Source organism: Promicromonospora panici (assembly GCF_900608595.1).
In the GTDB taxonomy this organism is placed as follows: domain Bacteria; phylum Actinomycetota; class Actinomycetes; order Actinomycetales; family Cellulomonadaceae; genus Promicromonospora; species Promicromonospora panici.
On sequence record NZ_UWYY01000013.1, the window covers coordinates 1 to 228861 of the forward strand.

At 69.7% G+C, this 228861-nt stretch carries 197 protein-coding genes, 3 tRNA genes, 1 other RNA gene and 3 pseudogenes; 119 read left to right on the forward strand and 85 right to left on the reverse strand.

What is annotated here, in order from left to right:
- Positions 1-11 precede the first annotated feature (11 nt).
- Positions 12-914 carry a dienelactone hydrolase family protein gene (locus EW117_RS16020; RefSeq protein ID WP_129787721.1) on the reverse strand — a complete coding sequence of 301 codons (903 nt, stop codon included), beginning with the start codon at positions 912-914 and terminating at the stop codon, positions 12-14.
- Positions 915-933: 19 nt separating this feature from the next.
- Positions 934-1341: a RidA family protein gene (locus tag EW117_RS16025; RefSeq protein ID WP_129787722.1), complete on the reverse strand. Its 408-nt coding sequence runs from the start codon at positions 1339-1341 to the stop codon at positions 934-936.
- Positions 1342-1823: 482 nt separating this feature from the next.
- Between EW117_RS16025 and EW117_RS29460 the strand changes: the two genes are divergently transcribed.
- Positions 1824-2165 carry a hypothetical protein gene (locus tag EW117_RS29460; protein ID WP_165362719.1) on the forward strand — a complete coding sequence of 114 codons (342 nt, stop codon included), beginning with the start codon at positions 1824-1826 and terminating at the stop codon, positions 2163-2165.
- 80 nt (positions 2166-2245) lie between these two features.
- Here the strand turns inward: EW117_RS29460 and EW117_RS16030 are convergent, their stop codons facing one another.
- The 4 genes from EW117_RS16030 to EW117_RS16045 all read right to left on the reverse strand — a co-directional run bounded on the left by EW117_RS16030 (position 2246) and on the right by EW117_RS16045 (position 5555).
- Entirely contained in the window at positions 2246-4063 is a 1818-nt protein-coding gene (locus tag EW117_RS16030; RefSeq protein ID WP_129787723.1) for a hypothetical protein, read from the reverse strand.
- A gap of 2 nt (positions 4064-4065) precedes the next feature.
- Entirely contained in the window at positions 4066-4476 is a 411-nt protein-coding gene (locus EW117_RS16035) for an NUDIX hydrolase (RefSeq protein ID WP_129787724.1), read from the reverse strand.
- Positions 4469-5116, reverse strand: a complete 648-nt coding sequence (locus EW117_RS16040; RefSeq protein WP_129787725.1) for an NUDIX domain-containing protein — start codon at positions 5114-5116, stop codon at positions 4469-4471. Before EW117_RS16040 ends, EW117_RS16035 begins: the two co-directional genes overlap by 8 nt.
- 106 nt (positions 5117-5222) lie before the next feature.
- Entirely contained in the window at positions 5223-5555 is a 333-nt protein-coding gene (locus EW117_RS16045; RefSeq protein ID WP_129787726.1) for a winged helix-turn-helix domain-containing protein, read from the reverse strand.
- A 144-nt stretch (positions 5556-5699) separates the two neighbouring features.
- Here EW117_RS16045 and EW117_RS16050 point away from each other — a divergent pair, with 144 nt between their 5' ends.
- The 15 genes from EW117_RS16050 to EW117_RS16120 all read left to right on the forward strand — a co-directional run bounded on the left by EW117_RS16050 (position 5700) and on the right by EW117_RS16120 (position 18981).
- Positions 5700-5930 carry a hypothetical protein gene (locus EW117_RS16050; protein ID WP_129787727.1) on the forward strand — a complete coding sequence of 77 codons (231 nt, stop codon included), beginning with the start codon at positions 5700-5702 and terminating at the stop codon, positions 5928-5930.
- Complete coding sequence (locus EW117_RS16055) at positions 5927-6241, forward strand: DUF6284 family protein (RefSeq protein ID WP_129787728.1); 315 nt, start codon at positions 5927-5929, stop codon at positions 6239-6241. The genes EW117_RS16050 and EW117_RS16055 overlap by 4 nt, the downstream gene beginning before the upstream one ends.
- 15 nt (positions 6242-6256) lie before the next feature.
- Positions 6257-6463 carry a hypothetical protein gene (locus tag EW117_RS16060; RefSeq protein ID WP_129782903.1) on the forward strand — a complete coding sequence of 69 codons (207 nt, stop codon included), beginning with the start codon at positions 6257-6259 and terminating at the stop codon, positions 6461-6463.
- Positions 6463-8691: an FtsK/SpoIIIE domain-containing protein gene (locus tag EW117_RS16065; RefSeq protein ID WP_129787729.1), complete on the forward strand. Its 2229-nt coding sequence runs from the start codon at positions 6463-6465 to the stop codon at positions 8689-8691. Before EW117_RS16060 ends, EW117_RS16065 begins: the two co-directional genes overlap by 1 nt.
- 35 nt (positions 8692-8726) lie before the next feature.
- Positions 8727-9815, forward strand: coding sequence for a hypothetical protein (locus tag EW117_RS16070; RefSeq protein WP_129787730.1), 1089 nt, complete (start codon positions 8727-8729; stop codon positions 9813-9815).
- A gap of 1 nt (position 9816) precedes the next feature.
- Positions 9817-10143, forward strand: a complete 327-nt coding sequence (locus EW117_RS16075; RefSeq protein WP_129787731.1) for a hypothetical protein — start codon at positions 9817-9819, stop codon at positions 10141-10143.
- 38 nt (positions 10144-10181) lie between these two features.
- Positions 10182-10553 carry a hypothetical protein gene (locus EW117_RS16080; RefSeq protein ID WP_129787732.1) on the forward strand — a complete coding sequence of 124 codons (372 nt, stop codon included), beginning with the start codon at positions 10182-10184 and terminating at the stop codon, positions 10551-10553.
- Positions 10554-10707: 154 nt separating this feature from the next.
- Positions 10708-11679, forward strand: a complete 972-nt coding sequence (locus EW117_RS16085) for a bifunctional DNA primase/polymerase (RefSeq protein ID WP_129787733.1) — start codon at positions 10708-10710, stop codon at positions 11677-11679.
- Positions 11680-11722: 43 nt separating this feature from the next.
- A complete protein-coding gene (locus EW117_RS16090) occupies positions 11723-12571 on the forward strand; it encodes a DNA adenine methylase (RefSeq protein ID WP_165362720.1) in 849 nt (282 codons plus the stop codon).
- Complete coding sequence (locus tag EW117_RS16095; RefSeq protein WP_129787734.1) at positions 12568-12780, forward strand: helix-turn-helix domain-containing protein; 213 nt, start codon at positions 12568-12570, stop codon at positions 12778-12780. Before EW117_RS16090 ends, EW117_RS16095 begins: the two co-directional genes overlap by 4 nt.
- The gene (locus tag EW117_RS29780) at positions 12777-14585 is read left to right on the forward strand and encodes a hypothetical protein (protein ID WP_207211897.1); all 1809 of its coding nucleotides are present in this window, start codon (positions 12777-12779) and stop codon (positions 14583-14585) included. Before EW117_RS16095 ends, EW117_RS29780 begins: the two co-directional genes overlap by 4 nt.
- 4 nt (positions 14586-14589) lie before the next feature.
- A complete protein-coding gene (locus tag EW117_RS16105; protein WP_165362721.1) occupies positions 14590-15801 on the forward strand; it encodes a tyrosine-type recombinase/integrase in 1212 nt (403 codons plus the stop codon).
- 96 nt (positions 15802-15897) lie between these two features.
- Positions 15898-16455 (forward strand): hypothetical protein, encoded by a 558-nt coding sequence (locus EW117_RS16110; protein WP_129787736.1) that lies wholly within the window; start codon positions 15898-15900, stop codon positions 16453-16455.
- A 244-nt stretch (positions 16456-16699) separates the two neighbouring features.
- Positions 16700-17491 (forward strand): hypothetical protein, encoded by a 792-nt coding sequence (locus tag EW117_RS16115; protein ID WP_129787737.1) that lies wholly within the window; start codon positions 16700-16702, stop codon positions 17489-17491.
- A 167-nt stretch (positions 17492-17658) separates the two neighbouring features.
- Positions 17659-18981 (forward strand): ApeA N-terminal domain 1-containing protein, encoded by a 1323-nt coding sequence (locus EW117_RS16120; RefSeq protein ID WP_129787738.1) that lies wholly within the window; start codon positions 17659-17661, stop codon positions 18979-18981.
- 229 nt (positions 18982-19210) lie between these two features.
- Here the strand turns inward: EW117_RS16120 and EW117_RS16125 are convergent.
- Positions 19211-19286, reverse strand: a tRNA-Asn gene (locus tag EW117_RS16125).
- Between the two features lie 225 nt (positions 19287-19511).
- On the opposite strand from EW117_RS16125, the gene EW117_RS16130 reads away from it, so the two are divergent.
- Positions 19512-20609 carry an N-acetylglucosamine kinase gene (locus tag EW117_RS16130; RefSeq protein WP_165362722.1) on the forward strand — a complete coding sequence of 366 codons (1098 nt, stop codon included), beginning with the start codon at positions 19512-19514 and terminating at the stop codon, positions 20607-20609.
- A gap of 149 nt (positions 20610-20758) precedes the next feature.
- Positions 20759-21133: a DUF2255 family protein gene (locus EW117_RS16135; protein WP_129787740.1), complete on the forward strand. Its 375-nt coding sequence runs from the start codon at positions 20759-20761 to the stop codon at positions 21131-21133.
- A gap of 21 nt (positions 21134-21154) precedes the next feature.
- Here the strand turns inward: EW117_RS16135 and EW117_RS16140 are convergent, their stop codons facing one another.
- Positions 21155-21727, reverse strand: a complete 573-nt coding sequence (locus EW117_RS16140) for a hypothetical protein (protein ID WP_129787741.1) — start codon at positions 21725-21727, stop codon at positions 21155-21157.
- An 89-nt stretch (positions 21728-21816) separates the two neighbouring features.
- Here EW117_RS16140 and EW117_RS16145 point away from each other — a divergent pair, with 89 nt between their 5' ends.
- From EW117_RS16145 to EW117_RS16150, 3 genes are all read left to right on the forward strand, one after another.
- A complete protein-coding gene (locus EW117_RS16145) occupies positions 21817-22953 on the forward strand; it encodes a M15 family metallopeptidase (RefSeq protein ID WP_129787742.1) in 1137 nt (378 codons plus the stop codon).
- Between the two features lie 154 nt (positions 22954-23107).
- Positions 23108-23266 (forward strand): hypothetical protein, encoded by a 159-nt coding sequence (locus tag EW117_RS29465; protein ID WP_165362723.1) that lies wholly within the window; start codon positions 23108-23110, stop codon positions 23264-23266.
- A gap of 346 nt (positions 23267-23612) precedes the next feature.
- Entirely contained in the window at positions 23613-26672 is a 3060-nt protein-coding gene (locus tag EW117_RS16150; RefSeq protein WP_242504331.1) for a pectate lyase family protein, read from the forward strand.
- A gap of 85 nt (positions 26673-26757) precedes the next feature.
- Here the strand turns inward: EW117_RS16150 and EW117_RS16155 are convergent.
- Positions 26758-26831, reverse strand: a tRNA-Ile gene (locus EW117_RS16155).
- Positions 26832-27008: 177 nt separating this feature from the next.
- Between EW117_RS16155 and EW117_RS16160 the strand changes: the two genes are divergently transcribed.
- The 3 genes from EW117_RS16160 to EW117_RS16170 are packed head-to-tail and all read left to right on the forward strand — an operon-like array spanning position 27009 to position 29305.
- Positions 27009-27410 carry a potassium channel family protein gene (locus EW117_RS16160; RefSeq protein WP_129787744.1) on the forward strand — a complete coding sequence of 134 codons (402 nt, stop codon included), beginning with the start codon at positions 27009-27011 and terminating at the stop codon, positions 27408-27410.
- A 60-nt stretch (positions 27411-27470) separates the two neighbouring features.
- Positions 27471-28385, forward strand: coding sequence for a DUF5819 family protein (locus EW117_RS16165; RefSeq protein ID WP_129787745.1), 915 nt, complete (start codon positions 27471-27473; stop codon positions 28383-28385).
- Positions 28382-29305 (forward strand): HTTM domain-containing protein, encoded by a 924-nt coding sequence (locus EW117_RS16170; protein WP_129787746.1) that lies wholly within the window; start codon positions 28382-28384, stop codon positions 29303-29305. Before EW117_RS16165 ends, EW117_RS16170 begins: the two co-directional genes overlap by 4 nt.
- A gap of 131 nt (positions 29306-29436) precedes the next feature.
- Here EW117_RS16170 and EW117_RS16175 read toward each other — a convergent pair whose 3' ends face one another.
- The 7 genes from EW117_RS16175 to EW117_RS16205 all read right to left on the reverse strand — a co-directional run bounded on the left by EW117_RS16175 (position 29437) and on the right by EW117_RS16205 (position 36052).
- Positions 29437-29934: a DUF3145 domain-containing protein gene (locus EW117_RS16175; protein ID WP_108493757.1), complete on the reverse strand. Its 498-nt coding sequence runs from the start codon at positions 29932-29934 to the stop codon at positions 29437-29439.
- A 277-nt stretch (positions 29935-30211) separates the two neighbouring features.
- A complete protein-coding gene (gene def / locus EW117_RS16180) occupies positions 30212-30697 on the reverse strand; it encodes a peptide deformylase (RefSeq protein ID WP_129787747.1) in 486 nt (161 codons plus the stop codon).
- A 148-nt stretch (positions 30698-30845) separates the two neighbouring features.
- Positions 30846-32090: a beta-ketoacyl-ACP synthase II gene (gene fabF, locus EW117_RS16185; RefSeq protein ID WP_129787748.1), complete on the reverse strand. Its 1245-nt coding sequence runs from the start codon at positions 32088-32090 to the stop codon at positions 30846-30848.
- 130 nt (positions 32091-32220) lie between these two features.
- Entirely contained in the window at positions 32221-32472 is a 252-nt protein-coding gene (locus EW117_RS16190) for an acyl carrier protein (RefSeq protein WP_129787749.1), read from the reverse strand.
- 126 nt (positions 32473-32598) lie between these two features.
- Positions 32599-33600, reverse strand: coding sequence for a beta-ketoacyl-ACP synthase III (locus tag EW117_RS16195; RefSeq protein ID WP_129787750.1), 1002 nt, complete (start codon positions 33598-33600; stop codon positions 32599-32601).
- Positions 33597-34583, reverse strand: a complete 987-nt coding sequence (locus EW117_RS16200) for an ACP S-malonyltransferase (protein ID WP_129787751.1) — start codon at positions 34581-34583, stop codon at positions 33597-33599. Before EW117_RS16200 ends, EW117_RS16195 begins: the two co-directional genes overlap by 4 nt.
- Positions 34584-34702: 119 nt before the next feature.
- The gene (locus EW117_RS16205) at positions 34703-36052 is read right to left on the reverse strand and encodes a PucR family transcriptional regulator (RefSeq protein WP_129787752.1); all 1350 of its coding nucleotides are present in this window, start codon (positions 36050-36052) and stop codon (positions 34703-34705) included.
- A gap of 99 nt (positions 36053-36151) precedes the next feature.
- Here EW117_RS16205 and EW117_RS16210 point away from each other — a divergent pair, with 99 nt between their 5' ends.
- Positions 36152-36841, forward strand: a complete 690-nt coding sequence (locus EW117_RS16210) for a PD-(D/E)XK nuclease family protein (RefSeq protein WP_165362724.1) — start codon at positions 36152-36154, stop codon at positions 36839-36841.
- Positions 36842-37005: 164 nt separating this feature from the next.
- Here EW117_RS16210 and aceE read toward each other — a convergent pair whose 3' ends face one another.
- On the reverse strand, positions 37006-39753 hold the full coding sequence (gene aceE / locus EW117_RS16215) for a pyruvate dehydrogenase (acetyl-transferring), homodimeric type (protein WP_129787753.1): 2748 nt from the start codon (positions 39751-39753) through the stop codon (positions 37006-37008).
- A gap of 438 nt (positions 39754-40191) precedes the next feature.
- Here aceE and EW117_RS16220 point away from each other — a divergent pair, with 438 nt between their 5' ends.
- The 3 genes from EW117_RS16220 (at position 40192) to EW117_RS16230 (ending at position 41266) form a co-directional block, all read left to right on the forward strand.
- Complete coding sequence (locus EW117_RS16220) at positions 40192-40599, forward strand: DUF3052 domain-containing protein (protein ID WP_129787754.1); 408 nt, start codon at positions 40192-40194, stop codon at positions 40597-40599.
- A 23-nt stretch (positions 40600-40622) separates the two neighbouring features.
- Complete coding sequence (locus tag EW117_RS16225; protein ID WP_165362725.1) at positions 40623-41114, forward strand: peroxiredoxin; 492 nt, start codon at positions 40623-40625, stop codon at positions 41112-41114.
- A gap of 78 nt (positions 41115-41192) precedes the next feature.
- Positions 41193-41266, forward strand: a tRNA-Val gene (locus tag EW117_RS16230).
- Between the two features lie 64 nt (positions 41267-41330).
- On the opposite strand, the gene EW117_RS16235 is transcribed toward EW117_RS16230, so the two are convergent.
- Entirely contained in the window at positions 41331-42218 is an 888-nt protein-coding gene (locus EW117_RS16235; protein ID WP_129787755.1) for a cation-transporting ATPase, read from the reverse strand.
- A gap of 323 nt (positions 42219-42541) precedes the next feature.
- On the opposite strand from EW117_RS16235, the gene EW117_RS16240 reads away from it, so the two are divergent.
- From EW117_RS16240 to EW117_RS16250, 3 genes are all read left to right on the forward strand, one after another.
- The gene (locus EW117_RS16240) at positions 42542-42823 is read left to right on the forward strand and encodes a YcxB family protein (RefSeq protein ID WP_129787756.1); all 282 of its coding nucleotides are present in this window, start codon (positions 42542-42544) and stop codon (positions 42821-42823) included.
- Positions 42824-43094: 271 nt separating this feature from the next.
- The gene (locus EW117_RS16245) at positions 43095-43364 is read left to right on the forward strand and encodes a prevent-host-death protein (protein ID WP_129787757.1); all 270 of its coding nucleotides are present in this window, start codon (positions 43095-43097) and stop codon (positions 43362-43364) included.
- On the forward strand, positions 43354-43794 hold the full coding sequence (locus EW117_RS16250; protein WP_129787758.1) for a type II toxin-antitoxin system VapC family toxin: 441 nt from the start codon (positions 43354-43356) through the stop codon (positions 43792-43794). The genes EW117_RS16245 and EW117_RS16250 overlap by 11 nt, the downstream gene beginning before the upstream one ends.
- 113 nt (positions 43795-43907) lie before the next feature.
- On the opposite strand, the gene EW117_RS16255 is transcribed toward EW117_RS16250, so the two are convergent.
- The 4 genes from EW117_RS16255 to EW117_RS16270 all read right to left on the reverse strand — a co-directional run bounded on the left by EW117_RS16255 (position 43908) and on the right by EW117_RS16270 (position 47038).
- Positions 43908-44216, reverse strand: a complete 309-nt coding sequence (locus tag EW117_RS16255; RefSeq protein WP_129787759.1) for a hypothetical protein — start codon at positions 44214-44216, stop codon at positions 43908-43910.
- 133 nt (positions 44217-44349) lie between these two features.
- Positions 44350-45009 (reverse strand): response regulator, encoded by a 660-nt coding sequence (locus EW117_RS16260; protein WP_129787760.1) that lies wholly within the window; start codon positions 45007-45009, stop codon positions 44350-44352.
- Complete coding sequence (locus EW117_RS16265) at positions 45006-46208, reverse strand: sensor histidine kinase (protein WP_129787761.1); 1203 nt, start codon at positions 46206-46208, stop codon at positions 45006-45008. The genes EW117_RS16260 and EW117_RS16265 overlap by 4 nt, the downstream gene beginning before the upstream one ends.
- Positions 46205-47038 carry a CPBP family intramembrane glutamic endopeptidase gene (locus EW117_RS16270; RefSeq protein ID WP_129787762.1) on the reverse strand — a complete coding sequence of 278 codons (834 nt, stop codon included), beginning with the start codon at positions 47036-47038 and terminating at the stop codon, positions 46205-46207. The genes EW117_RS16265 and EW117_RS16270 overlap by 4 nt, the downstream gene beginning before the upstream one ends.
- Positions 47039-47170: 132 nt before the next feature.
- Between EW117_RS16270 and EW117_RS16275 the strand changes: the two genes are divergently transcribed.
- Positions 47171-47761 (forward strand): uracil-DNA glycosylase family protein, encoded by a 591-nt coding sequence (locus EW117_RS16275; protein WP_129787763.1) that lies wholly within the window; start codon positions 47171-47173, stop codon positions 47759-47761.
- A gap of 30 nt (positions 47762-47791) precedes the next feature.
- On the opposite strand, the gene EW117_RS16280 is transcribed toward EW117_RS16275, so the two are convergent.
- Positions 47792-48094: a hypothetical protein gene (locus EW117_RS16280; RefSeq protein WP_129787764.1), complete on the reverse strand. Its 303-nt coding sequence runs from the start codon at positions 48092-48094 to the stop codon at positions 47792-47794.
- 213 nt (positions 48095-48307) lie between these two features.
- Between EW117_RS16280 and EW117_RS29785 the strand changes: the two genes are divergently transcribed.
- From EW117_RS29785 to EW117_RS16300, 4 genes are all read left to right on the forward strand, one after another.
- Entirely contained in the window at positions 48308-54013 is a 5706-nt protein-coding gene (locus tag EW117_RS29785) for a DNRLRE domain-containing protein (protein WP_207211899.1), read from the forward strand.
- Positions 54014-54761: 748 nt separating this feature from the next.
- Positions 54762-57539, forward strand: coding sequence for a golvesin C-terminal-like domain-containing protein (locus EW117_RS30805; protein WP_479725114.1), 2778 nt, complete (start codon positions 54762-54764; stop codon positions 57537-57539).
- Positions 57536-58492 carry a DUF1796 family putative cysteine peptidase gene (locus EW117_RS16295; protein WP_129787765.1) on the forward strand — a complete coding sequence of 319 codons (957 nt, stop codon included), beginning with the start codon at positions 57536-57538 and terminating at the stop codon, positions 58490-58492. Before EW117_RS30805 ends, EW117_RS16295 begins: the two co-directional genes overlap by 4 nt.
- Positions 58493-59032: 540 nt before the next feature.
- Positions 59033-60412 carry a M15 family metallopeptidase gene (locus EW117_RS16300; protein WP_129787766.1) on the forward strand — a complete coding sequence of 460 codons (1380 nt, stop codon included), beginning with the start codon at positions 59033-59035 and terminating at the stop codon, positions 60410-60412.
- A gap of 526 nt (positions 60413-60938) precedes the next feature.
- On the opposite strand, the gene EW117_RS16305 is transcribed toward EW117_RS16300, so the two are convergent.
- A complete protein-coding gene (locus EW117_RS16305; RefSeq protein WP_129787767.1) occupies positions 60939-61556 on the reverse strand; it encodes a VOC family protein in 618 nt (205 codons plus the stop codon).
- Positions 61557-61660: 104 nt separating this feature from the next.
- Here EW117_RS16305 and EW117_RS16310 point away from each other — a divergent pair, with 104 nt between their 5' ends.
- Both EW117_RS16310 and EW117_RS16315 read left to right on the forward strand, forming a co-directional pair.
- The gene (locus tag EW117_RS16310) at positions 61661-62623 is read left to right on the forward strand and encodes a squalene cyclase (RefSeq protein ID WP_207211900.1); all 963 of its coding nucleotides are present in this window, start codon (positions 61661-61663) and stop codon (positions 62621-62623) included.
- 57 nt (positions 62624-62680) lie between these two features.
- Positions 62681-65164, forward strand: a complete 2484-nt coding sequence (locus EW117_RS16315; protein WP_129787768.1) for a glycoside hydrolase family 31 protein — start codon at positions 62681-62683, stop codon at positions 65162-65164.
- A gap of 418 nt (positions 65165-65582) precedes the next feature.
- On the opposite strand, the gene EW117_RS16325 is transcribed toward EW117_RS16315, so the two are convergent.
- From EW117_RS16325 to EW117_RS16345, 5 genes are read right to left on the reverse strand one after another with little or no spacing between them, the layout of a single operon-like run.
- Positions 65583-66599, reverse strand: coding sequence for a LacI family DNA-binding transcriptional regulator (locus EW117_RS16325; RefSeq protein ID WP_129787770.1), 1017 nt, complete (start codon positions 66597-66599; stop codon positions 65583-65585).
- A gap of 9 nt (positions 66600-66608) precedes the next feature.
- Positions 66609-68597 carry a glycogen debranching N-terminal domain-containing protein gene (locus tag EW117_RS16330; protein WP_129787771.1) on the reverse strand — a complete coding sequence of 663 codons (1989 nt, stop codon included), beginning with the start codon at positions 68595-68597 and terminating at the stop codon, positions 66609-66611.
- Positions 68594-69451, reverse strand: a complete 858-nt coding sequence (locus tag EW117_RS16335; protein ID WP_129787772.1) for a carbohydrate ABC transporter permease — start codon at positions 69449-69451, stop codon at positions 68594-68596. The genes EW117_RS16330 and EW117_RS16335 overlap by 4 nt, the downstream gene beginning before the upstream one ends.
- Positions 69448-70497: a carbohydrate ABC transporter permease gene (locus EW117_RS16340; RefSeq protein ID WP_129787773.1), complete on the reverse strand. Its 1050-nt coding sequence runs from the start codon at positions 70495-70497 to the stop codon at positions 69448-69450. The genes EW117_RS16335 and EW117_RS16340 overlap by 4 nt, the downstream gene beginning before the upstream one ends.
- Positions 70498-70502: 5 nt before the next feature.
- The gene (locus tag EW117_RS16345) at positions 70503-71765 is read right to left on the reverse strand and encodes a sugar ABC transporter substrate-binding protein (protein ID WP_129787774.1); all 1263 of its coding nucleotides are present in this window, start codon (positions 71763-71765) and stop codon (positions 70503-70505) included.
- A 199-nt stretch (positions 71766-71964) separates the two neighbouring features.
- On the opposite strand from EW117_RS16345, the gene EW117_RS16350 reads away from it, so the two are divergent.
- Complete coding sequence (locus EW117_RS16350) at positions 71965-72975, forward strand: LacI family DNA-binding transcriptional regulator (RefSeq protein ID WP_129787775.1); 1011 nt, start codon at positions 71965-71967, stop codon at positions 72973-72975.
- A 269-nt stretch (positions 72976-73244) separates the two neighbouring features.
- On the forward strand, positions 73245-74243 hold the full coding sequence (locus EW117_RS16355; RefSeq protein WP_129787776.1) for a hypothetical protein: 999 nt from the start codon (positions 73245-73247) through the stop codon (positions 74241-74243).
- A 110-nt stretch (positions 74244-74353) separates the two neighbouring features.
- On the opposite strand, the gene EW117_RS16360 is transcribed toward EW117_RS16355, so the two are convergent.
- Entirely contained in the window at positions 74354-75238 is an 885-nt protein-coding gene (locus EW117_RS16360) for a zf-HC2 domain-containing protein (RefSeq protein WP_129787777.1), read from the reverse strand.
- Positions 75235-75783, reverse strand: a complete 549-nt coding sequence (locus tag EW117_RS16365; RefSeq protein ID WP_207211901.1) for an RNA polymerase sigma factor — start codon at positions 75781-75783, stop codon at positions 75235-75237. Before EW117_RS16365 ends, EW117_RS16360 begins: the two co-directional genes overlap by 4 nt.
- Before the next feature lie 113 nt (positions 75784-75896).
- On the opposite strand from EW117_RS16365, the gene EW117_RS16370 reads away from it, so the two are divergent.
- From EW117_RS16370 to EW117_RS16380, 3 genes are all read left to right on the forward strand, one after another.
- Complete coding sequence (locus EW117_RS16370; RefSeq protein ID WP_129787778.1) at positions 75897-76352, forward strand: hypothetical protein; 456 nt, start codon at positions 75897-75899, stop codon at positions 76350-76352.
- Positions 76336-77010 carry a cytochrome b/b6 domain-containing protein gene (locus tag EW117_RS16375; RefSeq protein WP_129787779.1) on the forward strand — a complete coding sequence of 225 codons (675 nt, stop codon included), beginning with the start codon at positions 76336-76338 and terminating at the stop codon, positions 77008-77010. Before EW117_RS16370 ends, EW117_RS16375 begins: the two co-directional genes overlap by 17 nt.
- 104 nt (positions 77011-77114) lie before the next feature.
- A complete protein-coding gene (locus EW117_RS16380) occupies positions 77115-77312 on the forward strand; it encodes a hypothetical protein (protein WP_129787780.1) in 198 nt (65 codons plus the stop codon).
- Between the two features lie 64 nt (positions 77313-77376).
- Here the strand turns inward: EW117_RS16380 and EW117_RS16385 are convergent, their stop codons facing one another.
- On the reverse strand, positions 77377-79113 hold the full coding sequence (locus tag EW117_RS16385) for an FAD-binding protein (protein WP_129787781.1): 1737 nt from the start codon (positions 79111-79113) through the stop codon (positions 77377-77379).
- A gap of 103 nt (positions 79114-79216) precedes the next feature.
- Here EW117_RS16385 and EW117_RS16390 point away from each other — a divergent pair, with 103 nt between their 5' ends.
- Together EW117_RS16390 and EW117_RS16395 are read left to right on the forward strand one after the other, a co-directional pair.
- A complete protein-coding gene (locus EW117_RS16390) occupies positions 79217-80341 on the forward strand; it encodes a sensor histidine kinase (RefSeq protein ID WP_129787782.1) in 1125 nt (374 codons plus the stop codon).
- On the forward strand, positions 80338-81000 hold the full coding sequence (locus EW117_RS16395; protein ID WP_129787783.1) for a response regulator: 663 nt from the start codon (positions 80338-80340) through the stop codon (positions 80998-81000). Before EW117_RS16390 ends, EW117_RS16395 begins: the two co-directional genes overlap by 4 nt.
- Before the next feature lie 154 nt (positions 81001-81154).
- On the opposite strand, the gene EW117_RS16400 is transcribed toward EW117_RS16395, so the two are convergent.
- The 7 genes and pseudogenes from EW117_RS16400 to EW117_RS16425 all read right to left on the reverse strand — a co-directional run bounded on the left by EW117_RS16400 (position 81155) and on the right by EW117_RS16425 (position 87298).
- Positions 81155-81547, reverse strand: coding sequence for a DUF6223 family protein (locus tag EW117_RS16400; protein ID WP_129787784.1), 393 nt, complete (start codon positions 81545-81547; stop codon positions 81155-81157).
- A gap of 140 nt (positions 81548-81687) precedes the next feature.
- Positions 81688-82608, reverse strand: a complete 921-nt coding sequence (locus tag EW117_RS16405) for an alpha-L-fucosidase (protein ID WP_277986469.1) — start codon at positions 82606-82608, stop codon at positions 81688-81690.
- 104 nt (positions 82609-82712) lie between these two features.
- Positions 82713-83024, reverse strand: a pseudogene (locus EW117_RS30515) (alpha-L-fucosidase); the annotation flags it as partial.
- Positions 83021-83908: a carbohydrate ABC transporter permease gene (locus EW117_RS16410; RefSeq protein WP_129787785.1), complete on the reverse strand. Its 888-nt coding sequence runs from the start codon at positions 83906-83908 to the stop codon at positions 83021-83023. The gene EW117_RS16410 and the pseudogene EW117_RS30515, both read right to left, overlap by 4 nt.
- Positions 83908-84867, reverse strand: a complete 960-nt coding sequence (locus tag EW117_RS16415) for a carbohydrate ABC transporter permease (protein ID WP_129787786.1) — start codon at positions 84865-84867, stop codon at positions 83908-83910. The genes EW117_RS16410 and EW117_RS16415 overlap by 1 nt, the downstream gene beginning before the upstream one ends.
- The gene (locus EW117_RS16420; protein WP_129787787.1) at positions 84864-86144 is read right to left on the reverse strand and encodes an ABC transporter substrate-binding protein; all 1281 of its coding nucleotides are present in this window, start codon (positions 86142-86144) and stop codon (positions 84864-84866) included. The genes EW117_RS16415 and EW117_RS16420 overlap by 4 nt, the downstream gene beginning before the upstream one ends.
- A gap of 89 nt (positions 86145-86233) precedes the next feature.
- On the reverse strand, positions 86234-87298 hold the full coding sequence (locus EW117_RS16425; protein WP_242504332.1) for a carbohydrate kinase family protein: 1065 nt from the start codon (positions 87296-87298) through the stop codon (positions 86234-86236).
- Between the two features lie 135 nt (positions 87299-87433).
- On the opposite strand from EW117_RS16425, the gene EW117_RS16430 reads away from it, so the two are divergent.
- From EW117_RS16430 to EW117_RS16440, 3 genes are all read left to right on the forward strand, one after another.
- Positions 87434-88180 carry a DeoR/GlpR family DNA-binding transcription regulator gene (locus tag EW117_RS16430; RefSeq protein ID WP_242504333.1) on the forward strand — a complete coding sequence of 249 codons (747 nt, stop codon included), beginning with the start codon at positions 87434-87436 and terminating at the stop codon, positions 88178-88180.
- Positions 88177-89517 carry a 6-phospho-beta-glucosidase gene (locus tag EW117_RS16435; protein WP_129787789.1) on the forward strand — a complete coding sequence of 447 codons (1341 nt, stop codon included), beginning with the start codon at positions 88177-88179 and terminating at the stop codon, positions 89515-89517. Before EW117_RS16430 ends, EW117_RS16435 begins: the two co-directional genes overlap by 4 nt.
- A 65-nt stretch (positions 89518-89582) precedes the next feature.
- The gene (locus tag EW117_RS16440) at positions 89583-92693 is read left to right on the forward strand and encodes an alpha-mannosidase (protein ID WP_129787790.1); all 3111 of its coding nucleotides are present in this window, start codon (positions 89583-89585) and stop codon (positions 92691-92693) included.
- Here EW117_RS16440 and EW117_RS16445 read toward each other — a convergent pair.
- Positions 92677-95706, reverse strand: coding sequence for a glycoside hydrolase family 2 TIM barrel-domain containing protein (locus tag EW117_RS16445; RefSeq protein ID WP_129787791.1), 3030 nt, complete (start codon positions 95704-95706; stop codon positions 92677-92679). The two genes, EW117_RS16440 and EW117_RS16445, sit on opposite strands and share 17 nt — an antisense overlap.
- A gap of 137 nt (positions 95707-95843) precedes the next feature.
- Here EW117_RS16445 and EW117_RS16450 point away from each other — a divergent pair, with 137 nt between their 5' ends.
- Positions 95844-96506: a TetR/AcrR family transcriptional regulator gene (locus tag EW117_RS16450; RefSeq protein WP_129787792.1), complete on the forward strand. Its 663-nt coding sequence runs from the start codon at positions 95844-95846 to the stop codon at positions 96504-96506.
- A 4-nt stretch (positions 96507-96510) separates the two neighbouring features.
- On the opposite strand, the gene EW117_RS16455 is transcribed toward EW117_RS16450, so the two are convergent.
- A complete protein-coding gene (locus EW117_RS16455) occupies positions 96511-97161 on the reverse strand; it encodes a biliverdin-producing heme oxygenase (protein WP_129787793.1) in 651 nt (216 codons plus the stop codon).
- Between the two features lie 253 nt (positions 97162-97414).
- On the opposite strand from EW117_RS16455, the gene EW117_RS16460 reads away from it, so the two are divergent.
- The 15 genes from EW117_RS16460 (at position 97415) to EW117_RS16530 (ending at position 122564) form a co-directional block, all read left to right on the forward strand.
- Positions 97415-98434, forward strand: a complete 1020-nt coding sequence (locus tag EW117_RS16460; RefSeq protein WP_129787794.1) for an ABC transporter ATP-binding protein — start codon at positions 97415-97417, stop codon at positions 98432-98434.
- Positions 98431-99474 carry an ABC transporter ATP-binding protein gene (locus EW117_RS16465; RefSeq protein WP_129787795.1) on the forward strand — a complete coding sequence of 348 codons (1044 nt, stop codon included), beginning with the start codon at positions 98431-98433 and terminating at the stop codon, positions 99472-99474. The genes EW117_RS16460 and EW117_RS16465 overlap by 4 nt, the downstream gene beginning before the upstream one ends.
- Positions 99471-100424 (forward strand): ABC transporter permease, encoded by a 954-nt coding sequence (locus tag EW117_RS16470; protein WP_129787796.1) that lies wholly within the window; start codon positions 99471-99473, stop codon positions 100422-100424. The genes EW117_RS16465 and EW117_RS16470 overlap by 4 nt, the downstream gene beginning before the upstream one ends.
- On the forward strand, positions 100421-101353 hold the full coding sequence (gene opp4C / locus EW117_RS16475; RefSeq protein WP_129787797.1) for an oligopeptide ABC transporter permease: 933 nt from the start codon (positions 100421-100423) through the stop codon (positions 101351-101353). The genes EW117_RS16470 and opp4C overlap by 4 nt, the downstream gene beginning before the upstream one ends.
- Before the next feature lie 31 nt (positions 101354-101384).
- Positions 101385-102605 carry a M20 metallopeptidase family protein gene (locus EW117_RS16480; protein ID WP_129787798.1) on the forward strand — a complete coding sequence of 407 codons (1221 nt, stop codon included), beginning with the start codon at positions 101385-101387 and terminating at the stop codon, positions 102603-102605.
- A 45-nt stretch (positions 102606-102650) separates the two neighbouring features.
- Positions 102651-103307, forward strand: coding sequence for an ABC transporter substrate-binding protein (locus EW117_RS16485; protein WP_165362726.1), 657 nt, complete (start codon positions 102651-102653; stop codon positions 103305-103307).
- Between the two features lie 8 nt (positions 103308-103315).
- Positions 103316-104950, forward strand: coding sequence for an ABC transporter substrate-binding protein (locus EW117_RS16490; protein WP_165362727.1), 1635 nt, complete (start codon positions 103316-103318; stop codon positions 104948-104950).
- An 81-nt stretch (positions 104951-105031) separates the two neighbouring features.
- Complete coding sequence (locus tag EW117_RS16495; protein ID WP_129787801.1) at positions 105032-105913, forward strand: alpha/beta fold hydrolase; 882 nt, start codon at positions 105032-105034, stop codon at positions 105911-105913.
- Between the two features lie 246 nt (positions 105914-106159).
- Positions 106160-107551, forward strand: coding sequence for an aspartate--tRNA(Asn) ligase (gene aspS, locus EW117_RS16500; protein WP_277986470.1), 1392 nt, complete (start codon positions 106160-106162; stop codon positions 107549-107551).
- 128 nt (positions 107552-107679) lie between these two features.
- Positions 107680-111531, forward strand: a complete 3852-nt coding sequence (locus tag EW117_RS16505; RefSeq protein WP_129787802.1) for a DUF4132 domain-containing protein — start codon at positions 107680-107682, stop codon at positions 111529-111531.
- 92 nt (positions 111532-111623) lie between these two features.
- Positions 111624-115325, forward strand: a complete 3702-nt coding sequence (locus tag EW117_RS16510) for a DUF4132 domain-containing protein (RefSeq protein WP_129787803.1) — start codon at positions 111624-111626, stop codon at positions 115323-115325.
- Positions 115326-115418: 93 nt separating this feature from the next.
- Positions 115419-116534, forward strand: coding sequence for an ATP-binding protein (locus EW117_RS16515; protein WP_129787804.1), 1116 nt, complete (start codon positions 115419-115421; stop codon positions 116532-116534).
- The gene (locus EW117_RS16520; RefSeq protein WP_129787805.1) at positions 116531-119326 is read left to right on the forward strand and encodes a DUF5682 family protein; all 2796 of its coding nucleotides are present in this window, start codon (positions 116531-116533) and stop codon (positions 119324-119326) included. The genes EW117_RS16515 and EW117_RS16520 overlap by 4 nt, the downstream gene beginning before the upstream one ends.
- Positions 119323-120564 carry a VWA domain-containing protein gene (locus tag EW117_RS16525; protein ID WP_242504334.1) on the forward strand — a complete coding sequence of 414 codons (1242 nt, stop codon included), beginning with the start codon at positions 119323-119325 and terminating at the stop codon, positions 120562-120564. The genes EW117_RS16520 and EW117_RS16525 overlap by 4 nt, the downstream gene beginning before the upstream one ends.
- On the forward strand, positions 120561-122564 hold the full coding sequence (locus tag EW117_RS16530) for a hypothetical protein (protein WP_129787806.1): 2004 nt from the start codon (positions 120561-120563) through the stop codon (positions 122562-122564). The genes EW117_RS16525 and EW117_RS16530 overlap by 4 nt, the downstream gene beginning before the upstream one ends.
- Before the next feature lie 69 nt (positions 122565-122633).
- On the opposite strand, the gene EW117_RS16535 is transcribed toward EW117_RS16530, so the two are convergent.
- Positions 122634-124100, reverse strand: coding sequence for an HNH endonuclease signature motif containing protein (locus EW117_RS16535; protein ID WP_277986471.1), 1467 nt, complete (start codon positions 124098-124100; stop codon positions 122634-122636).
- A 404-nt stretch (positions 124101-124504) separates the two neighbouring features.
- Here EW117_RS16535 and EW117_RS16540 point away from each other — a divergent pair, with 404 nt between their 5' ends.
- A complete protein-coding gene (locus EW117_RS16540) occupies positions 124505-126337 on the forward strand; it encodes a bifunctional 3'-5' exonuclease/DNA polymerase (RefSeq protein ID WP_129787808.1) in 1833 nt (610 codons plus the stop codon).
- A 10-nt stretch (positions 126338-126347) separates the two neighbouring features.
- Here EW117_RS16540 and EW117_RS16545 read toward each other — a convergent pair whose 3' ends face one another.
- Genes EW117_RS16545 through EW117_RS16560 form a run of 4 tightly spaced genes read right to left on the reverse strand, consistent with a single transcriptional unit; the run spans position 126348 to position 130712 of the window.
- A complete protein-coding gene (locus tag EW117_RS16545; protein ID WP_129787809.1) occupies positions 126348-127658 on the reverse strand; it encodes an aspartate aminotransferase family protein in 1311 nt (436 codons plus the stop codon).
- 18 nt (positions 127659-127676) lie between these two features.
- The gene (gene mtnN, locus EW117_RS16550; protein WP_242504335.1) at positions 127677-128387 is read right to left on the reverse strand and encodes a 5'-methylthioadenosine/S-adenosylhomocysteine nucleosidase; all 711 of its coding nucleotides are present in this window, start codon (positions 128385-128387) and stop codon (positions 127677-127679) included.
- Entirely contained in the window at positions 128384-128857 is a 474-nt protein-coding gene (locus tag EW117_RS16555) for an S-ribosylhomocysteine lyase (RefSeq protein WP_129787900.1), read from the reverse strand. Before EW117_RS16555 ends, mtnN begins: the two co-directional genes overlap by 4 nt.
- A 31-nt stretch (positions 128858-128888) precedes the next feature.
- Positions 128889-130712: a SulP family inorganic anion transporter gene (locus EW117_RS16560; RefSeq protein ID WP_129787901.1), complete on the reverse strand. Its 1824-nt coding sequence runs from the start codon at positions 130710-130712 to the stop codon at positions 128889-128891.
- Positions 130713-130894: 182 nt separating this feature from the next.
- Here EW117_RS16560 and EW117_RS16565 point away from each other — a divergent pair, with 182 nt between their 5' ends.
- Positions 130895-131842 carry a Nif3-like dinuclear metal center hexameric protein gene (locus EW117_RS16565; protein WP_129787810.1) on the forward strand — a complete coding sequence of 316 codons (948 nt, stop codon included), beginning with the start codon at positions 130895-130897 and terminating at the stop codon, positions 131840-131842.
- A 66-nt stretch (positions 131843-131908) separates the two neighbouring features.
- Positions 131909-132667 (forward strand): zinc ribbon domain-containing protein, encoded by a 759-nt coding sequence (locus EW117_RS16570; RefSeq protein ID WP_129787811.1) that lies wholly within the window; start codon positions 131909-131911, stop codon positions 132665-132667.
- A 55-nt stretch (positions 132668-132722) separates the two neighbouring features.
- Here EW117_RS16570 and EW117_RS16575 read toward each other — a convergent pair whose 3' ends face one another.
- Together EW117_RS16575 and EW117_RS16580 are read right to left on the reverse strand one after the other, a co-directional pair.
- Positions 132723-134042 (reverse strand): MFS transporter, encoded by a 1320-nt coding sequence (locus tag EW117_RS16575; RefSeq protein WP_242504336.1) that lies wholly within the window; start codon positions 134040-134042, stop codon positions 132723-132725.
- A gap of 115 nt (positions 134043-134157) precedes the next feature.
- Positions 134158-134985, reverse strand: coding sequence for a YaaA family protein (locus EW117_RS16580; protein WP_129787812.1), 828 nt, complete (start codon positions 134983-134985; stop codon positions 134158-134160).
- Positions 134986-135033: 48 nt separating this feature from the next.
- Here EW117_RS16580 and EW117_RS16585 point away from each other — a divergent pair, with 48 nt between their 5' ends.
- The 3 genes and pseudogenes from EW117_RS16585 to EW117_RS30810 form a co-directional block, all read left to right on the forward strand.
- Positions 135034-135417, forward strand: coding sequence for a tautomerase family protein (locus EW117_RS16585; protein ID WP_129787813.1), 384 nt, complete (start codon positions 135034-135036; stop codon positions 135415-135417).
- Positions 135418-135455: 38 nt separating this feature from the next.
- Positions 135456-135854: RNase P RNA component class A (gene rnpB, locus EW117_RS16590), an RNA gene on the forward strand.
- A gap of 618 nt (positions 135855-136472) precedes the next feature.
- Positions 136473-137018: pseudogene (locus EW117_RS30810) on the forward strand (serine/threonine protein kinase); the annotation flags it as partial.
- A 270-nt stretch (positions 137019-137288) separates the two neighbouring features.
- Here the strand turns inward: EW117_RS30810 and EW117_RS30815 are convergent.
- Together EW117_RS30815 and EW117_RS16605 are read right to left on the reverse strand one after the other, a co-directional pair.
- Positions 137289-138122: pseudogene (locus EW117_RS30815) on the reverse strand (tyrosine-type recombinase/integrase); the annotation flags it as partial.
- A gap of 1 nt (position 138123) precedes the next feature.
- A complete protein-coding gene (locus EW117_RS16605; protein ID WP_129787815.1) occupies positions 138124-138609 on the reverse strand; it encodes a helix-turn-helix domain-containing protein in 486 nt (161 codons plus the stop codon).
- Between the two features lie 196 nt (positions 138610-138805).
- On the opposite strand from EW117_RS16605, the gene EW117_RS16610 reads away from it, so the two are divergent.
- The 3 genes from EW117_RS16610 (at position 138806) to mobF (ending at position 143088) form a co-directional block, all read left to right on the forward strand.
- Entirely contained in the window at positions 138806-138994 is a 189-nt protein-coding gene (locus EW117_RS16610; protein WP_129787816.1) for a helix-turn-helix transcriptional regulator, read from the forward strand.
- A gap of 453 nt (positions 138995-139447) precedes the next feature.
- Entirely contained in the window at positions 139448-139807 is a 360-nt protein-coding gene (locus tag EW117_RS30520; RefSeq protein ID WP_129787817.1) for a relaxase domain-containing protein, read from the forward strand.
- Between the two features lie 23 nt (positions 139808-139830).
- The gene (gene mobF / locus EW117_RS30525; RefSeq protein ID WP_129787818.1) at positions 139831-143088 is read left to right on the forward strand and encodes a MobF family relaxase; all 3258 of its coding nucleotides are present in this window, start codon (positions 139831-139833) and stop codon (positions 143086-143088) included.
- Between the two features lie 120 nt (positions 143089-143208).
- Here the strand turns inward: mobF and EW117_RS16625 are convergent, their stop codons facing one another.
- The 4 genes from EW117_RS16625 to EW117_RS16640 form a co-directional block, all read right to left on the reverse strand.
- Complete coding sequence (locus tag EW117_RS16625; protein WP_129787819.1) at positions 143209-143820, reverse strand: hypothetical protein; 612 nt, start codon at positions 143818-143820, stop codon at positions 143209-143211.
- Positions 143821-143933: 113 nt separating this feature from the next.
- Positions 143934-144560 carry a hypothetical protein gene (locus EW117_RS16630; RefSeq protein ID WP_129787820.1) on the reverse strand — a complete coding sequence of 209 codons (627 nt, stop codon included), beginning with the start codon at positions 144558-144560 and terminating at the stop codon, positions 143934-143936.
- A gap of 199 nt (positions 144561-144759) precedes the next feature.
- Positions 144760-145884: an HAD family hydrolase gene (locus tag EW117_RS16635; RefSeq protein WP_129787821.1), complete on the reverse strand. Its 1125-nt coding sequence runs from the start codon at positions 145882-145884 to the stop codon at positions 144760-144762.
- Positions 145881-146240 carry a hypothetical protein gene (locus EW117_RS16640; protein ID WP_129787822.1) on the reverse strand — a complete coding sequence of 120 codons (360 nt, stop codon included), beginning with the start codon at positions 146238-146240 and terminating at the stop codon, positions 145881-145883. The genes EW117_RS16635 and EW117_RS16640 overlap by 4 nt, the downstream gene beginning before the upstream one ends.
- A gap of 161 nt (positions 146241-146401) precedes the next feature.
- On the opposite strand from EW117_RS16640, the gene EW117_RS16645 reads away from it, so the two are divergent.
- Both EW117_RS16645 and EW117_RS16650 read left to right on the forward strand, forming a co-directional pair.
- Positions 146402-147805, forward strand: a complete 1404-nt coding sequence (locus EW117_RS16645; protein WP_129787823.1) for an NsdA family TPR-like regulatory protein — start codon at positions 146402-146404, stop codon at positions 147803-147805.
- 14 nt (positions 147806-147819) lie between these two features.
- Positions 147820-148302 carry an SAM-dependent methyltransferase gene (locus tag EW117_RS16650; protein WP_207211902.1) on the forward strand — a complete coding sequence of 161 codons (483 nt, stop codon included), beginning with the start codon at positions 147820-147822 and terminating at the stop codon, positions 148300-148302.
- Between the two features lie 131 nt (positions 148303-148433).
- Here the strand turns inward: EW117_RS16650 and EW117_RS16655 are convergent, their stop codons facing one another.
- The 3 genes from EW117_RS16655 to EW117_RS16665 form a co-directional block, all read right to left on the reverse strand.
- On the reverse strand, positions 148434-149138 hold the full coding sequence (locus EW117_RS16655) for a hypothetical protein (RefSeq protein WP_129787824.1): 705 nt from the start codon (positions 149136-149138) through the stop codon (positions 148434-148436).
- 374 nt (positions 149139-149512) lie between these two features.
- Entirely contained in the window at positions 149513-150934 is a 1422-nt protein-coding gene (locus EW117_RS16660; protein WP_129787825.1) for an ApeA N-terminal domain 1-containing protein, read from the reverse strand.
- Between the two features lie 308 nt (positions 150935-151242).
- On the reverse strand, positions 151243-151746 hold the full coding sequence (locus EW117_RS16665) for a hypothetical protein (RefSeq protein ID WP_129787826.1): 504 nt from the start codon (positions 151744-151746) through the stop codon (positions 151243-151245).
- Between the two features lie 846 nt (positions 151747-152592).
- Here EW117_RS16665 and EW117_RS16670 point away from each other — a divergent pair.
- The 8 genes from EW117_RS16670 to EW117_RS16705 all read left to right on the forward strand — a co-directional run bounded on the left by EW117_RS16670 (position 152593) and on the right by EW117_RS16705 (position 168015).
- The gene (locus EW117_RS16670) at positions 152593-159321 is read left to right on the forward strand and encodes an RHS repeat-associated core domain-containing protein (protein WP_165362728.1); all 6729 of its coding nucleotides are present in this window, start codon (positions 152593-152595) and stop codon (positions 159319-159321) included.
- A 139-nt stretch (positions 159322-159460) separates the two neighbouring features.
- Positions 159461-160003 (forward strand): hypothetical protein, encoded by a 543-nt coding sequence (locus EW117_RS16675; RefSeq protein ID WP_129787828.1) that lies wholly within the window; start codon positions 159461-159463, stop codon positions 160001-160003.
- Entirely contained in the window at positions 160000-160497 is a 498-nt protein-coding gene (locus EW117_RS16680; protein WP_129787829.1) for a hypothetical protein, read from the forward strand. The genes EW117_RS16675 and EW117_RS16680 overlap by 4 nt, the downstream gene beginning before the upstream one ends.
- 943 nt (positions 160498-161440) lie before the next feature.
- Entirely contained in the window at positions 161441-162094 is a 654-nt protein-coding gene (locus EW117_RS16685) for a hypothetical protein (RefSeq protein ID WP_129787830.1), read from the forward strand.
- The gene (locus EW117_RS16690; protein ID WP_129787831.1) at positions 162091-162861 is read left to right on the forward strand and encodes a hypothetical protein; all 771 of its coding nucleotides are present in this window, start codon (positions 162091-162093) and stop codon (positions 162859-162861) included. Before EW117_RS16685 ends, EW117_RS16690 begins: the two co-directional genes overlap by 4 nt.
- A 106-nt stretch (positions 162862-162967) precedes the next feature.
- Positions 162968-164026, forward strand: a complete 1059-nt coding sequence (locus EW117_RS16695; RefSeq protein ID WP_129787832.1) for a hypothetical protein — start codon at positions 162968-162970, stop codon at positions 164024-164026.
- Between the two features lie 1065 nt (positions 164027-165091).
- Positions 165092-166483 carry an endo-1,4-beta-xylanase gene (locus tag EW117_RS16700; RefSeq protein WP_129787833.1) on the forward strand — a complete coding sequence of 464 codons (1392 nt, stop codon included), beginning with the start codon at positions 165092-165094 and terminating at the stop codon, positions 166481-166483.
- A gap of 221 nt (positions 166484-166704) precedes the next feature.
- On the forward strand, positions 166705-168015 hold the full coding sequence (locus tag EW117_RS16705; protein ID WP_129787834.1) for a ricin-type beta-trefoil lectin domain protein: 1311 nt from the start codon (positions 166705-166707) through the stop codon (positions 168013-168015).
- A gap of 149 nt (positions 168016-168164) precedes the next feature.
- Here EW117_RS16705 and EW117_RS16710 read toward each other — a convergent pair whose 3' ends face one another.
- Positions 168165-168404, reverse strand: coding sequence for a hypothetical protein (locus tag EW117_RS16710; RefSeq protein ID WP_129787835.1), 240 nt, complete (start codon positions 168402-168404; stop codon positions 168165-168167).
- Positions 168405-168666: 262 nt separating this feature from the next.
- Between EW117_RS16710 and EW117_RS16715 the strand changes: the two genes are divergently transcribed.
- Positions 168667-169068: a squamosa promoter-binding protein 15 gene (locus EW117_RS16715; protein WP_129787836.1), complete on the forward strand. Its 402-nt coding sequence runs from the start codon at positions 168667-168669 to the stop codon at positions 169066-169068.
- A gap of 649 nt (positions 169069-169717) precedes the next feature.
- On the opposite strand, the gene EW117_RS16720 is transcribed toward EW117_RS16715, so the two are convergent.
- Together EW117_RS16720 and EW117_RS16725 are read right to left on the reverse strand one after the other, a co-directional pair.
- Positions 169718-169912, reverse strand: a complete 195-nt coding sequence (locus tag EW117_RS16720) for a hypothetical protein (RefSeq protein WP_129787837.1) — start codon at positions 169910-169912, stop codon at positions 169718-169720.
- Positions 169909-171066, reverse strand: coding sequence for a MerR family transcriptional regulator (locus tag EW117_RS16725; RefSeq protein ID WP_242504337.1), 1158 nt, complete (start codon positions 171064-171066; stop codon positions 169909-169911). The genes EW117_RS16720 and EW117_RS16725 overlap by 4 nt, the downstream gene beginning before the upstream one ends.
- On the opposite strand from EW117_RS16725, the gene EW117_RS16730 reads away from it, so the two are divergent.
- From EW117_RS16730 to EW117_RS16750, 5 genes are all read left to right on the forward strand, one after another.
- The gene (locus EW117_RS16730) at positions 171035-171604 is read left to right on the forward strand and encodes a dihydrofolate reductase family protein (protein ID WP_129787838.1); all 570 of its coding nucleotides are present in this window, start codon (positions 171035-171037) and stop codon (positions 171602-171604) included. The two genes, EW117_RS16725 and EW117_RS16730, sit on opposite strands and share 32 nt — an antisense overlap.
- A 376-nt stretch (positions 171605-171980) precedes the next feature.
- A complete protein-coding gene (locus tag EW117_RS16735; protein ID WP_129787839.1) occupies positions 171981-173147 on the forward strand; it encodes an acyl-CoA dehydrogenase family protein in 1167 nt (388 codons plus the stop codon).
- Positions 173148-173189: 42 nt separating this feature from the next.
- Entirely contained in the window at positions 173190-173969 is a 780-nt protein-coding gene (locus EW117_RS16740; RefSeq protein WP_129787840.1) for an electron transfer flavoprotein subunit beta/FixA family protein, read from the forward strand.
- Positions 173970-173983: 14 nt separating this feature from the next.
- Complete coding sequence (locus EW117_RS16745) at positions 173984-174946, forward strand: electron transfer flavoprotein subunit alpha/FixB family protein (RefSeq protein WP_129787841.1); 963 nt, start codon at positions 173984-173986, stop codon at positions 174944-174946.
- 101 nt (positions 174947-175047) lie between these two features.
- Positions 175048-176652 (forward strand): cytochrome b/b6 domain-containing protein, encoded by a 1605-nt coding sequence (locus EW117_RS16750; protein WP_242504338.1) that lies wholly within the window; start codon positions 175048-175050, stop codon positions 176650-176652.
- A gap of 109 nt (positions 176653-176761) precedes the next feature.
- On the opposite strand, the gene EW117_RS16755 is transcribed toward EW117_RS16750, so the two are convergent.
- On the reverse strand, positions 176762-176980 hold the full coding sequence (locus tag EW117_RS16755; protein WP_129787843.1) for a CsbD family protein: 219 nt from the start codon (positions 176978-176980) through the stop codon (positions 176762-176764).
- Between the two features lie 192 nt (positions 176981-177172).
- Between EW117_RS16755 and EW117_RS16760 the strand changes: the two genes are divergently transcribed.
- Positions 177173-177661, forward strand: a complete 489-nt coding sequence (locus EW117_RS16760; RefSeq protein ID WP_129787844.1) for an SRPBCC family protein — start codon at positions 177173-177175, stop codon at positions 177659-177661.
- A gap of 73 nt (positions 177662-177734) precedes the next feature.
- Here EW117_RS16760 and EW117_RS16765 read toward each other — a convergent pair whose 3' ends face one another.
- Positions 177735-178166, reverse strand: a complete 432-nt coding sequence (locus EW117_RS16765; RefSeq protein ID WP_242504339.1) for a winged helix-turn-helix transcriptional regulator — start codon at positions 178164-178166, stop codon at positions 177735-177737.
- Between the two features lie 91 nt (positions 178167-178257).
- On the opposite strand from EW117_RS16765, the gene EW117_RS16770 reads away from it, so the two are divergent.
- On the forward strand, positions 178258-178746 hold the full coding sequence (locus EW117_RS16770; protein WP_242504340.1) for a hypothetical protein: 489 nt from the start codon (positions 178258-178260) through the stop codon (positions 178744-178746).
- 39 nt (positions 178747-178785) lie between these two features.
- Here EW117_RS16770 and EW117_RS16775 read toward each other — a convergent pair whose 3' ends face one another.
- Positions 178786-179709, reverse strand: coding sequence for a phosphotransferase family protein (locus EW117_RS16775; protein ID WP_129787845.1), 924 nt, complete (start codon positions 179707-179709; stop codon positions 178786-178788).
- 55 nt (positions 179710-179764) lie between these two features.
- Positions 179765-180676, reverse strand: a complete 912-nt coding sequence (locus EW117_RS16780) for a LysR family transcriptional regulator (RefSeq protein WP_129787846.1) — start codon at positions 180674-180676, stop codon at positions 179765-179767.
- A 188-nt stretch (positions 180677-180864) separates the two neighbouring features.
- Between EW117_RS16780 and EW117_RS16785 the strand changes: the two genes are divergently transcribed.
- The 6 genes from EW117_RS16785 (at position 180865) to EW117_RS16810 (ending at position 185047) form a co-directional block, all read left to right on the forward strand.
- Positions 180865-181599, forward strand: a complete 735-nt coding sequence (locus EW117_RS16785) for an SDR family NAD(P)-dependent oxidoreductase (protein WP_129787847.1) — start codon at positions 180865-180867, stop codon at positions 181597-181599.
- 33 nt (positions 181600-181632) lie between these two features.
- Positions 181633-182256 carry an NADPH-dependent F420 reductase gene (locus EW117_RS16790; RefSeq protein ID WP_129787848.1) on the forward strand — a complete coding sequence of 208 codons (624 nt, stop codon included), beginning with the start codon at positions 181633-181635 and terminating at the stop codon, positions 182254-182256.
- Between the two features lie 49 nt (positions 182257-182305).
- The gene (locus EW117_RS16795; RefSeq protein WP_129787849.1) at positions 182306-182929 is read left to right on the forward strand and encodes an NADPH-dependent F420 reductase; all 624 of its coding nucleotides are present in this window, start codon (positions 182306-182308) and stop codon (positions 182927-182929) included.
- A 63-nt stretch (positions 182930-182992) separates the two neighbouring features.
- Positions 182993-183937 (forward strand): SDR family oxidoreductase, encoded by a 945-nt coding sequence (locus tag EW117_RS16800; RefSeq protein WP_129787850.1) that lies wholly within the window; start codon positions 182993-182995, stop codon positions 183935-183937.
- Between the two features lies 1 nt (position 183938).
- Positions 183939-184607, forward strand: coding sequence for an NADPH-dependent F420 reductase (locus tag EW117_RS16805; protein ID WP_207211904.1), 669 nt, complete (start codon positions 183939-183941; stop codon positions 184605-184607).
- Between the two features lie 140 nt (positions 184608-184747).
- The gene (locus EW117_RS16810) at positions 184748-185047 is read left to right on the forward strand and encodes an HD domain-containing protein (protein WP_129787851.1); all 300 of its coding nucleotides are present in this window, start codon (positions 184748-184750) and stop codon (positions 185045-185047) included.
- A gap of 67 nt (positions 185048-185114) precedes the next feature.
- Here EW117_RS16810 and EW117_RS16815 read toward each other — a convergent pair whose 3' ends face one another.
- Together EW117_RS16815 and EW117_RS16820 are read right to left on the reverse strand one after the other, a co-directional pair.
- Complete coding sequence (locus tag EW117_RS16815; protein WP_129787852.1) at positions 185115-185375, reverse strand: GNAT family N-acetyltransferase; 261 nt, start codon at positions 185373-185375, stop codon at positions 185115-185117.
- Between the two features lie 105 nt (positions 185376-185480).
- A complete protein-coding gene (locus EW117_RS16820) occupies positions 185481-185930 on the reverse strand; it encodes a winged helix-turn-helix transcriptional regulator (RefSeq protein WP_129787853.1) in 450 nt (149 codons plus the stop codon).
- A gap of 92 nt (positions 185931-186022) precedes the next feature.
- Between EW117_RS16820 and EW117_RS16825 the strand changes: the two genes are divergently transcribed.
- The 6 genes from EW117_RS16825 (at position 186023) to EW117_RS16850 (ending at position 191247) form a co-directional block, all read left to right on the forward strand.
- Positions 186023-186427: a nuclear transport factor 2 family protein gene (locus EW117_RS16825; RefSeq protein ID WP_129787854.1), complete on the forward strand. Its 405-nt coding sequence runs from the start codon at positions 186023-186025 to the stop codon at positions 186425-186427.
- 207 nt (positions 186428-186634) lie between these two features.
- A complete protein-coding gene (locus tag EW117_RS16830; RefSeq protein WP_129787855.1) occupies positions 186635-187192 on the forward strand; it encodes a small multidrug efflux protein in 558 nt (185 codons plus the stop codon).
- Positions 187193-187247: 55 nt separating this feature from the next.
- Positions 187248-187823: a pyridoxamine 5'-phosphate oxidase family protein gene (locus EW117_RS16835; RefSeq protein ID WP_129787856.1), complete on the forward strand. Its 576-nt coding sequence runs from the start codon at positions 187248-187250 to the stop codon at positions 187821-187823.
- Between the two features lie 123 nt (positions 187824-187946).
- Complete coding sequence (gene chrA, locus EW117_RS16840) at positions 187947-189311, forward strand: chromate efflux transporter (RefSeq protein ID WP_129787857.1); 1365 nt, start codon at positions 187947-187949, stop codon at positions 189309-189311.
- A 123-nt stretch (positions 189312-189434) separates the two neighbouring features.
- Positions 189435-190262: an LLM class flavin-dependent oxidoreductase gene (locus EW117_RS16845; RefSeq protein ID WP_129787858.1), complete on the forward strand. Its 828-nt coding sequence runs from the start codon at positions 189435-189437 to the stop codon at positions 190260-190262.
- 151 nt (positions 190263-190413) lie between these two features.
- A complete protein-coding gene (locus tag EW117_RS16850) occupies positions 190414-191247 on the forward strand; it encodes an HAD family hydrolase (protein WP_242504341.1) in 834 nt (277 codons plus the stop codon).
- 24 nt (positions 191248-191271) lie between these two features.
- On the opposite strand, the gene EW117_RS16855 is transcribed toward EW117_RS16850, so the two are convergent.
- On the reverse strand, positions 191272-192048 hold the full coding sequence (locus EW117_RS16855; protein ID WP_129787859.1) for a C40 family peptidase: 777 nt from the start codon (positions 192046-192048) through the stop codon (positions 191272-191274).
- A 103-nt stretch (positions 192049-192151) separates the two neighbouring features.
- Here EW117_RS16855 and EW117_RS16860 point away from each other — a divergent pair, with 103 nt between their 5' ends.
- Both EW117_RS16860 and EW117_RS16865 read left to right on the forward strand, forming a co-directional pair.
- Entirely contained in the window at positions 192152-192814 is a 663-nt protein-coding gene (locus tag EW117_RS16860) for a histidine phosphatase family protein (RefSeq protein ID WP_129787860.1), read from the forward strand.
- Positions 192815-192864: 50 nt separating this feature from the next.
- Positions 192865-193611 (forward strand): class I SAM-dependent methyltransferase, encoded by a 747-nt coding sequence (locus EW117_RS16865; RefSeq protein WP_129787861.1) that lies wholly within the window; start codon positions 192865-192867, stop codon positions 193609-193611.
- Between the two features lie 80 nt (positions 193612-193691).
- On the opposite strand, the gene EW117_RS16870 is transcribed toward EW117_RS16865, so the two are convergent.
- The 5 genes from EW117_RS16870 to EW117_RS16890 form a co-directional block, all read right to left on the reverse strand.
- The gene (locus tag EW117_RS16870) at positions 193692-195116 is read right to left on the reverse strand and encodes a GntP family transporter (RefSeq protein ID WP_129787862.1); all 1425 of its coding nucleotides are present in this window, start codon (positions 195114-195116) and stop codon (positions 193692-193694) included.
- The gene (locus tag EW117_RS16875) at positions 195113-196018 is read right to left on the reverse strand and encodes an NAD(P)-dependent oxidoreductase (protein WP_277986472.1); all 906 of its coding nucleotides are present in this window, start codon (positions 196016-196018) and stop codon (positions 195113-195115) included. The genes EW117_RS16870 and EW117_RS16875 overlap by 4 nt, the downstream gene beginning before the upstream one ends.
- A gap of 53 nt (positions 196019-196071) precedes the next feature.
- Positions 196072-197475, reverse strand: a complete 1404-nt coding sequence (locus EW117_RS16880) for a four-carbon acid sugar kinase family protein (protein WP_129787863.1) — start codon at positions 197473-197475, stop codon at positions 196072-196074.
- A gap of 35 nt (positions 197476-197510) precedes the next feature.
- Complete coding sequence (locus EW117_RS16885; RefSeq protein ID WP_129787864.1) at positions 197511-198167, reverse strand: FadR/GntR family transcriptional regulator; 657 nt, start codon at positions 198165-198167, stop codon at positions 197511-197513.
- Between the two features lie 162 nt (positions 198168-198329).
- Positions 198330-199091, reverse strand: coding sequence for a helix-turn-helix domain-containing protein (locus tag EW117_RS16890; protein ID WP_129787865.1), 762 nt, complete (start codon positions 199089-199091; stop codon positions 198330-198332).
- A gap of 263 nt (positions 199092-199354) precedes the next feature.
- On the opposite strand from EW117_RS16890, the gene EW117_RS16895 reads away from it, so the two are divergent.
- Entirely contained in the window at positions 199355-200125 is a 771-nt protein-coding gene (locus EW117_RS16895; RefSeq protein WP_129787866.1) for an SDR family NAD(P)-dependent oxidoreductase, read from the forward strand.
- Positions 200126-200204: 79 nt separating this feature from the next.
- Here EW117_RS16895 and EW117_RS16900 read toward each other — a convergent pair whose 3' ends face one another.
- On the reverse strand, positions 200205-202298 hold the full coding sequence (locus EW117_RS16900; protein WP_129787867.1) for a HelD family protein: 2094 nt from the start codon (positions 202296-202298) through the stop codon (positions 200205-200207).
- A 202-nt stretch (positions 202299-202500) separates the two neighbouring features.
- On the opposite strand from EW117_RS16900, the gene EW117_RS16905 reads away from it, so the two are divergent.
- Both EW117_RS16905 and EW117_RS16910 read left to right on the forward strand, forming a co-directional pair.
- Positions 202501-202857 (forward strand): DUF3467 domain-containing protein, encoded by a 357-nt coding sequence (locus EW117_RS16905; RefSeq protein ID WP_129787868.1) that lies wholly within the window; start codon positions 202501-202503, stop codon positions 202855-202857.
- Between the two features lie 319 nt (positions 202858-203176).
- Complete coding sequence (locus EW117_RS16910) at positions 203177-203494, forward strand: STAS domain-containing protein (RefSeq protein WP_277986473.1); 318 nt, start codon at positions 203177-203179, stop codon at positions 203492-203494.
- A gap of 61 nt (positions 203495-203555) precedes the next feature.
- Here the strand turns inward: EW117_RS16910 and ppgK are convergent, their stop codons facing one another.
- Positions 203556-204302 (reverse strand): polyphosphate--glucose phosphotransferase, encoded by a 747-nt coding sequence (gene ppgK, locus EW117_RS16915; RefSeq protein ID WP_129787870.1) that lies wholly within the window; start codon positions 204300-204302, stop codon positions 203556-203558.
- A gap of 14 nt (positions 204303-204316) precedes the next feature.
- Here ppgK and EW117_RS16920 point away from each other — a divergent pair, with 14 nt between their 5' ends.
- On the forward strand, positions 204317-204502 hold the full coding sequence (locus EW117_RS16920) for an SPOR domain-containing protein (RefSeq protein WP_129787871.1): 186 nt from the start codon (positions 204317-204319) through the stop codon (positions 204500-204502).
- 82 nt (positions 204503-204584) lie between these two features.
- Here the strand turns inward: EW117_RS16920 and panB are convergent, their stop codons facing one another.
- Positions 204585-205415, reverse strand: a complete 831-nt coding sequence (gene panB, locus EW117_RS16925) for a 3-methyl-2-oxobutanoate hydroxymethyltransferase (protein ID WP_129787872.1) — start codon at positions 205413-205415, stop codon at positions 204585-204587.
- Positions 205416-205519: 104 nt separating this feature from the next.
- Between panB and glnA (EW117_RS16930) the strand changes: the two genes are divergently transcribed.
- Positions 205520-206854 carry a type I glutamate--ammonia ligase gene (gene glnA, locus EW117_RS16930; RefSeq protein ID WP_129787873.1) on the forward strand — a complete coding sequence of 445 codons (1335 nt, stop codon included), beginning with the start codon at positions 205520-205522 and terminating at the stop codon, positions 206852-206854.
- A gap of 144 nt (positions 206855-206998) precedes the next feature.
- Positions 206999-210358, forward strand: coding sequence for a bifunctional [glutamine synthetase] adenylyltransferase/[glutamine synthetase]-adenylyl-L-tyrosine phosphorylase (locus tag EW117_RS16935; RefSeq protein ID WP_129787874.1), 3360 nt, complete (start codon positions 206999-207001; stop codon positions 210356-210358).
- Between the two features lie 10 nt (positions 210359-210368).
- Here the strand turns inward: EW117_RS16935 and EW117_RS16940 are convergent, their stop codons facing one another.
- Entirely contained in the window at positions 210369-211253 is an 885-nt protein-coding gene (locus EW117_RS16940) for a LysR family transcriptional regulator (protein ID WP_129787875.1), read from the reverse strand.
- Positions 211254-211333: 80 nt separating this feature from the next.
- On the opposite strand from EW117_RS16940, the gene EW117_RS16945 reads away from it, so the two are divergent.
- Together EW117_RS16945 and EW117_RS16950 are read left to right on the forward strand one after the other, a co-directional pair.
- On the forward strand, positions 211334-212302 hold the full coding sequence (locus EW117_RS16945) for an EamA family transporter (RefSeq protein ID WP_129787876.1): 969 nt from the start codon (positions 211334-211336) through the stop codon (positions 212300-212302).
- On the forward strand, positions 212299-212913 hold the full coding sequence (locus EW117_RS16950) for an NAD(P)-dependent oxidoreductase (RefSeq protein WP_129787877.1): 615 nt from the start codon (positions 212299-212301) through the stop codon (positions 212911-212913). Before EW117_RS16945 ends, EW117_RS16950 begins: the two co-directional genes overlap by 4 nt.
- 103 nt (positions 212914-213016) lie before the next feature.
- On the opposite strand, the gene EW117_RS16955 is transcribed toward EW117_RS16950, so the two are convergent.
- On the reverse strand, positions 213017-213388 hold the full coding sequence (locus EW117_RS16955; protein ID WP_207211905.1) for a hypothetical protein: 372 nt from the start codon (positions 213386-213388) through the stop codon (positions 213017-213019).
- A 198-nt stretch (positions 213389-213586) separates the two neighbouring features.
- Here EW117_RS16955 and EW117_RS16960 point away from each other — a divergent pair, with 198 nt between their 5' ends.
- The 4 genes from EW117_RS16960 (at position 213587) to EW117_RS16975 (ending at position 217563) form a co-directional block, all read left to right on the forward strand.
- Positions 213587-215410, forward strand: coding sequence for an elongation factor G (locus EW117_RS16960; protein ID WP_129787878.1), 1824 nt, complete (start codon positions 213587-213589; stop codon positions 215408-215410).
- A 104-nt stretch (positions 215411-215514) separates the two neighbouring features.
- Complete coding sequence (locus EW117_RS16965) at positions 215515-216762, forward strand: MFS transporter (RefSeq protein ID WP_129787879.1); 1248 nt, start codon at positions 215515-215517, stop codon at positions 216760-216762.
- Positions 216763-216778: 16 nt separating this feature from the next.
- Positions 216779-217252, forward strand: coding sequence for an SRPBCC domain-containing protein (locus EW117_RS16970; protein ID WP_129787880.1), 474 nt, complete (start codon positions 216779-216781; stop codon positions 217250-217252).
- Positions 217249-217563: an ArsR/SmtB family transcription factor gene (locus EW117_RS16975; RefSeq protein WP_129787881.1), complete on the forward strand. Its 315-nt coding sequence runs from the start codon at positions 217249-217251 to the stop codon at positions 217561-217563. The genes EW117_RS16970 and EW117_RS16975 overlap by 4 nt, the downstream gene beginning before the upstream one ends.
- A gap of 102 nt (positions 217564-217665) precedes the next feature.
- On the opposite strand, the gene EW117_RS16980 is transcribed toward EW117_RS16975, so the two are convergent.
- The 6 genes from EW117_RS16980 to EW117_RS17005 form a co-directional block, all read right to left on the reverse strand.
- The gene (locus EW117_RS16980; RefSeq protein ID WP_129787882.1) at positions 217666-218547 is read right to left on the reverse strand and encodes an endonuclease/exonuclease/phosphatase family protein; all 882 of its coding nucleotides are present in this window, start codon (positions 218545-218547) and stop codon (positions 217666-217668) included.
- 149 nt (positions 218548-218696) lie between these two features.
- Complete coding sequence (gene glnA, locus EW117_RS16985; protein WP_129787883.1) at positions 218697-220121, reverse strand: type I glutamate--ammonia ligase; 1425 nt, start codon at positions 220119-220121, stop codon at positions 218697-218699.
- A gap of 342 nt (positions 220122-220463) precedes the next feature.
- The gene (locus EW117_RS16990; protein ID WP_129787884.1) at positions 220464-221207 is read right to left on the reverse strand and encodes a DUF4191 domain-containing protein; all 744 of its coding nucleotides are present in this window, start codon (positions 221205-221207) and stop codon (positions 220464-220466) included.
- Positions 221208-221249: 42 nt separating this feature from the next.
- On the reverse strand, positions 221250-222251 hold the full coding sequence (lipA, locus tag EW117_RS16995; RefSeq protein WP_129787885.1) for a lipoyl synthase: 1002 nt from the start codon (positions 222249-222251) through the stop codon (positions 221250-221252).
- A 91-nt stretch (positions 222252-222342) separates the two neighbouring features.
- Complete coding sequence (gene lipB / locus EW117_RS17000; protein WP_129787886.1) at positions 222343-223053, reverse strand: lipoyl(octanoyl) transferase LipB; 711 nt, start codon at positions 223051-223053, stop codon at positions 222343-222345.
- A gap of 199 nt (positions 223054-223252) precedes the next feature.
- On the reverse strand, positions 223253-223966 hold the full coding sequence (locus tag EW117_RS17005) for an HNH endonuclease family protein (RefSeq protein ID WP_129787887.1): 714 nt from the start codon (positions 223964-223966) through the stop codon (positions 223253-223255).
- 169 nt (positions 223967-224135) lie between these two features.
- On the opposite strand from EW117_RS17005, the gene EW117_RS17010 reads away from it, so the two are divergent.
- Together EW117_RS17010 and EW117_RS17015 are read left to right on the forward strand one after the other, a co-directional pair.
- Positions 224136-225224, forward strand: a complete 1089-nt coding sequence (locus EW117_RS17010; protein ID WP_129787888.1) for a Gfo/Idh/MocA family oxidoreductase — start codon at positions 224136-224138, stop codon at positions 225222-225224.
- A gap of 146 nt (positions 225225-225370) precedes the next feature.
- Complete coding sequence (locus tag EW117_RS17015) at positions 225371-226837, forward strand: serine/threonine-protein kinase (protein WP_129787889.1); 1467 nt, start codon at positions 225371-225373, stop codon at positions 226835-226837.
- On the opposite strand, the gene EW117_RS17020 is transcribed toward EW117_RS17015, so the two are convergent.
- Entirely contained in the window at positions 226821-227789 is a 969-nt protein-coding gene (locus EW117_RS17020) for a TIGR01777 family oxidoreductase (RefSeq protein ID WP_165362729.1), read from the reverse strand. The two genes, EW117_RS17015 and EW117_RS17020, sit on opposite strands and share 17 nt — an antisense overlap.
- 142 nt (positions 227790-227931) lie before the next feature.
- A partial coding sequence (gene sucB / locus EW117_RS17025; protein ID WP_129787890.1) for a 2-oxoglutarate dehydrogenase, E2 component, dihydrolipoamide succinyltransferase occupies positions 227932-228861 on the reverse strand: 930 nt, incomplete at its 5' end.

Below are 228861 nucleotides of genomic sequence, written 5' to 3' on the forward strand. Positions count from 1 at the left end.
GCTGGGTCGGATCAACTGCCTCGTGCGGTTTCGCGAAGCCGGTCGGCGAGGAAGTCGTAGGCGGTCGTCCTGGCCGCCCTGGGGAAGTCGTGACGGCCGGGCCTGATCTCGACGCGCGCGTGCCGGGTCCCGCGTTCGGCGAGCCGGTCGCGGATGCTCTCGGCGCCGCGGCTCCACCGGTCGTCGTCGGTGGCGAGGATCAGGTACTGGCACTGATCCGCGAGGCCGACGACGTCCTCGACGTCGTGCGCGGAGGCGAAGCCCGGGACGACGAACTCGGCCTGGAAGCCGACGTCACGCGCGAACGACTCCCGGTAGGGGACGCAGCCGCAGTTGGAGACGCTGGCCCGGATACGTCGGTCCCAGGCGGGCGCCCAGAGCGCGGCGCGGCCGCCGTAGGAGTGGCCGATGAAACCGATGCGGTCCGAGTCGACCTCGGGCATGGCCGTCGCGTAGTCGAGGGCGAGGCTGATCTCCTGCAGGCACGTGGCCAGCAGCGTGCGCCCGACGACGAGACGGTTGGACAGCTCGAACCAGGTGACGTTCCGCCCACCGTCCCAGTTGCGGTCCTCGAAGCCGATCGCGTCCGGCGCGATGGTGACGAACCCGCACTGGGCGAGCTCGGCCGCATAGGCCTGGTCCGGGTCGCCGCGCAGGCCGCAGACCTCACTCTTGCCGAGATCGAACTGGCCGGCGTGCTGGTGATGGCAGAAGACGAGGGGTGCGGGGGCCGGCAGTGCGTCCGGGATGCAGACGAAGGCGGAGGCCCTGCCTGCGGGGACGTCGTAGGAGACTTGGCGCCGGACGTAGCCGTCGCACGTGACCTCGTCCTCGACGGCCGGGCGCAGTGGTCCGGGCTCGTCGACCGGTGCGAGGAACTGACGCAGGGACTCGTGCGTGAATCGGTCGGTCACGACCTACATCCTGCCCGCGTCAGTCGACGACCGCGGCGACCGCCTCGAGTTCGACCAGCTGGTCGTCGTAGCCGAGAACCGTGACTCCCATCAGCGTGCTCGGCACGTCATGCTCACCGAACGCATCGCGTACGACCTTCCACGCCGCGCCGAGATCGGCCCGCGTTGACGAGGCCACGAGCACGCGTGTGCTGATCACGTCCCCGATCGTCGCTCCGGCGGCAGCCAACGCGCGCTGCATCGTCTCGATACATGCAGCGGCCTGGCCCGCGTAGTCGCCGACAGCCACGGTCGTCCCGTCGTCGTCCAACGGGCATGCTCCTGCGAGGAAGATCAAGCGGGCGTCCTTGGGTGCTGTCGCGGCGTAGGCGTACTCGGCGACGTCGGACAAGGTCGAAGCACGGATCAGCTGCACGGAACTTGGCACGCATCCATCGTGCCAGGCCATCGCCTGCGTCCCGTACTCATTTCCGCGCGCGACTGCCGACAGGGGCAATGCGACTGGAGGCGCACCGTAGCCGCAGGCGCAGGCTACGTTGTGGGGGTGGACCCGCTCCTCCTTCGTGGACCAGGCGGGTCTAGATGTTTCAGAGTGCGCTGCCTGACGTGCTCGTCAACGCAGCAAGGCCCTGAACTCCCAGGTCAACTGGGTGTTCAGGGCCTCGTTCCGGCTCCCGCGGTTGGACTTGAACCAACGACCGTCCGATTCGTCAACGTGAGTTCTCGCCCGATAACCGCTGGGTCTCGTCGTATGCCAACCGGTGCAGCCAAGCGGCTAACTCGGGTGCTGTAGATGTACATAGGTGCTCGCTGCATGCCGGTCAATCTGTTGGGTTTCCGCTGGGGGCGTGGCCGCAGCGCACGGGGACGGGATCGAACATATGTTCGAACTCGATGCATACTGGTTCCATGAGTGGCACGGACCACGTAGACGCCGCGGAGCGCGAGCGACGTAAGCGTGAGCAACAGAGTCGGATCGCGATGTGGCGGAAGCGTGGGCAGGAGGAGCGTGGTTGGGCGGCCGAACGCCTGATCGAGCATCAGGGTCCGGCGTCGGTCCCCTCGGTCAAGCTGCCTGAGCCGATCCCTACCTTGTGCACGGCTCGTGCTTACGACGGCACCATGGTGACGATGGTGGGCGAGGTGACCCACTGCCGAGGACCGTGGCGGGAATTCTCTGCTGAGTACCCCGGCTGGGGCGTGTGGATGGCCGTCGTCCACCGCGACACGTGCGAGTACCTCGATGGGTGACTGGGGAGTGTGCCTTGGAGCAGGTCTGCGCTCCGGCTGTCCGCATGAGCGCACCACGAGCGAGCCTGCTCGCACCGGTGTCAGTTGACTTCGTTCCCACGATCGTTCTCGACTCCCATGCCCTCCAAGACACCGCCGTCAGTATCAGCCCCCAGCACCGACAAGATTCGACCGAACACCCCGTTGAACTGTGCACGTACTCGCTGCGGGATGAGCGGATCGAGCCGCATCACTTTCCGCACGTGATCCGTAACGCTCGCGAGCCGCATCGTGCCTTCATGCTTGGATTTGATGATATCCACCAAAGACGGACCGCCAGCATCCGCCACAGCCTCCACGATCTCCAGGTCGACCAAGTCCATCAGCTCGACGGGCGCAATATCTCGGCTAGAGAGGATGCTCTTCATTGAGAGCACCTCCCTCAGGCGATCCAGCGTGATCGGATTTACCGGATACCCCTCCGTCAGCAAGATCACGGGAAAGAAGTGCACTTCACCCGAGCCTTTAGCGACGGACCGAAACGCATTCTGTCGAATCTGCTTGATCGTGGCGTCGAGCTGCTTCGCCTTCTCGCACAGTGCATCAATTTCGTCGTCTAGCCGAACTGCTGCACCGCCATGAACAGAGTCCCGCATCAGTCGCCTAGTCGAGATCTCCAGAACGACCCATGAGTGACCATAGTCAATCGCAACGTCCGCGACCTTTGATTTCTTTCCCAGGTGGTGCCGGAGCGCCTCTTCATCAAACACGCGGCCTGGAAGTTGCGCGTACATCTCTGAAACAATGCTCTGCACGTATCGCTCAGTCGCCCGACGAAACCGGTCACTCTGCCGACCCAGATCCGACTTCTTTCCTTGATCCCTCAGGGCCTGCTCGACATCCAAATAGAGCGGCCACGCTGCGATCCTGTTTAAAAGGAACTCGGGATGAAGGACGAACCAGCCATCGTCGACACGAAGAAGAGGGAACCTCTCGAACGGCGAAAACATCCACGGTACCGAGCTCCATGGGGTCGATATCTCTTCAGCCTTGATAAGTTCCCTGAACCGGTCAGCGTCTGACGACAAGTGTCGAAGCGCAGTGCTTATGTCTTCGCGTGGAATCCTCAATCCATCGAATCGACTGCCGGATATGAAGGCTTGGCCGTCCGTGTAGGCCGCACTCCATGCAGCGATCACTACGGATTCCAATGCGGTCAGACTTATACCGGTCGTGGACTGGTATACCTCTGAGAACACGCCTGACTGATCCCCGAATCGGGGGTCGTGCCACCTCGCCTCATACAGAGCCAGCCGTGTCGGCACAGAACCTGGGTTGTTAAAGTGCTGGTTCGCAACAATCTCACCAACCAGCGACTCGCGCGTGTTGTCGGCCCGATTCAAGTTCGACGCCGTGGTCAACATCAGGGCGGGAAGAAGCCTCACCGAATCCTCGTTGCGAGGCTGCGCCCCGCACCGAAAGATTGCCATCTTCATCATCACAAGCAAGGCTTGAGGGAGGACCAACCGGCGGCCCGAGCCGATTTTCGCCTTCACCTGTGTTCGAGTCGGCTCAGCAAGGTAAGCGTCCGCGAATTCGAGGTCAACCTCCCTGCTTGGTCCTGAGCCTGCCGTCTTGGCGATCCAGTGGGTCGCGAATGAGACAACGTCCCGCAGCGCCATCGTCTCCAGTTTGTTAAACAACCAGTCGGCTCCAGGCGACTGCCCGAATACGTCGTCCGCCGTGAGGTAGACCTGAATAAGATCTATCGGTTGCGGGGTTTCCACCAATTCACGCGGAAGTACCAAACCGTCGTGGCGCTGGCGCATCTGGGTTTCAAGGGGCATCCCGGCGGGAGCTTCGAGCGCCTCCTTGACAACCTGATTAATGAAGGCGTCTCGGTCGCTTGAGTGCTGCAATTTCAGGCCAAGACCTTCGCGAGGTAGTCCTGAACCATCGGGGCGAAGCCGTACGGCACGTAGTCACTGAACTGGTCCGGCGTGGCCCACGCGAGGTCCGAGAGCTCTTCTGTGTCAGCCACGTACGCCGTGCCGCCCTTGACCTCGCAAGCCACGTAGCCCATAAGACGTCCGGTCTTCGGGTGGACCCGCTCGCCGAGCATCTTCACTGCCTCGACCGTGAGCCCAGACTCTTCGGCGGTCTCACGCACGGCGGCCTCCTCGAAGGTCTCGCCTGCCTCGACCGCTCCGGCGGGGAACTGCCACGACAGCGCGCCCTCAGACACGCGGCGCTGGACCAGGAGGAGCTTCCCGTCCTGCACGATGATCGCCGCCGCGATGGCGGGCTTCTCTTCAGTCACTGCCTCAGACATGCGTGCCTCCCAGCACTTCGAGAATCGGGGGGTAGATCGTGCTCTCTGGAATGAACTTCGTCAGGTTCGCGATGGGTACCCATGCCACGCTCGCGTTCTCTACGACGTCGCGGTTCTGCGCCTCTCCGGCGAGGTAGTCGCAGTGAAAATACTCGCAGTAGACGCCGGTCTTGGGATGGACTCGCGCGCCGATCTTCTCCGCGACCGAGCAATGGACGTCGGTCTCCGCGAAGGTCTCGCGGACAGCGGAGTCGGACGACGATGCTCCGGGCTTGACGATGCCGGCAGGAAACTGCCATCGGAGCGCGCCATCGTCGCGGCGCTGGACGAGTAGGACGGCGCCGTCGCGCTGGACGACGGCGATTGCCACGGAGAGCGCCTGCGGTGACCCATTGGCCGATGGACCCGCCGACCGAAGCAATGCGTCAAACCGCTCCCGTGCGCCGTCACCGGCCTGGTCAAGCGCGGTGTCGAGGAGCTGCTGGACCTCTGAGCGAGGCTTCATGGCTGGGTTCGCGTGCCACCCCGCGACGGTGCGTGTCGATACGCCGAGTCGTTCGGCAAAGTCTTCGTTGGTCATGCGCAGCGCGGCCTGGAGGTAGTTCGCTTTCTCGCCGGTCCACGCGTCGATCACTGACACTGCAATCACCCCCTGATTCCGGTTGCACTGCCGGTGCATCGGGACTGCATCGGAGCCTCATCGATCCCCCGTTGGGATCGAAGTTGGCTAGTCGCATGCAGACGAACTACGACGCCGACCGGCCCGCTTCGAGCGCCGCGACGCGCTTCTCCAGGTCCGCGACCCGCTGCGGCAGATCGTCGGCGGGCTCTCCTCCGGGGTGCCAGGTCGAGGCCGGGGCGACGAACACGCCCTTGCCCTGCTGGCCGACGACGAGCCCTTCCGCCTTGAGCGTGTTGATCGCGTCTCGGACAACGGTGCTCGATACACCGTGCTCAGCCTTGAGCGCGGCTGACGACGGAAGCTGCGCACCCTCCGCCAGATCGCCGTCAACGATGCGGCGCCGGAGGTCTCCGGCCAACCGCTGGCCTGCTGGCTCGCCAGTGGTCTTCGTGGGCATGTGGGCATCCCCTCCCCTTCTGCACTTAGTACAGCACACGGCTGGACCTGCGACTTTGGTTCACCACTTGACGCACTAAGTGCACTAGGTGCAGTGTGGTCATCACGCGGGCGCCAGCCCGAACGACACGAAGGAGCTAGCGCAATGACGAAGAGGACTGAGGACCTGGCATCCGCGAGGCGGCTGCTGCTCACGTCGTCCGAGGGACTGAGCAAGGCCGGACGGCTGCTGTTCGCGACCGGCCTGCTCGACGAAGGCCGGAAGGTGGCGTGCATGGTCGCCGAGCTCGCGGCGATGCGGCCGGCCGTTCGGACCGCGCACCGCGCGGCCATCGCCGTCGAGCGCGACACCACCGCAACGGAGGAGAACCGATGAGCACGTACACCGCTCTTGCCGCGTTCGACGACGAGCCGACGCCGGGCGACCTTGCGGCCATCGCCGCCGAGGCACCCGTGATCGCGGCTGAGGTCGCCGTGGTGGACGCCGAGTGCCGCATGGCGATGTCGCACGACGAGCTGGCGGTCAAGGCTCACCGTCGCGCCGTCGTCGCCCTCGGCGTCGCGCTTCGTACGGCGGTGGAGACCAGCACCAACCGCGCCACGTCGACGGCCCCGGTGTTCGTTCCGGGTAGCCCGCTCTCGACGGCCCGCCGGGTCGTCATCCGTCCTGCCATCCGCACCGCCTGACAAGGGAGTTTCGCCATGATCACCGTTTCGCTGCTGGTCTTTCTGATCCTCGTGTCGTTCATCGCCGTCAAGTACGGCTCAGCCAAGATCGGCACTCTCACGCTGGGTGTGTGCCTGGGCCTGGCGCTGGCGTCGACGTCGTTCGGCATGTGGGGCGTCGACGCTCTGAACGACCTGCTCAACAACCTGTTCACGGGTGCCAACTCGATGGCGGGTGCCTGATGACGACGCCGAACGACGAGCACACGCCGTCCGGGCACACCCCGGACGATGACGAGCTGGAAGCCATGTTCAACCGTCCCGCCGCTGACCTCGCGGTCCGTGCCGGCGGGCTGCTGGACCAGAGCACGGCACCGGCCGACGAGGACAACTCACTGTCGGGCGAGGTGATCGACGCCCCGGCCGCCGTCGAGCCCGAGCCATCCCCCATGCTTGCGCGTGTGGTCGAGCACCGCGGGGACCACAAGCGATTGACCGTGCTGCCCGAGTGGGCCAAGTCGCCCGAGGTGTTCTGGACCGCCGCCCGTCGTGAGGCCGCGTTCGTCGCGTCCTGGACGGCGCACCACGGCATCCGCCTGCCGTTCGTGTACCTGCCCAAGTTCCTGGCCCGGGCCGGGCTCGGGTTCGGGCTGTGCGTGCGGGGCCTGGCCCGGTGGGTGACCGACGCCGAGAACAAGGCCACCCGCGCCCTGCTCATGGCCGGCGTCCGGGGGACCGCGGAGTGGAAGACGCTCCGTAAGGAGCACGCCGACGGCGTCCGGGCTCGCCTGGGTGGTCTGGCCGCCGCCGGGTTCACGTCCGGCGTCGCCGGGGTGACCCTGCACACCTACACCGGTCCCGAGGGCCTGACCGCCGCCGCCATCGCGACCGGGGCCGCGGCCGTGACCGCGTTCGGCGTCGTCGGCACCCGCCGCGCGGGCAAGCCCATTGCCGAGGCGCACGAGGGCAAGGTCCCCAAGCTCACGGTCGACGTCGTCACCGACGCCCTGCTCACCCTCGGGCTGGGTTCGATGGGGGAGGCCAAGCGCGGCAACGCGGAAATCAAGGTGCTGCGCATCTTCCCGACCACGGGCGGCGTGGAAATCCACATCGACCTCCCGCCCGGCGCCACGGCCGCGGACGTGATCGAGCGCAAGGACCGTTTGGCCTCGGCGCTGCGCCGGCCGATGGACACCGTGTGGCCCGAGGGCAACCCCAAGGCCCATCCGTCCCGCCTGAACCTGTTCATCGCGGACAAGGGCCTGTCCGAGCGCGACGTCGCCCACTGGAAGTACCGCACCAAGGGTCAGACCAACGTGTTCGAGCCGTTCGTCATCGGAGAGGACCAGCGCGGCCGCCCCGTCTCCACGAACCTCATGTACAACAACGGCGTCGTCGGTGGCCTGCCCGGCATGGGCAAGACGTTCTTCCTGCGCGTGCTGATCCTGGGCGCGTCGCTGGACCCCCGGACCGAGCTGCACATTCACGAGCTCAAGGGCACCGGTGACCTCATGCCGTTCGCCCCGATCGCGCACGTGTGCCGCGCCGGTGACGACCCCGACGACCTCGCCGCGCTGCTGGCCGACCTCAAGGCAGTACAGGCCGAGATGCGCCGCCGGGCCAAGATCATCCGCGGCCTGCCCCGCGACGTGTGCCCCGAGTCCAAGGTCACCGACGAGCTCGCAGCGATCGGCAACCCGTACGGGTTCAAGCCGCTGCTGTTCGTCATCGACGAATCGCAGCTCGGGTTCGGTGACCCCACCATGGGCGCCGAGATCTCGGCACTGACCGAGGACATCACCCGCCGCGGCCGCGCACTGGGCATCATGCTCTGGCTCGCGACCCAGCGCCCGAACAAGGACGCCATCCCCACCGGCATCTCGGCGCTGCTGAGCCTGCGCGCCTGCCTGCGCGTAGGCGACGTGACCACCAACGACATGGTGCTCGGTACCTCGATGTACAAGGCGGGCCACCGGGCCACGATCTTCTCCCAGGAGGACAAGGGCATCGCCCTGCTGGCCGGAGAGAAGTCCGACCCGCAGCTCGTGCGCGGCGCGTTCGTCGACGGCGCCCTCGCGGACAAGATCGTCGAGCGCGCCCGCGCCGTCCGCGAGGCCAAGGGCCTGCTGACCGGGATGGCCGCGGGGGACGAGGCCGCCGACCTGGACCACTCCACGATCCTGGACCACCTGCTCGCGGTGTGGCCGGAGAACGACCCGCAGTGGCCCAACGGCAAGGTCTGGTCCGAGGTCCTGGCCGCCCGCCTGGCCGAGTCCAAGCCCGCGCTGTACGCCGACTGGGACGCCACCCAGGTCAACGCCGCCGCAAAGCGCCACGGCGTCGGGTCCAAGTCGATCAAGGGCACCGCGGACGGACGGCCCGCCGTGCGTCGCGGCCTGGTCCGCGCCGAGGTCGCCCAAGCCCTGGGCGACGACACCGCATTGCCCGATGCGTCCGACTCGGACGACTGACCACCCGACCCGCACGACACGAAGGGAGCACCACCATGAGCACCACGCACACCACCGCCGGCGGCTCACGCCGCCTGGTCCTCGCCGGAGCGGTGTCCGTCGCCATCATCTCGACCGTGTCCGCCTACCTCGCCATGGTCGGGTTCGGCATCGACGTCCTCGGCATGGACCCCGTCACCGCCTACACCACGGCCGGCGTGTTCGAGCTGTCCCTCGTGACCGTGGCGCTGCTGGCCCGTGAGGCGGCCCGGGACAACCGGCCCGGCGGCACCCTGCTCACCCTGACGTGGGCGCTGTCGTCCGCGTCGGGCGTGTTCGCCGCGGTGCACGAGATCTACCTCGAGCACCCGGCCGGCGCTGTCGCGTTCCGGTTCATCGTGCCGCTGCTGGCCGCCCTGATGTGGCACCTCGCCCTCATCGGTGACCGCCACCTCGCGACCGGCGCGTCCTGGTCGAGCATGCGGCAGACCGCCCGCATGCACGCCCTGTTCCTCACCACCGAGGACGCCGTCCGCCTGCACACCCTCAACGACGGATCCGGGGCCGCCCGCCGGTCGATCGTCCGGGCCGAGGCACGCCGCCGCAAGGCCCGCGCCGTCGCCCTGCGGACCGTTCCCCCGGAGCAGATGCGCCACCAGGTGTCCGGGTGGCTCGACTCCCTGTCCGCCGTCTCCGACGCCGTGACCGACGTGGCCCGCCTGCACGTCGAGGCCAACAACCGCGTCGCCGGATACGTGTCCGCCCCGGTCATGTCCGACCACCTGTCCGGGCCGGACTACACCGACCGCGCCGACGAGGCTGTCCGGGCTGAACTGGCGGACATGGTCGGACTGTCCGCCACCCCGACGGCCGGACAGACCACCTCCGGTGTCCGGGCCGCTGTCCGGCCCAAGTCGCGTCGGACCGTCCGACCGGCTGGACCGAGCAACGCCGACCGTGCTGTCCGCCTCTCGATTGTGTCCGGGCTGCTGGACACCAACCCGGACGCCACCGCCCGCGACGCACTGTCCGCCCTGGCAGCCGATGGCCACCACGTGACCGACCGGACCGCGCGTCGTCTGCTGTCCGAGGCCCGCCCGGCCAGCACGAACACGGACGCCGACGCGGACACCGAGGCGGCGTGACATGTCGCCCATCTTCCAGCGCGCCGCCCGGGAGTGGGCCGCGATGCGGTCCGAGTACGGCGACTACCTGGAAGCCCACATCGCCGCCGCCTACGACGCCACCAACGGTGTCCTGCTCAACGCACGAGGCCGCGCCGCCGGAGTGAGCGAGGAACGCCTGTTCCTCGCTGGCGGATCGTTCGCCTCCGCGTACGCCTCACCGGAGCTGCTGGAGTTCTGGGCCACCCGCCCGCGCCTGACCGTCGAGGCGTTCGAGCGGGCCTGGGCCGAACGGCTCTGGGCCGCCGAGGGAGAGGAGCTACCCGACCACTGGCACACAGCCGCCTGACCCGCACCACCCGCCGCACGCCACTCGCAGGAGGAACCGTGAACCGCAACGACAACCTCAGCCCGACCGAGTACGCCGCCCTGGTCCGCGACGCCCGCGCCCTCGTGGCCGCCGTCGAGCGCGGTGTTCGCCGCACCGGTGCCGTGTTCGCCGTGACCATGGGCCTCACCGTCGCCGGGACGGCCCTCGGGCTGGACCTGGTCGCCTCCCTCGCCGCCGTGGTCGCCGTGACCGCGTTCACCGCCGCACTGGTCCTGCTCGTGGCCCGGATCGCCCTCGGTCCCGCCCCCACCGAGGTAGGCGTCACCACCCCCGCCGGCCTCATCGAGCACCCGGCGAACGGTAGCGGGAGGCCCGCTACCGGTAGCGGCGCCGCTACCCCCACAAACCGCAGGATTCTGCGGAAGTAGCGGGGTAGCAGCCCTCGCGCTGCACCCCCGAAACACCCTCCACACCCACCGCTGAGGGCACGGCGGGCCGCTACCGCTACCCGCCGTGCCCCTACCCCCGCCATGCCAAAAACAGGCCGCTCACGTGGCCGACCACCGGAGAGGAACGCCCGTCATGAGCACACCCACCCGCTGGACCAGCACGCACGCGGGCAGCACCGCCGCCGAGCACCACCACGGCGCACTGCTGGCCACCGCCCTGGAGTACGCCGCCCGAGGCTGGCACGTCTTCCCGCTCATCCCGGGAAGCAAGCGACCCGCGACCCCGCGTCACGCCGCCACCGACTGCGACGGTTCGGACCCGTGGTGCCGTGGCGGGCACACCGGGTGGGAGCAGCGCGCCACCACCGACCCTGACCGGATAACTCGAGCATGGACCACCGCCCCCTACGGCGTCGGCATCGCGTGCGGCCCCTCCGGGCTGCTGGTGATCGACACCGACACCCCCAAGCCCGGCGCGACCGCCGCGGCGTCGGGTGAGGAGACGCTGGCCTCGCTCGTCGCCGCGCACGACGGCGCCGCGTCACTCCCGGAGACCTGGACCGTGGCCACGCCCTCGGGCGGCGTGCACCGGTACTACACCACCGAGCACCTGACCACGACCCTCGGGAACACGGCCGGTCGCCTCGGTGCCCTGATCGACACCCGGGGCACGGGCGGGTACGTCGTCGCACCGCCCACGACCACCCCCGCCGGGCGGTACGACGGGACGGCCGACGCCGAGGCCGCACCGCTGCCCGCCTGGCTGGTCCAGCAGCTCACGCCCCGCCCGGCCGCGCCGTCGAGCCCGCGAGAGCTGCGGCCCGTCACCCACCGCTCCGCGTACCTGCGGGCCGTGCTGACCAAGGAAGCCGCGCACGTCAGCGAGGCGACCGAGGGCGGCCGGAATCACGCCCTGTTTGCCGCCGCGTGCTGCCTCGGAGAACTGATCGCGGGCGGCTCACTGACCGATTCCGACGCCACCGCGACGCTGCTCGACGCGTGCGCCGGCCACATCGCCAACGGCGCGTTCACCGAGGCCGAGGCCTGGGCAACTGTCCGCTCCGGCTTCCGGCGCGGAGCGAGCAAGCCACGAACCGCTGCATGACCGAACCTGCGCGATCGCGAAACACGAGTTCAGGAGGAACGCCATGACCCGTCCGAATATCGCCCCGCCCGTGCCGTACTTCGGTGGGAAGCAACGCATCGCCAGCCAGCTCGTGGCCCTGTTCCCTGAGCACGAGCACTACGTCGAGCCGTTCGCCGGAAGCCTGTCGGTGCTGCTGGCCAAGCCCCCAGCGAAGCTGGAGACGGTCAACGACCTGGACGGCGACCTGATGACGTTCTGGCGCATCCTGCGCGACCGTCCCGACGACCTCGCCCGAGCCTGCGCCCTGACCCCGCACTCACGCGCCGAGCACGGCGCTTCCCGCGACCGCGAAGACGTGCCGGACCTGGAGCGCGCCCGGCGGGTCTGGGTCGCACTCACCCAGGGACGGGCAGGGCAGCTGCGCCGCACCGGCTGGCGACACCACGTGACACCGACCGGCACCAGCATCGGTATGCCCGCCTACCTCGGCGGCTACGTCGAGCGCATGCCCGCCGCAGCCCGACGTCTCGCCAGCGTCTCCCTGGAATGCCTTCCCGCCTTGGACGTGATCGCCAAGTACGGCGCCGACCCGCGGGCCCTGCTCTACGTGGACCCGCCCTACCTCGGCACCACCCGGGGCACGACCAGCGGCTACCAGCACGAGCTGAAGGCCGAGCACGAGCACCGCGACCTCGCGGCCGCGTTGCTCGAAAGCCGCGCCGCCGTCGTCGTGTCGGGCTACGCCTCGCCTCTGTACGACGAGCTCTTCGACGGCTGGCACACCGCCTCGATCAACGCCTACTCCGGCCAGGGCAACGCCTCGGGTGCGCAGGGCGAACGCACCGAAGTCATCTGGTCCAACCGGCCCCTGATCCTCACCCCGACTCTCGACCTGGAGGCGATCGCATGACCACGCACACCGCAATCCCCACCGCACACGTGCTGCTCACGCCCCAGGAGGTGGCCGACCTGCTCCGCATCCCGGTCCGCAGCCTGTATGTACAGCGCTCCGCCGGTCGCCCGACGCCGCCCGGCGTGAAGATCGGCCGTCACCTGCGCTACCGGCTCGCCGACGTCGAAGCATGGGTCGAGGAGCAGTTCACCCGGAGCGCAGCATGAGCGCCCCAGAGCCGAACGAGGCTGTCCCTGACACCCCCACGACCGACCCGGCAACCGCCGCCATGGCGCCCGATGCCACCCCGGAGAAGAAGACCGCCGCGTCGATCCTGGTGGACCTGGCGTTGGAGCGGTACGACCTCGGATGCACCCCGGACGGCGACACCTACGCGGTCCCGCGCACGGGCGGGAACGTCGTGCGGATGCTGCGCGGCGGCCGGTCCTCGCTGCGCGGCGAGCTGGCCAAGGCGTACCGGGAGCGCACCGGGGCAATTGCCGGACAGCAGGCCCTCGCTGACGCGCTGCTGGTGCTCCAAGGCACCGCAGGCGAAGCCGAACCGGAACAGGTCCACGTGCGCGTCGCCGAGCACGACGGCGCGACGTGGATCGACCTGGGTGACGCCGCCGAACACGTCGTGCGCGTCGGCATCGACGGGTGGTCCATCGTCACCGAAGCCCCGGTGCTGTTCCGCCGCTCGGCCCTGACGGGCGCTCTGCCGATGCCCGAGCCGGGCGGGAGCTTGGACGACCTGTGGGCGCTGCTGAACGTCACCGAGACGGACCGGCCGCTCGTGCTGGGCTGGCTCGTCGCGGCCCTCGGGTGGGCACACATCCCGCACCCCATGCTCGCTTTGCTGGGTGAGCAGGGCACCGGGAAGTCGTCCGCGACGAAGAACCTGGTGCAGCTCGTGGACCCGTCCCCGGTGCCGCTGCGCAAGCCGCCCCGCGACGCCGACGGATGGGTCACCGCCGCGTCGGGCTCGTGGGTCGTCGGGCTGGACAACCTCAGCACGATCCCACCGTGGCTGTCTGACTCGCTGTGCCGGGCCGTGACCGGTGACGGCGACGTGCGCCGCGAGCTCTACTCGGATGACGGGCTGTCCGTGTTCGCGTTCCGCCGCGTGATCCTCATGAACGGGATCGACGTCGGAGCCATGGCACCCGACCTCGCCGACCGGTCCATCGTCGTCAACCTCGACCGGATCACCGAGGACCGACGACGCCCGGAGTCACAGCTCGCCACCGCGTGGGAATTGGCGCACCCGCGCGTGTTCGGCGCCCTGCTGGAACAGGTGCGGATCTGCAAGACAAGGATGTCCTCGGTGCGCCTGGACACCATGCCGCGCATGGCCGACTTCGCCATGGTGCTCGGAGCGCTGGACCAGATCCACGGCACCGACTCCCTGACCGCCTACAGCGACCAGGCCAACAGCCTGGCGCTCGATGCGGTGACCTCGGACCCGTTCCTCGCCGCCCTCACCGAGACCCTCACGGAGCCCTGGCAGGGCACAGCCGCCGACCTCCACTCCCTGGTCCAGCCCGACGGGCTCCCCTCGCGCACGTGGCCACGCAGCGTGCGAGCCGTGGCCGGAGTGCTCAAGCGGAACGCCCCCGCGCTGCGGTCGGCCGGCTGGACCGTGGACGACCTCGGAGCGCGGAACCGGCAGAAGGTCACCGTCTGGGCGATCACTCCACCTGAGATTGCCCGTATCCAACCCCCGCAACACCCGCAACCCCCGTTAGTGCAGGTCACAGCGATTTCCGATGCGGGGGTAGGCGGGGGTACGCGGGTCAAGCGTGGGGGTTCAACCCCCGCATACACCCGCCAACCCCCGCGTACCCCCGCACGCTCCGACGCCCTGACCAGCACAAACGGGGGTGCGGGTGTTGCGGGGGACGAATACGGGCCATCTCAGGTCGCCGCCTGCGACGACTGCGGCGAACCCCTCACCGGCCCCGGCTACACCACCCGATGCCGCCCCAACCACGAAGCCGCCAACCTGGAGGTCACTCACCATGTCGCGTAAGCCAATGCCTGTGGGAACCCACGGCAAGATCACCGTCACTCCCTACCTCGACGGGGTTCGGCTCGTCGGAGAGGGCAAGACCTGGCACACCCCCGAGGGTGACCAGGTCCCCATGAAGAAGATCACGTGGATCGCACGATGCCGCTTCCGCGACAACGATGGCCGTACTCGCCCGGTTGAGGCATGGAGCAGCACACGTACCGGAGCGGAGCAGAATCTCCAGGACGCGCTGACAACCCGGAAGCGTGCCTCGTCGGACAAGATCACGGCAGGGACGCGCCTGGAGGTGCTGGCGGACTACTGGCTGCGGACGAAGATCGACCCGAGCAAGCTCGCCGTGAACACCAAGCAGCGGTACCGGTACGCCACCGAGCAGTACGTCATTCCCGGACTCGGTGGCCTGCTGCTGCGCGAGTGCACGGTGTCGCGCCTGGAGGCGTGGGTGACAAGAGAGGTGGAGGTGGAGGAGCGTCCGGCTAGCGCTAGGCTCGCCCTGAGCTGCCTCAAGGGCATGCTGGATGTCGCGGTGCGCGAGGACGCTCTGACAGCGAACCCCGCACGGTCGGTCACGCCCGTGCCGGCCACCGCCGACGCCGAGGTGAAGGCCCTGGCTGTCGCCGAGGTGGTCAAGCTCCGCGCCGCGCTGGCGACTGACAAGAAGGCCAAGTCTCAGGACCTCGGGGACCTGGTCGACATCTTGCTCGCCACGGGCTGCCGCATTGGTGAAGCGCTCGCACTGCGGTGGAGCGAGGTCGACTTGGACGAGCACGTCGTGTACCTCACCGGGACCGTAGTCCGCGAGAAGGGTGTGCGCCTGTTCCGGCAGGACACGACCAAGGGCAAGAAGCCGCGCGGGCACCTGGTGCCTGCGTTCGCCGTGACGATGCTCGAAAGGCGCTCCGCCGAGGTGGAGCCCGGCGAGCTGGACCTGGTGTTTCCCTCGTGGCGCAGCGGGCTGCGGGAGGTGACGACCGTGGACAAGCAGTGGCGGGAGTTTCGTGAGCGGCACCCGGAGTGGACCTGGATCACCCCGAAGACGTTCCGCAAGTCGGTCGGCACGGCCGTCGAGCGCGGCGCCGACATCGAGGCAGCGGCCGCGCAGCTCGGACACTCGCGCTCGGCGGTGACGGCGAAGCACTACGTCGAGGTGGCCGCCATCGGTCCCGATCACCGGGAGATCCTGGAGCGATTCGGGGGGATAGCGGCGCCGGCGTAGTACGACCCGGCTTCAGCAAGGCCCGAAGCCCTAGGCTTCGGGCCTTGCCTGTGTCTGTAGTCGCTCGTTCCGATGCTCCTATGGGACGCTCACGGCATGGAATGGGCGACTGTGCTGCTCTCTGGTGTAGTAGCGGGCGCGGTATCCGCGCTCGTGTCATGGTTCGGAGGGCTGCACCGCGATAGGAGGGATGCGGCTCGTCGGCGTGACGAGGCGCGGCTCGAACGCCTCACCGATGCGGTCGTTGACTTCTTGACGGCTGACCAGCAGAGATTCGAAAACACCCGGTCTGCTATCGACGCGCTGCAGCACATGGAGGAATCCTTCGGTGCCAAGGACCAGGACGAGGCTGCTGTGCGGGAGTGGGCCGCTGAGGTGTTGGCTAAGTTTCAGCCACACCGCGACGCCGCCGCGAACGCGATGCAACGCATTGGCCTGTACGCGCCCACTCTCTATGACCTGGCTGATCGTGCGTACCAAATCGTCGATGTCGATTCGACGTCAGCCCCTGAGGTGAGGGCGAGGAGTGAGAAGGCGTACCGCGCTGCGGCGGACAGGCTGGCGGCGGCCGCTCGAACGGAGCTTGGCATCGTTGCGGAAGCCCGTTCCGAGCGGTTTCAGCGAGGCGGACCCGCCGCGCGGCTCGGCGCCTAGGTTCGTCGCCTTCGACAGGGAAGTCCTGCGGCCACGGTCGCCGGGACCTTTGTCTTTAAAACTCCGCGAGCATCGACCAGCCACATGGCGCCGGTAGTTGTCTACGCCATGCACCTATATGACTCGGCCTGTACCACTCTCTCCGAAGCCGAATCTTCACCCCCGCAGCACAAGGCATTCCGTCTAGAGTAGGGATCGCTCCGACGCCCCGCCCCTGCTACCCATGTTGACATGAGGATGAGACTTGAACTGGAACGAAATTGCCATTTCGTGGATGGAAGTATCCGCTCAAGTCCTTCCACCAGGACTTCGGTTTATAGAAGCAATGACCGGGTATCTAGCTTGGCCCATCACGATAATAATTCTTGCATTGCTCCTCCGAAGCCGGATATTGGAATTACTCGGCCGCTTGACGGGGGTGGAAGGCCCGGGATTTAAGATCTGGATCGCAGAAGAGGCCTCCTCTGCAAGGGGGGACAGTGAGGACCGGCTTCGAGAGCAGGTCGCGGAGCGCTTTGAGAAGCCGGCAGATCCGACTCGCGAGGAGCATGGAAAGGAGCGAGCGCGGACACGGCCAGAACAATCCAAGCCCACAAATGGAAATGACTCAGAAGAGCGCGAAAAAATACCGCTCACAGCGTACCGAGCCTTCTTTAAGGCACACGCGCTTCGCGCGACCCAGGCGCGACATTTGGCCATCAGGCCCGATGCGGAGAGCCTCAACGTCGCGCGAGCAACGATACTCGAATGCTTCACATTGATCGAGTCCGCATTTCGCGACTTTAATGCACTGGTTGACAATGCATCTGACACCCCCACTAACATTTATGCGCTGCTTAGTAGAGTCGCAACTCAAGGAATAATATCCACCGAGATCGCAGGGACGATTCTCTCCCTGATCAAAATTCGGTCGGCCGTTGTCTACAGCAACGAATCCGTGAGCACGCAAGCTGCCAGAGACTATGCAACCTCCGTCGCCAACATCTTGACCGCTCTGGACGGCCCGTTCGACCGTGCTCTCCGCCGCTACTTGTGAGGAGTTTCGTTACTGACTTCAAGGCGCGCCTGCGGCGCGCTGGGTCGTGCGGCCGGCTGGGCGCGGCGTCCGTCGCTCAGAGTCAAGTTCACCCAGTGGCCGAGCCTCGCGAACGCCGTGGGCCCGGTACTTTGCTGATATCCAGTCGGCGGCAAGGGAGTTCTCGGATGACGGACCGGAACCTTCTTGAGCCGGGAGCTTCCCGTCTCGGCAACCTGTACGACGAGGACCCCGACACGCCGCAACCGCGCGCGCTGCTGGAGCACGCCGATGATGCTCCGCGCCTATCCGTGTTCTGGGACGAGCACGGGGCCTCTGTGGAGAAATGGTTCTCTGGGCACGTGCGGTGGGGCGACGATCCGGACCGTACGAAGTTCCGCTATGACGTACCGAAATATCTGCACTTTCGCGATCACTACGGAGACGTAGCCCTGGTGGGCTGCCGAAGCGGCCGGAGTGATAGCGAGCTTGTTTCCGGGATGGGCCGCGGATACATTCACCCCACGTACACGGTCCTCGATCGGATGAAGGCCGCGGACTACGAGAGGCCCTATGGCCTCCGTTCGACCATGTCGGGTCTTCGTGACTGGGTTGGCGTGCAGTCGATCCATCAGGGTCAGACTGTCAAGGCTGACGGCCTAATCTCTGCTGTCTCATACGCGCTCGAATCCCCACCAGATATTCCCGTCACCGACGTTGAAGGCTTGGTGTTGGTGCCGTCCTGGGGCGTGCGCTTTGAAGAGCCAGACACAACGCTGCTGGATGAGCGCATGTACATACAGACATGGTTCTCGGAGCAGCGCACGTGGGACGACCACCTTGTTCTGCACCGAGCCGTAAGGGACCTGATCTCATTATCTCGATGGCGAGCTGAGCAGATTACGGGCCTTCTGGCGCGCGCAGACGCGAATACCGCAGAACGTGCCGAGGACAGACCTTGGTCACCGACATTGGCGCCAGGGGTCATTCGTCCAGCGCCAGAGTCGACACGATGGCAGCACCTCATCAGTTACGACGACGTCGGCGTGGGTGGGATCGCAGCATGGCTTCGCCTTCGTGATGCGTACCACAGGGCCATCGATCCTGTGATGTCCAGCCTGTACTTGGATACTCCGGTCGAGTCTCGTGTCTCTCAAGTTGGTATTGGCCTGGAGGCTCTGGGCTACTTGCTGGCGATCGACCGTGAGGGCAAGTCGAAACGCGTCGCCAAGGACATGACCTACACCGATCGGTTTACGCTCGTCGCCGGGCCACTAGACGAAGTCCTCCCGTTCGACACTGCGACCTGGGCTGAAGAGTTCGCCAACGCGTATAACGCCGTGAAACATGTTAACCGAGACCTGCCAGATGTCATCGACATGCTTAACCTGTGGCGCGAATCGACCCTCGTGTTCCGTGTGTGGGCTGCGGCCGAACTGGGAGTTGACATGAAGGTTCTTGCGCAGCGGGTGGAAGCCGATCACCAGATCCACCCGTTCGTGCGGCAGTAGGAGGCGCAACATGCGCCGGCGCGGTGTGATGAGTGCTTGTGACGTGCTACGTGGCAGCGTCGAGCTGGTCGTCAGGGTCGAGCCCATCCCCGTGGATCTCACCCGCTTGCTGGTCCGGTGGGCACCGGCGGCGCGCCTGGCCCACGTGCCTAATCCGCTGAGTTTCCGCTGGGTCGGCACCATGTAACGAAACCAGCAAGGCCCGGAATCGTTGAGATTCCGGACCTCATGGCTCCCGCGGTTGGACTTGAACCAACGACCGTCCGATTAACAGTCGGATGCTCTGCCAGCTGAGCTACGCGGGATCGCGTGCGCCCGTCCCGTGCACCAGGAGGGCGACCGGTGAAAACTCTAACAGGTTCCGGCGGGTAGTCCTGTCGTGTTTTCCGAGGCCTCTGTCACAGGGTCGGGAGACCCTCGGCGTCGGCCGGCGGACCCCGTCCCGTCGACATGCCGACCAACACGCCGAGTGGACGCGAGATCGAGGACATTTCACGCCAATCGACGCGGTGTTGTGCCACCATCTTCGGGTGCGGGGAGCAGCAGACACGCAGAGCGTGACCGGCCCTGAGGGCAGCTGGGTAGTAGGCCTGGACCTCGGTGGAACCGGTTCGCGCGCCGCTGCGAGCCCTGGGCCCGGTCTGGCGCACATCCGGGTAGAAGGTCCGCCGCTCCACGTCGTGGACGGGCGGTCCGATGCGCCCGACGTCATCCGTGGGCTCTGCCAGGACCTGATGGTCGAGCTCGACGCCGCGCGAGCCATCGAGCGATCAACCGCGGGCGCGCCTCAGATCAAGGCCGCCGCCGTCGGCCTCCGCGGGATGATGGCCATGGACCGGGCCGGCCGCCTGGACCCGTACTCGCTCCACGACGTTCTTGCCCACAGCCTGGGAACCGAGCGGACCGCCGTCTCCACCGACGCCGTGACGGCGCACCTGGGCGCCCTCGGCGGGCGTGGCGGCGCCGTGCTCGTGGTGGGCACCGGTGCGGTCGCCGTCGCCGTCGACGAGTACGCCCGCTGGTACCTCGCGGACGGGCTGGGATTCCTGGTCGGGGACCAGGGCAGCGGCGGATGGATCGGCCGCGAGGGGCTCACGGCCGCGAACAAGGCTCGTGACGGACGCGAGGACGGCGCCTCGCACGTCCTGCTGCGGGCCGCCGAGCGGCACTTCGGGCGGCAACGGCACGGAGTCAGCCTCGACAGTCGTCCGGACGCGCTCAGCCTGCTGGCCGGGTTCGCCAGGGAAGTGCTGGCGGCCGCGAAGGCCGGCGATCCCGCGAGCGTCGCGATCCGGGCGACGGCCGCGGCAGGGCTGGCGGACACCTTGCGCGCAGTGCTCGGCCACCCCGGGGTCGAGGCCCGCGTCGCGACGACGGGCAAGCTGATGGCCAACGTCCCCGAGCTGCGAGCCCTGGTCATGTCTCACGTGACCGAGGCTCGCCCCGACGTCGAGATCCTTCCCGCCGTGGGAGAGCCCCTGGACGGCGCTCTCGTGCTGGCCCGGAGGCTGCTCGAGACGCCCCAGGGCGTGCCGTCGAACCGGCCGTTCCTGTCGGTCCGGATGGGGACGCCGGCTCCCGGTCAGGTCCCGCTCGAGAGCGGGACGGCGTCGATCGTGCCCGCGTAGTCCGTCGAGGAACGCGGAGCTCGTGCTGGGTGGCCCTGACAGGGACTCTCACGTGCCGTCCGGGCGTTGCATCGTGGAGTGGCCCACCAGGCCACAGGTCAGCGCGAGATGCGCCACACATGGCGCCCCCGGGAGGAGCAGAAGCAGACATGAGCACCTGGACCGAGCAGGAGCTACAGCAGGTGGCCGGCACCGACGAGCTGCAGCTCTCGTCGTACCGGCCCGACGGCACGCTGCGTCCGTACGTCACGATCTGGACCGCCCGGCTGGGCGACGACGTCTATGTCCGTTCGGCGTACGGCCCGGACAACGGGTGGTTCCGACGTGCCAAGGTCTCGGGAACGGGCCGGGTCCGGGTGGGCGGCGTCGAACGGGACGTCCGGTTCGAGGTTCCCGACGACGGCGTCCACGCGCCGCTCGACGACGCCTACCGCGCCAAGTACGGACGGTACGAACGCATCGTCAGTACCGTGATCGGTCCGGCGCTCGTGGCGGCCACGCTGCGCGTGGTCCCGCTGGACTGAAGCCAGGACGGATCGCAGGGGTCAGGCGGGCAGCCCCGCAGCGCTGCGCACCCGGGCCTCCGCGGCGTCGATCGCGCCGGCCACGGCCGGGTCGGCGAGGTCGACGTCGTGCCCGCCGATCACCTGGGAGAACAGCTCGCCGTCCGCTCGGCGTCGGACGGCCACGCGGGCGGAACGCCCGCCCGGCAGCTTGACGGGCTCCGCCAGGACGACCGACCACTGCACGCGCTCGCGCAGCACCTGCGGCAGCACGGAGCGCCGGCCGTCGAGCGTCAGCGGCGTCGGCTCGTCGCCGTCGACCCAGTGCACCCGGATGACGTTCGAGTCCCTGTCGTAGGTCGCCCGGTCGACGTCGGCCCACTCGCGGTGCACGACGACGGACGGTGCGCCCCGCGACTCGGCGTCGTCGCCCTGGCCGGCCGGCGCCCCGGGCGCGGAGATCATCAGCAGCTCGGCGCGGGTGGCGAACGCCCATGCCTCGCCGGACGACGTGACCAACGGTGCCTGCGCGAGCACCGAGTCGGTGCGGTGCGAGCGCACGGTACGGCGGACCGCCTTCTGCGGGCGGTGCCCGAACCATGATCGGAACCCCATGGCCCCACCGTAGTGCCACGAGCGCGGCACCATAGTTCACCCACTGAGCGGTCGGTGACGGGGTCTCATTTGGCGTAGGTTCTGGCATCGTGACCTTGACGAACGCCACGCCCGCCGCCGACCCCACTGGCGCGACGGCTGGCAGTACGGCGAGGGAGCGGCGCGAGGCGAAGAGCCGCCGTCGGCGCAACGTCCGGGCGATGATCGTCACGACGCTCGTGGTCGTCCTGGTGCTGGCGGGCGGTGGCCTCGCCTGGTACGCCATGTCCGAGGCGGACGAGCTCGCCGCGCAGAATGCCGCGGCCAGGCAGCTGTTGTCAGCCTCTGACGGCAAGGTGGCCGAGGAGACGACCCGCGTCAGCCTCTCCGCGGAGATCGCCGACGTCGACTCCTTCCTGGCCGAGCCCGTTCTCAACCGGATCACCACGGGGACCGCGGACGCGAGCGAATCCCTCGGGGCGGCGACGGGTGCGGTCCAGGCCTCGATGGTCGAGTTCGCCCGCGACGAGGTGACCACGGCCCGCAAGAGTCTCGAGACCGCCGAGTCCCGCGCCAGGAAGGTCTACGAGGCGACCGAGGGCAAGGGGGTCGACGACGTCGTCCGGGCGCCCCTGCAGGAGGCCCTGACCACGGCGGCCGCCGTCGACGACGCCGCGAACCACAGTCTCGCCGGCACCGACCTCGCGGCGCTGGAGCAGGCCGCGTTGGACCTGAGCACCAACCGATCGGTGGTCAGCCTGGCGACCGAGACGGTGTCCGACGCGCAGGACGCGATCACCTGCCCCGCGCCCGACCAGACGTGGGACCCGGACAGCGGCAAGATACCGAGCTCGGCGCTGTCCCCGATCCCGTGGGCTCCCACGCACTTCGTGCGGACCGACGTGCTCGACGGCCTGATCGAGCTCGATGCCGCCTACCGCAAGGCGTTCGGCGAGCACCTGACGATCAACTCGTCGTACCGCTCGTACGAGTCGCAGGCATCCATCTACGACCCGTCCTCGCCGATCGCCGCGCCACCCGGCTGCTCGAACCACGGCATGGGACTCGCTGTCGACATCGGCGGCGGCGTGGAGACGTTCGACACCGAGCAGTACAACTGGCTCAAGGCGCACGCCCAGGACTACGGCTGGGTCCACCCGGCCTTCGCGGAGCCGAACGGGCGTGTTCCGGAGCCGTGGCACTGGGAGTCGGTGCTCGCCCGCGCGGGTCTCGTGAATGGGGCCTGAGCTCGGAGAACTTGCTCGGGCTCGTGACGTCGTCGGCCGGTGTTCTGACCTGGTTCGCGCGGAAAGACCGTTCCGAGGTGCGAGTGGGCGCGGGTGGAGAGATCGTCGAATCAGCGCGGCGCGACCGCGCGCCGCGACGAGGAAGGAGATCAACGTGCCAACGTGGCTCATTCTCATCCTGGTCGGTGTGGCTCTCGTCATCCTGGGAGTCGCGACCGAGATCGGCCAGTTCCTCATCTGGATCGGCGTAGCCGTCCTCGTGCTCAGCCTGATCCTCGGTCTGGTGGGTCGTGGCAGAGGAGCCGGCGTATGACCGACGTCTTCGTTCGGGTCGGCCGCGGCTGACCCCACCAACGGGCAACTGAAGGCTTGGCCCGGCGATCGGGCCCGAGACTCTCGCGAGTCTCGGGCCCGATCTTTTTTGGGCTTCGCGAACCCATCGGCCGTAGGGGTTGCCATCTGAGAAACCGGTTACTAGGATCCCGGAAACCGGTTACCCATGGATGTGCATCTCATCCGATGCCTCGCCCCAACGTCGGGGCGGACACGCGTGGTGATGCCCATATCGCGCGAACGAACCACAGCAATGTCCCGCATTCAACGACGAACGTGAGGCAACGACGATGAGACGACCAAGAGCCGTACAGATCCTCTCGGCGGTGGCTGCGCTGACACTCGCAGTCACGATCGGGGTGACCGCCCAGTCCGTCCCGGACGCGGCGGCAGCGACCGGCCCGGCCACGGGCTTCGCCACCCAGAACGGCGGCACCACAGGAGGTGCCGGCGGGCAGACGGTGCGGGCCAGCACCGGGACCGCGATCCACACGGCACTGTGCAATCGCGCCACCAAGACCACCCCGATCATCATCGAGGTCACGGGCACCATCAACCACGGCAACACGAGCCAGGTGTCGGGCCCGGGCTGCAGCACCGCGGCGAGCGTGATCGAGCTCAAGCAGATCAGCAACGTGACACTCGTCGGCGTCGGGAGCGGTGCGGTCTTCGACCAGATCGGCATCCACATCCGCGAGTCCAGCAACATCATCATCCAGAACGTCACCGTGCAGAACGTGAAGAAGTCGGGCTCGCCCATCTCCAACGGCGGTGACGCCATCGGCATGGAGAGCGGCGTCCGCAACATCTGGGTCGACCACGTCAACCTGCTGGCGTCGGGCGGCGAGTCCGAGGGCTATGACGGCCTCTTCGACATGAAGAACGACACCAAGTACGTGACGCTGTCCTACAGCACCCTGCGGAACTCCGAGCGCGGCGGCCTCATCGGGTCCAGCGAGAGCGACCTCTCCAACGGCTTCGTCACGTTCCACCACAACCTGTACCAGAACCTCAACTCCCGCACGCCTCTGCTGCGCGGCGGCATCGCGCACATGTACAACAACCACTACGTGGGCCTCGTCGAGTCCGGCATCAACTCGCGGGCCGGGGCCAAGGCGAAGGTGGACAACAACTACTTCGAGGACTCCAAGGACGTGCTCGGCACGTTCTACACCGACCAGGCCGGCTACTGGCAGGTCAGCGGTAACACCTTCGACAACGTGACGTGGTCCGCCCGCAGCGGCGATCACAACCCGGCCGGCCCGAACCCGACGTCGAACACCTCGGTCAGCATCCCGTACTCGTACCCGATGGACGCGGGCAGCTGTGTGCCGGCCGTCGTCAGCCAGACGGCGGGGGCGAACAAGGGCAACCGGGTCTCGGACGGCAGCTGCACGCCCACCGACCCGACCGACCCGCCCACGGACCCCACTGACCCGCCGACCGACCCGACTGACCCGACCGACCCGCCGACCGGCACCAACCTGAGCCTCGGCGCGGGCGCGGACGGCTCCAGCAAGGCCAGCGGCACGAGCTACGGCAGTGTGCTGGACGGCAACCTGAGCACCTACTGGTCACCGGCTGGCTCGACGGGACGCGTCTCGGTGAAGTGGGGATCCGCCAAGACGGTGTCGTCGATCAACATCCGTGAGGCGTCGGGCGCCGTCGGCAACATCGGTTCGTGGCGGGTCGTCAACAACGACAACGGCGCAGTGCTGGCAACGGGCAGCGGCGCCAAGGCCATCAGCTTTCCCGCGACCTCGCTGAGCAAGATCAACTTCGAGATCACCAGCTCCAGTGGCACGCCCCGCGTGGCCGAGTTCGAGACCTACGCCGGGTCGTCGTCCGCCGCCGCGACCACGGAGGCAGCCGCGACCACGGAGGCGCTGGCCGCCGCGGCGGTGGAGCGGTTCGAGGCCGAGTCGTCGGCGGCGACGTGCGACGGCACCATCGACTCCAACCACTCGGGCTACTCCGGCAGCGGGTTCTGCAACAGCAGCAACGCATCCGGCGCGGCACTGCAGTTCAGCGTCGGCGGTGCGACCGCCGGCACCGCGACCCTCGCGGTCAGGTTCGCCAACGGCGGCACCTCGGCCCGCACCGCGGACCTGATCGTCAACGGCTCGAGGGTCCAGTCGGTCTCGTTCGAGGCCACGGGCGCGTGGAACAGCTGGTCCACCAAGTCCCTGACGGCCACCCTGACGGCGGGCACCAACACGGTTCGGCTCGTCGCGACCAACTCGGGGGGTCTGCCGAACATCGACTACCTCGAAGCACCGACCGGCGGGACGACCGAGCCGCCCACCGGGGACGCGCTGTACGTGGCACCGGGCGGCACCGACAGCGCCGCGGGCACCGAGGCGAACCCGACGACCCTCACGTCGGCGATCAGCCGGATCAGCGCCGGCGGCACGATCTACCTGCGCGGCGGCACGTACAACTACTCGCAGACGATCAGCATCGCGCCGGGCAAGAACGGCCTCTCCGGCAACCGGACCGAGCTGTTCGCCTACCCCGGCGAGCGGCCGGTGCTGAACTTCTCCGCCCAGAGCGAGAACTCGGCCAACCGCGGCCTTGCCATCGGCGGCGACTGGTGGCACCTGCGCGGCATCGTCGTCGAGCGCGCCGGCGACAACGGGATCCTCCTCGGCGGGGACAACAACATCATCGAGCGCGTGGTGACCCGGTACAACCGGGACTCCGGGCTCCAGCTCTCCCGGTACACCGCCGGGGCGCCCAGCAGCGAGTGGCCCTCGAACAACCTCGTCGTGTCGTCGGAGTCGCACGACAACGCCGACTCCGACGGCGAGGACGCCGACGGGTTCGCGCCCAAGCTCACGGTGGGCCCGGGGAACGTCTTCCGGTACACGGTGTCGCACAACAACATCGACGACGGCTGGGACCTGTACACCAAGTCCGACACCGGCCCGATCGGGGCCGTCACCATCGAGGACTCGCTCTCCTACGAGAACGGGACCCTGTCCAACGGGGGCCAGGCCGGCAACGGCGACCGCAACGGCTACAAGCTCGGCGGCGAGGACATCGGGGTGAACCACACGGTCGTGCGGAGCATCGCCTTCGACAACGGCAAGCACGGGTTCGGGTACAACCGGAACCTCGGCTCGATGACGATCTCGAACAACCTGAGCATCGGCAGCACGGAGCGCAACTTCAACTTCGACGGCGGCTCCTCGACCTTCCGCAACAACACCTCGTGCAACAGCGGGTCGAACGACCGGATCATCGGTAACGACGCCGGCGGCAACCAGTGGTGGTCCGGCTCCAACGGCTCCCGGTGCGCGCAGTACTCGGGTGCGCTGAACTGGTCCTTCGCGTCCGACGGCCGCCTGGCGGTGACCATCGGCGGCAACGCCGTGAACCTCTGACGGCCCGTCTTCCACGAACACGACGACGGCCCGGATCCACGCCTCGTGGATCCGGGCCGTCGCGACGCCGTGGGCGTCATTTCGGTGCCCCGTCTCGGACTTGAACCGAGGACCAAGAGATTATGAGTCTCCTGCTCTGACCAGCTGAGCTAACGGGGCCCGCGGCACGAAGCCGCGGGAGGATCTTACTGCTTTGAGCAGGGAACGCGGGCATCCGGACGCGGTCGTGGGCACCGGACGGCGACCGGGTCAAGGGCCGGCGCGTCCGGGTCGTCGTCACGCGTGTGGAGGGCCACAGTGGGGTCCAGGCTCGGGAGGTGACCGACGTGCAGGCAGATGATCTACGGCCGAGCGGGATCAGCGCCCGCCGACGGCGGACGACCATCACGCTCGGCCTCGTGCGCGCGGTCGCGACCGCCGCGCTCCTGGAGGTGCTCCATCCGAGCGGTCCAGGCCCTGGCGACGCTCGTCCCGTTCTTCCTGCTCCTGTTCGCCTCGGCCTACTTCATGCTCAGCTTCCAGGCGCCGACGACGTTCAGCGAGCCGCTGACCCGGTCCGACGCGCTCTACTTCACCATCACCACGTTCGCCACCGTCGGCTTCGGGGACGTCGTGCCTCGGTCGGAGGCGGTCAGGCTGCTCGTCTCCGGCCAGATCCTGCTGGACCTCGTCATCCTCGGCCTGGGGATCCGCGTGATCATCGGCGCGGTCAAGAAGAGCCGGACGAGCGCGGCCTGACCGCCGTCCCGGAACGGGACGGGCTGGATCGGGACGGGTGGCTCTGGCACCCTGTGCGCGGTGAGCAGCGCACAGGGCGACGTCGGCACGCGCCCCGTCCCGGCCGAACGGGAGGGGGAGTGGCTCCCCGACGGCGCCCCGGTGATCTCCCGGCGGGTCCGGGGCCTCGTGATCGCGGTCTGGGTGCTCCTGCTCGCGCACTTCGCTGCGACGTTCCTGTGGGCGGCGCCGGGCTACCTCACCGGCCTGCCTGACGGCGAGGTGCCCGCCGGCAAAGCGCCCGACACCGGTGTGCACCGCGCGCTGGAGGTCTACATGACCCCGGTCTTCGCCCAGAACTGGTCGCTTTTCGCGCCCTCGCCCCTGCACGTCGACTACGCCCTGCGGGTGCGTGGCGTGTACGCCGACGGGCCCGACGGCGACCTGGCGCCCGGCCCCTGGATCGACACGACGGCGGTCGAGGTCGGTGCGCTGACCGGGCACCTGCTCCCGGCGGCGACAGAACGGCCGTCCCGCCGTCTGGCAGCGGATGTCCGCACCGCCTACCTGGCGCTGCCGGAGGGCGCCCGGGACGTCGTCCTGCAATCGCCCGCGAGTACGCGGGGCACGATCCCAGCTCCCGTCCCCTGGCCCGGCCTGCGCACCGCGCTGCTCGACGCCGGCGCGGCGCCCGGCGTCGTCGACGACTACCTGGCCGAGGACCGGGCCCTGGCCGCCTACGCGACCCAGGTCCTGCGTGCCTCTGCCTCCGGGACGGAGGCGGGCCGCGCCTCGGTGCGGCACCCCGTGTACGTGCAGGCCAACGTCGTGCGCAGCGCCGTCACGCCGTACGGCGCGGCCGAGCGGCCCGAGCCGACGGAGTTCACGCTCGGGGTACGCCCGCCCGTCCGCCTGCCCGGCCAGGGCGACGGCGCGTTCGGCGTCACGTGGGAAGCGCTGCGGACCGACGTCGCGCCCGACGGACGTGCCCCGTGAACCGGGTGCTGGAGTCCGGCGTGCGCTGGATGACCCTGTCCGCGCACGCGACGTACGGCGTCGCGCTGATGCGGATCGTGTTCGGCCTGGGCATCGGCGGGTATGTCGCGGTGAACTTCCCGGCGCGCCACGCCCTGTGGGGCGCCGGCGCTCGCTGGACGACGCCGCTCGGCGGGCACACACTCACCAGCGACCTGGCGCTCACGGTGGGCTGCGTCGCCCTCGTCCTGGTGGCCGCGCTGGTCGTGGTGGGCTGGCGGGCCCGGTGGACGGTGCCGCTGCTCCTGCTCGGCTGGGCGGGCCTGACCGCGATCAACCCGCTGATCGGCGACCAGGGGCAGAACATCGCGCGGATCCTGCTGGTCTACCTCTGCTTCGCGGACACGTCGGCCCGCTGGTCGCTCGATGCCCGACGGCGGGCGGGCGACGCCGGACGCCGGGGGAGTGCGGCCGTCGTGGCGCCGTCGGGCCGGCCAGGGCGGGGCCAGGTGCGCAACCTCGTCCACAACGCGGCGGTGCTCGCGGTGGGCGCGCAGATCTGCCTGGCCTACGTGCTGTCGGGGCTGTTCAAGCTGCTGGGCGACGAGTGGCGCGACGGGTCGGCCGTGTACTACCCGTTGTCGCTGCCGCAGTTTCGGCCGTGGCCCGTGCTGGCCGACCTGGTGGCGGGCAGCGAATGGCTGGTGCCCGCGGTGAGCTGGGGGACGCTCGCGCTGCAGCTCGCCTTCCCCCTCCTGCTGCTGCAGCGGCACCTGCGGACGGCGGGCATCACCGGTGCGCTCGTCATGCACGCGGGCATCGCCGTCGTCATGGGACTGCCGTTCTTCTCACTGTTCATGATGGCGGGAGACTGCGTGTTCCTCCGCGACGCGACGATCACCCGCCGCACACCCCGCCGAGGTAGAACTGTGGCGAGGTAGAACTGTGGCGAGGTAGAACTGTGGCGAGGTAGAACCGCAGCGGAGCTGGAGTTCTACCTCGCCAGGGTTCTACCTCGCCGCACCCCTACCTCGCCAGGGTTCTATCTCGGCGGGGCGGGACGAGACCGGGGTCAGCCGACCTGGTGGAGCCAGCGGACCGGGGCACCGAGGCCGGCGTACCGGAACGGCTCGAGCTCGTCGTCCCAGGCGGCGCCCAGGGCGAGGTCGAGCGCGTCCCGCATGGCGCGCGGGTCGGCGAGCTCCAGGGCTGCACGCACACGGTCCTCCTGGACGACCACGTTGCCGTGCACGTCCGTCATGGCGTGGAAGATGCCGAGGTCGGGGGTGTGCGACCACCGGGCGCCGTCGGCCCCGTTGCTCGCGTCCTCGGTGACCTCGTACCGCAGGTGGGACCACCCGCGCAGGGCGGACGCCAGCTTGGCGCCCGTGCCCTGGGGACCCTGCCACGAGTACTCGGCACGGTACAGACCGCGCCCGGCGGGCTGCGCGGTCCAGTCCATGGAAACGCGCACGCCAAGGACGTTCCCCGCGGCCCACTCGATGTGGGGGCACAGGGCACGAGGCGCGGAATGCACAAAAAGCACACCCCGCGTGATGACACCGGCCATGTCTTCCTCCCTGGGTCGAGGTACGTCTTCCCCTACGTCCTCACCAGGGCGGTGACGCTGTGGTCGGCTGCACAGCGGTGCTTCGGACCACATCCTGCCCGATTCGTCGACGAGATGCGAGGCGAAACGGCGCGCAGGCGTCGAAAGAATCACCACGTACGACGAGTTCGTGCGGCACATTCTTGCCTAGAACGCCGTCCCACCACCAGTGCTCGTCAGGACTTTCCTGCGATTGATCCCACAGGTCAGCGGTGTACGAAACGCGTCGGTCCGGCGCTCACAGGCGCGCGCGAAGCTCCCGCATCGCGGCGCGTCGCGTCTCCTTCTGGAGGCGATCCAGGTAGACCATGCCGTCGAGGTGATCGCACTCGTGCTGCAGGCAGCGGGCCATGATGCCAGTGCCCTCCACGGTGATCGGCGCGCCGTCGAGGTCGATGCCCTCGACCCGCGCGTAGTTCGCGCGCACGGTCGGGTACCAGAGGCCGGGCACGGACAGGCAGCCCTCGCCGCCGTCCTGCAGCTCCTCGCCCAGCTCGACGATGCGCGGGTTGAGCACATAGCCGATGTCGCCCTCGATGTTCCACGAGAAGGCCCGCAGAGAGACGCCGATCTGGTTCGCGGCCAGCCCGGCGCGGCCCTCGTCGTCCACCGTCTCGACCAGGTCCGCGACCAGGCTGCGGACGCGGTCGTCGATAGTCGTCACGGTGTCGCACGGGGTGCGCAATACTGGGTCGGGAACCACACGGATCTCACGCATTGCCATGCGGACATTCTCCCATGTCATAACGAGGGAACACGGATGCGAGGCTCCCGGCGGGTCTCGGCGGCTCGGCCGCCGGCAGAGCCCCAGACGCGTCAGACGCCCAGGTCACCCGAGTGACCTGAGCGTCTGACAGCTGCGAAGGCGTGGGTCAGGCGTTCTGGATGACCAGCGCTACGTTGTGGCCGCCGAAGCCGAACGAGTTGTTGATCGCGGCGATGTCGCCGGCCGGCAGCTTCACCGGCTCGTCGCGCACGAGCGGCACCTGCAGCTCCGGGTCCGGGTTGTCCACGTTGATGGTGGGCGGGGCGAGCCGCTCGTTGATCGCCTTGACCGCGAACAGCGACTCGATGGCGCCCGCGCCGCCCAGCAGGTGGCCGGTCATCGACTTGGTCGCCGAGAGCTGCACGTGGTCGGCGTCGGCCCCGAAGAGCTTCCGGATGGAGGCCGTCTCGGTGAGGTCGCCCACCTTGGTGGACGTGGCGTGCGCGTTGACGTGCACGATGTCGGCGGGCGTCACCCCGGCGTCCTGGATCGCGAAGCGCATGGCGGACACCTGGCCGGTGCCCTCAGGGTCCGGGGAGGTGATGTGGTACGCGTCGGACGACAGGCCGACGCCGGTGACCTTCGCGTAGACGCGGGCGCCACGGGCGGCGGCGTGCTCGGCGCTCTCCAGCACCAGGACCGCCGCGCCCTCGCCGAGGACGAAGCCGTCGCGGTCGACGTCGTACGGGCGTGAGGCCCGCTGCGGGTCGTCGTTGCGCAGGGAGAGCGTGCGGGACGCCGCGAACGCGCCGAGCGGCATGGGGTGGATGGCCGCCTCGGTGCCACCGGCGACGACGATGTCGGCCCGGCCGGAACGGATCATGTCCACCGCGTAGCCCACGGCCTCCGCGCCCGATGCGCACGCGGACACCTGGGCGTGCGTGCCGGCGCGGGCGCCGAACTCGAGGGACACGTACGCCGAGGGCGAGTTCGGCATGAGCATGGGGACGGTCATGGGCAGCATGCGGCGGGCGCCGCGCTCCCTGAGCGTGTCCCAGCCGTCCAGGATGGTCTGGATCCCGCCGATGCCCGACGACACCACGGCGCCGAGCCGCTCGCCGTCGACCTCGGGGCTGCCGGCGTCGGCCCAGGCCTCGCGCGCCGCGACCACCGCGTACTGGGCGGACGGGTCCATGCGCTTGGTCTCGGGACGGGAGAGGACCTCTGCCGGGTCCACCTTGATGGTGGCGGCGAAGGTCACGGGCAGGCCGTACTTCTCGGCCCAGTCGTTCTCGAGGGTGCGCGCCCCCGATGTGCCTGCGAGGGCGGCCTCCCACGTGGATGCCACGTCCCCGCCGAGGGGTGTGGTGGCGCCGAGGCCGGTAACGACGACTTCGCGTGCGGAGGTCATGATGATGCTCCCGAGGGTGGTGGGACGGGGGGCAGAGTGCGGATGGTGCTGCCTTGTGAGCAGCGAGTGCCCGACGGCGGCGCGGGCCCCTGCGGTCGAGCAGGGCCGCGCGGCCGCCGTCGGGGGCGGATCAGGCCGGCTGGGCGCCCTTGATGAAGCTCACCGCGTCGCCGACGGTCGCGAGGTTCTTGACCTCCTCGTCCGGGATACGAACCCCGAACTTGTCCTCGGCGTGCGTGACGATGGTCATCATCGACAGGGAGTCGATGTCGAGGTCGTCCGTGAAGGACTTCTCGAGCAGGATGTCGGCCTGGTCGAGGCCCGTCTCCTCTGCGACGATCTCGGCGAGGCCCTCGAGGATCTCCTGGTCCGTGTTGGCCATGGGACTTCCTTATCTTTCGTAACGGTCACCGGCGCCGTCGGGCACCGGAGTCTTGCTGGTCAGATCTTGGCGCATCCCGCGACCGGAATGCACGGCGGGTCATCCTGCGACGCCGTCGCCCGCCTGCTACGGCAGCACCACAACCTGTGCGGCGTAGACGAGTCCCGCGCCGAACCCGATCTGGAGGGCCAGGTCGCCGGACTTCGCCTGCCCTTCGGACAGGAGCCGCTCGGCGGCCAGCGGGATCGACGCCGCGGACGTGTTGCCGGTCTCGGCGATGTCGCGGGCGATCACCACCGTATCCGGCAGACCCAGCTGCTTCTTCATCTGGTCGATGATCCGCATGTTGGCCTGGTGCGGGATGAAGACCTGGATGTCCTCGGCGGTCACGCCTGCCTCGGCCATCGCCTTCTCCGCGACGGGCGCCATCTGGAAGCTCGCCCACTTGAACACGGTAGGCCCGTCCTGGCGCAGCGTGGGCCAGCCCAGCGAGGCGTCCTCGCGCAGCTCGGTCCAGGAGTGCGTCTGGCGGATCGCGGTGGCCTTGGCGCCGTCCGAGCCCCACACCGTGGGGCCGATGCCCGGGGTGTCCGACGGGCCGACGATCGCGGCGCCCGCGCCGTCGCCCAGCAGGAACGAGATGGAGCGGTCGGTCGGGTCGATGATCTCGCTGAGCTTCTCGGCGCCGATCACCAGCACGTGCGTGGCGAGGCCCGCCCGGACGAGGGCATCCGCCTGGCCGATGCCGTACGCGTAGCCTGCGCAGGCCGCCGAGACGTCGTAGGCGGCGGCCGGCGTCGCGCCGATGCGCTCGGCCAGGATCGCGGCACCCGACGGCGTCATGTGCATGTGCGTGATCGTCGAGAGGATGACCGTGTCGATGTCGGCGCCCGTCAGGCCCGCGGCGTCGAGCGCCTTGTGCGCGGCGGCCTCGGCCAGGTCGAGCACGTCCTTGTCCGCGCCGGCCCGGCGGCGCGTGACGATGCCGGTGCGCTGGCGGATCCACTCGTCCGACGAGTCGATCGGCCCCGCGATGTCGTCGTTGGTCACGACGAGCTCGCCGCGCTCCGCGCCGATCGCGAGGATCCGCGAGAACTGCGTGGGCTGGGCCTGCTGCAGGTTGGTCACTGGTCTGCTCCGGTCGCGCTCGTGCCGCTGGAAAGGACGGTGCTGTGTGCCGCGATGAGCTCGCGGGCCGCGTCGAGGTCGGCGGGCGACTTCACCGCGACCGTCTCGACGCCCTTGAGCCCGCGCTTGGCGAGGCCCGTCAGGACGCCGCCGGGGGCGAGCTCGAGCAGGCCCGTCACGCCGCGCTCGGCGAGGCCGGTCATGATCAGGTCCCAGCGCACCGGTGCCGTGACCTGGCCCGCGATGTTGCGCAGCACGTCGGCCCCGGTGCCGTGGCCGTGGGCGCCACCGGTGTAGGCGGTCCCGTCGAGGTCCGCCAGGAAGGGGAGCATCGGGTCGGCGGCGTCCCAGCCGAGGGCAACGGGCTCGAACTCGGCCCGGGCCGCGTCCATGAACGGGGTGTGGAAGGCACCGGCGACCTGCAGCGGGATCACGCGGGCGCGGGTCGGCGGGTTCTCGGCCAGCTTGGCGAGGTCCTCCAGTGCACCGGCCGCGACAGTTTGGCCGGCACCGTTGACGTTCGCGGGCCACAGGCCCGCCGCCTCGATCGCGGCGAGCACCTCGTCCGGGTCGCCACCCACCACGGCGCTCATGCCCGACGGCGCTGCCGCGGCCGCCGTGGCCATCGCTCGGGCGCGGCGCGCGACCAGGCCGGCCGCGCCGTCGTCCGACAGGGCGCCTGCCACCGCTGCCGCCGACAGCTCACCGACCGAGTGACCTGCGGTGATGTCGACGACGTCGGCGGCGGCGCGCCCGTCCAGGAGCGCGCGGAGCGCGAGCAGCGATGTGGTGACGATCAGGGGCTGGGCCACCGCGGTGTCGCGGATGGTGTCGGCGTCCGAGGTGGTGCCGTGCGCCACCAGGTCCAGGTTCGAGGCCTCGGATGCTGCAGCGAGGCGTTGTTCGGTACCGGGCAGCTCGAGCCAGTCGCTGAGCATCCCGGGGGTCTGAGAGCCCTGTCCAGGGCAGACGACGGCGAGCACGCGTCCACTCTGCCAACCCGGAGAGCACAACTGACGTCGCGACCCGTACCAACCTCATCAGGGGGCCTTGTGGGGAACCTACAAGGCGCTGACCTCGGCTAAGAGTTAGGGCGGATGCCTCAGCCCCGGCCGAGCTGGCCCAGCGCCAGCGCCACCTGCAGCACGAACGACTCGCGGGCGTCGAGCGGGTCCCACCCGGTGATCTCCGAGACCTTGCGGAGCCGGTAGCGCACCGTGTTGGGGTGAACGTACAGATGTCGCGCCGCTGCCTCCAGGGATCGGCCGGTCCCCAGGTAGGCCGAAAGGGTCTCCAGCACGGCGCCGCCGGCGTCCTGCAGCGGGGTGAAAGCCTGGGCGATCAGGGTGGCGCGCGCCGTGTAGTCGCCGGTCAGCACGCGTTCCGGCAGGAGGTCGTCGGCCATGACCGGGCGCGGCGCCTGCGGCCATGCGGGGGCCGCAGTGAGGCCGGCGAGCGCCGAGCGGGCGGACCGGGCGGCGTCGGTCAGGCTGGGCACCTGGGTGCCGATCACCACCGGGCCGGTGCCGAACCGGCTCAGCAGCGACGTGGCGGCGGCGACGAGGTCGCCCTCGCCGCCGAGCACGAGCACGAGCCGGTCGCCGTGGATCCCGACGAGGGCGTCGCCCGCGGCTCGCCGGGCGACCCGGCGGATCTCGGCCGTGCGGATCTCGTCGAGCCCCTCGGTGGCGAGGCCCACGACGACCAGCGCGTTGCCGCGGCCGCTCCAGCCGAGCGCCGAGATGCGAGACCGGAGGGAGTCGTCGCCGTCGCCGCGCACCAGCGCGTCGACCACCAGCGCCTCGAGGCGGGCGTCCCAGGCGCCGCGCCACTCGGCGGCGCGGGCGTAGACCTCGGCCGCGGAGAACGCGACCTCGCGGGAGTAGCGCAGAACGGCCTCGCGCAGGTCCCGCTCGCCGCCCGGGGCGGCGATCCGGTCGGAGTGCGTCTCGACGACGTCGACCACCACGCGCACGAGCTGCAGGGTGTGCTGCAGCGAGATGGACCGGGTCAGCTCGGTCGGCGCCGCGGCGAAGATCTCGCTGACGCCGTGCGGCGGCCGGTCCGGGTCGGTGAACCAGGAGGTGAAGGCGTTGATGCCGGCCTGGGCGACGAGGCCGACGTACGAGCGGTCCTCGGCCGGCAGGTCGCGGTACCAGGTGAGGTCCTCGTCGAGCCGGCGCATCGCGGCAGCGGTGAGGAGGCCGCTCGCCTCCCGGACTCGCTGGAGGTTCATCGGGAAGCCCGCGGGGTCGGTGCCGGACTCGCGGGCCTGGTCAGTGGCGGTTTCCGAGGCGGCATCGGGGGCAGCCTCCGGCGTCGGGCCGTCCTCGCCGGTGCCGTGGCCGGCGGCCTGACCGGCGTCCTTGCTGTCGCCCCGGTCGGCTGCTGACCCGGCCTCCCGGTCGGTCTTGGGGGCGCTGGTTCGCGCGGCCCGTCGTGTTGCTGGCACTCCGGCAGCATACGAGCCCTAGTTGTGGGGAGTCCACAAACGGACTTTAGAGACAGCTCCGGCCCAGTGCGCCACTGCGGAAAACTGTAGGGTCGAGACATGGCCCTGATGCATCGGCTCCGCCGCCTCATCCGTCGGCCCCTGTCTGCGTCCACGGTCGGTACCCGCCGTCCGTCGCCGTCGGCGCCCCGACGAGGGGACGTGGTGCACGAGGACGCGCTGCGTGCGCAGCTGACCGACGATCCCAACAACGAGGAGGCGTTCGGCGCCCTGGCGGAGATCGTCCGCCGTCGGGCCGCCGAGGACCCGACGCTGGAGGATCCACTGCGAGACTCGGACGAGATCGCGGCCTCGAAGCAGCGCGACGCCGACCTCGCGGTCTGGGCCCTCGCCGAGGAACTGGCCGGGCACCCGCGGGGCTGGTACCCGCTGATCGAGCTGGGCCGGCTGTCGCTGGCCGACGACCCGGAGGGCGCCGTCCGCCGGCTGATCACCGCCGCCGAGCGTGACCCCGACGGGCGCGCGCTGGCCGAGGGCCTCGCGATCCTGCGCGACGCGGGCATGCCCGTGGAGGCCCTGGGGCTGGGTGTGGGGCACTGGCGGGTGCGGGAGCACTCGCCGGTCGTGGGCAAGCACCTCGTGCTGGCCGCGCTGGAGGCCGACCGGGTGCACGAGGCCAAGCAGCACCTGCGGTCCCTGGAGATGCACCCCGACACGAGGGCGGTCAAGCCGCTGCACGACGAGCTGGCAAAGGCGATAGCCGCAAGCGAACAGGCCACGCCGAAGTAGAACTGCAGCGAAGTAGAACCCTGGCGAGGTAGAACCCTGGCGAGGTAGAACTCTGGCGAGGTAGAACTGCAGCGCACTGATCGTCGGTGCGCTGCAGTTCTACTTCGCCCTGGTTCTACTTCGCCAGGGTTCTACCTCGCCAGGGTTCTACCTCGGGGGTGGGGTCAGCTGTCGCCGCCCGCGGTGCCGGAGGTGCCGGCGGTGACGTCGAGCAGGCGGTACTTCTCGATGGCCTTGCTGACGACGTCGGCCGAGACCTCACCGCGGCGGGCGAGGACCTGGAGCGTCTTGACCACCATCGACGGGCCGTCGATGAGGAAGTGACGCCGCGCGGCGGCCCGGGTGTCGGAGAAGCCGAAGCCGTCCGCGCCGAGCACCGCGTAGTCACCGGGGACCCATGCGCGGATCTGGTCGGGCACGAGGTGGTCGTAGTCGCTGGTGGCGACGAACGGCCCCTGGGAGCCCGACAGCTTCTCGGTGACGTACGGCGTACGCACCGGACCCGACGGGTCGACGAAGGAGTCCTGCTCGGCGGCCAGCGCGTCGCGACGCAGCTCGTTCCAGCTGGTCACGGACCACACATCGGCCGAGACGCCCCAGTCCTCCTTGAGGAGCTGCTGCGCCTCGAGCGCCCACGGCACCCCCACGCCGGAGGCGAGGAGCTGGGCCTTGGGGCCCTCGGCGTCCGACACCGAGATGCGGTGGATGCCGCGCTTGATGCCCTCGATGTCGACGTCCTCCGGCTCGGCCGGCTGGATCATCGGCTCGTTGTACACCGTGAGGTAGTACATGACGTCCTGGTCGCGGCCGTCGGAGCCGTCGCCGTACATGCGCTCGATGCCGTCCCGCACGATGTGCCGGATCTCGTATCCGTACGCCGGGTCGTACTGCACGATCGCGGTGTTGGTGCCGGCGATGAGCGGGCTGTGCCCGTCGGCGTGCTGCAGGCCCTCACCCGTGAGGGTGGTGCGGCCCGCGGTGGCGCCGATGATGAAGCCGCGCGTCATCTGGTCGCCGGCCGCCCAGAACTGGTCGCCCGTGCGCTGGAAGCCGAACATCGAGTAGAAGATGTAGACCGGGATCATCGGCTCGCCGTGCGTCGCGTACGACGTGCCCACCGACTGGAACGCGGCGGCGGAGCCGGCCTCGTTGATGCCGGTGTGCATGATCTGGCCCTGCTCGGACTCCTTGTAGCTCAGCATGAGCTCGCGGTCCACGGCGAGGTAGTTCTGGCCGAGCGTGTTGAAGATCTTTGCGCTCGGGAAGATCGAGTCGAGGCCGAAGGTACGGGCCTCGTCCGGGATGATCGGCACGATGCGGTTGCCGAAGTCCTTGGCCTTGAAAAGGTCCTTGAGCAGCCGCACGAACGACATGGTCGTGGCGACCTGCTGCGTGCCGGAGCCCTTCTTCAGCAGCTCGTAGGTCTTGTCCTCGGGCAGGGGCAGCGACTTCTTCGTGCCGCGGCGCTCCGGGACGAACCCGCCGAGCTGACGACGGCGCTCCTGCATGTACTGGATCTCCGGCGAGTCGGCGCCCGGGTGGTAGTACGGCGGCAGGTAGGGGTCGGCCTCGAGCTCGGCGTCCGAGATCGGGATGCGGAGCGAGTCGCGCAGTGTCTTGAGGTCGTCGCCCTTGAGCTTCTTCATCTGGTGCGTCGCGTTGCGGCCGGCGAAGCCGGAGCCCAGGCCGTAGCCCTTGACGGTGTGCGCCAGGATGATCGTCGGCTGGCCCGTGTGCGCCCGCGCCGCGGAGTACGCCGCGTAGAGCTTGCGGTAGTCGTGCCCGCCGCGCTTCATGTTCCAGATGTCCTCGTCGGTCATGTTCTCGACGAGGGCCTTGGTCCGCGGGTCGCGCCCGAAGAAGTGCTCGCGGATGAACGCGCCCGACTCGGCGCGGTAGGTCTGGTAGTCACCGTCGGGGGTGACGTTCATGAGGTTGACCAGCGCGCGGTCCTTGTCGGCGTTGAGCAGGGCGTCCCACTCGCGGCCCCAGACGACCTTGATGACGTTCCAGCCGGCGCCCTTGAACTGGGCCTCCAGCTCCTGGACGATCTTGCCGTTGCCGCGGACCGGCCCGTCGAGGCGCTGCAGGTTGCAGTTGACGACGAACGTCAGGTTGTCCAGCTGCTGCTGCGCGGCGTGCTGGATCATGCCGCGGCTCTCCGGCTCGTCCATCTCGCCGTCGCCGAGGAAGGCCCAGACGTCCTGCTGGCTGGTGTCCTTGATCCCGCGGTTGTGCAGGTACTTGTTGGTCCAGGCCTGGTAGATGGCCGACGCCGGGCCGAGGCCCATGCTGACGGTCGGGAACTCCCAGAAGTCCTGCATGAGGCGCGGGTGCGGGTAGGACGGCAGGCCGCCACCCGGGTGCGACTTCTCCTGGCGGAACCCGTCGAGCTGGTCCGCCGACAGGCGGCCCTCGAGGTATGCCCGGGCGTAGACGCCGGGGGAGGCGTGGCCCTGGAAGTAGATCTGGTCACCGCCGCCAGGGTGGTCCTTGCCGCGGAAGAAGTGGTTCAGCCCCACCTCGTACAGCGTCGCCACGGACGCGTACGAGGAGATGTGCCCGCCGACGCTGAGACCCTCGCGCTGGGCGCGGGTCACCATGACCGCCGCGTTCCAACGGATCCACGAGCGGTAACGACGCTCCATGGCCTCGTCACCCGGGAAGTACGGCTCCTCGTGCACACCGATGGTGTTCACGTAGGGCGTCGCCATCGACGCGGGGATGCTCACATTCCGTTCTCGCGCCCGCCGCAGCAGGTTGAGCATGACGTACCGGGCGCGGGGTCCGCCCTTGTCGTCGATCAGCCCGTCGAAGGACTCGACCCATTCCTCGGTCTCGGCCGGGTCGATGTCAGGTACGGCGCTGAGCAGACCGTTGATCAGCGGTCCGGTCTCGTCAAACGAAGCCACCAGCAACCTCTCTCGGTGTCGCGCGGCGCGGTCGCGGTTCGCGCTCCCCGCCGCCTCGTCAGAACCCGTCGCGTCGGCGGTAGCGTCACCACAGCTGGGGTTGCGGCTGTGCACGCCCACGCACAGGTGGTCCTATCCATTCTGTCCCCTCACAGCGTGCGCTCACACCATAGGGGGGTCAAGAGTGCGTGATCTGCGTTACGTCTGTGTGGATTCGCACCAGTATTGATACGCAGTATCGCAATGTTGAGACTGAGTGCATGACTCGTCCGTTGCCGAGGTCCCATCGATTCATAAAAGGACACCACGCGACCTGGTTGCGAGGCATGGCCGGGGTGCGTGCACTACCTTTGGCGACGGAGGGCCCGACGAAGGGCCGACAGAACAGGCATACGACCCGGCTGCAAGTGCCGGACAGAGAGAGGGACGATCAACCAAGTGAGCACGGACACCCAGGGCGCTGGGCGCCTCGGTTTCGAGGCCGGCCAGGTGGTGCAGGAGTTCGGCTGGGGCGACGACGTCGACGATGCACTCCGGGCCGACATCGAAAAGATCATCGGTAGCGAGCTGGAGGACGAGGACTTCGGCGACGTGACCGACGGCGTCATCCTCTGGTGGCGGGAGGACGACGGAGACCTCACCGACGCCCTGGTCGATGTGCAGACCGTCCTGGACGACGGCGGTCTCATCTGGATCTTCACGCCCAAGCCCGGCCGCGACGGCGAGGTGGGGCACAGCGACATCCAGGAGGCCGCCACGACGGCCGGCCTGCAGACCACCAGCACCTTCGCCATCGCGGAGGACTGGTCGGCGACCCGGCTCGCGTACCGGGGCCGCGGCAAGTGACGGCCTGACAACCTTGGGGAGTCATGACTGAGTCCGCTGCCGTGTCGAATGCTCCCGTGGTGTCGCTGGAGCCGGGTGACCCCGCGCCCGACTTCACGCTTCCTGACACGCACGGCACGCCGACCACGCTGTCGGACTTGCGTGGTGCACCGGTGCTCGTCGTCTTCGTGCCGTTCGCCTTCTCCGGCACGTGCACCCACGAGCTGTGCGAGCTGCGCGACAACATCGAGGACTTCGAGACCGCCGGCGTGCGGCTGCTCGTCATATCGACCGACGCGGTCTTCACGCTCAAGGCGTGGCAGGCGGCTGAGGGCTATCAGTTCGATCTGTTGTCCGACTTCTGGCCGCACGGCGAGGTCGCGCGCGACTACGGGGTGTTCGACGAGAACTCGGGGATCGCGCTGCGCGGTACGTTCCTGATCGACGCCGACGGGATCATCCGGTGGTGCGTCGTGAACCCGCGGGGGCAGGCGCGCAGCCTGGAGGAGTACCGGGTAGCGGTCGCGGAGATCTGATCTTCGGGTCGGATGTGGGGCCGGTCGGAAAAGTAGGGCCGGTTTGGCTGGCGGGCCAGGTATTGTGGTCCGCTGCCGGGGCTCGTAGCTCAGTTGGTTAGAGCGCCACGTTTACACCGTGGATGTCGGGGGTTCGAATCCCTCCGGGCCCACCCTGTGATGACGCGGGACATCGTTGATAGATGTTCCGCGTCATCGCTCATCGGGTGGGCCGGCTCAGAAGAGGTTGCGCGGGTCGAACTTCTCGGCCAGGTCCGAGAGCGACTGGCCCGCTCCGGAGACCTCGTCCCCGAGCCCGGACACCGCACCCTCGGCCGTGCCGGCAAGGTCCTCGACGCCCGCGGTGGCCTGGTCAACAGCACCCGCACCGAGGCCTTCGACTCCGGCAGCGGCTTCGCCAAGGGCACCGGTCCCGATCTCACCGGCCGCCGCTGTCAGTCCTTCGACGTCGACACCCGACGCGAGCGCGTCGAAGTCGACCCCGAGGTTCGCCGCGTTCTCCAGGAGCGGGCCCGCCACGCTGCTCACCGCCGCACCGGCCGCGACGGCGCCCAGGATGCCTACCGCACCGACGGCGACTCCGGCCACGGCCCCGCCGGTGCCGACCTTCGCGAGCACCGACCGCATGGAGCCCGGTCGGCGGGCCTCCGTGCGAGCCGCTGCCCGGGACAGATCGGCGACGTCGGCCGAGCGGGGCTGCTCGTGCGGCGGTAGCTCCGTCTGCATGCGCTGCAGCACCGCCTGGCGCTGCGCAGGCGTCAGCTGCGCGAACGACTCGGCATGGATCTGCTCGATCTGGTGCGGTTCGGCGGTCTGCATGAGGTAGTCGTACCGGGCGATCGCCTGGCGGTCCGCGTCGGTGGACCCCGGCGCGGCCGGCCGGCCCTGCGGGGCGGTCGGGTAGCCCCGCTGGGCGGGCGCCTGGCCCGGCGTCTGCGCAGCCTGGTCACGCCCGCTCACCGCGGCGGCCACGTCCTGGAGCGTGGACTGCCAGGACCTCTGGCCCGTCGAGCCGCCCTGCGGCGCGCCCTGCTGTTGCTGCTGTCCCGTCTGGGAGTCGAGCACCTTCTTGGCCAGGCCGATCATGTTCGTGAGCTTGGACATGCGGTCCGTTCCTTCCGTCGGGCGGAGGGACCACACTTCCAGGCGAACATGAGAAGTCTGTGAGACCAGGATGAGAGTTTCACCCGGTGACCATCAACTCCGAGGGCTGTCGCCGACCGAGGGCGACAGAGCTGGCGGCCGCCCGGGTGCGCTGCGGCGCGTGACAGCACAGGATCGTGGCACCGGGACCGGCGTCCGCTCGGAGTACGACTTCGTCCCTACGCGGGCGGACTACGTGGCGCTGCTCCGGAACATGCCCATGATGCCGCTGGTGACGGTGTCTACGTGGGTCATGGGCTGTGATCGGCCTGGGGTGTGCGCGGTTGGGCAGCCTTGCCGCCTGGCGCAAGCCGGCGAACCGCGAACCTGTGCGCGCCGTGCTCGATGCTGACGGATTCAGCCATACGGGGCCCAGCGGTGCGCGGCCCTTCGTCTGGGGCGTCGCGTCTCAGGCCAGGGAGACGGCCGAGGCGTACTACGTCTACGTGCCGAACGGCGTGTCCTCGCTTGTCTACTGGCTGCCCAAGCGGGCCGTCCCGATCGACGAGCACGCGGCGGTCCGGCAGCAGATCCAGGCGTTCGTCGGGCGGTACCGGGTCCGCTGAGCACTGCCGCTATGTCGCGGGAGCGACGTCGGCAAGGGATCGCCGCGTCGTGCCCGTCTGTCTCAGCCGTTGTCGAGCATGGGTTCCCAGCACCGGGTGGTGACGCCGATCCCGTTCCAGCGGTTGATGGTGAGCGCGCAGCCCTAATTGGCTCACATGTTGGGCCGATCCACGGCATCTTGAACGGGCCGCTCATGCCCGGAGTGGCGGCTGAATGACACGAGAGGGAAGTGCTGTAGCACGATGTGACACCCGGTGCTACGGTGTTCTTATGAGCACTCAGCCAGAGATCACCCAGCGCGACCTGCGCTCGCGGTCGAAGGAGATCATGGACGCCGTCCAGTCTGGTCGGTCGTTCACGGTCACGCGTGACGGGCACCAGATCGGTGAACTGGTCCCGTTGCGGCGCCGTCGCCGCTTCGTCCCGCGTGCGGAGTTCGCTGCGATGTCTCAGGCGGGCCCACACATGTCGCTGGAGGCGTTCCGTGCCGATCAGGAAGCGACCGTCGACGACGAGGTCTCCGATCCCTATGAGCGCTGAACCCACCCAGGGTCTTGTCGATACGAACATCCTGATCCTGCGAGACCGGATCGACATCGGCGAGCTGCCCGATGAAATGGCTGTCAGCGCCATGACTCTCGCGGAGCTCTCCGCAGGGCCTCACCTGGTCCGCCCCGACAGCATTCAGTACGACGAGCATGCTGAACGAGCGCGTCGCATAGACGTCCTCCAGCGGGTCGAGAACGAGTTCGACCCCATCCCGTTCGACGCCGAGGCGGCCCGTCTCTACGGCCGGATGACCGCCGGTGTCGTTGCCGTCGGGCGCACGCCGCGCCGCCGTGCCGTCGATCTCATGATTGCTGCTACCGCGGCAGCCGAGGGCCTTCCTCTGTACACGTCCAACCCTGACGATTACAAGGGACTCGAACACATCATCACGCTCGTCCCCGTCACCCGACCGGCCGACTGAGACAGGTCTCGTCTGTGTGACGTACGGGTGTCCGACGCCGATGGTGCCCGACGTCGCGCAGGCAGGGGTGCCATGCCCGCCCACCGGCCGGCGCGACGCTGGGCCTCGGGGTGCTATTCCTCGTGGCCGGCGTTGCCGCGGCAGGCCTCACCCGGGCTGGGCACGACGTCCTTGAGGCCGTGGCTGACGAACTTGCCATACGTCTGGACGTGGCCGCCCGTGACGAAGTCGTCGTCGAACCCGGGTGGGTTGTTCTCGATGTCGTCCGGGAGGTCCCGGCCCGAGAACGCGCACGCCGAGCTGGCGATGAACGCGCCCGGGATCGGAGCGCCCTTCCCGTTGGTCTCGCCGGCGTGTGCCGACATCGCGCCACCGACGGTCAGTCCCGCGGCGACGACGAGCGTCATCAAGACGCGCTTCATGTTCACCACCTCCTTGTGGTGAAGGGCGTCCGGGTAGGTCGGGCGAACCCGGTCCGCCCCCCGAAGTCAAAGTACGTCGAGGCCGCCGCTCGCACCCTCTGGGGCGCAGAGATCACCCCGTCGTCGGCGATCGTCACGTCACCAGCCCGTTGCGGTAGGCGTAGACCACCGCCTGCACGCGGTCGCGCAGGCCGAGCTTGGCCAGGAGGCGCGACACGTACGTCTTGACCGTCTCCTGGCTGATCACCAGGGCCGCGGCGATCTCGCCGTTGGACAGGCCGTCGGCGATCAGGTGCAGGACCTCCAGCTCGCGCCGGGTCAGCGCGGTGTCGTCGGGCGTGCTCTCAGTGGGCCGGATGCGCGCCGCGTACCTGCCGACGAGCTGCCTCGTCACCTCGGGAGCCAGCAGTGCGGCCCCGGTGGCGACGGTGCGGATGCCGGTCAGCAGCTGCGCCGCCGGGGCGTCCTTGAGCAGGAACCCGCTCGCCCCGGCGCGCAGCGCCTCGTAGACGTACTCGTCCAGGTTGAACGTCGTCACCACGAGCACCTTGACGGGATGCTCCACCCCGGCGCCGGCGAGCAGGCGGGTCGCCTCGATGCCGTCGAGCACGGGCATCCGGACGTCCATCACCACGACGTCGGGATGCACCCGGCGGGCGAGGTCGACGGCGGCCCGCCCGTCCGCGCACTCGCCCACCACCTCGAGGTCGGGCTGGGCGTCGATGATGGTCGCGAACCCGGTACGGATGAGGGCCTGGTCGTCGCAGATCAGGACCCGGGTCGGCGTTGTCACGACCCGGTCCCGGTCGGGATGCGGGCCAGCACGACGAATCCGCCGCCGTCCCGCCGGGTCGCGTCGAACTCGCCGCCCAGGGTGGTGACCCGTTCGCGGAGCCCGGTGAGCCCTCGGCCGCTCCCTTCGGGCGAGCGCGGGCGGGCGCCAGTAGTGCCTGCCTGCTCCGCGGCCTGTGCGACGGGCTGCTCGGGTCCGGTCCCAGCGGTGCTGACCTCCACGGTGATCTCCCTTTCGTCGTACCGCACGCCGACCGTCGTCGGGCTGCCGTGCGCATGCTTGAGGGCGTTGGTCAATGCCTCCTGCACCACCCGGTGGGCGACCAGCTCGGCACTCCCGGCTGATTCCGACGGCGTGCCCTCCTCGGTGAGCTCAACCGGCTGCCCCGACCGACGGGTCTGCTCGACGAGCGTGCGCAGCTCTCGGAGGGACGACGTCCGCGCAGCGCCGTCGTGCCCCGGGTCGAGCAGGTCCAGCAGGTTCCGGAGGTCGCCGATCGCCCGCCGGCCCGTGTCGGTGACCGCGGTCAGCGTCTCCTCGAGACGGTCGGGGGCGCTCGTCAGGTAGCGGGCAGCCTCCGTCTGCACGACCATCGCCGTTACGTGGTGGGTCACCACGTCGTGCAGCTCGCGGGCTATCCGGGTGCGTTCGGCCGTGCGGGTCTCCTCGGCGACCCGGAGCCGGTGCTCGGTCTCGGCCGCCCGGGTGGAGCGCAGCCAGGAGCCGGCGGCCCACAGGAGGACCAGCGCCAGGTAGAACGTCAGGTACCCGTCCGCCCGCTCGGTCCCGCCGACCAGGTCGAGCGCGACCGCCAGCACCGCGTAGCCCCCCGAGAGGACGATCGCGATCGTGCGGCGTCGGCGTTCCAGGTAGGCTCCCGCGCTCAGCAGCGCGATGACGAGCCCGGTGCCCGCGAACGTGTGGTAACCCCGGAGCTGGTCGAGCGCGAAGCCGAGCGACACCAGGACGAGGCAGGCCCCGGGCCACCGCCGGCGGGCGGCGATCGGGAGGCACTGGAGGACGATCGCCACGACGGTCAGCGCGTCAAAGGGACGGGTCGGCAGCGCGCCGACCTGCGTCCCCAGCCCGTGGAACGCCGGCACGAACGATGCGACCGCCGGCACCAACGCGAGCGGCAGGTCCCGGACCGTGACATCGAGCTGACGCCACCGGTCCAGGACCCGCCGGAGTTCGATCACCTGGCGAGCCTAGCGGCCACGTCCGCCCGGGCCGCGCGACGGACGGGGACCACGTGACCACGGCGGTAGGCCAGCCACATGAACGCGCCGGTGGCCAGCACGCCGAGCACCACCGCGTAGATACTGGCCTCCGGTCCGAAGCCGCCGCCCGTGACCAGCGCGGGACCCGAGATCGTCGCGTCCAGCAGGCCCTGCGCGGTGTTGCTGCCGGACACCTCCGTGCTGAAGATGGCGCTCGCGGCGATGTTCCAGCCGAAGTGCAGGCCGATCGGCACCCACAGCTTGCGGGTGGCGATGTACGCGGCGGTCAGCATCCCGCCCGCCTCGATGGCGATAGCGAAGGCACCCACCAGGGTCGCGTTCGGGTTGGCCAAGTGGATCAGGCCGAACAGCGAGCCGGTCAGCGCGAGCGCGATCCAGCTGCCGGTCCAGCGCTCGATGTTCCGGAACAGGACACCGCGGAAGACCAGCTCCTCGGCCACAGCGGCACCCGCCATGATGCCGAGCAGGGCGAGGGCGCTCGCCGGCGAGCCCAGGCCGTTGATCGTGTAGTCACCGAAGAAGGCGATGCTCGCGATCACTGCCCCGAACAGCGCGATGCCGAGCAGCGTGCCCCAGCTGATCCCGGAACCTGCTCCCTTCACGGACACCTCGACGGGGGCCCGGTGCTCGGTTCGCCGCACCACCCAGCCGTAGACCAGGACTCCGACGACGGCCGTCAGCAGGCCGGCGACGAGCGCCAGCCAGGGGTTGTCCTTCACCGCAGCCGTACCCAGATTGCCGAGGATCCATACCGCCGCAACCGCCAAGAGCTGCCATACCAGACGCACGATGACTCCTCTGTGAGAATCCGCGGCGGGAGCGCTGCGGGATACCCCAAAGGTATGGATCCAGAGGTTCGCCGTAGTCACCGCACGGTGGACATTCGCAGGTAGCTCGCACGGGGGACAGACTGGGCTCCTATGCGCAGCAACCTCGACCAGATCCGGGCCGAGATCATCGCCCACCAGTCCAACACCTGGGCGCGCGACCTCGGCTACGAGCCCCTCTACGCCGCGGCCCCGGGCGCGCGGATCGCGCTCGTAGGCCAGGCGCCCGGCCGCAAGGCCCAGGAGAGCGGCAAGCCGTGGAACGACGCCAGCGGCGTGAAGCTGCGGACCTGGCTCGGCGTCGACGATGAACAGTTCTACGACCCGGACCAGTTCGCCATCATCCCGATGGACTTCTACTACCCGGGCAAGGGCGCCTCAGGCGACCTGCCGCCGCGCAAGGACTTCGCGGGACTGTGGCACCAGCGCATCCTCGATGAGCTGCCCGACCTAGCGCTCACGATCCTCGTGGGCGGCTACGCCCAGAAGTACTACCTCGGCGCCCGCGCGAAGCCGAGCCTGACCGAGACCGTGCGTGCCTACGCCGAATACCTGCCCTCGACCATCCCGCTGGTGCACCCGTCGCCGCTCAACTTCCGCTGGCAGTCCAAGAACCCCTGGTTCGAGGAGGACGTCGTTCCGGCGCTGCGGACGCGGGTGAGCGAGGCGCTCGCGGGGTCGTGACGGCGGTTGTCGTCGGACTGTGCCGGCCGCTCAGGCCGCGCCCTCGGACGCGGGCTCCGGCTCGGCGTGGTCGAGCGTCCGGAGAGCGTCCTTCAGGAGCCGGGCCTTGTGGGCGAGCTCAAGGATCTGCACGCCCTTCTCCGTGGGCTGCCAGTTGCCGTCGATGTAGGTCAGCACGTCGTCGTCATAGGCCTGCCGGGTGGCCACGAGGTGGTACTTGACCGTCGCGGAGTCTCGTTCGAGGGCATCCGCGGCGGCACCGTACGAGCCGCGTTCGTGAAGCGTGAGTACGGCGAGCAGGTTTTCACTGGTAGCCCTCTTGGCGCTCCCCATCGTGGCGGTTCCTTCCCCCAGGCAGCCCCGTCGTGGCATGGAACGACACCGTAAGCATCCTGACGAGGTGTCGTCAAAGTCCGGCTTATACGAATCGAGAGATTCACCCGTAGGTTTTCTTCCTCTGTTCCCCCTGGACGTCTGCTGGTTCGCTTCGGGTGGTTTGTTGACCTTCGCCTGAAATGGGCGAGGCGCGGCTCAGGGGGATTTCCGATGGCTCGCAGTACGACTGGACCGGTCGCGGACTCGACGGCGCTGACCAGGTCGGATGGCCGACGGCGGGGGCGTGTGGCGACGGTCGCGGTCACCGCGGCCGCCCTGGTCGGCATCTACCTGGTGCCGGCCGGGCCTGCCTTCGCGGCAAGCGACGAGGAGCCGTCGGAGGCCGACCGTGCCGCTGCGGCCGCCGCTGCGGCTCCGCCGTCCGACGGCTTCTCGGACCAGGGCGAGGACGAGGGCGGGAACTGGTTCACCGACCTCTTCGGCGGCGGTGACGACGACGCGCCGGAGGCGGATCCGATCCCGGCGGACGCCGAGCTGTCGCCCCAGGAACACTCGGTGGACCCGAAGATCGCGACGCCGGGCGAGCCGGGCGAGCGCGTGCGGGAGATGACCGGCAAGCGCACCGTCAACAGCCGGACGTTCCTGCTCGACAACGGCCAGCGCCAGGTGGAGCTGTCCGGCGAGCCGCTGTTCTACGAGACCGCGCAGGACGGCCTGGTCGAGATCGACACGACGGTCGCGGCGACCGGCAAGGCGGTGGCCGACGCGGGGGCGAAGGGCCTGTCCACGAAGGCGGGCAAGGCCGCCACGTCGGACGGCTGGTCGCACGCGAGCGTGGCGAACAGCGCACGGTCGTACTTCGGTCAGCGGGCGGACCGGGTGGTCCGGGTGGAGGACGCCGCAGGTCGTGGCGTCACCGTCGGGCTGCCCGACGCCGAGGACGGCGAGTTGTCCTCCCCCCAGGTGGACGGCGACACGGTGACCCACCAGGACGTCACGGCGCTCGATGGCGCGGACCTGTCGTACGAGGTGCTGCCGGGGCGGGTCAAGGAGTCGATAGTCCTCGCCGAGGCCCCGGCCGACGAGGCCTCGCTGGAGTACACCTTCACGCTGTCCGACCTGGGCGACCTGACGCCGCGCGTCGAGGAGGACGGGTCGATCGGCTTCCACAGCGAGCTCGATCCGGAGCCGGTGGCGTCGATTCCCGCGGGCGTGATGTGGGACTCCCGCAAGGCCGAGACCACGCAGGACGGCAGGCTGTCCGCGCCGGACGACGAGGGCGCCGCGGTGTCCACCGACGTGACCTACGAGCTGGAGCGTTCGGGCAAGGGCGCCTGGACGCTGACCGTGGTCCCGGACCTGGAGTGGCTCACCGACGAGGCACGCGTCTGGCCGGTGACCGTGGACCCGACGATCATCATCTCGCCGACGCAGGCGTTCTCGAAGGACACGATGATCCTGTCGGAGGCGCCTACCACGAACTACTACTCGTCGTCGCGGCTCTCGGTCGGCCGTACCAGCGGCGGTACCGCGCGTTCGATGGTGCAGTTCCCGCAGCTCCAGGACGTCGTGCCGACGGGCTCCGACGTCACGCGCGCCGAGCTGCAGCTGTACTTCGACCAAGCGCACACCGACTGGGCGACGCGCGTGCCGCTGGAGGTGCGCGAGGTGACCGCGCCGTGGACGTCGTCGAGCACGACGTGGAACTCGGCCAACGGGCTGATGGGGCCGGTGGCCGGCACACGCCGAACGGTGAACAACGTCTCGCCGTACGCGTCGGCGACGGGCTCCTGGCCGGCGTCGGCGCTGGGCGCGGACGGGTTCGAGGGCGACTATCAGTACAACCGGGACACGGTCGCGGGGGACGTGTTCACCTGGTCGCCTGACCTGCCAACCTCTGGCCTGTGGCAGGTGTGGCTGCACAACGTGACGGGTTCGAACCGGTCCACGCAGGTGCCGGTACGGATCACGCACGCCACCGACAACCCGGTGCACACGTACACGATGGACCAGACGGCGCCCACCGGATGGGACCAGATCGCGGCGCACACCTTCAACGCCGGTACCGGCGGCAAGGTGGAGATCCTGGACACCCCGGCGACGTCGTCGACCGCTGTGATCGCGGACGCCGTGCGCTTCGTCAAGCAGGCCACGGAGGTCCGGACGCCCGGCGAGATCGGCAAGTGGCACCGCTATGACGTGAGCGGCACGGTCGGGGCGTGGGCCAAGAACCCTGAGCTCGACAACGGGTTCATGATCAAGGCGACCGACGAGTCGAGCTCCGGCCCGGTGGGCGGCCCTCGCTACCAGGCCGGCGAGGACGTGTACGGCGAGGACGTGTACGGCGGCGAGACCCGCAACATACCGCGGCTGACCGTCACCTACGGCCAGCCGGGTGTGGTGATGGACATCCCGGACACGGTCCACGCGACCGGCGCGGAGCTGTCCTGGTCGACGTACCAGGACCCGTCGTCGAACACGGCGGACAACCTGGTGGAGTACCAGGTGCACCGGTCGGTCTCGCAGACGTTCGATCCGACCTCGTCGACGCTGGTGGCGCCGGTGGCTCCGGGAACGACGGAGTTCGTCGATACGACGGCGGTGCCGACCGCGGCTGACGCGACCGGCCAGGGCAAGCTGTACTACTACCAGGTGGCGGTCAAGCGCCGGGACGGCACCGTCGTGCCGTCGTCCACGCAGATCGTGCGCCTGCCCAAGGCGGGGCACACCACCAAGGTGATGGTCGCCTCCGGCGACACGTCGCTCGCGAGCGGGAAGCCGAACCAGAACTGGAACGCCATCCAGGACATCACCACGCAGCGCTGGGACCTGGTCGGCAACGCGTCGGAGTTCTACGGCGACACCCGCACCGTCATGGAGTGGAACGACGCCGCGTGGGATCTCCCCGACGGCGCCGTGGTGACGGATGCGGACCTGCAGCTGTGGCAGGCGACGACGGAGACGACCCGCACCAATCCCGACGGCAGCATGATCTACCCGACGCTGGGCGTCTACCAGCTCCGGAGGGCGACCGTCGACTTCGACGAGAACACCGCGACCTGGAACGACCCGGACGGGTCCGGGCCCGGGACGTGGACGCCCGGTGGTAGCCAGACCACCGAGTTCCAGTCGACCGTCTCGGGGCTGGGCGAGGGCCCTTCCCGGTTGTCGTGGAGCGCCAGAGCGGTGACCCAGGCTTTCGTGGACAACCCGACCTGGCACAAGTCGCTGATAGTCCGCATGGCTGACGAGGCCGCGTCCCAGGACCGGTCCCTGTTCGCCTCGGGCGAGGCCGCCGCGAACGGTGGCCTGGAGCGTTCCGAGCCGCGCCTGGCGGTCACCTACCTGTCCACCGCGCCCGAGGACACGTTCTACGCGCCCGACACCCCGGAGCGCATGCGCCCGGGCGCGAGCTACCAGGTGCCGATCACCGTCAGCAACACGACCAGGACGACCTGGACGGCAGGGGCCCAGGCCCTGGTCTCGTCCTGGACGCTGCCGGACGGTTCGGTGGCGCCGGGCTCGGAGTCGACGACGACGGCGCTCCCGCAGGACCTGTCGCCCGGCGAGCCGGCCGAGATGACGGCGACCGTCGTCGCTCCGCCCGTCAGCGACGGGAACCTGCGCTCGGACTACTCGCTGTCGTGGGAGATCGCCAACACCGCGGCGGCCGCTCAGGAGAAGACCGCGCGCCAGGACGCACAGGCCGCGGGGGAGGACTCTGCGAATGTGGCGGCCTCCGCCCAGGGACTGGACAGCACCGCCACCGGAGACGTGGCCCGGCAGACGGAGACCAGCGCGCTGGCCGAGGTCGGTATCGCGGCCCTGCCGGCGGGCAAGCTGAAGCAGAACGTCGCGGTCGAGGACCCGACGTCGGACCAGCTCGGCCTGGAGTCGTTCTACACCTACGCGGGGAAGAACACCGGCGCCGGCTCGACGGTGATGAACAACGTGGCCGCTGGCAACGCCGTCTGGTCGTACGACGCGTTCAGCAACCCGGGCCGTGGCCTGTCGACGTTCGCACGGTTCTCCTACAACTCGCAGGACACCTCTGACACGGTCTCCGGGTTCGGCTGGTCGGCGCAGGTGTCCGGGCCGATCCGGCTGGGCGCGCCGCTGGAGTTCCACCCGAACAACGGCCCGCGCGAGATCATGCTGCCCGACGGCGACGGCACGACCCACGTCTTCCGGCTGAACTCCACCACGGGCCAGTGGGACGCGCCCGCGGGCGTGAACTACAAGCTAACGCAGACCGCTGCCGACGTGACCTGCCCGGGCAACCAGAACTACGTCGAGGCTGCTTGGCAGATGCTGCGCCCCGACGGCACGAGGTTCGTGTTCGGCTGTGACGGCTACCTGAACAAGGTGATCGACAAGAACGGCAACACCCAGCAGTTCACCTACGCCGAGCGGCAGTCGAACAACCAGCCCCGGAAGTTCCTGCAGTACGTCACCGACCCCACGGGCCGGCAGACCCTGACGGTGGACTACTGGACCAAGGGCCAGACCGGCTGGCGGTACGTGGACGAGGCGACCGGCAACCTGGTCAACGGGTCGGGCGCGCTGAACAACTCGAAGATCTACGACCACGTGCGGTCCATGACCGACGTCTCCGGCCGGAAGCTTGAGTTCTACTACACCGGCAAGGGCCTGATGGGCCGGATGGTCGACGGCGCGGGCGCGACGGACGGGTCAGGGGCGTCGATCGCCAAGACCTTCAAGTTCACCTACGACGCCGACCAGGGCAACAAGAACGCCAAGCTCACGCGGGTCACCGACCCGCGGGGCAACGAGACGGAGCTGTCGTACTTCTACCCGTCGGAGGGCGACGACCCGAAGGACCACTGGTCGGTTCAGACGATCACCGACCGCAACGACGGCGTCACGACGTTCGACTACGCGCCGCACACCACTGCCGGCTGGTGGAACTCGACGGTTACGGATGCCGAGAACCACGCCACGAAGTACGTGTCGGACGACTTCGGCCGGCCGCGTTCGGTGACGAACGCGAAGAACGAGACCGTGTCGCTGACGTGGGACGGGGACAACAACGTCCGGACGCTGACCGAGGCCAACGGCGCGGTGACCGCGTACTGCTACGACCCCAAGACCGGGTACCCGTTGTGGCAGCGTGACGCCGAGCAGAACGCCGCCAACGGTGGCGCGCCCGCCGCGAGCGAGTGCGTCCCGGGCGAGGCCGCCGACCAGTCGCCCGTCGGTGCGCAGGTCATGGAATACCGGACCTGGGAGAGCGGGTACGTCGCACAGATCGTGCGGACCACCTCGCCCGAGGGCCGGAAGAACCAGTTCTCGCACGACACCAAGGGCAACCTGCTGACCGTCACCGACGGCAAGGGACTCGCGACGGCGACGACGGGTGACTACGTGACGCGGTACACGTACGACACGTACGGGCAGCTGCTCACGGCCACGGACGCCAACGAAAACGTCACGAAGTACCGCGAGTACACCGACGTGGGGTACCCGGAGGTCACCGAGGACGCGCTGGGCAGGGTCTCCCGGACCACGTACTCCGACGACGGGCGGGGGCTGGTGACTCAGGTCGAGGACCCGCTGGACGGTCTGGTCACCCAGGCCTACGACGACTTCGGGCGTCCGCTGGCGGGGACGGTCCGGAAGTCGGCGACCGAGACGATCACGACGCCGGCGCCGGTGTACGACGCGAACGACAACGTGACGACCTCGACGGCCCCGAACGGCGCGGTGTCCACGGCGACGTACGACGCGACGGACCCAGGTCACGAAGTCCACGATGCCGAAGGACACTCCGACGGGTCCGGAGCGGGCGAGCGTGTTCACCTACGACACGGTCGGCAACCTCAAGACGGTGACCGAGCCCAAGGGCGTGGCTACCACGGGGAACGCCACCGACTTCATGACGCGGTACGGCTATGACTCGATCTACCAGCAGACGTCGGTGACGAACGCTGACGACGACGTCATCAGCTACACCTACGACGAGGTCGGCAACGTCGTCAAGACGGTGGACCCGAAGAAGAACGCCACCGCGGATCCGGACGACTTCACGTCCACGGCGGACTACGACCTGAACCACCGGCCGGTCTCGGCGACGGACGCCGCTGGCAACTCGAGCTCGACGGAGTTCGACGCGGACGGGTTGGCGGTGTCCTCGACGGACCCGGACGGCAACACGTCCTACGTCACGTACGACGTGCGCGGGGCGCAGGTGGAGACCAAGACGCCGCACGAGACGGTCGGCGGCGTCGTGCAGTATCGGACCACGAAGGTGGAGTACGACGAGTTCGGGAACACCACGCGGGTGATCACGCCGCGGGGTGCGGCCACGGCTGACCCCGACGACTTCGCTTCACGGACCGAGTACGACGCGCTGAACCGGCCCGTGCGGTCTTATCAGCCGTATGACCCGGCGGATGCCCGGTACAACGACGCGAACGTCTTCACGGAGACGACGTACGACGCCGCAGGGCGGGCCGTGAAGACGTCGATGCCGCCGTCGGAGGGCCAGACGGCTCGCAACGAGTCGGTGACCGAGTACTTCGACAACGGGTGGATCAAGAGCAGCTCTGACCCGTGGGACATCGCGACGTCGTACGAGTACGACGACCTGGGTGCGCAGACGGCGCGGACGCTGACGTCGGCGGACGGTTCGGCGAACCGGACGATGACGTGGTCCTACTTCCCGGACGGGAAGCTGAAGACCAAGGCCGACGACGGTGTGCCGGTCGGGTCGCACTCGGTGGTGACGGACAACGACACCGCTGGGCTGGCTGAGGCGACGGGTACGTGGGCTACCGCGTCGGCGGCGGGGGAGCAGGGCACGAACCACCGCGCGCATGCGGCGGTGTCGGGTGCCTCGACCGACAAGTTCACGTGGACGCTGGATGTCCCTGCGGATGGGACGTACTCGGTGGCGGTGACGTATCCGCAGGTGACGGGTGCGGCGTCCGACGCGAAGTTCGAGCTGACACACGGCAAGGACGGGGACGGTCACGGCGGTGAGGTGACCGAGCCGGCCTACACGGTGAACCAGACGACGGGTGCCGGCGGGTGGAAGGACGTGGGTCGGGTTGCGTTGCGCAAGGGTGACCCGGTCACGGTGACGTTGGCGCCGTCGGCGACGGGGAAGGTCGTCGCTGATGGTGTGCGGCTGGTGCGGGACAACGCCGCCGATGCGGACACGGAGGCGCGTGCTTTTGCGTACTCGTACGACGTGAACGGGAACCTGACGGGGATCAACGACACGTCCTCGGGCACCCGGGCGGACGACTACCAGGTCACGTACACGGGGTTGAACCAGGTCGAGAGTGTCCGGGAGTCGTTGACGGGTCAGGTGACGGCGACTACGAGCTACTCGTATGACGTGCTGGGGCAGCCGCTGACGGTGGCTCACCCTGATCAGGCGTCGGCGTACAAGTACGAGGATCCGCGGCATCTGCTGACGTCGGTGTCGGTGGACGACCTGAACGACACGGCCGCGGCGAAGGTGACTCGGTACAGCTACGACAGCCGAGGCATGCGGGCTACCGAGACGAAGGCCAATGGGAATGTCGTCACCAACGGGTACTTCCTAGGTGGCGCGCTGAAGTCGCTGCGCGAGGAGAAGTCGGGCGGCGCGCTGGTTGCGTCGCACGCCTACACGTACGACAACAACGGCAACAAGCACACGGATGTGGCGTCGAAGGCGAACGCGGACGTCGCGGGGGCGTATCTCGAGTCAACGACCACGTACTCGTACGACCCGGTGGACCGGCTCTCGCGGTCGGTGAAGACGGGGAACGGGGCCAAGACCGAGACGTACGTGCACGACGACAACGCGAACGTCGTCTCCCAGAACGTGGGTGGGACGGCGACAACGTACTCGTACGACCGCAACCGCCTGCTGACGGTGACGGCTGACGGGGCGACGGCGTCCTACCGGTACGACCCGTTCGGCCGGCAGACGTCGGTGGTCTCGGCAGGATCGACGATCAGCCGGACGACGTACGACGGGTACGACCACATCGCGCAGTCTGAACAGACGAATGACGCAGGCGTGCTCGAGTCGACTACGTACAAGTACGACCCGCTGGACCGTACGGCGTCCAAGACCGCTGGCGGGGATACGACTGACTACACGTACCTGGGCTTGTCCAGCGAGGTGCTGGTCGAGGAAGTCGCCGGTCAGCTGACCAAGTCGTACCAGTTCTCGCCGTGGGGGCAGCGTCTCTCCCAGATCACCCACCAGGCCTACCCGGAAGCCGGTGTCGAGGCGGGAGAGAGCGCGTACTACGGATACAACGCGCACACCGACGTCGAGACCCTGACCGACGATGCCGGGAACACGGTCGCGACCTACGGGTACACCGCGTACGGCAACGCCGACCAGTCGGAGTACACCGGAATCGACAAGCTTGAGGCCGGCACGCCAGAGGATGTGGAGCCTTACAACTCCTACCGGTACAACGCCAAGCGATGGGACGCAGGCTCCGGGACCTACGACATGGGATTCCGGGACTACGCCCCGGGCCTCAACCGGTTCACCACGCGGGACATGTACAACGGGGCGTTGTCCGACATGGGGCTTGGCACCAGCCCTTACACCAGCAACCGGTACGCGTTCGGAGCCGGCAACCCCATCTCCATGATTGAGATGGACGGCCACCTGCCATGTAAGGAAGGTATCCAGGCGGCCTGCGGTGACTCGGTCCTCAACTCCCTCGGCGCCAATGTCGAAGGAGGGACGAGCGGAGATGGGGGCACGGCAGCGCCCGCCGAAGCGAGCGCTGGGCCTAGTTGCTACGACAACGCCCCTGTGAGCACGGGGTCTATGTACCCCATGTCCGGCATCACTGCTTGCGCGCTCGCTGAGACTTCAGCAGAGGACCCGCACTTCGCGCTAGAGATGTTCGGGAACGTCCCGGTGGCTGGTGAGCCGCTCGATGGCATCAACTGCCTCTGGTACTCCGCGGACGGAGGCTCCGCATTCGACATCGGAACCTCTTGCAGTGCCATGGTTCCGTTCCTCGGTTGGTTCTCGAGCGTGGCCAAGCGGAGCGACGACGTCGCGGGAGCCGCAAGCACTGCAGACGATGTCTGGGGGTTGTCGCCTACGCTCCGTGGCCAGGCCATCGAGGATGCGGTGGCCGCGACTGACTACGCGGATTGGTTCCGCGTCGGATCTCTGCACAACGGTTACTTCCCACTGGTCGACTTCCAGAGGGGAACGTCGCTGGTGAGCTTGAAGTCGGTAGACTCGTCGAGCGCATCAGGCTTGGCGCGGATGCAGAAGCACATCGACGACCTGGCGGCGGCTCAGCGGGGAAATGCGACCGTGAGTGGAAGTCCTGCTCAGATCGGCCTTGACATACGGACGAACTCGGGCGGAAGCGATGCGCTCTCGAGTTTGATTGGTTACGGACAGAGCCAGGGAGTAAACGTCATGATTCGGGAGTTCCCGTGAGGGCTCTAACCAAAATGTGGTTGGCTGATGGCGCGATCGACGGACCGATGTTTGCGCGGCTGGTTGATTCTTGCAATATAGGTTTCAAGCCTGAGACGATCCGGATCGGAGCGTCTCAGGGAACGCGGGAACTACGGTTCAAGGACGCTAGGTCGCTTCGGATTCTGGCAGAGGAACCGCACCTGCGACACGCTCGACTGATTGGAGCGGGCGGTGAGAGTATTGCGCTGGCGAATTATGCGGGACAGCCGATCAATCAACTACTCTGGGAATTGCCGCAGCCGCCTGCAGACTTGTCGCTGATTGAAGCAGTGACCGACTTGCCAGGGTTCCGTGCCGCATACCTGTGCGACGGCGACGACGTATTCTGGCAGTCCGAGGACTCGCTGAACGCTTACGAGGTGCACGGTCGTGACCACGCTCACCTTCCGAAAGTTCGTGGCGGGGGTTTCTTTCCTGGGCAGGACGAGACGATCGACGTTCGTGAGAACCCGGGGCGGGAGCGACCGGTGGGTGGGATCCTCCTACTCGCGGCGTCAATGATGTGGTTCGGCCCGCCAGCCTTCGAGGTTTTGGATCGAGGTCGGCTACTGGGCATCACGGATGGGTCTGTGGTCGAGAGGGCCAATGGGACTGTGCGTGTCGAACTGTTCCCGTTTGACTGGTACACCGACAGTGTGTCCGACCTTCGGCACGTCCAAGCTCGATTTTCTGACGCCATGAGATTCGACGAACTAGAATCACGGGCAGAAGAGTTCAGACCCGAGATCGATCCAACTTTCGAGATCACCAGCGACGGTTGCGTGCATGGCGGGGCCCGCCGTGTCATCGAATGGCTCGACGAAACCGGGAAAGTGGCTACTCCTCAGTCAAACGCGGCACGTGTACGCATCACGGAACTATCCGGAACAGGCGAGGTGCTCCATCGGACGGAGATGCCAGCCCAGGCGTGATGCGACATTAGGTGAACGCCGGTCCGATCATGATCGGGATGGTCGGTTGCGTGAAATGCTTGACGTGGAGCCTCCTTGGAGTCCCTGCGATAGTGAACGAGCTCCCCGCGAGTCGAGCGATGGTTTTGATCGGATTAAGCTGAACGCCCTGTCGAGGTCCGGATTTGCGATCACAGGCGCGCTTGAGCGGACTGCGCAGCCGATGGTTTCGGTAGGCGACCTGCGGCACCTTCGTATCGCATTCGATGATCACGGAGTTTACGACATTGTGTGTCTCGGCGTCTCATTGCGGACGGCGCCATCCGCGGCGACCAGCGATGGGTCCATCGATTCTTTCGAGGATTCCTGAGTCGGATCGGCGGTACCTGCTGATCATGGGTAGATGGTCTCTTGGGGGGCCGGCCCGACTGGCCGCGGATAGCCGTAGATCTGTGCGAGATAGGGGCGGGCCCTGGCCAGGTGGTTGATTTGACCGAAGCTAGTGGAAATTCACCCGCTGCCGCCTCTGCATGGAGCCAGTCCTCGCTGTAGGTTTCTTCGGTGCTGACCCAGACGCCCCTGTGGCCGGAGCTGCAGGCGCCTCGACGCCCGCCGTGGCCGCGGCGCGGCAGGCGCGCCTCGGGGCGGCGCAAGCGTCGGACGATCGGCATCGTCGCCGTCGCGTTGACCATGGTCGTGGTGGCAGGGAGTGCGTACGCGTTCGATATGTTCGGCCCAGAGGTGACGGATCCGCCGTCCGCGGTGGCCGAAGCGCAGACGGCGATCGCGGAGAGCGCGACGCTCCGCGCAGACCTGGCCGGCGAGATCAAGGATGCCCGGACCGTCCTGAAGAGCCCAGACGGTCAGGCCGCGAAGAAGCCCGAGCGCCGAACACTGAACTCAGCGATCGATGACGCGCAGGATGTGGTGACGTCGCTGAAGTCGGTGGCGTCGTCGCCGTCGGGCACGATGGATGAAGCCAACGCGGTGCTGGGACTGACGAGCGTGCTCCACGACGACGTACCCGTCGTGACTGCCGCCCTGCGAGACGCGGCCAGTGCGGTGGTCGCTTCGGGTCGGCAGGTTCGGTTGGAGCGAGCGGCGTCCGAGGTGGAGGCAGCTCGTAGCGCTCTGCAGGCGGTGGTGACCGACGGCGAGCAGGTGTACGCGGAGTCCGCCAACGCGCGTGATCGGGGTGATCTTCGCACGGCGCTGGATCTAGCCGGTGACCTGACCGCCCAGGCGGATGAGCTGCTGGAGGCGGCGGCCAACGCCCAAGCGGACGACGTCGCGGATCTAATCGGCAAGGCCGGGCGGCTGACCACGGCGATGCCCGAGGCGACGGTCCAGATCCAGGTCGCGACCGCCGCGCTGCTGGCCGAGACCTCGCAGGACGGGACGGCGGTGGATGCGGGCGTCGTCGACCCGGCAACCGACGAGACAAGCACCGATCCTGTGACCAACCAGGCCACTGCTGAGGATGCCAGCACCGCCGCTGCAGGCACCTGTCCCGAACCGGACCAGGTGTGGTCCGCGGAGAACGGCCACCTGTCCTCCTCAGAGCTGGCCTCGATCCCGTTCGCGTCGAGCCACTACGTGCGCGCCGACGTCGTGGGTGGGCTGACGGACCTCAACGCCGCGTACGCGGCCGAGTTCGGCGTGAACCTGACCATCAACTCGTCCTACCGCACCTACGCGGAGCAGGAGGCGCTGTACGACCCGTCGTCCGACACCGCGGCCCCGCCCGGCTGCTCCAACCACGGCACGGGGCTGGCGATCGACATCGGCGGCGGCGTGCAGACGTTCGGGTCGGCCCAGTACGACTGGCTCAAGGCCAACGCCGAGGCCTACGGGTGGGTCCACCCACCGTTCGCCGAGCCGTCCGGGCGCAACCCCGAGCCTTGGCACTGGCAGTCCGTCCAGGCGCCGAACAGCTACTGAATGCGGGCGATTCCAGCCATTCGAGGTGACGCGACGATGGACGCGTGAGGGCCAACCGGTTCGGTCCAGGAGGGATTGAGCTTTGGAGCAAATCTTGGCCTACCTGTTTGGGCTCAGTATCCTCGGAGGTTGGTCGTGGCTTCTTGTCTCTGGGATCCTCAGGCTTCGAAGCCCGCGCGTGTGGGCAGAGAAAGAAGCCGACAGGCGGCATGGCGACCCGCTGAGGAGGTTTCTTAATCCCGAAAAGGCGCGCCCAGATCCTGCGTCGCTTGTGCTCGACGCGGTGCTCGATGGGTTGATTCGGGTGTTCTTTGCAATCTGTATCCTTATCTTGTTGATACTCGCTTATCTGGACGATCCGAGTTTGCTGACTCGCGGTAATTGATCTCGATTCGTCGCGACCCGTCGTCGAAGACCGTGGCCCGGACGGGGCGCAACCCCGAGCCGTGGCACTGGCAGTCCGTCGAGGCGCCGAACAGCTACTGACGCACTGGACGGATCCGCCGCGGCTTACGCGAGCCGAGTCTCAATGGCTCACCCGCACCGGCTCCCACGCGAACCCGTCCGGGTCCGTGAACTCGCCGAGGTCGCTGTTCACCGCGAGCCGGTGCGAGCCCGAACCCTCCGGCGGAACGCCGGCGTCCTTGGCCAGTGCCGCCCGCTTGTACAGGCCGAACCCGATCGGGCTGGAGCCCATGTTGAAGTCGACGTACGAGCCGAAGCTCTTGCCCACGGTCATCCCTCGCTCGACGTAGAACTTCTTGCTCGCGGACACGTCGGAGGCCCCGATCAGCAGGACGATCTCGTCGATTTCCCGGGAGGCCGGGCCGGAGTCCTTCTTGGCGGAGGTCGCCATCTTCCAGATGGTGCCGTCGGGTACCTGGACCACGCCGCCGTGGCCCCACATGGACTTGGTGACGGGCTTGAGGACGCTCGCCCCGGCGGCGACCGCGGCGTCGAACAGTGCCTTGACGTTGGCGGGCTGGGAGGAGATGAGGGAGAGGTGGAATCCGCGGAACCCGCTCGTGGGCGCGTCGGTCTCGCGGAGCTGGAGTCTGTCGCCCAGGTCGAAGGCGGCGTCGTAGAAGGAACGTGCGGTGCTGGGGTCGGTCACCTCGAGGGTGACGGAGTCGATGTTTGCCATGCCCATCACGCTAGATCCGCGCAGCATCGGGTGCTTCTCGATTCCTGACCGACTCGCGCCGACTCGCACTTACCGGGCCGCCTCGTTCGCAGTAGCCTCCTGATGTGCCTCCCGCACCCGAGCTGCTCGACTGGTTGCTCGACGCCGACCCAGCCCTGCGCTGGCAGGTCGAGCGCGACCTCGCGGGCGCGCCCGAGGGCGTGTGGCGCGCCACCCGGGCCCGCGTCGCGACGGAGGGGTTCGGCGCCCGCCTCCTCGCACTGCAGGACCCGGACGGGCAGTGGGCCGGCGGCGCCTTCTTCCCGGCCGGCTACCAGGGCGAGGAGGATGGCCAGCCCTGGACGGCGACCACCTGGACCCTCACCAGCCTCCGTGACTGGGGCCTGGACGCCGCCGTCCTGGCAGGCACCGCCGAGAAGCTGGCCGCGAGCTGCCGCTGGGAGTACGACGACCTGCCCTACTGGGACGGCGAGGTCGACTGCTGCATCAACGGCTGGACGCTCGCCAACGGCGCGTGGCTCGGCGTGGACGTCTCGGGCATCGCCCAGTGGTTCGTGGACCACCGCCTGGCCGACGGCGGCTGGAACTGCGAGTGGGGCGAAGGCTCGACGCGCTCGTCGTTCCACTCCACGCTCAACTCCCTGAAGAGCCTCCTGTATTACGAAGCGGTGACCGTCGGCAGCGACGAGCTGCGGGCCGCGCGCCGGACTGGCGAGGAGTACCTCCTGGAGCGCCGGCTGCTCCGGAGGCTGTCGACGGGCGAGCTCGTCGGCCCCTGGGCGACGTGGTTCGGGTATCCGTACCGCCACGCCTTCAGCGCGCTCAACGCCATGGACTACTTTCGCGCGGCGGCGCTGCACGACGGCGTCGGGCCTGATCCCAGGCTCGCCGACGCCGTCGAGGTGGTCCGGGCAGCCCGCCGCCCGGACGGCACCTGGCTGCAGGAGGGCCGCCTTCCGGGCCGGGTCTGGTTCGAGGTGGACGTGCCGCCGGGCGACTCGTCCAAGTGGCTCACGTTCTACGGCACCCGTGTGCTCGACTGGTGGGACGCCGCGAACGCTGCGTAGCCGCAGTCGCCGTCAAGCACCGAGCCCGAGCCACCGAGTCGAGCATCGAGGAGAGTCATGGCAGAGATCGTCGACAGCCTGCCCGTCATCCGGCCCCTGCCGGAGGCGGCGCCGCACGCGCGGTCCGAGCAGCAGGTGCACGGCACCGGCTGGCGGATCACGGTCCTTTCCGACGGCGTCTTCCGCGTCGAGCGGTCGGCGGACGGCGGGTTCGAGGACCGCGCGTCCACGTTCGCGATCCGCCGGGACCTGCCCCCTGCCGACTTCACCGTCGAGCGGGTCGGCGCCGGCGTGGTGCTCACCACGAGTCGCGCCCGGCTGCGCTACGACGGCGGGGAGTTCTCCCCGAGCGGGCTCGTCGTCGAGGTGCTCGGGCGGGACTCCGGGCGCTGGCGGTACGGCGAGCCCACGCGGGACCTCGGCGGCACCGCCCGGACCCTCGACGACGTCGACGGCCGGACCGAGCTGGAGCCCGGTGTGGTCGCGCGGGGCGGGATCGCCGTCGTCGACGACTCCGTGTCGTTCCTGTTCGAGGACGACGGGTGGGTCGGCTCGCGGGTTCCCGGCCGCCAGGACCTGTACGTGTTCGCCCACGGGCGCGACTACGCCGACGCCGTCCACGACCTGTACCGGGTCTCCGGCCACCCGATGCGGCTGCCGCGCTGGGCGCTCGGCAACTGGTGGAGCCGCTACCACCCGTACAGCGACGAGTCCTACCTGGAGCTCATGGACCGCTTCGACGACGAGGGCATCCCGTTCTCCGTCGCGGTGATCGACATGGACTGGCACCGGGTCGGGTCGGTGCCCCCGGAGTTCGGCAGCGGCTGGACGGGCTACTCGTGGGAGCCCACGCTGTTCCCGGACCCGAAGGGTTTCCTGCGCACCCTGCACGAGCGGGGCCTGCGCACCACCCTGAACCTGCACCCGGCCGACGGCGTCCGCGCCTTCGAGGACGCGTACCCCGCGATGGCCCGCGCCATGGGCGTGGACCCGGACAGCGGCGAGCCCATTCCTTTCGACCCGATCGACCCGGTCTTCCTGCAGGCCTACTTCAGCGAGCTGCACAACCCGCTGGAGGAGCAGGGAGTCGACTTCTGGTGGATCGACTGGCAGCAGGGCCGCACCTCCGGCCTGCCCGGCGTGGACCCGCTGTGGGTGCTGAACCACTACCACCACATCGACGCCGCCCGCGACGGCGGACCGGGCATGACCTTCTCCCGGTACGCCGGCCCCGGCAGCCACCGGTACGCGGTCGGGTTCTCCGGCGACACCGTGGTGTCGTGGGCGTCGCTGGCGTTCCAGCCCGAGTTCACGGCTACGGCGTCCAACATCGGGTACTCCTGGTGGAGCCACGACATCGGCGGGCACACGCGCGGCGTGCGCGACGACGAGCTGGCCACCCGGTGGGTGCAGTTCGGCGTCTTCTCGCCGATCATGCGGCTGCACTCCGCGAACAACCCGTTCATCCGCAAGGAGCCGTGGGTGTTCCCGCCGGAGCACCGCGAAGCGATGAACGACGCACTGCGCTTCCGCCACCGGATGGTGCCCTACCTGCACACGATGAACCACCGTGCCGCCGAGGGCGTGCCGCTCGTGCGGCCGATGTACCACCTGGAGCCGCGCCGCCCTGAGGCGTACTCGGTGCCGAACCAGTACGCGTTCGGCAGCGAGCTGCTGGTAGCGCCGATCACGGCGCCCCGTGATGCCGTGTCGCTGCGAGGGAGCGTGCGGGTATGGCTCCCGGAGGGGTTGTGGACCGACATCTTCACCGACGCCGCCTACCAGGGCGGGCGCACCGTGGAGATGCACCGGGACCTCGGCTCCGTGCCGGTCCTGCTGCGCGCGGGCGGCATCCTTCCGCTCGACGCAGGCCCCGACCTCGACGCCACGCGCAACCCGACGGCGCTCGAGGTGCTCGTCGCGCCGGGCGCGTCGGGCGGGCTCGTCCTGGCCGAGGACGCCGAGGACGACTCGGTCAGCGGTGGTTCGGTCGGAGGCGTCTCGGCCGACGGCGAGCCCGTCGGTGGCGGCGGGCCTGCCGCGCGGACGACTCTGTCGTGGGACCTGGAACGCGGCGAGTTCCGGATCGGCGCCGCCGTCGGGGACATCGCCGTGCTGCCTGCGAGCCGCGAGTGGACCGTGACGTTCCTGGCCGCGCTGCCCTCGGGGCCGGTCACGGTGAACGGGGCACCCGTCGAGGTGAGCGGCGTCGACGGGCGGTGGAGCGTGACGGTGTCCGCGCCGACGGCCGAGTCGGTGCTGGCAGGGTCGTGGCCGGTCGGAACATCGTCGGTCGGATCCCCTGCCGGCGAGGCTCTGGTGCAGATCGCCGTCGGGCCGCTGCGGGTCGGCTCGGACCGGCGCGGTGCGGCGCGGATCATCCTGGAGTCCGCGCAGATCGGGAACGTGGAGAAGCTCGAGGCGTGGGGCATCGTGAGCAGCGAGCGGAGCGCGGCCGACAAGCTTGCGGAGCTGGCGGCGGTCGACCTCCCGGAGTCGGTCCGGGCGGCGCTCGTCGAGCAGCTCGCGGCGGTCGACTAACGCGGAGGGCGGGTGCCGGGTGGGCTGAATCGCGTTCGGATGGGGCTCCGGTTTGCGGGCTGTGCTGAATAGTTCAGCCGGGGTGAATCGTGCGAGCCCACGCTGAACAGAATTCGGCACACCTGGCACCCGCCACCCGCATCACCCGCATCGCCCCTGTCACCAGCGTCACCCGACCGCGCGGGACCGCCGAGCTGCCGGGCCGCCGGGCCGCCGAGCTGCCGGGCCGCCGAGCCGCCGGGCCGCCGGACCGCCGGGCCGCCGAGCCGCAAGTTGGTCGCGTATCCCTCGCCGAACCGAAACGACACGCCGAATGTTCGAGCCGCCTCGGCGTGTCGTTTCGGTTCGGCGCCCAGGTCGACCCGGAACCTGCGGTTCGGCGAGGGAGATCGACCGGCAACCTGCGGTTCGGCGGCGGTCAGGGTAGCTCGGGGGCGCTCTCGCGGTAGAGGATCGTGTGGCCCACCGTGACGTGGCGGCCCGGGGTGGTGAGGCCCTCCAGGCGGTCGAGCAGCAGGTCGAGGGCACGTTCCGCCAGCGCCCGGGTGTCCGGCGCGACGGACGTCAGGCTCGGTGCCGTGCTCGCGCCGAGCTCGATGGCGTCCCAGCCGATGACGGCGACGTCGGCGGGGACGTCCAGGCCGTGCCGGCGTAGTGCGCGCAGTGCGCCGATGGCGGCGAGGTCGTCGCGGCACAGCAGGCCGTCGAGGTCCAGGCCGGCGTCCAGTGCGGCGCTGAGGGCTTCCTCGGCGTCGCGGGCGTCGCCGTCCTGCGGCCGGGGGACGAGCCAGGACGGGTCGGCGGGCAGGCCGGCGTCGTCGAGCGCGGCGCGGTAGCCCTCGATCCGGAGCGTCGACGTCCACGACATCCGGTCGGTCTCGTGGCCGAGGAACCCGATCCGTCGTCGTCCCATCCGCACCAGGTGCCCGACGGCGTCGCGGGCAGCGGTGACGTTGTCGATGGCCACCTGGTCGGCGCCGTCGGGCTGCGGGTCCTCGCCGAGGAACACGATGGGCATGCCGTGCCGCAGCTCGTCGAGGTCCCGGGCGTCCGGGACCTGCGGCTGCATCACCATGCCGTCCATGATCCCGGCCTCGCGGTCGCGCAGGACGGAGCGTTCGCCGTCCGCCGTCGCGCCGGTCTCCGCGAGCAGGAGGCGGTAGCCGCGCGACTCGGCGACCCGCGCGAAGACGTGCGCGAGCTCGGCGAAGTACGGCCGCCGAAGGTCGGGGAACGCGAGCCCGAGCATGCTGGAGCGGCCGGTGGCAAGGCTGCGGCCGGTGCGGTTGGGGCGGTAGCCGAGCTCGTCGATCGCGGCCTGCACCCGCTCGCGCATGCCCGGGCTGACGTGCTGGTACCCGCGGACCACGTTGGACACGGTCTTCATGGAGACCCCCGCGCGATCTGCGACGTCCTGCAGGGTCACCCGGTTCATGACGGAAGGTTATCCGGGCACCGCCGCGGGAACCGAGCGGGTCACCGCCAGGCAGGTGATGGCCGCCGCGGCCGACCAGGCCTGGGGCCGACAAGCCGCCGGGTACGGTGTGGGCACGCCGGCGCGGGTCGCCGGGTCGCCGCCGTGCAGCTCGGGCACGCGGTAGCCGAAGCCCTCGGCCGCCGCCAGCAGCCCGTTCACCGCGCGCACGGCCTGGTCGGCGAGCCCCGCCCGGTGCATGCCGTGCACGACGATGGCGGTGTCGTGCGTCCAGACGCTGCCGCCGTGGTACGACAGCGGCCAGTAGCCCGCCGCGCCGGTCGACATCGTGCGGATCCCGAAGCCGGTGGACATCGCCGGGCCGAGCAGCAGGTCCGCGACGTGCCGCTCCTCGGCGGCGTCGAGGATGCCGGTGCCGATGAGGTGCCCGATGTTGCTCGTGAGGGTGTCGACCGGCCGCTTGTGCCGGTCCAGCGCGACCGCCGGGTAGCGCCCCTCGGGCGTCTCCACCCAGTACGTCCGCGCGAAGCGGGCGCGCAGGTCGGCGGCCCAGGCGCGGAGCACGGCCGGGCGCAGGGCGTCCGGCGTCGTCGGGCCGGGTTCGCGCGAGCCGAACGCTTCCAGGAGGTCCGCGCCGGCGAGCGCCGCCTCGTAGGCGTAGCCCTGCACCTCGCAGAGCGCGATCGGCCCCTCGGCCAGGGTTCCGTCGCGCCACTGGATGGAGTCGCCGGAGTCCTTCCAGCCCTGGTTCGCCAGCCCGCGCCCGGTGCGGTCGATGTAGTCGAGGAACCCGTCGCCGTCGCTGTCGCCGTGCTCCAGCAGCCAGGTCAGGGCCCCGCGCAGCGCGGGCAGGAGGGCGGCGACCTCGGCGTCGGGCATGCCGGCGCGCCAGGCGTCGGCCAGCAGGCACACCCACAGCGGGGTCGAGTCGACGCTCCCGTAGTACAGCGGCGGCAGGACGACGTCGTCGTGCGGGATCGCGAGCGGCGACGCGCGCAGCTCGTGCAGGATCTTGCCGGGCTCCTGCGCCGTATCGACGTCGTGGGTGGTGCCCTGCAGCCGCGCCAGGACGCGCAGGGTCGACGCCGCAGCCCGGGTGTCGACCGGGAGCGCGAGGCGTGCCGCCCACAGGGCGTCGCGGCCGAACAGCGTGAAGAACCACGGCGCTCCGGCGGCGAAGAAGTCGTCGTCCGGGTGGCCGGGGAGGGTGAGCCGCAGCGCGTCGAGGTCATCGAGCGCGGTCGCCAGCCAGCGTCCGAGCCGGGGGTCGGCGCCAGGCGGGACCTCCGCCTCGCCGAGCCGCGTGCCCGGCCAGGTGCCGGCGGCGCCCCGCACGACCAGGGAGTCGTCGTGCAGCGTGAGCGACCACGCGGCCCGCGCCTCGCCCCCGGGCGGGACGTCGAGCGGCCAGGACGCCTCGATCTCGCCGTCGGGCGTCCGGGTCACCGTGGCTCCGCCGGCCGTCAGGGTGAAGGACCGGGTTCCGGCGCTCGCGGTCGCTGTCCCGGGGGCCACGGTGACCTTCACGCCCGCCCCGCCGAGCGGCGCGAGCCCCGCCTTGACGTCGTGCAGCGTCGAGAAGTCCGGCCGGAGCCGCAACCGCAGGGTCACGCGCACGGCCCCCGGGAGGCGCGAGCGCACGCTCCAGGTCTCCGCCAGTGCGCCGTCGGCGACTCGGCGGTCCCGCACCAGGCGGACCTTGGGGTCGGGCTGGTCGTCGTCGACGGCGCGCAGGAGGCCGCCGAACACGACGTGCGAGGCGCCCTCCGGGGCGAGCGAGATGTACTCGACCGCGGACTCGGCGCACTCCAGCGTCAGCCCGCTGACGTGCCGGACGTCGCCGTGGTAGACGCCGTCGACGGGCGTGCCGCCGAGGTCGCCGTCGCGGCCGGACCACACCTGGGTCGGGGCGCGCAGGGCGATGACGGCGTCGCTGAGCAGGGGCTGCAGCGGCACCGCTCGATCGGCGGCGCGCACGGGCTCGGGGGTGGTGCTCATTCCTTGACGGCTCCTTCGCTGGCGTTCATGATGCGTCGCTGGAAGACGAAGAACATGACCGCGACGGGGACGGTCATGAGCGCCGCTGCCGCGAGCTTGATCGGGTACTGGCTGCCCTGGCTGAGCTGGCCGCTGGCGAGCGACGCGACCCCCTTGGTGAGGGTCGTCAGCGAGGGGGACTGGGCGGACACGATGAAGTGGCTCAGCTCGTTCCACGACCCCTGGAACGAGAGGATCACGATGGTGACGAGCGCGGGGCGGGCCATCGGCAGGACCACGGACCAGAAGATCCGGAACGTGCCGGCCCCGTCGATGCGCGCCTGCTCCTCGACGGAGGCGGGGATCGACTCGAAGAAGTTCTTCATGATGAACACGCCGGCCGCGTCGACGAGCAGTGGCAGCACCATCCCCGCGTACGAGTCGTAGATGCCGAGCTGGTTGATGACCAGGAACTTCGGGATCAGGAGCACGACGGCCGGCACGGCCATGACCGCGACGAGGGCCGCGTAGACGACGCTGCGCCCGCGGAACCGCAGCCTGGCCAGCGCGTAGCCCGCGAGCGAGTCGAAGAAGACGCGCCCGGCGGTCACGAGCACCGTCACGACGGCGGAGTTGGCGAACCACACGGGGAAGTCCGAGCGGAGGAACAGGCGCCCGTAGGCGGCCCAGGTCAGTGGGTCCGGGATCAGTGAGACGGGGTCGGCGGCGGCGTCCGCCTCCGTCTTGACCGACGTCGCCACCTGCACGAGGAACGGGTAGACGTAGACGAGCGCCAGGGCGATCAGCAGCGCGTAGAGCGCGACCTGCCCGGCGAGCGCCTTGCGCGGCAGCCGGCGGCGCGTGGTGGGGTTCATCGCCGCTCCCGCAGGATCCAGCGCTGCAGGATCGTCAGGAGCACGATGATGACGAACAGGATGAACGCGATGGCCGCGCCCCGGCCCCACTCCTGGGACAGGAACGCCGACTGGTAGCTGAGGTAGGCGGGCGTCAGCGTCGTCTTGCCCGGCCCGCCCTGGGTGCCGGTGTAGATCTGGTCGAAGACCTGCCAGCTGCCGATCAGCCCGAGCGTGAGGACGGTGAACAGGGTCGGCCGGAGCTGGGGGAGCGTGATGCGCCAGAACCGTTGCCAGCCGTTCGCGCCGTCCACCATGGCGGCCTCGTCGACGTCGGGACCGAGGTTCTGCAGGCCCGCGAGGAAGAGCAGCATGAAGGTGCCGCTCGTCGTGAAGATCGCCATGAGCACGAACGCGGACATCGCCACCGAGGGCCCCGCGAGCCAGTCCCACCACGACAGCCCGAGGAAGCCGTGCTCGGTCAGGGCCTGTGGCCCCGACCGGACGCCGAGCGCGCCCAGCAGGTTGTGCAGGACGCCGCTCGGCTCGTTGAACCAGTTGGGTCCCGCGATGCCGAGCCGCGCCAGGACCGTGTTGACCACGCCCGACGTCGAGAACAGGAACAGCCACAGCACCGTGATCGCCACCGAGCTGGTGACTGACGGGAAGTAGAACGCCGTGCGGAACGCGCCCCGGCCGCGCAGCACGGCGCGGTTCACGAGCACCGCGAGGAACAGGGACAGGGCGGTCTGCAGCGGGACCACCAGCAGCACGTACCAGGCGTTGTTGCGCAGCGCGACGCCGAAGTCGCGCTCCGCGAGCCCGCCGCCGGTGGTCACCGCCGCGTAGTTGTCCAGCCCCACGAAGCCGACGTCGGACGACAGGGGACTGCCGCGTCCCGACCAGTCCGAGAAGCTGACCCACAGCGCCATCAGCACGGGCACGAGCAGGAACACGCCGAGGATCAGCAGCACCGGGGCCGTGAAGGCCCAGCCGGCGAGCGCCTCCCCGCGCCGGAGCCCGCGGGGGGACCCGGCGCGGCGCGGTGCCGTCGCGAGAGCAGACATGCGGGCTACTCGGCTATCGCTTCGAGGTTCGACTGGGCGCCACCGAGGATCTCCCGGGGGTCGCCCGTCCCGAGCGACTCCAGCTGGGAGTTGAGGTCGGTGATGACGTCGGTCGCGCCGGCCCAGGTCGGCGGGAACTGCGCGTACTCGGCGCCGTCCAGGAAGGCAGCGAGGTCGGGGTTCGCGCTCGTCCAGTCCCCGGCGGCCGACTGGATCGACGGCATCGGGCCGAACGCCTCCGAGAAGGCGAGCTGCTGCTCGGTGCTCGTCAGGTGCTCGACGAGGCTGAGCGCGGCCTCCTGGTTGGGGCTGTCCGCGGCCATGCCCCAGCAGTTCGTGAACTGCAGGGTGCCTTTGCCGGCGGGACCGGCGGGCAGCTCGATGACCTGGTAGTCGACGTCGGGGAAGTCGTTGGTCAGGGCGCCGGTGATCCAGTTGCCCTCGACGGTCATGGCGGCCAGCTCCTTGCCGAAGGCCTCGCCGGGCCAGCCCGCGCCGAGGTCGGCCGCGTAGGCGAACGTGCCGTCCGTCAGGTGGGTCCGCACGTACTCGAGGCCCTCCACGCTGCCCTCGCTGTCGGCGACCGCTTCGTCGTCGACCACGAGCCCACCGCCGGCCTCGGCCATGAAGACGCCGAGGCGCTGGTACTCGTTGCTGAGCGCGAGGCCCACCTGCTTGTCGGTGGTGAGCGTCTCGGCGACGTCCGCCAGCTCGTCCCACGTGGTGGGGACGTCGGCGTCGGTGAGCCCGGCGTCCTCCCAGAGCTGGGTGTTGATCACGAGCGCGAGCGTCGAGAAGTCCTTCGGGGCGCAGTAGAACGTGTCGTCGACCGTGAAGTTCTCCACGAGGGAGGGGTAGAAGTCGTCCTTGTTCGCCAGGAGGTCGCCGTACGGCTGGAGCGAGCCGTTGTCCGCGTAGCCGGCGACCGCCTCGGGAGCGAGGTAGAACAGGTCCGGCGGGGTGCTTGCCGCGAAGCCCTGGGAGAGCTGCTGGGGCAGGTCGCTGGCGACCTGGACGTCGGCCATAACGCCGGAGTCCTCCGACCAGGCGGCGACGGCGTCCGTGACCGCGTCGGTCTCGGCGTCGCCGGACGACCCGATGAGGACCGTGAGGGCGTCGTCGGAGCTCGTGAGCCCGGTTGCGGTGCCCCCGGCGGCGTCGTCGGCGGGCTCCTCGAAGCCCGAACCGCCGCAGGCGGTGAGCATGAGGGCGCCGGCGACGAGGAAGGCCCCCGTGCCGGCGAGACGCCGTGAGATGTGCCGTGTCATGTGTCTCTTCTCCTTTGATGAGGCAGCACGCGGTGGTGGCCGGTCTGGCCTTGCTGGCAAAAGTTTGAACGATCAAATCGTGCTAGCCAGGAGATTAAGGAGACGGCGGGTGCGGTGTCAAGGTGCGGCCGCCGACACCATAGGATGACGTTTCGATCGTTCAAGACAACGGCCAAGGCAGCGGCAGGAAGGAGTCACCATGGCGAAGGCCCCGACCGTGGAGGACGTCGCACGCGCCGCCGGCGTCTCCCGCCAGACCGTCTCCAACGTCCTGAACGCCCCGGACATCGTGCGCGGCGCCACCCGCGAACGCGTCGAGCGGGCGATCGCCGAGCTCGGCTACCGCCCGCACGCCGCCGCACGCCGGCTCCGCACCCGGCGCAGCTCGACCATCGGGGTGCGCCTCGACCCGTATCTCGGCGGGATCTCCGGCGTGGTGCTCGACCGCTTCGTGCACGCGCTCACCGAGCGGGCCAGCGAGCGGGGCATGCGGATCATGCTGTACGCGGCGCACACGCCCGCCGAGGAGATCGAGCGCATGGGGGACCTCGTCGACGGCGGCGAGATCGACGCGATAGTGCTCACCGGCACGTCCCGCGAGGACACCCGGACGAACTGGTTGCAGGAGCGCGACGTACCCTTCGTCTCGTTCGGCCGCCCGTGGCGCGACGACGACACGGGCGCGCCCGCGCACCCCTGGGTCGACGTCGACGGCGCCGCCGGCACCCGTGCCGCGACGCGGCACCTGCTCGACCACGCGGGCTCGCGGATCGCCTTCCTCGGCTGGCCCGAGGGCTCGGGCACCGGGGGCGACCGCGCCCGCGGCTGGGGCGAGGAGATGTCCCGCGCCGGGACCTCGGGCCCGCGCTGGTACGTCGAGGAGAGCGTCGGCCGGGCGCGGGAGGTGGCCGGGGCCGAGCTCGCGGCCGACCCGGCCGTCGACGGCGTCGTCTGCGTGAGCGACGCGCTCGCCATCGGGGCGCACCTGGCCGCCACCGCCCTGGGGCGGCCCGAGCTCCCCGTGGTCGGGTTCGACAACACGCCCGCCGCCGAGGCGCTCGGTATCGCCAGCGTCGAGCAGCTGCCGGAGCAGGTCGCCGTCGGGGTGCTGGACCTGCTGATGGGGCCGACGGGCGGTATCGTCCTGCGCCGAAGCTATGCCGCCGAGGCGGCATATGTCCTGGTGGAGCCCCGCCTGGTGGTGCGCTGACCTCGACCGCGACGTGGGCGCTCCTGACTCCGGTTCAGCAGGCTCGGGAAGACCACAATCGACCCGATAGTGGTCGCTTCTCGCCTGCTGAATCGCCGTCAGGAGTGAGCCCGACGCTGCGCTCCCGCAAATCGTTCGATGGCGGTCACAGCCCTTCCTCCCGGGAGCACACCGCTGCGAGGTCGACCACAGTTCGGCGTTAGCCAGGTTGTGCACAGCCTCGGCCGGCGCACGCTCGGCAGCAGGCCCAGCGGTGATCTGATCCCGGCATGCGTTCCCTCAGCGCCGTCCCACCAGCAGTGGGCGACCTTGCCGCCGGCCAGGAGGGTCTTGTCTCGGTGCTGCAGTGCTACGCCGCCGGGGTCGACCGGCGCCGGATACATCGGCTCGTCCGGCACGGCGTCTGGCGGTGGGAGGGCGACCGTGTCATCGACACGGATCCCGTCCCGCCGTCGACAAGGGTTCGAGACGACTACTTCGACCACATCCGACGACGGTCCGCCGTCAAAGGTCTGCTTGCCCGCCCCGGAACCGCGGCAGTCGGAGCCGCCGCGGTCGCCCTGCACGGAGTGGCGGGCCTGCCCCGTCACATCGAGCCGGAGGTCGCCTATCCCAGAGGCGCTCGTCACAGAGGGCGGGACGGCGTCGTCGTGCGCCAGTACGGAAACTTCGAGACCGAGCGGTACGGCAGCTGGCGCATCGCCAAGATCGAGCACGCGCTCGCCCAGGCGCTGCCGTGCCTGTCCCGGGACGACGCCGTCGCCGTCATCGGCAGCGCCCTTAACAAGAAGCTGATCAACGAGGCCGGACTCGCCAAGGTCGAACGGCTGCTGCACGGTCGCCGTGATGCCGGGCAAGTGCTGGGCTGGCTCAGCCTCGCCACCAGCGAGGACGAGTCCCCCGCGGAGACCGACGCCCGGCTCTCCTGCATCGACAACGGCGTACCCCCGGACCGGGTCCAGGTCGTGTTCCACAGGAACGGGCACTTTCTCGCCCGCTGCGACTTTGGCTGGCACCTGCACGACGGGCGCTGGCTCGTGGTGGAGATCGACGGTGTCGGTCCACATTCCACACCGGAAGCGCTCGTCAACGACGCACCCCGCCAGAATCGACTCCTGGCGACCGGGATGGTCGTCATGCTGCGCTTCAAGCCCTCCGACAACGACCGGCCGGGCGGGATCGGGGCCGCGGTGGCCGCTCGGCTCGAAGAGCTGGGCGGCTGGACGCCGTCGCCCATCGACGACCACCAGGCCCCGATCAACCTCTGACGCCTGCTGAGCTCGATTCAGTAGGCTCGGGACGAGCACAATCGGACCGACAACGGCCGCTTCCCGCCTGCTGAACGCGAGTCAGAGGGCGGGCGACTCGGGCGGTCTACTCATGGAAGGGAGGCCGTCGACCACGTCTCGCCGTCCGGGGTCGTCAGGCGAACCGACAAGACGTCGTGCACGGGGACGTCCAGCACGCCGCCTGCCGTGCAGACATGCGCCTCCACGACGCACGCCCCGAGCGGTACGTCGCGGGTGCCGGAGGAGGGGTCCGTTCCGAGGTTCGCTTCGGCGGAGTCTGCTCTGTCGGGGTCTGCTTCGTAGGGGTAGCCGCCCGCGGCGTCCGCTCCGGTGTCCGGCCCGGCAACCGATCCGTCCTCGACGGTGACGACGACGTCGTAGTTCGCGGCCGGCCCGGCGTCGCGGACCACCACGTACGCCCAGGATGGCTCGCCCTCGTAGAGGAAGACCGTGCCGACGGACTGCGCCGAGCCCTCTGGCCCGGCTTCCGTGGTGAGGTCGGCTGCCGCGAGGTAGCGGCCGTTCGCCGTGTCGAGCGTCGCGCGGTAGGACGTGGCCAGCTCGCGGTCCGGTGCCGTGGCGAGCCACACGCCGGTGCCGCCGACGGCGAGCAGGCCCGCTCCCAGGGCGGCGGCGAGGACGGCGCGCTGGGCCCGGTGCCGCCGGATCGTCGTCGGGCGGATGGGTTCCGCCGGCTGGTCCGGCCCCGTCGGCGAGCGCGCGCCCTGGTCGGGCGTGAGCTGGGCGAGGACGCGACCCTCGAAGTCCGCCGAGGGGTCCCGCTCCGGGACGAGGAGGAGCAGCTCGTCGGCGGCGTCGGCCAGCGACGAGAGCTCGTCCCGGCAGCGCTCACAGGTGGCGAGGTGCGCCATGACCACGCCCCGTGTGGTGCCGTCGGCAACCCCGAGCGCCACCTCGGTCAGCGCGTCGCGCAGCTCGGCGCACCGTTCGTCCGCCGTCCCGTCGGTCGTCATGGTGTGTCCGCCTCCTTCCTGCTCGTCAGCTCGTCGCGCAGGTGCCGCAGGCCCAGCCGGATGCGGGTCTTCGCCGTCCCGAGCGGTACGCCGGTCCGCTCGGCGATCTCCGCCCCGCTGAGCCCGAAGACCGCGGCCAGCACCACCGCCGTCGCCTGTTCCCGCGGCACCTGGGCGAGCGCCGCGTTCACCGTGGTGCCGGTCGCCACACGTTCGGCGAGCCGGTCGGGGTCGGCGATCGTCTCCACCATGACCAGCGGGTCGACCGGGACGTCGCGCCGCACGCGCAGCACGTCGATCGCCGCGTGCCGGGCGATGGCGAGGAGCCACGTCGTCGCGCGGCCGCGCCGGGGATCGAAGGCGCCGGCGTGCCGCCACGCGCGGACGAAAGTCTCCTGCGCCACCTCCTCGGCGACGGCGGGGATGCCGACCACGAAGAGTGCGAGCCCGTACACCCGGGCCTGGTGGCGGCGCACGAAGACGGCCGCCGCGTCCGGGTCGTCCGCGGCCATCCCGGCGAGCAGCGCCTCGTCCGATGCCGTCATGTCCTTTCCTACGTACGACTCCCGCTCGTGGATCTCGCAACGGTGCGAGAGATCCGTCCGGGTGCCTGACCGCGTAAGGACAGGTGACGGACGAACCGGAACGAGGAGGAACCATGTCCAGACTACGAGGGGCGAAGCTCGCCGCCGGAGCGGCGCTGACCGTCCTGCTCGCGACGGGCTGCGGCGGCGGAGGAACGGGCGGCGGAGGCGGTGGCGGTGGTGGCGACGCCGGTGGCGGCGGCATGACCCTGGAGATCACGTCGCCCGCGGACGGCGACACGGTCGACGTGCCGTTCACCGTCGAGCTGGCCTCCAGCGAGGAGCTCGGCCCGACCGACTCGGGCCTGCACCACGTCCACGTGTACTTCAACGGCAACGAGGAGGAGTTCATGGTGGTCGAGAGCGAGAGCACCGAGGTCACCGACCTGCCCGAGGGCGAGCACGTGGTCAACGCATCCCTGCGCAACGCGGACCACTCGCCCGCCGGCGTCGAGACCGAGGTCACCGTGACCGTCGGGACCGGCGGTGCGGGGAGCGACACGGGCGACGACGGTGGTACCGACTACTGAGCGGGGCGGCTCGTGGGCGGGCACCGTCGAGCGCAACCGCCGTCCGGCACGGTGGTTCCATGCCGGCGTCTACGTGACCGTCCTCGTGCTGCTGGCCACCGGGTGGTGGCTCCTGCTCGGGTACGAGGGCCGCCCGAGCGTGCTCGCCCGCGCCACCGGCATGCCGGACGCCGACCTGCACACCGTCACCGGCTGGGTCCTCGCGGGGCTGACGGCGCTGGCCGCCGTCGTCGGCGCGCGGGGGTGGCGCACCTTCTGGGGCGAGTCCGTCCGGTTCCGCCACGGCGACGCCGCGTGGTTCCGGCGCTGGCCGGCCGCGATCTTCACCGGACGGTTCGGGCGGCACGAGGGCCGGTTCGACCCCGGGCAGCGCATCGCGAACCTGGTGCTCGTCGCGACGCTGCTCGCCCTCGTCGTATCCGGGGTGGGCCTGGCGCTCGTCAGCGGGGGTCCGGCGTTCGTGTGGTTCGCCCAGGTGCACCGGTGGTCGACGTACGTGGTGACCCCCGTCGTCGTCGGGCACATGATCATCGCCTCCGGGATCCTGCCCGGGTACCGCGGGGTGTGGCGGGCGATGCACCTGGGTGGCCACCTCCGCCGGGCCGACGCCGAGCGCGTCTGGCCGGCCTGGACGGAACGAACCGGGCCCCCGCACTGAGCGCGACCGGGGTCGCCAGCAGGGCGAGAGATCCGTCCGGGCGACCCGGCACGTAAGGAGGTATGAAGGATATCTAGGAGGACGGACCGGAACGAGGAGGCGCCATGTCCAGACTGCGAGGGTCCATCTCACGAGGTGCGAAGCTCGTCGCCGGAGCAGGACTGACCGTCCTGCTCCTCGCAACGAGCTGCGGCGGTGGTGGCGGAGGCGGCGGAGGCGGCGGTTACAGCGTCGCCGACGCGGGAACCGTCGAGGTCACCAAGCCCGTCCCCGCACCCGACGAGCAAAAGCGATTGTTGTGAGCGCGATCGTTGCGCCTAAAACGGACCGATAGTCGCAACGATCCCGCCCACAACCAAGGCCCTGCTACTCGACCAGCTTGCCTGTCGTCGAGACCTCCTCGGCCTGGATCAGGGTGGCGATCTCATCCGGGACCGGAGGGATGTCCTCCCGGACCACGCCCGTGCGCGGCGACCACACCAGGTTCACCTGCAGGGCCGGGTCGAGGTCCGGGTAGTCCGAACGGTTGTGGCACCCGCGGGTCTCGCGGCGCTCCCGGGCGGTCTCCAGCGTGGCCCGCGCGGCGATCAGGGACGCCTTGAGGTCGAAGGCGTGCGCGAGGTCCTGGAACCCGGCGATGTCGGGGTGCACGCCGATCTCCTTGGTGCGCGCCTCGATCTCGTCCAGCTCACGCAGACCGGCGATCAGCCCTTCCTCGTCCCGGACGACGCCGGCGTACTCGGTCATCGTGTTGCGCACCGCGCGCTGCAGCGCGCGCACGTTCTCGTGCCCGTCGGCGGTCAGGAGGTCGGCGACCTCGGCGCGGGCGCGGGCCTCGGCGTCGTGCGAACGCCGCTGCGCCTCCAGGCCGGCGGAGTAGGCGGCGGCCGCGCGGCCGACGATGCGGCCGAACACCAGCAGCTCGATCAGGGAGTTGCCGCCGAGGCGGTTGGCGCCGTGCAGGCCGCTGGACGCCTCACCGATCGCGTAGAGGCCGTCGACCTCGGTGCTGTGGTCCTCGGGCCGCACCCACACGCCGCCCATGGAGTAGTGGGCGGTGGGGGCGATCTCGATGGGCTCGGCCGTGATGTCCAGCATCTGCAGCTCGAGCATCGTCTGGTAGACACGCGGCAGGCGGGACATGATCGTCTCCCGCGGCAGGTGCGAGACGTCCAGCCAGACGCCGCCCTTCTCGGTGCCGCGCCCCTCCTTGATCTCCGTGTACGCGGCAAGGGCCACGCGGTCGCGGGTCGACAGCTCCATCCGCTCGGGGTCGTAGTTCTTCATGAACCGCTCGCCCAGGGCGTTGCGCAGGATGCCGCCCTCGCCGCGCGCCGCCTCGGAGATGAGGGTCCCCGCGGCGTTCTCGGGCTCGAGGATGCCGGACGGGTGGAACTGGACCAGCTCCGGGTCGCGCAGGCGTGCGCCGGCCTCGACCGCGAGCCGGAACGAGTCGCCCGTGTTCTCGTCGCGGCGCGACGACGTCCGGCGCCAGATGCGGTTGTGGCCGCCCGCGGCGAGGATCACGGCGTCCGCGTGGATCAGGTACGGCGTGCCGTCGTTCAGGTCGAACCCGTAGGCGCCGAAGACGGCGCCGTCCTGCACCAGGATCCGGGTGACGTACACCGAGTCGAGGATCGGGACGTCGAGCCGCGTAGCCCGGTCGACCAGGGACCGCTGGATCTCCAGGCCCGTGTAGTCGCCCGCGAACGCGGTACGGCGGTACGTGTGCGCGCCGAAGAACCGCTGGGAGATCCGCCCGTCGTCCTCCCGCGCGAACGCCATGCCGTACCGCTCCAGATCGGCGATGCCCTGTGCGGCGCCCTGCGCGACGATCTCGGCCGTGTGCGGGTTGGCCAGGAAGTAGCTCTCCTTGATCGTGTCGGCGGCATGCTGCTGCCAGCTGTCCTCGGCGTCCATGGTGCCGAGTGCGGCGTTGATCCCGCCCGCCGCGAGCGAGGTGTGGGCATCCATGCGCGGCCGCTTGCCCAGGGCCAGCACGTCGACACCCTGTTCCGCGAGCTCGATCGCGGCGCGCAGGCCCGACCCGCCCGTCCCGATGACCAGCACTGTCGTTGAGATCCGACGCTCTGTGGTGTTCATACTTCATCCGACCACCTGCGGCGGCGATTCGTGACAGGTCCCGGCTGTGAAGAATCTCATCAGGTGAGATTGGTCATCGGGCGGAGCACGTAGGCTTCCGGTCATGTCGAGGTGGCGATGGCGTGGCCGGACGGCGGAGGCGGGTCTCGCGCTCGCGATCGGCGTCGTGGCCGTCCTCGGCCTGGTCATCCAGGCCGGCGGGATCAGCACCGGCGCCGACTGGGCCGCGCTGCTGATCGTGCTGGTCTCCTCGGGCGCGCTCTACCTGCGACGGCGCTATCCCGTGCCGGTCGGCGTGGTGGCGCTGGCCGCCGTCAGCGTGTACGGGGTGCTGCTGCAGCAGCCCGGGCTGGTCATGCTCGTGTTCGTCGTGGCGCTCTACACCGTGGTCGACGAAGGACACCTCGCGGTCGCCATCGGGCTGGGCCTCGCCTCGGTGGTCGGTTTCGCGATCGCCGACGGCTACGACCGGGAGACCTCGAACGGAGCGACGTTCCTGCACGCCGGCTGGCTCGTCGCCGTCATCGTCGGCGTGACGCGCAACCGCCGCGCCTACCTCGCCGAGGCGGCGGCCCGGGCGCACGCCGCCGAGCAGCGGGTCGAGGAGGAGGCCCGACGGCGGGCCACCGAGGAACGGCTGCGGATCGCGCGCGAGGTGCACGACGTGCTCGGCCACCACCTCTCGCTGATCAACGTGCAGGCCAGCGCCGCGCTGCACCGGCCGGACCCGGAACGGTCCGAGCAGGCGCTCACCGCCATCAAGCAAGCGAGCAAGGAGACGCTGCGTGAGCTGCGCACCACGCTGGGAGTGCTGCGGCAGGACGGCGAGGCACCGACGACGCCGGTGCCCGGCCTGGACCGGCTCGGCGACCTGGTGACCAGCGCCGAAGCGTCCGGGCTGGAGGTACGCACGGAACTCGCCGAGGCCCAGCGGCTGCCGGCGGAGGTCGACCTGGCGGCGTACCGGATCGTCCAGGAGGCGCTCACCAACGTGGCCCGGCACGCCGCAGCGTCGGCCGTGGTGGTCCAGGTGCGGCCCGACGACGGCGACGTGCTGGTGGAGATCGAGGACGACGGCACCGCCGCTCCGGGCGAACCCGGCAACGGTATCCGCGGCATGGCGGAACGTGTCCGGGCGCTGGGTGGGTCGCTGGACACGGGTCCGCGGCCGGACGGCGGATTCCGGGTGGCCGCCCGCCTGCCCGTGTCGGCGGAGGAACCGGCATGATCCGGGTGCTGCTCGCGGACGACCAAGCCCTGGTCCGTGCAGGGTTCCGGTCCATCCTGGAGGGCGAGGGCGGCATCGAGGTGGTCGGCGAGGCGGCCGACGGCGGCGAGGCGACTCGGCTCGCCCGGCAGCTGCGCCCCGACGTCGTGCTCATGGATATCCGGATGCCGGGCGTGGACGGCCTTGCCGCCACCCGCGAGATCGCCGCGAGCACCGAGGCTCGCGTGATCATCCTGACCACGTTCGACCTGGACGAGTACGTCTACGGCGCGCTGCGCGCCGGCGCCAGCGGCTTTCTGGTCAAGGACAGCGAGCCCGCCGAGCTGATCCACGGCCTGCGGGTGGTGGCCCGCGGCGACGCACTGATCGCGCCGGCGATCACCCGGCGGCTGATCGCCGAGTTCGCCGCGCGGGCCACGCACCCGGATCCTGGGCCGCGGCTGAGCGCCCTCACCGAGCGGGAGCGCGAGGTGATGGCGCTGGTCGCGGCAGGCCTGTCCAACGACGAGATCGCGGCACGGCTGGTGCTGAGCCCGGCCACCGCGAAGACGCACGTCAGCCGCATCATGACCAAGGCCCAGGCCCGGGACCGCTCGCAGCTGGTGATCCTCGCGTACGAGTCGGGCCTGACGGTCCCGGGCTGGCTAGCCGGCCCCTGACCGGCCCTGTGCCCGTGGTGTCGAACCACAGGTGGATGGTGTCCCCCTGTGTCGAACCGAAACGACACGCCGAATGTCTCACCGGCACTCGGCGTGTCGTTTCGGTTCGGCGGACGGGAGTACGAGCAACTTGCGGTTCGGGCGTGCCGAAAGATCAGGTCGTGCTGCGGCGGGAGCGGGCCAGGGCCAGCCCGCCGACGCCGACGCCCGTCAGGCCGAGTGCGATGCCGATGACGCCCCCGGCCAGCCCGCCGCCGGTGCCGAGCTGACCGCCGGAGGCGGCAACGACCACCGCGCCGGCGACAGCGCCGACCAGCCCCGTGCCCAGGGCCAGCCCGGCGCCGAGTCGGCCGGTGTCGGTCCCGAGGCGACCGGCGGGGCGAGCCAGCGCCAGCCCGCCGACGACCACACCGATCAGTCCTAGCCCGATCGCCACGAAGCTCCAGAGCCGCCCGGAGGTCAGGGCGTAGGAGCTCACGGCCTGCTGCGCCGCGACGTGCACGGCCGCCGGGACTTCGGCGGCGACAAGCAGGTGCTGGACGGACATGGTGGATCCCTTCGTTCGCGTGACGGGTACAGGTCGCACGCTATGTACGGGTGCGGCCTCCCGTCGTCGGCCCGAGGTTGCGACAGGGGTACCCACCCCGGTGGTACGAACGGGCGGCGTCGTACCACCGGGGTTGTCCCTCAGCGGAGGAAGAGCTCGATGACCGGGATCGCGACGTCGGGCCGCCGGACCGGGAGCTCCAGCGTCAGGGTGTCGGCCCCGAGGCCGGCGGCGCTGGTCATGTGCGGCTCCTGGTCCGTCGACAGCACCTCCATCGGCACCTCCGAGGCGTCGTGCAGGAGCTGGGCGTACTCCACCCGGCCCGCGAGCCCGGGTAGGTGCACCGCCTCGAACGGCCAGGCGAACAGGTGCAGGTAGAGACGGTTGCCCTGCTGGGTGTAGCGGCAGTCCGGCGGCGGGGTGTACGCGCTGGGTCCGGCGCCATGGATCGCGCGGCCGTGACGCGACATCCATCGCCCGATGGCGCGGAGCGTGTTCGCGGCCACGGGGTCCAGCTCGCCGCGAGCCGTGGGCCCCACGTTGAGCAGGAGGTTGCCGTCCTTGGCGACGGTGTCGACGAGCATCCGCAGCAACAGGTCCGGCGACTTGGCGGTCGTGTTGTCGCGGTCGTAGCCCCAGCTGCCGTTGATCGTCTGGCACGCCTCCCACAGCACGGGCACGCCGTCGAGGGTCGGCGGCTCCGCGGGCTGGTACTGCTCGGGCGTGACGTAGTCGCCCGGGATGCCGAGGCGGTCGTTGACCAGGATCCCCGGCTGCAGCGACCGGACGTTGGTGAGCAGCTCCTCGCTGCCCCAGTCCTGAGCACCCTTGCCGCCCCAGACCGGAGTCCCCTCGTGGACGTGCTCGGCGTAGGAGAAGTCGAAGAACAGCTGCTCGACCGGGCCGTACCGGGTGAGCAGCTCGGCGACCTGCGCGTGCAGGTACCGGCGGTACTCGGCCATGTCGCGCACCTCGGCCCGGGCGGCCTCGTCGTCGCGCAGCGGGTGCAGCCCGTCGATCGGGAACTGCGGGTGGTGCCAGTCGATGAGCGAGTGATACATGCCGACGCCGAGGCCGCGCTCCCGGAAGGCCTCCGTGATAGGCCGATCAGGCCGCGCCGCCACGGCGTCGCCGCGACCGAGAAGTTGGTGTCCTGCTCCGTCTCCCACAGGCAGAAGCCCTCGTGGTGCTTCGTGGTCACGACGACGTATCTCATCCCGGCGTCCGCGGCGAGATCGGCCCACTCGGCCGGGTCGAACAGGTCCGGCTCGAAGTGCTCGAGGTACTGCCGGTAGTCGGCGTCGGGCGTCCGTTCGCGATGCCGCATCCACTCGTTGCGGGCCGCTGCCGCGTACAGCCCCCAGTGGATGAACATCCCGAAGCGTCGCTCACGCATCCGGTCGACGGCCGCGGCCCGCAGGGCGTCGTCGTCCAGCGCGTCGGTGCGCAGGACGTCGTCGGGGTTCGAGGCGGTCATCTGATCGCACCCTTCGCGATGTCGCCGATGAACTGCCGTGCGCCGAACAGGAAGACCACCAGGAGGGGCACGGTCGCCAGGAGCGCGCCGGCCATGATCATCCCGTAGTCCTGGGCGAACGCCGCTTGGAGCTGCGCCAGTGCCACCTGGAGCGTGATCCGGTGTGGATCAGTCAGGATCGTCAGCGGCCACAAATAGTCGTTCCACGTGGAGATGAAGGTGAACAGCCCGAGGAAGCCCAGCCCCGGGCGGATCAGCGGCAGGCACACGGTCACGTACTGGCGGAAGAAGCCCCCGCCGTCGAGCGTGCAGGCATCCATCAGCTCGTCCGGGACGGCGGACTTGATGTACTGGCGCAGCCAGAAGATCCCGAACGCGTTGGCCGCCGCCGGAATGATGAGCGCCTGCAGGTTCCCGACCCAGCCGAGGTTCACCATCGTGATGAACTGCGGGATGATCGCGAGCTGCATCGGCAGCATGAACGTCACGAGGACTGCCGTGAACAGCGCATCGCGGCCGGGGAAGTCGAACTTCGCGAAGGCGAACGCCGCCAGCGAGTCGAAGAAGAGCACGAGGAAGGTCACCGAGAGTGCGACGACCAGGGTGTTCGCCAGCGGAGCGATGAAGTCGATCTTGTCGAAGACAGCTGCGATGTTCTCGAACAGGTGGCTGCCCGGCAGCAGCTTGGGCGGCGACTTGTAGATGTCGCTCGTGGTGTTGCTCGCGATGACGAGGAGCCAGTAGAAGGGGAAGACCGACAGGAGTGCGCCCGACGTGAGCATCAGGTAGAGCCCGAACCGGCGGCGTCGGCGGCTCATCAGGGACGGCGCGGGGCGCGCGATGCGGCCCGGTGTCACGGGTCGTGGCGAGGCGAGGATGCTCATCAGCGCGTGGGGTCCTCTCTCTTCACGCTGTAACGCCAGCTGATGATCACGAAGACGAGGATGATGAGGAAGATCCCCCACGCGATCGAGGCGCCGTAGCCGAACTTGTTGTGGCTGAATGCCTGTTGGTAGAAGTACAGGACCATCGTGAGGCCGCCCTGCCCGACACCTCCGCTGTTCGGGTTGGTCGTGCTGGGGCCGCCGGTGAGCACCTGTGCCTCGGTGAAGCTCTGCAGCCCCGTGATGGTCGAGACGATGAGGACGAAGATCATCGTCGGCCGCAGCAGCGGGAGCGTGATGGAGAAGAAGCTCCGCACCGGGCCGGCGCCGTCGACCTTGGCCGCCTCGTAGACCTCGCTGTCGATGGACTGCATGCCCGCGAGGAAGATGATCGCGTTGTACCCGGTCCACTGGTACGTGATCAGGATGGAGATCGTGAGCTGGATGCCGAACGGCGAGTTCAGCCAGCTGACGTCCGGTAGGCCCACGGCGTTGAGGAGCGCGTTCGCGAGCCCGAACGACTCGCCGAAGATCGCGCCGAAGAGGATCGCCATCGCCACCACCGAGGTGATGTTCGGTACGAAGTACGCGATCCGCAGCGCCGTGCTGTAGCGCACGGCGTTGTTGAGCATGGCGGCCACGACGAGCGCGATGATCATCATCGGGATCGTCGAGAGGGCGAAGATGACGAAGGTGTTCCGGACCGACAGCCAGAACGTGTCGTCGTTCGCCAGCCGCACGTAGTTGTCGAGACCGACCCACTCGGGAGAGCCGAGGCCGTTCCACTTCTGGAACGACAGCACGAGTGAGTACAGCGTCGGATACAGGCCGAAGCACAGGAAGAGGATGAAGAACGGCGCGATCGCGGCGTACGCGGGCCAGGCGCGGACGGCGCGACGCCGGCGGGAGCGCACCGAGGTGCGCGCTCCCGCCGACACCGTGGAGGCTGTGAGTGTCACGCGGACTCCAGAGCCTCCTTGGCCGCCGCTACCGCGTCGGCCCAGGCCTGCTCGGGATCCTTGCCCGTCTGCACGTTCCCCAGCTCCGTGTAGTAGGGGGCGGCGACCTGGTTGTCGAGCGGGCTGTTGTACACGGTCGGCATGTTCTCCGAGGCCTCGACGAACACGGACACCGTGTCCTGGCCGCCGAAGAAGTCGTCGCCCTCGTGCAGGCCGGGCTCGTCGAAGGCAGTGGTGCGGGCCGGGAAGTTTCCGGTCTCGGTGTACATGACGGCCTCGTTCTCGGGGCTCAGGAGCGCCTTGATGACCTCGAGCGCGGCCTCCTTGTCCTCGGTCGCGGCCGGGATGGTCAGGAACGAGCCGCCGATGTTCGCCGGGCCGCCGGGCATCTGCGTGACCCGCCACAGGCCGGAGGTGTCGGCGACGCTGTTCTTGATGTCACCGGCGTACCACGCCGCGCCGCTCAGCGTCGGCAGGGAGCCTGCGCTGACGGCGGAGGCCCAGTCCGGGCTGCCGTCCTCGATCCCGGCGATCAGGCCGCGGTCCCAGGCCTCGATCGCGAGGTTCCAGGCGGCGCGCACCTCGTCGCCCTCGCCGAGGAACTCGCCCTCCGGGCTCACGAACTTCGTCTCGCTCTGGCCCATCACCTTGCCGAAGAGGCCGCCGGCGGAGACCTCGAGGTGGGCGTCCGGGACCGACTTCTGGAGCTCCTCGCCGAAGGCGAAGTAGTCGTCGTAGGTCGCGGTCGCCGCCTGGACCTCGGCCGGGTCGGTCGGCAGGCCGGCGTCCGCCAGGACGTCCTCGCGGTAGAAGAGGCCGGCCGGGCCGATGTCGATCGGCAGGCCGAGCAGCGCGCCGTCCGGGGTCGTGGCCTCGGCGAGCTTCCAGTCCGGGAACTCCTCGACGATGTCGTCGATGTCGAGCGTGTTCAGGTCGGTGAACAGGTCCGGCTCCTGCAGGAAGAAGGGCATGTCCTCGCCCTTCACGCCGGTGATGTCGGGGATGTCCGCGCCGGCGGTGAAGCCGGTGAGCAGCTTCTGCTTGAAGTCGTCGCCGATGACGGACGTCTCGAGACCAGGTGTGTCGTCCGTGACCGTCTCGACGACGGTGTCGCTGAGGCCACCCGGCCAGATCCACATCGTCAGGGATCCGTCCGCGGCGGGCTCACCGTCGGAGCCGACCGGGTCGCTCGTGCACGCAGTCAGGCCGAGGGCCAGGGACGTGATCGCCGCGTACGCGACGACACGGGGGCGGCCGCGTGAGGTGTTGAGTTTCATCTCGGTTCTTCTCCATGTTCGGTCGAGCTGTTCGGTGGAGCGGTTGGTGGGGCCGTGTGGTGGAGGTCGGAGGAGTGGGACGACGTCGCTCAGGGCACGGCGTCACGGACGAAGGCGAACCGCGCGTCTGCGGCGGCGGAGGGGTGTTCGTCGAGCCAGTCGACGAGGCCGGCCCGGGTGGGGGCGGTGGCGGCCCCGCCGGGACGCGAGACCGTGATCGACGCGGCGAGCGCCGCGAAGTCGACGCGCTCGCGCAGCGTCCAGTCGGTGAGCGTCGCCACCGCGAGGGCGCCGACGAACACGTCGCCGGCGCCGGTGACGTCGACGGCGTGGACCGGGACGGGCTCGACGTGGACCCGCTCGCCCGTCTCGGCGTCCAGGGCGAGGACGCCGCGGGAGCCGAGCGTGACCACGCTGAGGGGCACGCGTTCGGCGAGCGACTCGAGGGCCAGCTCCGGGGTGTCGGTCCGGGTGAACGCCATGGCCTCGCGATCGTTCGGGACGAAGGCGTAGCAGCCGTCGAGCCCGTCGAGGACGGTGGTGTCCCAGGCTCCGCTGTCGTCCCAGCCCAGGTCGGCGAACACCTTCGCGCCGCGGTCGACGAGCGGGCGGACGACGTCGTGCGTCGTGTCGTCGACGTGGACGACGGCGACGCGGGGGTGGACGTCCGCGTCCAGGATCTCGCCGAGCTTCCCCGGTGCGGGTGTGCCGCCGGTGACGAGGGCGCGGTCGCCGTCGAAACCGAGCGAGGCCGTGACGGGCAGTGCCCACCCGGCGACGGTGTGCAGCCCCGAGGTGTTGATGCCCTCGCGCTCGAGGAGGCCCGCGCACAGTCCGCTGAGCGGGTCGTCACCCACGACGGCACCGATCGCCGTCGACGCCCCGAGCCGCGCGGAGACGATGGCCATGTTGGCGATCCCGCCCGGTCCCCAGCCGAAGTCGCCGGTCCACGTCTCCTCGCCCGGGCGCGGGCTGCCGCCCAGGCCGCCGAAGACGACGTCGAGAAAGAGCTGGCCGACCGCGAGCATGTCGACCTGGCCGTTCGTGCCGTTCGTGCCGTTCGTGCCGTCCGCGCCGACCACGTCGTCCGCGCTGACCGCACCGCCCGCCGGGGCGTCCCTGGGCGCGTCCAGCGCGCCGCGTCTGATCGCCATGGTCCTCCTCGATGGGGCAAGGCGTCCGGGAAAGGATCCGTAAGGAATAGCACGGCTCTGCGCGCATGTGCAGGGTTTTGATTGTTACAGTTGAGTAAATGAGCGAAAATGAGCGGCCGTGGTAGCGTGCTCCGCGTGAGAGATCTGCGTGAGCGAGTCATCCTGGATCATCTGCGCAAAACGGGGGCAGCGACGGTGGGCGAGCTGGCCTCCGTGACGGGGTCGAGCGTGGCGACCATCCGCCGTGACCTGCAGCAGCTCGACCGGGCGGGAACCATCCGCCGCGCCCACGGCGGCGCCGTGCTCGCCGAGGAGGACGCTCCGTTCGCCACCGTCGAGCCGGTCAACCGGGAGGCGAAGCAACGCATCGCCGCATGCGCCGCCCAGCTGATCGAGGACGGCGAGTCGGTGCTCCTCGACATCGGGACGACCACCCTGCAGCTCGCGCGGACGCTGCACGCCCGGCACGTCACGGTCATCACCGCGAGCCTCGCCATCTACGAGGCGCTGCGGGACAGCCGCAGCGTGCACCTCGTGATGCTGCCGGGGGACTACGACCCGGTGTACCAGGCGGTCTCCGGCCCGCTGACCACCGAGTGCCTGCGGATGATCCGCGCGGACCACGCGTTCCTCGGCGTGAGCGGGGTCTCGGACACGGGCGACCTGCGCGACACCACCATGGCCCAGGTGCCCGTCAAGCAGGCTATCGCCGAGGTGTCCGGCGAGATCACCGTGCTCGCCGACCACAGCAAGTTCCCGGGCACGGGCCTCGGCCGGGTCAAGCTCCCGCCGAACGTCGCCCGGTTCATCACCGACGAGGAGGTGTCCGAGCAGGTCTCGAGCGCCCTCGCCGCCCAGCAGGTGGAGGTTGTCGTCGCATGAGACTGACCATCGTCGGAGGCGGCGGGTTCCGCACGCCGCTCGTCTACGCCGCGCTGCTGCGCGACCGCGAGCCCGGACGCGTGACATCGGTGGCGCTGGTCGACACGGACGGGGACCGGCTGCGGACGATGGCCCGCATCCTGGCCACCCAGGCCCAGGGCGCTGCCGACGCCCCGGCCGTCACCACCCACACGGACCTGGCCGAAGGGCTGCGGGGGGCCGACTTCGTGTTTTCGGCCATCCGGGTCGGGGGTTTCGAGGGCCGTGCGCACGACGAGACCATCGGCCTGGCGCACGGCGTGATCGGCCAGGAGACGGCGGGCTTCGGGGGCATCTCCTACGCCCTGCGCACCCTGCCGACGACGATGCACCTGGCCGAGCTCGTCCAGCGGGTCGCACCGGACGCCTGGGTCATCAACTTCACCAATCCGGCCGGCCTGGTCACCGAGGCCATGTCGCAGGTGCTCGGCAACCGTGTCATCGGCATCTGCGACTCGCCGATCGGGCTCGCGCGCCGGGCGCTGTCCGCGCTGGGCCTGCCGGTCGGCCCGAGCGTCGAGGTGGACTACGCCGGGCTCAACCATCTGGGCTGGCTGACCAGCCTCCGGGTCGACGGCGTCGACCGCCTGCCCGAGCTGCTCGCCCGGCCGGAGCGGATCGAGGCCTTCGAGGAGGGCCGGCTCTTCGGCGCCGAGTGGATCCAGAATCTCGGGGTACTGCCGAACGAGTACCTGCACTACTACGCCTACCGGCGCGAGGTGCTCCACGCCGACCAGCTCGCCTCGCACACACGGGCCGGCTACCTCCTCGACCAGCAGGCCGGCTTCTGGTCCGAGGCGCACGGCGCCGCTGACCCCCTCGCCGTCTGGGAGGCCGCGCGGCTCGACCGCGAGGCCACGTACATGGCGACCAGCCGGGAGTCCGTGGGCATGGGGGAGCGCAACGCGGACGACCTGGTCTCCGGGGGCTACGAGAACGTGGCGATCGCGCTGATGCGCGGCATCGCCCACGACGAGCACTCGCGCCTCATCCTGAACGTCCCCAACGCGGGCACGATCCCCTGGCTGGACGACGACGCCGTCGTCGAGGTGCCCTGCATCGTCGACGCCGCCGGCGCGCACCCGATCCCCGGCGCGCAGGTGCCGGACTTCGGCCGCGGGCTGGTGACCACGGTCAAGTACGTCGAGCGCGAGACCATCGAGGCCGGGATCGGCGGTTCGCGTACGGCCGCGGTGCGTGCCCTGGCCCACCACCCGCTCGTCGACTCGGTGCGGGTGGCGCACGCCCTGCTCGACAGCGCCCGTGCCACGTTCCCCGAGCTGTCCTACCTCGCCTGAGCCCTCGACCGACCCTCGACCGACCCGACTGACCCGACTGAGCCTTCGACCGACCCGGAGACGTTATGCACCAGAACCAGAAGCTCGTCGAGGAACGCATCCACCGGGTGCTCACCGAGCGGATCACCCCGGCCTGCTACTCGGCCCGGACGCCCGTCACCCTGTCCGCGTGGGAGGTACCCGACGAACCGGTCCCGGTCGCGGAGGCGCTGCTCGCGACGTACTCGGACTTCGCCGTCGGCACCCCGTGGGGGCGGCCGTGGTCGACGTGGTGGTTCCAGGTGACTGGGACCGTCCCCGCCGAGTGGGCGGGGCGCACCGTCGAGCTGGTCGTCGACCCCGGGTTCCAGGGCGACTGGCCGGGCAACCAGGCCGAGGGCCTGGTCTTCACCCCCGACGGCGTTCCCGTCAAGGGCATCCACCCGCGGAACAGCTACGTCCCGATCGCGGACGTCGCCGCGGGCGGCGAGCGGGTGCACTTCTACCTGGAGGCGGCCGCCAACCCGGACATCCTCAAGAACGACTTCGTGCCCACGGCCTACGGGGAGAAGTCGACGGCGCCGGCGGACCAGGTCTACACGTTCGCGACCGCCGAGCTCGCGGTGCTCGAGCCCGAGGTGTGGGCGCTGCGGTTCGACGTCGAGGTGCTCTACCAGCTCGTCAAGGAGCTGCCGACGACGGAGCCGCGCCGGCACGAGGTGCTGCGCGCCCTCGAACGGGCGCTCGACGTCCTGCTGCTGGACGACATCGTCGGGACGGCCGCCGCCGCCCGGGCCGAGCTCACCGGCGTGCTCGCGCGGCCCGCCAATGCGTCCGCGCACGTGCTCAGCGCCGTCGGGCACGCCCACATCGACACGGCCTGGCTGTGGCCGATCCGGGAGACCAAGCGCAAGGTCGGCCGCACGTTCGCCAACGTGCTCGCGCTCGCCGAGCGGTACCCGGACTTCCGGTTCGCGGCGTCGTCCGCCCAGCAGTACGCGTGGATCAAGGAGCGGTACCCCGACACCTGGCGGGGCATTCAGGCCGCCGTCGAGCGAGGCCAGTGGTTCGTCGTCGGCTCGCAGTGGATCGAGCCCGACGGCAACCTCCCCGGCGGCGAGGCGATGGTCCGCCAGCTCACGCAGGGCCTGCGCTTCTTCGAGCGCGAGCTCGGCGTCACCACCCAGGGCATCTGGATGCCCGACTCCTTCGGCTACACCGCAGCGTTCCCCCAGGTCGCGAGGCTGGCGGGGATGGAGTGGTTCCTCACGCAAAAGATCTCGTGGAACCAGACGAACACGTTCCCGCACCACACGTTCTGGTGGGAGGGGATCGACGGCAGCCGCATCTTCACGCACTTCCCGCCGGCCGACACGTACAACTCGACGCTCGAGGGCGAGGAGATCCACCACGCGGTCCGCGAGTTCCGCGAGAAGGGCAGGGCGACGACGTCGCTCGTGCCGTTCGGCTACGGCGACGGCGGCGGCGGGCCGATCCGCGAGATGATGGAGCGCCAGCGTCGCGTCGCGAACCTCGAGGGCTCGCCGCGGGTGCGGATCGAGAGCCCCGACGAGTTCTTCGCCAGGGCGCGGGCCGAGTACGAGGACGCGCCCGTGTGGGTCGGCGAGCTCTACCTGGAGCTGCACCGCGGCACGTTCACGTCGCACGCCCGGGAGAAGCGCGGCAACCGCCTCGTCGAGCACCGGCTGCGCGAGGCCGAGCTCTGGTGGACGGCGGCGGCCCTGCGGGGCGCCGACTACCCCTACGACGCCTTCGACCGCCTGTGGCAGACCACGCTCGTGCAGCAGTTCCACGACATCCTGCCGGGCTCGTCGATCGCCTGGGTGCACCGGGAGAACGAGGAGGAGTACGGCCAGAGCCTCGCGCGGCTCGACGAGCTGCTGGGGCACGCGCTCAAGCACCTGGAGGCGGACGGCGCCGTGGTCAACGCGGCGGACCACGCCCGCGTAGAGCTCGTGCTCGACGAGCACGGCGACCCGGCGGGCCTGGTCAGCGTGCCGGGCCACGGTCTCGCCGCCTTCGAGCCGCTCGAGCCCGCGCAGCCCGTGACGGCCGAGCGCGACGGCGAGCACATCGTGCTGCGCAACGACCTGGTGCGGGTGCGCATCGACGCACGCGGTCTGGTGACGTCGATCGTCGACCTGCGGGCGGACCGCGAGCTTGTGCCCGCGGGCCGCGCGGCCAACCTGCTCCAGCTCCACCAGGACCTCCCGAACGCGTGGGACGCCTGGGACATCGACGCGCACTACCGGCACACCGTGCGCGACCTCGTCGAGGTCGAGTCGGTCGAGATCGTCGAGTACGGTCCGCTGCGCGCGCGGGTCGAGATCGTACGCACGTTCGGCGCCTCCCGCGTGACCCAGCGGATCGCCCTGCACGCCGACGACGCGCGCGTGCACCTCGAGGCGGAGCTGGACTGGCACGAGGGCGAGAAGCTGCTCAAGGCGTCGCTGCCCTTCGTCGTGCACGCGCAGCACCACTCGGCGGAGATCCAGTTCGGGCACCTGCGCCGTCCGACGCACACGAACACGTCCTGGGAGGACGCGCGGTTCGAGGTCGTGGCGCACCGGTGGGTGCACGTCGAGGAGCCGGGCTACGGCATCGGCGTGGTCAACGCCGGGACGTACGGCCACGACATCACCCGGCGGGTCGGCGACGACGGGCAGGTCGAGACCGAGGTGCGCCTCAGCCTCGTCCGGGCCGCGAAGTCGCCCGACCCGCACCAGGACCAGGGGCATCACGTCTTCGCCTATGCGGTGGTGCCGGGCGCTTCCGTCGGCGACGCCGTGGCGGCCGGCTACGAGATGAACCTGCCGCTGCGCCTCGCCGCCGGCACGGCAGCGCGCCCCGCCGAACCGTGGAGCGTCGTGTCGAGCTCGGACCCCGGGGTGCGGATCGAGGCGGTCAAGCTCGCCGACGACCGGTCGGGCGACGTCGTCGTGCGCGTCTACGAGGCGCTCGGGCGGCGCGCCGAGGTGACGTTGTCGGCCGGGTTCGACGTCGCGGACGCCTGGGAGGTCGGCCTCATGGAGAAGCCGCTGACGGCGGACATGCCCCGCGCCCGCTCGCTGGACGTCGCGGCACGCGCGATCACCCTGGGCCTGCGCCCCTTCCAGATAGTGACGCTGAGGCTAGCCCACAACCAAGCCAGGGCGGGGGTCAGCGGAGCGGGGTGAATCGGAGCGTGATCGTGCGGGCTTCTGGGCGCAGGATGTGGTCCGGCCAGACGTCCGGGCCGCAGGCCCGCGAGCCCAGGCCGTTCTGGGCGGCGTCGATCCACAGGTAGACGTGGTCCGAGGCCGGCAGCTCGTGCGGGTGCCCGGCGGCAGTCACCTGCTCGGCCGTGTGCCGGCGCAGTGTGAATCCGGGACGACGCCCCAGCAGGTCCGGCGCCGCCTCGATCCGCAGCCAGGGGCTGCCGCCCTCGAACAGCACGAGCTCACGCAGTGCGCTGCGGTGCCCGCTCTCCTGCGGGCGCGCGTACTCGACGGTGAGATCGTCGACGTCGGCCTCGAACCGGCCGACGAGCGCCGACCGCGCGCTGTCGGGGTACGACTCCCGCTCGCCCGCACCGAACCAGGCCGCGCGGTCGACCGAACCGGGCAGCGCGAACCGCACGCCGAGCCGCGGCCAGTGGATCCGCCAGCCCTCGGTGGGCACCAGGTCGACCCGGAGCACCTCCGCGTCTCCCTCGGTGGTCCACCGCTCCTCGGCCAGCAGCGCCTGCGTGGAGTCGGCGGCGGCGTAGCGCAGCCGGCGGTGCCGGCCGCCGTCGTCGACCGCCTCGGTGCGTGCCGTGAGCCGGTGCAACCCCGCGTCGGTCCAGACCTCGTTGGACGACGGCGCGACGGTCCCGCGCCCGCGGTCCGCCCACGGATCGGCGATGTCGTAGCTGCCGAAGCCGCTGCCGTGGTCGTTGTCGGTGGGCGCCCGCCAGAGCTCCGCGCGCGGTCCGGAGACGGGCAGCCCGGCGAGGCCGCTCAGCCGGCCGTCCGCGAAGGACGCCGCTCCCGTACCGGGGGAGGCCTGCGTCGCGGAGCCGCCGCTCCGTGCCCAGGCGGGAACGGTCGCCGGCCGGGAGAGCTCGAGCTGAGCGGCCGCGACCACGTGCCCGGCCCCGGCCCACACCGTGTCGGCGGCGAGCACGGCCTCGACCGTCAGCCAGGTCTCGGCTCCGTCGTCCGCCGGCCGGCCGGGCCGCGTCACGCGGGTCGTGGAGCCTGCAGCGAGCGGTTCGCCGAGGTCCAGGACGCCGCCCTCGGCGTGGTGCCCGTCGTGCGACACGGACCAGCGCAGCTCGAGGTCGCCGAGGTCGGCGGTGTGGCGACGGTTCTCGATGATGATCCCGCCGCCGTCGAAGGTGATCCCGACCGGCGCCACGACGTGCTTCCACTCGTACAGGCCGGGCGTGGGCGTGTCGTCGGAGAGCACCATGCCGTCCATCACGAAGTTCCCGTCGTGCACGACCTCCCCGAAGTCGCCCCCGTAGGCGAAGAACTCGGTGCCGTCGGTGGTGCGGGTGCGCAGGCCGTGGTCGCGCCACTCCCACACGAAGCCGCCGTGCAGGCGGGGGTACTCGCGCACCAGGTCCTCGTACTGGTCGATCGCGCCCGGGCCGTTGCCCATCGCGTGGACGTACTCGCAGAGCAGGAACGGCTTGGTGCGCTGCCGGGCCGACTCGGCGGCGGTGCAGCCGAGCAGGGCAGTGCGGTCGTCGTCCCGCCCGATGGAGCGGGTCTCGGCGATGGAGGAGTACATCCGCGAGTACACGTCCGTGTAGGCGCCGGTGTAGTCCCCCTCGTAGTGCACGGGGCGCTCGGGGTCGCGGGCATGCACCCAGGCGGCCATGGCGGCGAGGTTCGCGCCGCGGCCGGACTCGTTGCCGAGCGACCACATCACGATGCTCGGGTGGTTCTTGTCCCGCTCGACGGTGCGCTCGATCCGGTCGAGGTAGGCGTCACGCCAGCGCGGGTCGTCGCTCGGGTTGTCGCGCCACGTCTCGTGGGCCCCGCCGCCGCTGTTCTCGAAGGCGTGCGTCTCGAGGTCGCACTCGAGGACGACCCAGAAGCCGAGCTCGTCGGCGAGATCGAGCAGCCGCGGGTGCGGCGGGTAGTGGCTGGTGCGGATCGCGTTGACGTTGAACCGCTTCATCATCGCGAGGTCGGCGCGGGCGAACTCCTCGTCGAAGACCCGGCCACGGTCGGGATGCGTCTCGTGCCTGTTCACCCCGTGGAAGACGACCCGGTGCCCGTTGACGAGAAAGCGGTCGCCCCTGATCTCGACCGTGCGGAAGCCGGTCCGGAGCGTTATCGACTCGGCCGCGTTCGCGACGGTGACGCCGTACAGGCGCGGCACCTCGGCCGACCACGGCTCGACCGAGGGCAGCCGCAGCGGCCGCACCTCGTCGGCGGACTCCCAGGTCACCGAGACGTCGAGCTCCTCGATCGTGAGCGTGAGCGGGAAGGACGCGCCGCGCACCTCTGCCTCGAGGGTTCCGGCTCCGTCGTCGTAGCCGGCGCGCAGCCACACGTCCTCGATCCCGCCGACGGGGCGGGCCTGCACCGACACCGAGCGGAAGATGCCCGGCAGCCACCACTGGTCCTGGTCCTCGACGTAGCTCGCGGCCGACCACTGGTGCACGCGCACCACGATCAGGTTCTCGCCCGGGCGGACGAGCTCGGTGACGTCGAACTCCTGGGCGAGCCGGCTGCCGCTGCCCACGCCGACGGCGGAGCCGTTGACCCACACCTTGTACCGCGACTCGACGCCGTCGAAGCGCAGCACCACGGCCTCGGCGTCCGACCACGACCCGGGCAGGGAGAAGGTGCGGCGGTAGTCGCCGGTCGGGTTCGCGTCGGGCACGAACGGTGGTTCGAGCGGAAACGGCATCTGCACGTTGGTGTAGATCGGCAGGCCGTAGCGGCCGTCCCCCTGCAGCACCCAGTGCGCCGGCACCGGAAGGGTGTCCCAGCCGGAGTCGTCGAAGTCCGGCTCGGCGACGGCCTCGATGCCCTCGCCCTCGGGCAGCGCCCCGGCCGCGCCGGGCGTCCCGGGAGCCCCTGGGAGCAGGCGGAACCGCCAGTCGCCGTCGAGCGAGAGCGTGGGGGCGTCGGTGCTCAGCCATGAGCGGGCCGTGCGGCGCCGTCCGAGACCGGCGCCGGTGTCGGTCAGGTAGGTGGTGGGGTGCAACGGATTCCTCCCAGGTGCGGTGGTCGTCCCGGACACCCTAGCGGCATTTCCGAGTGCGTACTCGAAAATGCTGGGTATCGTTTGGCGGCAATACGCTGACCGCACCCGCAGAGTGACCGCTGAAGGAGACGAGCCGTATGCCGACCGGGCGCGAGCAGGCCCCACGTCAGTCGACCGAGCGCACGACGAGCGAGCGCAGGCGGGTCGCTCGTCGTGGCGCGGGAGCGAAATCGGCCGAGCGGCGCCGATCCATCGTCGAAGCGGCGCATGCCGTGTTCGCCGAGCGCGGCTACCACGCCGGCTCCTTCCAGGAGATCGCCGATCGTGTCGGGATGAGCCAGACCGGCCTGCTGCACTACTTCCCGACCAAGAGCGATTTGCTGCTCGCAGTGCTTCATCGCCGCGACGAGATCACCGTCGACGCGGCTCCCGCGCCGGAAGCAGCTCCCGAACCGGCAGGGCTCATCCAGGGCATCGTCGACCGTGCGCGCGCCAACGAGAGCCTCCCGGGCGTGATCGAGCTGTACGCCGTGCTCTGCGCCGAGTCGATCACCGAGGGACATCCGGCGCGCTCCTACTTCGTCGGCCGGTTCGCCGGTATCCGCACCGCCTATGCCGCCGAGCTCCGCGCCCTGCAGGCCGAGGGCCGGGTCCGGCCCGGGATCGACCCGGACCGGGCCGCGGCGTCACTGGTCGGCCTGTGGGACGGGCTCCAGGTGCAGTGGCTGCTCGAACCGGAGCGGGTCGACGTCGCCGCGTGCTTGCGCGACTACCTCGAGCTGCTGCTCGAGCCGAGCTGACGCTCTAGCAGTGGACCTCGGCGAGGGCCGAGAACACCGCGCGGTTCAGCCGGAACGCGAGCTGAGCCTCCGCGACGGTGGTGGCCACCTCGTCCGCGTCCAGGTCGAGGCCGTCGAGCCGGTCCCGGTACAGGTCCTTGAACACCTTGACCTTCGGGATGTCGGGGAAGGTGTAGAACGCGAGCCCTCCGTCGGCCAGATCGTAGTGGCGCTCGATCATGCGCTTGACGATCTGGCCGCCCGACAGGTCGCCGAGGTAGCGCGTGTACGCGTGCGCCGCGTAGTGCGGCAGGCTGCCCCCGACCTCGCGCACGCGGTCCGCGTACTCCCGCGTCGCGGGCAGGATCCGGATCTCCTCGCGCCACGACGGCCCGTACAGGTAGGCCAGGTCGTGCTCGATCGCCGGGACCCGGTTGAGCTCGTCGAAGACAAGGCCGGCGGTCCGGTCGTCGGTGTGGACGGCGGAGCTCGCTCCCTCGAGAGCCTCGTAGACCGCGAGCTGCTGGGCCGCGAGGTCGGCGTAGGCGGCCCGGGTCAGCGCGCCGGACATGAGCTGCTCGATGAACGGTTCGGTCTCGGCGGCCGCGTGGTCGGCGCGTGTGCCCTCACGGAGCAGGGCGGACAGGGGGACATCTTCCTCGACGGGCAGGCTCACAGGGTCTCCTCCGACGCAGCGCTGACGTGCTGACAACGTGTCATCACGTGGCGATCATAGCAAGCCAAGTTAGGTCAGCCTAACTTCGGCTGCCGTAACCCTCGGGCTCGGAACTTCTGTCATTCGTGACGTAATCGCGCAGTCACACAGGCGCCGATATGGGAACGCGGGTGAAACCGCCCCCGAAGCCGGGTGAAACACCCCGCTGTTTGACTCCGACGAATCGTCGCGATCGATCGGGGAGTGAGGCACTGTGGGATCCCTGCTACAGGTCAGAGGACTGAGGACCGAGTTCGGATCGGACGCCGGCTCCGCGGTCGCGGTCGACGAGGTGAGCTTCGACCTCGACCGGGGCGAGACCATCTGCCTCGTCGGGGAGTCGGGCAGCGGGAAGTCCGTCACCGCTCTGTCGATCATGGGACTTCTCCCGCGCAACGGGCGGGTGACGGACGGCGAGATCCGCTTCGACGACGTCAGTCTGCTCGACCTGTCCGAGCCCGAGATGCGCGAGAACCGCGGCAACTCGCTCGCCATGATCTTCCAGGAGCCGATGACGTCGCTGAACCCGGTCCTGACGATCGGCGACCAGCTGACCGAGGGCATGCTGCTGCACCTCGGCCTCTCCCGTCAGGACGCCGCGAAGCGCGCCGTCGAGCTCCTGGAGCTGGTCGGTGTGCCCCGCGCCGAGCAGATCGTGCGGGACTACCCGCACCGGCTCTCCGGCGGGATGCGCCAGCGCGTCATGATCGCCATGGCGCTGAGCTGCTCGCCCGCCCTCCTGGTGGCCGACGAGCCCACCACCGCCCTGGACGTGACCATCCAGGCGCAGATCCTTGCCCTGATGAAGAGGCTGGCCGCGGCCTCGCAGACCGCCACCATCCTCATCACCCACGACCTCGGCGTCGTCGCGGAGATGGCCGACAAGGTGGCGGTGATGTACGCGGGCCAGGTGGTCGAGGAGGCCGACGTCTTCGAGCTGTTCGACCACCCCAGGCACCCGTACACCGTGGGCCTGATGAAGTCGATCCCGCACCTCGGCGCCGACGACGACGCCCGGCTCGAATCGATCCCGGGCTCCGTGCCGGCGCTGGCGAACATGCCGAGCGGCTGCCGCTTCCAGGACCGCTGCCCGTCGGTCATGGACCGGTGCCGCGCGGAACGCCCCGACCTGCTGGAGACGAGCACCACGGGCAAGCACCTGGTCCGGTGCTTCCTCTACTCGGGCGAGCAGGCCGCCGTCCGCGACGAGACGACGACGGCGGTGGCGTCATGAGCGCGACCGAGTTGACCACCCGCAAGGCGCGCGAGCGCGCCGGGGTGCCCGACGGCCAGCCGCTGCTGAGCGTCCAGGACCTCACGCTCCACTACCCGATCCGGGGCGGGATCGTCTCCCGGCAGACCGGCACCGTGCGCGCGGTGGACGGCGTCAGCTTCGACGTGTTCCCCGGCGAGACCCTCGGCATCGTGGGGGAGTCCGGCTGCGGCAAGTCCACCACGGGCCGGGCGATCATCCGGCTCGAGAACCCGACCTCGGGCGCCGTCGTCTTCGAGGGCCGCGACCTGGCGGGTCTGAACACCCGGGAGCTGCGGCGCGTGCGCCTCGACCTGCAGATGGTCTTCCAGGACCCGTACTCCTCGCTCAACCCGCAGAAGCGCATCGGCGACCTCCTCGCCGAGCCGCTGCTCGCGCACCGCCGCGCCTCGCGCAAGGTCGCGGGCGAGCGGGTCACGGAGATGCTCGACCGGGTCGGCCTGTCGGCGCAGTTCAAGGGCCGGTACCCGCACGAGCTCTCCGGCGGCCAGCGGCAGCGGGTCGGCATCGCGCGGGCGCTCATGCTCGACCCGACCCTCCTGGTCCTCGACGAGCCGGTGTCCGCGCTCGACGTCTCCATCCAGGCCCAGGTGCTCAACCTGCTCCGGGACCTGCAGACGGAGCTCGGCCTCACCTACGTCTTCATCTCCCACGGCCTGGGCGCCGTGCGGTACATCAGCGACCGGATAGTCGTCATGTACCTGGGCAAGGTCATGGAGGTCGCGACGACGGCGGACCTGTTCGCCGGCCCGCGCCACCCGTACACGGAGACCCTGCTGGACGCCTACCCGGCGCCCAACCCCCACCAGCGCGGCAGGGAGCGGATAGTCGTCGAGGGCGACGTGCCCAACGCGGCCAAGCCGCCGTCGGGCTGCGTCTTCCATACGCGCTGCCCGTTCGCGCGCGAGAAGTGCCGCACGGAGGAGCCCCGGCTCACGGGCGGCGCGCAGGGCGGCAGCCACGCCTTCGCATGCCACTTCCCGCTCGGGGAGGCCGCGTGACCACCTACATCATCCGGCGGATCCTGATCTCGATCCCCGTCCTCCTGGGCGTCACCGTCCTCAACTTCTTCATCGTCCAGCTCGCGCCCGGCAGCCCGGCCGACCTCTACCTCGACCCCAACGCCTCGCCCGACTACAAGGAACGCGTGGAGGCCGCGCTCGGCCTGGACCAGCCGATCATCGTCCAGTACCTGAACTGGCTCGGCCAGCTCCTGCGCGGCGACCTCGGCCTGTCCTACGTCTCCCGCGCCCCGGTCGCCGACGTCATCGGAGCCCGGATCGGCCCCACCCTCCTCCTCATGGGCGCGTCCCTCGTGGTGGCGTACGCGATAGCGGTCCCGGTGGGCATCCTCGCCGCCCGGCGGAAGGGCACCTGGGCCGACTACACGGTCGTCGGCGGAGCGTTCTTCGGCGTCTCCGTGCCGAACTTCTTCCTCGGCCTCGGCCTGATCTACATCTTCTCGCTGCAGCTCGGCTGGCTCCCCACCGGCAACATGGTCACCATCGGCGGCGGTGGCGGCGGGCTGTGGGACGGGCTGAGCCACCTGATCCTGCCCGTCATCGTCCTGTCGACGGCGATCGCCGGGAACATGGTCCGGTACGTCCGGTCCTCGATGGTCGACGCCCTCTCCGAGGACTACATCCGCACCGCGCACGCCAAGGGGCTAGCGCCCGGCGTCGTCACCCGCAAGCACGCCCTGCGCAACGCGCTGATCCCGCTCGTCACCGTGCTCACCGTCGACCTCGCCGGCCTGCTCGGCGGCGCCGTCGTCACCGAGCAGATCTTCCAGTGGCCCGGCCTGGGCATGCTCACCATCCAGGCGATCTCGTCCCGCGACTACTCCGTGCTGATGGGCGTCAACCTCATCGCGGCGCTCGCGGTCTTCGGCGCGAACCTCCTGGCCGACATCGTCTACGCCGTCGTCGACCCGCGAATCGAGTACTCATGAGCGCAGCCACCACTCGGACCGCGGCCGCCGCCCGGAGCGCGGCCGCCCGCGCCGTCGCCGCGAGCCTGGGCAGGGAGGAGTCCTACCTGCGGAGCGTGGTCCGCAGGTTCTTCAAGCACCGCCTCGCCGGCATCGGGCTGGTCGTCTTCGTGGCGATGATCCTCGTGGCGGTCCTCGCCCCGCTGATCGCGCCGCACGACCCGAACCAGATCTTCGACGAGTTCCAGGCCGCGCCGTCGTCCGCTCACCTGCTGGGGACGGACCCCGTGGGCCGGGACGTGCTCAGCCGGCTCGTCTTCGGCACCCGCGTCTCGATCACGGTGAGCGTCGGCGCGGTCTCGGTGTACGTGGTCATCGGCGTCTGCCTCGGCCTGGCGGCCGGGTACTACGGCAAGGTGGTCGACGCCGTGCTGATGCGCGTCGCCGACGTCTTCATGTCGTTCCCGTACTTCATGGTCATCCTGATCCTGGTCGCCGTCATCGGCCCGAGCCTGCTGAACATCACGCTCGCGATCGGCCTCCTCGGCTGGCCGGTGATCTCGCGCCTCGTGCGCGGCTCGGTGCTGTCGATCAAGAACCAGGACTACGTCAAGGCGGGCGTCTCGCTCGGGTACAGCACGCCGAAGATCCTGTTCCAGCACATCCTGCCGAACGCGCTCTCGCCGATCATCGTCAACGCCACGTTCGGGATCGCGAACGCGATCATCCTCGAGTCCGGCCTGAGCTTCCTGGGCCTCGGCGTGCGACCGCCCGCCGCGTCCTGGGGAAACATGCTCAGCGACGCCCAGTCGATCACCGTCATGACCAGCCAGCCGTGGCTGTGGCTGCCGCCCGGCATCGCGATCTTCGTGACGGTGCTGGCCATCAACTTCGTCGGGGACGGGCTGCGCGACGCGCTGGAGTCCCGCGAGACCAAGTCCCATCGCTGAACACACGCAGATCAACACTGAGGGAGACAACGTGGGCTTCGTTGACGACGCAGCACTGATTCACGACGACCTCGTCGCCCTGCGACGGCGGATCCACCAGCACCCCGAGCTCGGCCTGCACCTGCCGCAGACGCAGGCCGCGGTGCTCGACGCGCTGGAGGGCCTGCCGCTGGAGATCACCACCGGCACGGGCCTCAGCTCCGTCACCGCCGTCCTGCGCGGGGATCTCGTGGGGCCGACCGTCCTGCTGCGCGGCGACATGGACGGCCTGCCCGTCGTGGAGGACTCGGGGGAGCCGTTCGCCTCGACCACCGGCACCATGCACGCGTGCGGGCACGACCTGCACGTCGCCGGTCTCGTCGGCGCGGCCCGCCTGCTCAGCGCCCGGAAGGCCGACCTGGCGGGCACCGTCATCTTCATGTTCCAGCCCGCCGAGGAGGGTCCCGGCGGCGCGCTGCCCATGATCGAGGAAGGCCTGCTCGACGCCGCCGGCACGCCGGTCGACGCCGCGTTCGGCATCCACGTCTCCGCGATCGAGGACAAGGGCCTGTTCCTCACCAAGCCCGGCACCTCCATGGCCGGCGCGAACGTGCTGCGCGTGACCGTCCACGGCAAGGGCGGCCACGGCTCGTCCCCGTGGATGTCCGTCGACCCGGTGCCGGTCGCCGCCGAGATCGTCGGCGCCCTCCAGTCCTATGTCACCCGGCGGCACAGCGTCTTCGACCCCGTCGTCGTCACTGTCGGCCGGCTGCAGGCCGGGACCGCGTTCAACGTCATCCCGTCCACCGCCGAGATCGACGCGTCCGTGCGCACCCTCTCCCGCGAGACGTTCGAACAGGTCTCGGCCGAGCTGCCGCAGCTCGTCCAGAACGTGGCCGCCGCCCACGGCTGCACCGCCGACGCCGACTTCCAGCAGCTCTACCCGGTCACCGTCAACGACCCCGAGATGTGGGACCACGCCAAGGAGGTCCTCGCCGGCCTGTACGGCGAGGACCGGGTGACCGAGCGGCCCGACCCGATCATGGGCTCCGAGGACTTCTCCTACGTGCTCGAACGGGTGCCCGGCTGCTTCATCCACCTCGGCGCCCGGCCCGACGACGTGCCCGCGGACGGAGCGCCGTCGAACCACTCGGCCAAGGTCCGGTTCGACGACTCCCTGCTCGGCGAGCAGGCGGCGGCGCTCGCGGAGCTGGCCGTCACCACCATGGCAAAGCTGTCGGCCTCCCCCGCCGAAGCGGTGGCGGCGGCCTGACCCGAGGTCATCTGGCGAAGTAGTCCCGACGAAAGAAGGTACGACGTGTCCCGTTCCACCGTTCATCCGCGGCGCGCGGTCTCACCGCGGGTGCCGTCGCGAGCGCCGGCCGTCGTCGTCGGCGCTACCCGCGGACTTGCCCTCGTAGTCACGCTCGCCCTCGCCGCCTGCGGCGGCGGCTTCTCCGAGGAGCAGGCCGCGGACGCCGACGGCGAGGACCGGACCCTGCGGTTCGTGGTGCCTACGGGCAATGCGATCCGGGAGCAGTCGGCGGACATCATCCTGCAGAACCTCGAGGCCGTCGGCTTCACGGTCGAGCAGTCCAACTTCGACTTCCCGACCGTGCAGAGCATGGCCCGCGAGGGCGAGTTCGACCTGCTGCTCATGGGCTTCACGTTCAACGTCGACCCGGACATGTCGGCGCTGTACAGCAGCTCGGGCGCCTTCAACTACATGGGCTACGACAACCCGCGCGTGGACGAGCTCCTCGCCCAGGGCAAGGCCGAGCCGGACCCGGCCGCGCGCGAGGAGATCTACCACGAGCTGCAGGCCATCTGGCAGGAGGACATGCCGATCATGACCACCTACTCCGACTACGCGACCAGCGTGGTGAGCAACGAGCTGACCGAGGGCGGCGCCGCGCCGTTCTGGCCGGGCACGCTCGCCGATCTGCCACAGTGGCAGCTCGGGGGTGCGTCGTGAAGGCCGTCGTGAGAGCCAGGGCGGCGCTGCCCGCGTCGGTTGTCGTGCTCGCGCTGGCCGCGTGCGGTGGCGGGTTCTCCGAGGGGCAGGCGGACGGCGGCGCCTCCGCGGGCAGCGGGGCCGACGGCGAGAGCCTGGTCATCGGGAACATCAACCCGGTCGCCAGCTTCAACCCGATCAACCAGACGGACGTCGCCGGCCAGTGGGCCAACGAGTTCGTCCTCGACTCGCTGCTCGACCAGCCCGAGCCGCTCCAGTTCGCCCCGGAGCTGGCCACGTCCATCGACACCGAGGACAACCAGACCTACACGGTGCACCTCGACCCCGAGGCCACCTGGTCCGACGGCGAGCCCGTGACCTCGGCCGACGTCGCCTTCACGCTGAACCTCATCGCGCACCCGGCGTCCGTCACCTCGCTCGGCACCAGCATCTCCTCGCTCGACGGCGTCGACCCCGTCACGGGCAAGCTGCCGGAGGGGGAGACCGAGATCCCCGGCGTGACCGTCGTCGACGAGCAGACCGTCGAGCTGCGGACGGCGCAGCCGGTGGACCCGAACTACATCAGCGAGATCATCGGCAGTCGCCTCTTCATCCTCCCGGCGCACCACCTGGAGGACGTCCCGCCCGCCGACTTCGGGGAGAGCGGGTTCGCCCAGCTGCCGGACGTCACCTCGGGCCCGTACACGTTCGCGGACTACACGAAGGACGTGTCCATCGAGTACACGGCGCGCGAGGACTACCACGAGGGGACGCCAGAGGTCCCGAGCATCGCCGTCCGCATCATGCCGGCGGCGAACCTGGCGGGTGACCTGCAGGCGGGGGCCATCCACATGAACTCGGGCGGCGGCATCGGCAACATCCCGGTCCAGGACCTGGCCACCGTCGAGGGCCTGGACAATGTCACGACGCGCATCGACGAGACGCTCGGTGTGCAGTTCATCGAGTTCAACGTCGAGACGATCCCGGACGTCGACGTGCGGCGCGCGATGGCCCACGCCATCAACCGCGAGCAGATCGTCGACCAGCTGCTGCAGGGCAACGGGCAGATCGTCGACGGGCCCTACACGAGCCAGAGCCCGTACGTCGACACCGACCTGGAGCCGCTCGGCTACGACCCCGACCTGTCGCGCGAGCTCCTCGACGGCACGGACTTCGACGAGGACACCACGCTCCGCTTCGTGGTCCCCACGGGTAACGCGATCCGGGAGCAGTCCGCGGACATCATCCTGCAGAACCTGGAGGCCGTCGGCTTCGAGGTCGAGCAGACGAACGTCGACTTCCCGACCCTGCTGACCATGGCGGACGCCGGCGACTACGACATGCTCCTGATCGGCAACACGTTCAACATCGACCCCGACGTGACGTTCATGTACGGCTCGCAGGGCTCCAGCAACTACACGGGCTACTCGAGCGAGCGGGTGGACGAGCTCCTGGCCCAGGCCAAGAGCGAGCCCGACACGGACGCGCGCGCAGAAATCTACGACGAGCTCCAGGCCATCTGGCAGGAGGACCTGCCGCAGCTCGGGCTCTACTCCGACCACGCGGCGTCCGTCGTGAGCAATCGCGTCGCGGAGGGCGGGGCCGCCCCGTTCTGGCGCGGCTCGCTCGCCGACGTGCCGCGGTGGTCGCTCGGCGACATGTGACCGGCCGGGACACCCACGCCCCGCGGGGCCTTGGGCAGCCCCGGGGATGTGGGTGTCGCGGTCTATGGTCGTGGCGTGCCCATGACTTCGCCCTCCGCCAAGCCGTCTTCCAGCACCCGATCGCTCCTGCCCGAGCCCGTCTTCGTCGACGTCGGCGGGACCGGCGTCGCGACCTACGTGCTCGAGCCGGCGGACCGGAAGCCCGTCGCCGACGTCGTGCTCTGTCACGGCACCCCGTGGTCCGTGCAGGTGTGGGCTCCGGTGGCGCTCGCGCTGAGCCGGGACCACCGCGTGTTCCTGTGGGACATGCCGGGGTACGGCGCATCGCCGAAGGACGCGGCGCAACCGGTCGACCTCGTCGCCCAGCGCGAGCGGTTCGCGGCGCTCCTACGGCACTGGTCGCTGGACCGGCCGCACGTCGTGGCGCACGACATCGGGGGAGCGGTAGCGCTCGGCGCCCATCTCCTGGAGGACGCCGACTTCGCGAGCCTGTTCCTGCTCGACATCGTGATGCTGGACCCGTGGGGGTCGCCGTTCTTCCGGCTCGTGGCGGAGAACGAGTCGGTCTTCGCGGCGATACCCGGACCGCTGCACGCCGCGCTCACCAAGGAGTACATCGCCGGCGCCGCGAACCAGGGCCTGCCCGCCGAGGCCATCGAGATGCTCACCGAGCCCTGGCGCGACGAGGCCGGGCAGGCGGCGTTCTACCGGCAGATCGCCCAGCTCTCGCCCGCTCACACCCGGCCGATCGTGGGCCGGCTCGGCGAGGTGCGCTGTCCCGTCCGGGTCGGGTGGGCGACCGAGGATCCGTGGATCCCGTTCGAGCAGGCCGGGCGGCTCCGTGGCGCGCTTCCGGGCGCCCCCGAGCTCGTGGAGTTCCCGGGCCGCGGTCACCTGGTCCCTCTGGAGGACGCCGACGCGGTAGGCCGGGCGGTGCGCCAGTGGCTCGCCGTCGACCACTGACATTCGTGTCGCGAGACGTGGGCGTCGGAATGGGGTGGCGGGTCTATCCGTGGCTGGCGTAGCGTTTGCTGTGGCTGGCGTGAGGCGTGACGAACCTCGGCCCGGGTGACCGGGCAAGCGCCTGCCCGCGCGTTCGGCGGACCGACGAGAGGCCGGGGTTCCCGGCAAAGGAGTGGTGGCACCGCGATCTGGCCCCCGCCCGCTCCTCCAGGGCTTTCGCTCTCTGGAGGACTGATGAGACCACCTTTGCCATCCCCGAGCACGTCTGCCGACGCCGCCAGCACCACCGCTGGCCACCGCGGAGGCACCCCTGCGAGCCATCTCGCCCGCACCCTCGCGAGCGACCTTCCCGTCGTCCCGCCGGGGTCGGCCGTGCGTCTGCAGGGCTGGGTCCACCGCCGTCGTGCGCTGGCGACCGTGACGTTCCTGGTGCTGCGCGACCGCACCGGCTTCGCCCAGGTGGTGGTGCGCTCCGGCGTCGGGCAGACGCTGGAGGTGCCGCCCGAGGAGACCACCGTCGAGGTGACCGGCACCGTGACCGCGAACCCGCAGGCTCCGGGCGGTGTGGAGGTCACCGAACCCGTCTTCACACCGCTGACGGACGCCGCCGAGACCCCGCCCGTCGAGCTGTGGCGCCCGGCGCTGACCGCCGGGCTGCCCACGCTGCTCGACCATGCCGCTGTCGCCTGGCGGCATCCCGCGCAGAAGGCGCGCTGGGAGGTCGCGGCGGCGAGCCTGCGCGGGTTCCGCGCCACGCTGGACGCCGCCGGCTTCACCGAGGTCTGCACGCCCAAGCTCGTGGGCACGGCGACCGAGTCGGGGGCGAACGTGTTCGCAGTCGACTACTTCGGCCGGCCCGCGTACCTGGCGCAGTCGCCGCAGTTCTACAAGCAGCAGATGGTCGGCGTCTTCGAGCGGGTCTACGAGGTGGGCCCGGTGTTCCGGGCCGAACCGCACGACACGGTGCGGCACCTCGCGGAGTACCGCTCGCTGGACGTCGAGCTCGGGTTCATCCGCGACCACCGCGACGTGCTCGCGGTGCTGCGCGAGGTGATCGCCGGGATGGCCGACGCCGTGCGCGGCTCGGGGGCCGCGGACCGGCTGGGTATCGAGGTGCCCGAGGTCCCGGCCCAGATCCCGGTGCTGCACTTCGCCGACGCCCTGGAGCTGGTCGGGGCGCCGTCCGACGAGCCGGACCTCGCACCCGAGCACGAGCGGGCGCTGGGGGAGTGGGCGCTCGCCGAGCACGGGTCGGACTTCGTCGCGGTCGAGGGGTATCCGATGGCGAAGCGGCCGTTCTACACGCACCCGGAACCGGGCTCCGGTCCGGGCCCGGGCGCCGGCTCTGTTTCCGGAACTGAGCGGTGGAGCAACAGCTTCGACCTGCTGTTCCGCGGGCTCGAGCTGGTCACGGGCGGACAGCGCCTGCACAGGTACGCCGACTACGTCGCGGCGATCGAGGCACGCGGCGAGGACCCGGCGTCGTACGCGCCGTACCTGGCGGCGTTCCGGCACGGGATGCCGCCGCACGGCGGGTTCGCGATCGGGCTGGAGCGGTGGGTGGCGCGCCTCGTTGGGGCGGCCAACGTCCGCGAGGTGACGCCGTTCCCGAGGGACCTGCACCGCCTGGTCCCGTAGGGAGGGGACCAGCACGGGTGCCCGCGTCACGGCGCCCGTGCTGGTCACCAGCCTGGCATGTCAGTGGTCACCGCTAACTTGTGGCGCGCACTGCTTATGCGGTGCGTCACAGGGGTGAGGTGTGCCCTGTGCCCGACGGCTGGGTGAGGAACGAGATGCTGCAGGAGCTGGTGGACCGGGTAAAGGGCGGCGACACGACGGTGAAGGCGGTGCGTGACGCACTGGCCCCGCTGAAGCTGCTGAGCACCGGGCTGTACGACGACGCCGTCGGGTACGTGCTCGAGGGCTCGACACCCGAGGTGCTCGTGAACGTGCAGCAGTCGGGCAACACGAGCCTGGACGGCTTGTTCGGCGCACCCCTCAAAATCTGGTCGGGGTGGGTGTCGCCCGACGTCATCAAGCAGGTCGCGGCGGTGCACAAGGGCTGGAGCGAAGGCTTTGGCATCACGGCGCGCGGGCGCCTCTACGCGTCGGCCGACGTGGCGGTGCTGGCCCGCCTGGGCCGGCTGCTCGCGCAGGTGTGCCGCACCGACGAGGCACCCGACGCGGTGCCCGAGTGGTTCTACGTCCTGGTGTACGACGGGGCACGTCGGGGGACCAACGAGAGGCACCGCTCCGGCAAGTCGGTCGCCGAGGTCGCCGCCCGGCTGACGCCCGCGTTCCTGGAGCAGGTCGCCGTCGAGGGCGGGATACCTGCCGCCGATGCGGCACGCACCGTCCTCATGGCGATCCTGTACCGGGGAACCAACGAGCGTTCCTGGTACCAGGACCCGCGCCAGGCAATGGCCGGGCGCCAGGAGTTCGACCGGTACGTGACCGAGCACGTCGGCATGCTCGCCGACGTCACGGCCCAGCTCGGCGCGCACGGCAAGCAGGAGGTGCTGAACCGCATCGGGAAGCGCACGGCCGAGGCCGGGCTGGTCGAGATCGTGGCGACGCTCGCCGTGGACAAGGCGAAGGGCGTGCGGACGAGGGCTCTGAGCCACCTCGCCGTGCATGACGACGCCGCGCAGGTCGCACTGCTGCGGCCCTACCTCGCCAAGGTTCCTACGGGACAGCTGGGCGAGGTGGTCACGCGGCTGGTCGGCCTGGACGGCGGTATCGCCGCGCTCGAAGACGCATTGGCCGCGCTCCGCGACGAGAACGGCAAGGTGGCGGCAGGCCAGAGCGCACGGGTGCGGCTCCTTGCGCAGACCGTGGAGCGGTCCCGCGCCCTGGACGACTCCAGCACGGATGCGGGCACGGACGCGGGCAAGGACTTCACGATCGAGGTCCCCGGGTACGAGCCCTTCCCCGAGCCGGTGGTGGAACCCGGCTGGGCGGCCGGGGCCCGCAAGGTGCTCGACGAGCAGATCGCCAAGGCACGCGTCCAGCTCGATCTCGCCAAGCGCGGCGGCAACGCGAACAAGTACTGGGCCGAACGCGCGCAGCGCAGCCTCAAGGAGCTCCTGTCGATCACCGACGCCAACCTCGCGGCTGTCCCGGACCGTGTGACCGGTGCCGTGGCCACCACGAACAAGACGCGCCGCCAGAACGCCGTGCTCTTCCAGTGGCTCGCTGGCGAGCTCCGGAACCTGTTCACCGAGCCCGGGCTCATGCTGGCGATCCGCGTGCTCACGCTCCAGGACGGGGACACACGGCGGAACTTCGTGTGGCCCCTGCGGCCGTACCTCGACCAGGCCACCGACCTGCGCCAGGTCCACGACGGACTTGCCCGCGCCGGGGTGCCGAACGCCGACGAGCAGGTCCGCGACATGGTGTTCCAGACCTGGTGGGCCGGCGAGGTGCTCGCGCCGTCCGTGGTCTGGCCCTACTTCGCCGAGCGCATAGAGGTCCTGGACCGCTACCTCGGTACGGAGGAGCCGTACCGCAACGGCACCGGCACCGCGCTGCGGCTCCTGCGGGAGTTCCCCGCCGTCCCGCCGAGCCTGCTGCCGCGGCTCACGGTGCTCGCGCTCGGGACGGGCAAGACGCACCGCCGCGCCGCCCAGGAGGTGCTCGAGGCGCACGCCGGGGCACGCAACCTGGCCGAGCAGGCGCTCGCCGACCCCAAGGCCGAGGTACGTGCCTCGGCGGCGGCCTGGCTCTCACGGATCGGTGACCCGGCGGCGGTGCCGGCCCTGCGTGCCGCGCTGAAGAAGGAACGCCGGGAGGCCGCGCGCGCCACGCTGCTCTCCGCGCTGGAGACCCTCGGCGACGACATCTCGGCCGACCTCGCGCCGGCGGTCCTGGCGGCGGAGGCCGCCAAGGGACTGGAGAGCAAGCTGCCGGCGAGCCTCGACTGGTTCCCGTTCGACCAGCTTCCCGAGGTGCGCTGGGCCGGCTCTGCCGGTGAGTCTGCCGGTGAGCAGGGCGCCGTCGTGCCGCGCGACGTCGTCCGCTGGTGGGTGGTGCTAGCCACCAAGCTGAAGGCACCGAGCGGTGAGGGCCTGATCGCCCGGTACGTCGGACTGCTGGACGCCGCGTCCCAGGCCGCGCTCGGCTCGTTCGTGCTGCGTGCCTGGGTGGCTCAGGACACCCGGGGCCCGTCGGTCGAGAGCTCCCGTGCGTACGCCGACCGGCACGCGCAGTCGCGCTGGACCAGCCTGCAGGCCTCGATCAAGCAGTACCCCGAGTACTACGCCAACCAGGCGGGACAGACCGTCGAGGACCTCTGGAAGAGCCTCTACCGGCAGGACCAGGCCACCTACCTCGGCTCGGCCACGCAGGAGAAGGGGCTGCTCGCCCTCACGGTCGGGATGCCCGGAGCCGAGCTCGCCACCACCGCACAGCACTACTTCGCCGCCCACAAGGGCCGCCGCGCGCAGGCCGAGTATCTCGTGCGGGCACTTGCCGCGAACGGCGAGGGGGCAGCGGTGCAGCAGCTCCTCGCGGTCTCGCGCCGGTTCAAGCAGCGCACCGTCCAGGAGACCGCTTCGGCGCTCGCCCAGGACATCGCCGACCGCAACGGCTGGGACGCCGACCAGCTCGCCGACCGCACGGTCCAGACCGCCGGCTTCGACGACGACGGCATCCTGCGCCTGGACCTCGGCTCGCCCGACGGCGAGCGCGTGGTCACCGGGCGGATCACCGAGGCGTTCACACTGGAGCTGCGCAACCCGGCGGGCAAGGTCGTCAAGGCCCTGCCGGCCCAGCGCGCGTCCGACGACGACGAGGCGTACGCCGAGGCGAAGAAGCAGCTCAAGGTGTCGCGTGCCGAGCTGAAGGCCGTCGTGGCGCTGCAGACGCAGCGCTTCGCCGAGGCCATGGTCACCGGCCGCACCTGGGTGTACGCCGACTGGCGCGAGTTCGTCCTGGGGCACCCGCTCATGTCGCGCCTTGCCGCGCGGCTGGTGTGGGCCGCTGAGCTGCCGGGCGTCTCGGAGGCGGTGACGTTCCGGCCCGGCGACGGCGGCGCGCTGATCGGCGTCGACGACGAGGACGTCACCCTCCCTGACGATGCGCAGGTTTCGCTGGTGCACGCGGCCACCCTCGGGGACGACGACGAGTCGGGTGCGCCGGCCTGGCGCTCCCACCTCGCCGACTACGAGGTCACGCCGCTGTTCGACCAGGGGCTTGGCGCCGAGGAGCCGGGGGCACAGGCGGGTGCGCTGCCCGAGGTGGCCGACGTCGCCACCGCGATCGAGACCCGCAAGGGCTGGCTCAGCGACTCGTTCACGATCCGCGGCCGGGCCACGAAGCTGGGGTACACGCGGTCCCAGGCGGAGGATGCCGGCTGGTTCAGCGCCTACTGCAAGGAGTACCCGACGCTCGGCCTCACCGTCGAGCTGGAGTTCACCGGCGCGTTCCTGCCCGAGGAGAACATCACGGCGGCCATGCGGGAGCTCGCGTTCCGCCGCACCGGCACGTGGGGCGAGCGGGGACGCCTCGCGATCAAGGACGTGCCGAAGGCACTGCTGGCGGTGTCCTACCGGGACTACCTGACCGTCGCCGACGGCGGTGCCTTCGACCCGGACTGGGAGAAGAAGAGCGAGTACTGAGTGAGGGCGGAGCACTGAGAGACAGCACAGCGAAGACGCAACCGATCAGCGGGAAGAGGCGAGCGGGCGAGATGACACAGAGGACGGCAGACGTGGCGGAGCCGGCACCGGGAGCGGAGACGGGGGCGGGGGCGGGCGGCGCCACGTCGCTGGAGGCGGCATACGGTGACGCGCTCTCCCCGCTGCGGATCAAGGGCGAGGACCTGTTCGAGCAGGCGGTGGGGTTCGTGCGGGACGGCACGACGCCTGAGGTGGTGGCCGCGCTCAGGACCGCGAGGACCGGCGACGTCGATCAGCTGATGAACAAGCCGGCGGCCCGGATTCCCGACTTCAAGGTCCGCGGGACCCTGGTCCAGCAGGTGGCCGCTCTGCACCCGGGCTGGGAAGCAGGGGCGGGCGTGGCAGCGCGCGGGACGATCTACGCCACGGCGGCAGCTCCTGCCCTCGTGCGGCTGGGCCACCTGCTCGACGCGGTGACGACCGGCAAGGTGTTGCCCGAGGAGGCACCCCGGTGGCTCTCGCTGCTGATGTTCGACGCGGGGAGCTCGCAGGACACCGACGAGCGCTGGACCCACGGCTTCCTGGTGTCGCTCGCGCGCGAGGGCGGTGTGCCCGAGGACGAGGCCGCACCGCTGGTCCTGCGCGTCATGCTGGAGAACGGGTACCACTGGACCGAGGCCTTGGGCGCGGCCCTCGCGACCCGTGCGGACGTGCTGCCGCAGGCGCTGGAGTCCCTCAGCGAATGGGGGACGCAGACGTTCCTGCGCTGCGCGAAGCGGGACCTGCCGCGGCACGGCGAGCTGGTCGCGGCGCTCGCCGCCGACTCTCGTGAGCGCGTGCGGTCCGCGGCCCGGGACCTGTTGTCCGGCCTCGACGGCGCCGACGAGGTGCGGCTGCTCGCGCCGCACCTGGTCACTGCACCACTCGACCGGGTCGGCGGGCTCCTGGCACGCGTCTCGTCGCTCCCGGGCGGGCTGTCCGCGATCCGGGAGGCGATCAACGGCGCCGGCGGTGAGGCTCCCCGGACCCGGCTGCTCCGCCAGACGCTGGAGCGTGCCGAGGCGCTTCTCGCCGATCGGGTGGAGGTCACCGTCCCGCCGTTCGAGCCGGAGCCGGACATCGTGCTCGGCGACGAGCTCGTCGTCGCGGCCCGTGCCCTCCTGGACAGTCAGACCGCGAAAGCCGCCGAGCAGCTCCGCGCCGCTGCGTCCGACGATGCGGCCCGCCAGGCGGACGACGACCTGACCTTCCTCCGCGGCATCACGGATGCGGAGCTCCGCGCCGCCGTCCGACTGATGAACGACCACACGTTCCGAGTCGGGGTGTGGGCGGACGGTAAGGATGGGCGCCCCACCCAGGCGACAGCGAGCTGGCTCATGCGACAGGTCGTACGGCTGCCCGCGACGACGCTGGTGGCCCGGGTACGGCTGCTGCTCGCGTACCACGGCCGTCCGGAGCGGGCGACCTGGTGGCTGGACACCGCAGCCCCGGACCTCGGCGACCTACGGGCCCTGGAGTCGGCGTTCGTCCGGTGCGGGGTCGCCGACACCGAGCGGCTGATCGACGACCTCGTCTTCGAGCAGAACCGGGAGTCCGGCTGGCCTGCGGCGTCGGACATCTGGCCCTACTTCGCGGAGCATCCCGACCTGCTCGTGGCGCGGCTGACCCCGGGCGACGACGACATCAGGTGGGACTTCGCCTTCGACCGCGCACTGGGCATCCTGCGGGCGTTCCCGGTGGCGCCCACTGCCGTGCTCCCACGGCTCGGCGAGCTCGCCCTGAGCGGGGGCAAGGGGCTCCGGGCCGCGGCACAGGGGATACTGCGCTCCCATCCGGGCGCACGGCGCCTCGGCGAGCAAGGCCTGAGCGAGAAGAAGGCGGAGATCCGGGCTTCGGCGGCGGCCTGGCTGGCGCGGATCGGCGACCCGGCGGCCGTGCCGGCGCTGCGCGCCGTGCTGGCGAAGGAACGCAAGGAGGCCGTGCGGGCGGCGCTGCTGTCGGCGCTGGAGGCCCTGGGTGACGACATCTCGGCCGACGTCGCGCCGGATGTGCTGTTCGCCGAGGCCACCAAGGGCCTGACGGGTCAGGTTCCGCGCGAGCTGGAGCGCTGGTTCCCGTTCGGGCAGCTGCCCGAGGCGCGCTGGGCGGACGGCACCGTCGTTCCGGCCGAACTGTTGCGCTGGTGGGTGGTCCTGGCCTGCGCGCTGAAGGATCCCAGCGGCGAGGGACTGTTCGCGCGGTACGTCTCGATGCTGGACCCGGAGTCCCGGAAGGCGCTCGGGTCGTTCGTGCTGAGCGCGTGGATCGCGCAGGACACGATCCATCCTCCGGTCGAGGCGTCGAGGGGGTTCGCCGAGGACGAGGCGCCGCGCCGGTACGAGAGCCACCAGTGGATGGCGCAGGCCTATCCGCGGGACTACGCGTCGCTGGCGGAGATGTCGGTCGAGGACCATTACAACGCGCTGTTCCGGCAGCACCAGGGGCAGTACCTCGCCTCGGCGGTGAAGGAGAAGGGGCTGCTCGCCCTCACGGTCGGGATGCCAGGCTCCGATCTGGCCGCGGCCGCACAGCACTACTTCAGGGGGAACAAGGGCCGCCGGGCGCAGGCGGAGGCGCTCGTGCGCGCGCTGGCCGCGAACGGGGACCAGGCCGCGGTGCAGCTTCTGCTGGCGGTGTCGCGCCGGTTCAGCCAGCGCAGCGTCCAGGAGGTCGCGGCCGGGCTCGCGCAGGACCTCGCCGACCACCGCGGCTGGGACGCCGACCAGCTCGCCGATCGCACGGTGCCGACCGCGGGGTTCGACGACGATGGCGTGCTGCGCCTCGATCTCGGCACCTCCGACGGCGGGGCGTCGCCGGAGGAGGACCGGGTGTTCACGGGTCGTCTCACGAAGACGTTCACGCTCGAGCTGCGCAACCCGGAGGGCAAGGTCGTCAAGGCACTGCCGGCCAAGCGCTCCTCGGACGGCGACGCCTACGGCGAGGCGAAGAAGCAGCTGACGGCGAGCCGGAAGGAGCTGAAGGCCGTGGTCGCGGCACAGACACAGCGGCTCGTGGAGGGCATGTGCTCTGGCCGCACGTGGGGCGCTGACGAATGGCGCGAGTTCGTCCTGGGGCACCCGCTCATGTCGCGCCTCGCGGCGCGCCTGGTCTGGGTCGCCGCATTGCCCGACGGCGGCTCGGGCGCTCTCGGCAACAGGACGCCAGGCGCCGTCTCCTTCCGGCCCGGCGACGGCGGCGCGCTGATCGGGGTCGACGACGGCGACGTCGTGCTGCCCGACGGAGCGAGGGTTTCGGTGGCGCACGCCGTCACGCTGCCAGGCCCCGGGCCGGACACGGAGGCGTGGCGCGAGCACTTGGCCGACTATGCGATCACCCCGTTGTTCGATCAAGGCTTCGGGTCGGACGCCGTCGGGCTGCCGCAGCTCTCGGTGGGGGCGACCGAGATCGCGGACCACCGGGGGTGGCTGTCCGACTCGTTCGCGATCCGCGGGCGAGCGGCCAAGCGCGGCTTCGTGCGACCGGAGTCCCGGGACAACGGGTGGTTCGACCGCTACGTCAAGGAGTACCCGAGCCTCGGCGTCACTGTGGAGATCGGGTTCACGGGCTCGACCGTCCCCGAGGAGAACATTCCTGCGGCGGTCACCGAGCTTGCCTTCCGGCGTTCCGGGAGGCCGGGGCCCGTCCGGGTCGCGGATCTGCCCGCCGTGCTGGTCGCGGCGTCCTACCAGGACTACGTGACAGTGGCGCGGGCGGGCGGTTTCGACCCGGACTGGGAGAAGAAGAGCCAGTACTGAGCCGGCGCGTCACCGCCCGAACCATCGCCACCCAGCCATCCACCCAGCCATCCATCCAGCCAGCACTGCCAGATGCGAGCACCGAAGGAAGTCATGACCATCACTGAAACCGCCACCCCGGCCGAGATCCGCCCGCCCGCCGAGGTCCGCTACGCCGGCGAGCTCGCAGCGCTCGACGCCTGGGACACCGAGCGCGGCCACGAGCGGCCGCCCGGCTGGCGGCTGAGCCCGCGGGCCGTGCGGGCGTTCATCATCGGCTCCGAGGAGCTCGGGGTGCGGCGCAAGTTCTACGGTGACGACCCGCTGGTGGACCGCGCCGTCGTCTCGCTGATGGGGCGGCAGGGGCTGATGCTCGTGGGCGAGCCCGGTACGGCGAAGTCGATGCTGTCGGAGCTGCTGTCCGCGGCTGTGTCGGGCACGTCGACCCTCACGGTCCAGGGCACCGCCGGGACCACCGAGGACCACGTGCGGTACTCGTGGAACTACGCGCTCCTGGTGTCCGAGGGGCCGAGCGAGCGGTCGCTCGTGCCGTCGCCGGTCTGCACGGGCATGCGGGAGGGCCGGGTCGTGCGCTTCGAGGAGATCACGCGCTGCGCCCCCGAGATCCAGGACACCCTCGTGTCGATCCTGTCGGAGAAGCAGCTCATGGTCCCCGAGCTCGGGCCCGACGCCCGCGTGGCCGCTCGGCCCGGCTTCACCGTGATCGCCACGGCGAACCTCAAGGACCGCGGCGTGCACGAGATGTCCGCGGCGCTCAAGCGCCGGTTCAGCTTCGAGACCGTGGCGCCGGTGCGCGACCGCGCGTTCGAGATCGAGCTGGTGCAGCACCAGCTCGAGGCGGAGCTCGGGCCGGACAGCGGCAGGCCCGCGGTGCCGCTGGACGTCCTGGAGGTGCTCGTCACGGTGTTCCAGGACCTGCGGACCGGCAGCACGCGCGAGGGCGCGCCCGTGAAGCGGCCCGAGACGGTCATGTCCACGGCGGAGGCCGTCAACGTCGCGGTCGCCGCGTCCCTGGAGGCCCGGTACCTCGGCGGCGGCACGGTGACCGCGGCGGAGGTCGCGCGCCAGATCTCGGGGGTGGCGCTCAAGGGTGAGGAGGAGGACGCGCGCCGGCTGCGGCACTACGTCGACAACGTGGTGCGCGAGCGCGCCCGGAACGACAAGCGCTGGAAGGCGTTCTTCACGGCAGCAGAGCCGCTGTGGCGGTGAGCGGCGGCGTCGCGGTGAGCGTCGGCACGGGCCGGCGCACGGACGCCGTCTGGGAGCTGGCGCCCGAGCGCCTGCGCGCGGCCGCCGACGCCGTCGGCAGGCTGCGGGACGAGCGCGGCATCCACTTCGCACCCGTGCGGCACCACAGTCCCGCCTGCGCGGTGGCGGTGCGCGCCGCGATCGAGGAGCTGCGCCCGGCGGCCGTCCTCATCGAAGGGCCGGAGGAGTTCTCGCGGCTCATCCCGGACCTGCTCCACGAGGAGACGCGGCCACCGATCGCGGTGCTGAGCCTCGGGGGCTCGGGATCGAGTGCCGGGTCCGGCGCGAAGGCCCGCGACGCCGAGGACGAGCCGGAGGGCGCCGGCTTCTACCCGCTCGCATCCTTCTCCCCGGAGTGGGTGGCGTTGCGCGCCGGGCACGCCGTCGGTGCGGAGCTCGCGTTCGTCGACCGTCCCTTCGGCGAGCGGTCGGCTGCGGAGCGGGCGCTGTCGGGGTCCGCTGCGCCCGGGCCGGAAGGATCTGGAGAGAGCGGCATCGAGAACGGCGCCGCGAGCGGCACCGCGCGACCGGACCCCTTCGCTCGGACCCTCATGTCCGAGCGGTACCTGGCGCACTCGGAGGCGATTGCCGCGCTCGCGCGTCGCATCGGCTGCCGCGACCACGACGAGGTCTGGGACCAGCTCTTCGAGGCCCGGGCGAGCGCCGAGCTGGCTGACTGGCGGACCGTGTTCGACGACGTCTTCGCGTGGTCGGCGCTCGCGCGTCTCGACTACGAGGAGGGTGTGCTCGCCGGCGAGGGTTCGTTGGACCGCGAGGCGCGGATGGCGGCCAGGATCGCCGAGACGGTCGACCGGCTGTCCGCCGACCGCCTGACCGACGGCGGAGCCGGCCCGGTGCTCGTGGTGACCGGTGCGTTCCACACGCTCGCGCTGGTCGAGGCGCTGTCCGGTGCGCCAGAGGGTGCGCCGGTTCGTGACCGGCAGCCCGAGGGCGGCTTCGGCCCGACGGCGCAGGGTGAGGCGTGGCTGGTCCGATACGACCACGAGCGGCTCGACGGGCTGCGCGGCTACGGCGCGGGCATGCCGTCGCCCGGCTACTGCGAGCGGCTGCACGCGGCGCATCTCCGGGAGCTGCGCCTGGCGCCGGAGTCGGTGTCGCATCCGGCGTCGCAGTCAGCGTCGGCACAGGCCGGTCCGATCGGTGCCCGCGCCCTCGCCACGGAGATCCTGGTCGACGTCGCGCGCGGTGCGGCCGGCCGCGGGCACGGGGTGAGCCTGCCGCAGGTCAGCGCGGCGGCGGAGTCCGCCGTCCGGCTCGCGGAGCTGCGCGAACGCAGCTTCCCGTGCCGCACGGACCTGCTGGACGCGGTGCGGTCCTGCTACGTGCAGGACGACGGCGGCGTCGGCGGGCCGGGCGAGCCCGAGCGGCCGCTGGGGCTGGCCATCGCCGAGGTGTTCGGCGGCCGGTCGCTCGGCGACGTGCCGCCGGGCAGCGCGTCGCCGCCCCTCGTGCGTGACGTCCGGGACCGGGTGCGGGCCGTGCGGCTCGTCATCGACGACTCGGTGCCGCGTACGACCCGCCTCGACGCGCGCCGGACGGCGTCCCATCGGGCGAAGCGTCAGGTACTGGCGCTGCTCGACTTCGTGGGAGCCGGCTTCGGGCAGCTCGTCTCCGGTCCGGACCATGTGGCGGGCCGCGGGCTCGGCCTGATCACCGAGGAGTGGCAGTACTGCTGGACGCCCCTCGTCGAGGCGCGTCTGGTGGAGCTGGTGCACCTCGGCGCGACGCTGGAGGCGGTGGCTGTCGCGCGGCTGTACGAGGCGGAGGGCCGGCTGGCGGGCACAGGAGCCGGGGCCGCGGCCGGGGCGGGAGCCGGGGCCTCGTCGGTCGATGCCCTCGCCCGGCTCGTGGCGCAGACACTGGTGATCGGAATGGGCTGGCACCTGCCCCGGATCGTCTCGCTGCTGCGCACCACCCTGGACACCGACCGTGACCTGAGCTCGGTGGTGTCGGGTGCGCGGCGCCTGCTCGGCCTGTGGCACGCGCGGGTGGAGCTCGGCGCCGAGGAGCATGCGCGCGAGCTGCTCGACCTGGTGAGCCAGGCGCTCGCGACGGCCGCCTACCTGGTCAGCGACCTGGGCCGGACGCGAGCCGAGGACGAGGACGCCGCCATCGGCACGCTGATCGACCTCCGCTCCCTGCTCCGGGACGCGGCGGCAGCGGGCGACGGCGACCAAGGGGGAACCGGTGGGGAGATCCGCACCGCCGTCGTGCGTGAGCTCGCCCGCCTGCGGGACGACGGGGACACCGCGCCGGCCGTGGCGGGCGCCCTGCTCGCCCTGGGCTTCACCGACGGCGAGGTGCCCGACGACGTCCTGGTCACCCGGGTGCGCGGCGCCCTGACCGCCGGCGCGGACCCGGGCACTGCGGTGCGGTTCCTGGGCGGCGTGATGCGCGCGGCCCCGGACCTGATCCTGCACACACCGGAGATGTTCGACGCAGTGGACGACGCCCTGCGGGCGCTCCAGGGCGACGCGTTCCTGGCCGTCCTGCCGGACCTGCGGCGGGCCTTCACGTGGTTGCGCCCCACCGAGACGCACCGGCTGGCGAAGCGAGTGGCCGAGCGCACGGGCGCTCGGGTGGACCAGGTGGACGTGCGGGTCGCGCTGTCCGAGGAGGACCTGGCGGCCGGCCTCGCCCTCGACCATGAGCTGGCGGCGGTGCTGGAGCGGGACGGGCTGGCCCACTGGGTCGGCAGCCCCGGAGCCGATACGACACGAGGAGAAGCATGAGCACCACCGGCTCCGGGACGCCTGGACCCGCCACTACCGAACCTGCCGGCACCGAACCCGCCGGCACCGAACCTGCGATGGTGATCTCCGACGACGAGGCGGCCCGTCGCTGGCGGCTGGTGCTGGGCCGGTACGCGGCCGACCAGCTCTCGGTGGGGCAGCAGGACGCCGGCCTCGAACGGTCCCTCCGGTACCTGTACGACCGCGAGTACACGGCGCGCGGCCACCGCGTCGGCCAGGGCGGGGACGACTCAGGGCGGCCAGGCAGAGGCGCTGGTCTCGGCGGGTCCCAGCCGCACGGCGTCGACGTGACCGCGCTCGGCTGGCTCAACGAGGCGGGCAGCCTGTTCCCGCGCGAGACCTTCGAGCGCATGCAGGTCGACGCGGTGAGCCGGTACGGCCTCACCGAGCTGCTGCAGGACGACACCGCTCTGGAGACCCTCGAACCCTCGCGCGAGCTCGCCGTCGCGATGCTGCAGGTCCGGGGCGCCCTGAACGACCGCGCGGCGGCCGGCCTGCGCCGCATCATCCAGCGGGTCGTCGAGGACATCGTGAAGCGGCTGCGGACCCGGTTCACGACGGCGGTCAACGGCCGGATCGACCGGTCACGCCGCTCGATGCATCGGGTCGCACGGAACTTCGACTGGAAGCGCACGCTCCGCGCCAACCTCGGCCGGGTCGACGCCGACGGCCGCATGACGGTGCAGGACGTCCGCTTCTCCTCCCGGGCGAAACGGACCCTGACCTGGGACGTCGTCCTACTCGTCGACCAGTCGGGGTCGATGGCCCCGTCGTTGCTGTACTCCGCCGTGTGCGCGGGAATCCTCTCGGGGCTGCCCGGGATCAACGTGCAGCTCTACCTGTTCGACACGTCGGTGGTAGACATGTCGCACGTGGCCGACGACCCGGTCACGGTGCTGATGACCGCGCAGCTCGGCGGCGGCACCGACATCGCGCGGGCCGTGCGGCACGCGGAGCAGCAGGCCCGCAACCCGTCGCGGACCGTGGTTGCGCTCGTCAGCGACTTCTACGAGGGCGGATCGGTGTCGAACCTGCTTGCGACGGTGCGGCGGATGGCGTCGTCGGGCGTCACCATGCTGGGGCTCGCCGCCCTGGACGAGGCGGCGGAGCCGGTCTACGACCAGGGCACCGCGCGGCTCCTCGCCGAGTGCGGCATGGAGGTCGCCGCGCTCACGCCGGAGCGGTTCGCCGAGTGGCTGGGGGAGGTGCTCTCGTGAGCGACCGGAGAACTCTCGCCTGGGCCGCCCCGTATGCAGGCCTGGACGACGACGCGCTCAAGGCCCTCGGCAACCCGGGCCTGCTGCGCCGCGCTCGCAAGGCCACCGTGACCGAGGTGTCCCACGACCCGAAGGGCGCGGTGCTCGACGTGTCCGGGGCGTCCGTCCGCGTGGACGACCGCGGCCCGGCGGCCGTCTCCTGCGACTGCCCGACGGCGGGCGTGTGCCAGCACGTCCTGACCGCCTGCCTGTGGGCGATCCAGCTCGCGCCCGACGCGCCGCCGCAGGGCGATGTCACCGTGGTCGCGCAGGCAGTGCCCAAGACGCCTGGGACGGCTGGGACGGCCGGCACGCCTGGCGCGTCTGTCCCGCCCGGCGCGCGTGAGACGTCGGCGGCGCGCGGACCGTCAGAGGCCGTGCAGAGGCGCCGCCGGGAGGCGCTCGCGGAGGTGCGCGACGTCGTGGGCCGGCTCATGTCGGGCGGTCTGTCCCACCTCGGCCCCGACGACGCCGAGTCGCTGAGCGCACTGGCCGGCCGGGTGCGGCTGGCCGGCTTCGAGCAGGTCGCGTTCGAACGGGTCGGCAGCGTGCGGTTCGACGGCCTGCTGCGCGTGGCCGGGGGCTTCGTGGCAGGCCTCGCCGGACGGGACGACGCCGTTGCCGAGTCGGACCTGCTCGACGCGTTGGCCGAGGTCTGGGCGATGTGCGAGGTGTTGCAGTGCGCGCTCGACACGGGCGGGACGGACCCGATCGGGACGGCCGGCGTCGGAGGCGCCACGACGAGTCGCAGGGGAAGGGGCGAGGGCGCAGGGGACGACGACGAGGTGGACCTCGCGCGATGGGTGCCGCTCGGCGTCAGGTGGTGGACCTCGCAGAGCGGGTCGCGCGGGCTGGCCTACCTGGGTTGGGACGCGGAAGCCGGCGCGACGTCCGAGACGGGCGCATCCGAGACAGGCGCATCCGAGGCGGGTGCCGGCCAGGTGCGGCAGGTCGTGACAGGCCGCTCGTCGGGCACGGACCCGAGATTCCAGCGCAGCTGGACCAGCCCGCTGCTGTGGGGCAGGTCCCTGAGCAGCCTGTGCGACGGTGCGCTCGCCCTCACCGGGGTGCGGCTCAGACCTGACGGCACGTTGGGTGCCGGCGGGAACCCGGTGGTCCGCCGCCTGGGCGACGGGCCTGACAGCGACGGGCCTGACAGCGACGGGCCTGACAGCGACGGGCCTGACAGCGATGGGTCGGACGGCGCAAGGTCCGACAGCGTTGGGTTCAACATGGACGAGCTCCGGGCGATCGCCGAGCGCACGGGCGCCGGCGTGGCGCCGCGCGACGTCGTCGGGTTCGGGCGGCGTCCGTCGAACGTGCGGCTGGTGCTCGTCCGCGACGTCGGCGAGATCGGGATCGACGAGGTGCGGCAGGAGATGACGCTCTCCGTCGTCACGTCGGACGGCGGCACGCGCGTCCTGCGCCTGCCGGTGGCGGGCGAGCAGGCGGTCGAGACGCTGCTCTCGGTCAGGTCGAAGCTGGTGGCGGTGACGATCGAGCGCTGCGAGGACCGGGACGAGCCGGTCGGCCTCTTCGTGCGGGACTCCAGTTCGAACAAGGGCGGCGCGATCAGGCTGATCAGCCCGACGGTCACCCCGGCGTGGTCGCTCGAGAACAGCTACTGGGACTTCTGGCGCAAGCGCCTCCGCAAGCTGAGGGCACAGGCCTCGTCGGCAAAGTCGGTCCGGTCCGTCGCGACGCCGCCGTCCCCGGTGCGCCGCGTGACGCTGCTGCTCGGCGACGTCCTCCTGGCCGCCGCGGCGACAGGGCGGCCGGCGCTCACCACGCGGCAGCGGTCCGACGTCGAACAGGCGCACGCCCTGGCCCGGGACCTCGGGCTCGCGACACTGGAGCGGACGGCCGGCGAGCTGTTGGCCGGCGACCTGACTCCGCCGGCCGTGCTGCACGCTGCGTTCGTGGTGGGCAGAGCCCGGGCGGTCGCGGACGTGGCGGGCTGACCGACGCGGCGGGCCGACTTGCGTCGCAGCACGCTGCTGCGGCCACGGCCGCGACCTGCCGGGTGCCGGTCATGCGGCGCGCCTCGACACGGCCGGCAGCGTGCCCGCGGGGGTGATCTCGCGGCCGTGCCGGTCGAGGAGTGTCCAGCCGGAGTGCCGGCTGCCGTCCGGGTTCCCGGTCCAGCGCATGGTGATGCCGGTGGTGTCGACGAGGTCATGGTGGTGGTAGCACAGCAGGGCGGAGTTCTGGACGCTGGTCTCTCCGCCGTCGGCCCAATGGCTTTCGGCGTGGTGGACCTCGCAGCGCCCGGGCGGCTGGGCGCAGTCGACATAGACACAATGCTTGTCGCGGGCGATGACGGCGCGGCGCATCTGCCCGGTGACGGTGCACTGTGCGCGGCCGACGTCGAGCACCTGCCCGTCCGGCCCGAAGACCACACGCGTCACCGCTGAGTCGCAGAGCAGGCGCCGAAGCGCGGCGGTAGGCACAAGCGACGCGGAGATGCCGAACCGAGCAGGCGCCGCAGTGACCTCGGTCAGTGTCGTCGGCACGTCGAGCAGGCCGTCGTCGTGGTGGTGGTTGCTGCTCCCGTCGCCGTAGTCGTCACCCTGCTCGTCGGGGTTGCCGTCGTCGTCTTCGCACCGGTCGCTGCCTGGGGGTGTACGGAACCGGGTGGTGAGGCGTGTGAGCTCGGTCCAGGAGACGGTCACGGTGACATGCGGTCGCACGGCAGCGCCGGTCCCGGTGTGTCCGTTGTCGAGCACGGTTCGTGCAAGGTCGGCAAGAGCCTGGGCGCGGCGCTGGGTCGGCGTGCGGTCGTCGCCGGGCGTCGGCGCCCCCATCACCGAGTCCATCGCGGCACGCAGTGCCTCGCCGTGCTCGTCGGTCAGGAACCCGTCGACGTGGTAGCCGCCAAAGGTCTTGGCCACGTCGAGGTGTTCACGCTCGGATGCCTGCTTGTAGCCGCGCTCGTCGGACTCCGGGTCGGCGACGCGCGCGAACCGGTCCACGAACCGGCGGAAGACGAGAGGGCCGTGCTGATCGGCCAGGTCCAGCAGTAGCTCTTCGCCGGTCGGACCGTGAGCCGTGCCCTCAGCCGAGCTGTCGGCCGGCTCCGCTGCGGGATCCCCGGCCGGGTCGTCCACCGGGCCACCGTCGTCGTCCGCAGCGTGGTCTTCGTCTGGCTCGCCCAGCACACTCGACCCTTCCGGGACAGTGGGCGTCGTGCTGGACGGCGTCGTGTCGACCGGAGCGAGGAGCGCCCGACGTCGCTCCTCCGACGTCGGGCCGACGTCGACCATGGTCCGTACCTGATCCATCCCGAGCCGTCCGTCCAGGGCGGCGGCGAGCGTGGCCGGGAGGCTCTCCAGGAGTCGTTCGGCGGTGAGGACCTCCCGGCCCGCGGTCCGCATGGTGACCCTTTCCCGCCGGGCGAGCCAGGTCCGAAACGTCCGCGAACCGTCGAGCGCCCACATGCCGTCAGCCTCGATGCGGGGCAGCCATGTCATCCGGAGTATGTCCAGCTGCGAACACACCGCGCGCAGCAGAGGCGAAACAGCGGTGAGACGGGAGCCGATCCCGGAGCCACTGCCCAGGTCGGCGCTGTCCAGCGCCGCCGGACCCGCCGCGCTGATCAGCTCGCGGGTCAGGCCCTCAAGGTCCGCGACGATCGTCTCGAGCGAGCGTGCGCCTGAAGGCGCATCGCGCTCGGCTGTGCCAGCACCATGCGGCTCACCTCCTCGTAGTCCCGAAGCGCCAGCTCGGTGCCGGCAACACGTCGAGAATATCGAACAGCTGTACCCATCGCGAGGCAAATTTGAAATCTGTGGATAACGTATCGGCGCCCAACTCGTGCGTCGGTAACTGGTTCAGACTTCGACCGGATCACGACCGGGCCGCCACCGGGCCGAGTGTCAGAGGCTCACGGCAGACTGAGCCCGTGCACACGGTGATCTCGCGAGAACCTTCGGGCATCGGCCTCCGGCCGGTGTCCGACGCCGGTGCGCCCGCGGGGGAGCCGCGCACCGTCGAGGCGGCCCGCCTGGCCCAGGAGGTGGCGGCCGACGAGGCGGCCCGCACGCGCTGGACCTGGGACGACACCAACAGCTGGTACCCGGCGCTCCTCGCCGACGGCGTCCGGGTCGACCGGGCGCACGACCTGCGGCTGGCGCACGCGATCCTCCGGGCCTCGGCGCTGTCGGCGCGCACCGCCCTCGCCGAGGCGGGCCCCACCGCATGGGACCGGCTCGCGCCGGTCCCACCCCCGGGCGGCCCGACGGCGGCCGCGCTGGTCCGTCCGGATCGGCACCCCGGCTCCGAGCCGCTCTTCGAGCTCGGCGAGATCGCCGCGCCGGCTCGCTCCGAATCGACCACGGGGGATCGTGGTGAACCTGGCGAACGGTCGGGCAGCGCGCGCGAACCGGACGGGTCCCTCGACCCCGCCGCCGAGCTCACCGCACAGCTCACGGCACTCAAGGACAGCACCGACCCGGGCCGCCTCCGGCTCCTTCTCGCGGCAGAGTCCGCGGGGTCGCTCGCGGCCGCCGAGATGCACCACGCCGGGCTCCCATGGCGCGGCGACATCCACGACGAGATCCTCACCGAGGCGCTCGGCCCGAGGCCCCGGCCGGGCGCGCGCCCGGCGAAGCTCGAAGAGCTGGCCAACCAGATCCGCGCGGCTCTCGACGCCCCGCCCACGCTCAATCCCGACTCCCATCCGGACCTGCTGCGCGCCATGGAGTATGCCGGCGTGGGTGCCCGCAGCCTGCGCAAGTGGGAGCTGGAGAAGCTCGATCACCCGGTGATCGCCCCGCTCCTGGAGTACAAGGGGCTCTACCGCCTCTACACCGCGAACGGCTGGAACTGGATCGACACCTGGGCACCAGACGGCCGGTTCCGCATGGAGTACGTGGTCGGCGGCGTGGTCACGGGCCGCTGGGCGAGCACCGGCGGCGGCGCGCTGCAGCTGCCGCACAACGTCCGGCGGGCGGTGGTCGCCGACCCGGGCTGGACCTTCGTCGTGGCCGATGCTGCCCAGCTCGAACCACGCGTGCTCGCCGCCCTGGCCCGCGACGAGCGCATGGCGGCGGCGGGCCGCAGCAAGGACGGCGCGAACACCGACATGTACGCCGGGATCGTCGCGACGGGCGCCGTCGACTCCCGCGAGCACGCGAAGGTGGGCATGCTCGGCGCCATGTACGGCGGGACCACGGGCGTCAGCGCGCAGGTGCTGCCGCGGCTCGCCCGCGCGTTCCCGCAGGCCATCGACCTGGTCGAGCGTGCGGCCCGGGCCGGCGAGCGCGGCGAGGTCGTCACCACCCGGCTGGGCCGCAGCTCGCCGCTGCCGGGAGAGTCGTGGGCCGCCACCCAGGGCTCCGCCTTCGACGAGGACGCCGGGGCCGACGCCCAGTCCCGCGCCCGCAGCCAGACGCGCTCCTGGGGGCGGTTCACGCGGAACTTCGTGGTCCAGGGCACCGCCGCCGAGTGGGCGCTGTGCTGGATCGCGTCGATCCGTCGTCGGCTCTGGGCGCTCGGCGAGGTGGACGGCTACACACCCGGGCTCGCGCCCGCGCCGTTCGACCGCCGTCCGCACCTCGTGTTCTTCCTGCACGACGAGGTGGTGGTGCACGCCCCGGCGGCGCTCGGCGACGTCGTCGCGCAGGAGGTCCGGGCCGCCGCAGAGGAGGCCGGCCGGCTGCTCTTCGGCGACTTCCCGGTGGACTTCCCGCTCAGCGTCGCGGTGACGGAGAGCTACGCGGACGCCAAGGGCTGAGCCGGCCCCATCAGCCGCGCACCGCCTCGTCGAGCACCGCCTTCAGCGACGCCTCCAGGATGTCCACCCCGGCGTGGAGGTCGTCCTCGCTGATCGTGAGGGGCGGGGCGATGCGGAAGATGCCGCCCATGCCCGGGAGCTGGACGATGTTCATGTGCAGGCCCCGCTCCAGGCAGGCCGCGGTGACCGCGCCGCCGAGGGCATCGGCGGGAGCCTTGCTCTCCTTGTCCTGCACGAGCTCGATGCCCTGGAACAAGCCACGCCCGCGGACGTCGCCGACGACCTCGTAGCTGTCGCGGAGCGCCACCAGCCGCTCGGCGAGCTGAGCACCCAGCCGCGCCGCACGCTCGACGAGGCGATCCCGCTCGATGACGTCGAGGACGGTCAGCCCGACCGCCGCCGCGAGCGGGTCGGAGACGTGAGTCGTGTAGAAGAGGAACCCGCGGTCGTGGCAGGCCTGCTCGATCTCGGCACTCGTGACGACCGCCGCCAGGGGCAGTCCGGCGCCGAGGGTCTTCGACAGCGTCAGGATGTCCGGGACGACGCCGTCCCGCTCGAACGCGTACATGGCACCGGTGCGGCCGAGGCCGGTCTGCGCCTCGTCGAGGATGAGCAGCATCCCGCGCTCCGCGCACATCTCCTTGAGCCGCCGCAGATACCCGGGCGGCAGGTCGATGATCCCGCCGGAGGACAGGATGGGTTCGACGAGGCAGGCGGCGAGGCTGCCGGCGGACTGCTGGTCGACGAGCGCGAACCCGTAGGCCAGCTCGGCCTCCCAGTCGTACGACCCGTCAGGCGCCCGGAACGGGGACCGGTACGCGTTGGGCGAGGGAAGGGCGAGATTTCCCGGGGTCGGGGGGCCGTAGCCGCGCCGTCCGGCGGAGAACGTGGCGGACGCCGCGCCCTGGGTCATGCCGTGCCACGAGCGGTCGAACGAGACGATCTCGTAGCGGCCGGTGAAGAGCTTGGCCATCTTGATCGCGGCCTCGTTCGACTCGGCCCCGGTGCTCAGCAGCATGGCCTTGCTCAGCGGGTCCGGCAGGGTCGCGGTGAGGCGGTCTGCCAGGTTCAGGACCGGGGCGCTGAGCATGCCGCTGAACAGATGGTCCAGCGAGGCGACCGCCGACGAGACCGTCGACACGATGTCCGGGTGCGCATGCCCGAGGATCGAGCTCATCTGCCCCGACGTGAAGTCGAGGATCGGCGTGCCCTCGCTGTCGAAGACGTAGGCGCCGGAGGCACGTTCGATGAGCCGCGGGGTGAAGGTCGGTCCGTAGCGGATCAGGAGCCGGTCGGCGTCGTCCAGGAACCTCGTGTCCATCGTCTCTTCCCTCCGATGTCAGGCGCCGAGCAGCCCGATCGCCGTGGTGACCACCCGCGCCGAGCGCTGCGCGGCGTCGTCGATGTGCGTGTGGAACTCGGTGCCGTCGGGCGCGCACAGGTCCGAGACGGCCCGCACCGACACGAAGCCGGTGCCGAAGAGGTAACAGAGCTGGGCGAGCGCCGCGGACTCCATGTCGATGGCGAGCATGTCGGGGAAGTCGGCGCGAAGCTGCAGCGCCAGGTCGGCGGTGGCGAACTTCTCGCCGGACCCGATGGTGCCCTCGCGCAGCACCTGCGCCTCCGCGGATGCCGCCTGCCGGACGGCGTCGGCGAGCGCGGGGGCGGCGTCGTACGCCTCGGGCATGCGCGGCACCTGCCCGAGCACGTACCCGAAGGCGCGGACGTCGGCTTCCGCGTTGACCAGCCGGACGCCCAGCACGACGTCGCCGACGGCGATGTCCTTCGCGAGCCCGCCGGCACTGCCCGCGCTGATCAGCGGCACGCCCGCGCCGTGCCGGAGGATCGCGGTCGTCCCCGCGGCCGTGGTGTTGACGAAGCCCATGCCGGTGCGCACCAGCACGACCGGCCGGCCGGCCAGGGTGATGCGCCGGTGGTCGGCCAGGCCCACGCGTTCCGGTTCGCCCACCTCGGACGCGAGGTCGAGGAACGGCGCGGCCTCGTCGTCCATCGCGACGAGCACGACGGCGACGGGTGCTTCGGCGGTCACTGGGTCGGCTCGGCGTCGGAGGCGAACACCGTCGGCCACGCGTCGCGTGCCGCGAGGAACGTGGCGGCCGCCTCCTGGGCGCCGGCCAGCGTGTGGTTCGCTCCCCAGCCGCACTGCACCTCGTTGGCGGCGGGTACCTCAGTGGCCGTGAGGATGTCGCGCATCGTCGCCTCGACGAGGCCGAGCACGTCCTCGTAGGCGGGCTCGCCCTGCAGCATCAGGTAGAAGCCGGTCTGGCAGCCCATGGGCGAGAAGTCCAGGACGGCGTCGGAGTGGTTGCGGGAGTGCTCCGCGAACAGGTGCTCCAGCGAGTGCACGGTCGGCATCTCGAGGTGCGCGGTGTTGGGCTGCGTGAATCGCACGTCGTACTTGACGATCACGTCCCCTCCCGCGAGCTGCTTGCGGTCCGCGAGGCGCACGTACGGGGCGGCGACGGCGCGGTGGTCCAGGTTGAACGACTCGACGTTCATGCGGGGTGCTGACTCGGTCACGGGTACGAGCCTATGTCTTTTGCGCCGCCAGAACATGCGACCGGGCGTGCTCGACCGCCGCCGGGAGGTCGTCGAACAGGTGGCTCTCGTGCCGCAGCGTCCGGTTCAGGCCGACGGCCTCCAGCAGCTTGCGGTGCCGCGGCTGGATGCCCTTGACCAGCACGATGACGCCGCGCTGCTGGAGCTCCAGCGTCAGGTCGGCGAGGGCACGGGCCCCGGTGGCGTCCACGACGTGCAGGTCGGAGAGCCGCAGGATCACCACCTCGACGGGGTCCTGGAGGGTGTGGGCGGAGATCTCGCCGAGGATCCGGTCGGACGCGCCGAAGAACATGGCGCCGTTCAGGCGGAACAGCGCGATCCGCTCGTCGCCTTCGTGCGCGGCGCCGGGCAGCGGCTCGCGGTGTACCGACGCCGCCCTCGCCACGGACGCCAGCGCGAAGAAGGCGGCGATCAGCAGGCCGATCTGAACGGCGACGATGAGGTCGAACGACACGGTGATGATCGCGGTGACGACGAACGTGAGCGCGTCCGGCCGGGTCGAGGTGAGCACCGAGCGGATGGTCCCCGCGCCGATCATCCGGAAGGACGTCACCATGAGCACGCCCGCCAGCGCGGCCAGCGGGATGCGCCCCACCGGCCCCGTGGCCAGGTAGATCACGGCGAGGATCACCAGCGCGTGCACGACGGCGGCCAGGCGGGTGCGGGCGCCCGAGCGCACGTTGACCGCGGTACGGGCGATGGCGCCGGTCGCGGGGATGCCCCCGAACGCGCCGCTCGCGAGCGACGCGAGCCCCTGCCCCACGAGCTCCCGGTCGGGGTGGTAGGGGTTCTCCCCGCCCTGGTCGGTCCCGCCCTGGTCGGTCCCGCCCTGCGTGCTCGGCTGACCGGCGGCCGGACCGTCGGGCCGGCCCGCGCGCTTGGCCGACATGCTGGCGGCGACCCGCGCGGACAGCAGCGACTCGATGGCCGCCAGCGCCGCGATCGCGACGGCCGCGCCGGCGAGATCGCGGACGGCGTCCGGCGTCGCGTCGGGCAGCACCGGGAAGGGGAGCGAGCTGGGCAGCTCGCCGATGCGCGGCACCGGGGCGTCCAGCACCTCCGCGAGCGCGGTCACCAGCGCGACCGCGATGAGCGACGCCGGCAGGGCGCTCGACACCCGCGGCAGCACGAGCATCACCGCGGCGACGACGGCCACCACGGCCAGCGTCCAGATCCAGGTCGGCGTCGCGCTGCCGTGCACGACGCCGTCGACCACGCTGCCGTCGGCGACCGCACCCGACGGCCAGAGCGCCGCCCCGACCGAGCGGACCGCGGTGACCAGGGTGTTGTGCCCGGTCTCGGCCGCTACGCCGACGGCGGCCGGGACCTGCTGCAGGAAGATGATCGCCGCGATGCCGAGGGTGAAGCCCTCGACCACCGGCCACGGGATGTACGTGACCACACGCCCCAGCCGGAACAGGCCGCAGGCCAGCACTATCGCCCCGCCGAGCAGGGTCACGAGCGCCACCGAACCCACGCCGTGCTGCGCCACGATCGGGGCGAGAACCACCGCCATCGCGCCGGTGGGGCCGCTGACCTGGAGGTTCGACCCGCCGAACACCGCCGCGACGATGCCCGCCACCACCGCGGTCACGAGCCCGGCGGCCGGTCCCACCCCCGAGCTGACGCCGAACGCGAGCGCGAGCGGCAGGGCGACGACGCCCACGGTGATGCCCGCCAGGAGATCGGACCGGAGGGTGCGGGGACGCAGGTCGTAGTCGGCCTTGGAGGGCACGAGATCCCGTATGTCGGCGCGCTCCCGGATTGTTGCGATCAGCCTGGCGCGCTTGGTCATAGGCCCGCCGAAGCGGTGCTCGACGGTGTCCCCCACAAGTTAAGGACCGTAGCAAGATCACGGCCTGTTCGCCTGGTGAACGGCCTGTTCAACGGCCCTTTGATCGAGTCCCGTTTCGTCGATCCCCGTTGGTCGAGCCTGTCGAGACCCGCACCACCACGCCGCGTATTACGCTGCGAGACGTGAGCAGCAGCGACACCCCCGCACACCCCACGCTGGCGCAGGTGGTCCGCGCCCTCGACGGGCTCTACCCGCCGTCGACGGCGGAGGGGTGGGACGCCGTCGGACTGGTCGCCGGCGACCCCGCCGCACCCGTGGGCAAGGTGCTGTTCGCCGTCGACCCGGTGGCAACCGTGATCGATGAGGCGCTGGACTGGGGCGCCGACCTCCTCGTCACGCACCACCCGCTGTTCCTGCGCGGCGTGAGCTCCGTCGCCGCGACCACCTTCAAGGGATCGGTGGTGCACCGGCTGCTGACCGGCGGCTGCGCCCTGCACGTCGCGCACACCAACGCCGACGCCGCCCCGCGCGGCGTCGCCGACGCCCTCGCCGACCTCGTCGGCATCACCGACCGGCGTCCGCTCGAGGTGAGCGCCGCCGGCGAGACGCACGAGCTGTCTCACGGCCTGGCCCCGGGAGCGGGACACGGGACCGGCTACGGCACCGACCGCGGCATCGGCCGGGTCGGGCGCCTCGCCGAGCCGACCACGCTCGCCGACTTCGCCCGCCGCGTCGCCGCGGCGCTGCCCGCCACCGCCCAGGGGATCCGCTTCTCCGGCGACCCGGACGCGACGGTGACCACCGCCGCCGTCCTCGGCGGTTCCGGTGACGGCTACTTCGACGCCGTCCGGGCCGCCGCAGCCGACGTGTACGTCACCTCCGACCTGCGCCACCACCCCGCTTCCGAGCTGCGCGAACGGGCCGAGTTCGAGTCCCGCACGGCCGGCGCCAGCGGGCCGGCCGGCACCCCCTTCCTGGTCGACACCGCCCACTACGCGAGCGAGTGGCCCTGGCTGCGCTACGCCGTCGAGGACCTCGGCACGGCGCTCGCGGCGGACGGGCTCGCGGTCGAGGCCCGGGTCAGCGAGATCGTGACCGACCCCTGGACGGGCCAGGTCCCGTCCCGCTGAATCCTGGGGGCACGAGGGCGGGGTAGCGTTGGACCACCCCAGACCCCGACCGAGAGGACGCCTCCCGTGGCTACTGCACCACCCGAAGACCAGCGCCGGCTGCTGGACGTCCAGGCGCTCGACACCCGCGCTCAGCAGCTCGCCCACCAGCGCAAGAACCTTCCCGCGCTGGCGAAGCTGGCAGAGCTCGACGGCCGGATCGCCGACCTGCGCGCCTCGCTCGTCGAGTCGCGTACCCGGGTGGCCGACCTGAAGCGCGAGCTGATCAAGGCGGAGTCCGACGTCGAGCAGGTCCGCAACCGCGCGGCCCGCGACCAGCAGCGGCTGGACTCCGGCGGCGTGAGCGCCAAGGACGCCGTCGCGCTCACCGACGAGCTCGGCTCGCTCGCCACGCGCCAGGCCGCGCTCGAGGAGATCGAGCTCGACGTCATGGAACGGCTCGAGGCGCACGAGGACGCGCTCGCCAAGGTCGAGGCCGCCAACGACGAGCTCGTCGCCGAGAAGACGAAGGTCGAGGCCGAGCGGGACGCGGGCTGGGCCGAGATCGACGAGCAGGTCGCGGCGATTGCGGGCGAGCGGGCGAAGGCGGCCGACGGGCTCGACACCGCCCTGGTCAAGCTGTACGAGAAGATCCGGACGCAGCTCGGCGGCACGGGCGCGGCGGTGCTGAACGGCAACCGCTGCGAGGGCTGCCGCATCGACCTCCCGCCGGGCGACGTCGCGGCGATCAAGGGCGCGGCGCCCGACGCCGTGGTGCGCTGCGAGGAGTGCGGCCGCATCCTCGTCCGGGTCGCGGGCGCGAAGACCGGCGCGGCTGCGGGCTGAGCCCGCCCGGGGTGAGCTGGCTGCGGGCCGATCCGGGCGCCCGCCGTCGGCTCCCTTACGGACGGCGGCCGAGCGTCCCGCGCGCGAAGGCGGGCGCGAGCGGCACCAGGGCGAGCACCAGGACGGCGGGCAGCGCGAACCCGAGCCGGAGGTTGTCCGCCCCCACGAATCCTGTGAGCACCGACCCGAGCAGGGCACCCACGTAGTTGAACTGGTTGAAGCGCGCGATGACGGCGTCGGTGCGGGCGCGGTCGGTTGCGGTCGCCGAGCCGGCGTCTGTCGCTTCCCCCGCAGCACCGGCCGCCGTTCCCGCGACGGGATCGGCGTCCGTCCCCGCCGTGCCCGTAGCGATGCGGCCCGCCGCCGAGAAGCTGAGCGGTGCCACCAGCGCGACGGCGGCGCCGAGCACCGTGAAGCCCGCGACGGCCACCTGCCACGACGGCGCGAGCGCCACCAGCGCCAGCGCCGCGCCGGCCACCACCGCACCGGTCCGGAGCACCGGCGTCACGCCGAACCGGAGCACGAGGTACCCGCCCGCCAGCCGCACGACTATCGAGGTCACGAGGTAGGGGAAGGTCGCGAGCGCGACCAGGTTGCCGGGTGCGTCGAACGTGATCGCCAGGTAGGCGGGACCCCAGGCCGCCGCGGTGGTATCGACCATGTAGAACACGACCAGCCCGATCCCCACGAGCCAGATGGGCCGCCAGGGGACCGGTGTGCTGGTCGATCCCGCCTCGCTGGTCGAGCCCTCGCCGGTCGAGCCTGTCGAGACCCCCGCCGGGCTGGCGATACCGCCCGCCGGCACCCCGGGCGCGATGAGCTGCACCTCCACGGCCCGCGGGAGGAACGGCGCGAACGCCACGATCAGCGGGACCACTACGACGAACGCGCCGATCTCGGGGGCGAGGTGCCCCGTCGCGAGCACCAGCACGGTGGCGAGGATGCCGCCGGTGGTCCAGTACCCGTGCGACGACGGGAGGATGGGGCGGCCGTACCGGTGCTCGAGGTCGACGGCCTGCATGTTGCTGGTGGCGTCGACCAGGCCGAGTGCTATCCCGTAGACGGCCACCCCGCCCACGAAAAAGCCGATCGCGGGCGCGAGCGTGAGTGCCGGGACGGCGACGACCATCAGAGCGAGCCCGAGCCGGAGCATCGTCGCGCTGCCCATCCGCCGCGCCGCGCGCTCGGCGACCAGCGAGCCGACGCCCGCGAGCAGCACCATCATGAGCAGCAGGAGCGACAGGGTGACCTCGTCCAGGCCCCACCGTTCCAGGAACCGCGGCAGGCGGGTGGTGAGGCTGATGAAGACGAAGCCTTGCGCGAAGAACGCCGCGGCCACTGCGATTCGGGCGCCCGTCAGGCTGCTTGTCCTCATGACCGGACATCCAACCGCGAGGCCAGCCCAAGCGCCAGAGCCTCTTTTCGTTGTGGGCGTGATCGTTGCGCCTAAACCGGACGCGTAGGCGCAACGATCACGCCCACAAGATGGCTCAGGCCAGGACGAGCTCCAGCGTGCGCGGCCCGCGCGGCTTTCCGTCCAGCAGGTTCGCCTCGATCAGGGTCTGGTCCTTGCCCGAGCCGATCTCGGTGAGCATCACCGAGCCGACCAGCTCCTGGGCGGCCTTGAGCACGTCCTCGCTGGTCCGGGCGTCGTGCTCGCGCCGCAGCAGGTGCCCCGCGAGCACCCCGCGCGTGTGCTTCGCGTTGTGCGACACCACGGTCCGCTTCCCGTCGGTCTCGCGCAGCACGCGCACCTCCACCCATTCGGCGGCGCCGTCGCCCGTCGTCCGCGGCCGCCAGGCGGCGACGTAGGTCGCCGACCGGCAGTCGACGACGACGTCGCCCGCGGCGCGCGCGTCGAGCACCTCGGCGAGGGCGGGTTTCCAGAACGTGGCGAGGCGGCCGACGTCGGGCAGGCTCACGCCCATGCTGAGCCGGTAGGCGGGGATGCGGTTGCCAGGCGCGACGACGCCCCACAGGCCCGAGAAGGTGAGGACGCTCGCGTGGGCGCGCTGCGCTGCGCCGTCGGGCAGGGTGGCCAGGCCGGCCGCCGCGTACAGGACGCCGGTGTACACCTCCGCCGCGCGGCCCGACGGCGCCGTGTGCAGCGCGGTGTTGCGCGCGACCTCGTCGGCGAGCCCTTCGGTGACCCCGAGGACCGAGACGGCCTCGGGCTGCGCGCTGACCCTCGCGAGCTCGGCCAGGACCTGCTCGCGCCGCGCGGTGAGCTCCGGGTGGACCAGGGCGTCGAGGTCGACGGGAGCGGCGCCGTCGGGGGCGGGGGTCTTGCCCTCGGAGGGCGGGAGGAGCAACATCACCCGCTCAGCCTAAGTTGCGCGGCGGGATGGCCCGTTAGGTTGGCGCGTATGGCTCAGGTCAAGGTGTACGGGAACCGGTCGGTATGGGGCGAGCGACGCGCGGAGATCTCCGACGCGCTGCACGAGGCGCTGGTCAGCACGTGGCAGCTTCCCGCGGACAAGCGGTTCCACCGCTTCCTCCTCCTGGACGACGGCGACCTGGTCGCCCCGCGCTCGGACGCCTACCTGGTCGTGGAGATCGTCTGCTTCGCGGGCCGCAGCCGGGAGGCCAAGCGCGCGCTGATCGCGGCGCTGTACGACTCCGTTGCACCGCGACTCGGGCTTGCCGCTGAGGATGTTGAGATCGTGATCCTGGAGAGTGCTCGCGAGAACTGGGGGATCCGCGGGATGTCGGGGGACGAGCTGGCGCTCAGCTACCGCGTGGACGTCTGAGCACATCTGTTCCGGGCAGGTATCCTTACTACTGCGGACGAGTCGGTCGGACGGTCGCGTTAGGTGCCCTCGGGCGCCCGCCGAGGAACGTCCGGGCTCCACAGGGCAAGGTGGTGGCTAACAGCCACCCGGGGTGACCCGCGGGACAGTGCCACAGAAAACAGACCGCCTACGGTCTCAGGACCGGAGGTAAGGGTGAAACGGCGGTGTAAGAGACCACCAGCGCTGCCGGTGACGGCAGCGGCTAGGTAAACCCCACCTGGAGCAAGGTCAGACAGGCTGTGTTTGAGGGCTGCCCGCCCGACTCTCTTCGGAGAGGCACAGTCGGGTAGACCGCTCGAGCCCTGCGGCAACGCAGGGCCTAGATGGATGACCGTCGCCCGCGCGGGGGTAACCCTGCGTGGGAACAGAACCCGGCGTACAGGCTGGCTCGTCCGCTTTTAACGCTCTGACCTGCATCGGAGCCCCGGCCAGCGGAGCCCGGTAGACATTGGGTACACATGACTGTGTACCGTGATGGACTCAGGCTGCCGATCGCTTGCCCCTTGCAGAGATGACGCAACGGCCCCCGGAGATGATGAGTGACTCCCCCTAGGCCACGTGGCCTGCCTTCGCCGCTCAGATCCGCTTGGTCGGCATGTCGCGCAGGCAAGGTGATCGGTTGGCGCGCAGGGAAGCCGCTTGGCGGTCCGGCGCTTGCCGTGAGTAGCAGGTCAAGGCACTCCTCCGCCCGGCCCTCCCGACGATCTTTGCTCGCCAGGCAGCGCCCGTGTTCGTACCATCGTCGTACGACCGAGCAGGTCCTGAACTCTCGATCGGCCGGGAGCCTTGGCCCAACGTCGCGCGCTGAGATCCCTGGCGCAACGCGGCCAGTCTAGGACGATTCTTGAGCGTGCCGGGCCAGGTTGGGACTCGGCAGAATGAGTTCGTACGGCACGCGATCTGACGAACGGGGCGCACTTGTGGCGACGTGGCAACGGCTTGAGCGCCTGAAGGTCGCGGGTCAGGGTGAGATCTACCGGGTGAGGAACAAGGAGACCGGTGAGTTCGCCATCATGAAGCGACTCCTTAAGGCCCCTCAGCTCGCTGACTCGGATGGAGAGATGCGCCGATTCCGTCGTGAGGTCCGGTCACAGAACGCCATGGACCACGGGGGAATCATGCCGATACTCGGCTGGAGCTTCAAGGCGGACCCGCCGTTCTATGTCATGCCCGAAGCCGAGATGACGCTCGAGGACCTCATCGATCGCGACCCCACCGGTGTCGACCGAGAAGACGCGGCCGAGATCATTCTCACCGTCATCGACACGATCGGCTACGCCCATGATCAGGGCATCTACCACCGGGATATCAAGCCCGCGAACATCCTGCTGCTCGACGGCCATTGGGTGGTCGGTGATTTCGGTATGTGCCGGGACCTCTTGACCGACTCCACGACCATCACGCGGCCCAACACGATGGTTGGCACCGTGGCTTACGTGGCCCCCGAGCAATTCGACGACGGCCACGCCGTCGAGGCCAGCGCAGACGTGTACGCCCTTGGCAAGGTTTTCATCCACCTCCTGACCGGGCGACGTCCTTTTCCCTATACACAACTGGAGCACGTCCCGGCCGAGTACAAGTATCTCTTGACCAAGGCGCTGGCCGAAAAGCCGGAGGATCGCCACGCTACGGTCGCGGAGTTCGGTCGCCAGATCGAGCTTGTCGCACGCAAGTCGGACACCCTGCGCTCCGTGGAGGACAGAGGCAAGGATCTTCTCTCTCAAGGTCTCAAGGGCGACACTGGAGCCACGGATGAGCTCCTGGCATTGCTCCTTGCCGAGGCCGACGACGAGGCCCTCTACACGTCCTTCGTCGCGAAGCTGCCCGAGCCGATGCTTCAGGGCCTTGATCGTGGACGTCGACAGCGGGACCTCTCGATAGCTCGCCTCGGTCTTGAGCGGCCCGAACGTCGGCTTGCCCGCCACCGATCCGGTGATCTGCCGGTCAACGTGCATGACCTTGTTGTCGAAGTCGAGCCGATCCACGGTCAGGCCGAACGCCTCACCCTGTCGAAGCCCGGTGCACGCGGTGAACAGGATGAGGCCCCGGAACCTCTCGGGGAAGGCGTCGATGAGCGCCCACAGCGACTCGGTCGGGATCGGCTTGACGCGTTTGGGCGTCTTCTTCGGTAGGCGCGTGCCCGCGCACGGGTTCGACGTGATCCGGTTGGTATCGACGGCGGACTTGAAGATGCCGGACACGATCCGATGGGTCACCCCAACGGTCGCCGGGGCATATCCCTTGCTCTTGCCCCCTGCCAGAGCGATTGCTGCGGTCGAGAGCCACTTGACCCATGACTGGATGTCCTCGGAGTCGATCGAGGCGAGCGGTAGGTGTCCCAGCCGTGGGTACGTCCGGATCTCAAGGACCACGTCGACCTGATCCTCTGTGTTGCCGCGATGGACCTGGAGCGTGCGCCAGTGCTCGGCGTACTCCTTGAACGTGACCTTGCCGGCGTCCGGGTCGACGAAGCGACCCGTCAGAATTTCGGCCGACAGCTCGTCGCGGCGGCGCTCGGCGTTGGTCTTGCGCTTGAATGACTCGGCGCGAAGGCGCTTGCCCGGGTCGCGATAGCGGACGCGCCACCGCTTGCCGCGCCCGTAGTCCTTTGTCTTCTCGCCGTCGCTGTCGAGCCAGCGATCTTCGACCCATGCGGTCGCCATGTCAGTTCTCCTTGGGTGCGGGCGGTTCTGGGTCGGATGGTCCGACGTCGGCGCTATCCGGTTTGCGGCTGGGGCGTGCCTCGTTGAGGGCGTTCTCGATCCAGCGTCGGCTTGCGGCGTTCAGGTCTGATGCGTCGCGAAGGAATTCCTCGGCCTCGTTGCAGATGTCGTTGAGGCCGTCCCCAGCGGCTTCGTAGGCCTCGACCGCATAGGTGATGTTGCGTGCGAGCTTGGCGGCGTCACGGTCGACGTCGGCTTCGGGGTCGAGGTCGTAGAGCGCTTCGGGCTTGACGTCGAGGACGCGTGCGGCGACGAGGCCTTCGAAGAAGCGCAGCGGTCGCTGCCCGCGTTCGATCTTCTGGATGGTCTGCGGGTACATCCCGTCGACGCCGTTGCTCATGAGTGCCATGGCGAACTTCGCCTGGGTGATGCCTCGGTCCGTTCGGTACCGGCGCAGGTTGGCGCCAATGACTTCGTCTTCGTCCATGCCTCCAGAGTAACCGTTGTGGTGCGCACTGTATCGGAACGCCAGATTGGTGTGTGATAAATTGGTGTGCTACGGAGGCGGTGCGCAACCGTGGTGACACCGGGTCATCCCGTGCCGACATCGTCGAAGGAGGGTGGTGCTTGTGGCTGTCACGACGGACGCCGGAGCGGATACGGCTGCGCAGAAGGACGATCCGATGCTGCGCACTCGGGAGGTCTCTGACCTTCTGGGCGTGCCGGAGAACACGCTGCGGTGGTGGCGGTACATCGGGAAAGGGCCGGACTCGTTCCGGCTCGGTCCGCGCCGGGTGGTCTACCGGCGCTCGAAGGTGATGGCCTGGTTGGCTGCGCAGGAGGCGGCTGGTGCCAAGCACACAGCGGCCTGACTCCTCTCGGGGCGGGCGGATGAACGGGGCTCGGACACTTCGGTGTCCGGGCCCCGTTGTCGTTGACGGCAACGCCACCAGCCACCACCAGCACGCCCCAGCGATGCGCCCCGAGATGTCCGCCGACGCAGCGGAGTGGGTCATCGCCCGGGGGTCCCGCCCCGCCGTTCCCTCCTACCCGGCTTACGTGACCATGCAGACGCACGTTGCAGCGAGCTGGACGCTTGCAGCGCGTGCACCGAGCGACGGCAGCGGTACGGACCACGGCACGCGGCTGACAAGTTGCAGGCGGGCGACGGCGTACGCGGGGTTGGTCACCTGGCAACGCAGCACACCTCAGGCAGTTGAGGAGCGACGGAACCGTTGGCGTTGGTGCGATTCGGCACCGTTGGCGCGTCGCCCGCACACCTGCCGGCGCACCCTGCCCGCGCACCCCCGGGGCGGTGGTCGGCCATGACGGTCAGCATCCAGCCGATGAGCGTCGGCAACGGCACCGAGTACCTGACCGGTTCGGTGGCCAACGCCGACTGCGACGCCCCGAACCTCGGCGACGGCCTCGGGATGGACCCGGTCACCGCGTACTACACCGCGGTCGGCACCCCGCCCGGGTACTGGCTCGGACGCGGCATCGACGACCTCGGCGGTGGAGGCGTCCTCGCTGCCGGTGACCGGGTGACCACGATTCAGCTCCAGCGGCTCCTGGAAGCGGGCAGGGACCCGGTCACGACCGAACCCCTGGGACGCGCCTACCCGAAGATCGTCCCGTTGGGGGAACGGATCGATAAGCGCACCGCCGCCCTCGACCCAGCCTGAGCCCCGAGGATCGGCAGGTCGCGGTGGACCAGATCACCCAGGACGAGGAGCGGGCCGGGGACCGCCGGGCGGTGGCAGGGTTCGATCTGACGTTCTCGCCGCCGAAGTCGGTCTCGGTCCTGTGGGGCCTGTCGGACCGGACCACCAAGGCCCTGATCCTGGGCGCACACCGTGCCGCCGTGACCGACACCATCCGGTTCATCGAGGACCACGTCGCCGCCACGAGGACCGGCACCGACGCCGGGGACGGGTCGATCGCCCAGGTCGACGTCACCGGCCTGATCGCCACCGCGTTCGATCACTGGGACTCCCGCGCGCACGACCCGCAGCTCCACACGCACGTCGTGGTGCCGAACAAGGTGCGGGCGCTGACCGACGGGAAGTGGCGCACCCTGGACTCGCGGGCGCTGTTCAACGCGAACGTCGCGTTCAGCGAGCACTACGAGGCGGTCTTGTATGACCGCCTCGCCGCCAGCCTCGGCCTCCAGGGGGAACGACGCCCCGCCCGAGGAAAGAACCGCAACCCCGGGTTCGAGATCGCCGGCGTCCCCGACGACCTGATCACCGAGTTCTCCTCCCGGTCAGCCGACATCGAACCCGCCACCGACACGCTCATCGCCGCCTACCGCAAGAAGCACGGGCGGATGCCGTCGCGGGGCACGATCAACCGCCTGCGCGAACAGGCGAACCTGGCGACCCGTCCGCCCAAGTCGATCGAGTCCCTGGCCGACCTCTCAGCACAGTGGCGCCAGCGCGCCGCACGCATCCGGGGAGAAGACCCGAGCGAGTGGGCGCGGAACCTGATCGCCCGTGCGGCCGAGACACCGGGGCAGGCGTTCACCGCCGCCGACGTACCCGAGGAGGCGGTGGAGAAGGAGGCTGCTGTTGTGCTGCGTGTGGTGGGGGACAAGCGGGCCACGTGGAAGCACTGGCACCTGTGGGCCGAAGCCGAACGCCAGACCATGCACTGGCGCCTGACCACCCACCAGGACCGCGTCCAGACCGTCGCACGGATCGTCGCCGCCGCCGAGGGCGCCTCGGTCCTCCTGACGCCGCCGGAACTGGCACCCACCCCGGACTTCCTCCTCCGGGCAGACGGCACCAGCACCCTGCGCCCCAAACACTCCAAAGTGTTCACCTCCCAGGCCGTCCTGGACGCCGAGACCCGACTCCTCGACGCCATGACCCGGCGCAACGCACCCGACGTCGACACGGACCAGGTCCGGGCCGTTCTCGCCGAAGGAGTGCGGCAAGGCGTGCTGGACGCCTCCCAAGCCGAAGCCGTCACCGCCGTCGCGGCCTCCGGCCGCCGCCTGGACCTTCTCGTCGGTCCGGCCGGGACCGGGAAAACCACCACGCTGCGGGTGCTGCGCGCGATGTGGGAGCAACAGCACGGCCCCGGCACCGTCGTGGGCCTGGCGCCGTCGGCGGCAGCCGCCGACGTCCTGGGCACCGAGCTGGGGATCGAGTGCGAGAACACTGCGATGTGGCTTACCCGCCATCGCCACGGCCGCGCTTCATTCGAGGCGGGGCAACTGGTGATCGTGGACGAGGCATCCCTGGCCGGGACCCACACCCTGGACCGCCTCACCCGGATTGCGACCGTGGCCGGCGCGAAGGTGCTACTGGTCGGCGACCCCGCCCAGCTCCCCGCCGTCGAGACCGGCGGCGCCCTGAACCTCCTGGTCTCCGAACGCGCCCGCACCACCGGGGACGTTCCGACCCTGATCGAGGTGCACCGCTTCCACGCCGACTGGGAGAAACACGCCACCCTGCGCCTACGCGACGGCGACCCCGACGTCCTGAACCTCTACGCCGACCACGAGCGCATCCACGCCGGGGGCACGGACGACATGACCGACGCCGCCTACACCGCCTGGAAGGCCGACACCCAGGCCGGGCGGTCCTCGGTGCTCGTTGTGCCGGACACCGCGACGATGAACGACCTCAACCGCCGCGCCCGCGCCGAACGTGTCCTGGCCGGGCACGTGTCCGATGGCCGACACGTAATCCTCTCCGGACAGACGCGGGCGTCGGCCGGGGATCTGGTCATCACCAGGGACAACGACCGCCACCTGCGCTACGGGCGCGACGGATGGGTCCGCAATGGCGACCGCTGGAGGATCTTTCAGGTCCACCGGGACGGCTCGGTCACCGTCCAGCGCGTCGACCTCGAACCGCACACCAACCAGCGCACCGGCCGCGACGGCACGCCTTCCTGGGGCATCGTCCGCCTGCCTGCGGACTATGTGGCCGAGCATGTCGACCTCGGATACGCGATTACCGCACACCGAGCCCAGGGCCTGACCGTCGACACCGCGCACACCATCGCGACGCCGACGATGAGTCGGGAGAACCTGTACGTCGCCCTCACCCGAGGCCGCGCGACGAACACCGTGTTCGTGCCCGTGGACAAGCCTGACCGCGACCACAACCACGAACACGCCATCGGCGCAGAAATCGACCCCGACCTGCCCGAGTTGACCGCGGCACGGTCCATGCTGGCGGGCATCCTGCATCGGATCGGCGTCGAGCCCTCGGCTCACCAGTCCCGCCAGGACGAGGGACACCGCTGGGGATCGATCGCGCAGCTCGCCGCCGAGTACGACACGATCGCCACCGCAGCGCAGCGCCCTCGCTGGACACACCTGATCGCACACACCCTGGCCGTTGAAGGCTTCGCCCCACCGGACATCGCCCACGCAGTGCAGTCCGACGCGTTCGGGCCCCTGTGCACCGAACTGCGCCGAGCCGAAGCCGACGGCCACGACGTGACCCTGCTACTGCCCCGGCTCGCCGCCGCCCGCAGCCTGCACGACGCAGACGACATCGCCGCCGTCCTGCACGACCGTCTCACCCACGCAGCAACGCGCACACCCACCGGGCGGAACCGGATCGCTGGCCTCATCCCACAGGCCCAAGGACAGTTCCTCGAGGACATCCACGAGGCGCTCGACCGCCGCGCCGAACTCATCGAGGACCGCGCCCGAACCCTCGCCGGGCAAGCTCTCCGCGACCGTCAACCCTGGACCCGACACCTGCCCCCACGACCCCACGGCCCCGCCGAGCACGAATGGCAGAACGTCGTCGTTGCCGTGGCCGCCTATCGCGACCGCTTCGGGATCACCACGGACGACCCATTCGGCGAACCGCCCACCACGCTCACCCAGCGCGACAGCGCGCGCCGCGTCCGCGCCCTGGTGCGAAATCTGAACAGCACCAGCCACACACCCAGCCGACGTAGGGCGTCGCGCCGCGCGCAGGGCCCCAGTCTCGGGTGATGGGGCGCCAGGACGGGGGCTGATCTACGCCCGTGCAGAGTCCCCGAGGATGCGACAAGGGGCGTGAACGTCTCGGCGTTCACGCCCCTCGGGGATGTGGCAGGAGAGCAGGTGTCGCGTTCAGTCGTTCGTTCGCCAGGTCGGTCCGAAGTCTCCACGGGTGCCCGGCGTCGCATCGTTCAGCGCCGTCACCAGCTCCTTGACACTCTTGCCAGTCATCTCATCCTCAAGGGAGTAGTCAACTGCATCGGGGTCGGGGGACGTCGGTTCGCTCTGGATCGTGCCCTGGACTTCCCCGATGCCGAGCTCGGTTCCATCATATGGGATGACGGAATCCGAACCAAGGCTGCCCCAGCTCGCTGGATACTGGGTCCCGCCGTCTGTGAACTCAGGCTCATACACCAGCGCCATGACATAGGTGTGGTCGACCTCGACGCGCGGCTCGTCCTCAGCTGCCATCTCGATGCGTTCACCGTTCTGGAGCGCCCATCCCCAGCCGCTCCACTCGAACGTCGTGGGTGCCTCGTGGCGCGGGTCTGCCGACGTCCACACCACGTCATCGACCTGCATGGTCACCATGCGGTCCACGCCGCCCTCGCCGTTGGCCGCGTCATCTTCATCGAGTGGCAGGGCCTCGTCATCCACTGCTGTGGCGATCACAACATGATCAGCGTAGGTGACCCAGTCCTCGGCCGTGACGTTCGGGTATCGGTCAGACCCTTCAGCGATCACGGGGCCCCTGCTGCTATCTGCACACGCTGCCGTTCCGAGGACGAGCCCTGCCGTGGCAGCCATAACCAGGGCTCGTTGCATCTGTCGTGCGCTGTGTCTCGACATTGCCGCTCCTAGTAAATGAGGTTGATATTAGTTACCTGTTGCGAACCCAGGTTGTCTTGCGTCGCGCCGATCGGTGTTCTCAAGCACCCGAGCGCCGGATCGGTCTGTGACTGCACGGGATAGGCCTGCGCGCCATGAGTCAGCCCCACGGCGTGACCCGCCTCGTGGCAGATCAGACCCCTGCTGGAGTACAAGTCCGGCTGAATGTCGACATAGTGCTGGTCGCACTCGTACCCGGAGGTCGGGTCGTTGCACCACGTGATGCCATCGTTCGTGCCGGGTACAGCACTCTCCTTGAGGATGAGGTCCGTCTCGTCAGCGCCGCTGTACGTCGGGGAGGTGTCCTGTGCGACGGCGAGGTCCGTGGGCGCGTACTCGTCGTTCAGCACGTCGGCTACCCGGGTCTTGTCCCCGGCCTCGAGTGAGCTCTGGCTATAGAAGTACCACCAGCCGCCGTCCGTCTTGCACAGCACACCGCTCGTATCACCCCCAGCGCTACATGTCGGGGAGTAGGTCTGGGTCGGGACCAGATTGTCCGCGGCCCAGACGGTCGCCGCGGTTGCTATGACGACTGCCACGGCACCTATTACGGCGGTCATTGCTTTTCGAGCAATACTTCGCTTGGAACTTTCCATGAAGTCACCTCTGATGGTGTGGTCTGCATGTTGCGTTCAGATAGATCCTCCGGACGCCACACACGACCTGACCAGGAAAACAGCGGGTGAAGCCGTCGTGCAGGATTTCGCCATTCGGTGCGGCTCAGCGTCGACACCATCTGCGGCGAGGATGGGTCTGCCAGCGTGGGCGGGTGGGCGGCACGTCTCCGGTGGCCGGCTAGAGGCTGTTGAGTGGAAGTTCGAACCCGGCTGGGCCGCTGCTGGTGGTGACGCTGCGCCACTGTGCGCGGCGTCGGCCTTCGTCGCCGCGCGGGAACGGCAGGCGCGCCTCCAGGGTGGCGGTCTCGATGGCGCGCATCGTGGTCCCGACGCCGGACGGGATCGGCGCGTGCCGGGCCGAGTGACCGTCTTGGAGGGTCCAGACTTCGCACCGGGACAGGTCCGGCCCTGTGCCGTGCCACACCCTCAGCGCGGCCGGCCCTGGCGCCGTCTGCTCAGCCACGAAGATCTGTTGTGCGAGCGACGACAGCGAACTGTCCACGGTCGGGACGAGCGAGCGCAGCACAGGTAGGACCCCGGCTTCGGTGATGGTGCCGGTCGTCTCGTCGGCGGCACTGCGCACGATGGCGGGTGCGTGTCCCATCGCGATCGAGCGTGCGGCCCACGCGAACATCTCGCGGTCGTTGACGCCGTCTCCGACCGCCACAGTGCGATCGGCAGGGATGCGCAGTTGCTTGCGCACGTCGTCGAGTGCAGCCGCCTTGTTCACACCGGGCGCGGTGAGGTCGAGCCAGTCGAAGTCCATTGCGGTGACCGTGACCCCGGTAGCGTCCAGGGCGTCGGCAATCCGGCGGATGCCCGGAGCAGCGAGCACGACCCGGGTAGCAGGCTCGGATGCCAGGTCGACGAGCGTCGCTGGCTTCTGCTGCCCGTTGAGTTCCCCCGGCGCGAACGGGATGTTCGTTCTCCAGCCCCAGCCGACCTCCTCCACCGCGACCCGCACACCCGGGACCAGGTGCACCGCACGGCGGATGACGGGGCCGGGGTCGAATGTGCGGGCGGCCACGACGTCGTACCCGGACGGTGCGGATCGGTCTAGGCGGACGGTCACTGAACCGTTGGAGCACACCGCCGACCCGTCGGTGAGTCCCAGCCGGAGCGCGATCGGCAGCAGCCCGGCCAGCGACCGCCCCGTGGCGAGCACGATCTCGTGTCCGGCGGCGCGGACGAGGTCCAACTCCTCGACCGTCCCGGACGGGATTCTGCTCTCGGCGTCCACGAGCTTCCCATCAATGTCGAGCGCCAAGAGGGTCCGCGTGCATGTGACCGTTGCGGCGCTCATGGGGTGACCGCCCGGCGCAGCACGGACCGGACCTGGACTTCGAAACCGTCGAGTTCTCCGGTCCACAGCGTGTTGCCGGGCACGAACATGCGGTGATCCAGCGGCACGTCCAACCCGAGTTCGCGGGCGATGTGCTCGCCCTCTTTGAGGTGGGTCGGCTGGAGACTGACACGGTTGCGCGTCACGGTCACCAACTCGATGCGGTCGGCCCCGACGAGGGCCACAATGCGTGACGCTGCTGTGAGTCCGTCGCCGATATCCATCGGGCACCGCCCTTCGCTGTTGGTGGCCATCGCGCTCTGCACCGGCTTGTGTGACTCATCAAGGCGTCGCGTCGTTGCTGCTGTGCTCTTCACGGGACTCTCCGGAATTCTGCAAAGCCATCTGGGGTGCTCGCCGGGAGCGAGCGTGGTGGCTAGTCTTGTTGCGTTCTGATCGGCCGGGCAGGGCAATCAACGGGGCATTCTGGGGGCGTCCTTCTGGGACGACTACGCGTCCTGCGAGGGGGGACTGAGTAGTGGGCAATGACCTACTCCGTGCGCGGCGCGAGGCGCTGCCGTCCCGCCTGCGCTCCGGGGAGCCGATGTCGCGCGCGGAACTCGCGGAAGCCGTCAACGCGCACGTCTGGGTGACAACGGGCCAGCGCACCACCCTCGACGCCCATGCGATAGCCCGGTACGAGCGAGGTCAATCACGGTGGCCTGGAAAGCAGTACCGCGACAGCTTGCGTGCCGTCCTTGGAGTCGATACGGAAGCCGAGATCGGCTTCTACAGAACGAAGCGCGGCAGCGCGGCGCGGGAGGTTGGTCGATTGTCCACGTGGGACATGGATACGCTGACCGGGCTGACTGACCTGGGGAGCAAGTTCGTGGATCTCACCCGTCGAGGCCTTCTCGGCGTGGCAGCCTACTCGGCCATCGCCACCGCGCTACCAAGCGACTCGTGGTGGTCGGAGATGGCCCGCCGATCCGCTGAGCGTGCCGCACACGGCGTTCGCTCGGTCGGACGCGGCGACATCGAAGCGGTGCGTGAGTCCGTGACGTTCTTCTCCCGGATGGACCAGCGGCACGGCGGCGGACACGCGCGAGCCGCGGCCATGCAGTACCTCACCGACGACGTGAACCGACTCCTGAACGGTTCGTTCGCGAGCAACACTCTCAGAAGAGAGATGTTCTCCGCCGCCTCCGAGCTGGCCTACGTCGCAGGCTGGATGGCCTTCGACAACGCCGAGCACGGCATCGCCCAGGGCCTGTTCACCGCGTCCGTCAAGCTAGCCGCGGAGGCCGAGGACCCCGCGATGGCAGCGCACACGCTGAGGGCGATGGCACACCAGGCGATCGACCTCGGCCACTTCACCCAAGGCCATCAGCTCGCGGCAGCGTCCGTGGACGGCGACCGCTACGAAGCCGCCGCGCCACGAGAGCGCGCCCTGCTCGGCGTCGTCCACGCCCGAGCGCTCGCGGCGACGGGGCAGAAAGGCGCGGCAACATCAGCGCTCCTCCAAGCCGAGCGAGACCTTGCAGCCGCCACGCCTGGCGACGACGAACCCGCGCGGGTGTTCTTCTTCGGAGAGGCATCCCTGGCGCACGAGACCGGCAACGCTCTTCGCGACATCGGAGACCTCGCCGGCGCCGAACAACAGCTCGAACACTCCGTGGCGACCCGGAAGGCATCAACCTTCAAGCGAACCCACGCCGTCACGCTGGGCTACCTCGCAGACGTGCAAGCCAGGCGCGGCGAACTCGACCTCGCCTCCGCCACCTGGAGCACGGCCCTCGACGCGATGGACGGCGTGCAGTCGGCAAGGGCTCGCCAGACCATCGTCGAGATGCGATCGGCGCTCGCCATCCACAAGGCCACCAACTCGGACGTCGCTATTCTCGACGAGCGTGCTCGTGCCTATCTAGCCGCGACGAACTGATCTTCGGAGGAATGTTGACCGGCCCCATCGTCATGACCCCTGTCGCTCGTGTCGTCGGAGGGCGCATCGAGCCGACCGATGACTACTGGGGCGGCACACGATCGATCATCCGGATCGAACCGGACGCCTACACCGAGGCGTCGGTTGCCGGTCTCGATGAGTTCTCGCACCTTGAGGTCGTCTTCTTCTTCCACCTGACCGACCAGGCCGACCTCAACCCTGGTGCGCGCAGGCCGCGCGAGAACCCGGAGTGGCCCGAGGTGGGGATCTTCGGGCACCGGAACATGCGCCGCCAGAACTGGATCGGCGTCTCGCGCTGCCGGCTCTTGTCTATCGATGGCCTGGACTTGCACGTCGAAGACCTCGACGCCGTTGACGGGACACCGGTGCTTGACATCAAGCCGTGGTTCGCCGAGATGGGGCCGCGTGGCGAGATCAACCAGCCAGCGTGGGTTTCCGAGATGCTTAGCGCATATTTTGCTCCCGCACGAGACTAACCGAGTACCTCTCCGGTGTGACTCTCAGGATCGCTGACATGCCAATAGCTGGACCAAAGTGGGCAAGGACCGGTGTCCATGCAGCGCCGCTTTACGGATGCGTAGTGACCTCACGCCGGCCACGCACTTGGCTAAATTCGAAGTTTCTCCGATATTTCCATGGCCCGGTCGACAAGAAGTAGCACGCGTTTCCTTTTTGCGCCGGGTCTTGTTGCAAGCAAATAGGTAGCCACGTCTTTGACTTCCGTTGTCCTGTCGCGCTGGAGTCCTTGGTTCTTGCTGCCAACGATTCCCAGCCCTCTGCCGCCTTGACGGGGGCCGATGCAGTCGTTAAGAAAAGTGCGGCTACCCGAGCTCTGGTGTGCAATCACATTCCGCACTGCCCGCAACAGCGTAAGCACGCACTCGTCCTCGGGATCTCCGACGATGCTCCTAACCAGGTCGGCATGGCTCTTGTCCAAGTGCTGACCGGACTCCGCTGCCCAGGACTCGCTGTCTTTGAACGTAACGTTGTAACCGTCTGGATCGATGAGGGCGTCAATCTGCTCGACCGTGAGACGATTGGGCAATGATGTGGCTCCGGGGCTCACGGCCTCGATTAAATGTCTTGCATTCGATTTCTTGAGTGCGCCATCGAGTTCGAACTGCTTAAGAGCAACGAAGATCGAAGGCATGCGCGATATGGCGGCCAGGTGCCAGCGATGCTGGAACAGTTCCCACTCGCATCCAAGACGGAAAGCTAGATCTGTCGATATTCCTTTCCGGAGCGACCTCTCGTTCCCGCTGCCTGTCACCACATCGTGAAGCAATAGAAATCGTTCAGTGGCGGCGCTCATCGTGGCTTGAAAGTCGTTGATTACCTTGTTGAGGTCCTGAGTTCGTGGCAAGTGACTCGCCTCCCTTGGTTGCATTTAATCTGTCTGTTGCCGATCGGGGGGCCTGAACTACCGGGATCACCATGCCGCTCATTGGCAGCTGAACTTGCAATGCCGCTGAAGTCGCTGATCGAGATCGTCCTGCTGTAGCCGGCGCAGAGGGGGCGCGGAGAGTGATCAGCGGCCAAAGAAGCACCCACGCCTCTCTCGCGTCCGCCTCCATGGTTAACGCTTGAGGAGAAGTGATCCGGCTGGAGGGTGAACGGGCGGGCTGGGCGCACATTCTTCAGCAGCCACATGCAGTCGTAGCGGTGCGTCGTAATCTCGTCATGGAGTCAGATTGGTGTGTTTGTGTGCCATGTGCCGTCCGCCGCGATGCTCAGTTGGTAAGCCTCGAACGTTTGCTGGAGCGTCCACAGTTCCCGAGGGTCGTTTCGATACTCGGTAAGGAGCGTCCCGTCTTTGCCGGTCAGGTGCAGTGCCAGGAGGCGAATGATCCATCGGTTGATGTGGCTGACCAAGATCGATTTCCGAGCGTCGGGCAGATTGCCTCGGTCGGCGTGCTTGATGGTGTTGTAGTTGTCCGCGATCGCTCGTGCTAGGCCCTCGGTGGCGGCGATCTGCTCGGGCCAACTGATGTCGAGCACGTGGATGCACCGGTACGCGTGGGTGGCCGTGGTAGGCATACCGCGGCCGTTATAGGTGGTGCTCTCGCCTTCGCGTGGCCCAATCTCTCGGCTGGCCGCTTCGAGGCTTGTAAAGGTGGACATCACAGTCTCCTCGACCAGTACCCCTGGACGTCCGAAAGCATTGACTGCCGGGAGGATGAACCGTTTCCACCTCTTGTAGTTCTCGGCCCACGTCTCCAGGCCGTCGTGACCGATCTGCGCGAGGTAGGCGATGGGCCGTTCCTTATGGTCAGGCATCGGCAGCGAACCGTCACGGACCGTACGGGTGCTGACTAGGTCTACGAACGGTGTATCGATGACCTCGCCGTTCGCGAATCGGTCGACGAAGCGCTGATCACGAAGTCTGTGACGCCGGAAGGCGATCCGTGACCCGTAGAGCAGCACGAGGAGATTGGCGACCTTTCGCTGCTCTACGAGATGATCGAGGAACGGGCGTGGTTGAGGGAACGAACTGTCGAGCACGACATCATCGGCGATGAGATGGCGACGCCCGCGGTCATCGTCTTCCTGTGAGGATCGCCAGACGGACTCCAGTGTGAGTGTGGCCTCGCCCTGCTCCCAGGTGACAGGCTCAGCGCTCTGAACGTTCACGGTGTAGCTCCTTGCACGGCTGATGCGTCCGTCAGGCTCGCTTGCCAGATCCGCGCTCACCGAAGTCAGTCCGGTCCAGTCGTTCAGCCGGTCGAGCCAGCTTCTGATCTGCTCTACCTCCAAAGGATCCGCCAGCGCGCCGTCACGGTGAGATAGGACGGTTTCGCCCGCCTGGATGGTCCCACGAGCCGCGGTCAACCCGCCCGGCAAGGAGTGCCCATCCCAACGGAGATCGAACAATGAGATCGGCCCCTCGACCGACTGGAAGAGCAGGTTCGTAGGCGGTGTCCGGGAGTCGAACCACTCCCGCACGTGGGTGAACTGCCCAGTCTCGTCCCAGGTAAGGAAGGGAACCTCGATGAGAACTCCGCGCGCTTTGTCGAGCGTGAGCGTCGCACCGACGTACGGAGTCCCTTCGACCCCATCAACAAGCAACCCCGCAAGAGCCTGCCCGGACTTCATGTACTCGATCACCATCGCGTCTGCCCTCCAACAAGACAACGACCCGATCTTGACGACCAACCGACTGCGCCGCCAGCATCCGCCTGGGTGAACTCGACGTCGTAGGGGATTCGGCCCTGTTAACTGGCTGTTTTCGTTGCCGAGTGCCGTGCGCCCCGGCCACCTGGCATGGAGGCTGACGGGTGGCAAGAGATGTGGAACAGCCGCTTCTCGGCATCAGTGGCGCTCCAACGAGGGACTGATACATGATGTGGCACGCGGGGCGGGACAGGCGCGGGGCTGCTTCAAACCGCGTCGGCGGGACCAGCCGCTCGCGCGCTGCTTCAAAGTCGGCGGTGCACCTCACGCTTGACCTGCGCGGCTAGCTCATCCACCGCTACGCCGTACTCATCAGCAATATCTCCGAGCGCCATCCGCATAACCAGGTCGCGGGTCTCCTCGGGCTGGTCACGTACGCGGTCGCTGCGATATCTGAAGTAGCCGTGCCCGTCGACCTCGACTGGCACGTTCATGCTGCGGGATGCGTGGAAGCGATGGAGTAGGGCGAAGCATGCCCGCGCCTTCGCAGCTACGGCGTCAGTGGCGTCGATCAGCAGCAGCGCGTTCAGCTGGTCGATCTGCTCGGTGGGCAGGTCGGCCAACTTCACCTCACGCGAGAACACGGCCGATTGCGTGTACTCGCGGCGGCCCATGAGCATGGTCAGTAGCTCGACATAGAGGTCGCGCCGCGCCGTATGGCTCGCTATGCGGCGGTCGAACAATTGCCGACCGAGCAGGCCGACTGCCCCGGCGAGGATAGCGATAGCCCCACCGACCACGGCAGGCACGAGGTCATCGTTCAGGGACTCAATGCTGAGCTTCGACAGCGGGGCTGCCCAGGTGCCGCGCCGGTGGACGGGCTCACAGGGTGGCAAGTACTTCGAACGCCCGGCGGAGCCTGTGGCCAGCGGATGTTCCGGTGTGCCGGTGTCAAACAGCAGTACGGCGTGTAGCTCATGCGGGACCGGTCCCCGGTTGCGGGTGCTGCGTCCTACCGGTTCAGCCTCTGGTGGAGGCACGGTCAACCTCTCCGGCTCGCAACGTTCGTGGCGAGTCCGAGGGCTTGCAGCGGCTTGGCCCGGCTGATAGCAGCGCGCGGACACGGAAGTTCACCCGGCCGTCTCGGGTGAATTCATGCGATATCGCCATGATCTGCTTGGTAACCCCGTTGGTTGCGGCTTAGGGTCCTCGGCGAGACGAGCGGACTGGTATCCGTCTGACGTGCCCCAGCTCACCGACGTGTGTGAACCGAGGCGCTGGACGCGGCGCATCTTCCAGGATGCCCGTACGGACGCCGGATCCTCTGGCCTTGCTGGGTGTGTCCTCCGCCTTAATGGACTGCACGCCGAGGATTGGCACGCAGCTGCCCGCACGGCGGTGCCGTTTAGGCGCCAGCGATCTTCATATGAGTGTTCCAAACCGGACGACGTAGGAATTGGTGGAGGATGCAGGTGCGCGGTTCGAGGCTTCTCAGCGCAGTCGCAGTAGTTTCGCTATCGGTCAGTGTATGGCTGGCACCAGCCTCGACCGTTGCGACCGCCGTAACGAAAGCGAGCGAATCAGGCCGGGTGGACGTGGTCCCTGCCACGCCGCCGAGGACCGGACCCACAGAGCCAGTTGCGTCCGTGCCTCCATTGGGTACCAACGTCGAGATCCCGGCGGGCAACTTCGACCCGGTGACGCCTGTGTCGGTTCCCAACATGTCCTACCAGCACAACGGTGTTCCGGGGATCGGGCGTACCCGGGGTGTTTCACCGACTGATGGCGAGCGGAACGTCGGAACGACTCCAACCCTCACAGGTGGAACCGTTGGGAAGAAGCCGGCGGAGGGCGTGGAATGGCGCTACACGGTCTGCTGGGTTCGCGCAGACGACTGTGACACAGCGCCAGCGGCTCGGTCCGGCTGGACCTCTGCATCGTCGTGGAAGGTCCCCTCCGGCAAGCTTGCTGCCAGCGCCACCTACGTCTGGTTTGTGCAAGTCCGGATCGGGGGCTACGAGATGTTGGAGCTCGCTCGGTCGGCGTACTGGTTCTCCACGGGAGACAGCATGGCGTCTCCAACGACTGGCGATGAGCAGATTCGGCTGCGATCGCCCGCGATGCAGTCGCGGATATCCACTCTGCGGCCAACGCTCGAAATGGCTCTTGTCCACGCGGCGCCGGACGACTACGAGTATTCATTCACGGTGTGGCTGTGTCAGGACGACAATTGCTCAACCACCACTCCGGTCGCCGACTCGGGCTGGATCACCAGAACGAGCTGGCAGGTTCCGGCAGGTGCGCTGGTCTGGGGCGCGACATACAAATGGACTGCCGATTCACGTAGCAATCAGTACATCAGTTTTCTCTACACGCCAGAGAACACCTTCGCCACGACGGTCCCGGTCCCAGCCGGCGCCTCGTTCGGCCTGGACTCTCAAGCCACCCGAGTAGCGGGAGTTAGCCTTTCCGATCGGCATTTCGAGCACACCGCGACTGACGCCATTCTCCCAACCGCCGGAGTACCTCTTGCGCTGGCGCGCAACTACTCGTCGTCTAATGATGCGGTCGGAGCCTTCGGGCGTGGCTGGTCCTCAGTCCTTGACATGAGCGTTGAGTCGACCACTACTGGCATGATCGTGAATCTCGCTGACGGGCATCAGGTCGGCTTTGGCAAGAACGCCGACGGCAGTTTCGGGCCGGCGGCAGGCAGCCAGCTAATGTCGTTGGAGTCATGCAGCAGCCCGTGCATGGCAAAATATACGGACGGCAGCGGCACTGTGTTCCAGTTCGGGGCCCTCGGCGTGACTTCCATCCGCACACAGGATGGTCAAGTCACCGAATTCACGCGCGCGATTGACAGTCGAATCACCGGAATCACCGACGTGACATCCCAACGCTCCTTCAAAGTGATCTGGGCTGGGTCCAGGGTGACGGCCGTTGACCTTGTCGGTGCGCCGACCGGGGCCCACTTCCATTGGCGCTATCTGTATGACGGCGAGAACCTCAGCTCGGTGTGCCGTCCAGCGGCAGAGAACATCTGCACGTCCTACAGTTACGTCGGTACCCCCGCGCTCCTGTCCGCTGCGACCACGCCGGACGGGGGCGGGTCAACGACCATTACCTACAGTGCAGGTGCAGTCGCGCAAGTCACCAACGGGAACGGCATCCATCGTTTTGCGTCCACCAACATCACGGGCGGAAAGCGCGTCACTGTCACCAACGGAGCGGGTGCTGTCGACACATACGAGATCGACGGCTGGGGCCGCACCCGAAAGCTGACCAACAGTAGGGGTGGCGTCGAGCTGTGGGGATTCAACAACGACGGACAGACCAAAGCCTACAAGCCCGCCGACGGGTCATTTGTTGCCTTTGGGTATGACGATGAGGGTCGCTTGCGGCAAAAAGTGACTTATCCGGAACACGCCGCACACGGTGAGCAAGGCACCGAGGACTATACGGTCGCCTATGGCATCGAGCAATACGAATACATCTCGTCGGGCACCGCTCAAGGGCGACCTCGTCTGGTTACATCTCCGAATAGCAACTACTACTTCTACAGTGGCTTCTTCGACCCCCCTACGCTGACCGAGCTTCGCGCGAATGCGGCAGTGGAGTACCAGTACGACGCGACGGGCCGCATTTCGAAGATCTATCACGGGTCGTCAGTAGGATCGCCCCGCCCCGCCGAGACCTACACGTACACCACCGGCGACGAAGTGGCGGAAGCGGGCGGGACCATACCGAGCGGCTTGATCGAGACGGTCACCGATCCCGGCGGCAACGTCACCCGGTTTACCTATACCAAGCAGGGGCAGCTGGCGGTCGTAACTGACCCGTTGGGCGCGAAGACCACTTACTCGTACGACTGGGCAGGGCGGCTGCTCAAGACGGTCAAGAGTGGCGAGGGCGTGGCGAGCCAGACCACGACGTACACGTACACCGACACCGGGTTGGTGGAATCGGTTGAGTCCGCGGCCACGATGAACGTGATCACCGGCGGGCTACATCGGCAGCGTGTGACCTTCGAGCACGACGGGGACGGGAATGTCATCCGTGAGATCTCCCGAGACCTGGAAAGCGGTAAGGAGCGGTCGGTTTCCTACGAGCTGGATCCGTTCGGGCGAGTCCTGTCAGCCACAGATGCCGACGGTGTCGTGCAGCAGCGCAATACCTACGACGAGCATGGCAACGTCGTGGCTCGTACGGACGCGGACGGGCGGACCGTTGAGATGACCTATTCACCGGAGGGCGACCTGCTCCGCCAGGCGGCCGTGACCGGTGAAGACGGCGGCGAGTCTCAGGCGGACCTGGCGTCCTACACGTACGACAAATCTGGTCGGGTACGGACCAGGACTGACCGCTCCGGCGTCACTCGCCAGTACTCCTATTACATGGATGACCGGATCGAAGAAGTCATGGCGGTCAACGTCCCTGATGGAAGCGGTGGGACCCGCAAGGTGCGTGAGAGTGCCTACCTGTACAACCAGGCGGGCGATATCGCGCTCGCGCAGGAGAACGGCACGACCACCCAAGTGACGTACGACCGCGTGCGACGGCCCGTGTCGATCGCCACCAACGACGGCTCTGGGCCCGAGGGCGACACTGGCGTCAAGCGAGAGACACGGCTGACGTACGACACGCGCGGCCTGATCACGCGGGAACAGGCTATGGGCGGTGACACGCCGATCAGCGTGACCACCAACTCGTACGACGGTGCGGGCAACCTCGTGCAGACCTCAGTCGGATCAGCAGCCGACGATCCGACAGCCTCCACGATCCGGATCGACCGGGACGCCTTCGGACGCGTCGTGATCGCGACAGACCCGCGCTCGACCACCGAGAACCCTCTGGAGACCCGCTACTCGTGGGACGGGCTGGACCGGGCCGTGACCGAGACATCTTGGTCTCCTCAGGGTGAGTTGATGTCCCGCTACGGGTATGACGCGTTCGGAAATCAGACGAACGAGGAGTTCCCGTCCGGCGCACGTGTCGACCGGACCTTTGACGCGCAGGACCGGATGACGTCTCAGACCCGACCGTATCGGGTTGGAGACGAGCGAGAGGTCGAACGCTGGAAGTACACGCCTGGTGGCTTGCTGCAGGAACAGGCCGACCCGATCGGTATGACCTCGACGTACGAGCACGATGCACTCGGGCAGATCACGTCGACGACGCGGACGCTCGGTGACGAACAGAGAGTCGAACGCTACGCCTACGACAAGGCCGGAAACCCGGTCCGGTACGTTGATCCGGAAGGCGCGGTCACGACAGCGGCATTCGATTGGCGTGGCAATAAGACAGAGCAGACCTTTGACGCTGACGGTATCGCCGCGACTTGGCGGTACACATATGACGAGCTCGGGCGTCTGACGTCGGAGACGAGTCCGGAGGGCGAGGCAACTCGCGCCCATTACAACGCGCTCGACGAGATCGTGTCGATCACTGATGTGACCGGTCGGACGGTGGAATTTAGTCGCGATCCCGCGGGACGGGTCGTGGAGCAACGTGATTCGCATGGCGCGACGACCTGGGTCAACTACGACTATGCCGATAACCCGGTGCGGCTCTCGCTCGTGGATCCCACCTCGGATGCGGTCCTGCGCAGCTGGGGTTGGACCTATGACCGTGCGGGCCTGCAAACGCGACAGGTCGACCCGCTGGGCGGCGTGCGGGAGTTCACCTACGACCAGCGGGAGAACCTGACCGAACTTGTCTACGAAGACGGTGCCACCTCGCGCGTCGAGTACGACCTGGACGGCAACCCGGTCACGTTCACCGATCAGCGCGGGAACAAGACCACCGCGACGTACACACCGAACGGAGACCTGACGGCATTGGTAGAGCCGGCAGTAGCGGGGGCGACGGAGCCGGGGGACCGGACGTTCACCTGGGACTACGACGCGGCTGGCCGCGAGATCGCATCCTCCACACCTGACGGCGTCGCCACGGCAACCACGTACAACATCGACGGCATGCCGACCAAGGTCACCGCCATGGACGCTGACGGTACGAGCGAGCGGACCTTCACCTATGACGCGGCCGGTCGCATGACGGGCTTCTCGCATCCCGACGGTGTCCAGGAGGTCTCCTACGACGACATGGGGCGACTGACCACATCTGACGGTCCGGTAGGCGACTCGGCCTTTACTTACGATCGGGACGGCAGAATGCTGTCCCAGACCGACGCCGCCGGAACCAGCACCTACACCTGGGACGCGGGCGATCAGTTAGCCTCAGCCGAACTGCCCGACGGCGACGTCTACGAGTACCAGTACGCCAACGGCGACTTGGTCGCGGTGGACGGGCCGAGCACCTCCGAGCGCCTCGAGTGGGACCTCCTGGGCAACGTCACCAGCCAGGCCGTGACCTCCGGGACACAGCAGGTCGTCCAGGACACCTACACGCATGACGCAGTGGGCAACCGCCTGAGCGTTAACTCGAACCGGAACGGCGGGACTCAGACCGGGTACGAGTACGACTTGCGCAACCGGCTCACGGGATGGACAGATGCGTCCGGTGACCACACGGTCAACTGGGACGCCGCGAACAATCTCATCGCCGTGGATGGCCAGACACGCGAGTACAACGCTCGCAACCAACTGCTGAGCATCGGTGCCCGGACCTTCGACTACTCGCCGGCCGGCCTGCGAACCCGTTCCGGTCAGGACGAGTACACCTACGACCGGTTCGGACAGCTGACGTCGGACGGGAACCATACCTTCGCCTACGACGGGCTTGGACGCATGGTTGCAATCGATCAGCAGCAGCTGGCTTACTTGGGACTTGCGCGTGACCCATCCACGATCGGGGATACGGCCACAACTCGCGACCCCCTCGGTGGCCTGCTGGAACTCGGCGGCTCGCGCGCGATCTCTGACCCGCACGGAGACATCATCGCGGTAGCTGCGTCGGACGGTGCACAGACAGTCGCCTATGACCCGTTCGGGCAGCCGACCGAATCGATCGTCGCGAACGGTCCGGGATTCCAAGGGGACGTAACCAGCGGTGGCATGGTCAACATGGATGCCCGCTGGTACGACCCAAGCACCGCGACGTTCATCACCAGGGACAACATCGACCTGCCGCTCGACGAGCAGAACCGGTATGCGTACGCGATGGGCAACCCAGTCCGGTATTCCGACCCCACGGGTCATTGCGCCATGGCTGCGCCGGTCTGTGCCGGCGCTGCTGGAGGTGGTGCCGTTGCCGGGCCGCCCGGGGCGGTCGTGGGTGCAGTCGCCGGTCTCGCTGTCATGGGTATCGCCGCGCTGGCATACAACGAAGCTGGCTACTCCCTGTCCGACACCAACTTCTCCTCGTGGTCCTACACACTGCCAGGCCGTTCGCCGTCCGAAACCGCCTCGTCGCGAGCCACCACGAGCGCCGCAGCGCTCACATCATTTGGTACCGCCGCAGGGCTCGGATCGATCTCGGTCCCGGACATGAGCGCTGCCGTTCCACGAACCGGCGGCTACACATACAGCTCCTCTTCCTATGACTTCAGCCAGCAGGGAAGCAGCATATCCACAGCGAATGCCAATATATCCAGGGCAAACGCAAACATCTCTAATATCGTCGCTGGGATATCCCAGATCAGCGCAAGCATCGCCCGGATCAACATTCCCAAGATCGACATCAACATCCCGAAGATCAGCATCGATATTCCCGAGATACGTATCAACATCCCCCAATTTGGAATCGACCGCCCCTCGTGGGCCTACCCAGATCCATTCGTGGCAGCGAACGTTCGGCCCGTCGGGCAGGCGGCTGGGGGTGTTTCGACGGCACTGTGCGGTGTGGCCACGGCAGCGTGCACCGCAACCATTGGCACGCTCGGTGCCTCGTGCGCTGCGCCCGGCGCGGGACCGACAGCCTGTTCGCCAACACTCGCGGCGCACCTGTGGGCTGCGGTGCCCGAGGCTGGAAACACCGCCGCCTCCGGAGCGGCAGCGGGAGCAGGTGCCAACGGTGCTCGCTCGGAGTGTGGTCCCGACCAAGTGTTGACCGAACTCGGTTGCCAGGATCTACTGAAGATCCTGCAGGATAAGGTCAACGAGGTGCGCGACAGCTTGCGTAGCAATAAGTCTCTGAGGGACGATGCGCTTTCTGACGCGGAGTTGAAAGCCGAGTCGGAGAAGGCATTCCTTGAGCCGATGAACAACGGTAAAGCGATCGAACGAATCGTCGCAAGGGATCCGCTGATCCGCCGGCACTTCGAGCACCAAGGGGGTGCCAGCCGTCCGGACTTCGTCGCCAGGACAACGAACAAGATGTATGAACTCACGACGAACAACCCGTCGACGATCGCAGACCACCTTCGCAGGTCGTACGTTGCTGCCGAGCGCATCGCTAAGTATGTGCCGTGGAAATTTGGGAGCTGATGTAGTGCCAGGCAAGAGGCTGGATATTCGGGGTGCTGAGCTACGGCGAGGGACCGTCTTGACAGGGATCCGTGCTGAAGGCGTCACTGTGACTGACTGCTGGAGTGACTGGGGTCCCCCCGACGAGGCTCGACCACGGTTGGAGGACATCTCCATCACTGACGTTCGACTGCGGGACGTTGCCCTCAACGGTGCTGTCCTCAAGGATGTGACCATTGATGGGCTCGACACGGATAAGCGGTCGATGCTCTTCGACGCCCTCGAACTCGAACACGTCATCCTGCGAGGACGCGTGACTACGGTCATTCTCAATCCACGCCACCCGTCTCCCGAGTACGAAGCCGAGTACCTGAATGTGATTCGCGCGCACGAGGCGTCGGTGGACTGGACCCTCGACATATCTGAAGCGGTGGGCAAGGTCACGCTTCGGGGGCACAACGCGGAGCTCGTCCGGCGAAATCCTGCCACTCAGGCATTAGTGCGCCAAGAAAATGTGAGTGACGGCAAGTGGCGCGCGCTTGACATGGGGGTCAGTGAATTCGAGATCACCCTGAATATGCTCTCAGAGCGCGGATGGGCTAATACGATCCTTTGTGCGGATGAGACACGTAAGGACATATTTGAGTCGCAGTTGCGTGTCTTGGACGCGCTTCGAGCGGAAGGGATCGCGGACCAGGAATGATCAAGAGCAGAATGCGTCGAGGCGGAGAATGGCGCACCGCCCTCGTCGTCGCGGCCATCGTGGTGGTGAGCGCGGGATGCGCTGCGTCGACAAGTGACACAGCGGCTGGTGGCGAGACACCGCCGATTCTGGATCCGACGCCGTCACTTGACCCTGCCTCCGCGGAGTCGTGTGCTCTCCTGTCGGTGGAAGTGACGCGGGCCGCGGATGAGGTCACCTCCGCGTTTGGAGTCTTGGACGAGGATCCGCGTAGCGCAGTTGCCCGGCTTGACGATGCGGCCTTGTCCTTCGCTCCAGAGAACGAGGAGTGGGCGGGTGAGGCAGCGGCTGCGGCCGACCTATTCGACAAAGGACTGGACGACCTCAGCGAGGGTGTGCGAGTTGCAGTCGACGACTCGACCGTGGATGTGGCAGGAGCGCAGAGCACAGCGGCGACCTTCGCCGATCTGGCACGCTCAGCGATGAAGGACTGCCAAACCGGCGGCCTCCCGTAGCTGGTCCGCCCTGCCTGGCGGGCGCCGCATCTCCGTCCGCGGCGCTACGCAATCGCTGTCGAACTCTTGCTCGCTGATGAAGTCCAAATCGACCTCTGTGGCCTGGAGCGGCCACGGCGGACGACCCGTGTGCGGCTCCGAGTGGGTTGGGCGCGGTTACGACAGGGTGGCAGTCCGCAAATAGTCCGCAAGAGGTCCGCGCCAGCCCATCCGGCACCAACATGACCAACGGCGGGGATCATTGGAATTCCAACGATCCCGGCCGTTGTCGCTCTCACCAGAACGTGCCGTTGGACCGGACTGCGATCCACGAACTATCGCAATGCAGCGGGAACTGCGTAGCGTTGCCGGCATGAACGCCTCCTACGGCGTCGGCGTGATCTGATTCCCGGTCGCTTTGGTCTACGGCGAGCTGGGACTTCTAGCGTTAATCGCTGGCCATGGCGAACGAGGCATGTGAGTGCTGCCTTTTCTGGCGGGCTGGCTAGCCCGCCAGGGGTCTGGCGCATAGGCCTTCTCGTCCGTTTCCGACCTGCGTGGACTCCGCGGACCTCCTCGTCAAACGCAACCCGTCTCGTCGGCATGTGACTGCTCTTCAACATGACTACCCCGATCACACCGCAACTCACTACAAGACGCTGGAACGTCAACGTTGCAGGCCCGTGACCAGGCCACACGCAAGTCGACTGCGACTCTCTGTCGGAGCGGCCTGATCCAGAGGGGTTCTGTCGGGTGGCGGAGGGGAGGTTGTGGCGGTATGGATGTATCTATCCGCGTGCAGGTGTGTCCGGAGTCCTGGGTGCGCGAAACCAGCACAGGAGTTTCCGACATGAGAAGTGCGGCCCGCAAGTGCGAGTGGTTCGGAATCAGCGCACGTGCTCAAGCAACCGGGTGCTGATGCAGATGAGTCGTACTGGATGCAAAATCGAGAACGGATGTCCCGATGGATCTGAGTGGCGTGCTAAAGGAAGCATGGGCTGCCGTCGAGAAGGCAGATCTTCCCGAAAGGGTTCACGAGGTCGCGTTTCGCGAAGTGATACGGATTATTGCACCTGCCGCTGAAGCGGCGGATCCCGCTGATTCGGATAACTCGAACGAACGGAAGGCGAAGCCTGCCGCCCCCGCTAGAGGCGGCGGCAACGGCTCGAAGTCTCGGGGTGGCGGTGGCAAGCCAAGTGGTCAGGAGGGCGACATCGACGTGAGCGAAGAAGACCTACTCACGAAGGTGGCTGAGGCGACTGCGACCGAAAGGGCGAAGCTGGAGAGCCTCGTACACCTTGACGGGGCTGTGCTCAAGATGAGTCTGCCCGGGATCAAGTTGGGAGAGAATAACGCTGAAAAAACGCGCGTAGTTGCTCAGATGCTCAGCATCGTACGCGGTTTCGGAGTCGATGAGGATGGGACTTCCGTCGAACTAGTTCGCGCAGAAGTTCAGAGGCTCAAGTGCTACGACCAGGCGAATTTCATGAAGCAACTCGCGACGCTATCGCCGTCATTCGTCTTAACGGGCAACGGGCCTAACAAGCAGCTTCGGCCAAAGCCTGCTGGCATCAAGGCTTTTCCAGCGCTCGTTGACCGCCTACTTGACGTTTCGTGACCGACCTCGACGTTCGCGTCCGACAGGGATTCAATGCAGCGGGTATTCCGCTGGAACTTGTAGAGGAGTTGCTGGAGGCCTTTGCCGAGGCGAAGCGTCGTTTCTACCGAGACGACCTGCGGCCCTCCGAGATCGAGGGAGCCCGCTTCTCGGAGGCTGTGTTCCGGATACTGGAGTGGGCGACTACGCAAGCGTATACGCCTCTCGGAGGCAACCTGCCGAAGGTGCCGAGTCTCATGGGAAAGTTAGAGCAAGTGACGACGGCGCCTGATAGCGTGCGCTTCCACATTCCCCGCACTCTGCGTCTAATTTATGACGTCCGAAACAAGCGGGACGTCGCCCATCTGGGTGACGGGATTGACCCAAACCAGCAAGACGCGACGATGGTCGTACGGAACATGGAATGGGTGCTCGCTGAACTAGTGCGTCTTTATCACAGCGTTTCTGCTACAGAGGCCCACGGGATCATCGTCGATCTTGTGTCGAAAGACGTGCCGTTAATCCAGGTCTTCAATGGAATTCCGCGCGTTCTGAAGCAGTTCCGGGCGTCGGACCATTTCCTGGTGCTGCTTTATTGGCGTGGCACTGAGGGGGCAACACTTGAGGAGCTCAAAATGTGGGCCCGTGCGCCGATGAGGGCGCACATCAAGCGCACTCTAGACGGGCTCGACAGCAAGGACCTGATCCACTTGAGGGGCGACACCTACGTCCTCACATATCTGGGTGAGAAAGAGGTCGAGAAGCGGAAGATGCTCGAACCTCAGTAGACCCTATTCCCGTGGGCCGTCGCCCCAGCGACTGGCATCGCCTGGACCGACCCCCTTGGTGTCCTGGTCACCACGGACATCGGTCGCTGGTCTATAGACTGCCTCGATGACCGGATCGTCGCACGATAATGAATTGAGGCCCCGAGTGCGATGGGGCCTGATCTTGTTGGTCACGATCGTCGGCCTCGCAACGGCAGCTGCACCGTTCGCCTTGGCATGGCGAGTCGACGACAGGTTCGGGGACTGGCAACCCCTGGCGTCGGGAACGTTGACGAATGTCGGCACGACTCTCCTCCTAGTCGCCGCGATCTGGTTCCTGGAGCGCAAGTTCACGGCGCACATCAGGAGCGCGGTCCAGGAGACGACGCGTGAGGTGGTGACGAAGGAGACTCGTGGCCTTGTTGCGAGCCAACAGGATCTCTCGTTCCGGCTGGATGAACTTCAGGCGCGCCTAGGTGAACGAGTTGTGCAGGAAAAGCGGGAACAGGACGAGGTTATCGAACGCCTATCCGATGATATCTCGTTCGAAAGAGTTCGTGCCGCATTGGCCCTTGCTGACAGCCTGGGCGCGCTCTGGTTTCATGAGGTAACCATCCCGGCTGGCGATGGGCGCCCGGAACAGCCGCGCTTTACGTTCCGCATGAGTTCCACCTCGACTGGTCGACGGTTCGATGACGATGAGGGTCGACGGCCGGTGATCGAGATTGAATACGGGTCGGGAAGTTCCGTCGGTTCGCAAGTGATTGTCTTCTGGGATTCGCTGAAATCGCCTGTCGACGTTCTTGGCGAAATGCGGCAGAGCATGATCGCCGCTGGGTTCGCTGAGCAAGTCAAACAACTCGATGCGGTTCTCTTCGCGAACCTCCACGATGCGCTCCGCGAGGCTGTCGCCAGTAGGCGGGCCGATCCCGGGTCGTGGCTCAAGGGCGCGCTGGATGAGTGGATCAACGACGAGTGGGCGGTCACGCAGTACGGGTTGGAGCATCGCGGGCGGCACGGCATGACGTCTGATGAATTCCCCGTTGACTGGGACGGGCGTACCAACCAGGCAGCCAGGATGTGGCAACAGCCAGCACCGCCGGACGGGATCGACCCGACGATGTGGGACTTCGTGATTCGTCGTGCGAGACACCGTCACCGACCCGGGGTTCGGTTTGGCTCATGAACCGCCGGCAAGCGAGTCGGCCGATGCCATCGCCGTCGCGGAGGAGAGTGAGGAGGACGAGAGAGCTCCCACCGGACAGGATGAGCTAGGTTCAAGGCCGCTGACGCTCGACAGGCGTTAAGCCTGCGCTGTGTGCGGGGAAGTGGCCGGTACACATCGGGTACACATGACCACCGTCTGAGCCCATTTGACTCAAGCCCCGCTAGCGCATCCCAACGCCCCCAGATCCCTGGATCTCCAACGATCTCGCGGTGCCCAACCAGTTCGTCGGACACCGCGAGACACACCGGGACACCCTCCGGGAGAACCCGGCGTACAGACCGGCTCGTCCGCTTTTAAGTCTCTGATCTGCATCGGAACACCGGCCAGAGGTGTCCGGTACACATTGGATGCCGCGTGGGGTCAGGCGGCCTGCGACGCGCGGCGCGTCCGCGCCCTGGTGCGAAACCTGAACAGAGCCAGCCACGCAACCAGCCGCGTGCGGTGCCACGCCGGGCGCATGGCCCCAGCCTCGGTTGATGAGCGTTGGGCTATCTGGGCGATGCGCTGCGGTGATCCGTTGTTGTGTTCCCGGACGGGACTCTGCTGTCGCCGTCCACGAGCGTGCCGTCGACGTCGAGCGCCACGAGCGTCCGCGTGCACGTGACCGTTGCGGCGCTCATCGGGTTACCGCCCGGCGCAGCACGGACCGGACCTGGACTTCGAAGCCGCGACTTCCCCGGTCCACATTGTGTTGCCGGGCACGAACATCCGGTGATCCAGCGGCACGTCCAACCCGAGTTCGCGGGCGATCTGCTCGCCCTCTTTGAGGTGGGTCGGTTGGAGACTGACACGGTTGCTCGTCACGGTCACCAATTCGATGCGGTCAGCCCCGATGAGGGCCACGGACTGACCCAAGAACGTCGTGGCGCGACGCTTCGGCTCAGATCATCCTGCAGGCCCACTAATCGTTTCAGTCCTTGCCAGGGTGTCGGCCCGCGGAGTTATGTGATCGCTAACACGACCGGAGTCTCTGTTCGGTCCCTACCTGTCGAAGACGCCAGGTGTCGTAGAAGAGGAGTTGCGATGAGGACTACATCAAGACCTGGCCGTCGCGCCTTGGTGGGTGCGGCGTTGTGCGTCGCATCGGTGGTTGCCGGTTTGATGGCTGCCGCGCCGGCGCAGGCTGCGGAGAGCACGTTGGGCGCCGCGGCTGCGCAGAGCGGGCGGTACTTCGGTGCGGCGGTGCCGGTTGGGCGGTTGAGCGAGTCGGCGTACACCACGATCTTGAACCGTGAGTTCAATATGATCACGGCCGAGAACGAGATGAAGATGGACGCGACCGAGCCGTCGCAGAACCAGTTCAACTTCTCACGCGGCGACCAGATCGCGAACTGGGCGATCCAGAACGGCAAGCAGGTGCGCGGCCACACTCTCGCGTGGCACGCCCAGCAGCCGGCCTGGATGCAGAGCATGGAGGGCAGTGCGCTGCGCAACGCGCTGCTCAACCACATCACGCAGGTCGCCACCCACTACCGTGGCAAGGTTCACTCGTGGGACGTCGTCAACGAGGCGTTCGCCGACGGTGGTTCGGGTGGCCGGCGGGACTCGAACCTCCAGCGCACGGGGAACGACTGGATCGAGGCGGCGTTCAGGGCCGCGCGGGTGGCCGACCCGGGCGCCAAGCTCTGCTACAACGACTACAACACCGACGGGATCAACGCGAAGTCGACCGGGATCTACAACATGGTCAGGGACTTCAAAGCCCGTGGGGTGCCGATCGACTGTGTCGGGTTCCAGTCGCACCTAGGGACCTCGCTCTCCAGCGACTACCAGGCCAACCTGCAGCGGTTCGCGGACCTGGGTGTGGACGTGCAGATCACCGAGCTGGACGTGGAGCAGGGCAACAACCAGGCCAACATCTACGCGGCGGTGACCCGGGCGTGCCTGGCGGTCTCGCGGTGCACCGGCATCACGGTGTGGGGTGTGCGCGACGACACCTCCTGGCGCACGGACAACCCCCTGCTGTTCGACCGCTCGGGCAACAAGAAGCCCGCCTACTACGCCGTCCTCGACGCGCTCAACGGCGTCTCCTCGGGCAACACGTTCCGGCTGCGGAGCGAGTCTTCGGGCCGGTGCCTCGACGTGCCGAACGGCACCACCACCAACGGCACGAGCCTGCAGATCTGGGACTGCCACAACAACTCCAACCAGCAGATCACCCAGAGCGGCCAGACGCTGCGGATACTGGGCAAGTGCCTGGACGTCCCTGTGGACGCCGTGAACGGCACCCGGGTCCAGCTGTGGGACTGCAACGGGGGCAACAACCAGCAGTGGACGTCCAACGACAGCTCGATCAGCAGCGTTCGGTTCCCGTCGCTGTGCCTCGACGTGAACGGCGCGGCCACAGCGAACGGCACGGTCGTGATCCTGTGGTCGTGCCACTCCAACGCGAACCAGCGGTGGAGCCGGGTTTGACCGGTAGCCGCTGAGCCGCGGGGGCCAATCGTTTAGATCCCCCGAACATTGACCGCGTTTATTTAGACTCTCGTTGATCTTCCCGGCATCGCACGACAGGATTCCCCAGCGACTGGGAGCGCTTCCAGGCGACGCCTGGCCGCGTTCTCCGAGGCAACGGACCTCTTATGCGATGCCGCCCCACAGGTCTCAACGATGCTGACCACAAGGAGCTTCGTCCTATGTCGAGATTCAGATCCGCTCTCGTGTGCCTCGCGGCCGCGATCGTCGTGGCGACGGCCGGGGGTGTGACGGCGCAGGCCGCCGAGACGTCCCAGGCCAGCGCCTCCGACGTCACCGCCGCCGCCAGCTCCGGCTGCGGGAAGGCCCCCGCCCTCAACAGCGGCAAGCACAACATCCAGAGCAGCGGCCAGAACCGCAGCTACATCCTCAAGGTCCCCGCGAACTACGACCGCAACAAGCCGCACAAGCTGATCTTCGGCAACCACTGGTTGGGCGGCACCGCCGAGCAGGTCGCCGGCGGCGGCTCCGACGGCGCCGTCTACGCGCACTACGGGCTCGACGCCCTGTCCAACGGCTCGGCGATCTTCGTCGCGCCGCAGGGCCTGGGCAACGGCTGGGCCAACTCGAACGGCCAGGACGTCGTGTTCTTCGACGACATGATCCGGACCGTCGAAGCCGCCCTCTGCGTCGACGAGTCACAGCGGTTCTCCCTGGGCTTCAGCTATGGCGGCGCGATGAGCTACGCGCTGGCATGCGCCCGCCCGAACGTGTTCCGCGGGGTCATTGCGATCGCCGCGCCCGGCGGGATCAGTGGCTGCAGCGGGGGCACGGGAGCCGTGGCATACATGGGCGTCCATGGTGTCTCGGACAACATCGGCGCCGGACGCGGCATGCGCGACCGGTTCCTCTCCAACAACGGCTGCGCCGCGCAGAACGCGCCGGAGCCGGCGGCGGGCAGCCTGACGCACACCCTCACCACCTATTCCTGCCGCGCCGGCTTCCCGGTCGTGTGGGCGCCGTTCGACGGCGGCCACCAGCAGGGACCGGTCGACGGTTGCCGCGGTTGCGAGAGCGGCGCCCGCAGCTGGGTGAAGGGAGAGATCTGGCGCTTCATCAGCCAGTTCTCCTCCACCCCGCCCGCTGACAGCGGCCAGGTGCGCAACAGCGGTGCCAACCGCTGCCTGGACGTCTCGGCGCAGTCGCAGTCGAACGGTGCGGTCGTGCAGCTGTGGGACTGCCACGACGGGGCGAACCAGCAGTGGTCCGTCACCGCTTCGAAGCAGCTCTCCGTCTACGGCGGCAAGTGCCTCGATGCCGAAGGCGGCGGGACCTCGCCGGGGACCAGGGCCATCATCTGGGACTGCCACGGCGGCGCGAACCAGCAGTGGAACGTGAACGCCAACGGCACGATCACCGGCGTCCAGTCGGGACTGTGCCTGGGTACGACCAACAACGGGACGGCCAACGGGACAGTAGCGGTCTTGTCGGCCTGCAACGGCTCGACGAGTCAGAACTGGGCCTTGAGCTAGTCCGCCGACCGGCGCACCCGCTGCGCCGCACACAAGTGAACGGGCCTTCCGCGAGGGGGCCCGTTCCGCTGCGCCCTTGAACGGCGAAGGGCCAGTAATCCGCATCGAACAGGTAACCGACGGCTTAACGGCGCGAGTGGGCTGACCGGTCAGCCGGCGAGCTCCTGCCCGAAGTTGACGAAGATGAGCTGCCGGTCGACGGTAACTGTCTCTCGGTCGATGTGGACGACAACGAGAACGCGGAGGCGCTGAGCGAGTGGCTGCGGACGGAAGCTCCCCTCCGGTCGAGTCCTGAGCGTCGCGGAGTGGGCGGTGTCCAACCAGTTCGTCGGACAGCGCGAGACATACCGGTACACCTCTGGGAGAACCGAGACGAGTAAGAACGTCACGTGACGGCCGTCGGCAGCCTTCGCGCGGACCCAGGACCATGCGTCCGGCCGGCCAGCGACCGGCAGCTCGCCCTCGTGGATGCTGTAGCAGGACCGAGTCGCGCACCCCTGCCAGCGGCCGGGATCGTTGGAATTCCAACGATCCCGGGCGGTTGCCACAACTACCGATCCCGCCCATCAGTCGGGATCGAAGTTTCGCTTCAACCTTGACCACTTCCGAACCCATTGGTCAGGCGATGTTCGTTGCAGTACAACGATCGCTATGAGCTGGGTGGCGAACGTGATGATCTCGGTCGATATGGACGACAACGAGAACGCGGAGGCGCTGAGCGAGTGGCTACGGACAGAAGCCCCTCGCCGGTCGAGTCCTGAGCGTCGCGGAGTGGGATACCTGAGGTTGCTCACGAGCGCGGAGGACAGCCAATGGGGCGGGTGGAAGGCGCCCGAGTGCGAGGTGTGGGCGGGAGCCTTGAACCACGCTGACCTTGGTGCTGTCCGGCAGCGATTCTTCGAGACGCCGTGGCGCGAGCCGAACGCGGCGCAACTGTTCGTGATGGACCAGGAAGAGGGCTTCTTCCGGCTGTGGATGATCCGCGGCGACGAACTGCGGCAGTTCACGCCGCTCGTACCGAGCGAGGACGACGAGGTCTTTTATCGGGGGTGAAGAGCCGAGCGCAAGGCCGTTCACACTCGGACGGCGGCGAACCTGCGCGCGGTCTGATTGGAGAGCAGCTCGGTACATGGGTACACATGACCGCCGTCTGAGCCCATCCGACGCCACCCCCACCAACGCGCCCCGGAACCGGTAGAACCGCGAGATTCCAACGTTCTCGCGGTGCCCAACCAACTCGTCGGACACCGCGAGACATACCGGTACACCCTCCGGAAGAACCCGGCGTACAGGCCGGCTCGTCCGCTTTTAACACTCTGATCTGCATCGGAGCACCGGCCAGAAGTGTCCGGTACACATTGGATGCCGCGTGGGGTCAGGCGGCCTGCGACATGCGACGCGTCCGCGCCCTGGTGCGAAACCTGAACAGAGCCAGCCACGCAACCAGCCCACGTGCGGTGCCACGCCGCGCGCATGGCCCCAGCCTCGGTTGATGAGCGTTGGGCTATCTGGGCGATGCGCTGCGGTGATCTGTTGTCGACGACTTGGTTGCAGTGCGGCGTCAGCGACCCGCTGAAGTCGAGAACGCGATCGTCAGGACGGGAGCTGACCGCGCGTGTGCAGGTCCCGAGGTGCGACTAGGGGCGTGAACGTCTCGGCGTTCACGCCCCTCGGAGATGTGGCAGGAGACCAGGTGTCGCGTTCAGTCGTTCGTTCGCCAAGTCGGTCCGAAGTCTCCCCGGGTGCCCGGCGTCGCGTCGTTCAGCGCCGTCACCAACTCCTTGACACTCTTGCCAGCCATCTCATCCTCAAGGGAGTAGTCGGCCGCGTCGGGGTCGGGGGCCGTCGGTTCGCCCTGGACCACGCCCTGGAATTCCTCGTTGATCCGGATTCTCACGGCCGGAGCGTATCTGCCGCTCGGGTCTTGCCTCGTGTTCGATTCAGCGGGTCACCGTGAGTGGCGAGCTCCTCAGCTAGTTGCATGCACCGCAGCCGGGCCGGGGAGAGGTCGAAGGGCATCTTTCCGATGGCCTCGAACGCACTCATGGTCTTCTGCCCCCTGCGAGAGTGTTGGCCAACCTCGTCCTCGTTCTCACCGGCGGGGTGCAGAGCATCCCAGGAGTCGAACAGCGCATCCTCGCTCTGCGCCAGGCCGGAATCCTCGATGACGGCGTCCAACGCCATCTCGAAGGCGTGCCGTTCTGCGGCCACCCGAGCCACGCGGGGGTCGTCGACGGCGATCGTGTCGTCGAGCGCCTCCTCGGCCGTGTCAACACGGTCGGATTCCGCCCGCAGATCCGGATGTGTGGCCAGGGCGATGAAACGGGTGGCCCGGATGGCCGCACCGAGCGGGCCGACGATCCGCTCGATGACCAGCAGGTCGTCCAGGTCCGTCTGGCGCAGTGAGCCTCTGGGCAGGTCCTCGAGGCGGCTGGTGACGAAATCGGAGAGCAGACCCGTCATGCCGCCCTGGGTCCGCATGCGCTGCACGGCGGTCCGCTGCCGCCGCAGCTCTGCTTCCTGGGCGACGAGGGTGTCCTCCAGCCGTTCCAGGATGCCCGCGATGCCGTGGTCGTCGTCGGCATCGGCAGAAGGGGTTTCGGCGAAGGCGTCCCGGATGTCGTCCAGGCCGATCCCGGCGTCGGCCATCTTGCGGATCCACAGCAGCCGGATCATGTCCTCGTAGCCGTAGCGGCGGCGGTTGTCACCGCCCCGCTCGGGCTCGGGGAGCAGGCCGATCTCGTGGTAGTGACGGATCGCCCGCGGCGTGGTGCCGACGAAGGCCGCCGCGTCACCGATCTTGACCTGGCGCGGCGGAATGAAAGACGAGTACACGGGCAGGGCCTTCCTCAGTGGGGCGGGATGTGAGTCCACCGCACCACATACCGCTACGAGAGGTGCAACTCCTGCAACATGCGCGCGCAGGCCGGATCGGGGTACCGATGAGAAGTGACGCCGGTTGTCGTCTGAGCTGAGTACGGCCCGGTGAACGCGGGGCGCATCAAGGGAGAGCAACACGATGAGACCACTCCGATACTCGATCAACGTCACACTCGACGGCTGCTGCCATCACGAGGCAGGACTCCCTCCGGACGAGGAGTCGATGCGCTACTGGACCGCTGAGATGGAGCGGGCCGATGCCCTGCTCTTCGGCCGGGTGACCTACGAGATGATGGAGTCGGCATGGCGGAAGCCGGCCAAAGGTCCCTGGCCCGACTGGATGGGTGAGTCGGAGATCCCGTTCGCAAAGGCCATCGACCAGGCGAAGAAGTACGTCGTGTCGAGCACGCTGAGCGGGGTCGACTGGAATGCCGAGCTGGTGCGAGGCGACTTGGGGCCAGCGGTTCAGCGGCTCAAGCAGCAGTCAGGCGAGGGCCTGTGGGTGGGTGGCGTGACGCTCCCTCTGGCGCTGGCAGATCTGGGACTGATCGACGAGTACGAGTTCGTTGTGCAGCCGGTTATCGCCGGACACGGGCCGACGTTGCTCGCCGGTCTGCGCGAGCGTATCCAGCTCGAGGTCGTGGACCGCCATGAGTTCCGGTCGGGGGCGGTCGCCCTGCGATACCGGCCCACGCAGGTCACGGCCTGACGTGATCTAGCACTCTGGCCGCTCCCGCACGCCGAGCGCTCCGGAGCCTCGCGCCGTCCGTCGTCGGCCGCGATCCCCGCAGTCCGGAGACGCCGTTTCAGACGTCGGCTCAGGCCTGCTCGCCGGGCAAGGACCTTTATCCACAAGTGGTGCTTGATCTGATACTGGGTCTCAGGCATACTCGCCAGTGCCCGGGCGGCGGCACGACGCCGACGCACGAGACTCTCGACGACGAGCAGGACGGACCCGCGATGCGAGCTGGCGACACGACGGCGGTCGTCGCGATGCGCCCCAGGGTCATGTCGAGGCCGGCTGACCGGAACACCCCTCCACGAGCCGGGCACCACAGCCGCCCGGCCCAACGAAAGGCGAAGCCATGCAGCGTGACATCTACGACGAGGACCACGAGGCGTTCCGCGAGGTAGTGAAGGAGTTCGTCAAGCGTTACGTGACCTCCGAGAAGGCGAAGCAGTGGGACGCCGACGGCGAGGTCGACCGCGCCACGATGAAGGCCGCGGCGGAGCACGGCATCATCGGGCTCTCGGTGCCGGAGGAGTTCGGCGGCGCCGGCATGCTGATGGACTTCCGCTTCCGGAGCGTGGTGAACGAGGAGCTCATCCGCAGCGGCCACGGCTCGGCACTGGCCAGTGCCGCGGGAATCCACGACGACCTCGCGGTGCCGTACCTCGCACACTTCGGCACCGACGCCCAGAAGGCGAAGTGGCTCCCGAAGATGGCCACGGCCGACGTGCTCGGCGCGCTCGCGATGACCGAGCCGGGTGCGGGTAGCGACCTACGGGCCGCGCGGACCACCGCAAAGAAGGTGGACGGTGGCTACGTCGTCAACGGTGCCAAGACGTTCATCTCCAGCGGCAAGACGGCGGACATCGTCGTCACGTTCGTCAAGACCGGCGAGGGCAACCGCCCGGACGCCTTCAGCCTCGTCATCCTCGAGGACGGCATGGAGGGGTTCGAGCACGGCAAGAAGCTGCACAAGATGGGCTTTCCCGGCCACGACACGGCCGAGCTGAGCTTCAGCGACGTCTTCGTGCCGGACGAGAACCTCATCGGCGGCGTCGAGGGCCGCGGGTTCGTGCACCTCATGATGAACCTGCCGCTGGAGCGCCTCTCGATCGGGGCCGTCGCTGCTGCGGTGGGCGAGGCCGCGGTGGGATGGACCCTCGACTACACGACGAGCCGTGAGGCGTTCGGCAAGCAGGTCGTCGACTTCCAGAACACGCGGTTCCGACTGGCGGAGATGGCCACCACGGTCGACGTCATGTGGGCCTACATCGACCGCGCGATGAACCTCTACCGGCAGGGCAAGCTCAGCGCGGACGAGGCCGCGAAGGTGAAGTTCTGGTGCACCGAGCGGGAGTGGGAGATCCTCGACCAGGGTGTTCAGCTGCACGGCGGGTACGGCTACATCCTGGAGTACCCGATCGCGCGGGCCTTCCTCGACGCCCGCGTGCACCGCATCTACGGCGGCACGAACGAGGTGATGCGCGAGATCGTCGCCCGCAGTGTCACCGGCCGCAAGTAGTCTTCCCCCGTCAGCCGTCCGAGGAAAGAGCAGAGTCCGCCCATGAGGATCGTCGTCCTGGTGAAAGTCGTGCCCGACACCAACGTTGAGCGGACGCTCAGCCTGGAGACAGGGCTCGCCGATCGTGCCACGGCCGATCTCGTCGCCGACGAGATCGGAGAGCGTGCCCTGGAGGTCGCGCTCACCTACGCCGAAGCGCACGAGGGCACCGACGTGCACGTGCTGGTCGTCGGTCCCGAGGAGTCGTCGGCGTCGATCCGCAAGTGCCTCGCGATGGGTGCGGCGAGCGCCACGCACGTCGTCGACGACGGGCTCGTCGGCGCGGACCTCGGGCTGACGGCCGAGGTGATCGCGGTGGCGCTCGGCCGGGTCGGGTACGACCTGGTGATCGCCGGCAACCAGTCCACCGATGGTATGGGCGGGGTGCTGCCGGCGATGGTGGCCGAACACCTGGGTCTCCCGAGCCTGACGAACCTCACCGCGGTGACCATCGGGGACGCCGAGGTCAGCGGCACGCGTGTGTCGGACGACGCGGCGGTGGGCCTGAGCGCGCCGCTGCCGGCCGTCGTGTCGGTGACCGAGGCGCTCCCCGACCCCCGGTTCCCGGGATTCAAGGGGATCATGGCGGCGAAGAAGAAGCCGCTGGACGTGATCTCGCTCGCCGACCTCGGCATCGACGCGGACGACCTGAGCACGTCGCGCTCGATCATGCTCGCGGTCGACGCCCGTCCTCCGCGAGGCGCGGGCGTGAAGATCACCGATGACGAGGGCGACGCCGGCATCCGGCTGGCGGCCTTCCTGGCCGAGAACCACCAGATCTGAGGAGGAGGACGACGATGACTCTCGCTGCTGACTCGATCCTGGTACTGCTTGATACGACCCCCGACGGCGGCCTGGCGAAGTCCTCGGCCGCGCTGCTGGGTGCGGCCTCGACCGTGGGGACGCCGGTCGCGCTCGTTCTCGGCGACGAGGCGGCCGCCACGGCCGCCGCCGAGCTCGGGGCCGCCACGGTGCTGCGCGCCGCTGCGACGTCCGACGGTCAGGTAGGTGTTGTCGACGCCCTGGCCGCCGCCGCGGCCCTGGCCCGGCCCGACGCCGTCCTGGCGTCCCACTCGGTCGACGGCCGGGAGGCCGCCGCCCGCTTCGCGGTGCGCGCCCGCTCCGGCCTGGTCGTCGATGCGATCGGGGTGGACCGCGACGACCAGGGCGTCACCGCCCGCACCTCCGCCTATGGCGGGGCCTACACGGTGACCTCGGCGGTGACGCACGGAGCCCCGGTCGTCACGGTGCGTCAGGGCGCGGTCGAGGCGCGCGCCGAGGCGCGGCCGCTGGCCGAGATCATGCTCGAGGTGGCCGCGAGCGGTGTTGCCGCCGCCAAGGCCGGTGCGGTCGAGGTCGCCGAGAAGAGCGCCGGGCGCCCTGACCTGCGCGGAGCCGCGAAGGTCGTCTCGGGCGGGTGGGGCCTGGGCTCGAAGGAGGACTTCGCGCTCGTCGAGCAGCTCGCCGACGCCCTCGGCGCCGCGCTCGGCGCGTCGCGCGCCGCGGTGGACGCCGGGTTCGTGCCGGCGTCGGCACAGGTGGGCCAGACGGGCGTGCAGGTCTCGCCACAGCTCTACATCGCCCTGGGCATCTCCGGGGCGATCCAGCACCTGGCCGGCATGCAGACGGCGAAGACCATCGTCGCGATCAACAAGGACGAGGACGCCCCGATCTTCGAGATCGCCGACTTCGGGGTCGTTGGTGACGTGTTCACCGTCGTGCCGCAGCTCATCGCTGAGATCGAGAAGGCGAAGGCCTGACCACCGTGGCGACGTTCTCCCAGGGCCTTCGTCAGGGGCTGCCTCGTCGTCCCGGCGGACCGGCATGGCCGCCGGTCGCTGAGTCCGCGGCGGCTCCGGCAGTGGCTGACGGCACCGCGACGCAGGAGGCGGCCGGCGCCGTCGAGGTCACGCTGCGTCGCGGCCTGCCGCGCGTCGCCGGTGGCGAGCCCTGGCCGCCGGCCGGCATCGTCCGGGTGGACCGCTCCCCGGCCTCGGCGGCGACGTCGTCCGCCGGCCAGCCTGCCGTGGTGGACGGGACCGCCGTCGTGGGCGAGGCTGCCGCCGCGACCGCATCTGTCGCTGCGGATGTTCCGGCCGCCCTCGCGTCGGCTTCCACGGATACTCCCGCCGCCCCCGTGCCGGCCGGAACCGCCGTCGAGACCGTCACGGAGCAGGTGGCGCTGCGCCGCGGCCTGCCGCGGGTTGCCGGTGGCGAGCCCTGGCCTCCGGCGGAGACGGTCGCGGTCCAGCGCAGGCTCGCCGCGGCTCCCACGGCTCCCGCGACCGCGTCGGCGCCCGCCGGGGCCGCCTCGGCCCCTCCTGTGGCCGAATCGCCCCGTACCGAATCGCCCGCCAGCGGGTCACCGGCGCCCGAGGCGGCCCCGGTGGCCCCGGTGGCCCCGTCGTCGAGCGTTCCCGCCGACCAGGGCGAGAGCGCGCCGGTCGCGGGTCCCCCTGCCGTCGTCGAACCCGCCCTGGAAGCCCTGGCCGAGCCCGCACGACCGACCGAACCTGCACGACCCGCCGAACCGGCACGACCTGCCGAGCCCGCGCGGGAGCCGCGCAGGATCGGCTCGCGCACCCTGGGCGGGTGGGTGCGGACACTCGGGTGGGGGCTGGCCGGCGTCGTCGCCGCTGCGGGGATCATCGTGCTGGCCGCGCGCGGCGTGACCACGCTGCCGGGCGTGCCCGGGTTCCTGGAGCGCTACCCCGGGTCCTACGAGCTGCCCGACTCCGCCCCGGTCGGCTTCCCCGTCTGGGCCAACTGGATGCACTACCTCAACTTCTTCTTCCTGGTGCTGATCGTGCGCACGGGCCTGCTGGTGCGGTACCAGAAGAACCCGCCCGCCTACTGGACGCCCGCGCGGGGCGGCAAGAAGATCAGCATCAACCTGTGGCTGCACACCGGCATCGACCTGCTGTGGCTGGCCAACGGGGTCGTGTTCGTGGTGCTCCTGTTCGCGTCCGGCCACTGGGTACGGATCGTGCCGACCTCGTGGGAGGTGTTCCCGAACGCGGCGTCGGCGGCGCTGCAATACCTCACGCTGGACTGGCCCACCGAGCACGGCTGGGTGAACTACAACAGCCTGCAGCAGCTCATGTACTTCGTGGTGGTGTTCGTCGCCGCCCCGCTGGCCGCGATCACCGGGTTGCGCATGAGCGAGTGGTGGCCCAAGGACGCGGAACGGCTGAACAGGCTCTTCCCGGCGCCGGTGGCTCGGGCGCTCCACTTCCCGACGATGCTCTTCTTCGTGCTGTTCGTGATCGTGCACGTCACCCTGGTGTTCGCCACGGGGGCGCTGCGCAACCTGAACCACATGTTCGCGGCCTCTGACACGGTCAGCTGGGAGGGCTTCGCCTGGTTCTCGGGAGGTCTCGTCGTCGCGGTCGCGGCGGTCGTCGCGGCGAGGCCGCTCGTCATCGCGCCGATCGCGTCCCTCGTCGGCAAGGTCAGCAGCCGCTGAGCGCCGGTGCCGCCGGGTACCCGACAGGCCGCAGGGCCTGCCGGGTACCCGGCGGACAGACCGGCACGCCCGCTTGGAGCCGCAGGGAAGTGGGCGTCCGACGGTGGCTTCAGCGGTCTCTCATCCTGTCGACCGCGTCCTCGCCCTCTTCCTTGACCTCGTGCGCCGCGTCCTTGATCTTGTCGCCGGCCTGCTTCGCCTCGGCGGCGAGGGTCTCGCCACGGCCTTCTGCCTCCATCTCGGGGTCGTCCGTCGCGTCGCCGACGTTCTTCTTGAGGCGGCCCTTGGCCTCCTCGGCCTGATGCTTGATCTTGTCGTCCATGCTCATGGCCACTCCTCACCTCGTGGAGCCCGGGGCCGTGGCCCGGGTGCCCGCTCACGACTCACCGGGGCACTCTCCACGGTGTCACCGGCGGCGGTCACTCGCACCGCCATAGAGAATCGTCAGTCGTGAGTTGGATGTCAGACCTCTCCGTCGAGGAGCAGGACGCCATGTGTCCCACATAGCAGAATGCGCGTCATGAAGTACACCAACTCGATCGAGATCGCTCTGCCGCGAGAGAGGGTCGCCCAGCTGCTCGCCGACCCGGCACACCTGCCGAAGTGGCTGCGAGGCATGGTGCTGCACGAGCCCGTGAATGGGGTACACGGGCAGCTCGGTACCACGTCGCGGATCGTGATGCAGTCGGGGAATCGGCAGATCGAGTTCACCGAAACGGTCACACGCCGGGAGCCGGCAGAGCTGCACGGGATTCCTGAAGAGGCCGTCGTTCACTTCGACCGCGAGAGTGTTGGCGAGGGCATGTGGAGCGTCGTGCGCGATCGGCTGACCGAAGCCGATCCGGAGACGACGCTCTGGGAGCAGGAGAGCGAGTTCCGGTTCGGCGGCCTGCTGATGCGGCTGGTGGGGTTGCTGATGCCCGGCGCCTTCCACAAGCAGTCGCAGCAGCACATGGAGGACTTCAAGGCGTTCGCGGAACAAGGGAAGGATGTCCGCGAAGGGCGGTGACCACTTTGTCGTTGATCGCGGGGCCACGGATGGTCAGGCCACGCGCCGGGTGGGACCTGCAAGTCCGTTGGGCCTACGCGATCATGTCGGCGCAGCTCATTGCCGTGCCCGGTGCGGCCGAGCCGTCGGTGCGCAGCAGGTGAGCCTCACCCCAGACCCTGACCCCTTCGACGACGGGCAGGACAGTGGTCCCGTACGGAGTGAGCCGGTAGATGACGGGCGCCGGAACCGGTCCGGTCACCACACGTTCGACGAGTCCGTCGGCTTCGAGCTCACGGAGCTGTTCGGCCAGCACCTTGGGTGTGATAGGCGCGCTTCTGCGGCGGAGGCCGGCGAAGTGGGACTCTCCGTGGGCGAGCCAGTAGAGCAGGGTCAGCTTCCATTTGCCGCCGATCGCGGTGAACGCCGCGGCCATCGGGCAGCCTGGCAGCGGGTTGGGCCGAGAGAGGTTACCTGTAGGTGCCTTCTTGTCCATGGCTGTGCTCCGCTCGATAGTCGAGACCATGACCATTCCATACCGAAGAATCCTGACTGTAGGCCTCTCCGCCGCTCTGTTGTTCGTGACGGCGGCATCGGGTGGCGCCGCACCGGCTCCCGTGTCATCGACGACCGCGGACGCCCAGCGCGACTTCGACTGGGAGATCGGTACCTGGCGTTCCAGCGTGCGGGTGCTCGCTGATCCACTCTCGGAGTCCCCGGACGAATGGCTGCAGTTCACGGGCACCAGCACGGTGCGTCCGCTCGTGGATCGGCGGGCCAACGTGGTCGAGTTCGAGGTGTCGGGGCCGGACGGCCGTATCGACGCGCTCAATCTGAGGCTGTACGAGCCGCAGGCACAGCGGTGGAGCCTGACCTTCGTCAACATGCGTGACGGTCTGCTCACTCCTGCGGTGTACGGCGGGTTCCGCGACGGCGTCGGCGAGTTCTACGGCGACGACCGGCTCGGCGAGCGTCCGATCAAGGTGCGGTTTCTCATCACCCGCGTGAGTCAGGACGAGGCAAGGTTCGAGCAGGCGTTCTCAGCCGACGGGGGAGTGACGTGGGAGACGAACTGGATCGCCGTGGATCGCCGGATCCGTCGCTGAAGGGATGCCGCCGCGCATCCAGCACGGAACGCGGCACCCTCACACGAGCAGCGCCTCGAGCTCCGGAAGCCGGCCGAACATGTCGGGGAGGCCGCGAATGCCGTTGCGCGCGGCCTCGTGCGACAGTGCGAGGTCAGGACCGGTGCTCGCCTCGGCACCGGCGAGGCAGCGGAGGATGTTCCACCGCGTATGCCCGAGCCAGCCGCCGATCATGAAGACGAACCAGCTCGGACCCGGCGGCGGCAGCGTCCCGCCCCCTGCGACGTACCCGTCGAGCACGGCTCGGAAGATGGCGGGCTCGATGTTGTCGAAGCCCGGTCCCTTCGAGATGCTGAGCGCGGTCGAGCCGAGCTCACTGGACAGGTCGAGCATCCCCGAGAGCTCCCAGTCGAGCAGGACCGGCCGACTGTCCCGGGCGAGCAGGTTCCACGGTTGGACGTCCTTGTGGGTCAGGACGACGGGGCCCGGCCGCTCGCAGGTGTCGACGAAGCGGGCGATCGCGAGGAACGCTTCGACGTGGGAGACGAGATCGTCGGCCCACGGCTGTCCGGTCGCGGCCGCCCGCTCGGCCAGCTCAGGCCAGTCCCGTGCCGTCGGGTCCTCGACCGACACGTGTGTCCACTCGACGTCGAGCGCGTGGATGCGCGCCAGGATCTCACCGATCTCGAACGCGTACGCCGCCGACACCGGCGCTTCGGGCACCTTCTCTCCCTCGACCCACCGGTGGACGAGTGTGTCGTGGCTGGCCGAGATCGGCTCCGGCATCGGGATGCCGGCGGCGAAGGCCGCCCGCTCGAGCCTGAACACGTCCTCGACGTGGTAGGTCGAGCGGCGGTCGGCGAGGTTCAGCTCCTTCACCGCGAACGACCCCTGGTCGGTGTCGAGCCGGTACATCCGGTTGGCGAACCCGCCGTGGACGCGCGCCATCGGTCTGATCGGCGTCCCGAGATGCGAAAGGTGCATGCCACGCAATGTAGGGCTCGCACTTGCATCGACGCACCGGAATTACCTGGCAGCCTCAACCGCGCTTGGCAACGACCTCGTTGGCGAGCTGCCACATCTCGTAGTTCCCGCACTCTGCCGTGATCTCAGCCGTCTCCTGAGCGGCGGCAAAGAAGTCGTCGGCCAACGGCGAGGTGCGTGACGCCGCCATCGCGACGAATACCTGGTCGGGCGCCAGATCCGAGACGGGCACGTAGCTGATGTCCGGGCGTGTGTAGAACACCGTCTCCGAACGCCCCACGAACGAGATGCCACGGCCGGCAGCGACGTGCTCGAGCTTCTCTTCCACCCCGCGCACCCGGAGCCCTGAGTCGGGGTGCGGGCGCCTGGTGGGCTGCGCGCTCGCGTCGGCATGCCAGATCAGCGGCTCACCGGCCAGGTCGGCCTCGGTGACTCCTTCCTTGCCGGCCAGCCGGTGACCGGCTGGCAGCGCGACCATGAGCGGCTCGGTGTAGAGCGGAGCCAGGCGCAGGCCGGTCTCGTCGATGGGCAGCCGGACGTAGGCGACGTCGACGCGGCCGTCGAGCAGCATCGGGGCCTGGTCGTCCCATTCCATGCGCTGCACGTCCACGACGACGTCCGAGTGCTGGGCCTCGAACACCCGCGACGCCGGGATGACCGGGATGCCGGCCCGAAAGCCGACCACAAGCCGCTGGCTGCCGCGGGCGGCTACGGACACTCTGCGCCGGACCGCGTGCGCAGAGGCGAGCAGCGGACCGGCGTCGTCCAGCAGCTGTCGGCCCGCGTCGGTCAGCGTGACGCCGTGGCTGTCCCTGGTGAACAGCGAGGCGCCGAGATCATGTTCCAGCGCGCGGATCTGCCGGCTGAGCACCGGCTGCGCGATGTGCAGATCTTCGGCCGCGCGGCCGAAGTGCAGCCGGTCGGCGACGGCAACGAAGTAGCGCAACTTGCGCAGGTCCAGATCCATGGGCCTCCCGGTCCGGCGATGTCCCCAAGGTATCACCACGGCTGAAAAGGGTCTTGGACACCCATTCACGCCAATGGCATCGTTCATGGAGTCCGAGCGAATCCGGTATAAGAATTCGGCGTCTTTACGCGTCCGGTGCATATAAGAACCGGGCCGTTATGGAGACCCATCAATTGAACGGAGTGAACGTGGGAAAGCTCGATGGCAAGGTGGCAGTGATCACCGGCGGCTCCGCCGGCATGGCACTGGCCGGCGCCAAGCTGTTCGTCGAAGAAGGAGCGTACGTCTTCATCCAGGGCCGGCGGAAGGACGCACTGGACGACGCCGTCAAGGAGATCGGCCGCAACGTCACCGCCGTCCAGGGTGACGCGTCCGACCTGGACGACCTGGACCGCCTGTACGACACCGTCAAGCGGGAGAAGGGCTCGGTCGACGTGCTGTGGGCCCACGCCGGAAACGGTGAGGAGGCCGTCCTCGGCGAGATCAGCGAGGAACAGTTCGACCGCGCCTTCTCGCTCAACGCGCGCGGCACCCTGTTCACAGTGCAGAAGGCACTGCCGCTGATCAACGACCACGGCTCGATCGTGATGACCGGATCGAACGCCTCCCTCGGGGCCTTCCCCGGCTGGAGCCTCTACGCGGGAAGCAAGGCCGTCCAGCAGGCCTGGGCCCGCGTCTGGCTCAACGAGCTGCGCGGCCGCAAGATCCGCGTCAACGTCCTGACCCCCGGCCAGGTCGCCACCGCCAAGCAGGAGGAACTGTTCGACGGCGCGACCATTGCCGCCTTCGAGTCCCTCATTCCGCGCGGAAAGATGGGCCGTCCCGAAGAGATCGCCACCGTCGCCCTGTTCCTCGCCTCCGACGACTCCAGCTACGTCAACGGCATGGAGCTGGTCGCCGACGGTGGCGCCACGGCCATCTGAACCACACACGAGAACAGGAAGAGAGCACACCTCATGAGCAGCATCACCTTCATCGGTGCGGGGAACATGGCCCGCACGATCGGCACGCTCGCGGTGGCGGGCGGCAACACCGTCGAGATCATGGCACGCGATCAGGTCAAAGCCGAGGTTCTGGCCAAGACCCTGGGCGGCGGCACGACGGCGGGCAAGTGGGGCGCTGTCCCAGCAGGGGACATCGTCATCACGGCCCTGCTGTACGCCGGTGTCGTCCCGGCCGTCGAGCAGTACGGAGACGCCCTCGCGGGCAAGACCATCGTCGACATCAGCAACCCCTTCAATGCCACGTTCGACGGCCTGGCCCACAGCGAGGAGACCTCGATCGCGCAGGAGGTCGCCAAGGTGGCGCCGGCCAGCGCCAGCGTGATGAAGGCCTTCAACACCATCTTCCGTAATGTCCTGGAGAATGGCCGGCCCAATGTCTTCTTTGCTGGCGACAATGCGCGGGCCAAGGCGGACGTGGCGGAATTCATCGAAAGCCTCCGGCTGCGCCCGCTGGACGTAGGTGGCCTGAAGATGGCGCACTGGCTGGAGGGGATGGGCGTGGTCACGATGGGCCTCGCCGGTAACGGCGTCGGCCACTGGGACTTCGCCCTCGGCGTCGACGAAATCAACAGCTGATCCTCTGGGCATGCCGTTCGATTCAAACAAAAGAAAGAGAGCGATCACCATGAGCAGCATCAGTTTCATCGGCCTGGGGGGCATGGCCGGCGCCATCGCCGCTCGCGCGGTCGAGGGCGGCAACTCAGTCGAGCTCATCGGCCGCGACGCGGCCAAGGCCAAGGGCCTGGCCGCCGAGCTCGGCGGCGGGGCCACGACCGGGACGTTCGGCGCCGTCCCTGCCGGCGACATCGTCGTTCTCGCCGTGCCGTACACCAGCGCCGTGCCGGTCGTCACCCAGTACGGGGACGCACTGGCCGGCAAGGTCATCATCGACATCTCCAACACCTTCAACGCCGACGCCACCGGGCTCGTCACTCCTGACGGCACCTCCGGTGCGCAGGAGATCGCCAAGGCAGTCCCGGCGAGCGCGCACGTCGTCAAGGCGTTCAACACGGTTTTCGGCCACGTCCTGGCCCAGGGGCGTCCGTTGGACGTGTTCTTCGCCGGGGACGACGCGCGGGCCAAGGCCGGCGTGTCGGCGTTCATCGAGAGCCTCGGCCTGCGTCCCCTCGACGTCGGCGGCCTGGAGATGGCCCGCTGGCTGGAAGGGGTCGGGCCGCTGCTGATGGGCCTGGCCCGCAACGGCGCCGGGACCTTCGACATCGCCCTCAGCCTCGACCTCCCTGGCTGAGCCCTGGCTGAGCGCACCTGCACCACCAGTCCTCGCGCCACATCACTCACAAGGAGCAGTAGCTTGCGCGTCTTCGTCACTGGCGGGACCGGCCACTCCGGTTCGTACATCATCCCCGAACTCATCGCGGCCGGGCACGAGGTCACCGGCCTGGCCCGGTCGGACACGGCGGCGGCGACGCTGTCCGCACGCGGCGCGAAGGTACGCGCCGGTGACCTCCAGGACCTCGACGGGCTCAAGGAGGCGGCGGCGGACTCCGACGGCGTCATCCATGTCGCGCACCGGCAAGACCTGCTGCCGTCCGGCGGGGTCGCCGCCGTGGCCGCCGCGGAGGTCCCGATCATGCTCGCGTACGGCGAGGCGCTCACGGGAACCGGAAAGCCGCTGGTCGTGGCGGGAAGCATCGGCTCGCCCGGGAACGAGGGGATCCTGGGCCGGCCGGCCACCGAGGACGACCCGGCGCTTCCCGTCGGAGACGAGCACAAGGGCACGCTGCGGGCCCGAAACGTCGTGGAGTCCGCCGTGATCGACCTCGCGGAGCGGGGGGTGCGGTCCTCGGTCGTGCGGCTTGCCAACATCGCGCACAGCACTACCGACAGTGCCGGTTTCCTTCCCACGCTGATCGCGCTCGCGAAGGACCGAGGCTTCGCGGGCTATCCCGGAGAGGGCGCGAACCGGTGGAACGCCGTGCACTCCCGCGATGCCGCCTCCTTGTTCCGCCTGGCGCTGGAGAAAGGCCCGGCCGGCAAGTACTGGCACGCGATCGGGGACGGAGGCATCCCGTTCCGCGAGATCGCCGAGGCCATCGGCAGCCGCTTGGGCGTGCCCGCCGTGAGCGTGCCCCTGGACGAACTGATGCTGCCGGGACACTTCGGGTTCCTCGCGAACGTCGTCACGCAGAGCTACCCGGTGTCCAACCTCATCACCCGCCGGACCCTCGGCTGGGAACCCGCTCAGCCCGGTTTGCTCGCCGGTCTGGACAACGGCCACTACTTCCCCGGGAGCTGATATGACGACTGTGGGATTTCTCGGAAGCGGACACCTGGGCGGTAGCATCGCGCGGCTCGCCATCGCGGCAGGCCACCGGGTCGTGCTCAGCAACTCGCGCGGTCCCGAGACGCTCGCGGACATGGCCGCGGAACTGGGGCCGCGGGCGTCCGCAGCGACGAGCGGGGAGGCCGTGGCGGCCGCTGACATCGTCGTGGTCTCGGTGCCGGTCAAGGCCTTTCCCGGCCTGCCCGCCACGCCACTGGCGGGCAAGACCGTCATCGACACGTGCAACTACGGCCCCGAGCGTGACGGGCACATCCCCGAGCTCGACAGCACGTCGCTCACCTCGAGCGAACTGGTGCTGCGGTACGTCCCGGACGCCATGTTCGTGAAAGCGTTCAACAGCATCTTCTTCAAGCACCTGCTGTCGCTCGCCCGCCCGGCGGGGGCGGCCGACCGCTCGTACCTACCGATCGCCGGGGACTCCGCGCCGGCGAAAGCGGCGGTGACCGAGTTCATCGACTCCGTCGGATACGGCGTGGTGGACGCCGGACGGCTGGCCGACAGCTGGCGGCAGGCAACGGGCACGCCTGTGTGGGGAACGCCGTACGGGCCGCCCTCGAACGAGAAGGGACGGCCGGCCGGCGAGGACGCGATCCGCGCGGCACTGGCCACCGCAACGCGGTAGCTGCAAGCTGGCGGCGGTCGTGCTTGTGGCCGTCCTCATCGCCGTCAGCCTGCTCCGTCTGCTGCGGGACCTGTAGTGAGTTGCCCGGGCCGCGCTGTGCTGCTCGACTTGGCGGACGACAGCCGAGGAGGCAGAGCCAAATGACCGACCACGTGCCCGACCCACAGGTCGCCCACCTGCCCGATGCGGCGGCGAAGACGGTCACCGAAGCCGTGGTCGAGTACGAGGCGCGCGAGACGCTGGAAGCACAGTGCGCCAAGGACGCCGACAAGCTCGAATGCCTGCTCCAAGCCCTGGAGTACCGCGCGGCCGGCTACCAGCACGTCCAGAAGTGGATCGACAGCTCCCGCGCGGGCATCACGACGTCGTTCGCGGCACGCGTGGCCGACGCCGCCCTGGCGGGCAGCACCATAACCTGGCACGACCAGGCCCAGTTCTGACTCAGAGCAGCCCGCGGTCGGTCCGAAGGAGGCTCACGATGCGCCGTCGGACACCAGCGAGAAGTAGCTACGTGGCTACCGCCTTGACCAGCACTGATGCGCGGTGGCCGCTGGCGGCTTCGGCGTCTTCGTCGACATCCCAACCGCACGACTGGTAGAAGCGGACGGCCGGTTCACGGCCGGTTGCCACCCAGATGCGTTCGGACCTGAGATCGACCGCCCACCGTTCGAGCCGTCCGAGCAACGCAGCGCCCACCTGGCGGCGGCGAAATCCGGGGTGCACGACCATGCCGACTATCCATGGCGTCGCCTGCGGCAGATACTCCACCAGGTGGCCTGTCGCCCAAGTTCTCGATCGTCATGTGGTCGTTCATCCGCTTGAGGGTGGCTCAGGGTCAAGTCGAAGGCAACGGAAAATCGCGTCGACGGGCCACTACCCGGTGCCGTCGACGGCGTCGCGCTGGCCTGGTCGCACCTCGATGCCGCCATGCGACCCTCCCGACACCCTGGTCTCCGAGGGAACCAGGTCATAGCGCTCCCGCGCGACCAGGACCTCGACGATGTGCGCCTCGGCCCACTGCCCGATCGCGCTCAGCGGCGCGTGCAGCGTCTGCCCCAGGTCGGTCAGCTCGTACTCGACACGGGGCGGGACCTCGGCGAAGACGATCCGGTTGACCAGCCCGTCACGTTCGAGGTCCCGCAGCGTCTCGGTGAGGACCTTCCCGCTGATGCCCTCGACGGCGCTCTTCAGGTCCCGGAAACGCGTCCGGCCCCTCCCGAGGACGATCACGATCATCGCCGTCCACTTGTTGGCGATCCGAGCCAGCGACGTCCGCGAGGGGCAGGTCGAGGTGAGCACGTTCCAGTCAGGTTCGTATGTCATACGTCACAGTGCTCCGATAGTTACGTTGAGGTGACTGGTTTCGGATAGTGACTATAGGCGGGACGCAGGAACAACGCTCAAAGGAGAAACCGATGACCGAGTCCGTCAACACCGCCGTGGTCGCCCAGCAGTACTACGAGGCGATGTCCGCCGGCGCCATCCCGGCGGGTACCGCGCTCTTCGCCGACGACATCGCATGGCACCAGCCCGGCGGCAACCGGTTCTCCGGCACCCGCGACAGCGCAGCTGCCGTGGGGGAGATGCTCGGCGGCCAGATGGCCCTGACCGAGGGCACGTTCGAGCTGAGGTTCACCGGCGGGCCGATGGTCAACGGTGCGCTGGCAGCCCTGCCGGTCCACTTCTCGGGCAAGCGCGCGGGCGCCGAGATGGCGATGGCCGGGGTGGACGTGCTGCGCGTCGAAGACGGCAAGATCGTCGAGATGTGGCTCTTCTCGGCCGACCAGGAAGCCGAGGACGCCTTCTGGGGCAAGGCCTGATCGGCAGCGACGCCACTAACGTGACGAGGTGTGAGAGCCGCGGTGCTCGGTCGTCCGGGGCTACGGGCATGACACATGTCATGGATGCGGCGTGCGAAGGACCCCGGAAGCGGTGACAGGCAGGCACTTCTGGGCTGCGGCACCGACCGGTGGACTGGAGCCAGCACGGGGGACCCCCCGGGACATCCGCACCGTCAGGAGCACACCATGAGCCTCGTCGACACCCTCCAGGACCTCGTCGCGCAGGTACCCGATCTCGTCCAGCCGGTCATCGTCGCCGCCGCAGGTGCCATCCCCTTCATCGAGGGCGAGGGCGGCGTCGCGATCGGCATCGTCGGCGGCATCGCGCCGGTCGTCGCCGCGATCGCCGCGATGGCCGGCAACTTCCTCAGCGTGGCGGTGCTCGTGCTGCTGAGCTCCGGTGCGCGCGACGCCGTCGTGACCCGGCGCCGCGAGAAGGTCCTGGCGCGCGACGGTGCGCCGGTGGGAGCCGGGTCCACGCTGGAAATACCGCCGGGCGAGAGGCACGACGGCAGCCGGAGCGCCGCCCGCCGCGCGAAGTTCCAGCGCGCCTACGAGCGCTACGGCGTACCCGGCGTGAGCCTGCTCGGCCCCCTGCTGCTGCCCACGCACTTCACGGCCACGATGCTCGCCGCCTCCGGCGTCGGCAAGGCCCGCATCCTCGTCTGGCAGGCGATCGCGATCATCGGGTGGACGACGATCACCGCGCTCGTCATCGGCGGCGTGTTCCAGGCCGTCGCCTGACCCGAACCGTGCGGCCGGCTGTGATCCGGGGCGACGTCCGTGGCAGCATGCGGGCATGAAGCTGCACGAGCGGATCGATGGCCGGCTACGCGAGTTCGTCGAGCGGCAGCAGGTGTTCTTCGTGGCGACGGCGCCACTCGCCGCTGACGGGCACGTCAACGTCTCGCCGCGTGGTGTCCCCGGCACCTTCGCCGTGCTCGACGACCACACGTTCGCGTGGCTCGACGGCACCGGGAGCGGCAGCGAGACGGTGGCGCACCTGCGGGAGAACGGCCGGATCACCCTGATGTTCTGCGCGTTCGACGGCCCGCCGAACATCGTTCGGCTCCACGGCACCGGCCGCGTCGTGACCCGGTACGACGACGAGTACCCCGCCCTCGCGAGCCGGTTCACCGACCTGCCCGGTGCCCGCGCGGTGATCGTGGTCGACGTCGAACGCGTCTCCGACAGCTGCGGCTGGGGTGTGCCCCTCATGTCCTACGAGGGCGAGCGGGGAATCATCGGGCCGTACTTCGAGCGCAAGGGCGAGGCCGGGCAGCAGGAGTTCCGGCGGCAGAAGAACCTGACGAGCATCGACGGCCTGCCCGCCTACGACGTCGACCCGCTCGCCGAGCCGGACCTGGTCTCGTGACCCGCCGGGCACCGGTAACAGCGCTCGCCTGACCCGTCCTCGGGTCGTGGCCGGGGCGGCGACCAGCGTCACCTACCCGTACGAGTACTTCCGACGCTCCTACCTCCTGGGACACGAACCGGCATGAAGCCATCCACGCCGCAGCGGGACCTGATTCCGTTCCGCACCGCCGTCCGCACGTGGTTCGCGATCTCCTGGCAGACGTTCGGCGGGCCCGCCGGCCAGATCGCCGTCATGCAGCGCACCCTGGTGGACGAGAAACGTTGGATCGGGCAGGGGCGGTTCCTGCACGCCCTCAACTACTGCATGCTCCTGCCCGGCCCGGAGGCCCAGCAGCTCGCCGTCTACGCCGGCTGGCTGCTCAACGGCTGGCGCGGCGGCCTGGTCGCGGGCAGCCTGTTCGTGCTGCCGGGGATGCTCGCCCTGCTGGTGCTCTCCGCCGTCTATGTCGCGTTCGGCGAGACCACCGTCGTCTCGGCGGTGTTCGCCGGGCTGGCCCCGGCCGTCCTGGCCATCGTGGTCCAGGCCGTGCTCCGCGTGGGGCGCCGTGCCCTGATCAGCCCCGCCCTGGTGGCGCTCGCGGTCGGCGCGTTCGTGGCCCTCACGATGTTCGCGGTGCCGTTCCCGCTCGTCGTCCTCGGGGCGGGTGCGATCGGGTGGCTGGTGCACCGGTACGTGCCGCGCTGGATCACCACGCCCACCCGTCGCGAGCAGTCCGACGGCCCCGCGCCCCTCATTCCCGACGACGCCCTGCACGCCGAGCGACCGTCCGGTCGCCGCGCACTGCGGATCTTGGTGCTGGGCCTGTTGGCGTGGTCGCTCCCGGTCGTCGTCGTCGCGCTGCTGACGGGCATCGGCAGTGTGTTCACCCAGCAAGGGCTGTTCTTCTCCGGCAGCGCCCTGGTGACGTTCGGCGGCGCCTACGCGGTGCTGGCGTATGTCGCGCAGCGCGCGGTGGAGACCTATGCGTGGGTCACGCCCGGGGAGATGACGCGGGGCCTGGCGCTGGCCGAGACCACACCCGGCCCGCTGATCATGGTCGTCCAGTTCGTCGCGTTCCTTGGTGCCTACCGCAACCCCGGTGACCTCGATCCGTGGGCCGCCGCCCTGCTCGGCGCGCTGCTCACCACGTGGGTCACATTCGTGCCGTCGTTCCTGTTCATCTTCCTCGGTGCTCCCTACGTCGAACGGCTCCGGGGAAACAAGTCCCTGTCCGCCGCGCTGACGGGCATCACCGCGGCGGTCGTCGGCGTCATCGCCAACCTGGCCGTCTACTTCACCACCCACACTCTCTTCGCCACCTCGAGCTCCTGGACGGCCGGCCCGTTGACGCTCGACGTCCCCGACCTTGCCACGCTCCAGCCCGCAGCCCTCGGCATCGCGGTGCTGGCCGCCCTGCTGCTGTTCGTGGTGCGCTGGTCGGTGCTGCGGACGCTGGGAGTCTGCGCAGTGGCCGGCCTCGCGCTGGGTCTGGCCGGGCTGCTCTGACCCGAGGTCTGACCGGCCTGGTCGTGCCGCCAGGGCGGGCTCAGCCATAGAATCGCCAGGAACGATCATCATGATCGGATTTCATCGCTTTTCACGATGAGGGAGCGCCTCTAGCGTGAAGGCATGACAACGCAGCCTCGCTCCGCGTTCTGGGTCCCGCTCTTCGACGAACTGGCCGATCCGCGCGTGGTAGCGCGCCTCGCGGCCGAGGCCGAGGAGGTGGGCTGGGACGGGTTCTTCCTGTGGGACCACATCACGTGGGCCGCGCCGGTCGAGCAGGTCGGCGACCCGTGGATCTCACTGGCTGCGGCGGCGGTCGCCACGGACTCGCTGCGCCTCGGCCCGATGGTCACGCCGGTCGCTCGCCGTCGGCCCACGAAGCTGGCCCGGGAGACCGCCTCGCTGGACCAGCTCGCCGGCGGTCGGCTCACGCTTGGCGTCGGGCTGGGCAACGACGTCTACGGCGGCGAGTTCGTGAGCACGGGAGAGCAGGTCGATGCCCGGATCAGGGCCGAGATGCTGGACGAGACGCTGGAGATCCTCGCCTCCGCGTGGTCGGGACAGCCCGTGCGGCACCGCGGACGGCACTACGTCGTGGACGATCTCACGTTCCTGCCGACACCCGTTCAGCCGCGGGTGCCGATCTGGGTCGCGGGTTACGCGGGCCGCGTCAACCCGATGCGACGAGCGGCACGCTTCGACGGCTACTTCCCGATCGGCGTCCGCGACGCCGAGCAGCTCGCGGAGATCCACGAGACGATCCACGATCTGCGGGCCGATCCCGCGGCGCCCTTCGACCTCGTGGTGCCCGTGCAGCCCGGTGCCGACGCCGCGCCGTACGGCGCAGCCGGCGCCACCTGGTGCCTGACGGAGCTCGAGCCGGAGGGGCTGACGCTCGACCACGTGCGGGGAGTCCTCCGGGAGGGACCCGCGATCCCGGCCCACGATTAGGTCGTGATGGCGCCGTCCGACATTTTGAAATGTCCCTAGATGCCCGCTGAATGCGGTGCCAACGTCCCGTCCTCCTGGGTGAGAGTGGACAGGTCCGACATCGGCGGCACCCGGCGTCGGGCAGACCCCGACCCGCCCACCGGAGATGACCGTGACTCTGAAGACGATGACCGCGTCGCACAGGACGGCACTTGCCTCGTCAGTGCGCCTGGTAGCACTTGATATCGACGGCACGCTCGCCCAGGCCGGGGCGATCCCGGACATCACCGTGGCCGCGGTGCAGGAGGTGCTCGCGAAGGCGCACCACGTCGTGCTCGCCACGGGGCGGTCCCTGGTCGGGGTGGCGCCGATCATCAAGCGTCTCGGGCTGCGGCGAGGCCGCGTGATCTGCTCCAACGGTGCCGTGACGGCGTGGATCAACGGGGCCCGTCTGGTCATCGAGGACGCCGTGCGGTTCGACGCCGGTCCCGCTCTGCAGCGGGCCAACGACGCGATCCCGGACGCGCTGCTCGCCACCGAGGTGCTCGGCAAGGGCTACCGCGTCAACGCCAGGTTCCCGGACGGGGCGCTCAACGGCCGCCAGCACGTCGTCGAGCGCGAACGTGACCTGTGGGACGCGCCGACGACGCGCGCCGTCGTCCACGCGCCCGACGTCGCCGCGATAGCGCGCGAGCTGCGCTGGTTCGACGTCACGGCCACACCCGGGTCGACGATCGGCCCGGGGGACTGGCTCGACGTGACGCCGCCGAACGTCTCGAAGGCGACTGCCCTGGAGGCCGTCCGGCGGCGTGTGCGGGTCGCCCAGGAGCACACGATCGCCGTCGGCGACGGGCACAACGACCTGCCGATGTTCAAGTGGGCCGCCCGTGCCGTGGCGATGGGGCATGCCCCGGCCGACGTCCGGGCGGCCGCGGGTGAGGTCTGCGGCACCATCACCGAGCACGGCGCGGCCGACGTCCTGCGTTCGCTCGCGGGTGTCGCCTGAGCGCCGCCCTGCACCAGGGGCGGTTCAGCCCACGCGGATGAACGTGGGGCCGGACTGCCAGATGCTGGTGTACCGCACGTTCTTGCCCGGGACCGGTGCCTCGATCTGCATGCCGTCGCCGGCGTAGATCGCGATGTGCCCGGGCGTCCAGATCAGGTCACCCGGCAGCGCCTCGGCCCAGGACACGACGGTCCCGGCGTAGCGCTGCGACGACGACGTGCGGGGCAGGTCGATCCCGACCTGTGCGTACACGTAGGACGTGAACCCGGAGCAGTCGAACCCTGCCGGGGTCGTGCCGCCCCAGACGTAGGGGACGCCGAGGTAGCGCATCGCGATGGAGACCACCGACGCCCGACGCTCGGCCGCGATCCGCTCCGCTTCCTCGGCCGCGCGCTCCGCCTGGTACTCGGCGTTCTCAGCGGCGGAGACGACGGAGACCGCCGTCTTCTCGACCTTCAGCTCCGCGTTCGGGGCGACGGCGACGACGCCCGCCGCGGCGACCGTCTGGCGCGCCTGGGCGGTCAGGGCGTTGAGGTCGGCCGTGTTGAGCGTGCCCTGGACGGGTGCGCCGGCCAGTGTCGTGCTGACCTCCGTGGCCGTTGCCGCCTGGGCGGGCGAGGCGATCAGGGACAGCAGCACGCCGGACCCGGCTGCCGCGATGACCGCGCCGCGCCCGGTGACCACACCGGCCGGTCCGCTGGTGGCTCGTGCGATATCGGTCAGGACGGGGCCGCGTGCTGCCCGGTGACGACCGCGTGCCTGCGGGGGTGCGGTCAGGATGGACTGGGGATCCAAGCTCATAGCGGCCTAGAGTAACGGAACGGACACGGCCTGCATACCAGGTCACGGTACGCATTTCAGGCGATTTCCGGACGGCGGCAGGCGGTCGGAGAGAATGCTCCCCATGAGACTTCTGCTCCTGCGCCACGGACAGACGCCGTCGAACGTGCGCGGGCTGCTCGACACGGCCGGCCCCGGCCCCGGGCTGACGGCGCTCGGTGAGCGTCAGGCCGCCGCGGTACCGCACGCGCTGCGCGACCGCCAGGTCGACGCGATAGCCGTATCGCCGCTGGTCCGGACGTCGCTCACGGCGGCGCCGCTGGCCCGGGCGCGCGGTATCGAGCCGCTGGTCGTCCCCGGCCTGCAGGAGATCGAGGCGGGTGACCTGGAGATGGCGGGGGCTCACGAGGCGCACTTCAGCTATCTCGGAACGGTCTTCGCCTGGGCGCGTGGTGACGTCGCTCGTCCGATGCCGGGCGGCCTGGACGGGCGTGCGTTCTTCGGGCGCTACGACGAGGCGGTCGCGAAGATCGCCGCACGAGGCTGGGAGAGCGTGGTCGTGGTTTCGCACGGTGCCGCGATCCGTACGTGGGCGTCGGCACGCGTGGCGGGCGTGGACGTCGACCGGGTCGAGCGGGCGACGCTGGCCAACACCGCTCTGGTGGAGATCGACGGTGATCCCGACACCGGCTGGCGCCTGGTCGCCTGGGGTGCCCATCCGGTCGGCGGGCGCGGGCTGGACGCACCCGCCGCCGACGACCCGACCGGCGAGCCGATCGACGAGTGAAGCGCGCAAATGACCTGGCCTGCTGAGGGCCGCCCTGGCAGGGTGGCGGGATGGACGTCGCAGAGGACGAGACCCGGGCCGCATGGGCCATCGCATCGCGCAAGTACGAGAACGAGTATGCCGAGCATCTGGCAGAGGCCCGGACCGTTGAGCTCCTGCCCGCCGAGGTCGCGGTGCTCGGCAGGATCGTCGACGGGGCCGAGGTCGTGCACCCGATGAGCGGCCACGGTCTGGACGACGTCGCGCTGGCTCGGCTCGGGGCACGCTCCGTGCACGGGCTGGACTACAGCGAGGCCGCCGTCTCGAGCGCGCAGCGCCGGGCGGACGAGCTCGGGATGCCCTGCCGGTACACGCAGGCGGCGATGCCGGAGAGCGGGCTCGACGATGCCTGCGCCGACCTGGTCTACACCGGTAAGGGCGCGCTGATCTGGGTTCCTGACCTGCCTGCGTTCTTCGCGGAGGTGCACCGTCTGCTCCGGGCGGACGGCTGGTTCTACGTCTACGAGGCGCATCCGCTCGTGCCGCTGTGGGCCTGGGACGCGGACGAGATCCGGGTCCGCCCCGATCGCGGCTACTTCGAGCCCTCGCACGTCAACGACTCGTTCCCGGGCAACGGCGCCGTGGAGCGTCAGCACACGCTGTCGGAGATCGTCATGGCCTGCCGGCGCGCGGGCTTCGAGATCGAGCACCTGGACGAGTATCCCGAGCCGTTCTGGCGCCCGGGGCACCTGGACGCGGCCGCTGCGTGGGACGGCCGCCTTCCCAACGCGTTCAGCCTCCTCGCGCGCCGAGCCTGAGCGCGCGACGTCGTCGGCCTCTCCGGTGTCAGACGTACAGGTCACCCCCGGTGACATGTACGTCCGACACGTCGGACGGGCTATGCGCCGGGGACGGCCACGTAGAGGACAGCCACGACGAGGAACCCGAGAAGCCCTAGGGCGGTGGTGAGCGGCGTCCACATCCGCAGGCCGTCCTTGACCGACAGCCCGAGGTAGCGCGTCACGATCCAGAAGCCGGAGTCGTTGACGTGGCTGAGGCCGAGCGCGCCGTAGCCGATCGCGAGGGCTATCAGCGCGAGGTGGATCGGGTCGAGCCCGAGCGCACCGACCGTCGGCAGCAGCAGCCCCGACGCCGTCGTGATCGCCACGGTCGCCGAACCCTGCGCGGCGCGCAGGATGAGCGAGATGAGGAACGCGGCCAGGAGGATCGGGATGCCCGACGTGCTGAGGGCGTCGGCCACCGCGCCGCCGATGCCGGTCTCGGTGAGGATCCGCCCGAAGCCGCCGCCCGCGCCGGTCACCAGGATGATGACAGCGGCCGCCGGCAGCGACGACTCCATGACCTCGCCGAGCTTCGCCGCCGACCAGCCGCGACGCATCCCCAGGAGGTACATCGCGGCGGCGATCGCGACCACGAGCGCGAAGATCGGCTGACCGACCATCGAGAGCAGGCCGTTCCAGGTGCTTCCCGGCTCGAACAGCGGGGCGATCGTGGTGCCCAGCATGATGAGTGCCAGCGGGAGCACGATGATCCCGAGGATCGTCCCGGCGCCCGGGGCGCGCTCGCCGTCCTCGAGCGTGACGGTGCGCGGGCTGTCGGCAGTGCCGAAGCTGTCGAACATCGCCTTCGTCGCCCCGATCATCGCGACCTCGCGACGGTTCAGCACCTTCGAGAGGAAGTAGGCGGTGACTGCCACCGGGACCGAGATGGCCAGGGCCAGGATCGTGATCCAGCCGACGTCGGCCCCCAGCAGGGCGGCTCCGCCGACGATCCCGGGGTGGGGCGGCACCGCCACGTGGACGGCGAGCATGATCCCCGCGACCGGCAGGCCGAACTTGACCGGGCTGAGCCCCGCGGCCTTCGAGAACGCGTAGATGATCGGGATGAGGATGATGAACCCGGCGTCGAAGAAGACCGGGATCGCCAGGATGGCCGCGGCGGCCGTGAGCGCGACGGCGACCCGCTTGGGGCCGAGCAGGCTCGTGAACCTCCCGGCGAGCGACTCGGCGCCGCCGGAGATCTCGATGATCTTGCCGAGCATCGAGCCGAGCGCGACCAGCACCGCGACGGATCCGAGGGTGCCGCCGACGCCCGCGATGATGGCCTGGACGACGCCGAGCTGTTCGGGGTCGGTGTCGGTGGCGGGAACCGTGGTCAGGGGCAGGCCCGCCGCGACGCCGACGAGGATTGACGTGAGGATCAGCGCGTAGAAGGTCTGGACCTTGAACTTGACGATCAGGAGCAGCAGCAGGGCGATGCCTGCGAGCCCGATGAGGATGAGGGCCGGAAGCGAGTAGGTCATGACTGGGCCCCGTTCTTCCGCAGCTCCGGCGCGACGACGCGGATGACCGCGGAGTCGTCGAGGGCGCCGAGGCCCTGTGCCTCGCCGATCAGGAACAGCTGCTCGGCCGCGGCGGCGACGGGCGCGGCGAGGTGGGCGCTGCGCGCGGCCTTGCCGACGATCCCGAGGTCCTTGACGAAGATGTCGAGCCGGCTGAGCACCTCGGCGCCGTCCTCGTCGTAGGCCTGCAGGGCGCGCGGTCCGCGGTTGCCGAGCATGAAGGAGCCGGCGGCGCCGGCCGTGAGCGCTTCGAGCGTGCGCTCCGTGTCGAGCCCGAGCGCGTCGGCGAGGGCGAGCGCCTCGGCAGCGGCGGCGATGTGGACGCCGCACAGGAGCTGGTTGACGGTCTTGAGCGCCTGCCCGTCGCCGGGGTGATCGCCCACGACCGAGAGGGTCGACGCGAGCTGGTCGAGCACCGGCTTTGCCTTCGCGAGCGCGGCGGGCTCGGCCCCGACGACGATCAGGAGGTCGCCTTCGCCCGCACGGACCGGGCCGCCGGAGAGTGGCGCGTCGACCAGGCGAGCGTCGTGCTCGGCCAGCCGCTCGGCGATGGCGGCGATGCCGTCCGTGCCGACGGTGCTGGTGAGGACGACGACGGCGCCGGGCTCCAGGTGCTCGGCGAGGCCGGCCTCGCCGAAGAGCAGCTCGTGCAGCTGCTCGCCGGTGCGGACGGCGACGAGCACCGTCCCGGCCTGGTGGACGGCGTCGGCCGCTGAACCTGCGGGGGTGACCCCGCGATCGGCGGCGAGGGCGAGCCGCTCGGCGGCGATGTCGAAGCCTGCGACGTCGAATTGCTCTGCCAGCCGGGTCGCCATGGGCAAGCCCATGGCGCCGAGGCCTATGACAGCGACTTTGCTGTTCACAGCGTTACTTCCTGTTCTGAGCGGGGTTTGTTCGGGTGGGACTGCAGGGGTGTTCAGTCGGCGAGCTTGCCGACCACCTCCGCGAGCGAGTCGGCCTGGCCGACGTTGCCCGCGAAGACGATGTAGGGGATGCCGACGGCGGGGCCCGTCTCGGGCTGCCAGAGCGAGACGAGGCCGGGCAGCATCGGGCCGACGACAATCGCGCGGCGGATGCCCAGCGCCTCCGAGGCGACATCGCTGGAGGTGATGCCGCCTTTGGCGATGACGAACCGCGGCGGCGCGAGATCGAGCACCCGGGCGACGAGCTCGACCACGCCGCTGGAGACCTTGCGGGCGATGTCGAGGCTCTCCGCACCGTCCCGGCCGGTCACCAGCTCGCGGCTGGTGTGGACGATGACCGTGCCCTCCCCGAGGCCCTTCGCCGCCGCGTCGGCCGAGGCGGCCAGGTGCGCGTCGCGCCGCCCGTCGATGAGGCTGCGCACGTCGAGCTCGATCGTCGCGGTGCCTGGGCGCGCGGCGCGGAGCGCTTTGAGCTGCGCCGTGGTGAGCGGCACGTGGCTGCCGACGACGACGAGGCCGCCGCGCTCGTTGGCGAAGTCGATCCGGTCGGCGGTGACGGGCTCCGCGAGTTCCTGGCCGATGTGGGCGCGCACGTACGGCGGGCCCACGCGCAGGAGTGATCCGGTGCCCTCCCGGTCGAGGCGGTGCAGGGCGATCGCGACGACGCGCAGGTCCGACTCGCGGACGGCGTCGACCGCCACGACGGTGCCCGCGGGGAGCGAGCGGAGCAGGTCCGCGACGGCGTCAGGGCCGCGGCGGATCACGCCGAGGGTGAGCGCGGCGACGTCGTCGGCGGCGATGCGCCCACCGGTCTTCTCCTTGACCCACTCGCGCAGGTCGGACGCCGCGAAGCCGAACGTCGCGTCCTGCGCGAACGGCGTCTGGCCCACAGGGGTGACCTCGCCGTCGACCACCCAGTAGTGGACGCTGTCGACGGTGATGCGGCCGGCGTCGGGGAACGCGGGCACGAGCAGGGTGAGGGCGGGCGCGCGGCCGCCGTGCTCGACGATGGCGTCCCGGAGCGTGTCGACCTCGAGCGGGAAGTGGCCGCGCAGGGTCGAGTCGGAGCGGGAGACGAAGGTGAGGCGCTTGCCCGCCCGCCTGGCGGCGGCCAATGCCACCGCGACGACCTCGCGGTTTCGCCCGACGGTGGTCTCCTCGTCGAGGGAGCGGGTGTTGGTGAGCACGTAGACGGCGCGGGCCCCGGTCGCGAACGCCCAGTCCAGGTCTGCCGGCTCCCAGCGGGTGAGCACCGGGAGGCCGGCGACGGACTGCGTCCCGGTGGGGTCGTCGTCGAGGACGACGAGGACGGCGTCGGGGTCGCTCTCGGCGCGCACGTCGGAGGCGGTGACCTCGGCGGCGGAGGGCACGGTGTCGAGCAGTGTCTCGATATCCACGAGAACTCCCTTGTTCGCGGTGTGGCCGACGGTGGCTATGAGATTGAGCGGCTATCAGATATCAGATATCTGGTGCGGGACAGAACAGCCTCGACCACGGCTTCGTGCTGGGCGATCGCGTGCTCGCGGATCTCGGGGACGGCGCTGGTCTCGCTGCGCGTCTCGGCGAGCATCGTCGTCAGCGGCAGCAGCGCCGCGACGAGGATGTGGTTGTCCGCTGCCCGCAGGATCACGTCGTGAAACTCCAGGTCGGCGGCCACGAAAGCGGCCACGTCCGGCTCCGCGTGGGCCTTGCGCATCCGCTCGACCGCCCGTCGCATCTCCACGATGTCGGACTCGCCGTGGCGCCCGGCGGCGAGCTGTGCGGCACCGGTCTCGATCATCATGCGCACCTCGAGCAGCTCCAGCGAGGAGCGTTCCCGCTCACCGGCGCTGCGGGCGTGCCGCACCACCGCCTCGAGACCCGTCCACTCCTTCACCGGCGCGATGCGGTGCCGGCGGCCGGGCACCTGCACGATGACTCCCTGTGCCTGGAGCAGCCGCACGGACTCGCGCAGGGTGAGCCGGGAGACGTGGAACTCCTCGGCCAGCACCCCCTCCGGCGGCAGCGGCCCGCCCGTCTCGAGCCTGCCGTCGATGATGGCGTCGAGCAGCTGTTCGACCACCTCTTGCGTCCGCGAGGCTCGCGCCATCGACCTTCCTCTCCACCGGTGCCGCCAGAGCAGGTCAGCTCCACGGAACCCAAGGTTAAGTCGTACCCTGCCGCGACAAGGTATTGCCGCCGGGTCAGTGGTTGGCGATGAACGCTGTCCCGAAGAGGTTGGAGCCTAGGAGCTCCGCCATCGTGGGTTCGCTCATGGATCTGTCCGTTCGTCGGCGGCGTCCAACCGTTCGTCGGTCTTTCCCCTGGTGATCAGGTCCGCGCGGTAGAGCACTTCGAGCTGGGCGGGGTTGTAGAGCTCCTGGAGCGACTCGACGATCGTGCTCTCGAGAGTCGCCGTGCTCTTCGCCGAGCGCGACGTGGGGTCGTTGAGCCACGGGTAGGCGGCCTTCTGCCGCGCGATGATCGGCGCGAAGTACTCGGCAAGACGGCTTCGTGTGGCCCGGTCCGCGTCCGGAGGGAGGCTTTCGAACTCCTCGTCGGCGTCCGTGCGGGGTGTTTCCTCCAGCATCTGGCGGAGGTCGCTCATCGCCGACTCGTCGTACGCCTGCGAATAGATCATGACCAGCGACCGGTTCGGTTCCGGCAGGGCGTCTGCGACTGAGCTGAAGCCGGGCGGCAGATCCGCGGGAGCCCGATGGCGCAGGATCAGGGCGAGCTCCGACCGCGCGCGCTGCAGCCGTTCGATGGTCGCTTCGAGCTCAGCGTCGAGCACCCGTAGGGCTTCGACCGGGTCCTCGTCCGCGCGCCCCAGCGACTCGATCTGCGCGAGCGGCACGCCGAGATCGCGGAGGCGCCGGATCTGCAGGAGACGCAGCAGGTGCGGCACGCCGTACTGCTTGTACCCGTTCGACCTGCGCTCCGGCTCCTCGAGCAGGCCCGCCTCGTGGTAGTGCCGCACGGTGTTGACGGTCGTGTCCGCGAGTTCCGCGATCTGCCGGGTGCTCCACGCCACGGTTCGCTCCGCTCCTCTGGTCTGTTCGGCCTGTCGGTCGGCACGGCGCCGCCGACATGCCCCCAGTCGAAACTATGTCCTTGGCACATGGTCAAGCGCGCTGACAGGGCCGGCGCCTGGAGGTTCGCGGCCTCGGGGTACGTGACTGCGAGCGATGCGGCGATCTCGGGGAGGACCGGGAACTGCGCCACGAGGACTCCCAGGCGCATCAGGACGATCACTGTCCGCAGGGTTGTGTCAGAGGCGAGGGATACAAAGGTTCCATGAGTAGGTCGGTCGCAATCGTGTCCGGCGGTGCCGGCGGGCTGGGCGGTCACATCGTGTCCGCGCTGCTGCCTCGTGGCTTCCACGTCGTCATCGGAGACGTCGATACCGAGGCGGGGGAGCGGCAGGCCCGCGCCATCGAGGACCGCGGTGGCGCCGCCACCTTCGTGCCGGCCGACCTCTCCAACCCCGGGGAGATCACGAGGCTGATCGAGAGCGCCGACCGGCTAGGCCCCTTGAGAGCGCTGGCCAACAATGCGGGCGGCTGGCTCCCCGGGCCGCAGTACCCGTCCGGTGACAGCTGGCGGCGCAGCATCGACCTGAACCTGGTGATGCCGATGCTGGCCACCCAGCTGAGCCTTCCACTCATGGCTGCTGCCGGCGGCGGCTCGGTGGTCAACGTCGCGTCGAGCGGCGGCTGGGAGTCCACGCCGTACGGGTCGCCGGAGTACGGGGCCGCGAAGGCCGGCCTGATCCGGTTCACCACGGCCCTCGTCGGTACTGCCGCGGAGCACTCGGTGACCGTGAACTGCGTGGTGCCGCACTGGATCGGGCTGCCGCGTGCGGTCGAGGAGTTCGACCGGATGACTCCCGAGGAGCGAATGCGCAGCGGCGGCCTCGTCGCGCCCGAGCTCGTGGCCTCGACGATCGTCGAGCTGCTGACCGACCCGGAAGCGACCGGCCGGGTGATGGTTCTCCGCGCGGGCCATCACCCCTACCAGGTCGACCCGGCCGCGGCCGATCCTCTGTGGACCAGCCCCTATGGCTGACCGGGCGGTGCCCACGCGCTGATCAGGGTGGCCGCCACCGCTACGTATGGGCCGCGCGCAATTCGACACGGGCCGACGTTCAGTTCCTGCCGGCCTCGGCCAGGGCCTCGTCCAGGCGCTCGATGCCCAGCTCCGGCGGCAGGTCGTCGCCGTGCCGGACGACGAGGGACGTGACCGCGCGGGTCAGGCAGACGTAGAGGCGGCGCAGGCCGGTCGCGTGGTTCGGCTCGGCCGCGACGATCGCGGCGGGGTCGTGCAGGACCACATGGTCGAACTCGAGGCCCTTCGCCAGCGAGGCGGGCACCAGGTCGAGGTGCGCGTCGAACTCGGAGGTGTCGTCCGGGTCGGCCGCGTTGTCGGAGGCCGGAGCGTCGTCCTGCTCGCCCACGACCGCGAACGTGAGCCCGACGGCGGCGAGCGTCGTGCGGATGTCGGGCACGGCGGCGTCGGGCACGATCAGGCCGACCGAGCCTTCCAGGCCGGGGATCCCCACGAGGACGTCCTCGAGCGGCGCGGCAGTGAGGGTGAGTCGCCCGCGGGCCCGCCGGACGGCGGTCGGGGGCTCCAGGCCGGGCGCGATGCTGGGCAGCAGGCGGGCGGCGAGGTCGATCACGTCGGCGGGCACGCGGAAGCCCGCCGTGAGCTGCTCCACGTGCCCGTCGGGCTTGGCGAGGTGGCCCAGGACGTCGGACCAGTCGCTCGACGCCCAGGGCGTGGTGGCCTGCGCGAGGTCGCCGAGCACGGTGAGCGAGCCCGTCGCGGCGCGCCGCCCGAGGGCGCGCAGCATCATGGCGGACAGGTCCTGCGCCTCGTCGACGACGATGTGCGCCACCGACTCGGCGCGGTCCAACAGGTCCGAGATCTCGTCGAGCAGCACGAGGTCCGCCGTCGTCCAGCGGGCGGAGCCGGGCGTGCGGGGTTGTCGATCCCAGGTCAGGAGGAGCTGTTCGGCGTCGGACAGGATGCCCTCCGCGCACTCGGCGAGGAACCGCGAGTCGGAGAACAGCCGGAAGAGCAGCTTGCGCGGCTCGACCGCGGGCCACACCGCCGCCGCGTAGTCCCGGACCGGCTTCGTCCGGGCCAGGACGTCCCATGCCTTGTCGTCGAGCGCGTCGCCCCTCTCCTCGATCTGGATCAGCACCCGGTGCGCAAGGGCATGTCGGAGCTGCGCCGCGCCCAGCGCGTACCGCACGTCGCGCGCCCTGATCTGCTCTATCGCGTGCTGCGCCTCGTACGCCGGGACCCGCCAGCGGAAGGAGCCGCGCGGCAGGACCAGCGTGTCCTGCGGGGTGCCGACATGCGACCAGACAGCACGCCGCAGCACGGCCGCCATCCGGCCGTCGCCCTTGAGGGTCGCGACGTCGGCGGACTCGGCGGCACGCACCGGAGCGTGGTCGCCGACGATCTCCTCGATGGTCGCCTGCCTGGCGTGGATCTCGCCGAGCGCCGGCAGGACGTCGCGGATGTACCGCAGGAAGCTCTTGTTCGGCCCGACGACGAGCACGCCGCGGCGGGTGAGCTGCTCGCGGTGTGCGTACAAGAGGTAGGCCGCGCGGTGCAGCCCGACCGCCGTCTTTCCCGTGCCGGGCGCGCCCTGCACCACGAGGGTGCGCTCGAGCGGCATGCGGACGATGACGTCCTGCTCGGGCTGGATTGTCGCGACGATGTCACGCATCGGGCCGGTGCGCGGGCGCTCGATCTCGGCCTCGAGGATCTCCGAGTGCGCGGTGGCCGTGCCGGCGGGCCGGCCGGCGCGGCTCAGGGGCTCGTCCTCGAACCCGGTCAGGTGGCCGCGGGCGAAGCCGTACCGCCGGCGCGCGGTGATCCCCATCGGCTCCTTCGGCGTCGCCCGGTAGAACGGGGTGCTCACCGGGGCGCGCCAGTCCACGACCATCGGCTCGCCGTCCGGGTCGGAGACGTGACGTCGTCCGATGTGGAAGGTCTCGTCCGTCTCCTCGATGTTGATGCGGCCGAAGAAGAGCGGGATCGCGGGATCGTCGGTGAGCTGCTCCATCCGCCGCGCGAGGGTGGCCTCCAGCACGTCCGCGCTGATCCGGTCACCGGCGTAGCGCCCGTCGAGCGCGGCGACCCGGTCGCGCATCCGGCCGAGCTGGGACCGGGCCTCGGCGAGAAACTCCCGCTCCTGGATGAGCTCGGGCACGTCGGCAGGCATGGGGGACCCTCCAGGAGTCTGCGCGGGGGATGTTCGTGGGAACGGACGCGCGAGTCTAGTGCCCCGGGCCGCCGCAGGGCCGCATCTTTTTGGCCCCGGAGCGTCGCCGGAGACACATATGTCCTAGGAGTCCGTTTCCACTGTCGCGCCAACCGGGCCCACGGTACGGTCGGGGAACCGCCCGGCCAATCGAGGAGCCCTAGTGTCGTCCGACGAGCTTCCCCAGGAGTTCCAGATCGACGTACCCGACGAGATGGAGACCGGCGTGCCCGCCGACTTCGCGTCCGTATGGCACACGCCGACGTCGTTCATCCTGGACTTCATCGCCGTGAAGCAGCCACCGAGCCCGGTCTCGGATCCGGAGTCGGGCGAAGTCACGTCGATTACCGTGCCGGGCCGCGTGGTCTCCCGCGTGCGCATTCCTCCGCAGCAGGTGTTCGAGCTTGCCAAGGCGCTCACTATGCAGCTCGACGCATGGGAGAAGGAAAGCGCGCCAACGGTTCGCAATCCCCGGGCCGCAGAGGGGCCGGATGGTCCGAATCGATCGTCGGAGAATTAAATCTTGTGAATCTTTTTCTTGGACGAACGTCCAACATGGCGCCTATATGTCCGATCTGCCGGGGAGGAATGTTCCGGTTTGACCATAGAAAAGGTAGGTTATACCAGTCCTGAGGGGGAAATGTAACCCTCGCTGGCTGTTCCACTTGCGATCTTCACGGATGTAGGCTTCCCGTGATCGCGACGAAGGCGTTGCAATCTCCCAGAGTTGCCCGGGGGGTCGGGCGACCCGTTCCGGCGGCCATGTCGGGGAGCAATGAACAGGGGCGATGCAAGTGAGCAACACGGAATTCGATAGCAGGGGGCGCACGGGCGGGATCATGTTCGAAGAACAGTCCCGCACGAGTGTCGTGAGCATGTGGGGAGAGATCGATGTCTCCCTGCGCGGTGAGTCCAGTGCTGCGATAGCCAATGCCCTCGAGCGGGCCAAGTCGGTGGTGATCGACACCTCGCGGGTGACGTTCATGGACTCGACCGGCGTCGCGTTCCTCATGCAGATGTATACCTACGGGACGCAGGACGGGCTGACCGTGAGCCTTCCGGAACCGCCGCCGGTGGTCCGGAGCGTCATCGAGATGCTCGGGGTGGACGCGCTGTTCGCGCAGTCCGCCGAGCCGGCCGTCGTCCGCGAGGCCTGACCGGACCAGCCGCCGGCGCTCCCTCGTGAGAGGGCCCGGCCCGCAGGCCCGGCGCCTGTCCTCAGCGCCCCGCGGCCAATGCCGCGGCGCCCACGATGCCCGCCGCGTTCCGCAGCTGGGCCGGGACGATCGGCGCACGCAGGTGCAGGCTCGGCAGATACTTCTCGTGATGCTTGCTCACGCCGCCGCCCACGACGATGAGGTCGGGGGACAGCAGGTCCTCGACGACGCCGAAGTAGCGCTGCAGGCGCTCGGCCCATTCGTCCCACGACAGGTCCTCGCGTTCGCGCGCCGAGTCGGCCGCGCGCGACTCGGCGTCGTGCCCGTCGATCTCCAGGTGCCCCAGCTCCGTGTTCGGCACCAGGACGCCGTCGACCACCAGGGCCGAGCCGATGCCCGTGCCCAGCGTCGCCACCAGCACCACGCCGTCGGCGTCCCGGGCGGCGCCGTACCGGACCTCGCCCACGCCCGCGGCGTCGGCGTCGTTCACCGCGACGGCGTGGCGGCCGGTCGCTCGCTGGACGAGCGCCGGCAGGTCCACGCCGGTCCAGGACTGGTCGAGGTTCGCCATGGAGCGCACCACGCCGTGCTGCATGGGCGCGGGGAACGCGACGCCGATCGGCACGTCGTCGGACAGCTGATAGGTGTCCACGAGCTTGGCGAGCACGTCTGCCACCGCCTGCGGGGTGGACGGTTGAGGGGTCGGGATACGGGTCCGCTTGTCCGCGTACTCGCCCGCTACGAGATCGACGGGCGCACCCTTGATCCCGGAACCTCCGATGTCGATGCCGAACGCCAGGTCACTCATGCCAGGATCGTCTCATGAGCACTGGCGAGCAGTACTGGTACAACACCGAGACGGGTGAGGTCGAGGAGGGGCACCGGTCCTCCTGGACGCACCTGATGGGCCCGTACGGCACCCGCGCCGAGGCCGAGCGGGCGCTGGCGAACGCGAAGGCGCGCAGCGAGTCCTGGGACAAGGACGACGAGGAGTGGCGCAACAAGTAACCCCTTGGTTGTGAGCGTGATCGTTGCTACTACCTGCCCGGTTTAGGCGCAACGATCGCGCCCACAACTACGACTGGGGCGGTTACTTGTTGAACGAGTGCTCCTCGTCCGGGAACGATGAGTCCTTGACCTCGGTCACGTAGTCCTCCGCGGCCTGCTGCAGCGCCGCGCCGAGCTCGGCGTAGCGCCGGGCGAACCGCGGCGACCAGCCGGTCATGCCCGCCATGTCCGTCCACACCAGCACCTGGCCGTCGCAGTGCGGCCCGGCGCCGATGCCGATGGTCGGGATGCGCACGATCTCGGTGATCCGCGCGGCGACGTCCGTGGGCACCATCTCCAGGACGACGGCGACGGCGCCGGCCTCCTCGACCGCCTGCGCGTCCGCGGCCAGCTGCTCCACGGCGGCGTCGCCGCGGCCCTGGACGCGCGGCCCGCCGAGCAGGTTCTCCGACTGCGGCGTGTAGCCCAGGTGCGCGACGACGGGGATGCCTGCGTCGGTCAGCGCGCGGATCTGCGGCGCCGAGCGGACGCCGCCCTCGAGCTTGACGGCGTCGGCGCCCGTCTCCTTGAAGATCCGCACCGACGTCTCCAGGGCCTGCTGCGGGCCGGCCTCGTAGGAGCCGAACGGCAGGTCGATCACGACGAAGGCACGCTTCGTGGCCCGGGCGACGGCGCGCGCGGCGGGGATCATGTCGTCGACCGTCACGGGGATGGTGGTCGGGTGGCCATGCATGACGTTCCCGATGGAGTCACCCACGAGCAGGATGTCCATACCGGCGGCGTCGAAGATCGCGGCGGTCACGGCGTCGTACGCGGTGAGCATCGCGAGCTTCTCGCCCCGGGCCTTGGCCTCCGCCAGGTGGTGCACACGGACCCGCTTGGGACCCGGTGTGGGTGAGGTGTGGGCGGACATGGTCCTCCTGTGGTTCGGGCGGCGTCAGTGCCGCAGGAAAGCCTACGACCCGTAGTCCATGCCCGGTACACGCGCCTGTAACAGGTTTAGTGCAAGATGGGCCCATGGACAGGCAGCAGGAGTTCGTGCTCCGCACGGTCGAGGAGCGCGACATCCGCTTCATCCGGCTCTGGTTCACCGACGTGCTCGGTGTGCTGAAGTCGGTAGCTGTGGCGCCCGCGGAGCTGGAGTCGGCGTTCACCGAGGGCATCGGTTTCGACGGCAGCGCCATCGAGGGGCTCACCCGGGTCTTCGAGGCGGACATGGTCGCGAAGCCGGACCCGACCACCTTTCAGGTCCTCCCATGGCGTGGTGAACGCCACGGCACCGGTCGCATGTTCTGCGACATCCTGACGCCGGACGGGCAGCCGTCGCTGGCGGACTCCCGCAACGTGCTCAAGCGCACCCTCGCGAAGGCGAGCGACCGCGGGTTCACCTTCTACACGCACCCCGAGGTCGAGTTCTACCTCTTCAACCAGCTCACCAAGACCGACTCGAAGCTCGAGCCGGTCGACCAGGGCGGGTACTTCGACCACCTGGCCCGGGGATCGACGCACGACTTCCGCCGCGCCGCGATCACGATGCTCGAGTCCATGGGTATCTCGGTCGAGTTCTCCCACCACGAGGCCGGCCCGGGGCAGAACGAGATCGACCTGCGCTACGCCGACGCGCTGACGACCGCGGACAACCTGATGACGTTCCGCACGGTGGTCAAGGAGGTGGCGCTGGAGCAGGGCGTGTTTGCGTCGTTCATGCCCAAGCCGCTGGCCGACCAGCCCGGATCCGGCATGCACACGCACGTGTCGCTGTTCGAGGACGACCGCAACGCGTTCTACGAGCCCGGCGCCCAGTTCGAGCTGTCCAAGACGGCGCGCCAGTTCATCGCGGGCCTGATGGTGCACGCGGGTGAGATCACGGCGGTCACCAACCAGTACGTCAACAGCTACAAGCGGCTCTGGGGCGGGCAGGAGGCCCCGAGCTACGTCAGCTGGGGCCACAACAACCGGTCCGCGCTGGTCCGCGTGCCGATGTACAAGCCGGGCAAGGGCAACTCGGCGCGCATCGAGTACCGCGCGCTGGACTCCGCGGCGAACCCCTACCTGGCGTTCGCCGTGCTGCTGGCCGCCGGGCTCAAGGGCATCGAGGAGGGCTACGACCTCCTGGACCACACCGAGGACGACGTCTGGGAGCTCACCCCGTCCGAGCGCCGCGCCCTGGGCATCGCGCCGCTGCCGCGCGACCTCGACGAGGCCATCCAGTTCATGGAGAGGTCCGAGCTCGTGGCCGAGACGCTCGGCGAGCACGTCTTCGACTACTTCCTGCGCAACAAGCGCGAGGAGTGGGAGGCGTACAGCGCCCAGGTCACCCCGTTCGAGCTCAAGCGCTTCCTCCAGCTCTGAAGTAGAGGTTCGCGAGGTAGAACCGTGGCGAGGTAGGACTTTGGCGAGGTAGGACCAGGACGAGGTAGGAGCGCAGCTGTGCTCCAGTCCTACCTCGCCACAGTTCTACTTCAGCAGAGGGCGCTCGCGTCGTAGGGTCAGGGGGTGCAGAGCCGCCGACCCGAGACCCTGACGACCCATCTGATCCGGGCCGGGTTCGCCGACCTCACCCGGTCGGCCTCGCTGTGGCGGGACCCCGACCTGGTCTCGGTCCGCGACAGCCGGTCCGGGGACGGTGCGGGCGCCGATCGCAGCGTCGGTCCCGACCGCGGCTCGGTCGCCCTCGAGCCCGCCGACGCTGCTCTGCTGCGTGCGCTCGCCGCCGTCGCGGACCCGGACCTCGCGCTGCTGCAGCTCGTCCGCCTCGCGGCGGCAGCTCCCGACCGGCTGCACCCGGTCCTCGCGGTCCCGGAGGGAACGCCGGCAGAGCCCCGCGGCGACGTGGAGGCAGCGGTGTCCGACGACGCCGAACCGCCCCGGCCGACCGCGCGCGACCGGCTGCTGCGCGTGCTGGGCGCGTCGTCGGCACTCGGTGACGAGTTGGTCCGGCATCCGTCGCTGCTCGGCCTGATCTGCGACTGCACGCCGGGCATCGACGTGCCGGCCGGGGAGGTCCGCGCCGAGCTGCTGCGCGCCGTCGACGCGGACCCGGACGTCGAGGCGCCCGTCGCGGGCACGCGGGTCCCCGACGAACCGGTCGTGCCGGGCGAGGACCAGCCGCCGTCGTACACCGACCGCCTGCGGCGCGCCTACCGGGCGCGGCTGCTGCGGATCGCCGCCACCGACGTCACCGCGTCCGACCCGACGGTCGTGCTGCCCGCCGTCGCCGCCGCGCTCGCGGACCTGGCGGCCGCCGCGCTGGAGGGCGCGCTGGCCATCGCCCGCTCGGAGGAGGACGACCACGCCGCCGGCGTGCGCCTGGCCGTGCTCGGGATGGGCAAGACCGGCGGCCGCGAGCTGAACTACATCTCGGACGTGGACGTCATCTACGTCGCCGAGCCCGGCCGGCTGCCCGACGGCGCGCCCGCGTGCGACGAGGACCATGCCCTGCGGGTCGCCTCGCGGCTCGCGGGACGGCTCGCGCAGGTGTGCTCCGGCGCTTCGGCGGAGCCGGGGCTGTGGCAGGTCGACGCGGCGCTGCGGCCGGAGGGCAAGCAGGGGCCGCTCGTGCGGACGCTCGCCAGCCACGTCGCCTACTACGAGCGGTGGGCCGTGACGTGGGAGTTCCAGGCGCTGCTCAAGGCGCGTCCGGTGGCGGGCGACGTGGCGTTGGGCGAGGAGTACGTGGCCGCCGTCGGGCCGCTGGTGTGGCAGGCCGTGGAGCGGCCGAACTTCGTCGAGGACGCCCGCGCCATGCGCAAGCGCGTCGAGGACAACGTGCCGGTGGCCGAGGCAGACCGGCAGATCAAGCTCGGCAAGGGCGGCCTGCGCGACGTCGAGTTCACCGTGCAGCTGCTGCAGCTCGTGCACGGGCGCGCGGACGAGGACATCCGGTCGCGGACCACCCTCGACGCGCTGGCGGCGCTGTCGAAGGGCGGCTACGTCGGGCGCGACCATGCCGGCCGGATGGGGGAGTGCTACCGGTTCCTGCGGACCCTGGAGCACCGGATCCAGCTCTTCCGGCTGCGTCGCACCCACCTCATGCCGACCGCGGAGCACGACCTGCGGCGGCTCGCCCGCGGACTGGGCGTCGGCGGCGCGGACGACCTCGTCAAGACCTGGCGGTCGGTGCGGCGCGAGGTGCGCGACCTGCACGAGGCTGTCTATTATCGGCCGCTCCTGCCGGCCACGGCGCTGCTGTCCACGGGCGAGGCGTCGCTCGCGCCGCAGGCCGCCATGGCCCGGTTCGCCGCCATCGGCTACCGCGATCCGGCAGGCGCCATGCGCCACGTCCAGGCACTGACCGACGGCGTCAGCCGGCGGGCGGCGATCCAGCGCCAGCTGCTGCCGGTGCTGCTGGGCTGGTTCGCCGAGGGCGCCGACCCGGACGAAGGGCTGCTCGCGTTCCGCAAGCTGTCGGACACCCTAGGCGGGACCCACTGGTACCTGCGGTTGCTGCGCGACTCGGCCGAGGCGGCGTCGCACCTGGCCCAGGTGCTGTCCTCGTCGCGGTACCTCGCGGACGCGATCGGGCGCTCCCCGGAGTCGGTGCGCTGGCTCGCCGAGTCGGAGTCGCTGGCGCCGCGCGGGGTGCGGCGGCTGGCGGCGGAGGCGGACGCGCTGCTCGGGCGGGCCCAGGAGGTGGACAGCGCCACCGTCGCACTGCGCGCGTTGCGCCGGCGCGAGCTGGCGCGCACCGGCGTCGCCGAGGTGCTGGGCGCGCTCGGCCCGGTCAGCGCGGCCAGGGCCATCTCGGACGCCGCCGACGTCGTCCTGGCCGGCGGGCTGCGCATCGCGGAGCACGAGGCGCGCACCGAGCGGAAGGTCACTCGCGGGGACGAGCCCGCCCGGCTGCTCATCGTCGCGATGGGCCGCCTCGGCGGCCAGGAGATGGGCTACGGGTCGGACGCGGACATCATGTTCGTGTACGAGGCGGTCGGCGGCGCGCCGGACAAGGAGGCCAACGACTACGCGCTGACCGTGGCGAAGGACATGCGGCGCATCCTCACCGCCGTCGGGCCCGAGCCGAGCCTGCCCGTGGACGCCGACCTGCGGCCCGAGGGGCGCAACGGGCCGCTGGTGCGGTCCTTCGAGTCGTACGTGGAGTACTACGACCGCTGGTCCTCGCCCTGGGAGGCGCAGGCGCTCCTGCGGGCGCGGGCCCTCTCGGGGACGCTCAGCGTGGTCGCCGCGGGTGGCCCGGACGAGGGTGCGGTGGTGGCGTCGCTGTCGGACGGCGGCGCGACGGCGGGCGGGGGCGGAGCCGGCGGGGCGTCCGTCGTCCGCCCTGAACTCGACCTTGGGCCCGGCGCGGAGGGCGGCGTGTCGCTCGGTGCGCGGTTCACGGCGCTCATCGATCCGCTGCGGTACCCGGAGGGCGGGCCGGACGCGGCGGTCCTGCGCGAGGTGCGGCGCATCAAGGCGCGCGTCGAGTCGGAGCGGCTGCCGCGCGGCGCCGACCCGGCGCGGCACCTGAAGCTCGGGCGCGGCGGGGTGTCCGACGTCGAGTGGACCGTCCAGCTGCTGCAGCTGCAGCACGCGTTCGAGGTGCCCGGCCTGCGGACGACCGGCACGGTCTCGGCGCTGAAGGCGGCCCGGGAGGCGGACCTCCTGACCGGCGACGACGCCGAGGTGCTGCTGGAGGCGTGGCGGCTGGCGTCGCGGCTGCGGTCGGCGATCGTGCTGTGGTCGGGCCGGACCACGGGCTCCGGCGTCGACATGCTGCCGCACGACAGCCATGCCCTGACCGGGATCGCGCGCCTGCTGGGCGACGTCGGCACGGGGCCGGAGCTCGAGGAGCTCTACCTGAGGGTGGCGCGGCGGGCGCGCGGGGTGATGGAGCGGGTGTTCTACGGGGCGGGGTGAGGGCTGACCGTCATGCCCGTGGGAGCCCGATCGCCGTCAGGAACGCGAGCGTGGCGGGTGTCGGTCCCGCCTTGCTCCAGACGACGTACTCGACACGGCTCGGGGCGTTCGTGACGTCGGCGGTGACCAGACCACCGAGCTCCGGGGCGCGCTGGAGGTACGTCGAGGGCAGGAATCCGATCGCGAGCCCGTGGCGGATCACCTGGGCCATGAGTGGTGCGTCGGTCACCTCGAAGGCGACGTCCCGGCTGAGTCCAGAGCGGGCGAAGGCCTGGTCGGTCTGGGCTCGCCCGGCGGACCCGTACGGGAAATCGACGAACGGCTCGGCCGCGAGGTCCGCGAGGCGGAGGTCCTCGGCACCGGCCAGCGGGTGGTCGGGCGCGAGGACGGCGACGAGGCGGTCGCGGGCCAGCTCGTGGCTGCGCACGCCCGTCGGCCGTGCGGTGCTCGGCAGGCCGAGGAACGCGACGTCGAGCCGCCCGTCGGCCACCTCCGAGGTCAGGTCGTCGCTCGATCCGGCGCATAGCGTCACGCGCACCTGCGGGTGACGGTGGCGGAGGTCGCGCAGAGCCGCGGGCACGTCGACGGCCGCGACCGTCGGGATCACGCCGACGCTGAGCCGTCCGCGCACCTCACCGACCGCGGCCGCGGCGTCGGCGGCGGCGCGCTCGGCGGCCTCCAGGGCCTGCCGTGCGGCGGGCAGGAACGCCTCACCGGCCGGCGTCAGGCTCACCCTCCGACTGGTGCGCGCGAAGAGCGTGGCGCCCAGCTCGTGCTCGAGCCGCTTGATCTGGTGGCTCAGCGCGGACTGCACGACGTGGCAGCGCTCCGCGGCGCGGGTGAAGTTGGCCGTCTCGGCGACCGCCACGACGTATCGCATCTGCTGGAGCTCCATGGATCAATCGTGAATCACGATCGATCAGATGAAAAGGATGTGTTGGACTCATGGCTGGCCCGGACCGGAGACTGGGCGGCATGGACACCAGGACGCTCCCGCCGGACGGCCGCACGCGGGCCAGGATCGTGGCGCTCACAGCCGTCACAGCACTCGCCCCGATGGTCTGGGGCACCACGTACTTCGTCACCACCGAGATGCTTCCGGCCGAGCACCCGCTCTTCGCCGGACTCGTGCGCGCGCTGCCCGCCGGGCTCGTCGCGGTCGCGATCGGGGCGGCGCTGCCGGGCGGCTCCGGACTGCCCCGTGGCTCGTGGTGGTGGAAGAGCGCGGTGCTCGGCGTCCTCAACATCGGACTCTTCTTCCCGCTGCTGTTCGTCTCCGCCGAGCGGCTGCCCGGCGGCGTCGCCGCCACGTTCGGTGCGATCACACCGGTGGTCGTCGCGCTCCTCGCGGTGCCGGTGCTCGGCGAGCGCCTGTCGGCGCGGCGGCTCGTCTGGGGAGGCGCCGGCGTGATCGGCGTCGGCCTCGTGGTGCTCGGGCCGGACGCGGGACTCGACGTGGTCGGCGTCCTCGCCGGGCTCGGCGGCGCCGGGTCGATGGCGCTCGGCATCGCGCTGACCAAGCGCTGGGGACGCCCCGAGGGAGTTGGCCCGATCTCGTCCGCCGGCTGGCAGCTGACCGCGGGCGGGCTCTTCCTCGTCCCAATTACCTACATCGCCGAGGGAGCGCCACCCGCGATCGACGGACGGGCGGCCCTCGGCTACCTCTGGCTCGGCCTGGTGGGCGGCCTCGTCGCGTACGTGCTCTGGTTCCGGGGGATCGGCCGGCTGCCGGTGACGTCCGTGGCGTTCCTCGGACCGCTCGCGCCCCTGGTGGCGGCGGGAATCGGCGTCGGCGCGCTCGGCGAGACCCTGACCCTGGTCCAGATCGTCGGGCTGGTGCTGGCGCTCGCCGCGGTGCTCGCGGGCCAGCTCCCGCCCCGCGGCCGGCGGACGGCGCTCCCCGTGGCATCGAACGACGGCGTGGCGCTGGAGGCCGTGCGATGAGGATCGTGGTCTTCGGGGCCAGCGGCATGGTGGGCACGCGCGTGGTGGACGAGGCGTCGGCGCGTGGGCACGACGTCGTCCCTGTCTCGCGTCGGGACGCAGGCCGCGGCACTGCGTCCTTGGACGTCTGTGACGAGGTACGGGTTCGAGCGCTGCTCCGTGCCGCCGACGTCGTGGTCAGCGCCATCCGCTCGCGGCCGGGCGAGGAAGCGAGTGTTCCCGAGACGACGGCGGCTCTGCTCGCCGCCGCTGCCGCGACTCGAACTGCTCTGCTCCTGGTCGGTGGAGCGGGCCCGCTGACGAGCCCCGATCTATCCACAACGCTGGTCATCGACGACGAGAGGTTCGTTCCAGCCCGGTGGCGATCCAGCGCTATGGCCAGCCTCGCTCAGCTTCAGGCATGCGAGGGCCATCCGGCGGCGTGGACCTATCTCAGCCCTCCGGCGATCCTCGAGCCGGGGGCGCGCACCGGGATCTACCGCCGGGGCACGACGACGCTCTTGGTGGACGACGCCGGTCGCTCGCACATCTCGGCCGAGGACCTCTCCGTCGCGGTGCTGGACGAGGTCGAAGAACCGGCTGGCATCAGGCATTTCACCGTGGCGTACTGATCTGGTCGGCGGGAGCGCGTTGCGCGGGGTTGTGCGTCGTCACCGTTGGACGGTGTCCCGCCTTGAACGCATCACGTCAGATCCGAAGCTGGCGGTGGTGAGGTCAGCTCGCGGGTGTGACTGTGAGTAGGGAGGAGTCCGGGAACTCACGTGGATCGGTCTCACCGACCCCGACATATTCGATTCCGCCGAGCCACGGCCCCATCGTGTACAGGAACAAGCCGTCGCCGTGCGAGTCCCGGATGCCGGCGTTCACTCGGACCCACGTACCACGCTCGCCAGTTGAGTGGTCGAAGTCGATCGACGGACAGCCGCAGCCGCATATTCCCCCGACGACAACGGTCTTCGCTTGCTCACGCAGGTCGGCGACTCCGTCAAACTCCGCAGCCAGCAGCGCGTCGAGAACGGATCGCTCACGATCGGTCAACGGCCTGGGCATTGAGCCGTCGCTTGGTTCGCTCGTGTGCGCCGTCACGGTCAGAACCTACCCGTGCTGCTTGCTCAGAGTAAACGGGTTTGCCGTGCTCAGCGACGGTGGAAAGCCCCGGCAGAAAAAGCGTTGCTCCTCCGACATGCAGCGGAGCATCGTGGTCCCCAACCCGAGAGATTGGAACTCCGATGACAGCTGTCACGCCCCGTGCCCTGACCCTCCGCACCACGGACGTGACTGCTTTTGTCGTACCTCAACCTCGGGATCGTCGCCCATGTCGACGCCGGTAAGACCAGCCTGACCGAACGCCTGCTGCATCACGCGGGCGTGATCGACCGCCCCGGCAGCGTGGACGGCGGCGACACCACCACCGACACGCTCGCGCTGGAGCGGGAGCGTGGCATCACCATTCGCGCCTCGGTTGCGTCCTTCCCCGCGGGGGACGTCACCGTCAACGTGCTCGACACACCGGGCCACCCGGACTTCATCGCGGAGGTCGACCGCAGCCTGGCCGTGCTCGACGGCGCGGTGCTCGTGCTGTCCGCCGTCGAAGGCGTGCAGGCCCAGACCCTCGTGCTGATGCGCGCCCTGCAGCGGCTGCGGCTGCCCGTGATCGTGTTCGTGAACAAGATCGATCGTCGCGGGGCGCGCCCGGGCGCCGTGGCGGACGCCGTCGCGCGGCGCCTGAGCCCCGACATCCTGCCGGTGCAGCGGGTGCTCGCCGCGGGAACGCCGTCCGCTCGGGTCGAGCCGTTGCCCGACGACGGCCTCCGCGACTGGCTCGCGGGGGAGTCGCGGCGGGGTGCCGCCCATCCGGTGCTGTTCGGGTCGGCGGTGACGGGCGCGGGCGTGCCCGAGCTGGCCGCCGCCCTGGGGACGTACCTGCCGGTGGCGGACGGCGGAGTCGGCGCGGACGCGGCAGAGCCTTCCGGCGTCGTCTTCGCCATCGACCGGGAAGGCGGCCGCAAGCGGACGTTCGTCAGGATGCGGTCGGGCGCGCTGCGGGTGCGCGACAGGATCGACCTCGGCCACGGCCGGGCCGAGCGGGTCACGGGCCTGCGCATCGCGCACCGCGGCACGCTCGAACCGCGCCCGATCGCGGAGGCCGGCCAGATCGCCGTCGTGCAGGGACTGTCGACGGCGCGGGTCGGAGACGTCGTCGGGCCAGCGCAGCCCGGGGACGAGCGCGCGAGCCAGTTCCCGCCGCCGTCGTACGAGACGGTGGTCGACGTCGTCCCGGAGGATCGCGGGCGGCTGTACGCCGCGCTCACCGAGCTGGCCGAGCAGGACCCGCTGATCCGCGTGCGACGGCGGGACGAGGAGATCACCGTCTCGCTGTACGGCGAGGTCCAGCGCGAGGTGCTGGCCGCCGTCCTGCAGCGGGAGTACGGCGTCGCGGCGCGGTTCGGGGAGGTCCGGACGGCGCGCCAGGAGCGGATCGTCGGCACGGGACACGCGCTGGAGGTGAAGAAGCAGGACGGCAACGAGTTCCTGGCCACCATCGGGCTGCGGTTGGAGCCCGCGCCGGTCGGGTCGGGCGTAACGTTCGAGCTGGAGTGCGAGCGCGGGTCCATGCCGCCGGCCTTCTTCGACGCGGTCGAGGACACCGTCCGCCGCGAGCTGGCCCGCGGGCCGCTGCGGTGGCCGGTCCCGGACGCCCGGGTGGTCATGACCCACTCGGGCTACGCGCCGCGGCAGAGCCACATGCACCAGAAGTTCAACAAGGCGATGTCCAGCACCGGCGCCGACTTCCGCGGTCTGACGCCGCGCCTGCTGGCCGCCGCCGTCCGCCGGGCGGGGACTGTGGTGTGCGAGCCGGTCCACCGGTTCGTCATCGAGGTGCCGGACGACGCCGTCGGCTCGGTGACCTCGCTGATCGGACGGCTGGGCGGGGTGCCGTTCGAGTCGGGTGTCGCCGGCGTGGGGATCGCCGTCGTGCGGGGAGAGATCCCGGCCGGGGCCGTCGCCGCGGTGCAGCGGGACCTGCCCGGGCTGACGCGCGGGGAGGGGGTGTGCCAGACGGAGCACGACCGGTTCGAGCCGATGCGAGAAGTCGCCCGGACATGAGGACGGCCGAAAGCCGCTCGCTGCGTCGATCTGCAACCTAAAGGTTGCACTTCCGGATGATGTTGTGCAACCATTAGGTTGCACTCAATCTAGGGGAGGACATCATGGAAACGATCGGCAGGCCTCGCGGTGGGACCCATGCGGTCCTGGCCGTGCTGTTCTTGGGCGCGTTCGCGATGGGCAGCGCAGAGCTGCTCGTCATGGGGATGCTCGACCTGATCGCGGCCGACCTGGCCGTCTCGATCCCAGCGGCCGGCGCGCTGGTGACCGCGTTCGCGCTGGGCATGGCGTTCGGCGGTCCGTTGCTCGCGCTCGTGACGGCGCACCTGGACCGTAGAGCGGTACTGGTGGGTGCCCTGGCGGCGTTCGCGCTGCTCAACCTGGTGCCGGTACTGGTGGCCGACCACACGCTGTTCCTCGTTGCGCGTGCCGGGGTCGGAGCGACCGAGGGCCTGTTCGTCGCTGCCGCTCTTACCGCCCTGGAGGGCATCGTCCCGCGGGAGCGTGCCGGCCGCGCGATGGGTGTGGTGATCACCGGTTTCGCTGCTGCGAGCGCTCTCGGCATGCCGCTCGCGTCGCTGATGGGGCGGGAGTTCGGGTGGCGCGCGTCGTTCGTGGGCCTGGCGGTCATCGGGGTCGGGGTCATGCTCGCCGCCATGCTGGTGCTCCCTCCGGTCCCGACGGCGAGCGCGAGCCGGACGGCCGGCGCCCAGCTGCGCCATGCGTTCGCACCGCGGGTGCTCGCCTTGTTGGCGCTGTGCTGCCTGGTTTTCGCGGGTATCCAGTCGGCCCTGACGTACCTGGTGCCGTACCTGGGTGACGTCACGGGTGTCACCGGCCCGGTGGTGGTGGGTGTGCTGTTCGCATTCGGGGTGGCGACGACGGTGGGTTCCGCGGCAGGATCACGCTTCGCCGACGCTCACGCCGCGCTCGCCCTGCAGTGTGGGACGATCGGGCTGACGGTCTCGCTGCTCGCCATGTTCCTCTTCGGCGGGCAGGTCGTGGTCGCGGTGCTGGGCATCATCGGCATGGGACTGTTCGCCATGGGGATGGCGCCTGCCATGCAGAGCCGGGTGATGAGCCTGGCCGGACCCGGAGCGGCCCTGGCCGCCTCGCTGCCGGCGTCCGCCAGTAACGCCGGGGACGCCGTCGGCGCCCTGCTCGGGGGCGCAGCGATCGGGCACGCGGGCCTGGCTGCCGCCGTCTTCGTCGGAGCCGTGATCGCAGCGACCGCGGTGGTCGTGGCCATCGCCACCGGCCGACTCCGCCCTCAGGCTCCCGCCACAGAGGCCGCCCGGCGGACCGCTGAGCCGGGCGCCGAGCCGCTCGCCATGGTTAGCCAGTCTGACTGAGGAAAGGACGAACGACATGACCGACAACCCGCTGTCCGTCGCGGAGCAGGACACGTTCACCGTACGGCGCACGATCCGGATCGCCGCCCCGGTGGAGAAGGTCTGGAGGGCTGTCACCGAGCCGGAGCACATCTCCAGCTGGTTCGGGCGAACGGTGCTCGTCGGTGACGGCACCGGAGCGCACGGCACCGTCGCATGGCCGGACGAACCCGCCATCCCGATCCGCGTCGAGGAGGTCGACCCGCCGCGGGCCATCTCCTACCGATGGTGCAACGACGAGGCCACCGAGTCCGTCCCGAGCGAGGTCGACCCCGCACACTCGACGGTGTTCACCTTCACCCTCGAGCCGGTCGTCGGCGGCACGCAGCTCACCGTGGTCGAGACAGGGTTCGAGACCACCACCGATCCCGCCGGCAACCTCGAGAGCCACCGCCTCGGCTGGGACGAACAGCTGGACCGGCTGGTCGTGGCGCTGGAGGCACAGCGATGAAGGAGGCACTGGTCCCGGTGTGCGCTGCGCTGGGTGACGAGAACCGCTGGAGCATCCTGACCAGACTGGGTGAAGCCCCGGCGTCCGCGTCGACGCTGGCCACCACGCTGCCGATCAGCCGCCAGGCGATCGCCAAGCACCTCGAGATCCTCCAGCGGGTCGGACTGGTCGAGCCGGTGCCGGTCGGCCGCGAAGTGCGATACCGGGTGCTGGGCTCGGAGTTCAGCGCCACCGCCAGACGGCTCGAAGCCATCGGCACTGCCTGGGAGCGACGCCTCCTGGACATCAAGGTGATCGCGGAGGATCTCTGATGACCCGGCGCGCCTCGGCCCTCAACGGCCCCGCGCCGCCGACCGGGCGGTCCACGAGAGCGAGATCGAGCGTCTGCGCCAGCGGTCGGGGTCGGATGGGCGTCAGGCTGGCCCTGACGATGGCGCGCCGGCGGTGTGGCGGCTGATCCGCTGCGCCCCGACGAGGTCCGCGACGACGCCGTAGTGGTCGCTGGCCCATACCCCGCCGACGGGCTGATCCAGGACCCTGCGGCAGTCGGTGACCTGCAACGTCGGTCCGCGCAGGCCGCTGCGCACCAGGATGTAGTCGATCCTCCGGGACGTCGCCGTGCCGAACTCGCCATCGCGGACCAGGGGGTTGGCCAGCTCGAACGTGTGCCCTGGTTCGCCGGGGTGGGCGTACTCCCAGGCGTCCTGGTAGCAGACGCTCAGCTGCTGCGCGGTCCCCCGGCCCTGCCAGAAGCGCATGCTGTCGGAGTTGGGGGCGGCGTCGAAGTCACCGACGACCAGGGCGTGGACGTCGCGGTCGCCGATGTGGTCCTCCATCGCGCGCGCGACCAGAATCGCCTGCTGCTCCCGCTCCAGCTCGAACGGGAGAGGCCAGGTCGGCTTGTGGTGCGTCACGAGCATGCGGCCGAGCGGGGTGTCGAGCTCGACCAGCAGGGCGGCGCCCCATGGCAGGACCCGGCGGCTGCGCTCGCTGACACCCAGATCGATCTCCGTGACCAGTCGGTGCGGCCAGCGGGTCGCCAGGGTGCCCGCGACGCCGTCGTCGGACGGGCGGGAGAAATGGGTGAGGTGGTAGCCCGGACCGATCAGGCGGTCCAGGATCTCCGGTGAGCCGACCGGCACCTCCTGGAGGGCGACGATGTCGGGATCCAGGCTGCGGATCGTGTCGCCGGTCAGCCGATGTCGCCGGTCCCAGTCGGGGTTGCCCGGCCCGAAGACGTTCATAGTGAGCACCCGGACCCGGGGCGCCGACTCCGATGTCGTGGCTGTCGTCATGACTGCATCGTCCAACGACGACGTCCGGCGCGCCGCCGAGCCATCCGGGCGCACGCGAAACGGCGGCCGACGCCGCACCACGTCGCGAGACGTCAGTGCAGGTCAGCCGCCGTTCCAACGACGTCACCAGGCCCTAGAGGGCCGCCGGATCAGATGTCGTAGTAGAGCTCGAACTCGTGCGGGTGCGGCCGCAGGCGGATCGGGTCGATCTCGTTCTCGCGCTTGTACGCGATCCAGGTCTCGATCAGGTCCTCGGTGAACACGTCACCGGCGGTGAGGAACTCGTGGTCGGCCTCGAGCGCGTCGAGCACGCCCGGGAGCGACGTCGGAACCTGCGCGATCTGAGCGTGCTCCTCCGGGGGCAGCTCGTACAGGTCCTTGTCGACCGGGGCCGGCGGCTCGATGCGGTTCTTGATGCCGTCCAGGCCGGCCATCAGCATCGCTGAGAACGCCAGGTACGGGTTCGACGAGGGGTCCGGCGCGCGGAACTCGATGCGCTTGGCCTTCGGCGACGTACCCGTGATCGGGATACGGATCGAGGCGGAGCGGTTACGGGCCGAGTAGACGAGGTTCACGGGAGCCTCGAAGCCCGGCACCAGGCGGTGGTACGAGTTCACCGACGGGTTGGTGAAGGCGAGCAGCGACGGCGCGTGCTTCAGGATGCCGCCGATGTACCAGCGGGCGAGGTCGGACAGGCCGCCGTAGCCCTTCTCGTCGTAGAACAGCGGCTCGCCGTTCTTCCAGAGCGACTGGTGCGAGTGCATGCCCGAGCCGTTGTCACCGAAGATCGGCTTCGGCATGAACGTGGCCGACTTGCCGGCCTCGAACGCGACGTTCTTGATGACGTACTTGAACTTCATCAGGTCGTCGGCGGCGTGCAGCAGGGAGTTGAACTTGTAGTTGATCTCCTGCTGGCCGGCGGTGCCCACCTCGTGGTGCGCGCGCTCGACGGAGAGGCCGACCTGACCGAGGGTCTTGACCATGTCGTCGCGCAGGTCCGCGAAGCGGTCGCTGGGCGAGGTGGGGAAGTAGCCGCCCTTGTAGCGGGTCTTGTACCCCTGGTTGCCACCCTCCTCCTCGCGGCCGGTGTTCCACGCGGCCTCGACGGAGTCGATGGAGTAGAAGCTCTCGTTCGCGGCCGTCTTGAAGCGCACGTCGTCGAACACGTAGAACTCGGCCTCGGCGCCGAAGAAGACGGTGTCGGCGATGCCGGTCGACTTCAGGTAGGCCTCGGCCTTCGCCGCGATGTTGCGCGGGTCGCGGGCGTAGGCGTCGCCCGTGAACGGGTCCACGATCGAGAAGTTCACGATCAGGGTCTTGGCCTTGCGGAACGGGTCGATGTACGCCGTAGCGACGTCCGGCACGAGCTTCATGTCGGACTCGTGGATCGCCTGGAAACCGCGGATGGACGAACCGTCGAACATGAGGCCCTCGCTGAAGGCGTCCTCGTCGAACTGCTCGACCGGGATGTTGAAGTGCTGCGTGACGCCCGGCAGGTCGATAAACCGGACGTCGACGAACTCCACCCCCTCGTTGCGGGTGAAGGCGATCGCCTCCTCGGCGTTCTTGAACATCTGCGCTCCTTGCTCGCTCGATAAGTTCAGGGGGAGTCCGTCGGACCATGCCGGGACGAGCTGGGCACGGTCGCTCGCGGATCGCCATGAACCTATGGGCAGGTGGTTTCTCTCTGGTTACCGATTGTTGCGGGAATGTTTCTCAGGTCTCTCGGCTGTGTAACCCCGGGGAGATCTGCTGGTCGAAGCTCCGGCAGCGAACCCCAGAGTGCCAGAACTCACATGACGCGGCCTGGCGGCGTCCGTCCATCGGACGGCCGAAAGAGCAGCAAAAAGGGCGCCTCCCAGCGGGAGGCGCCCTTCGCCAGGATCACCAGGCCGCTGCCCGACGGCGGTAGCCGGTCAGCGCCCGCGCATGCCCTTGCGGTCCGGGCGGGCACGGGTCGGGTCGACACCCTTGGGGATCGGCAGCTTGACTCCACCGATGGCCTTGAGCCGCTTGCTGATCTCGGCGACCTCGGCACGGGTCAGGGTCGACTTGAGCTTGGTGACGGCGCGCGCCACCTTGGTGAGCGGCACCTGCCCCTCGGCGTCGCCGCACTGGATCAGCGTGACCGGCACGTTGGACAGGATGCGGCTGACCTTCTTGCGCTCCTGCTCGAGCAAGCGCACCGCGCGGTGCGGCGGCCCCTCGGAGACGAGCACGATGCCGGCCTTGCCGACACCCCGGAACACGAAGTCCTGGTTGCGGGCGTCGACCGCCACGGGCTCGTCCTCGAACGTCCAGCCACCCCGGACGGTGCCGAGCGCCGCCCGTGCCGCGCCGGGCTGGCCGGCGATCTGTGTGTAGGCGGCCTTCTCCGCACTGCGCGACAGCACGAACATCGCGGCCAGCACGCCGAACGGCACGCCGATGACCAGCGCGTAGACCCACGGGCCCGCGAGCACGCCGATGAGCAGCGCTACCGCCACGACCCCGACGAACGAGGCGAGCATCCACCACGTGACGAGCGGGTTCTGCTTGCGGGTCATCTGGTAGACGTCCCACAGCTGGTGATACCAGCGGCGCTTCTTGGGCTTCTTCTGCTTGGCGGCAGACGCTGCTACGTCGTTGCGCGCGTCGCCTCCGGACGAGGTTCGGGCCATGGTCGTCAATCTTAGTGTGCTGCGGGTGGTCTGGTTGCCGGATCAGCGAGCCAGCAGGCTCGCCGCCTCCTGCCGGGAGGTGGTCGGCTGTGCGAGGTGCGAGAGCGCTTCGGGGATCGCGCGGCCGTGCTTGGTCATCGCCTGGCCCCAGAGGCGGCCCGCGCGGTAGGAGGAACGCACCAGCGGCCCCGCCATGACGCCGAGGAAGCCGATCTCCTCGGCGGCCTCGGACAGCTCCACGAACTCCTCGGGCCGTACCCAGCGGTCCACCGGGTGGTGGCGCAGCGACGGGCGCAGGTACTGGGTGATCGTGATGATGTCGCAACCAGCGTCGTGCAGGTCCTGGAGGGCCTGCTTGACCTCGTCGATGGTCTCGCCCATGCCGAGGATCAGGTTGGACTTGGTGACCAGGCCGGCGTCGCGCGCACGGGTGATCACGGACAGCGAGCGCTCGTAGGTGAACGCCGGGCGGATCTGCTTGAAGATGCGCGGCACGGTCTCGACGTTGTGCGCGAGCACCTCGGGCCGGGACTCGTTGACGGCGTCGAGCAGCTCGGGGATGGCGTTGAAGTCCGGGATCAGGAGCTCGACACCGGTGCCGGGGTTCAGCGCGTGGATCTGGCGGACGGTCTCCGCGTAGAGCCAGGCGCCGCCGTCGGCCAGGTCGTCGCGGGCGACGCCGGTGACGGTCGAGTACTTCAGGCCCATGGTGCGCACGGACTCGGCGACACGGCGCGGCTCGTCCTTGTCGAAGTCGGCGGGCTTGCCGGTGTCGATCTGGCAGAAGTCGCAGCGGCGGGTGCACTGGTCACCACCGATGAGGAACGTGGCCTCGCGGTCCTCCCAGCACTCGAAGATGTTGGGACAGCCGGCCTCTTCGCAGACCGTGTGCAGGCCCTCGCCCTTGACGAGCGATTTCATGTCGCGGTACTCGGGTCCCATCACGGCCCGGGTCTTGATCCATTCGGGCTTCTTCTCGATGGGCGTGGCCGAGTTGCGCGCTTCGATGCGCAACATGCGTCGGCCTTCAGGTGCGATGGTCACGCAGATCCCTCCCAGGTCAGCGGGTCCGCCCAGCCTATGCCTCGGCCGGCCGCCCTCGCGCGGTCGTCCCGGAGGCGGCCAGTGGCGTTCGTCACGCGGTGGCGACGGCCGCCTCGGACGGCGCACGCGACGGCGTGCCGGACGGCGCCGCGCTCCGCGCCAGCAGCGGCGTGAGGTGCTCGACGAGGGCCGCCTCCAGCAGTGGCCGGACCTCGTCGACCGTGACCCGCCGGCCGAGCTCGGCGGTCAGCGACGTGACGTCGGCGTCGTCGATCCCGCAGGGCACTATGCGGTCGAACGCGGTGAGGTCGGAGTCGCAGTTCAGGGCCAGGCCGTGCATGGTGACACCCTTGGCCACGCGTGCGCCGATGGCGCAGACCTTGCGCTCCCGGCGCGGGTTCGGGACGTCGGGGGAGTCGGCGGCGACCCACACCCCGGAGCGGCCCTCGACGCGCATCGTCTCGACGCCGAGCGTGGTGCAGACGTCCATCACTGCCTGCTCCAGCGTGCGGATGTACTCCACGACGTCGAACGGCTTGGCCAGCTTGATGATCGGGTAGGCCACGATCTGGCCGGGTCCGTGCCACGTGATCTGGCCCCCGCGGTCCACCTTGATGACCTCGGTGCCGTCGGTCGGGAACTCGTCGCGCCGCGTGCGCACGCCCGCGGTGTAGACGGAGACGTGCTCCAGGAAGAAGACCGTGTCGGCCAGCTCCTCGGTTCGCACGGACTCGTGCGTGCTGCGCTGCAGATCCCAGCCCTCGTGGTACTCGATGTGGCCGCTGAGGTGGCGAATATCCATGCCGGCAAGCGTAAGCCCGCCCAGGATGTTGGGTGCCGGCTTGCGCCGGACGCGACTCGTTGACCGGGATTCAGCAGGCGGACGGCGACCGTTGTCGCTCCGATTACGGTCGTCGCCAGCCTGCTGAATCAGGCTCAGCGGGGACAGCCGAGCGGGCCGGGCCAGCGAGACCGAGGTCAGCTAACTGTCACTGCCGCGGTCAGGGGGTCGGGAGGGGTTCCGCCGGGCAGCTGGTCAGGACGTCCTCCATGGCGTCGTGCTCGGCGGGCGTGACCCACAGCTCGTACTTGGCCTTGACCGCGATCTGCCGGGCGACGTACTCGCAGCGGTAGGCCTGGTTCTCGGGGAGCCACTCCGAGGCGTCCTTGGCACCCTTGCCCATGTTGGCCGGGCCGTCGGAGGCGACGAGGTTGAGCGGGTCGTTCGCGATCTGCACGCGCTTGTCCTCGTCCCAGTCCGCCGCACCCGTGGTCCAGGCGTTCATCAGGGCCACGACGTGGTCGATCTGCACGTCGCCGGAGTTCTCACCGCGCTCGAACGCGATGGTCTCGCCCGTGTACGGGTCGTCGAGGGTGCCGGACGCGACCTCGCACGTGTCGCCGGCGGAGAACTCGATGTCCTCGAGGTCACGCTGCAGCATGTCGTTCCGGGTGTCGCAGCCGTTGTCGTCGGCGTCCTGCCAGGCGCTGCCGAAGTCGCCCTCGCGGTCGTAGCCGTCCTCGGTGGCGGCGTCCTGCACGGTGAGCGAGTCGAGCGTCGCGAGGGCCGAGCCCTCGGCGCCTTCGGCGGGGGCCACGTCTTCGCCGAAGGACTTGAGGACGAAGTTGCCGGCGAGCACGAGTGCCGCGACCGCGATGAGCACGAGCTGCAGGGTCTTGCGGGTCTGGCTGGACTTGTTGGCTGTGGCGGACACGAGCCCCCTCATTCTGTCGGCCGGGATCGTCCGGGCACACGTGGACCGGACAACGCTAAGAAACGTGTGAAACGTACCTCTTGCCCCAGTCTGCCAGAGTTGTGTTACGGCTCTTAACCCGCTGACCAGTGATCTCGCGTTGCCGCGCCCAGCGGGGCACCATGGGGCCATGGCTCTTCGGATCGGGATTGTCGGCTACGGGGGTGCGGGCAGGCAAATCCACGCTCGCCTGGTGCGAGCTGCGGGAATGTCGGTAACGGCAGTCGTCGCGCGGGACTCCGGACGGCGGGTGCAGGCGGCCGGCGACTGGCCGGGCGCGCGCCTGTTCAACGACCTGCCGTCGATGCTCGGCGAGGCCGGTCTCTACGACCTCGTGGTCATCGCCAGCCCGTCGTCCCTGCACGCCGAGCACGCCAACGCCGTGTCCCTCGCGGGCAAGCCCTTCGTGCTCGACAAGCCGATAGCGACGACCGCGGCCGAGGCGCGGCGGGTGGTGAGCGCGGCGTCGTCGTCGGGCACTCCGTTCACCGTGTTCCACAACCGGCGCTGGGACTCCGAGCAGCTCACGCTCAAAGCCCTCCTGAACCGCGGCGACCTCGGCTCCGTGCACACCTTCGAGCGGCACTGGGAGCGGTGGCGGCCCAAGCCGCAGCAGCGCTGGAAGGAGAACGACACCGTGGGCGGCGGGCTGCTGCTCGACCTCGGCCCGCACCTCGTGGACTCCGCGACCCAGCTGTTCGGCCCCGTCGTCGCCGTGTACGCCGAGGCGCGCGCACTCTCCACGCCCACAGAGGACGACGTGTTCCTCGTGCTGCACCACGCCGCGAAGGGCAGCGAGCCGGGCACCGTGCCCGGACGGGCTGCCGCGGCGGACGTGCTGTTCGGCGTCGAGCCGCCCGCCAAGGGCGTGGTCTCCCGGTTGTGGGCCGGATCCCTGGTCGGTGCCCCCGGGCCGCGCACCCGGGTGCTCGGCGACCGCGGCGCCTACCTCGTGAACTCGTTCGAGGGCGACGCCTCGCCCTTCGACGTGCTCGACGGCGAACAGCCAGAGGGCACCCACGGCTGGCTGGTGCGCGGACGCGAGCGGACGCCGGTCCAGCAGCCCCGTGGCGGGCACGGCGACTTCTACACCGCGGTGGCGGACTGGCTCGCCGGCGAGGCCGAGGTCCCCGTCGACCCGGCGGACGCCGTCCGCACCGCGGAGGTCCTGGACGCCGCCCGGCTCTCCGCCAGGGAGGGGCGGCTCATCGACGTCTGAGCCGCCGGGTCCGTCACGAGCATGAGGCGCATACCGTAGACCTAGTCCGCGCGTCAAGCATCCGGTCAGTTCACCCACAGGGTGAACGATTCGGCAAATCCTGTGGATAAAGGGCGGGCCGCAAAACGCGGGGTTCTCATGAATGTGTGCACTACATCGAATCAGCGGAACTGGTCCGCGTGGCCGTCCCCACGGAGGCCGCAGCGCGTGCCCTTCTGGTGCGCCGTCTAGACACTCTCGCGACACTGGACCACCCCCACCTGGTGCCGCTCATCGCCATCTCCCCGAACGGGCCGGACAACCTCGATGTCCGGCTGTCCCGGACGGGAGCTGTCGATCTGCCCACCGCCGTCGGCTCGCGGGGTCCCCTGACCGCCGCGGAAGGCTCAGGCGTCACCGTCGCGATCGCGCAGGCGCTCGCAGCCCTGCACAGCGTGGGCCTCGTCCACGGCGGGGTCCGCCCGACGGATGTGCTGCTGCGCTCCGACGGCAGCGCCATGCTGCGCCCCCGCGTGACGCTCCCGGACCACAGCGACGACCCGGTCGACGTCACGTCGCTGGCCACGCTCGTGGAGTCGGTGCTGGGCTTCCCCGGCCCGAGCCTGAACTCGGAGGCCGACGAGGCGCTGCGTGCCGTGCTGGCCCGCGCCCGTGCGGAGGACCCGCGCGACCGGCCCGAGCCGGGCACGCTCGCTGCTCTCGCGCACGACGCGGTGAAGCCGGAGCCGGTGCGGCTCCCGGAGGGGTCGTCGCTGGTCTCGGCAGCGCTGAGCGGGCCGGTGCCTATCGCCGGCCACGTGCCGCTCGGCGCCCACACGCCGTCGGCCTGGCGCTCGGCCGCCAAGACGCTGACCGGCTCCCTCGCCGCAGTCGACGGCAGGGCCTGGGCCGCCTCGGCCCGGCGCCGGGCGACGATGCCGCTCAGCGGCCGTCCCACGACAGGGATGATCGGGAAGGTCGGCCAGCCGCGGACCACCGTGGTCTCCGTGGTCGCCGCGGGCATGATCGCGGCGGGCGTCGTCGCGGGTGTCACGGCGGGGGCCATGGCCCTGCCCGAGGTCTTCGGTGGTGAGGAGCCGGCGGTCGCGGCGCCGTCGCCCGAGGCCTCGGCCCCGCGCTGGGGCGGTATCAGCCCCGTGGCCAACGCCAAGGACCCGGCGGGTGCGGCGGTCGAGCTCACGGAGCGGCGTCTGGCGCTGCTGGCCGGTGCGGTGTCCGACATCAGCACGGTCAACGTGGAGGGCTCGCCCGCCTACACGGCCGACAAGCACATTCTCGACGAGCTCAAGGAGAGCGGGGCGCAGGTAGTCGGCGCGTCCGCGGAGGTGGCGTCGACGGAGGTCGTGACGATGGGGCCCGGCGCCGCGTCGGCGCTGCAGAGCGCAACCACCGCGTCGCGCACCGAGACGACCGGGACGCCGGGCGCCGCGAACGGCGAGCAGGCGGCCAAGAAGAAGGAACCCATCGAGGCGGTCGTCCGCATCGAGTACACGATCACCGCGCACATGCAGGTGTCGACCGACGGCGAGACGGCGGTGCCCGAGTCCAAGGAGTCGGCCGACCTGACCCTGGTGTGGACCCCGGGCGGCTGGCGCGTCAGCGAGGTGCGCTGACCTCGTTCGTCCCTACCACCCAGCGGGCCGCGTCCTGAGGGGTCGCGTGCGTCCAGGCGAAGTTCGTCCGGGCGAGCACCCCGGGCACGACCCGCTGGGAGGCGACGAGGTCGTCGGCGAACTGGCCGAGGGCGATCCGCAGCGCGAACCGGGGGACGGGCAGCACCGCCGGGCGGTGCAGGGCCTGGGCGAGCGCGCGGGTCACCGCCCGGTTCGTGGTGGGCTCCGGCGCGACGGCGTTGACCGGCCCGCGTACGTCCGTACCGATGACGTGGCGGATGGCCGCCAGCTCGTCCGTCAGGGTGATCCAGCTCCACCACTGGCGGCCGCTGCCGAGCGGCCCGCCGAGACCGACGCGCAGGATCGGCAGCAGCTTGCCGAGCGCCCCGCCCGACGGCGCCAGCACCACCCCGTTGCGCAGCCAGACGACGCGCGCCCCCGCCTCGGCGGCGGGCGCGGTGGCGTTCTCCCACGCCTCGACCAGGCGCGCGAGGAAGTCGTCACCGCGCCCCGACGCCTCCGTGAGGACCTCGTCCCCGCGGCTGCCGTACGCCCCGATCGCGGAGGCGTTGACCAGCACGGGCCGGGTGTCGAGCCGCGCGATCGTGCGGGCGATCAGGCTCGTCGTGGTGGTCCGGGAACCGAGGAGCGTCTGCTTGTAGGCCGGGGTCCAGCGGTGGTCGCCGACCCCGGCGCCCGCCAGGTTCACGACGGCGTCAGCACCCTCCAGCGCCGCGGGGTCGAGCTCGCCGGTCCGGGGATCCCACAGCACGTGCCGGACGCCCGGTGTCGGGCCCTCGTCCCCGGACCGGGCGCCACCGTCGCCACTGTTGTCGGCGGACGGCTCGGCGCCGCGGCGCACCAGCCGGCGCACGCTGTCCCCGCGCGCGACGAGGTCCGCGACCAGCGCGGAGCCGATGAGACCGTGTGAACCCGCGACCACCACGTCCATGCCGTTGAATCTACCCGCCTGGCGTCGCTGTGACGTGCCGGAACGGTGCCGAACGCGCCGGGACCCTGGGCAGACGACGGTGGCCGGTACCGAACCCGGAACCGGCCACCGTCAACTGCTGAGCGCTACGCGTCCGTCTGCGTCAGAGACCGACCTCCGACTCGAACGCGCCCTCCTCGATCCGGTTCTTGATCGCCGTCAGGAAGCGGGCGGCGTCCGCGCCGTCGACCAGGCGGTGGTCGTAGGACAGGAAGATGTACGCCATCGAGCGCACCGCGATGCTCTCGTTGCCGTCCTTGTCGGTCACGACGACCGGGCGCTTCGTGATGGTGCCGGTGCCCAGGATCGCGGCGTGGCCCAGGGGCACGATGGGGGTGTCGATGAGCGACCCGCCCGAACCGGTGTTGGTGATGTTGAACGTGCCGCCCGACAGCTCGTCCGGCGTCACCTTGTTCGCCCGGGTGCGGGCGCCCAGGTCCTGGATCTGACGTGCGATGCCGGCCAGGTTCAGGTCGCCCGCGTTCTTGATGACGGGGACCACGAGCCCACGCTCGGTGTCGACGGCGATGCCGACGTTCTCCGAGGGGTGGTAGGTGATCTCGCCCTTCTCGGTGTCGATCGTGGCGTTGATCTTCGGGTAGGCCTTGAGCGCCTCGATCGCGGCCTGCGTGAAGAACGGCAGGAACGTCAGCTTGGCGCCCTCGCGTGCCGCGAAGGACTCCTTGGCCTTGGCCCGGAGCTGCGCGACGCGGGTGACGTCGACCTCCATGACCGTGGTCAGCTGGGCCTGCGACTGCACCGCCTCGAGCATCCGCTCGGCGACGATCTTGCGCAGCCGCGACATCTTCTCGGTGGTGCCCCGCAGCGGCGACACCTCGAGCTTGGCCAGGGCGGACGGCGCCGCCGCGGCGGGTGCCGCGGCCGCGGGTGCGGCGGCGGGTGCCGGAGCGGCCTTGGCCTCGGCGGCCGCGAGCACGTCCTCCTTGCGGATCCGGCCACCGACGCCGGTGCCCGTCACCTCGGCGACGTCGACGCCCTTCTCCGCGGCGAGCTTGCGCACGAGCGGGGTCAG

Coding starts and splice junctions, on each gene's coding strand:
- EW117_RS29460 (WP_165362719.1), top strand. CDS start 1,824: ATGAGTGGCACGGACCACGTAGACGCCGCGGAGCGCGAGCGACGTAAG.
- EW117_RS16035 (WP_129787724.1), bottom strand. CDS start 4,476: ATGTCTGAGGCAGTGACTGAAGAGAAGCCCGCCATCGCGGCGGCGATC.
- EW117_RS16045 (WP_129787726.1), bottom strand. CDS start 5,555: ATGCCCACGAAGACCACTGGCGAGCCAGCAGGCCAGCGGTTGGCCGGA.
- EW117_RS16050 (WP_129787727.1), top strand. CDS start 5,700: ATGACGAAGAGGACTGAGGACCTGGCATCCGCGAGGCGGCTGCTGCTC.
- EW117_RS16055 (WP_129787728.1), top strand. CDS start 5,927: ATGAGCACGTACACCGCTCTTGCCGCGTTCGACGACGAGCCGACGCCG.
- EW117_RS16060 (WP_129782903.1), top strand. CDS start 6,257: ATGATCACCGTTTCGCTGCTGGTCTTTCTGATCCTCGTGTCGTTCATC.
- EW117_RS16065 (WP_129787729.1), top strand. CDS start 6,463: ATGACGACGCCGAACGACGAGCACACGCCGTCCGGGCACACCCCGGAC.
- EW117_RS16070 (WP_129787730.1), top strand. CDS start 8,727: ATGAGCACCACGCACACCACCGCCGGCGGCTCACGCCGCCTGGTCCTC.
- EW117_RS16075 (WP_129787731.1), top strand. CDS start 9,817: ATGTCGCCCATCTTCCAGCGCGCCGCCCGGGAGTGGGCCGCGATGCGG.
- EW117_RS16085 (WP_129787733.1), top strand. CDS start 10,708: ATGAGCACACCCACCCGCTGGACCAGCACGCACGCGGGCAGCACCGCC.
- EW117_RS16090 (WP_165362720.1), top strand. CDS start 11,723: ATGACCCGTCCGAATATCGCCCCGCCCGTGCCGTACTTCGGTGGGAAG.
- EW117_RS16095 (WP_129787734.1), top strand. CDS start 12,568: ATGACCACGCACACCGCAATCCCCACCGCACACGTGCTGCTCACGCCC.
- EW117_RS29780 (WP_207211897.1), top strand. CDS start 12,777: ATGAGCGCCCCAGAGCCGAACGAGGCTGTCCCTGACACCCCCACGACC.
- EW117_RS16105 (WP_165362721.1), top strand. CDS start 14,590: ATGCCTGTGGGAACCCACGGCAAGATCACCGTCACTCCCTACCTCGAC.
- EW117_RS16110 (WP_129787736.1), top strand. CDS start 15,898: ATGGAATGGGCGACTGTGCTGCTCTCTGGTGTAGTAGCGGGCGCGGTA.
- EW117_RS16120 (WP_129787738.1), top strand. CDS start 17,659: ATGACGGACCGGAACCTTCTTGAGCCGGGAGCTTCCCGTCTCGGCAAC.
- EW117_RS16135 (WP_129787740.1), top strand. CDS start 20,759: ATGAGCACCTGGACCGAGCAGGAGCTACAGCAGGTGGCCGGCACCGAC.
- EW117_RS16140 (WP_129787741.1), bottom strand. CDS start 21,727: ATGGGGTTCCGATCATGGTTCGGGCACCGCCCGCAGAAGGCGGTCCGC.
- EW117_RS16160 (WP_129787744.1), top strand. CDS start 27,009: ATGATCTACGGCCGAGCGGGATCAGCGCCCGCCGACGGCGGACGACCA.
- EW117_RS16175 (WP_108493757.1), bottom strand. CDS start 29,934: ATGGCCGGTGTCATCACGCGGGGTGTGCTTTTTGTGCATTCCGCGCCT.
- def (WP_129787747.1), bottom strand. CDS start 30,697: ATGGCAATGCGTGAGATCCGTGTGGTTCCCGACCCAGTATTGCGCACC.
- fabF (WP_129787748.1), bottom strand. CDS start 32,090: ATGACCTCCGCACGCGAAGTCGTCGTTACCGGCCTCGGCGCCACCACA.
- EW117_RS16190 (WP_129787749.1), bottom strand. CDS start 32,472: ATGGCCAACACGGACCAGGAGATCCTCGAGGGCCTCGCCGAGATCGTC.
- EW117_RS16210 (WP_165362724.1), top strand. CDS start 36,152: ATGGCCCTGATGCATCGGCTCCGCCGCCTCATCCGTCGGCCCCTGTCT.
- EW117_RS16225 (WP_165362725.1), top strand. CDS start 40,623: ATGACTGAGTCCGCTGCCGTGTCGAATGCTCCCGTGGTGTCGCTGGAG.
- EW117_RS16235 (WP_129787755.1), bottom strand. CDS start 42,218: ATGTCCAAGCTCACGAACATGATCGGCCTGGCCAAGAAGGTGCTCGAC.
- EW117_RS16245 (WP_129787757.1), top strand. CDS start 43,095: ATGAGCACTCAGCCAGAGATCACCCAGCGCGACCTGCGCTCGCGGTCG.
- EW117_RS16250 (WP_129787758.1), top strand. CDS start 43,354: ATGAGCGCTGAACCCACCCAGGGTCTTGTCGATACGAACATCCTGATC.
- EW117_RS16255 (WP_129787759.1), bottom strand. CDS start 44,216: ATGAAGCGCGTCTTGATGACGCTCGTCGTCGCCGCGGGACTGACCGTC.
- EW117_RS16275 (WP_129787763.1), top strand. CDS start 47,171: ATGCGCAGCAACCTCGACCAGATCCGGGCCGAGATCATCGCCCACCAG.
- EW117_RS16280 (WP_129787764.1), bottom strand. CDS start 48,094: ATGGGGAGCGCCAAGAGGGCTACCAGTGAAAACCTGCTCGCCGTACTC.
- EW117_RS29785 (WP_207211899.1), top strand. CDS start 48,308: ATGGCTCGCAGTACGACTGGACCGGTCGCGGACTCGACGGCGCTGACC.
- EW117_RS30805 (WP_479725114.1), top strand. CDS start 54,762: ATGACGTGGTCCTACTTCCCGGACGGGAAGCTGAAGACCAAGGCCGAC.
- EW117_RS16305 (WP_129787767.1), bottom strand. CDS start 61,556: ATGGCAAACATCGACTCCGTCACCCTCGAGGTGACCGACCCCAGCACC.
- EW117_RS16315 (WP_129787768.1), top strand. CDS start 62,681: ATGGCAGAGATCGTCGACAGCCTGCCCGTCATCCGGCCCCTGCCGGAG.
- EW117_RS16325 (WP_129787770.1), bottom strand. CDS start 66,599: ATGAACCGGGTGACCCTGCAGGACGTCGCAGATCGCGCGGGGGTCTCC.
- EW117_RS16330 (WP_129787771.1), bottom strand. CDS start 68,597: ATGAGCACCACCCCCGAGCCCGTGCGCGCCGCCGATCGAGCGGTGCCG.
- EW117_RS16335 (WP_129787772.1), bottom strand. CDS start 69,451: ATGAACCCCACCACGCGCCGCCGGCTGCCGCGCAAGGCGCTCGCCGGG.
- EW117_RS16340 (WP_129787773.1), bottom strand. CDS start 70,497: ATGTCTGCTCTCGCGACGGCACCGCGCCGCGCCGGGTCCCCCCGCGGG.
- EW117_RS16345 (WP_129787774.1), bottom strand. CDS start 71,765: ATGACACGGCACATCTCACGGCGTCTCGCCGGCACGGGGGCCTTCCTC.
- EW117_RS16350 (WP_129787775.1), top strand. CDS start 71,965: ATGGCGAAGGCCCCGACCGTGGAGGACGTCGCACGCGCCGCCGGCGTC.
- EW117_RS16355 (WP_129787776.1), top strand. CDS start 73,245: ATGCGTTCCCTCAGCGCCGTCCCACCAGCAGTGGGCGACCTTGCCGCC.
- EW117_RS16360 (WP_129787777.1), bottom strand. CDS start 75,238: ATGACGACCGACGGGACGGCGGACGAACGGTGCGCCGAGCTGCGCGAC.
- EW117_RS16365 (WP_207211901.1), bottom strand. CDS start 75,783: ATGACGGCATCGGACGAGGCGCTGCTCGCCGGGATGGCCGCGGACGAC.
- EW117_RS16370 (WP_129787778.1), top strand. CDS start 75,897: ATGTCCAGACTACGAGGGGCGAAGCTCGCCGCCGGAGCGGCGCTGACC.
- EW117_RS16380 (WP_129787780.1), top strand. CDS start 77,115: ATGTCCAGACTGCGAGGGTCCATCTCACGAGGTGCGAAGCTCGTCGCC.
- EW117_RS16385 (WP_129787781.1), bottom strand. CDS start 79,113: ATGAACACCACAGAGCGTCGGATCTCAACGACAGTGCTGGTCATCGGG.
- EW117_RS16390 (WP_129787782.1), top strand. CDS start 79,217: ATGTCGAGGTGGCGATGGCGTGGCCGGACGGCGGAGGCGGGTCTCGCG.
- EW117_RS16395 (WP_129787783.1), top strand. CDS start 80,338: ATGATCCGGGTGCTGCTCGCGGACGACCAAGCCCTGGTCCGTGCAGGG.
- EW117_RS16400 (WP_129787784.1), bottom strand. CDS start 81,547: ATGTCCGTCCAGCACCTGCTTGTCGCCGCCGAAGTCCCGGCGGCCGTG.
- EW117_RS16405 (WP_277986469.1), bottom strand. CDS start 82,608: ATGTATCACTCGCTCATCGACTGGCACCACCCGCAGTTCCCGATCGAC.
- EW117_RS16410 (WP_129787785.1), bottom strand. CDS start 83,908: ATGAGCATCCTCGCCTCGCCACGACCCGTGACACCGGGCCGCATCGCG.
- EW117_RS16420 (WP_129787787.1), bottom strand. CDS start 86,144: ATGAAACTCAACACCTCACGCGGCCGCCCCCGTGTCGTCGCGTACGCG.
- EW117_RS16425 (WP_242504332.1), bottom strand. CDS start 87,298: ATGGCGATCAGACGCGGCGCGCTGGACGCGCCCAGGGACGCCCCGGCG.
- EW117_RS16435 (WP_129787789.1), top strand. CDS start 88,177: ATGAGACTGACCATCGTCGGAGGCGGCGGGTTCCGCACGCCGCTCGTC.
- EW117_RS16440 (WP_129787790.1), top strand. CDS start 89,583: ATGCACCAGAACCAGAAGCTCGTCGAGGAACGCATCCACCGGGTGCTC.
- EW117_RS16450 (WP_129787792.1), top strand. CDS start 95,844: ATGCCGACCGGGCGCGAGCAGGCCCCACGTCAGTCGACCGAGCGCACG.
- EW117_RS16465 (WP_129787795.1), top strand. CDS start 98,431: ATGAGCGCGACCGAGTTGACCACCCGCAAGGCGCGCGAGCGCGCCGGG.
- opp4C (WP_129787797.1), top strand. CDS start 100,421: ATGAGCGCAGCCACCACTCGGACCGCGGCCGCCGCCCGGAGCGCGGCC.
- EW117_RS16495 (WP_129787801.1), top strand. CDS start 105,032: ATGACTTCGCCCTCCGCCAAGCCGTCTTCCAGCACCCGATCGCTCCTG.
- EW117_RS16515 (WP_129787804.1), top strand. CDS start 115,419: ATGACCATCACTGAAACCGCCACCCCGGCCGAGATCCGCCCGCCCGCC.
- EW117_RS16525 (WP_242504334.1), top strand. CDS start 119,323: ATGAGCACCACCGGCTCCGGGACGCCTGGACCCGCCACTACCGAACCT.
- EW117_RS16545 (WP_129787809.1), bottom strand. CDS start 127,658: ATGGACACGAGGTTCCTGGACGACGCCGACCGGCTCCTGATCCGCTAC.
- EW117_RS16555 (WP_129787900.1), bottom strand. CDS start 128,857: ATGAACGTCGAGTCGTTCAACCTGGACCACCGCGCCGTCGCCGCCCCG.
- EW117_RS16560 (WP_129787901.1), bottom strand. CDS start 130,712: ATGACCAAGCGCGCCAGGCTGATCGCAACAATCCGGGAGCGCGCCGAC.
- EW117_RS16575 (WP_242504336.1), bottom strand. CDS start 134,042: ATGAGGACAAGCAGCCTGACGGGCGCCCGAATCGCAGTGGCCGCGGCG.
- EW117_RS16585 (WP_129787813.1), top strand. CDS start 135,034: ATGGCTCAGGTCAAGGTGTACGGGAACCGGTCGGTATGGGGCGAGCGA.
- EW117_RS16605 (WP_129787815.1), bottom strand. CDS start 138,609: ATGGACGAAGACGAAGTCATTGGCGCCAACCTGCGCCGGTACCGAACG.
- EW117_RS16610 (WP_129787816.1), top strand. CDS start 138,806: ATGCTGCGCACTCGGGAGGTCTCTGACCTTCTGGGCGTGCCGGAGAAC.
- EW117_RS30520 (WP_129787817.1), top strand. CDS start 139,448: ATGACGGTCAGCATCCAGCCGATGAGCGTCGGCAACGGCACCGAGTAC.
- EW117_RS16630 (WP_129787820.1), bottom strand. CDS start 144,560: ATGGAAAGTTCCAAGCGAAGTATTGCTCGAAAAGCAATGACCGCCGTA.
- EW117_RS16635 (WP_129787821.1), bottom strand. CDS start 145,884: ATGAGCGCCGCAACGGTCACATGCACGCGGACCCTCTTGGCGCTCGAC.
- EW117_RS16655 (WP_129787824.1), bottom strand. CDS start 149,138: ATGAGCGCCGCCACTGAACGATTTCTATTGCTTCACGATGTGGTGACA.
- EW117_RS16660 (WP_129787825.1), bottom strand. CDS start 150,934: ATGGTGATCGAGTACATGAAGTCCGGGCAGGCTCTTGCGGGGTTGCTT.
- EW117_RS16680 (WP_129787829.1), top strand. CDS start 160,000: ATGATCAAGAGCAGAATGCGTCGAGGCGGAGAATGGCGCACCGCCCTC.
- EW117_RS16685 (WP_129787830.1), top strand. CDS start 161,441: ATGGATCTGAGTGGCGTGCTAAAGGAAGCATGGGCTGCCGTCGAGAAG.
- EW117_RS16695 (WP_129787832.1), top strand. CDS start 162,968: ATGACCGGATCGTCGCACGATAATGAATTGAGGCCCCGAGTGCGATGG.
- EW117_RS16700 (WP_129787833.1), top strand. CDS start 165,092: ATGAGGACTACATCAAGACCTGGCCGTCGCGCCTTGGTGGGTGCGGCG.
- EW117_RS16705 (WP_129787834.1), top strand. CDS start 166,705: ATGTCGAGATTCAGATCCGCTCTCGTGTGCCTCGCGGCCGCGATCGTC.
- EW117_RS16715 (WP_129787836.1), top strand. CDS start 168,667: ATGAGCTGGGTGGCGAACGTGATGATCTCGGTCGATATGGACGACAAC.
- EW117_RS16730 (WP_129787838.1), top strand. CDS start 171,035: ATGAGACCACTCCGATACTCGATCAACGTCACACTCGACGGCTGCTGC.
- EW117_RS16735 (WP_129787839.1), top strand. CDS start 171,981: ATGCAGCGTGACATCTACGACGAGGACCACGAGGCGTTCCGCGAGGTA.
- EW117_RS16740 (WP_129787840.1), top strand. CDS start 173,190: ATGAGGATCGTCGTCCTGGTGAAAGTCGTGCCCGACACCAACGTTGAG.
- EW117_RS16745 (WP_129787841.1), top strand. CDS start 173,984: ATGACTCTCGCTGCTGACTCGATCCTGGTACTGCTTGATACGACCCCC.
- EW117_RS16755 (WP_129787843.1), bottom strand. CDS start 176,980: ATGAGCATGGACGACAAGATCAAGCATCAGGCCGAGGAGGCCAAGGGC.
- EW117_RS16760 (WP_129787844.1), top strand. CDS start 177,173: ATGAAGTACACCAACTCGATCGAGATCGCTCTGCCGCGAGAGAGGGTC.
- EW117_RS16765 (WP_242504339.1), bottom strand. CDS start 178,166: ATGGTCTCGACTATCGAGCGGAGCACAGCCATGGACAAGAAGGCACCT.
- EW117_RS16775 (WP_129787845.1), bottom strand. CDS start 179,709: ATGCACCTTTCGCATCTCGGGACGCCGATCAGACCGATGGCGCGCGTC.
- EW117_RS16780 (WP_129787846.1), bottom strand. CDS start 180,676: ATGGATCTGGACCTGCGCAAGTTGCGCTACTTCGTTGCCGTCGCCGAC.
- EW117_RS16790 (WP_129787848.1), top strand. CDS start 181,633: ATGAGCAGCATCACCTTCATCGGTGCGGGGAACATGGCCCGCACGATC.
- EW117_RS16795 (WP_129787849.1), top strand. CDS start 182,306: ATGAGCAGCATCAGTTTCATCGGCCTGGGGGGCATGGCCGGCGCCATC.
- EW117_RS16805 (WP_207211904.1), top strand. CDS start 183,939: ATGACGACTGTGGGATTTCTCGGAAGCGGACACCTGGGCGGTAGCATC.
- EW117_RS16810 (WP_129787851.1), top strand. CDS start 184,748: ATGACCGACCACGTGCCCGACCCACAGGTCGCCCACCTGCCCGATGCG.
- EW117_RS16820 (WP_129787853.1), bottom strand. CDS start 185,930: ATGACATACGAACCTGACTGGAACGTGCTCACCTCGACCTGCCCCTCG.
- EW117_RS16825 (WP_129787854.1), top strand. CDS start 186,023: ATGACCGAGTCCGTCAACACCGCCGTGGTCGCCCAGCAGTACTACGAG.
- EW117_RS16830 (WP_129787855.1), top strand. CDS start 186,635: ATGAGCCTCGTCGACACCCTCCAGGACCTCGTCGCGCAGGTACCCGAT.
- EW117_RS16835 (WP_129787856.1), top strand. CDS start 187,248: ATGAAGCTGCACGAGCGGATCGATGGCCGGCTACGCGAGTTCGTCGAG.
- chrA (WP_129787857.1), top strand. CDS start 187,947: ATGAAGCCATCCACGCCGCAGCGGGACCTGATTCCGTTCCGCACCGCC.
- EW117_RS16845 (WP_129787858.1), top strand. CDS start 189,435: ATGACAACGCAGCCTCGCTCCGCGTTCTGGGTCCCGCTCTTCGACGAA.
- EW117_RS16855 (WP_129787859.1), bottom strand. CDS start 192,048: ATGAGCTTGGATCCCCAGTCCATCCTGACCGCACCCCCGCAGGCACGC.
- EW117_RS16860 (WP_129787860.1), top strand. CDS start 192,152: ATGAGACTTCTGCTCCTGCGCCACGGACAGACGCCGTCGAACGTGCGC.
- EW117_RS16865 (WP_129787861.1), top strand. CDS start 192,865: ATGGACGTCGCAGAGGACGAGACCCGGGCCGCATGGGCCATCGCATCG.
- EW117_RS16870 (WP_129787862.1), bottom strand. CDS start 195,116: ATGACCTACTCGCTTCCGGCCCTCATCCTCATCGGGCTCGCAGGCATC.
- EW117_RS16885 (WP_129787864.1), bottom strand. CDS start 198,167: ATGGCGCGAGCCTCGCGGACGCAAGAGGTGGTCGAACAGCTGCTCGAC.
- EW117_RS16895 (WP_129787866.1), top strand. CDS start 199,355: ATGAGTAGGTCGGTCGCAATCGTGTCCGGCGGTGCCGGCGGGCTGGGC.
- EW117_RS16900 (WP_129787867.1), bottom strand. CDS start 202,298: ATGCCTGCCGACGTGCCCGAGCTCATCCAGGAGCGGGAGTTTCTCGCC.
- EW117_RS16910 (WP_277986473.1), top strand. CDS start 203,177: ATGTTCGAAGAACAGTCCCGCACGAGTGTCGTGAGCATGTGGGGAGAG.
- ppgK (WP_129787870.1), bottom strand. CDS start 204,302: ATGAGTGACCTGGCGTTCGGCATCGACATCGGAGGTTCCGGGATCAAG.
- EW117_RS16920 (WP_129787871.1), top strand. CDS start 204,317: ATGAGCACTGGCGAGCAGTACTGGTACAACACCGAGACGGGTGAGGTC.
- panB (WP_129787872.1), bottom strand. CDS start 205,415: ATGTCCGCCCACACCTCACCCACACCGGGTCCCAAGCGGGTCCGTGTG.
- glnA (WP_129787873.1), top strand. CDS start 205,520: ATGGACAGGCAGCAGGAGTTCGTGCTCCGCACGGTCGAGGAGCGCGAC.
- EW117_RS16940 (WP_129787875.1), bottom strand. CDS start 211,253: ATGGAGCTCCAGCAGATGCGATACGTCGTGGCGGTCGCCGAGACGGCC.
- EW117_RS16945 (WP_129787876.1), top strand. CDS start 211,334: ATGGACACCAGGACGCTCCCGCCGGACGGCCGCACGCGGGCCAGGATC.
- EW117_RS16950 (WP_129787877.1), top strand. CDS start 212,299: ATGAGGATCGTGGTCTTCGGGGCCAGCGGCATGGTGGGCACGCGCGTG.
- EW117_RS16965 (WP_129787879.1), top strand. CDS start 215,515: ATGGAAACGATCGGCAGGCCTCGCGGTGGGACCCATGCGGTCCTGGCC.
- EW117_RS16970 (WP_129787880.1), top strand. CDS start 216,779: ATGACCGACAACCCGCTGTCCGTCGCGGAGCAGGACACGTTCACCGTA.
- EW117_RS16975 (WP_129787881.1), top strand. CDS start 217,249: ATGAAGGAGGCACTGGTCCCGGTGTGCGCTGCGCTGGGTGACGAGAAC.
- EW117_RS16980 (WP_129787882.1), bottom strand. CDS start 218,547: ATGACGACAGCCACGACATCGGAGTCGGCGCCCCGGGTCCGGGTGCTC.
- glnA (WP_129787883.1), bottom strand. CDS start 220,121: ATGTTCAAGAACGCCGAGGAGGCGATCGCCTTCACCCGCAACGAGGGG.
- EW117_RS16990 (WP_129787884.1), bottom strand. CDS start 221,207: ATGGCCCGAACCTCGTCCGGAGGCGACGCGCGCAACGACGTAGCAGCG.
- lipB (WP_129787886.1), bottom strand. CDS start 223,053: ATGGATATTCGCCACCTCAGCGGCCACATCGAGTACCACGAGGGCTGG.
- EW117_RS17010 (WP_129787888.1), top strand. CDS start 224,136: ATGGCTCTTCGGATCGGGATTGTCGGCTACGGGGGTGCGGGCAGGCAA.
- EW117_RS17020 (WP_165362729.1), bottom strand. CDS start 227,789: ATGGACGTGGTGGTCGCGGGTTCACACGGTCTCATCGGCTCCGCGCTG.